Source organism: Pseudomonas sp. UBA1879 (assembly GCF_002338065.1).
Classification (GTDB): Bacteria; Pseudomonadota; Gammaproteobacteria; order Pseudomonadales; family Pseudomonadaceae; genus Aquipseudomonas.
On the sequence record NZ_DDHJ01000001.1, the window covers coordinates 172,714 to 391,961 of the forward strand.

Sequence of the window (219,248 nt, forward strand, 5' to 3'; positions counted from 1 at the left end):
TCTCAACCTGGCCAACATCGCGGAACAGTATCAGTTGATTCATCGGCGCGATGACAGCAAGCCTCAGCCGTTCGAATCCCGCGTACTTCCCGAGTTGCTGGAGCGTCTGAAGCAGTCCGGACAGTCACCTGACGCCTTGGCTCGTCAGTTGGGCAAGCTGGAAATCGAGCTGGTCCTGACCGCGCACCCGACCGAAGTCGCGCGCCGGACCTTGATCCAGAAATACGACGCCATCGCCGCGCAGTTGGCCGCACTCGATCATCGTGACCTGAACCGCCAGGAGCGCGAGCAGATTACCCAACGGTTGCAGCGCCTGATCGCTGAAGCCTGGCACACCGAAGAAATCCGTCGCGTCAGACCCACGCCGGTGGATGAAGCGAAATGGGGTTTTGCGGTCATCGAAAACTCCTTGTGGCAGGCCATCCCGAATTACCTGCGCAAGGCGGATCATGCACTGCATGCCGCCACTGGCCTGCATTTGCCGCTGGAGGCCGCGCCCATTCGTTTCGCCTCCTGGATGGGCGGGGATCGCGACGGCAACCCCAATGTCACTGCTGCGGTAACCCGTGAAGTACTGTTGTTGGCCCGCTGGATGGCGGCGGATCTGTACTTGCGCGACGTCGACCAGTTGGCCGCCGAACTGTCGATGCAGCGTGCCAGTCCCGCCTTGCAGGCTGAAGCAGGGGACAGCGTCGAACCCTATCGTGCCGTTCTGAAGCGTTTGCGCGAGCGCCTGCGCGCCACCCGCAACTGGGCCCACGCCTCGTTGAAGGTGACCCAGCCTGTCCCCGAAGACGTGCTGAACAGTAACCGGGAGTTGCTCGAGCCCTTGCAGCTGTGTTTCCAGTCGTTGCATGAATGTGGCATGGGGGTTATCGCCGATGGTCCGCTGTTGGATTGCCTGCGCCGGGCCGTCACCTTCGGTTTGTTTCTGGTCAAACTCGACGTCCGGCAGGATTCCACGCGCCACAGTGCGGCGATGACCGAAATCACCGATTACCTCGGGTTGGGCCGTTACAACGAGTGGAGCGAAGAGGCGCGCATTGAATTCCTCCTGCGTGAATTGAGCAACAAGCGCCCGCTGTTGCCCGCGCATTTCAAACCGGCCGCCGACACCGCCGAAGTGCTGGCGACCTGTCGCGAAGTGGCGGCGGCGCCAGCAGCTTCGCTGGGGTCCTATGTGATTTCCATGGCCGGCGCTGCCTCCGATGTGCTCGCCGTGCAATTGCTGCTTAAAGAGGCCGGGTTGCAGCGGCCGATGCGCGTCGTGCCTCTGTTCGAAACCCTGGCCGATCTGGATAACGCCGGGCCGGTGATCGAGCAACTGCTCAGCCTGCCCGGTTACCGCCTGCGTCTGCACGGTCCACAAGAAGTCATGATCGGCTATTCCGATTCCGCCAAGGATGCGGGCACCACGGCAGCGGCCTGGGCGCAATATCGTGCACAGGAAAAACTCGTCGAGATCTGCCGCGCCCAGCAGGTCGAGCTCCTGCTGTTCCACGGTCGCGGCGGCACCGTGGGGCGCGGCGGCGGTCCTGCCCATGCGGCGATTCTGTCGCAGCCGCCCGGTTCGGTGTCGGGGCGCTTCCGCACCACGGAACAGGGCGAGATGATCCGTTTCAAGTTCGGTTTGCCGGACATTGCCGAGCAGAATCTCAATCTGTATCTGGCCGCCGTGCTGGAGGCAACTCTTCAGCCGCCTCCGCTGCCCCAACCCGAGTGGCGGCAAATGATGGATGCGCTGGCGGCAGATGGCGTGAAGTCCTACCGAGCGGTGGTGCGTGAAAATCCCGAGTTCGTCGACTACTTCAGCCAAGCCACTCCCGAGCAGGAGTTGGGCCGTCTGCCGCTGGGCAGTCGCCCCGCCAAACGACGCGCAGGTGGCGTTGAGAGTCTGCGTGCCATTCCGTGGATTTTCGCCTGGACTCAGACGCGTCTGATGCTGCCCGCATGGCTCGGTTGGGAAGATGCGCTGCGCCAGGCACTGGAGCGGGGGCAGGGCGAGTTGCTGGGGCAGATGCGCGAGCAGTGGCCATTCTTCCGTACGCGGATCGACATGCTGGAAATGGTGCTGGCCAAAGCCGACAGCGACATTGCGCAGCTGTACGACGAGCGTCTGGTGGCCCCGGAGCTGCTGCACCTGGGTGCGCATTTGCGCGACCTATTGTCGCAGGCGTGCGATGTGGTGCTCGGGCTGACCGGCCAGTCGCAATTGCTGGCGCACAGCCCCGAGACGCTGGAGTTCATCAGTCTGCGCAACACCTATCTCGATCCTCTTCACCTCTTGCAAGCCGAGTTGCTGGCCCGGTCGCGCAAACAGGACGCCAGTCTTGACAGTCCTCTGGTCCAAGCGCTGCTGGTGTCTGTCGCGGGCATTGCCGCAGGTTTGCGCAACACCGGTTGACCCGACGTTTCCGACGCGAGTGAAGGCGAAGGCCTTCATCTCGCAGTGCATGACCGATCGATAACGGGATTCCGGGGTGAAGTTGCACGGCGTCGTGCCCACGTATTGATCGATGGCAAGCGACTGGTTTTTCGCGGGTTACTGCGACTTTTGGCGGCTTGTGCGGCATGAACCGGCTGTGTATCTTGATCAGCCTTTGGCCGTTGGGTCAGTTAATTTTTTAAAGTGATTGGCCCCATTTAGGCGAATCCGACGAAATCTCTATAAAAATTGAGGAGCACAACAATGCGCGTGATTCTGCTGGGAGCTCCCGGGGCCGGTAAAGGTACTCAGGCTACGTTCATTACCAAGCAATTCAACATTCCACAAATCTCCACGGGCGACATGCTGCGTGCTGCGGTCAAGGCGGGTACCGAGCTGGGTCTGAAGGCCAAGAGCGTCATGGACAGCGGCGGCCTGGTTTCCGATGACCTGATCATTGGCCTGATCAAGGACCGCCTGTCGCAGCCGGACTGCGCCAATGGCTGCCTGTTCGACGGTTTCCCCCGCACCATTCCTCAGGCCGAAGCCCTGAAGAACGCCGGTCTGGCGATTGATCACGTGGTAGAGATCAAGGTCGACGACGAAGAAATCGTCAAGCGCATTTCCGGTCGCCGTGTTCACGAAGGTTCGGGCCGCGTGTACCACACCGTTTTCAACCCGCCGAAGGTTGAAGGCAAAGACAACGAAACCGGTGAAGACCTCGTTCAGCGCAAGGACGACGTCGAAGAAACCGTTCGTCATCGGCTGTCGGTCTATCACGCTCAGACCGAGCCCCTGGTGAAGTTCTACCAGGAACTGCAAGCCAAAGACGGCACGCCGAAATTCAGCAGCATCGAAGGCATCGGCTCCGTGGAAGACATCACTGCCAAGGTAAAGGCAGCACTGGCCTGATCCTCATCGGCGCAGTGATCGACGGCCCGCTTGCGGGCCGTTGTTGTTTATAATGCGCCGCTCGATTGTGTAACGCTTCGTGCGCCCCCTTTCATTCGCTCAACCACGGACACCCCGATGACGACCTTGCTGGCCCTGGACACCGCTACTGAAGCTTGCTCAGTCGCTTTGCTGCACGACGGCAACGTGCTGACGCATTACGAGGTGATCCCGCGTCTGCATGCGCAGAAACTCCTGCCGATGATCAAAGACTTGCTCGCCGAAGCGGGCATTGGCCTGTCTGCGCTAGACGCCATCGCTTTCGGGCGCGGGCCGGGCGCGTTCACCGGCGTGCGCATCGCCATCGGTGTGGTGCAAGGTCTGGCGTTCGGGCTGGACCGACCGGTGCTGCCGGTGTCCAACCTGGCGGCGCTGGCGCAACGTGCGTTTCGTGAGCAGGGCGTCACGCAGGTAGCGGCGGCCATCGACGCGCGGATGGATGAAGTGTATTGGGGCTGCTATCGCGAGGTGGCCCGCGAAATGACATTGGTCGGCGCAGAAGCCGTGATGCCACCTCAATTGGCGGCACTACCCCCTGATGCGTCGGGCGAATGGTTCGGCGCTGGCACCGGCTGGGGCTACGCCGAACGCATCGGCGTCAAACTCGCTGGTCGGGACGCCACATTGCTGCCCCATGCGCAGGACTTGCTGACCCTGGGCACGTTCGCCTGGCAGCGCGGAGAAGCCATCGTTGCCGATGATGCGCAGCCTGTTTATCTGCGCGATAAAGTGGCCACGCCAAAAGCGCGATGATCCTCTCAGGCTGACTCAGCGGCCAAGCTCTACCTCACGAAAGGAGGCTAGCCACTTCTCATCCTCAGCCGCTACATGCCCAATCTGCGACATAAGTCACAGCGTTTGCTACCGTTCGGCGATATTTGCCTGGTTTCTACTCGAAGGTTTTAAACATTTGGCAATAACTGTGGTCTAGTTATCGTTCACGTATTTGCTTAGTTGCCCGCGTGAGATTAAATTGCCACTACAAGACGCCGAGTAAACATCGATGCGGATTAACGGTCCTTCACAACGTTCGTACCCGATCAAGCGCAAGCCCCGCAAAGGCCCAGCGACTATCGACAGTGCCTCTGAAGAAGTGATCGTCGACGACGATATCGAAGTCGTTGCGCAGTCCCCTCGTCGTCAAACCGGTAACACGGCCAATGTGCCCGCTCGCCAGCAGGACATCATCTTCCCGCGGGCCATGAGTCGCCGGGTCGCCAATGCCCTGAGCAGCTATCTGACGACGTCAACGTTCGTCGATTGGGACCTTGAAGTCTCGGGTCTCGATCTGCACGTTTGAACATCGCCAACTTTCCTTATTACATCGGTTGTCCCTCCTGGAGTGAAAACGCCTGGCGTCAATCGTTGTACCCGCAAGACGCCCGCCCCAATGATTTGCTGGCGCTATACGCCCAAGTCTTCAATGCCGTCGAAGGCAACACCACGTTCTATGCCCGCCCGAAAGACATCACCGTCGAGCGCTGGGCTCACGTCTTGCCAGCGCATTTTCGCTTCACCGCCAAGTTTCCCCGGGACATCAGCCACGGCGGCGATCTGCGTGAACACCTCAGCGCTGCCCAGGATTTCCTGAAGTTGCTCGCGCCTCTGGGCGATCGGATTCAACCGCTGTGGCTGCAACTCCCTGCGACCTTTACACCTCACCGCCTCGGCGAGCTGGCCACGTTCCTCGACGCGCTGGAAGGTCAGGCCTTGGCAGTCGAGGTCCGCAACATGGGGTTCTTCGACAAGGGCGAAGGCGAGCGCGTGCTCAATCGTCTGTTGTTGGAGCGGGGCGTTGAGCGCATTTGTCTGGATTCGCGGCCGCTGTTCAGTTGCGTGTCCACCGATCCCGCTGTGCTGCACGCACAGTCGAAAAAACCGAAAGTCCCCGTGTGCCCTGCGGCCCTGACGCGCTTTCCGCAAGTGCGTTTCATTGGGCGGCCAGAGCTGGAGGCCAATCAGCCGTTTATCGAGCAGTGGGCCGTGAAGGTGGCAGGCTGGATCGAAGAGGGCCGCACGCCCTACGTTTTTCTGCATACGCCCGACAACATCCGTGCCCCTGATCTTGCGCGACGTTTCCATCGGCACTTGATGACATTGCTGCCGGGGCTGTCGGACTTGCCAACGCTGGAGCGTGGCCCAGAAGTGGAGCAACTGGGCTTGTTGTGAGGTCAGTTAGAGGGATGCCACTGTCCTCACTGCGGAACCTGCCCATGCGCGGCTCGACCTTTTTCCTGTTATTGCTGCTGATGTGTGTCGGCATCGGGCTGTCGGTCTGGCGCGGCTGGCTGCCGGTGCCGGCACGCTGGAACCCCTGGGCGCCGCTGGACGTACGCGAACAACCGAACTTCCTTACGTCCTTCAAACTCATGCGCCTGCGTGAGGATCCGACGCTGTGCGATCAGGCGCTGCAAACCTCCAGTTTGCGTTACTCCCATCAGGCCGACAGTGACGCTGCCGCCAAATGCCCGCTGAGCAATACCCTGCGCATTCAGGGTGGGGATGTGGCCCTCAGCAGCAGCTTTCTGTCGAGCTGTCCTTTGGCGGTCGCCTACGCCATGTTCGACATCCATGGTTTGCAACCCGCTGCGCAAGCGGTATTCGGGCAGAACGTCACGCAAATCGATCACCTCGGCAGCTTCGCCTGTCGCAACGTCTACAACCGCAGCGAGGGGCGCCTGAGTCAGCACGCGTCGGCCAATGCGCTGGACATTGCGGGATTTCGTCTGGCGGATGGCAGGCGAATTTCCGTACTCAAGGATTGGAAAGATGAAGGTGACAACGGAACATTTCTGAGGCTGGTCAGAAAGGGCGCGTGTCAGCAGTTCAACACCGTGCTGGGGCCGGATTACAACGCCGCACACCGAAATCATTTTCACGTGGACATGGGGCGGTGGCGGGTGTGTCGGTAGCGTCAGTTCTGTCGGCGTGATCTGGCTCGCGATCGCGTTTTATCTGTCACCACTGCGCCGTCCGACCTACTGCATCGCGAGCAAGCTCACGCCTACAGAGTCAGCGTTCCGCTCTGATCAAGCCGCGATCCGCAGATTCTGCAACACAATCGGGCGCGCCCAACCATTGTCAAATTCCAGATGACGCTGCTGTTCGGTCATTTCTTCAGCGCTGTACGGCGTGGCGGGTTTGTCAGCCAAGTCCCATTCGAATTCGGCGATGGGCAGGAACAGTGGGCGTGGCTGAGGGCCTGGGCCCGGATCGACGCTGTCGTCATAAGGATTCAGCACGGTGGGGCGAACCCAACTGCTGTCGATTTCCAGATTGCGTTGCTGTTCGATCATTTCGCTGGCGCTGAATGGCACCGGACGTTTGGCCAGGTCCCATTCGAATTCGGCGATGGGCAGAAACAGCGGCTCAGGCGGGGCAATTTCTGTGTCCACGACCGGGCATTCGCGCTGCTCTACGATTTTGCCCAATGTTCTGGCGCCCGCGACGGGTTCGCCGGTCATGCTGTCCGTTGTGGCGGCAATGACGCTGTATTCGGACGGGGTCGTTGCGTTGTCATCGACTTGCTGCGCCATCGCACGGGCAAACGCATCCTGCCAAAGCTGCGTGACGCCGCTCAGGGTTTCGGTATTGCGTACGCTGTAGTCGCCTACGTACGTCAAATAACCTATCGGAGATGTTTGCTGAATGTCTGACATAAGCGCTCAGTACATGCCGTGGGTCTGGCAAAATGCCGGATACTTTTGTTATCGGCAGATGTTGCCAATCATTAAGAAAATTTGAGCGTGTTGAAGAGATGACTGAGCAGCAAGCGGGCAGCCGCATTCGGGTCGAAGCCCTCACCCCTGAAGCCCTGAAAAGCGCCGAGCAGTGGGCCCTCCGTTTGGGGCTGCCGCTGGATGATGCCGACGCCGATTTTGCCCTGCAACTGACTGACGCTGGCCTGCAATTGCAACAGCTGGGCGACGATGCGCCGGGGCCTGTGCGGGTGGATTTCGTCGAAGGCAAAGCGGCTCACCGGCGCCTGTTTGGCGGAGGCAGCGGGCAGATGATCGCCAAGGCCGTGGGCGTTCAGCCGGGTGTCAGACCTCGGGTGCTGGACGCCACGGCGGGGCTGGGCAAGGATGCGTTCGTGCTGGCGAGCCTGGGGTGTGACATGAGCCTGATCGAACGTCAGCCGATCATCGCGGCGCTGCTCGAAGACGGTCTGGCGCGCGGGGCTCAGGACCTCGACGTGGGCGCGATCATTGGCCAGATGCGTCTGCTGACGGGCAATGCCATCCACCTGATGCGCCACTGGGAAGGCGAACCCCCGCAAGTCATCTACCTGGACCCGATGTTCCCGCATCGCGAGAAAACCGCGCTGGTAAAGAAAGAGATGCGACTGTTTCGTCCGTTGGTGGGCGACGACCTGGACGCTCCGGCCTTGCTGGAAGCGGCCTTGGCATTGGCGACTCACCGCGTCGTGGTAAAACGCCCGCGCAAGGCGCCGTGCATCGAAGGCGCGAAGCCGGGGTATGCCCTGGATGGAAAATCCAGCCGGTATGACGTGTACCCGAAGAAGGCGTTGAAGCCGTAGACGTTCTCCACGCGATGTCGGCTCGCCACATTCATGTGGGAGCCGACTTGCTGCGGGCGGCGATCCGACGAATGCGTCGGGTCAGACATCCTGATATTGCCTGAGATACCGCTTTCGCCAGCAAGCCGGCTCCCACAGTGGGTGATGTAAGGCATGCATTCGGCGGTGCAGCTCGAATTCAGCCTCTGTAAGCCTTCAAAAACAACGCCACCACTTCCTGCACATGCTGTTCGCTGGTCTGTTCATCCGGCACGCCGCCGTTGCCGATCAGCAATCGGAAGTTGCACACGCCCTTGATCAGACTCAGAAAGTGCCCCGCCGCGCTGACGGGCGAATCGAAATGCAGCCCCTCGGTGTCGTTCACCCGCGTCAGAAAACGCTCCATTTCCTGAAGGATGCGTTGCGGACCGGCTTCGAAGAACACCGCTGACAGCGACGTGTCCTGGGTGCCGAGAGCGATCATCAGGCGATGCAGCTCGATGGATTCGGGGCTATTGATCAGGCTGTGAAAGCCCCTCGCAATCCCCAGCAATACCTTCTCCACGGGCGCATTTTGCGCGACGACCACAAACAGTTCAGGCAACTGTTCCTCGCAACGGGCCACCACGGCCGCTGAAAACAGTGTCTCTTTGTCGGTGAAATGGCTGTAGACCGTCAGTTTGGAAACACCGGCTTCAGCTGCCACGGCATCCATGCTGGTACCCGCATAGCCGTTGCGCACGAACAGGTCCTTGGCCGCGTCCAGAATCGCCTTGCGCTTGGCCAAGTCTTTAGGGCGGCCGGGGCCGACAGTAGTAGGGGATTCGGTCAGAGAGTCGTCAGGCATATTCATTTTGATTAGTGGACTGTTCAGTTCGGTAATTCTCAATATACTCGCCAGTACAATTATTCAAAGCTCTCTTACCAAGGTGCCACACCATGTTTCGCGATGCCTTGTTTCTTGCTGTACCCATCTGTCTGGCGGCGTTGCTGGCCGGCTGCGGTCAGGACGCCTCGGTCCCTGCTACCGTACGCCCCGCGATGGTTGTGCAACCACAGCCGTCGGCCCAATCCATGGACAGCTACCCTGGCGAAGTCCGTGCCCGTTTCGAGCCGGACCTGGCGTTTCGCATCCCTGGCAAAGTCAGCAAACGCCTCGTCGAAGAGGGCGAGCGGGTCAAGGCCAATCAGCCGCTGGCCGAACTCGATGCACAAGACGTGCGCTTGCAACTGGATGCCACGCGGGCGCAAGTCGCGGCGGCCGAGGCGAACCTGCAGATGGTCCGCTCGGAGCGTGACCGTTACAAGACGTTGATAGACCGGCAAATGGTCAGCAAATCGCAGTTCGACAACGCCGAAAATCTGTATCGCGCGGGCGATGCGCGCCTCAGACAACTGAAGGCTGAACTCACGGTCGCCGACAATCAGACCGGTTACGCGGTACTTCGTGCGTCCCAGGATGGCGTCGTCGCCAAACGCTTGGTCGAGGTGGGTCAAGTGGTGGCGGCGGGGCAGACCGTGTTCACCCTCGCTGCCGATGGCGAGCGCGAGGTGTCGATCAGCCTGCCGGAGCAGAATTACGGCCGTTTCAAGATCGGTGACCCGGTGTCTGTCGAGTTGTGGACCCAGCGGGAACAGCGTTTTCCTGGCCGTATTCGCGAGCTGTCCCCCGCAGCGGATCCGCGATCTCGCACGTTTGCCGCGCGCATCGCTTTCGCAGGCGGCAAAGTGCCCGCCGAATTGGGGCAAAGCGCCCGCGTGTTCATTGCGTCCGAACACAATGTCCCCCTGTCTGTACCGTTGTCGGCCTTGACTGCCGAGCAGGGGCAGACCTACGTCTGGCGTCTGCAAAGCGACAGCACCCTCAAGCGCACCCCCGTTCAAGTCGGCCCTTATGGTCAGGAATCGGTGCCGGTGCTGGGGGGGCTCGAAGCCAGTGACTGGGTGGTGGCAGCGGGCGTTCACGTGCTGCACGACGGCGAGCAGGTTCGCCCGGTCGATCGCAGCAACCGTGCGGTGAAACTGGCGGCGAAGGAGTAAGCACGGATGCGTTTCAACCTTTCCGAATGGGCCCTGCACAATCGACAGATGGTCCTGTACCTCATGATTCTGCTGGCCGCCGTCGGCGCGCTTTCTTACACCAAATTGGGACAAAGCGAAGACCCGCCGTTCACCTTCAAGGCCATGGTCATTCGTACGTTGTGGCCGGGAGCCAGCGCTGAGGAGGTGTCGCGCCAGGTCACCGACCGCATTGAAAAGAAGCTGATGGAAACCGGCGATTACGAGCGCATCGTCTCGTTCTCGCGGCCCGGTGAGTCTCAGGTGACGTTCATGGCGCGGGATTCCCTCGTCTCGGCCAGACTCCCCGAGCTGTGGTATCAGATCCGCAAAAAGATCGGCGACATCCGCGCCACCCTGCCGCCTGGGGTGCAAGGGCCGTTTTTCAACGACGAGTTTGGAACCACCTTCGGCAATATCTACGCGCTGACCGGCGAAGGTTTCGACTATGCCGTGCTCAAGGATTACGCCGACCGCATCCAGATTCAGCTGCAACGGGTCAAGGACGTGGGCAAGGTCGAGCTGATCGGGCTGCAGGACGAGAAGATCTGGATCGAGCTTTCGAACGTCAAACTCGCGACCCTGGGCCTGCCGCTGCAAGCCGTGCAGCAAGCACTGGAAGCCCAGAATGCGGTCGTCGCTGCGAGCTTCTTCGAGACGCCCAGCGAGCGCATTCAACTGCGGGTGACGGGGCGTTTTCAGACCGTCGATGAAATTCGCAACTTCCCGATTCGCGTGGGTGATCGCACGTTCCGCATCAGCGACTTGGCCGATGTGCGCCGAGGTTTCAACGATCCGCCTGCGCCAGAAATGCGCTTCATGGGGCAGAATGCGATAGGCCTGGCCGTGGCGATGAAGGATGGCGGCGACATCCTGGTGCTGGGGCGTGCGCTGGAAACCGAGTTCGCTCGCCTGCAGAACAATCTCCCGGCGGGCATGACGCTGAGCAAGGTCTCCGATCAGCCCGCCGCGGTGAAAACCAGCGTCGGCGAGTTCGTGCAGGTCCTCGCTGAAGCCTTGGGCATTGTGCTGTTGGTGAGTTTCTTCTCCCTCGGCGTACGCACCGGCATGGTGGTGGCGCTGGCGATTCCAGTGGTGCTGGCGATGACCTTCGCCACCATGTATTACCTCGGCATCGGTCTGCACAAGATTTCCCTCGGCGCGTTGGTCCTGGCGTTGGGGTTGCTGGTGGACGACGCGATCATCGCCGTGGAGATGATGGCGATCAAAATGGAGCAGGGTTATGACCGGCTTAAAGCGGCCAGCTTCGCCTGGACCAGCACTGCATTCCCGATGCTCACCGGCACGCTGATCACCGCAGCAGGCTTTCTGCCCATCGCGACTGCGCAGTCCAGCACTGGCGAATACACCCGCTCGATCTTTCAGGTAGTGACCATCGCCCTGCTGGCGTCGTGGGTCGCGGCGGTGGTGTTCGTGCCGTACCTGGGCGAGCGTCTGTTGCCGGATCTGGCCAAAATCCACGCCGCCAAACACGGCGCTGGACCAGACGCGCCGGACCCTTATGGCACCCCGTTCTATAAGCGTGTGCGAGGTCTGGTGGGCTGGTGCGTGCGGCGCCGCAAAACGGTGATCGTGCTGACCATCGCCTTGTTCGCCCTGTCGATTTTCAGCTTCCGCTTCGTGCCGCAGCAGTTCTTCCCGGCCTCGGGACGACTGGAGCTGATGGTCGACCTCAAGCTGGCCGAAGGCGCCTCGCTCAGCAATACCGCCGAGCAGGTCAAGCGCCTGGAGGCCATGCTCAAATCCCACGCCGGGGTCGAGAATTATGTGGCCTATGTCGGGACCGGCTCGCCGCGCTTCTACCTGCCGCTGGATCAACAACTGCCGGCGGCGAGCTTCGCTCAGTTCGTCGTGCTGGCGAAAACCATCGAAGACCGCGAGGCCCTGCGCACCTGGCTGATTCAGACGCTCGACGAACAATTTCCGATGCTGCGCCCTCGGGTCACGCGTCTGGAAAACGGCCCGCCCGTGGGCTACCCGGTGCAGTTTCGCGTGACTGGCGAACACATCGATGAAGTGCGGGCGCTGGCGCGCAAGGTTGCGGCGAAAGTGCGCGAGAACCCGCACGTAGTCAATGTGCACCTGGACTGGGAAGAGCCGAGCAAAGTCGTCTACCTCAATGTCGATCAGGACCGGGCTCGCGCGCTCGGCGTGACCACGGCGGACCTGTCGAGCTTCCTGCAAAGCCAGTTGACCGGTTCCAGCGTGAGCCAGTATCGCGAGGACGACAAACTGATCGAAATTCTGCTGCGCGGCACCGAGCAGGAGCGCCACGATTTGGGCGGCCTGGCGAGCCTGGCGGTGCCCACCGCCAACGGCAGCAGCGTCGCGCTGTCGCAAGTGGCCACGCTGGAATACGGTTTCGAAGAAGGGGTCATCTGGCACCGCAATCGGCTGCCGAACGTCACCATTCGCGCCGACATCTATGGCAAGGAGCAACCCGCGACGCTGGTCAATCAGATACTGCCAACGCTGGATGACGTGCGCGCTCAATTGCCGGATGGCTATCTGTTGGAGGTCGGCGGCACCGTCGAAGACTCCACCCGCGGGCAGAACTCGGTGAATGCTGGCGTGCCGCTGTTCATCGTCGTCGTGCTGACGTTGCTGATGATCCAGCTGCGCAGTTTCTCACGCACGTTCATGGTGTTTCTGACAGCGCCTCTGGGCCTGATCGGCGTGACCCTGTTCCTGCTGATCTTCCGCCAGCCCTTCGGCTTCGTTGCCATGCTTGGCACCATTGCGTTGTCGGGGATGATCATGCGCAACTCGGTGATTCTGGTGGACCAGATCGAACAGGACATCGCCGCAGGCCTCGATCGCTGGCAAGCCATCATCGAAGCCACGGTTCGCCGCTTCCGCCCGATTGTGCTGACGGCCCTCGCTGCCGTGCTGGCCATGATCCCGCTGTCGCGCAGTGTGTTCTTCGGCCCGATGGCGGTGGCGATCATGGGCGGGTTGATCGTCGCGACCGCGCTGACGCTGCTGTTTTTGCCCGCGCTGTATGCGGCGTGGTTCAGGGTGAATGAACGTGAAACTCCGAGCTGATGCAGGGGCAGGTATGCCCGTAGCCTGGCAGTGAGGCTGCTCTGATCTTCAGCCAGCCACATTGCATGTGGGAGTGAGCTTGCTCACGAAAGCGCCGGTCCGGTCAGCCATTTTTTCGGCGCATGGATCTCCCTCTTCGTGAGCAAGCCCACTCCCACAGAAGGGGGGTGAGTCCTTGATCGCCCCCTCCGGTGGTTTGTAGCTTGCTAAAGGCTGAACAAACCTACCGTTGCACTTCTCGCCCTCACGAATTTTTCCTATATTCGCGCCGCCAGCCTTCGGCTGCTCAACCCCCATCCGAGTCCATGTCGTTTCAGGCGATAGAAGTCCATGTCCGAATCCTTCGAAGTCCCCAGCCCTCACGAGCATCATGTCGAGCACGCGCACATCACGGGGGATCGGTTTGCCGGGAGGATCGCGGTCATGACGGCGATCATGGCGACGGTCGGTGCGCTGTTGAGTTATCAGGCCGGTTCGAGCGAAAGCGAAGCGGCCATGGACAAGAACAACGCGGCGATCAAGAAAACCGAGGCGTCGAATCAGTGGAATTACTACCAGGCCAAGTCCAGTCGCGAAAATCTTGCGGATCTGGCCAGTCACATGCCGGGTATGGACACGGCGCATTACGTGGCTGAGGTGCAGCGCTATAAAGCCGATAAAGAGGCGGCGAGAACCAAGGCCGAGGCATTGGAAGCGCAAGCCGAAGCGTGGGACGAAAAATCCGAGCGCCTGTTGCATTCCCACCATCGCTGGGCGCAGGCGATGATGGCGATTCAGATGGCCATTTCCCTTGCCGCGATCACCTTGCTCACACGCAAAGAGTGGCTTCAGAAAACCGCGTACGGCGCAGGTGGCGTCAGTGTCTTGCTCGGCGTGATGGCGTGGCTGCATCTCTGAACGCAGCCTTTGAAAAAGCCCCGGCACTTCGCAGTGTCGGGGCGTTTTGCTGCTTGCTGAACGAGGTCGATCACAACGCGCCAAACACCTTCTTCGCCAGGCTGGTCGCCGCTGCGGCCGGGTTGGCGCGGATGCTCTCTTCCTGCTTGGCGATCATTTCGAAGAGGCCGTCGAGGGCTTTTTCGGTCACGTAGCCTTCAACGTTGGAATCCTTGGCATCCAACACGCCCAGGCTCGCTGCCTTGCCCGCGAAGGCGTTGTAGCGCTGCGCCAGACCCACTTTGTCGGTCGCCTGCTTGACGATGGGCAGGAACTTGGCGCGGATCTGCTCGCGGCTGGATGTGTTCAGGTACTGAGTGGCTGAATCCTTGCCGCCGGTCAGGACACCCTTGGCATCCGCCACGCTCATCTTCTTCACGGCATCTACCAGAATCGCCTGGGCCTGCGGTACGGCGGCTTCAGCGGCCTGGTTCATGCTGGTTTCCAGCTGATCCACTTGCGTCCCCATGCCCAGCAGCTTCATCTTGCTCGCCACTTTGCCCAGCTTGCCCGGCAGCTCGATGCGCACGTCCTTGTTATTGCTGAACCCGCCCGGCACCCCCAGTTGCTTGACGGCAATCTGCGCGCCTTGAGTCAGGGCGTCCTTGAGGCCACCGGTCGCGTCCGATTGCGAAAGGTCACCCAGCGACAGCGCAAAGGCATTGGCCGAGAGCAACAACCCGGCAAACAGGCCAGTGAACGAGAGAGAGCGAAGCAGCATGGGTAAGGTCCTATTGCGAGGTGAAGAAAATCGGGTCAAGGCCGCTTAGTTCGCCGGGTTCACACGAATCTTGACCCGTGGTTTATCTTCCAGCGTCAGGTCCACGGTGTAGCGTTCGGTGCTGATCAGTAACAGCTTGCCATCGACTTCAATGCGCGCGCTGACGGCATAGGTGTGGCCCGGTTTGACCTGCTGCTGATCGTAGGTCAGATGAAAGGGTAACGGTACCTGGCCTTTGATCGGGCCGCTTTCGCTGGCCAATGTCTGCGCGGGGGCATCCGCCAGAGAGACATCTTGCAGCGTGACTTTCAATGTTGCAGTCGGCGGCAGGGCCATGCGTTGCAGGTAAAACACTTCGCCGTCCAGCGTGCCTTTCATGTTGTCCGGCGCATGACCGGCGCAGGCGGCCAGGACGGTGGTGGCCAAGGCCAGGATCAGACGTTTCATCAGGTGCTTCTCCATGTCACAAAGGGGGCGTGCCCGCAGATGCCGATCAACGAGCGCAGGGGCTCAGACACTTGGGCCTGCGTCTAAGACCTCTTCATCGCGGTGCAGTGCCACTTGGCGAATCGACAATCGGATTTCCGCCGGCAACACCCGCTTGGCGGCCCCTTCGGCCAACTCGCCCAACAGCTCGTGATAACCCAACTTGCCGTTCTCGTCCTGGCGCAGCACGCCCTCGTCCAGCAATGTCTGAATGAAATGGCGGAACAGGCTTTTGTCGAAGAATTCCGGGGCGTTCAGGCCATGCAAAATCGACAGACGCTGGGCCATGATCGTACACAGGTCTTCCAATTCTTCAGCGGTCAAGGTGCGTTGGCCATTGTTCAGCAGCAGCGCGATGGCCATATAGAAGCGTTGCAGCGTTTGGGCAATAGCGCGGGACAGCAGCGTCAGTAGCACGAAACTTCGAGAGCTCGGGGCAGGGCGCAGGTAAACGTCGTTCTCGAATCGCAACAGCCCTTGCTCGACGAACGCCGCCAGCCATTGATCGATGACGCCGTCCAGGTCGTCCAGTGACCAACGGATGAACAGCTCCGATTGCAAGTACGGATACAGCGCGCGGGTGTAGCGCAACACCTGCTCGCGGGTCATGCGCGACGAACTCTGGAAGAAGCTCGCGAGCAACCCTGGCAGCGCGAAAATGTGCAGCACGTTGTTGCGGTAATAGGTCATCAGCACTGCGTTCTGCTCGTCCAGATACAGAATTTTGCCGAGCCTGTCGCTCTGTTCGGACAGCAGGTCCATGCCTTTGACGTGGGCGATCAACGCTGCGCCATCGCCCTCCGGCAGCGTGGTGTGGGGCGAGTAGGGCACGTTGCGCAACAGGGTCAGGTAGAGGTCAAGCACTCGCGCCAGCGCGCGATCGTCCAGCGCGTGCTTGTTAGTCGAGAGCAGTGCCAGTGCCACCAGATTGACCGGGTTGATCGCCGCCGCTTCGTTCAAATGACGCGCGACCCGTTCGCCCAAGCGATGGGTCGTTTGATTGAGCCACGCGGGTTTGTACACAGGGCCTAATGCCTGGGCGCGCCAGTCGGGTTGTTCGTGATTGAGAAAGTCTTCCAGCTTGATCGGCTCGCCGAAGTTCACCGACACCTGCCCGAATTTTTGCTTGAGCGCGCCAATGACTTTGAAGATGTCGAAAATCGACTCTTTCTTCTTCGCTGCCCCGCGCAATTCGCCGAGGTACGTGCGGCCCTCCAGCACGCGCTCGTAGCCGATGTAGACCGGCACGAACACGATGGGCGTGCGGGAGTTGCGCAGGTAGCTGCGCAGGGTGATGGCGAGCATGCCGGTCTTGGGTTGCAGCATGCGCCCGGTGCGCGAGCGGCCGCCCTCGACGAAGTATTCGACCGGAAACCCCTTGGTGAAGAGGGTGTGCAGGTACTCGTTGAACACGGCGGTGTACAACGGATTACCTTTGAACGTACGGCGCATGAAGAAAGCGCCGCCCCGTCGCAGAAGGCCGCCAATCACCGGCATGTTGAGGTTGATGCCCGCCGCGATATGTGGGGGCGTCAGGCCGTTGCGGAACAGCAGATAGGACAGCAGCAAGTAGTCGATGTGGCTGCGATGACAGGGCACGTAAATGATCTCGTTGCCCTGCGCGACGTTCTGCACGCCTTCGATATGGCTGACTTTGATGCCGTCGTAGATCTTGTTCCAGAACCAGCTCAGCACCACTTCCAGAAAACGGATCGCGGTGTAGGTGTAATCCGAGGCGATTTCGTTGCCGTAATGCAGGGCTTTTTCCCGTGCCTTGGCTTCGGAAATTTTCTCGCGTGCGGCTTCGTCGAGGATCGCCTGTTTCACGAGCGGGTCGTTGATCAGGCCTTTGACCAGGTTGCGTCGGTGAGAAATATCAGGGCCGATGACCGCTGCCTTCAGGTTGCGGAAATGCACCCGCAACAGACGTTGGCCCATGCGCACGGTGCGCTCGTAGCCCTTGTTTTCATCCACCAGGTCGCGCACGTGGATCGGCGCAGAAAACTGCACGCGGGTTTTGCGACCCAGAATCAGGATAGTGATGAGCTTGCGCAGGCGTCCTGTCACGGCCCAACTGTCGGCGAACAGCAGCTTCCACGGGCTGTCTTCCTTGTCCGGCGATTGCCCCCAAAACACACTGACCGGGATGATTTGCGCGTCTTCGGTGGCGTTCTGCGTGACCGCACCGACCAGCCGTTCCAGCGTCGGCGGCGCGCCACGTTTGTCCTGGCGCCCCAGCCAATCCGGCTCCGGCGTCAGATAAAAGAAGGCCGCAGGTTCGGTCAGATTGCCGACCACCACCGGCAGCACGGGGCGCGGCAGACCGGCCTTGCGACACTCGGTGTCAAGCACTGCCAGATCGGTCATCGACGGGCTTTGCAGCGCGTAAAAGACCGGGCGGCTGCGGTCGAGATTGAGGGTGAAAGACGACTGATTGATCGTCTCGGAACGCACCCACACATACAGCAGGCGACGCAGGGTGCCAAAGACGAGACGGCGAAAAGGGGAGCGGGTCATACGAATTCTGCACAGAGGGGCCAGGCCCACGAAGCGGTCAGTTTGCCGGATATGACGGGGATGGGCAAAGCAGGGGGGCTTTCCCGCTCGCGTTGATAGTGATCTGCGTCTACACATCCTTGGCTGAGCGCAGGCATTTTTGGTTTTTCCATACGCCGATCTGTTTTTGATTCTGGCCGAAGGCTGTGGAAGCCGGCTTGCTGGCGAAAGCGGGGGGCCGCCAACATTAATTTTTCTGTCCCGCCCTCATTCGCCAGCAAGCCGGCTCCCACAGGGATCTCAGGAGGCCGACCGAACGCGTTTTGGGCGTTACGCGTAGATGTTGATCTGGGTCTACGCAGCGAGGGTTGAGCGCAGGCAGTTTTGGTTTTTCCATACGCCGATCTGTTTTGATTCTGGCCGAAGGCCGTGGGAGCCGGCTTGCTGGCGAAAGCGGAGGCCCGCCAACATTGATATTTCTGTACCCCCTCATTCGCCAGCAAGCCGGCTCCCACAGGGATCTCAGGAGGCCGACCGAACGCGTTTTGGGCGTTACGCATAGATGTTGATTTGGGTCTACACAGCATGGGTTGAGCGCAGGCAGTTTTGGTTTTTCCATACGCCGATCTGTTTTTGATTCTGGCCGAAGGCCGTGGGAGCCGGCTTGCTGGCGAAAGCGGGGGCCCGCCAACATTGATATTTCCGTCCCCCCGCATTCGCCAGCAAGCCGGCTCCCACAGGGATCTCAGGAGGCCGACCGAACGTTTTGGGCGTTACGCGTAGATGTTGATCTGGGTCTACGCAGCGAGGGTTGAGCGCAGGCAGTTTTGGTTTTTCCATACGCCGATCTGTTTTTGATTCTGGCCGAAGGCCGTGGGAGCCGGCTTGCTGGCGAAAGCGGGGGCCCGCCAACATTGATATTTCTTTCCCCCCCGCATTCGCCAGCAAGCCGGCTCCCATAGGGACCTCAGGAGGTCGACCGAACGCGTTTTGGGCGTTACGCGTAGATGTTGATCTGGGTCTACACAGCATGGGTTGAGCGCAGGCAGTTTTGGTTTTTCCATACGCCGATCTGTTTTTGATTCTGGCCGAAGGCTGTGGGAGCCGGCTTGCTGGCGAAAGCGGGGGGGCGCCAACATTGATATTTCTGTACCCCCGCATTCGCCAGCAAGCCGGCTCCCACAGGGATTTCAGGAGGCCGACCGAACACGTTTTGGGCGTTACGCATAGATGTTGATTTGGGTCTACACAGCATGGGTTGAGCGCAGGCAGTTTTGGTTTTTCCATACGCCGATCTGTTTTGATTCTGGCCGAAGGCCGTGGGAGCCGGCTTGCTGGCGAAAGCGGGGGGCCCGCCAACATTGATATTTCTGTCCCCCCCCCCATTCGCCAGCAACCCGGCTGGCTCCACAGGGATCTCAGGAGGCCGACCGAACGCGTTTTGGGCGTTACGCCGTTCGCCAGGTGATTTCTTCTTCCCCATCAGCACTGATGCGAATCCAGCGATCGGCGTCTTCGTCGCTCTCTTCCTCGACCCACGTGCCCGGTGCGCAGCGCACCTCGACGTTCAGGGCCGCGAAGGCAGCGCGGGCGCAGGCGATGTCGTCGTCCCACGGGGTTTTGTCGCTGTCCAGACACAGGCTGTTCCACTTTCCTACGGCCTTGGGAATCCACGTGACCGGAATATCGCCGGCGGTGCATTTCCAGGTCTGGCCTTTTTGCACCCACTCGCTGCATGGGCCAATGTCAGCGGACAGCCAGGTGGTGATGGCCTTGTGATCAACGTCAGCGTCTTTCAGGTATATCTCGATATCGGGTTGGCGCATGGATGCCTCGGGGTTGTTCTGGAAAATCCATTCGCGGATTCACTGGGTAGGGTCTTCGCGCAGCCGTCACTGCAACACGAAATAATCGTAGCGCATCGACACGGTCACCTCGAACGGCTCCGGCTGATCGATCACGTTGGTCCGGCGTTCGGCACTGGCGCGCCAGCCGTGGGGCGTCATGGCCAGCAAATTGGCTCTGGCCTGCCCGTCCGCCAGCGTCAGCGTGAAGCGCAATGTCTCGCTGTGCTGTAGGACCATGCCTTCGGGGACCAAGGCCAGATGCTTGTCATCAGCGTAATCGCGAACCTCGTCGTACAGCCGCTGACGCAATTCCATCAGGTGTTCGTTGGTCGGTCCTACGCGCATCAGGCCTCCGCCCGGCGACAACAGGCGCTTGGCCTCGTCCCAATCCAGCGGGCTGAAGACACTGGCGATGAACTGAACGCTGGCGTCTGGCAATGGCACGCGCGCCATGCTGGCGATCAACCAGGTCAGCTTCGGATCACGCTTGCAGGCGCGCTTGACGGCTTCGCGCGAGATGTCCAGCGCATAGCCATCCGAATCAGGCAGGGCAGCCGCGATTTGCGCGGTGTAATAGCCCTCGCCGCAGCCAATGTCGAGCCAATGCGCAGGGGCGCGTTCGGCGGCCAGTTCAGCCAGACGCTTCGCCACCGGGGCGTAATGCCCGGCGTTGAGGAAGTCCCGTCGCGCCTCGACCATCACCTGGTTGTCGCCAGGATCACGGCTGTTCTTGTGCTGCACCGGCAGCAGGTTCAGATACCCCTGACGTGCGCGGTCGAAGCGATGGCCAACGGGGCACACCACGCCATTGTCCGCAGCGTTGAGCGGGGCAGAGCAGATCGGGCAGGTCAGCATCAGGCGAGCAACTTGACCAGGGTTTGGTAGTAAATCTCGGTCAGCACATCGAGATCGCTGGCCAGAATACGCTCGTTGACCTGATGGATCGTCGCGTTCACCGGCCCCAGTTCGACCACTTGGGTGCCGAGGGTGGCGATGAAACGGCCATCCGAGGTGCCGCCGCTGGTGGACGCTTTGGTGTCGCGGCCGGTGACGCCCTTGATGCTGGACGAGACCGCATCGAGCAGCGCGCCTGGCTCGGTGAGGAACGGTAGCCCCGACAGGGCCCATTCCACGTGCCAGTCCAGCCCGTGCTTGTCGAGAATGTCGGCTACGCGCTTCTGCAGGCCTTCGACGGTCGACTCGGTGGAGAAACGAAAATTGAAGATGGCGGTGAGCTCGCCTGGCACCACATTGGTCGCGCCAGTGCCCGAGTTCAGGTTGGAAATCTGGAAGCTGGTGGGCGGGAAGAACGCGTTGCCCTCGTCCCAATGCTCGGCGGCCAGTTCTGCCAGCGCCGGGGCAGCCAGGTGAATCGGGTTCTTTGCCAGGTGCGGGTAAGCCACGTGGCCTTGAACGCCTTTGACCGTGAGGGTGGCGCCCAAGGAGCCGCGACGCCCGTTCTTGACCACATCGCCGACCAGGGTCGTGCTCGACGGTTCGCCGACGATGCACCAGTCCAGCCGCTCTTTACGCGCCGCCAGACGCTCGACGACGGCTTTGGTGCCGTGGTGAGCCGGGCCTTCTTCGTCGCTGGTAATCAGGTACGCGACTTTGCCTTTGTGGTTCGGGTAGTCAGCGACGAAACGCTCAGTCGCGATGATCATCGACGCCAGGCTGCCTTTCATGTCCGCGGCACCCCGACCGCAGAGCATGCCGTGCTCGTCGATCAGCGCGTCAAACGGGTCGTTCTGCCACGCTTTCACAGGGCCGGTCGGCACGACGTCGGTGTGACCGGCGAAGCACAATACGGGGCCTTCTTGCGTGCCATGGGTGGCCCAGAAATTGTCGACGTCTTCGATGCGCATCGGCTCCAGCGTGAAACCGGCATCGCCCAGGCGTTTCATCATCACGGCTTGGCAATCGGCATCGAGCGGCGTGACCGATGGGCGACGGATCAGGTCGCAGGCGAGTTGCAGAGTGGGCGAAAGGTCGGCTGGGGCTGTCATGAAAGGTCCGCAGAAATGAATGTGTTAACCCTGTAGGAGCGCGCTTGCCCGCGATGACGGTCGGACCGTCAGCCGTGTAGAACCTGACACACCGATTTCGCGGCCAAGCCCGCTCCTACAAAAAGGGGGGATATGTTAAAGCAAAACGGCGACCCGAAGGCCGCCGTTTAGTACAGCACTCAATTGTTTCAGGCCATGGCCGGTTCCGGCGACGTTGCCCTCACCGAATACCACGCGGTTCGCCAGCGGCCGCTTCTGGCGTTTCGTGGCACCAGATATCGATTTCAGCCCCAACGCCCCTACCAAACAGCTGTCCCAATTTCACGCACAGCCTATAATGCGCGCCGGTTTTTTGGGGTATTGGTCATGAGCACAGAAGATCCGCGGTTTGCCGGCGTCGCCCGTTTGTACGGCATTGAAGGCCTCGAGCGCCTGCGTGCGGCCCATGTGGCGGTGGTTGGCATTGGCGGCGTGGGTTCATGGGCGGCGGAAGCCATGGCCCGGTGTGGTGTCGGGGAGATTTCGCTGTTCGACCTGGACGACGTCTGTGTCAGCAACAGCAACCGTCAGCTTCATGCCTTGAGCAGCACCATCGGTCGCTCCAAGGTCGATGTCATGGCCGACCGTATCCGCGAGATCAACCCCGATTGTGTGGTGCATGCCGTGGCCGATTTCGTTACCCGGGAAACCATGGCCGACTACATCACGCCCGATATCGACTGTGTGCTGGACTGCATCGACAGCGTCAACGCCAAGGCAGCGCTGATTGCCTGGTGCAAGCGGCGCAAGATTCAGATCATCACCACGGGCGGCGCAGGCGGGCAGATCGATCCGACGCAGATTCAGGTCTGTGACCTTAACCGCACCTACAACGACCCGCTGGCGTCCAAAGTCCGTTCGACCCTGCGCCGCGACTACGGTTTTTCCCGGACCGTGACCCGTCATTACAGCGTGCCGTGCGTGTTTTCCACCGAACAGCTGCGTTATCCCAAGCCAGACGGCAGCATCTGCCTGCAGAAAAGCTTTGTCGGTGACGGGGTCAAACTCGACTGCGCGGGAGGTTTCGGTGCGGTGATGATGGTGACGGCGACGTTCGGCATGGTCGCGGCCACTAAAGCGGTGGAGAAGATCGTCGCCGGCATGCGCCGCCCTTCAGAGCGGGTGAAGGCCAACGATTGACGGTGACCCACGCAGGCAGTGCCGGATCCACTACTCGTTATCGACGCCGAACCTGTGGGAGCGGCCTGGGTGGCGAAAGCGTTCTGTCAGACGACTACAGTTGAGTTCGAAAATAGAATCTCCCACCGCCGCGACAAGCCCACTCAGGCTGCCATTTGGCGCATCCTCTGTAGCACCGCATTCAACCCATTGCTGCGGGAGGGCGAAAGCTGGCGGCTCAAACCCAGCTGAGTGAACCAGTCGTTCAGATCGACCTGCTGCAACTCCAGAGCCGACAAGCCATTGACCCGTGACAGCAGCAGCGCCACCAGCCCGCGGATCAACCGCGCATCACTGGCCGCGCGAAATTGCCAGCTTCCGGCGATCACATCGCCCAGCAGCCAGACCTTGCTCTCGCAACCATCGACCAGATGCTCGTCGGTTTTCTCGGCGTCAGCCAGGGGAGGCAGGCGTTCGCCCCATTGCATCAGCAAGCGAGCGCGTTGTTCCCAGCTTAACGAGCCCTTGAAGGTGTCCAGTGCAGTTTGCGCATCGCTTGGCAGCGTCATCGCAACAGCTCCAGCGCCTGATCCAATGCGTTGAAAAAACGTTCCAGATCATCCGAATCGTTGTACAGCGCCAATGACACACGAATCGCGCCCGACAGCCCAAGACTGCTGATCAACGGGATCGCACAGTGATGGCCTGCGCGTACGGCGATACCTTGCTCGGTCAGCAGGTGTGCCAGGTCGGCGTTGTGCACGCCCTCCACGAAAAAGCTGACGAGGGCCACATGGGGGTCTCCTACCAGCCGAACGCCTTCGCGCAACATCAGTCCGGCACGCAGCAGTTCGTGCAAACGGGCTTCGTGTTCCACGGCTGCGACATGATTGACGTCGTTCAGGTAATCGAGGGTCGCGCCCAAGCCGATGATGCCGGAAATCGCAGGGGTGCCTGCCTCAAACCCCAAGGGAGCCGGGCGGAACGTTGCGTCCAGATAACCCGTTTGCAGCACCATCTCCCCACCGAACTGCCAATGCCGCAGCTGCGCCAACGCCTGATGGTGGCCAAATAGCACCCCCACTCCATCGGGGCCGTACAGCTTGTGGCTGGAAAACACATAAAAGTCGCAGCCCAATGTCTGCACATCATGCCGGCCGTGCACGATCCCCTGCGCGCCGTCGATGACCGTCAGCGCACCGTGGGCTTTGGCCAGCGCGACCAGTTCGGTGACAGGCTGCCAAGTCCCCAGGACGTTAGAGAGCTGGCTGACCGCTATCAATCGTGTGCGGTGGGTGATCAAGGACGCGGCTGCGTTCACATCGATCACGCCCTTGATCGTCAGGGGTAGCACGATCAGCTTCAACGCGCGACGTTTGGCCAGCTGCTGCCACGGCAACAGATTGGCATGGTGTTCCAGCGCACTGATGACGATTTCATCGCCTGGCTGAAACAGATGCTCCAAACCATACGCCAGCAGGTTGAACGCCGAAGTGGCGCCGTGGGTGAACACGATCTGCCCGGAGGAACCAACGTTCAGCCATTCCGCAGCCTTGCGACGTGTGTCCTCGAACGCCTGAGTGGCCATCGCGCCTGGAAGGTGCTGGGCACGGTGCACGTTGGCCGCGCCATTGGTGTAGTAATGAGCCAGCGCGTCGATCAGCGTTTGAGGTTTTTGCGCCGTAGCCGCGCTGTCCAGATAAGTCTGGCCTTGCCGTTCGAGGGCGTCGAGTGCGGGGAAGTCAGCGCGCCACGGAGAAATAAGGGACATGGGAGATTGACTCTGTGTCGCGAGGGGGCGAATGCATTCGCCCCCTCGTTCGATCAGTTGTGAGCGTGCAGTGCTTCGTTCAGCTCGATGGCCGACTTGTGAGATTTGCACTCCACGGCGCCGGTTTGCGAGTTGCGACGAAACAGCAGATCCGGTTGACCGGCCAGATCGCGGGCCTTGAGCACCTTGACCAGCTCGTTCTTCTCGTCCAACAGTGCGACCTTGGTACCTGCGGTGATGTACAGGCCCGCTTCCACGGTGTTGCGGTCGCCCAGCGGAATGCCGATACCAGCGTTCGCACCGATCAGGCAGCCTTCGCCAACCTTGATCACGATGTTGCCGCCACCGGACAAGGTGCCCATGGTCGAGCAACCGCCGCCCAGGTCGGAGCCTTTGCCGACGAACACGCCCGCCGAGACACGACCTTCGATCATGCCCGGGCCTTCGGTGCCACCGTTGAAGTTGACGAAACCTTCGTGCATCACGGTAGTGCCTTCGCCAATGTAGGCGCCCAGACGCACGCGCGCGGTGTCAGCGATGCGCACGCCTGCCGGCACCACGTAGTCGGTCATTTTCGGGAATTTGTCGACGGAGAACACTTCCAGCAGCTCGCCTTTCAGACGGGCTTCCAATTGACGTTCGGCCAGTTCGCCCAGGTCGATGGCGCCCTGGCTGGTCCACGCTACGTTTGGCAGCAGCGGGAACACGCCTGCCAGGCTCAGACCGTGCGGCTTGACCAGACGGTGGGACAACAGGTGCAGCTTGAGGTAAGCCTCAGGGGTAGAGGTCAACGCAGCGTCTTCGGCCAGCAGGGTGGCGACCAGAGGCTTGTGGCTCTCGGCGAGCCGGGTCAGCATCGCGGCTTGAGCGGCGTCGACCGATTTCAGTGCGTCGGCCAGTTTCGAAGCCAGATCGGTATTGAATGCGATGGCCTGATTGCCACCGGTGTAACCCAGGATTGGCGCCACGGCGGCAACGATGTCAGCCGACGGATTGAGCAAAGGCAGGGCGTAGAAAACTTCCAGCCAGGTGCCTTGACGATTTTGGGTGCCAACGCCGAAGGCCAGGCTGAACAGGGTAGTGGACATGGGGATACCTCATTTAGTGCGCTATCTCAATCACAAGTGGCGTGAAAACTACTGCGCTCGACATTACCGCGTTAAAAACAGGCGGAAAATGCTCATTTAGAACACCTATAGTCGGGCGTGACCCCGGCCGTTTCCCGCCTGCTTTTGCCTTGTACTGCCTTCGCTCGCTACGTTTTCAGACCGCTTGTTCGGCGATAGCCGCTTCGTACAGTTCGGGTTTGAAGCCAATCAGGGTCTTGTCGCCAAGATCGAGTACGGGGCGCTTGATCATCGACGGTTGCGCAAGCATTAACTCGATCGCCTTTTCCTGGTCAATGTTCGCTTTCTGCGAGTCGTCCAGTTTGCGGAAGGTCGTACCGGCGCGATTCAACACCGTCTGCCAGCCGTGCTCGTTGCACCATTGGGTCAAGTGTTCGCGGTCGATGCCTAGCGTCTTGTAGTCGTGGAAATCGTAATTCACCGATTTTTCATCGAGCCAGGTGCGCGCTTTCTTCATGGTGTCGCAGGACTTGATCCCGTACAGGTGCAACAGTTTGTCAGCCATGAGCTTGCCCCCTCTTTGGGATGATTGAAAAAAACGGTGACGGATTATGCCACGTGCGCGGCGGATGGTCGCGACTTGACGACGCGAAGCCGTGCGGGAGGGAGGTTGTGAACGATAGCGTCTGCTAAATCGGCCTCACAGCAAGGCGTAAGGTCATATTTCGGAAACGTGAAGCGGGGCGCGATCCCGGCGATCTAGCCCTTGGCAGCGTCGTCTCATCTGCCGACGATTTTGTTCGAGATGGCCTCCAGCGCCACCACTTGACTGACCCCGCCCAGTTTTATCGCTTCCTTGGGCATGCCGAACACCACGCAACTGGCTTCGTCCTGAGCGAACGTCTCGGCACCGGCGTCGAACATCTCCTTCATGCCCCGCGCACCGTCGTCGCCCATGCCGGTCATGATGATGCCGGTGGCATTTCGGCCTGCGAATCGGGCCACCGAGCGAAACAACACATCGACCGAGGGGCGATGCCGATTGACGTGCGGACCGTCCAGCACCTGCACGTGATACAGCGCGCCGTTGCGCTTGAGCACCATGTGTTTCCCTCCGGGGGCAATCAGAGCCAGACCCGGCAGTACCCGGTCGTTATTGCGCGCTTCCCTCACCTCAATGGCACACAGACTGTTCAGCCGCTCGGCGAACGAGGCGGTGAATTTTTCCGGCATGTGCTGAACGATGACCATCCCCGGGCAGACCCTGGGCAGGCGCGTCAGGACCTGCTCCAGGGCTTGAGTCCCGCCGGTGGAAGTCCCGATTGCCACCACTCGCTCGGTGGTTTGCGCCATGGCCTGACTGCCGGCAGGCAGAATCACATCTGCATCGCAACGTAACGGCACGTTGACCGACGGCCGGGCGCGCGCCTTCAGGGCATTCAGGTTGGCTTTGCCGGCAGCTCGTACGGCAATCACCAGTTCGGAGGCCGATTGCTGAAGGAAGTCTTTGAGATTGCTGCGCGGTTTGGTGATGACCTCCACCGCGCCAGCGGCCATGGCCTGCAACGCGGTCTGGGTGCCTTTCTCCGTCAGGGACGAGCAGATCACCACCGCCGTTGGCCGCTCGCTCATCAGCTTGCGCAGGAACGTCAGACCGTCCATGCGAGGCATTTCGATGTCGAGGACGATCACGTCAGGCCACTGTCGGGCCATTTTGTCCAAGGCGAACAACGGATCGCTGGCGGTGCCCAGCACCTGAAAATCCGGCTCCGCCTCGAGAATGCCTTGCATGACCTGACGTACGACCGCCGAGTCGTCCACCACCATGACCTTTATCCTGTTCATGGTTTGCGATAGATCGAAGGCGAGACGACATCCAGGCTGTCGCACACGCCGTTGAGGCTTTCTGAATGACTGACCAGAAAATAACCTCCGCGCCGTAAATGCGGCAGCAAGCGCTGGACGACTTTGCGCTTGGTGTCCATGTCGAAATAGATCATCACATTGCGCAGCAGGATCAAGTCGAACTCACCCAGATTCGGCAGCGCCTCGTTGAGGTTGAGTCGGCGGAATTGAACCCGCTCGCGCAAGTGGCGCTGCACCAGCAACGTACCGGCTTGCGGACCAATGCCTTTCAGGCAGTGGCGGCTGAGCAGGTCGTGGGACAGATTGTGCGCACGCTCCATCGGGTAGTGGCCGGTTCTGGCCTTGGCCAAGACCTGATTGCTGATGTCCGACGCCAGTATTTCCCAAGGGCTGCTGCCCAGGCTGTCGGTCAGGGTCATCGCCAGGCTGTAAGGCTCTTCGCCACTGGAGCAGGCGGCGCTCCACACGCGAAACGGGCGGCCCGCGCACGCGTGGGGCAGCACCTGCTCGCGCAAAAATTGAAAATGTTTGGGCTCGCGAAAGAAGTAGGTCTCGTTGGTCGTCAGCATGTCCAGCGCCACCAACGATTCATCGGTGCCGTCGCGGCTACTGATCAGGCGGAAATAATCGCCATAGCTGGTCAATGCGTAATGACGCAGACGCTTGGACAAGCGACCTGCGACCAATGCCTTCTTGCCCTCAGCCATGTGGATCCCGGCAACGCCATGCAACCAGGCTTGAAACTGGCGAAATTCCTGGTCCTTCAGGATGATCGAGTTCATGCGGCGTGGTCCTTGCCAGCGCTGGCGATGGCGATCATGTCCTCGACGCTCAGCACATGATCGACGTCCAGCGCGATCACGAACCGACCGTCGATACGCGCCATTCCGCTGATGAATTCGGTGCGGATCCGCGAGCCGAAACTGGGCGGCGGCTCGATCGCTTCAGGTGGAATGTCCAGCACCGCTGACACTGCGTCCACCAACAGCCCGAACACCTGACGCTCTCCGTCCTGGGCGCGAATTTCGATGATCACCGTGCAACTGCGTCGGCTGATCTTCGAACGCGGCTGGCCAAAGCGTGCGGCCAGGTCGACCACCGGCACCACGGCACCTCGCAGATTGATCACCCCGCGCACGTAGTCGGGCATCAGCGGCACCACGGTGAATGGCCCGAACTCGATGATTTCCTTGATGCCCGGAATCGCCAGGGCGTACAGCTCCTCGCCCAGACTGAACGTCAGGTACTGGTTGTCCTGGCCCGCGTCCCGCGCTGTTTTCTCATCTATGGACATGGCGGACACCCTTAAAAGTGCGTGAATTCGGCTTCGTTGATTTCCACCGCCGGTTGTGGCCGACGAGCTGAAGTGCGGACAGGTACCGCTCGTTTCACCTGTGAGCGAAGACGCGTTGCCGGGGCGACGTCTTCGGGACTGGATTCCAGTGTGAAGAAGCTCATGGCGCGTTGCAGCTGCTCGGCCTGGCTGCTCATCTCCTCGGCAGTGGCCGCCAGCTCTTCGCTGCTGGAGGCGTTCTGTTGCGTCACCTGATTGAGCTGGACCATGGCGATGTTGATCTGCGCCACACCCGCCGCCTGCTCTTCAGACGCCGCGCTGATTTCCTGCACCAGGTCGGAGGTCTTGGTGATCGACGGCACCATTTCACCGAGCAATGCGCCAGCACGTTCCGCCAGGTCGACACTGCTGGTGGAGAGTTCGCCAATCTCTTGAGCGGCCACCTGACTGCGTTCCGCCAGCTTGCGCACTTCAGCCGCCACCACTGCGAAGCCCTTGCCATGTTCCCCGGCCCGCGCCGCCTCGATGGCGGCATTGAGGGCCAACAAATTGGTCTGGTAAGCAATGTCGTCGATGATGCCAATGCGTTGCGCGATCTTTTTCATCGCGGTCACGGTCTGGTCCACCGACTCGCCACCCTCTCTGGCTTCGCGGGCGGCCTTGCTGGCCATGCCGTCGGTGACTTTGGCGTTGTCCGTGTTCTGGTTAATGCTGGCGCTCATCTGTTCTACCGAGGCACTGGTTTCCTCGACGCTGGCCGCCTGTTCACTGGTGGCCTGACTCATCGATTGGGCGGTCGCGCTGACTTCCTCTGATGCGCTGGCCAGGCCATCGGCGGCATGCCGCACCTCACCGATGATGCGGGCCAGCTTGCCGACCATATTCTGCATGGAGTTCATTAACTGGCCGGTTTCGTCCCGGTTGGTCGCGCCGGTCTGTACGGTCAGATCCCCTTCAGCCAGTCGTTGCGCCAATTCAGCCGCCTGTTTGAGCGGGCGGGAAATCGTGCGCGAGACATACCAAGCCATAAACAAACCCAGGAACAGTGCGGCGACCAGCACGCTGATAATGGCAATCCGTGCATTGCCATACACCTCATCAGCGTTGGCGCTGGCTTTGGCCGCGCCGTCGTCGTTGAGCTGTACCAGCCGCGACAGCGAGTCAGAGAGGCGGTCGAAAACCACCTTGGATTCGCCGTTCAGCAGCCCTCGCGCCTGATCGAGCTGATCCTGGCGCGAATAGTCGAGGAGGGTTTTGCTGAAGTTGAAATAGCTGACCATGTCGGCACTGGCCGAATCGAACAGCTGCTTCTCTTCCGGGCTGGAGACCAGCGCGGTGTAGTCGTGCAAACGCTTTTCAGCGTCCGCGCGCGACTGCTTGATCTGGTCTTCGATGTTGGCTTTGTCTTTGTCTTCGGACAACACGTGCCGAGCTTCGCGGGTGCGGTACTGCGCCATGTAAAACCGTATGCCGGCCGCCGCGCGCATCGACGGAATCCAGTTCTCGGTCATTTCCGTGGAGTTGGCGTTGACTTTGGACAGTTCGACGATAGCGAACGCGCCCATGATGACGCTCAGGGACAACACAGCAATGAACGAGGTCAGCAACTTGGTGGAGATTTTCAGGTGATGGAACCACTGCATGGAGACTTCCTTGGGACCGGCCCGGCCTAGATGGCGTTATGAGTGATCGATGGGTGTCCGAGCGAACGCAGCCGGTACTGGCTGTCCTGTTCGATCAGGTGTTTGATGAGTGCGGGGATGTCCAGGATCAACGCGACGTTGCCGTTGCCGAGGATGCTCGAACCGCTGATGCCGCGCAGGGTGCCGAACAGCGGCCCCAACGGCTTGATGACGGTCTGGTGTTCGCCCATGAGGCGGTCGACCACCAGCCCGACCATTTGACCTTGCGCCTTGACGACGACGATGTTCTCGCGACGTGCCACAGGGCCTTCCAGCGCCAGCTGTTCACGCAAAAACACCAACGGCAGGACTTCGCCGCGCAGATCGATATGACCACGTTCGTGCAGGAGGTCGCGTTGCCCGTGGGGCAGCTCGATGCACTCATGCACCACGTCCAGCGGGACCACGAAGCCGCCGCCGGCCACTTCCACCAGCAGCCCGTTGATCATCGCCAGCGTCAACGGCAGGCGAATACGTACCGTGGTGCCCTGTCCGGGCTGGCTGAACAGGTCGATGGTGCCGCGCAGGCTGGTGATATTGCGCTTGACCACGTCCATGCCCACGCCCCGTCCCGAGAGATTGGTCACCGTTTCGGCGGTGGAGAAGCCCGGCTCGAAAATCAGGTTGAGCAACTCGTGTTCGGCGGGATCCGTGGCCCCGACCAAACCACGTTCCCGCGCCTTGTCCAAAATGCGCTGGCGATTCAGCCCTGCGCCATCGTCGAGCAGTTCGAGCACGATGCTCCCTGAGTCGTGAAAGGCATTCAGGTGCAAGGTGCCGCGCGCGGGTTTGCCGGCTGCAATGCGAATTTCGGGCGCTTCGATGCCGTGGTCCATCGCATTGCGCACGAGGTGCATCAATGGATCGCCGATTTGCTCGACCAAGGCTTTGTCCAGTTCGGTTTCGGCGCCGCTGATGAGCAATTCGATGTCTTTGCCCAGTTCCCCGCTAACGTCTCGCACGACCCGCTGAAACCGGTTGAAGGTGTCGCCAATGGGCACCATGCGCATCGCCAAGGCACTGTCGAGCAGTTGCTCGACCAGCCCGGCCACCACCGATGTGGCTTCCATCAACGGTTCGTCAGCGCGCTCACTGGCCAGCGACTGCGCGCCAGCGCTGGCAGTGATCAGTTCACCGGCCAGATCGATCAGGGTTTCCAGTTGATCGGCCCGCACACGGATGAAACGCTGGGTCTTGGCTTCGCCCGCTGTCTTGTCGCCTGCAGACGTGGCGGTCGCTGGCGGGGCAGATGCAGTCACCTCGGCGCTGGCGTCGGGCTCGCGCAAATCCTCGGCTGTCGCGCTGCCGCAGCGAATCAGTGCGTCGCCCAGCCATGGGGCTTCATCGCCCATTTTCCGTAACCACTGGCGATACTGATGTGGCGAGGTGTCCGGGGCAAAGATGAACAAACGGCAATCGTCACGCACGAACTCGAAGGCTTCGGCGATCGTTGCCTCGTCCTTGTCGCAAAGCAGTCGAATCTCGAATCCCAGATAGCAGCTCTCCGCATTCATCTGTCCTGCCGCGGGAAGTTGCTCGCCGCAGGTCACGACCCTCACGATCTCGCCGAGGGTGCCCAGGTACCGCAGGAACGACAAAGGGTCCATGCCGTTTCGGAACATGTCGGTGCCGAAGCGCACCGACAGGTGCCACGCCTGTTGCCCGGCGGCGGGCTCGGCAGGGGATGCGACGCTCGGCTCTGACTGCCGATAACCGTCCAGGCGCGTACGCAGTTCGGTTTCATGATCGAGCGCCTGTGCAGTCGGCGCCGAACGGCGGACCGCGACCACGTCGATCAATGCGCTCAGGTGATCGTTGCAGTCCAGCAGCAGCGCGATCAGCGCACGATTGGCCTGCACCTGGCCGTCTCGCAGGCGGTCCAACACATCCTCGACGACGTGGGCGAAACTGACGATCGGCTCGAGCCCGAACAGACCGGCCGAGCCCTTGATGGTATGCGCGGCCCGAAAGATGCTTGCCAGGTGGTCGGCGTCAGCAGGTACGTTTTCAAGCTGCAACAGGGATTGCTCCATGCCCTGCAGCAGCTCGCCTGCCTCGGCGATGAAGGTTTGCAAGGCCTGGTCGAGATCGATGTTCACGATGACGTCCTTTGTCAAAGAGCCTGAGGCTCGGGGTCCTTAATGTGAGGCGTTGAACGTCTCGCTGAGGTGGCACAGTTCAAGCACCTGCGCGACGGCAGGGCTGTGGGCAACCAGTTGCAACGTTGCGCCGGCGGCGGTCAGTTCGCGCTGGGCCAGGAGCAACAGCTGCAGCCCGGCGCCATCCATCTCGGCGACCTCGGCCAGGTCCAGTTGCCAGCTTTGCGCGTCGGTGAGCCAGGGCATCCACAGCGCAGCGAGTTCAGCCGCGCTGTAGATGGTCATTTCCGCGCGCACCTTCATGTGTGTGATGCCTTCCCGGCTTTCGGCGCTGATCACGGCAGGATCAACTTGGCCACTGCGGCCATCATTTGTGCCGGTTGGAATGGCTTGACGACCCAGGCCCGTGCGCCTGCCGCTTGTCCTTCTTGCTTGCGGCTTTCCTGAGACTCGGTGGTGAGCATGATGATGGGCGTGAATTTGTAGGCGGCCAGTTTCTTCACTTCCTTGACGAAGGTGATGCCGTCCATGTTCGGCATGTTCACGTCACTGATGATCAGGTGGACTTTCTGCCCGGTCAGCTTGCTCAATGCGTCTCTGCCGTCGCTGCCTTCGATCACGTCGTAACCCGCGCCCTTGAGGGTCAGCCCCACGACCTGGCGGATACTTGCCGAGTCATCGACCACTAATACGGTCTTGGCCATCGTTCTCTCCTTAGAAAAAAGTGATTGCGTTGTCATCGGCGACGCCGACGGCTTTGTCGTGGTGGTTCTGGCGCTGTTCGCGCATCGCGTAGCTGCGTTCCATCTCAGCCATCCAGGCGTGGACTTCGAGCCTCAGCGGCTGACCTTCGCGTTCAGCGTTTTGCAATTCGCCATGCAGTGCGCTCATGCGTTCGCGCACTTGCCCCAGGATCTGACTGACGCGGTCCTGAAACTGAAGGGCGACCAGCACTTCACTGATCTCCTGACCGATACCGGCGCTCTCGGCCAGTAGCCCGTCGGCGGACTCGCGCAGTTGTCCGGTGATGCTGCTGAAACGCCCCAGCACGCTTTCGATCGTGCCTTGCGATTCGCTCACGGTGCTCAGGCTGCGCTCGCTGTTCTGGTTGGCGACGTCCACCAGCCGGGTCACCGCCGCGTTGATGATGTCGACCTTTGCCGACATCTTCTGGCCGGTCTCACTGGACTGGCTGGACAGCGTGCGCACGGCATCGGCCACCACCGCAAAACCCCGTCCGGCTTCACCGGCACGGGCGGCTTCGATGGCGGCATTGAGAGCCAGCAGGTTGGTTTGCGCGGCAATCGCGGCAACGTCAGTGGCCATGGATCGCAGCTCGACGGTATAAGCTGTCAGCCCGCTGACTTCCTTGACCATCTCGTCGCGGCTCTGCTGAGCGATGTGCAGTGAATCCACCACCTGGTACAACTCACGCTCGCTGGTGGCCAACGCTCCCGCACCGCCTTCGCCATTACCGGCTGCCGTTTGCGAAACCTGAACGGTGTGGTTCAGTCGCTGAGCGATATCAACGAAACGCGCGGTCAACGCCGTGATCGCCTGCTCGGTTTGAGCACCGGCCGTCTCGATCTGCCGAACCCAGATGGGCAGGGTTTTCTGAAGCAGCTGCTCGGCGTTAGGCCTGACCACCTCACCCCCGGATTGCGCTTGGGTGGCAAACAGGGTTTCACGTTCTACGGTGGCTTGAGCGTGAATGTTCTTTAGTTGACGAAAGGCGATAAGGCTCGTTGCCATGACTGGCGTTAAAACCCCAACTAACAGCGTTGGCCAAGTAAGTGCGCCCGCAACTTGCGTTGCCATAAGTGCCAACGAGACGCACCCGCTGCCCAGGCCGGTGCCGAAAATGAGAACCGCAGGGGTTTTTCCATAAGCGTTCATAGGCGTTCCGTCGACTAAAGTAATAGTGCTGTATGAATTAGCGTCTGCCTCTGTATCTGACCCAGGGCTTAAAACTTGACGTCAATAAAACGACCGATCGTCGGAAGTGCCGTTTTAGAGCTTGGCAAGGGCGCGAGGGGAGTTCGCGTCAGCGTTTTCAGAATGATTATTTCAATCCAATTGGAGGGAAAAAAATGGAGCGACGTTTGTTGGATCGTCCAGGGAAGAACCAAGCCTTTTGTTAGTGGCATTTTTCGTTGAAAGTTGACGTTTAACTGTAATGAGGCAAGTAAGCCGTTATAGGGGGCGGACATTTCAAGTTACGGGCTTTGTGTCCAACTGAAGGTATTTATCGTGTCGGTGGCTATTGCCTATATGCAATTGCATGGGCGAAGTCGGCATCGCTGAAGAGTACTCGCGCGGCAAAGGCAATCCGCTCGGATGGTTTTCGGTCAGGCGCAAAACAACGGGCGACAAGGCTCAGTCGAGGGCGTGCAACTTGGCAATCTGCCAGGCCCGGTTTGAACGGGCTTGGCAGGTGTCAACACGAGGAGATGGACGGTTTAACGCGTAGTGATGAAGTCGCGAATGCGCTCAGCTGCCTCGACGCATTCAGCGAGCGGCGCAACGAGCGCCATGCGCACGCGGCCTGCACCGGGGTTGAAGCCGTTCACGTCACGAGAAAGGTAGGAGCCTGGCACCACGGTCACGTGTTCGGCTTCGAACAGGTCGCGGCAGAATTGTGCGTCATCGCCGCCCACGTTTGGCCACAAATAGAAGCTGCCGTCCGGGCGCTGCACGTCCATCACCGGAGACAGAATCTCTAGCACCGCGTCGTATTTCTCGCGGTACAGATCGCGGTTGGCGCGAACGTGTTCCTCGTCGCTCCATGCGGCAATGCTGGCCAGTTGAGTCTGAACCGGCATCGCGCAGCCGTGATAGGTGCGATAGAGCAGGAAGGCCTTGAGGATGTCGGCGTCACCGGCGACGAACCCCGAGCGCAGGCCCGGCAGGTTCGAGCGCTTGGACAGGCTGTGGAACACGACGCAACGCTTGAAATCCTGGCGACCCAGTTCCGCACAGGCCGTCAGCAGCCCCGGCGGTGGGACGTCTTCATCGAAATACAGCTCGCTGTAGCATTCATCCGCGGCAATGACGAAGTCGTATTGATCGGCCAGCGCGATGAGCTTTTTCAGGGTGTCCAGCGGAATCAACGCACCGGTCGGGTTGCCCGGCGAACACAGGAACAGGATCTGGCAGCGCTTCCAGACGTCCGCAGGCACGGCGTCGAAATCCGGATTGAAGCCGTGTTCGACCAGGCACGGCAGGTAGTAAGGCTTTGCGCCCGCCAGGAACGCTGCGCCCTCGTAGATCTGATAGAACGGATTTGGGCTGACGACCAAGCCGTCATCGCTGCGATTGACCACGGTTTGCGTGAAGGCGAACAGCGCTTCGCGAGTGCCGTTGACCGGCAACACGTGCTTGCTCGCATCCAGCCAGCCTTGGGGAACATTGAAACGGCGTTCGCACCAGTGGGCGATGGCTTCGCGAAGTGCTGGGATCCCGGCAGTCGTGGGATACACCGCCATTTGATCGAGATTGTCCGCCAACGCCTTGGCCACGAACGCAGGCGACTTGTGCTTTGGCTCGCCGATGGACAAGGCGATCGGGCGCTTGTCCGGGTTCGGGGTGACACTGCCGAGCAATGCGCGGAGCTTTTCGAAGGGGTAAGGCTGAAGCTGTTGCAGGGCGTCGTTCATGGGCAATCGGTCTCAAGGAGCGGGGCGCCGGCCCTCATCGGGTTCGGGCGCCTTGAATAGCGTGCTAGGGGAGGGTTTCAAATGCTGATGCGCAACCCGCTGGTGGGCTCGGGATTGACGCTGAGCTGCGTGACAATGGCGTCCTGCAAGCGGCTGCACAGCTGCGGGTCGGAGAGCGGCTGGTTGTTCTCGTCAGTAAGGAAGAACACGTCTTCCACCCGCTCGCCGAGGGTCGCAATCTTGGCGTTTTGCAGCGACAGGTCGAACTCCAGAAAGATCTTGCCTAGCCTTGCCAACAGCCCCGGACGATCAGGCGCGCTGAGTTCGAGTACGGTCACCGGACGCTGCGCATCGTTGGAAATCGTCACCACGGGCGCGAACGCAAAGTGCTTGAGCTGACGTGGTACGCGACGCTTGATGATTGTCGGGTAGTCGTCCGGGTTGCGCAGGGCTTCGGTCAGACCGTCGCGGATGGCCTTGATGCGCTCGGGGTTGTCGCCAATCGAGCCGCCGTCGTTGTCCAGCACGATATAGGTGTCGAGGGTGAATTGGCTGGTCGAGGTAATGACCCGCGCGTCGTGAATGTTCAGGTTCAACTGGTCCATCGCCGCCACGGTCACCGCGAAGAAATCATGCTGATCCGGCGCATAAATGAAGATCTGCGTGCCGCCTTCGAACTCGCGCTGGGTGGTCTCCTTGATCAGCACCAAAGGGCCGCCATCGGCCGGTTGCTGCAGGATGGCATCGCTGTGCCAGGCCACGTCGCCCGCTGTATGGCGCAGGAAATAGTCATCGCCCAGTTGCGACCACAGTTGCTCGACATCGTCCGGGTCGGTGCCGTTGCGCACCAGAATGTCCAACGCAGCGCTTTGGGTGCGACGGATCTGCTCTTCGCGATCGACCGGGTTTTCCAGCCCGCGTTTAAGGGCCCGCTTGGTCTCGGTGTACAGCTGACGCAACAGGCTCGCGCGCCAGGAGTTCCAGAGCGTCGGGTTGGTGGCGTTGATATCCGCGATGGTCAGGACATAGAGGTAGTCCAGGTGCACCTCGTCGCCAACGAACTGCGCGAAGTCGTGAATCACCTGCGGGTCAGACAGATCCTTGCGTTGGGCCGTGGTCGACATCACCAGGTGATTTTGCACCAGCCAGACGATCAGCTGCGTGTCCCAGTTGGGCAGGTGGTGGCGAATGCCGAAGGCTTCTGCATCCACTGCCCCCAACTCGGAATGGTCGCCGCCGCGACCTTTGCCGATGTCGTGGTACAGCCCGGCCAGATAGATCAGTTCGGGCTTGGGCAATTTGGCCATGAGCTTGCTGGCCAGCGGGAATTTTTCCGACACTTGCGTGTATTGAAGCTTACGCAGGTGTTTGATCAGGTTCAGGGTGTGGGCGTCGACCGTGTAAATGTGGAACAGGTCGTGTTGCATTTGCCCGACGATGTGGCCGAACTCCGGCAGGTACAGTCCGAGAATGCCGTAGCGATTCATTCGGCGCAGGTTGCGGTGAATGCCGATTTCGCACTTGAACAGCTCGATGAAGAGGCTGGTGTTGCGAATATCGTTGCGGAAGTCGTCGTTGATCAGATGCCGGTGTTCGCGCAGCAAGCGAATGGTGTCGGCGCGCACGCCCTTGATTTCCGGCCGCTGGGCCATCAGCACGAACATCTCCATCATCGCGAACGGCGTGCGTTTGAAGACATTCGGATTCGTCGCTTCGATGTAGCCGTCATGCAACTGGAAGCGTGAGTTGATCGATTCGGTGATGGTATTGGCGTCGTCAGAAAGGATCACTTCCTCGAAGTGCTGAATGATCAGGTCGCTCAGTTGCGCGATGCTCATGACCACTCGGTAGTAGTCCTGCATGAAACGTTCGATGGCCAGCTTGGCATCGTTGTCCTGATACCCCAGCAGGCGGGCGATGCCGGTCTGGTAATCGAACAGCAGACGATCTTCGGAGCGGCCAGCCAGCATGTGCAGGGCGTACCGCACTTTCCACAGAAACTCCTGGGAGGCTGCGAGCAATGCGTGTTCGCTCTCCAGCAGAAAGCCCTGGTCTGCCAGGGCATGCAGGTTCAGGGTGCCGTATTGGCGACGGGCGACCCAGAGAATGGTTTGAATGTCCCGCAGACCACCCGGTGAGCCTTTGACGTTGGGTTCCAGGTTGTATTCAGTGTCGAAGTATTTGTGATGACGCGCCTTTTGCTCGGCGCGTTTGGCCAGGAAAAACTCTTTGCTCGGCCACATCTCGCCGGGACTGGTGACCCCCAGCATGCGCTGACGCAGATGTTCGGGCCCGGCAATCGTGCGGCTTTCCATCAGGTTGGTGATCACCGTCAGGTCTGCGCGCGCCTCGGTTGCGCACTCGTCGACCGAACGCACGCTCTGACCCACCTCTAGGCCGATATCCCACAGAAGGGTCAGAAAGCGCTCGATGGAGTCCCGGAAAACTTCGTGGTCGGCGCTGTCCAGCAGAATCAGCAGGTCGATATCCGAATACGGGTGCAGCTCGCCGCGGCCATAACCGCCTACAGCGAGGAGGGCGATATCGGCGTCTTCGCTCCAGTCAAACTGCTCCCAGGCTTGTTGCAGGATATTGTCGACAAACCAGGCACGGTCCTCGATCAGGCGCCGAATATTTCGCCCCGACTTGAAGCGCTCGTCCAACACGTCGCGGGCGTTGCGTATCGCTTTCTTGAACGCGGCAATGGGGCTCGCCTTGAGCGCCAGTTCGGCCTGGAACTGGCCACGATCGAACAAATCTGGGTCCACCTGCGGCATCGAACTGCTTTCCTTCTATCTATATCGGCCGTGCATCTCGTCGCGGCTGGTCAGGCGGAGGTGCGCGCGATGGTTTCGTCGCTGCGCAACGTGAAGATTTCGTAGCCGGTGGCGGTTACCAGGATGGTGTGTTCCCACTGCGCCGACAGCTTGCGGTCCTTGGTGATAGCGGTCCAGCCGTCACCCAGCAGACGTGTGTCAGCCTTGCCTTGGTTGATCATCGGCTCGATGGTGAAGGTCATGCCTTCCTTGAGTTCCATCAAGGTGCCCGCCTTGCCGTAGTGCAGCACTTGCGGCTCTTCGTGGAAAACCTTGCCAATGCCATGGCCGCAGTACTCTCTCACCACGGAGAAACCATTCTTTTCCGCGTGTTTCTGGATGACTTCACCGATATCACCCAGGTGCGCGCCTGGCTTGACGATTTCGATGCCTTTATAAAGGCATTCCTGAGTGATCTTTGACAGACGTTCGGCCCATTCCGGGACCTTGCCTACGTGGAACATCTTGCTCGTATCGCCGTGGTAGCCGTCTTTGATCACCGTCACGTCGATATTCAGTACATCGCCTTCCTTCAGCGGTTTCTCGTTCGGAATACCGTGGCACACGACATGGTTGATCGAGGTGCAGATGGATTTGGGGAAGCCTTTGTAATTCAGCGGGGCAGGAATGGCTTTCTGCTCGTTGACGATGTAATCGTGGCACAGGCGATCCAGTTCGTCGGTGGTGACGCCGGGCTTGACGTACGGCCCGATCATTTCCAGGACCTCTGCGGCCAGACGGCCGGCGATACGCATCTTTTCGATGTCTTCAGGGGTTTTGAGGGTAACGGTCATACAAGGCTCTCTCGGCGCGGCCAGGCCGCAGCAAAAATCGGAAAAACGCGATTCTACCAGACCGACGGCGAGCGGGTTATCATCGCTTCCTTTATAGGGGCAGACGGTGCCAGTATCCGGTAACCCGGCGCAGGCAAAAGCCTCGACAAAACAGGCGCTTATTTCAGGTTCCGTTATTCAGACTTTTGTGATATAAAATGCGCCGCTTTACGGGGTATACCCCGAAAGCTCAAACCCACACACGTGTCGACACGATGACCTGGGTGCCCTCGGCTCATGCCGTTGGTTGGTCATTGGGATACGTGGAGGCCTAACCCGACTTATCAAGGAACTATCATGTCCCAAGTCAACATGCGCGATATGCTGAAGGCCGGTGTGCACTTCGGTCACCAAACCCGTTACTGGAACCCGAAAATGGGCAAGTACATTTTCGGCGCGCGCAACAAGATTCACATCATCAACCTTGAAAAAACCCTGCCTATGTTCAACGACGCTCTGACGTTCGTAGAGCGTCTGGCTCAGGGCAAAAACAAGATTCTGTTCGTCGGCACCAAGCGCTCTGCTGGCAAGATCGTTGCTGAAGAAGCAGCACGTTGCGGTTCGCCGTTCGTCGATCACCGCTGGTTGGGCGGCATGCTGACCAACTTCAAAACCATCCGTGCCTCCATCAAGCGTCTGCGCGAGCTGGAAGTTCAGGCTGAAGACGGTACGTTCGCCAAGCTGACCAAGAAAGAGGCGCTGATGCGTACTCGCGATCTGGAAAAGCTGGACCGTAGCCTGGGTGGTATCAAGGACATGGGCGGTCTGCCAGACGCACTGTTCGTGATCGACGTTGACCACGAGCGCATCGCGATCACCGAAGCCAACAAGCTGGGTATCCCGGTCATCGGCGTTGTCGATACCAACAGCAGCCCGGAAGGCGTTGACTACATCATTCCAGGTAACGATGACGCCATTCGCGCCATCCAGCTGTACATGGGTTCGATGGCTGACGCTGTCATCCGTGGTCGCAACAACGTTGCTGGCGGCACTGAAGTTTACGCTGAAGAAGCGGCAACTGCTGCCGAGTAATCGACGCCTCAGCGTCTGACTCGGTACGCGAAAAGGGGGCTCGGCCCCCTTTTTGCCACCTCGAAAACCATCTGGCGTTGCCGCTGACTCAGTTGTCATGCGCAGCTGTCACCATGGCTTTTCAAGAATTTGAACGCCCGCACGGCGGGTGGAATGGTTGAAGACCTATCCAAGAGGATTTTGAAATGGCAGAGATTACTGCAGCGTTGGTCAAAGAACTGCGCGAGCGTACTGGCGAAGGCATGATGGACTGCAAAAAGGCCTTGACCAAGGCTGGCGGCGACATCGAAAAAGCCATCGACGATATGCGTGCTTCGGGCGCAATCAAGGCCGCTAAAAAAGCAGGCAACGTGGCTGCTGAAGGCGCCATCGCAATCAAGGACAACGGTAAGCGCGCTGTCCTGATCGAAGTCAACTCGCAGACCGACTTCCTGGCACTGCAAGACGACTTCAAGAACTTCGTCACTTCCAGCGTCACCAAGGCATTCGATCAATCTGAGCTCACGGTTGAGCAACTGATCGAAGCTCAGGAAACCGAGCGTACCGCTTTGGTTGCCAAAGTAGGTGAAAACGTCAACATCCGTCGTCTGGCGCGTGTTGAAGGCGATGTACTGGGTTCTTACCTGCACGGCAACAAGATCGGCGTTGTTGTGGCTCTGAAAGGCGGCGACGCCGAGCTGGCCAAAGACATCGCGATGCACGTTGCTGCCAGCAACCCCGAGTTCCTGCTGCCTTCGGACGTTTCGGCTGAAGCGATCGAGCGCGAGAAGAATGTCTTCCTGCAGCTGAACGAAGACAAGATCAAAGGCAAGCCTGCCGAGATCGCCGACAAGATGGTTCAAGGCCGCATCACCAAGTTCCTGGCTGAAGCCAGTCTGGTCGAGCAAGCGTTCGTCAAGAATCCGGAAATCAAGGTCGGTGAACTGGCCAAGAAAGCCGGCGCCGAAATCGTTTCGTTCACCTACTTCAAAGTAGGTGAAGGCATCGAGAAGCCAGTCGACAACTTCGCTGAAGAAGTCGCTGCTCAAGTAGCTGCCAGCAAGCAATAAGACGGTTCTCCAACTGTCGATCAAAGAGGCTGCCCGCTCACGCGCGCAGCCTCTTTGTCAAAACGGCACGAGGATTTATTTTTCGGGCAGGGTCGGCTCGCGAGGCTGCGAATTCCTGACGAAGTAGCCTAGAGTTACCGCAGGCTGAAAATGGCCGCAGATTTTTTTAAACGCCGCAGGAGAGATTCGCAATGGCTCAGCAGGGCAGTGGTTATCAAGCTCGCTATAAACGCATTCTACTCAAGCTCAGCGGCGAGGCCCTGATGGGGTCCGAAGAGTTCGGCATCGATCCTAAAGTGCTGGATCGCATGGCGCTGGAAGTGGGTCAACTGGTCGGCATCGGTGTTCAGGTCGGCCTGGTCATTGGCGGTGGCAACCTGTTCCGCGGGGCTGCGCTCAGTGCTGCCGGCATGGACCGCGTCACCGGTGACCATATGGGTATGCTGGCCACTGTGATGAACGCTCTGGCCATGCGCGACGCCCTGGAGCGCGCCAATATTTCCGCCATCGTGATGTCGGCCATTTCGATGGTAGGTGTGACTGATCACTACGATCGTCGCAAGGCGATGCGTCACCTGAACGCCAAGGAAGTGGTAATTTTCGCCGCAGGCACCGGTAACCCGTTCTTCACCACCGATTCCGCAGCATGTCTGCGTGCGATCGAAATCGATGCCGATGTCGTGTTGAAAGCAACGAAGGTCGATGGTGTGTACACTGCCGATCCATTCAAAGACCCGCATGCCGAGAAGTTCGATCATCTCACTTACGATGAAGTGCTGGATCGCAAGCTGGGCGTAATGGATTTGACGGCCATTTGCCTGTGCCGTGACCACAAGATGCCGCTGCGTGTCTTCAATATGAACAAACCCGGCGCCCTGCTGAATATCGTGCATGGCGGCGCGGAAGGAACCTTGATCGAGGAAGGCGAACAATGATCAACGAAATCAAAAAAGACGCTCAAGCGCGCATGCAGAAATCCATTGAATCCTTGCACCACGCGTTTGGGCAGATTCGTACGGGCAAGGCTCACCCCAGCATCCTGGGCAACGTGATGGTCCCTTATTACGGGGCAGACACCCCGTTGAGCGGTGTCGCCAACGTCACGGTCAAGGATTCCCGGACCCTGCAGGTCGTAGCGTTCGAGCGCAATATGCTCGCCGCGGTCGACAAGGCGATCCAGAGCGCCGGTCTGAACCTCAACCCGACCAACCTGGGTGAGCTGCTGCTGATCACCATGCCAGCCTTGACCGAAGAAACCCGTAAGGGCTTCACCAAACAGGCGCGCAGCGCAGCGGAAGACGCACGGGTGGCTGTGCGTAACATTCGTCGTGATGCGTTGGGTGATTTGAAGAAGCTGGTCAAGGACAAGGAAATCAGTGAAGACGAAGAGCGCCGCGGTACGGCTGAAATCGACAAGCTGATCAAAGACTTCGAGGCGCAGATCACCAAGGCCACTGAAGAGAAAGAAAAAGACCTGATGGCCGTATAAGGGTCAGGAAGCTTTCATGGAAAAGACAAAGCTGGCTGTGCCCTCGTCGGTACCGCGTCATGTCGCGATCATCATGGATGGGAACAATCGCTGGGCTAAAAAGCGTCTGTTACCGGGTGTGGCGGGTCATAAGGCTGGCGTAGATGCTGTTCGAGCCGTTATCGAAGTGTGTGCCGAGGCCAAGGTCGAGGTGCTGACGCTGTTCGCCTTCTCAAGCGAGAACTGGCAGCGTCCGGCCGAAGAAGTCGGCGCGCTGATGGAACTGTTCTTCACGGCGCTGCGTCGCGAGACCAAGCGCCTGAACGAAAACGGCATCAGCCTGCGCATTATCGGCGACCGTTCACGTTTCCATCCCGAGCTGCAGGCCGCGATTCGAGAGGCTGAGGCGCGGACGGCCGGCAACACTCGCTTTGTCTTGCAAATCGCCGCCAACTATGGCGGCCAGTGGGACATCGCTCAGGCGGCGCAGCGTCTGGCGCGTGAAGTCCAAGCCGGGCATCTGCGTCCGGATGACATCACGCCCGAGCTGTTGCAGACGTGCCTGGCCACCGGCGATCTGCCCTTGCCGGACCTGTGCATCCGCACGGGTGGCGAGCACCGCATCAGTAATTTCCTGCTTTGGCAGCTGGCGTATGCCGAGCTGTATTTCTCCGACCTGTTCTGGCCGGACTTCAAACACGATGCCATGCGCGCTGCGCTGGCCGATTTCGCTTCCCGCCAACGCCGCTTTGGTAAGACCAGCGAGCAGGTAGAAGCTGGAGCCCGTGCTTAATGCTTAAACAACGAATCATTACGGCGCTGATCCTCGCGCCACTGGCGCTATGCGGCTTTTTCCTGCTGGAGGGCGGCAGCTTCGCGCTGTTCATCGGGGCGGTGGTCGCATTGGGTGCCTGGGAGTGGGCGCGACTTGCCGGTTTCGAGCGTCAGTCGATTCGCGTCGGCTATGCGGCCGTGGTCGCACTGTTGTTGTTTCTGCTGTACCTGCTGCCTGGGTTGGCGCCCTGGTTGCTGGTGGCGGCGCTGATCTGGTGGTTGGCGGCGACATGGCTGGTGCTGACGTACCCCGAGTCCAGCGAGCACTGGTCCAGTGTGGTCTGCAAGTTGGTGATAGGCCTGCTGATTCTGTTGCCCGCCTGGCAGGGGCTCATCCTCATCAAGCTCGCCCCTATGGGCAACTGGCTGATCCTATCGGTCATGGTGTTGGTGTGGGGCGCCGATATCGGTGCGTACTTTTCCGGCAAGGCATTCGGCAAGCGCAAGCTGGCGCCCAAAGTCAGCCCCGGCAAAAGCTGGGAAGGTTTGTATGGCGGACTGGCGGCGTGTTTGCTGATCACCCTGATCGTAGGTGTGAACCGCGGTTGGGCAGTGTCTGAAATTCTGTTTTCTCTGGTGTGCGCAGCGATCGTGGTGCTGGTGTCGGTGGTTGGCGACCTCACCGAAAGCATGTTCAAGCGTAAATCCGGGGTCAAGGACAGCAGCAATCTGCTGCCGGGTCACGGCGGGGTGCTGGATCGAATCGACAGCTTGACGGCGGCGATTCCGGTGTTTGCCCTGTTGCTCTGGGCCGCAAAAGATTGGGGCCTGATGTGAGCCAGGCTCAACATATTACCGTTCTTGGCGCCACTGGCTCGGTGGGGCTGAGCACCCTCGACGTCATCGCACGTCACCCGGACCGATACAACGTCTTTGCTCTCACCGGTTTTACCCGGTTAGCCGAATTGCTGGCGCTGTGCGTTCGCCATACCCCTCGGTTCGCTGTGGTGCCGACGGCAGAAGCAGCACGCCAGTTAGAAGACGGTCTGTTCACGGCCGGTGTGGACACTCGCGTATTGGTGGGGGAGGGCGGCTTGTGTGAGGTGTCTGCTCATCCTCAGGTCGACACCGTACTGGCCGCCATCGTGGGTGCGGCCGGCTTGCGTCCGACCCTGGCGGCGGTAGAGGCAGGCAAGAAAGTGCTGCTGGCTAACAAGGAAGCCCTGGTCATGTCGGGTGCCTTGTTCATGCAGGCCGTGCGACGCAGTGGCACGGTTCTGTTGCCGCTCGACAGTGAACACAATGCGATCTTTCAGTGTCTGCCGGGCAACTACGCGAACGGCCTGGACTCGGTGGGCGTACGTCGCGTCTTGCTGACCGCCTCCGGTGGTCCGTTTCGCGAAACCCCGCTGCCGGAGCTGGAACACGTTTCGCCCGAGCAGGCTTGCGCGCATCCGAACTGGTCCATGGGGCGCAAGATTTCTGTCGATTCCGCCAGCATGATGAACAAAGGGCTCGAACTGATCGAAGCCTGCTGGCTGTTCGATACTTCACCGTCGCGTATTGAGGTGGTGATTCATCCTCAAAGCGTCATCCACTCGATGGTGGATTACGTAGACGGTTCGGTCCTTGCGCAGTTGGGCAACCCTGACATGCGTACGCCGATTGCTCACGCGCTGGCTTGGCCAGAGCGCATCGATTCCGGGGTCGCGCCGCTCAACCTTTTCAGTGTCGGCCGCCTGGACTTCCAGGCCCCGGACGAAGAGCGCTTCCCATGCCTGCGTCTGGCGCGGCAAGCTGCCGAGGCGGGTGACAGTGCTCCTGCGGTGCTGAATGCTGCGAACGAAGTGGCGGTCGCGGCGTTTCTCGACCGGCGCATTCGCTTTCCGGAAATCGCGAGTATGATCGACGAGGTCTTGAACCTCGAATCCGTGATCGCGGTGAGCGAGCTGGAAACAGTGTTCGAAGTCGATGCCAGGGCTCGTGCGCTGGCTGAGCAGTGGCTGGGGCGCCATGGCCGTTAAGTCGCGCATGCCGCTTGCCACTGTGCCATCGTCGTGGGTCAGCGGTCGAAGCCCGGCCGCCTGCAACGTCAAACCGGTATCCGGAGAACAGCGATGAGTGCGCTTTATATGATTGTCGGCACCCTGATTGCCCTGGGTGTGCTGGTGACTTTTCACGAGTTTGGCCACTTTTGGGTGGCTCGGCGTTGTGGCGTCAAGGTGCTGCGCTTTTCGGTTGGCTTCGGCATGCCGTTAGTGCGCTGGCACGATCGTAAAGGCACCGAATATGTGGTCGCTGCCATCCCGTTGGGCGGCTACGTGAAGATGCTTGACGAGCGCGAAGGCGAAGTACCGCCCGAGCTGGTCCACCAGTCTTTCAATCGCAAGACCGTTTATCAGCGCATCGCCATCGTCATCGCAGGGCCGGTCGCCAATTTTTTGCTGGCCATCGTATTTTTCTGGGTACTGGCCATGCTGGGCAGTCAGCAAGTGCGTCCCGTCATTGGTGATGTGGAGGCGGGCAGCATCGCGGCGAAGGCGGGACTGATTTCCGGGCAGGAAATTGTATCTGTTGATGGCGAACCTACGACCGGTTGGTCGGCGGTCAATCTTCAGCTGGTCCGCCGCCTCGGCGAAACCGGCAGTATCGCGATCAAGGTTCGCGACCAGGGGTCCAGTGTCGACACCCCTCACACCCTCGTGCTGGATAACTGGCTGAAAGGTGCTGATGAGCCCGATCCCATTCGCTCACTGGGCCTTCGTCCATGGCGTCCGTCCTTGCCGCCTGTGCTGGCTGAGCTCGATCCAGCGGGACCTGCGCAGGCCGCTGGTCTGAAAACCGGCGACCGTTTGCTGACCCTCGATGGCCAGTCCGTCAACGACTGGCAGCAGGTTGTGGACTGGGTTCGGAAGCGTCCTGATACCCGGATTTTGCTGAGCGTTGAGCGCGACAGTGCAAAAATCGACGTGCCGGTCACATTGGTCGCCCGCGGAGAAGGCAAGGCGGCGATGGGGTATCTCGGCGCCGGGGTAAAAGGTATCGATTGGCCACCGGAAATGCTCCGCGAGGTCAGCTACGGCCCGGTGGCTGCCGTGGTAGAGGGCGCGCGACGCACGTGGACCATGAGCGTGCTGACCCTCGATTCGCTGAAGAAAATGTTGTTCGGCGAGCTCTCGGTAAAAAACTTGAGCGGACCGATAACCATTGCTAAAGTGGCGGGCGCTTCGGCCCAGTCAGGTGTCGGTGACTTCTTGAATTTCCTTGCTTATCTGAGCATAAGCCTGGGGGTTCTCAATTTGCTGCCCATTCCAGTGTTGGACGGGGGGCACTTGCTGTTTTATCTGATCGAGTGGGCGCGTGGTCGTCCACTGTCGGAAAAGGTGCAGGGCTGGGGGGTTCAGATCGGCATCAGTCTGGTGGTTGGAGTCATGTTGCTCGCGCTGGTCAACGATCTGGGACGCCTGTAAAAGCTACGCTGAATTGTGAATCTGCCGCATTTTGCGGCAGTTTGTTTATTGCCAGTTGGAATAAGAAAGGACTTCATGAAACGTCTGCTGCTAACTGCGGTTCTTGCCGTACTGATGATCGCCGAAGTTCACGCTGAGTCCTTCACTATCTCCGATATCCGTGTCAACGGCCTCCAGCGGGTGTCCGCCGGTAGTGTCTTTGGTGCGTTGCCGTTGAACGTGGGTGAACAGGCCGATGACGCGCGTCTTGTCGATGCCACACGAGCTCTGTTCAAAACCGGCTTTTTCCAAGACATCCAGTTGGGCCGTGAGGGCAACGTTCTCGTCATCACTGTCGTGGAGCGTCCGTCGGTGTCGAGCATCGAGATCGAAGGCAACAAGGCGATCACGACCGAAGACCTGATGAAGGGCCTGAAGCAGTCGGGTCTGGCCGAAGGCGAAATTTTCCAGCGGGCAACCCTCGAAGGCGTTCGTAACGAGCTGCAGCGTCAGTACGTGGCTCAAGGCCGTTATTCGGCAGAAGTCGCCACCGAAGTCGTTCCTCAACCGCGCAACCGTGTCGGTCTGAAGATCAACATCAACGAAGGTGCGGTCGCCGCGATCCAGCACATCAACGTGGTGGGCAATTCGGTTTTCAAAGAAGAAGACCTGACGGACCTGTTCGAACTGAAGACCACCAACTGGCTTTCCTTCTTCAAGAATGACGACAAGTACGCGCGTGAGAAACTCTCCGGCGACCTTGAACGTCTGCGTTCGTACTACCTCGATCGCGGCTATATCAACATGGATATCGCCTCGACTCAGGTCTCCATCACGCCTGACAAGAAAAGCGTGTACATCACCGTCAACATTCACGAAGGCGAGAAATACAGCGTCAAGTCGGTGAAGCTGAGCGGTGACCTCAAAGTGCCTGAAGACCAGGTCAAGTCGTTGCTGCTGGTCAAGCCAGGCCAAGTGTTCTCCCGCAAGGTGATGACCACGACGTCCGAGCTGATCACCCGTCGCCTGGGCAACGAGGGCTACACCTTTGCCAACGTCAACGGTGTGCCGACCCCGAATGATGAAGATCACACCGTTGATATCACGTTCGCGGTCGATCCGGGCAAGCGTGCTTACGTGAACCGCATCAACTTCCGTGGCAACACCAAAACCGCGGACGAAGTACTGCGTCGTGAAATGCGTCAGATGGAAGGCGGTTGGGCGTCCACTTACCTGATCGACCAGTCCAAGACTCGCCTTGATCGCTTGGGCTTCTTCAAGGAAGTGAACGTCGAGACACCAGCGGTGCCAGGCACCGACGATCAGGTCGATGTGAACTACGCCGTGGAAGAGCAGGCTTCCGGTTCGATCACCGCCAGTGTGGGCTTCGCGCAGAGCGCGGGTCTGATTCTGGGTGGTTCGATCAGCCAGAACAACTTCCTGGGTACGGGCAACAAGGTCAGCATCGGCTTGACCAAAAGTGAATACCAGACCCGCTACAACTTCAGCTATGTCGATCCGTACTTCACGCCTGACGGTGTGAGCCTGGGTTACAGCGCGTTCTATCGCAAAACCAACTACGATGACCTCGACGTCGACGTCGCGAGCTACTCGGTAGACAGCCTGGGCCTTGGCGTCAATATGGGCTACCCGATCAGTGAAACCTCGCGACTGAACTTCGGCCTGTCGGTGCAGAAGGACGAGATCAACACCGGTACCTACACCGTTGACGAAATTTTCGATTTCCTTGATAAGGAAGGCGACAACTTCACCAACTTCAAGGCCTCTGTGGGCTGGTCTGAATCCACGCTTAACAAGGGCACCTTGCCGACCCGTGGTCATTCCCAGAGTCTGACGCTGGAAACAACGATTCCGGGCAGCGATTTGTCGTTCTACAAACTCGATTATCGTGGTCAGTTGTTCCACCCGATCACCACCAACACGACCCTGCGTCTGCACTCGGAATTGGGTTACGGTGACGGCTATGGTTCGACATCCGGTCTTCCGTTCTACGAGAACTACTATGCCGGTGGTTTCAACTCGGTGCGTGGCTTCAAGGACAGTACCCTGGGTCCGCGCAGTACGCCGAGTAGCGGCAGTAAGCCAGGCACTGCGCTTGACCCGGATCAGGACCCGCTGCCGTTCGGCGGCAACGTCCTTGTCACCGGTGGTGCGGAGATTTTGTTCCCGCTGCCATTCATCAAGGATCAGCGTTCTTTGCGTACCTCGCTGTTTTGGGACGTGGGTAATGTCTTCGACACCAACTGCGGATCCGAGAAGTTCACGGTCAACAAAGAAAAAGTCGAATGTAACGGCCCCGACCTTTCCGGTCTGGCCAGCTCGGTCGGTGTCGGCGTGACCTGGGTTACCGCTTTGGGCCCACTGAGCTTCGCGTTGGCGATGCCGATCAAGAAGCCAGACGACAACACCGAAACCCAGATCTTCCAATTCTCTCTCGGTCAGACCTTCTAAGGGTCTGATCACTGATCACGACAACGGATTCTGTAGGAGTTACAACGTGCGTAAGTTGACCCAATTGGCACTGCTGGCAACCGTACTGGTCGCCGGTCCGGCATTCGCAGACATGAAGATCGCCGTTCTGAACTATCAGATGGCGTTGCTGGAGTCGGATGCGGCCAAGAAGTATGCAGTCGACGCTGAAAAGAAATTCGGCCCGCAACTGACCAAACTCAAAGCCCTTGAAAGCAGCGCCAAAGGTATCCAGGACCGTCTGGTCGCCGGTGGCGACAAAATGGCTCAGCCTGAGCGCGAGAAACTGGAACTGGACTTCAAGCAAAAAGCCCGTGACTTCCAGTTCCAGTCCAAAGAATTGAACGAAGCCAAGGCCGTGGCTGACCGCGACATGCTTAAACAGCTGAAGCCGAAACTGGATCAGGCTGTCGAGGAAGTCATCAAGAAAGGCGGTTTCGACCTGGTGTTCGAGCGCGGTGCCGTGATTGACGTCAAGCCTCAGTACGACGTGACTCGCCAAGTCATCGAGCGCATGAACCAGCTGAAGTAACTTCATGACAGCGACTATTACACTCGGCCATTTGGCCGAGTTCCTCGGTGCCACCTTACGTGGTCCGGCGGACAAAGAAATTACCGGGCTGGCCACTTTGCAGGAGGCCGGCCCCGGTCAGGTCAGCTTTCTGGCCAATCCTCAATATCGAAAATTCCTCGCGACCTCCCATGCCGCAGCCGTGCTGCTCAAGCCCGCGGATGCCGAAGGCTATGCAGGGGATGCGCTGCTGATCGCTGACCCATATTTGGCGTACGCGCGGATTTCCCACTTGTTCGATCCCAAACCGAAGGCTGCAGCCGGTATTCATCCTACGGCCATCGTGGCGCAAGACGCCGTGGTCGATCCGAGCGCCAGTGTAGGCCCGTATGTGGTCATCGAGAGCGGTGCGCGCATCGCAGCCGGTGTCACCCTCGGCGCCCATTGCTTCATCGGTGCGCGCAGCGTAATTGGCGAAGGTGGCTGGCTCGCGCCTCGGGTGACGCTGTACCACGATGTGCGGATCGGTCAACGGGTGGTGATTCAATCCGGCGCTGTGCTGGGCGGCGAGGGGTTTGGCTTCGCCAACGAGAAAGGCGTGTGGCAGAAGATCGCTCAGATCGGTGGCGTGACCATTGGCGACGATGTGGAGATTGGCGTGAACACTGCCATCGACCGCGGCGCCATGGACGACACCCGTATCGGCAATGGTGTGAAGCTGGATAACCAGATCCAGATCGCGCACAACGTTCAAGTGGGCGATCACACGGCAATGGCGGCCTGTGTCGGCATTTCCGGCAGCGCGAAGATCGGCAAACACTGTATGCTCGCCGGCGGCGTCGGGCTGGTCGGGCACATCGAGATTTGCGATGGCGTGTTCATTACGGGCATGACCATGGTCACCCGTTCGATCACGGAACCGGGTTCCTACTCTTCCGGCACCGCGATGCAGCCCGCCGCTGAATGGCGCAAAAGTGCAGCACGTATTCGCCATCTCGACGATATGTCGCGGCGATTGCAGCAGCTGGAAAAGATTGTCGAGGGCGTGACCTCAGGCGGTAAAGCGTCATCTGATGGCTGATACTTTTTTCTTATCAAGTGTGCAAAGCCGATAAACTGCCTCCTTGATTCGCTAGAGGAGTGCTGCGCATTCGTCGCGCACTCCCAATCTTTACTACAGGCTTCCTCTCGAAATGATGGACATCAACGAAATTCGCGAATATCTGCCCCACCGTTACCCGTTCCTGTTGGTGGATCGTGTGGTGAAGCTGGATGTTGAGAATAAGAGCATTCGTGCCTATAAGAATGTCAGCATCAACGAGCCGTTCTTTAACGGGCATTTTCCCGCGCACCCAATCATGCCGGGCGTGCTGATCATTGAAGCGATGGCTCAAGCGGCAGGCATCCTGGGTTTCAAAATGCTTGACGTCAAGCCTGCTGACGGCACTCTGTATTACTTCGTGGGCTCCGACAAGCTGCGCTTTCGTCAGCCCGTGCTGCCGGGCGACCAACTGATTCTTGAAGCCAAGTTCCTGAGCTGCAAGCGCCAGATCTGGAAGTTCGAATGCCAGGCGTCGGTAGATGGCAAGCCGGTGTGCTCCGCAGAAATCATCTGTGCGGAACGTAAGCTATGAGTTTGATTGACCCTCGCGCAATCATCGATCCGACGGCCGTGCTGGCCGACAATGTGGAGGTCGGCCCTTGGTCGATCGTCGGACCCGGTGTGGAAATTGGCGAGGGTACGGTGATCGGTCCACACGTGATTCTGCGAGGGCCTACCACTATCGGTAAGCACAACCACATCTACCAGTTTTCCTCGGTGGGTGAGGATACGCCGGATCTCAAGTACAAGGGCGAAGCGACGCGGCTGGTCATTGGCGATCACAACGTCATCCGCGAAGGCGTCACGATTCACCGCGGCACCATACAGGACCGCGCCGAGACCACGATTGGCGACCACAACCTGATCATGGCTTACGCACACATCGGTCACGACAGCGTCATTGGCAATCACTGCATCCTGGTCAATAACACGGCATTGGCGGGCCATGTGCATGTGGCTGACTGGGCGATCCTCTCCGGGTTCACGTTGGTGCATCAGTATTGCCACATTGGCGCCCACAGTTTTTCCGGCATGGGTACCGCAATCGGCAAGGACGTCCCAGCGTTCGTCACCGTGTTCGGCAACCCGGCAGAAGCCCGCAGCATGAACTTCGAAGGCATGCGTCGTCGCGGTTTCTCGGAAGACTCCATCCATGCGCTGCGTCGCGCCTACAAGACGGTGTACCGTCATGGACTGACCGTCGAGCAAGCCGTGGTCGAACTGGCTGAACCTGCTGCCCAATTCCCGGAAGTCGCATTGTTTCTTGAGTCCATCCAGAACTCGACCCGCGGCATCACCCGTTAATCATGGGGGCCTTGCGAATCGCGCTGGTCGCCGGGGAAGCTTCCGGCGACATTCTGGGTTCGGGGCTGATGCGTGCCATCAAGGCGCGTCAGCCGGATGCGCAGTTCATCGGCGTGGGCGGTCCGCTCATGGAGGCCGAGGGCATGACGTCGTACTTTCCCATGGAGCGCCTGTCGGTCATGGGGCTGGTGGAAGTCTTGGGTCGTCTCAAGGAGCTGCTGGCACGGCGCAAGCTGTTGATCCAGACTTTGATCGATGAACGGCCCGATGTCTTCATCGGCATCGACGCCCCGGATTTCACCCTTAACATCGAACTCAAACTGCGTCAGGCCGGGATCAAAACCGTGCACTACGTCAGCCCGTCCGTGTGGGCGTGGCGTCAAAAGCGTGTGTTGAAGATTCGCCAAGGGTGTGACCTGATGCTGACGTTGCTGCCCTTCGAAGCGCGTTTCTATGAAGAACAGGGCGTGCCCGTGCGTTTCGTCGGCCATCCCCTCGCCGACACCATTCCCCTCGAAGCTGATCGCGTGGCTGCGCGCCTTCAGCTGGGGCTGGTTGAAGGGCCTGTCGTGGCACTGATGCCGGGCAGTCGAGGGGGAGAAGTGGGGCGATTGGGGGCGCTGTTTTTCGACACGGCCGAACGTTTGCTCGCCCAGCGCCCCAACCTGCGTTTTGTGCTGCCGTGCGCGAGCCCTCAACGGCGCGCCCAGATCGAGCAATTGTTGCAGGGGCGCGATCTGCCGCTGACACTGCTCGACGGCCGCTCGCATTTGGCGCTGGCTGCCTGTGATGCGGTATTGATTGCATCCGGCACCGCCACGCTGGAAGCGCTGTTGTACAAACGACCGATGGTGGTTGCCTATCGTCTGGCGCCGCTGACTTACTGGATACTCAAGCGAATGGTGAAGAGTCCGTACGTGTCGCTGCCGAACCTGTTGGCCCAGCGTTTGCTGGTCCCGGAGCTTCTGCAGGATGCAGCGACCGCCGACGCCCTGGCGCGCACACTGTTGCCGTTGCTCGACAACGGCGCAGAGCAGACCGCTGGCTTCGACGAGATTCACCGGACCTTGCGTCGTGATGCGTCCAATCAGGCTGCCGAGGCGGTACTGACCCTGATTGGCGCGTTGCCTTCACAATGAGCCTGTCAACCATGCAAATGGGTCTGGATTTCAACCTGGTCGAGGATCTTGTCGCCGGTGTCGATGAGGTGGGCCGTGGCCCGCTGTGCGGCGCCGTGGTGACGGCTGCAGTGATTCTCGACCCCAAACGCCCCATTCTGGGTCTGAACGACTCGAAAAAACTGACCGAAGCCAAGCGCGAGAAACTCTTCGACGAGATTTGCGAAAAGGCTTTGTGCTGGCACATCGCACGGGCCGAGGTCGAAGAAATCGACCGGCTGAACATCCTGCACGCCACGATGTTGGCCATGAAGCGTGCGGTCGAGGGCCTGCTCATCACCCCGAAACTGGCTCTGATCGACGGCAATCGATGCCCCCAATTGTCGGTGCCGAGCGCGCCGGTCATCCAAGGGGATGCGCAGGTGCCCGCTATCGCCGCGGCGTCGATACTCGCGAAGGTCAGCCGCGATCGAGAAATGGCTGCCATGGAATCGGTGTATCCGGGGTATGGCATCGGGGGCCATAAGGGGTACCCGACACCGGTGCATCTGGAGGCGCTGTCGCGACTGGGGCCGACGCCCATCCATCGCCGCTCGTTCGCTCCGGTGCGTGCAGCCTATGAAGCGCGGGCAATGATGGTTGCTTCACTCAGCACCCCGTCAAACCCCATGTGGGAGTGAGCTTGCTCACAAGACTGCACTCCCGACAACAAAGATGTATTACTCAATCGGACCCCATCGGGAGTATGCCCACTCCCGCAGGTAATTCGTCCATCGTAAACGTGATGATTGCCAAAGTTAGTTGAGAGGCCGGTACAATCCGGCCTTTGTTTTCTGTGCGCTATAGGATCACCCATGTCGGCTTCTTTCGTTCATCTGCGCATGCACACCGAATATTCGCTGGTCGATGGGCTGGTGCGGGTCAAGCCGCTGGTCAAAGCGCTGACCGCCATGAACATGCCTGCGGTGGCGGTGACTGATCAGAACAACCTGTGCTCGCTGGTCAAGTTCTACAAGACCGCCATGGGCGCCGGCATCAAACCGATCTGCGGCGCCGACATCTGGCTGGCGGGCCGCGATAAGGATGCGCCGCTCAGTCGCTTGAGCCTGTTGGTGATGAATCCCAAAGGCTACCTGAACCTCACCGAACTGATTTCTCGCGGCTTCATGGATGGCCAGCGCAACGGGTTGGTGGTCATTGAGCGCGAGTGGGTGGCTGAGGCCAATGAAGGGCTGATCGCTCTCTCGGCGGCCAAGGAAGGCGAGATCGGCATGGCGCTGCTCGGCGGCAATCCTGCCGAGGCCGACGAGCTGCTCAAGGAGTGGGTGTCGGTATTCCAGGATCGGTTCTACATCGAGATTCAGCGTACTAACCGTGTCAATGACGAAGAGCACCTGCACGCCGCCGTTGCCCTGGCCGACCGGCATAGTGTGCCGCTCGTGGCGACCAACGATGTGCGCTTTATCAAGCAGGAAGATTTCGAAGCCCACGAAACCCGCGTGTGCATCGGTGAAGGCCGAGCGCTGGACGACCCGCGCCGTTCGCACAATTACAGCGATCAGCAGTACCTCAAAAGTGCCGAGGAAATGGCCGAGCTGTTCAGCGACCTGCCCGATGCGCTGCAAAACACCGTCGAAATCGCCAAGCGTTGCAATATCGACGTACGGCTCGGCAAGCATTTCCTGCCCAACTTCCCAATTCCCGATGGCCTGACCATAGACGAATACTTCCGCAAGGTTTCGTTCGAGGGCTTGGAGGAGCGTCTGGCGGTGTTGTGGCCCAAGGACACCACACCGGATTACGAGGCCAAGCGGCAGGTCTACGTCGACCGGCTGAATTTCGAGCTGGATATCATCATCCAGATGGGGTTCCCCGGTTACTTCCTGATCGTGATGGACTTCATTCAGTGGGCCAAGAACAATGGCGTGCCGGTGGGCCCGGGCCGGGGGTCGGGTGCCGGCTCACTGGTGGCTTATGTGCAGAAGATCACCGACCTCGACCCGTTGGCCTACGACCTGCTGTTCGAACGTTTTCTGAACCCCGAACGGGTCTCGATGCCCGACTTTGACGTCGACTTCTGCATGGACGGTCGCGACCGCGTGATCGAATACGTGGCTGATAAATATGGTCGCAACGCGGTGAGCCAGATCATCACCTTCGGCTCGATGGCGGCCAAGGCGGTGGTCCGCGACGTGGCGCGTGCCCAGGGCAAATCCTTCGGTCTGGCGGATCGTCTGTCGAAGATGATTCCGTTCGAAGTCGGCATGACGCTGGAAAAGGCTTACGAGCAAGAGGAAATCCTGCGTGACTTCCTCAAGACCGATGAGGAAGGCGCCGAGATCTGGGAGATGGCGCGCAAGCTCGAAGGCGTGGTGCGTAACGTCGGTAAACACGCCGGTGGTGTGGTGATCGCGCCGACCAAACTGACCGATTTCGCCGCTATCTATTGCGACGAGGAAGGCAGCGGTCTGGTGACCCAGTACGACAAGGACGACGTCGAGGCAGCGGGCCTGGTGAAGTTCGACTTCCTTGGCCTGCGAACGCTGACGATCATCGATTGGGCGATGAAGACCATCAACCGCGATCGGGCAAAGGTCGGCGAGGAGCCGCTCGACATCGCGTTCATCCCATTGGACGACGCGCCCACCTACGACTTGCTGCAGAAAGCCGAAACCACGGCGGTGTTCCAGCTTGAATCCCGGGGCATGAAAGAGCTCATCAAAAAGCTCAAGCCCGACTGCCTCGAAGACCTGATCGCACTGGTGGCACTGTTCCGCCCCGGCCCGCTTCAGTCCGGCATGGTGGACGACTTCATCAACCGCAAACATGGTCGCGCTGAACTGGCGTATCCGCATCCCGACTATCAGTACGAAGGGCTGAAGCCCGTACTGGCGCCGACGTACGGCATCATCCTGTATCAAGAACAAGTGATGCAGATTGCTCAGGTCATGGCCGGCTATACCCTCGGCGGCGCGGACATGCTGCGTCGCGCCATGGGTAAAAAGAAACCCGAAGAAATGGCCAAGCAGCGCGGCGGTTTCATCGAGGGTTGTGCGAGCAATGGCATTGATGCCGATCTGGCGGGCAACATCTTTGACCTCGTGGAAAAGTTCGCGGGCTACGGCTTCAACAAATCCCACTCAGCGGCATACGGCCTGGTGTCGTACCAGACGGCGTGGTTGAAGAAGCATTACCCCGCGCCGTTCATGGCGGCGGTGCTGTCAGCGGACATGCACAACACCGACAAGGTCGTGACCTTGATCGAAGAAGTGCGGACCATGAAGCTGCGCCTCGACGCGCCGGACGTGAACAACTCCGAATTCAAATTCACCGTGAACGACGAAGGCCGCATCGTGTATGGCCTCGGCGCGATCAAGGGCGTGGGCGAAGGTCCGGTGGAGGCAATCACCGAAGCGCGTCAGGCTGGCCCGTTCAAGGATCTGTTCGATTTTTGCGAGCGCATCGACCTCAAACGAGTCAACAAACGGACGCTGGGCGGCCTGATCAGCAGTGGAGCGCTGGACCGTTTAGGGCCGTTTTTCTACGACGAGCCGAAGCAATATCAGGCCAACATCGACCGCAATCGCGGTGTGTTGCTGGCTGCGCTGGAGGAGGCGATTCAATCGGCCGAGCAGACGGCGCGCAGCCACGACAGCGGGCATGCGGACCTGTTTGGCGGCCTCTTCGTCGAGCCCGATGCCGATGTTTATGCGAACCATCGCGGGGCCAAAGAGGTCACTCTCAAAGAACGCCTGCGCGGAGAGAAGGAAACCCTGGGCCTGTACCTCACCGGTCACCCGATCGATGAGTACGAAGGCGAGATTCGCCGTTTCGCCCGCCAGCGGATCGTTGATCTGAAGCCGGCCCGGGACACCCAGACGGTTGCCGGTCTGATCATCGCGTTGCGCGTGATGAAGAACAAAAAGGGCGACAAGATGGGGTTCATCACCCTTGACGACCGCTCGGGCCGTATCGAAGCGTCGTTGTTCGCAGACTCGTTCCAGGCGGCTCAGTCGCTGTTGCAGACCGATGCGATGGTGGTCGTGGAGGGCGAAGTCAGCTCTGACGATTTCTCCGGCGGCTTGCGGTTGCGGGCCAAGCGGGTCATGAGTCTGGAGGAAGCGCGGACCGGCCTGGCGGAGAGCTTGCGCCTGACTGTACGTAGCGAGGCGCTGAAAGGCGACCGTCTACGCTGGCTCGGCGACCTGTGCAAGAAACACCGGGGTGCGTGTCCGATCACGCTCGATTACACGGGGCAGGAGGCCAGGGCGTTGCTGCAGTTTGGCGAGGCGTGGCGAATCGATCCCGCAGACAGCCTGATTCAGGCGCTGCGTGACCAGTTCGGACGTGAGAACGTCTTCCTGCAGTATCGGTGAACACTGACACCCGAATTTTTACACTCGACACTTTAAACTCGACCCTTATACGCCACATCCTTTAAGGTATGGCGTTTACGGATCAACCGGCCGGCCTCTTGGCCGTCGACCCAAGACGGATGCCTATGAACCCGAATTTTCTGGATTTCGAACAGCCGATTGCTGACCTGCAAGCCAAAATTGAAGAGCTGCGACTGGTAGGCAATGACAACTCGCTGAACATCGGCGATGAAATCTCTCGACTGCAAGAGAAGAGCAGCACGCTCACCGAAAGCATTTTCGGCAACCTGACCAGTTGGCAGATCGCGCGCATGGCGCGTCATCCGCGTCGTCCGTACACCCTGGACTACATCGAGCATATTTTCACCGAGTTCGACGAACTCCACGGTGATCGCCACTTCTCCGACGACGCCGCTATTGTGGGCGGCATCGCCCGCCTGGACGACAATCCGGTGATGGTGATCGGTCATCAGAAAGGCCGTGAAGTGCGCGAGAAAGTGCGGCGCAATTTTGGTATGCCGCGTCCTGAAGGCTACCGTAAAGCGTGCCGACTGATGGAAATGGCCGAGCGCTTCAAGATGCCGATCCTCACGTTCATCGACACGCCGGGCGCGTACCCTGGCATCGATGCCGAAGAGCGCAACCAGAGCGAAGCGATTGCCTGGAACCTGCGGGTGATGGCGCGTCTTAAGACGCCAATCATCGCGACCGTGATCGGTGAGGGGGGCTCGGGCGGTGCATTGGCGATTGGTGTGTGCGACCAACTGAACATGCTGCAATATTCCACTTACGCCGTGATTTCGCCGGAAGGCTGCGCCTCCATTCTGTGGAAAACCGCCGAAAAGGCGCCGGACGCTGCCGAAGCCATGGGCATCACGGCTGAACGCTTGAAAGGTCTGGGCATCGTTGACAAAGTCATCAACGAGCCGCTGGGTGGCGCGCACCGTGATCCGGCAGGGGCTTCGGCTGCCATCCGCGACGCATTGAGCAGCCAGTTGGCGATGCTCAAGAAATTCAACATCGACGAATTGTTGGCGCGTCGCTATGACCGCCTCATGAGCTACGGCGTCTGATCGGTGCTGTTTTAACGTGGCATCGTTCGAGGTCCGGTGAGCTAACGCGGGGTTTACCAGCATGAGCAAGCCGGACACGTTCAAGAAAGACTTCACTGATCGTCTGCTGTCGCGCCTGGCTCCTTGGCGCGACGCATCCGGCTGGCGCATCGCCTTCTCAGGTGGACTTGATTCCACCGTTCTGCTTCACGCCTTGGCCGAGCTTTCCCGCCAGCAACGTTTCCCCCCTCTGAGCGCTATACACGTCCATCATGGCCTGCAGGCTGTAGCGGCGTCGTGGCCGGGACATTGCCGTCAAGTCTGTCAGATCCTGGGCGTGCCGTTGCAGGTCATTGACGTTCAGGTCAGGCCCGGCGCCAGTCTCGAACAGGCCGCGCGGAATGCGCGGTACGAGGCGTTCGAGCACAGCTTGCAGGCGGGTGAAATACTGCTTACTGCCCAACACCGTGACGATCAAGCGGAAACCCTGATGTTTCGCCTGTTGCGCGGTGCCGGGGTGCGAGGGTTGGCCGCCATGCCGCCGCAGCGCACAGTGGGTAAAGGCGAGATCTTCAGGCCGTTACTGGATGAGCCCCGTGCCGTGCTAGAGCGTTATGCCCGAGACGAAGGCCTGAGCTGGATCGAAGACCCCAGCAACAAAGACAGCCGTTTTTCCCGCAATTACCTGCGCAATCATGTTCTGCCAATGCTGACTGCACGCTGGCCTCAAGCGACGGCGAGCATGGCCCGCAGTGCGGCGCATCTGGCCGAAGCCCAAGGCTTGCTCGACGAGTTGGCGATGCAAGATCTGGCGTCTGCCGACACCCCTTGCTCTTGGCCTTGGCTGGCACTGCCGTCACTGGAGTTGGCCCCGCTTGAAGGGTTGTCATCGGCACGTCAGCGAAACGCCTTACGTTACTGGCTGAATCCGCTGACACGTCTTCCCGACAGTGATCACTGGGCGGGGTGGGATTCCCTGCGTGATGCGGGGCCGGATGGCCGACCCATCTGGCGTCTGGCAGAGGGGCAACTGCATCGGGCGGAAGGGCGAATCTGGTGGTTGTCGGGCATCTGGCTCAAGGACGTCGCCGGATCTCAGCACTGGTCCACGGCATCGCAGCCCTTGCATCTGCCAGGCAACGGCATGTTGCGTATTTTGGGCGACATCCCTCGCGGCGGGTTGCACGTGCATTACCGGCGGGGTGGCGAGGTGCTGAATATGCCTGACCGCGGGCGTCGCGACCTCAAGCGATTGCTCAACGAAAAAGGCGTGCCGGTGTTTCTGCGCGGCCGATTGCCGCTGTTGTATCGCGGCGAACAATTGCTGGCCGTGGCCAACTTGCCGGGGCTCGACGCTGACCCCCGTGGCGACTGGCGATTGCATTGGCAGCCACCGACGAATGACCACAGTTTGAGATGAGAGCCTGTTTCCGGTAGACTACGCTCCCTTCTTGATACAGCTTATGTCGGCCCTTTCGGAACGACGTGAGTTGCCGATGACCAGCCAGTCTTTACTGGGCGATTCTCTAAATGTGGCGAGCAATGGACAGGTCCGGATTCGGCCAGTCACTTTCAGCGCAGCAGTTTCAGGAATGCACGGTGAAACATGCAGGTCATCGGGGGCTTCGGCCTTCCTTCGCTTTCCCCGGCGGCTCTGACCGCTTTAACGCAGACTTCTAGGGTTTTTCATGACGCGCTACATCTTCGTCACGGGCGGTGTTGTTTCTTCATTGGGGAAAGGCATTGCCTCGGCTTCATTGGCGGCCATCCTGGAGGCGAGGGGACTTAAGGTCACCATGCTCAAGCTGGACCCGTACATCAACGTCGACCCGGGCACCATGAGCCCGTTCCAGCACGGTGAGGTGTTCGTCACCCACGACGGCGCCGAGACCGACCTGGACCTGGGTCACTACGAGCGTTTCATTCGCACCACCATGACCCAGAACAATAACTTCACCACTGGCCGTGTGTACGAACACGTCCTGCGCAAAGAGCGCCGTGGTGATTATCTGGGCGCGACCATTCAGGTGATCCCGCACATCACCGACGAAATCAAGCGTCGCATCATCAAAGGCGCTGGCGATGCCGACGTGGCCATGGTCGAGATCGGCGGTACCGTTGGCGACATCGAGTCGCAACCGTTCCTCGAAGCCATCCGCCAGTTGCGTTTCGAAGTCGGCGCCAAGCGCGCGATGCTCATGCACCTGACGCTGGTTCCATACATCGCCACCGCTGGCGAGACCAAGACCAAGCCGACTCAGCACTCCGTCAAGGAATTGCGCTCCATCGGCCTGCAACCAGACGTCCTGGTCTGCCGCTCCGATCACCCGATCGACGTGTCGTCGCGTCGCAAGATCGCGCAGTTCACCAACGTCGAAGAGCGCGCAGTGATCGCGCTGGAAGACGCCGACACCATCTACAAGATCCCGGGCATCCTGCATTCTCAGGGCCTGGATGATTTCGTAGTCGAGCGCTTCGGTCTGCAGTGCAACAGCGCCGACTTGTCCGAGTGGGACAAGGTCGTCGATGCCAAGCTGAACCCGGAACATGAAGTCACCATCGCGATGGTCGGCAAGTACATGGAGCTGCTGGATGCGTACAAGTCGCTGATCGAAGCGATGAGCCACGCAGGCATCAGCAACCGTACGAAGGTCAACCTGCGTTATATCGATTCCGAAGACATCGAAAATCAAGGCACCGGCCTGCTGGAAGGCGTGGACGCGATTCTGGTGCCAGGCGGCTTTGGTCTGCGTGGTGTCGAAGGCAAGATCACGGCGGTTCAGTTCGCCCGCGAAAACAAGGTGCCTTATTTGGGTATCTGCCTTGGCATGCAAGTGGCGGTCATCGAGTTCGCGCGTAATGTGCTGGGCTGGAAAGACGCCAACTCCACCGAGTTTGATCGCAGCAGCCCGCACCCCGTGGTCGGTCTGATCACCGAGTGGGAAGACGCCACCGGTGCTGTCGAAACACGGACTGAGACCTCAGACCTGGGTGGCACCATGCGTCTTGGCGCGCAGGAGTGCCTGTTGGAACCGGGCTCCCTGGTGCACGATTGCTACGCCAACGACACCATTGTCGAACGTCATCGCCATCGTTATGAAGTGAACAACAAGCTGCTGCCGCAACTGATCGAAGCCGGTCTGAAAGTGTCGGGCCGTTCAGGTGATGGCGCGCTGGTAGAAGTGGTCGAGTCTCAAGACCACCCATGGTTCGTGGCCTGCCAGTTCCACCCTGAGTTCACCTCCACCCCGCGCGACGGCCACCCGCTGTTCAGTGGTTTCGTCAAAGCTGCGCTCGCTCAGCACCAGAAGAACGCCTGATAGGGAATTCATTACATGGCACAGAAAATCATCCGTGTGGGCTCCATCGACATCGCCAACGACAAGCCTATGGTGCTGTTCGGTGGCATGAATGTCTTGGAATCGCGGGACATGGCCATGCAGGTCTGTGAAGAATACGTGCGGGTCACCCAGAAACTGGGCATCCCTTACGTGTTCAAGGCCAGTTTCGACAAAGCCAATCGGTCTTCCGTGACCTCGTATCGCGGCCCCGGCCTGGAAGCGGGGATGCGCATTTTCGAAGAGATCAAAAGCACCTTTGGCGTGCCAGTGATTACCGACGTGCATGAGCCGCATCAGGCGGCGACCGTGGCGGAAGTCTGCGACATCATTCAGCTGCCGGCCTTTCTGTCCCGTCAGACCGATCTGGTCGTGGCGATGGCCAAGACCGGTGCCGTGATCAACATCAAGAAAGCCCAGTTCCTCGCGCCTCAGGAAATGAAACACATCCTGACCAAGTGCGAGGAAGCCGGTAACGACCAGTTGATCCTGTGCGAGCGTGGTTCGAGCTTCGGCTACAACAACCTTGTCGTCGATATGCTCGGCTTTGGCATCATGAAAGCCTTCGAATACCCGGTGTTCTTCGACGTGACCCACGCGCTGCAAATGCCGGGTGGGCGTTCGGATTCCGCCGGTGGCCGTCGTGCCCAAGTGACCGATCTGGCCAAAGCCGGCATCAGTCAGGGCTTGGCGGGTCTGTTCCTCGAAGCGCATCCGGACCCGGACAATGCCAAGTGCGACGGCCCGTGCGCCTTACGGCTGAACAAGCTGGAGCCGTTCCTGACCCAACTCAAGGCGCTCGATGATCTGGTCAAGAGCTTCCCGACTGTAGAAACGGCGTAAAACCCGCTTCTCGGGCACGATGCCCTCCGGTACAGTGCCGCTCGTTTCTTTCCCGACCAACGGGTCGGGAAAATCTGTCATCCCGGGCCTGCCCGCTGTCTAGTGCCCGGGGCGCCAGTCGTTTTTCCCAGCTGCGTCGTTTTCTTCAATCTTGGAGTGTTAACAACAATGGCAAAAATCGTCGACATCAAAGGTCGTGAAGTTCTCGACTCCCGTGGTAATCCCACCGTGGAAGCAGATGTGCTCCTCGACAACGGCATCATCGGCAGTGCGTGCGCGCCGTCCGGTGCTTCCACCGGCTCGCGTGAAGCACTTGAGCTGCGTGATGGCGACAAAAGCCGTTACATGGGCAAGGGCGTTCTGAAAGCTGTGGCCAATATCAATGGCCCGATCCGCGATTTGCTGTTGGGCAAAGACCCGGTTGATCAGAAGGCGCTGGATCACGCGATGATCGCGCTCGACGGCACCGAAAACAAAGCGAGCCTGGGTGCCAACGCCATCCTCGCAGTGTCGCTGGCCGCTGCCAAAGCCGCTGCCCAGGACCAGGACCTGCCGTTGTACGCGCACATCGCCAACCTGAACGGCACACCGGGTGTCTACTCGATGCCGGTCCCGATGATGAACATCATCAACGGTGGCGAGCACGCTGATAACAACATCGACATTCAGGAGTTCATGGTTCAACCGGTTGGTGCCAAGACCTTCTCCGAAGGCTTGCGCTGGGGCACCGAGATTTTCCACCACCTCAAAGCCGTGCTGAAGGCCCGTGGCCTGAACACTGCCGTGGGTGACGAAGGTGGTTTTGCGCCGAACCTGAACTCCAACGCTGACGCTCTCGACGCCATTGCTGAAGCCGTGAAAAACGCCGGTTACACGCTGGGCACTGACGTGACCCTGGCACTGGACTGCGCGGCGAGCGAATTCTACAAGAACGGCAAATACACCTTGAGCGAAGAAGGCGAGTACGACTCCGCCGGTTTCGCCGACTACCTGGCCGACCTGGTTAGCAAGCACCCGATCATCTCCATTGAAGACGGTCTGGACGAGTCCGACTGGGACGGCTGGAAGATCCTTACCGATAAAATCGGCGACAAGATCCAGTTGGTGGGCGACGACCTTTTCGTGACCAACACCAAGATCCTGAAAGAAGGCATCGAGAAGAAAATCGGTAACTCGATCCTGATCAAGTTCAACCAGATCGGCACCCTGACCGAAACGCTGGAAGCCATCCAGATGGCCAAGGCAGCGGGTTACACCGCTGTGATTTCGCACCGTTCCGGCGAAACCGAAGATTCGACCATTGCCGACCTGGCCGTGGGCACCTCTGCCGGTCAGATCAAAACCGGTTCCCTCAGCCGTTCCGATCGTATCGCCAAGTACAACCAACTGCTGCGCATCGAAGAGCAGTTGGGCGCCAAAGCGGTCTATCGTGGTCGCGGTGAGTTTCGCGGCTGATTGCAAGATGGTAAAAAGGCAGCAGGCGCTGTAGGGGAATTCGCTAAAAGCGTTTTATCCTGACGTCCTGATCCATGAGCCCGGTGACCGCCGGGCTCTTGGGCATTTGAAATGGTCGGTTTTGCTGTCTTTCTCCACCGGGTAACAGATATTCACAATGCGCAGTCCCAACTGGTTGTTCCTCGTTCTGCTCTTGCTGCTCGCTGGTTTGCAATACCGCCTTTGGGTGGGTAACGGCAGCCTTGCGCAGGTGGCCAGTCTGACCCAGCAAATTGCTGATCAACATGCCGAAAACGATGCCTTGCTCGAGCGTAACCGAGTATTGGATGCGGAAGTGCTGGAGCTGAAGAAAGGCCTGGAAACCGTTGAAGAACGTGCCCGCCACGAGCTGGGCATGGTCAAGGACGGCGAGACCCTTTATCAGTTGGCACAGTGACGTCCCTGTAAATGACTCAATCCCTTCCTGCCTTTTGGGCAGTGATTCCCGCAGCGGGCGTTGGTGCGCGCATGGCGGCAGACCGTCCCAAGCAGTACTTGCAGCTCGGCGGCCTCACAATTCTCGAACACAGCCTGCTTTGTTTCCTCGATCATCCCCGGCTCAAGGGGCTGGTGATCAGTCTGGCTGCGGACGACCCATATTGGCCCACATTGCCCTGCGCGCTGGACACCCGAATCCAGCAGGTCGCAGGTGGCAAGGAACGGGCGGACTCAGTGCTCAACGCGTTGTTGCATCTGCACGCCAGCGGCGCGGACGACAACGACTGGGTGCTGGTCCACGACGCGGCGCGCCCGAATCTGGCGCGCTCGGATCTGGACAATCTGCTCACCCAACTGGCCGATGACCCGGTCGGTGGGCTGCTGGCGGTCCCGGCCAAAGACACCCTCAAGCGCGCCGATGCCAATGGCCGAGTGACAGAAACCGTCGATCGCAGCCTCATCTGGCAGGCCTACACGCCGCAGATGTTTCGACTCGGCGCGTTGCACCGGGCGCTGGCGGACAGTCTGGTCTCCAATGTATCGATCACCGATGAAGCCTCGGCCATCGAATGGGCGGGACAATCGCCACGGTTGATCGAAGGTCGGGCTGACAACATCAAGGTCACCCGCCCGGAGGATCTGGAGTGGTTGCGGCAGCGGCGGGGTGATTCTTCCCGCTGAACAGGACCGTGATCATTGCCGGTTGCATGTGCAGATGCCTGTAGGAGCGTGGGTTGTCCCGCGATCGGCTGCGAAGCAGTCGTCAAACCAGGCGCATTGGCCGTACCAGATACACCGCGCTTGCAGGATTTACGACGACTCCGTCGCCGATCGCGGGACAAGCCACGCTCCTACAGCGTTCGGTCGATCCTTATCGATACTCCGGCCGCAACGCCAACCCCCTCTTCAAATAATCCACCAGCTTCCTGACTTTCGGCGACAAGTGCCGTTGTTGCGGATACAGCCCCCAGACCGCTGTATTCGGCGGCTGGTGCGCGTCGAGCAGCGAAATCAGCGCCCCGTTTTTCAGGTGTTCGAGTACGTAATAGTCCGGCAACTGGCATAACCCCATTCCCCGTAATGCAGCATCCAGCACCGCCTGGCCACTGTTACAGCGCCAGTTTCCCTGCACCCGTTGGGAAAATTCCTTCCCGTTCTGTTGCAACAACCAGCTGTCGGAGCTGCCGACGAGGCAGTTGTGACGGTTCAGTTCCGACAGGCTGTGTGGCCGGCCATAGCGCTCTATATAAGAAGGAGAAGCGCACAGGTACATGCGTCGCGGGGCGAGCCGCGTGGCCACCAGTCTTGATTCCTGCAAACGGCCGAGGCGTATCGCCAGATCCATCCCTTCATGCACCAGGTCCAGCATGTTGTTGGTCAGCTCGATGTCGACCCGCAGCTGTGGATATTCCTCCATGAAGCGGGTGACCAGGGGCGCGATAAAACGCTCGCCATACGCGACGGCACAGGTCATGCGCAGCAGGCCCTTGGGCTCACTGGTCAGATCGCCCACCGCGCGTAAGGCTTCTTCACGCCCGTCCTGCAAACGTTGGCAGTGGTGCAAGAACGTCTGGCCGGCTTCGGTCAACGCGACTTTGCGCGTACTCCGATATAAAAGCCGTGTTTGCAGCCGCTCTTCTAGCCGCGCGATCTGCCGACTGATGTGCGAAGAAGACACGCCCATCCGTTCGGCAGCGGCGGTGAACTGCCCGCATTCCGCCACCGCAACGAACTCATCCAGCCCTTCCCAGCGATTGATGTACATGATTATCCCTGTACGGCATTAATGTTTTGCTTTTGCGTGGATTATTCATCAAACAGCACTGGTTTACACTGCGGGTTCGTTTTTACTTCGCTGGAGAAGATCATGATCAAGTCCCGTGCTGCCGTTGCATTCGGTCCCAATCAACCGCTGCAAATCGTCGAGGTCGACGTTGAGGCGCCGAAGGCAGGCGAGGTTTTGATCCGGACCATCGCGTCTGGCGTGTGTCACACCGACGCCTACACGCTCTCGGGCGCCGATTCCGAAGGCGTGTTCCCCTGCATTTTGGGCCATGAAGGTGGCGGTATTGTCGAAGCCGTGGGCGAAGGTGTGACGTCCGTGGCCGTGGGTGACCATGTCATTCCGCTGTACACCGCTGAATGCCGCGAGTGCAAATTCTGCAAATCCGGCAAGACCAACCTCTGCCAGAAGGTCCGTGCCACCCAGGGCAAAGGCCTGATGCCGGATGGGACCAGCCGCTTCAGCTACAACGGCGAACCTGTCTATCACTACATGGGCTGCTCGACGTTCTCCGAATACACCGTCGTGGCGGAAGTCTCGCTGGCGAAAATCCCGAAAGAAGCCCCGTTGGAGAAGGTTTGCCTGCTGGGTTGCGGGGTGACCACCGGCATCGGCGCTGTCCTCAACACGGCCAAAGTGGAAGAAGGGGCGACCGTGGCGATTTTTGGTCTCGGTGGCATCGGCCTGGCGGCTATCATCGGGGCAAAAATGGCCAAGGCCTCGCGCATCATCGCCATCGACATCAACCCGTCGAAATTCGACGTAGCCCGCGAACTGGGTGCCACTGACTTCGTCAACCCGAAAGACCACACCAAGCCGATTCAGGACGTGATCGTCGAACTGACCGATGGCGGCGTCGATTACAGCTTCGAGTGCATCGGCAACGTCAACCTGATGCGTGCGGCGCTGGAGTGCTGCCATAAAGGATGGGGCGAGTCGGTCATCATCGGTGTTGCGCCGGCCGGTCAGGAAATCGCCACCCGTCCGTTTCAACTGGTCACCGGCCGCGTCTGGCGCGGTTCGGCATTCGGCGGCGTCAAAGGCCGCACCGAGCTGCCGAGCTATGTCGAAAAAGCCCAGAAAGGCGAAATCCCGCTGGACACCTTCATCACCCACACCATGGGCCTGGACAAGATCAACGAAGCGTTCGACCTGATGCACGAAGGCAAAAGCATTCGCTCTGTCATCCATTTCTAAGTAGCAGCTTCAAGTGTCGAGCTGCAAGCTGCAAGAAGGCGCGCCATTGCCCCACTTGCAGCTTGTGGCTTGTGGCTCGCAGCTGGCGGGAGGAACGACCGATGGGTCTGGAAAATATTTCGTGCCAGAAGAGCTTCGGCGGCTGGCATAAACGCTACAAGCATCATTCCGATGTTCTGGGTTGCGACATGGTGTTTGCGGTCTATCTGCCGCCACAGGCAGAGCAGGGCGGAAAGTTGCCCGTGGTGTACTGGCTTTCGGGCCTGACCTGCACCGACGAAAATTTCATGCAGAAGGCCGGCGCCCAGCGCGTCGCGGCGGAGCTTGGGATCATCATTGTGGCGCCGGACACCAGCCCCCGTGGCGCCGATGTGCCGGGTGATCCGGACAATGCCTACGACTTCGGCCTCGGCGCCGGTTTCTACCTGAATGCCACCCAGCAACCGTGGGCGCGTCACTACCGCATGTATGACTACGTGGTTACCGAGCTGCCGAATTTGATCGAAGCGCATTTCCCGGCTTCGGACAAACGCAGCATCAGTGGCCATTCGATGGGCGGTCACGGTGCGTTGGTCTGTGCGCTGCGTAATCCGGGACGTTACACATCGGTGTCGGCGTTTTCGCCCATCACCAACCCGATGGATTGCCCGTGGGGCCAGAAAGCCTTCTCCCGTTACTTGGGCGAGGACCGCTCGCGCTGGCGTGAATGGGATGCCAGCGTATTGATCGCCGAGGCCACCGAACGTCTGCCGTTGCTGGTGGATCAAGGCGACCGCGATGACTTCCTCGCCAACCAACTCAAGCCCGAGGCGTTGGTGCAAGCGGCGAAAGCAGCGGGTCATCCACTGGAACTGCGCATGCAGCCCGGTTACGACCACAGCTATTACTTCATTGCGAGCTTCATCGAGGATCATCTGCGGTATCACGCGGCGGCGTTGGCGCGCTGATTGACCCGGCGAAATGGCGCTCCGCAGACGTGTGGCATACCCGGGTTCCCCAGAGAGTGAGGTTTGCTCGCGAATGGTCCAATGCATCAGCGGCAGCGTGTGGACACGCGCTAGCGTCTTTGCGAGCACGCTCATTCCCACACAGACGCCACTCGCCACTCGACGACGTCATGTCTGCCAGTCAGACGCCCTAATGTCAGACAAAGTAGGTAGAATCACGCCCTGACTTTTTCAGGGCGTTTTTTTATGCGTATTGGCCACGGCTATGATGTGCACCGTTTCGCTGAAGGCGATTTCATAACCTTGGGCGGGGTGCGGATCGCACACACCTCGGGTCTGCTCGCTCACTCCGATGGCGATGTGCTGCTGCATGCCTTGAGCGATGCCTTGCTGGGTGCCGCCGCCTTGGGAGATATCGGCAAACACTTCCCCGATACCGACCCGCAATTCAAAGGCGCTGACAGCCGCGTATTGCTGCGCCACGTCCTGAAACAGGTGCAGGCCAAGGGCTGGAAGGTCGGCAATGTCGACGCCACTATCGTGGCTCAGGCACCGAAAATGGCCCCCCACATCGACGCCATGCGCGCGCTGATCGCTGAAGACCTTCAGGTCGAACTCGACCAGGTCAACGTCAAAGCCACGACCACCGAAAAGCTGGGCTTCACCGGCCGCGAAGAGGGCATCGCCGTTCATGCCGTTGCGCTGTTGATTGCGGCATGACCGAACTCGAGCTCCTGGGCCCCCGCGCCTATCGCGACGCACTGGGTATCGCAGTGTTGAAAGCCACTGCCGATGACTTTCAAGTCGATGAGGTGCTGGACATTCCGCTGTCGGGGGACGGCGAGCATCTCTGGTTGTGGGTCGAGAAACGCGGTTTGAACACCGAAGAAGCTGCGCGACGTCTGGCGAAAGCCGCGGGCGTGCCGTTGCGCACGGTGGCCTATGCCGGACTGAAAGACCGCCAGGCGCTCACCCGACAATGGTTCAGCATTCAGTTGCCGGGCAAGGCCGATCCGGATTTCTCGGCCGCCGAGAACGACACGCTGAAAATCCTCGACGCCAAGCGCCACAAACGCAAATTGCAACGCGGCGCCCATGCGGCCAACGGCTTCACCCTGCGGTTGACCCAGTTACAGGCCGACAAGGCCCAGGTCGACCAGCGACTCGATGCCATCAAACAGCACGGCATCCCCAATTATTTCGGCGCTCAGCGTTTCGGCCATGCAGGCGGAAATGTCGGCGAAGCCCGTCATTATGCTGAGCGTCAGGCCCTTCCCGAACAGCGCAATGTACGGTCTCGACTGTTGTCCACGGCGCGCAGTTATCTGTTCAATCAGGTGCTGGCGGCGCGAGTCGCTGATGGCAGCTGGCAACGTGCGCAAGTAGGGGATTTGCTAGCGTTTACGGACAGTCGCAGTTTCTTTCCGGCAGGCGAGGCCGAGTGCAGCGATCCGCGCCTGGCGTTACTCGATCTGCACCCGACCGGCCCCCTGTGGGGCGAAGGGGAGTCTCCCGCCGGTGGCATCACCGCAGAACTGGAAAACAGCATCGCCCGACGCGAGTTGTCGCTCTGTAACTGGTTGATAAAAGCGGGAATGGAACACGAACGGCGTATCCTGCGACTGCCCATTGAGCGGTTGACGTGGCATTATCCCGAGCCTGACATTCTGCAACTGGAATTCGTCCTGCCCGCCGGCTGCTTCGCCACTGCCTTGGTGCGCGAACTCGTCGATCTGGCGCCCGCAGGACAGACGGACAGCTCATGCGTATTCTGATTTCAAATGATGATGGGGTCTCGGCACCCGGCCTTGCTGCGCTCTACGGAGCGCTGACGGGCTATGCCGAGTGCGCGGTCATTGCACCTGATCAAGACAAGAGCGGCGCCAGCAGTTCGCTGACCCTCGACCGTCCGCTGCATCCTCATCATCTGGACAACGGCTTCATCAGTCTCAACGGCACGCCTACCGACTGCGTTCACCTCGGCATCCATGGTCTTCTGGAGCAGGAGCCGGACATGGTGGTCTCGGGCATCAACATGGGCGCTAACCTTGGGGATGATGTGCTGTATTCCGGCACTGTGGCGGCCGCGCTGGAAGGCCGCTTTCTGCTACGCCCGTCATTTGCCTTTTCATTTTTGTCCCGTCAGGTCGATAACCTGGCAACCGCCGCGCATTACGCCCGGCTTCTGGTCGAAGCGCACGAGCAGCTCGACCTTCCACCGCGTACCGTATTGAACGTGAATATTCCCAATCTTCCGCTTGAACATGTGCGTGGCGTTCAACTGACTCGCCTCGGTCACCGGACCCGTGCCGCCGCGCCGGTGCGCGTGGTCGATCCTCGAGGTCGGGCCGGGTACTGGATCGCGGCTGCCGGCGATGCCGAAGATGGTGGCCCGGGTACGGACTTTCACGCCGTGATGCAGGGCTACGTGTCGATTACACCGTTGCAGCTCGATCGAACCTATCAGGACGGTTTCAACAGCCTGAATACCTGGCTGGAGGGAATAGCCTGATGTCCCGTGAACACGATGATCTGTTACGCCGGGGCGTGGGGTTTACCTCTCAGCGAACCCGCGAGCGTTTGATCCAGCGGCTGTACGAAGAAGGCATCAGCAACACTCAGGTACTGGACGTTATTCGCAAGACCCCTCGCCATCTGTTCGTGGACGAAGCGCTGGCCCATCGCGCTTACGAAGATACCGCGTTGCCCATCGGCAACAACCAGACCATCTCCCAGCCTTACATGGTGGCGCGCATGAGCGAGCTGCTGCTGGCGGCAGGGCCTCTGGACAAGGTATTGGAGATTGGCACGGGCTCTGGATATCAGACCGCCGTGCTGGCGCAGCTGGTGGAGCGGGTGTTTTCCGTGGAGCGGATCAAAGTGCTGCAGGACCGGGCCAAGGAACGTCTGCTCGAGCTGAATCTGCGCAACATGGTATTTCGGTGGGGCGATGGCTGGGAAGGCTGGCCGGCGCTCGCGCCTTATAACGGCATCATCGTCACCGCGGTCGCCACTGACGTACCGCAAGCGTTGCTGGATCAACTCGCACCGGGCGGGCGCCTGGTCATCCCGGTGGGCTCGGGCGAAGTGCAGCAATTGATGCTGATCATTCGTGAGGACAACGGCTTCTCACGGCACGTCCTGGGCGCGGTGCGTTTCGTGCCTTTGCTGAACGGACCGCTGGCATAAGCAGTGTTTTGCAGCTGCAATGAATTCCCTGACTCGTCATCTGTCTACAGGCTGGCGATTTTCGATGAGGGTTGGCCCGCCGCCGATTAGCGCCGTGAAGTTTTTTGTAACCAGTTTCTCCATGGCTGCCGGTCACCACCAAGACACACTAGGCAGCTTCAATTCAGTCACCAGTAAAGGGAGTGGCGGGTGAGCCTCACAGTCATTCGGCAGCGTACGTTTTCAGCAAGTTTTCCACGTCTGGTGATTGGCATTGCCCTGAGTGTCCTTCTGGTCGGCTGCTCCAGTTCGCCTTCAGGTGGCGTACGTGTGGTTGACCGCAACGCTTCCAAACCTGCAGCGCCGGTTCGGCAGCCTGTCACGACCGGTCAGTACGTCGTCAAACGTGGCGATACGCTGTTTTCCATTGCATTTCGTTACGGCTGGGACTGGAAGGCGTTGGCCGCCCGCAACAATCTTCCCGAGCCTTATACCATTCATGTCGGCCAGGCGATCCGTTTCGACGGCCGCTCGAATTCCAGTGCACCTGTCGTAGCCGCAGCGCCCGTGGTCGTCCCTCAGGCCAATGCTTCCAGTAGCACATCTTCCAGTTCCAGTTCGCCATCGGGATCCCTCAAAACCACCGTTATTACACGTCCTGTTAATTCAGCTTCCGGGAGTGCCACTGCGCCCGCAACTGCGCCGGTAAGTACACCAGTGAATACGCCGGTGGTTGCAGGAGTACGCTCTGCAAGTGGCTGGGCATGGCCAACTAATGGTGTTTTGATCGCGAAATTTTCTTCAAACGGTAGTTTGAATAAAGGCGTTGATATCGCCGGGGATTTGGGACAGCCTGTTTTAGCCGCGTCTGATGGTTCTGTTGTATACGCCGGGAGTGGATTACGGGGCTACGGCGAATTAGTAATCATCAAACACAGCGATACCTACGTCAGCGCTTACGGTCACAACCGCAGGCTTTTGGTTCGGGAGGGGCAACAGGTCAAGGCAGGGCAGGCAATTGCCGAGATGGGGTCCACGGGGACTGATCGAGTGAAACTCCATTTCGAGATTCGCCGTCAGGGCAAACCGGTTGACCCACTGGAATTCTTGCCACGTCGTTGATCAGTTACCAGCCTGTTCCTGTCGTAGAGGGGACAGGCTCAAGTGATGCCAAGGAAAAGGGCGCCACTGGAGCTTGAGGTCGAACTCACCAAAGGACTATAACAATGGCTCTCAACAGAGAAGTGCCGGAGTTTGACATAGACGATGAGGTCCTCCTTATGGAGCCCGCCATCGTCCTGGATTCTGCAACGGATGAGAAGCCAGCTACACCTTCTGTTCGTGCGAAGACCAAAAACTCCAGCGCACTCAAGCAGCATAAATACATCGATTACACGCGGGCACTGGATGCCACGCAGCTGTATCTCAACGAAATCGGTTTTTCTCCCTTATTGTCTCCGGAAGAAGAAGTTCACTTCGCGCGCTTGTCGCAGAAGGGGGATCCGGCCGGACGCAAACGCATGATTGAGAGCAATCTGCGGCTGGTGGTCAAAATCGCCAGACGCTACGTCAATCGTGGTCTGTCATTGCTGGACCTTATCGAAGAGGGCAATCTCGGCCTGATTCGGGCGGTCGAAAAATTCGATCCGGAGCGCGGGTTCCGGTTCTCCACGTATGCCACCTGGTGGATTCGTCAAACCATCGAGCGCGCCATCATGAATCAGACGCGGACTATCCGTCTTCCGATTCACGTGGTCAAAGAGCTCAATGTCTATTTGCGTGCAGCACGCGAGCTGACGCAGAAACTCGATCACGAGCCGTCCCCTGAAGAAATCGCCAACTTGCTGGAAAAGCCGGTAGGCGAGGTCAAGCGCATGTTGGGGCTTAATGAGCGTGTCTCTTCTGTAGACGTGTCACTCGGTCCGGATTCCGATAAGACGCTGCTCGATACGTTGACCGATGATCGGCCAACCGATCCGTGCGAATTACTGCAAGATGATGATCTGTCTCAAAGCATCGATCAGTGGCTTTCCGAGCTCACCGACAAACAACGCGAGGTGGTGGTGCGGCGCTTTGGCCTGCGCGGTCATGAGAGCAGCACGCTGGAAGATGTTGGCCTTGAGATCGGTCTGACCCGTGAGCGTGTGCGGCAGATTCAGGTCGAGGGCTTGAAACGTTTGCGAGAAATTCTCGAGAAGAACGGGCTGTCCAGTGAGTCATTGTTTCAGTGAATTCACTCGCGCACCGCTTATGCCTATAGCAGAACTGCAGTAAAGAAAGCCCCGATGAATCGGGGCTTTTTTATTGTGACAATGTGAAGTGATTGCCGTGAATAACCCAAGTATTTTTATATGGATGTATGTCGTACTTAATCCATCTAGATGATGTGGGCATATCTAGCTGCAGTTGTGAGACATTTCTTACATTGGCTGTCAGCAATTGCACTAATCTGTGACAGCCAACTACGCCTACATCTGCGCGACATTATTTATCTTGTTGATTTGGCGGCTTTTTATTCTTGAGGATCGATATCGTCTTGAATCTTTTTGCAATCTCCGGGGTGTTGCCCTTCGCGGATAAATCACTACTATCAAACCTGTACCGACGGATTGGTACAGGCGGTCAAGGATGACTGCTCAGGGACATCGCAGGATGCGATTCATCAGGACGATGAAAAAGGATTAAAGGGATTTTGGAAAAAATGTGGGCGGGTCAAACCGCCCCTTTTTTTCGTCCGTCCAAAAGTGGGCAGACGATGCACAGCAAAAAGACCCCTAGGGGCCTTTTGCTTTTCCGGAGCTGGCGCGAGGCTTAGCGCTCCAGGTCAGCGATCTTGCCAGGCTTGCCGTCCCACTCTGCTGCGTCCGGCATGGGGTCCTTGCGCTCGGTGATGTTCGGCCAGACGTCTGCCAGCTCAGCGTTCAAGGCAATGAAATTCTCCATGCCAGCCGGAATCTCGTCTTCCGAGAAAATGGCCACGGCGGGGCATTCAGGCTCGCAGAGCGCACAGTCGATGCACTCGTCCGGGTGAATCACCAGGAAGTTCGGGCCTTCGTAGAAGCAGTCCACCGGACAGACTTCTACGCAGTCGGTGTACTTGCACTTGATGCAGTTGTCGGTGACGACGAAGGTCATTTCTAATTCTCTCCTCAGGCGGCGGCAGCAGAGCCCTTCACGTCAGGGGTGCTCGGTTGGGAACGTTCCCGGCCATTCAGAACACAGTCAGTCCTGCCCTGCGCCAGTGCAGCAGGGCATGGCTTGGTTCGCCATGTTCGAATGCGGCTCGGATTTCATACTGCCAGGCTAAAGGCCGTACCGTTCCCAAACCGCGCGGGATTCTAACAGCTTGTTGCAAACATCGTTAGATCCGGTTTTGCAGTCCATATAACAAATCGAGCGCCTGGCGCGGTGTCAGGTCATCGATCTTGAGCTTCGACAGCTCTTCAAGCACAGGGTGCGGCAGAGAGGCGAACAGGTCCGCCTGTTGCGGAGCTGCGGCCTTGCCCGGTTTGGGCTTGGGCTGTTCATGAGGCAGACTGGTGGTCTCCAGACGTTGCAAGTGTTCCTTGGCACGCGTGATGACCTTGCCAGGAACGCCCGCCAATTGGGCGACGGCCAAGCCATAGCTCTGGCTCGCAGGCCCTGGCAGCACGCGGTGCAGGAATACAATGCGCTCGTTGTGTTCGGTCGCGTTCAGGTGCACGTTAGCCACCAAAGGTTCGCTTTCCGGCAATACCGTCAGCTCGAAATAGTGCGTGGCGAACAGTGTGTAGGCTCGCAATTGGGCGAGACATTCCGCCGCAGCCCATGCCAGAGAAAGCCCGTCAAAGGTGCTGGTGCCGCGACCGACTTCGTCCATGAGCACAAGGCTCTTGTCGGTGGCGTTGTGCAGGATGTTTGCGGTTTCGCTCATTTCCACCATGAACGTCGAGCGGCCGCCGGCCAGATCGTCACTGGAGCCAATGCGGGTGAAGATGCGATCCACGAGCGACAGCTCACAACTGGCAGCGGGCACGAAACTGCCGATGTGGGCCAATAACACGATCAACGCGGTCTGACGCATGTAGGTCGATTTACCCCCCATGTTAGGACCTGTGATCACCAGCATGCGGGTGTTGTCGTTCAGATCGAGGTCGTTGGCCACGAAAGGCGACGTCAGCACTTGCTCGACCACCGGGTGTCGGCCTTGCTCGATGCGCATGCACGGCTCGTCAGTAAAGCGCGGGCAATTGAGGTCAAGGTTTAGAGCACGTTCGGCCAGGTTGCTCAGCACGTCCAGTTCCGCCAGCGCGGCAGCGGTGTCTTGCAGAGGCGCAAGGTGACCGATCAGGTCTTCCAGCAGCGCTTCATAGAGCATCTTCTCGCGGGCGAGGGCACGGCTCTTGGCTGATAACGCCTTGTCTTCGAATTCTTTCAGCTCGGGCGTGATGAAACGCTCGGCACCCTTGAGCGTCTGGCGACGGATGTAATCGCCTGGCGCTTGCTCGGCCTGCTTGCTTGGAAGTTCGATGAAGTAGCCGTGCACACGGTTGTAACCGACCTTGAGGTTGGCCAGGCCGGTGCGGGCTTTTTCGCGGGTTTCCAGATCGATCAGGAACTGACCGGCGTTTTCGCTCAGGGACAGCAACTCGTCGAGTTCGCCGTCGTAACCGGTTTTCAGCACGCCACCGTCGCGAATGACTGCAGGCGGGTTGTCGATGATTGCCCGTTGCAGCAGGTCCGCCAGGTCCGGGTAGGTACTGGTGGTCTTCGCCAACGCCTGAATGTGCGGGGCTTCGAGTTCGGCCAAAGCCTGTTGCAATTCAGGCAGCGCACCGAGCGCATCGCGCAAGCGTGCGAGGTCCCGAGGGCGGGCATTGCGCAGGCCAATCCGCGCCAGAATCCGCTCGATGTCACCGATTTCCTTGAGTTGGGGTTGCAGGTGTTCGAAGCGATAGCGCTCCAGGAAACAGCCAATCGACTCTTGTCGGGCTTGCAGCACCTTCAGATCGCGCAACGGTCTGTTCAGCCAGCGGGTCAGCAACCGCGTGGCCATGGCGGTCTGGCACCGATCCATCACCGACTGAAGCGTGTTGTCGCGACCGCCGGCGAGGTTGGTGTCCAGTTCCAGATTACGGCGGCTGGCGCCGTCAAGGATCACGGTGTCGTCCATGCGCTCATGGCGCAGGCTGCGCAGATGAGGCAGCGCGGTGCGCTGAGTTTCCTTGGCGTAACCCAACAAGCAGCCAGCGGCACCGATGGCCAGCGTCAGGGTTTCACAGCCGAAGCCCTTGAGGTCTTGCGTGGAAAACTGCTGACACAGACTTTTATGCGCTGAATCGCGCTCGAAATCCCACGGTGCGCGTCGACGGGAACCCCGACGCTTTTCGGCTGGCAAGCCTTGCGGCCAATCATCCGGGATCAGCAGTTCCACCGGGTTGACGCGTTCGAGTTCGGCCAGCAGGTTTTCCCAACCCTTGATTTCCTGAACGGTGAAATTGCCGCTGGTGATGTCCAGTACGGCAAGACCGAACAAGCGCTCGTCGCCCAGCACTGCCGCAATCAGGTTGTCGCGGCGCTCATCGAGCAGTGCTTCGTCGCTGACGGTGCCGGGCGTGATGATCCGCACGACCTGACGCTCGACCGGGCCCTTGCTAGTGGCGGGGTCGCCGATCTGCTCGCAGATCACCACCGACTCGCCCAGCTTGACCAGCTTCGCCAGATAGCCCTCGGCGGCATGGTAGGGAATGCCGCACATCGGGATGCTCTGGCCCGCCGACTGGCCCCGCGCGGTGAGCGTGATGTCGAGCAGCTTGGCGGCCTTCTTGGCGTCTTCGTAGAAAATCTCGTAGAAGTCGCCCATCCGATAAAACATCAACTGATCCGGATGCTGATTCTTCAGCTTCCAGTACTGCTGCATCATCGGTGTGTGTGAAGAGAGATCGGAAATTGCTTTATTCATCAGTTATTTAGGCAAATTCGTTAGGAGATTTAGGCAAATGGACAGGGCCGCGGGGAACACCACCTACGTGGTCCGACGTCAGATCCTATTGCTTTTAAGATGGGCGCAAGGTTACCACGCACGCTCGCTGGCCGCAGGATCGGCATATTCGTCACACCTCATTTCCAGATCGCCAAAAAGCTCGTTGAGCTGTCTAGGATGTCGAGCACCTGCCCGATCCAAGGCAGCAAACTGAAATCAAGGAGTTTTTTATGCGACGCAAACGCGGAAGGGATTCAACCAACGGACGCTTCATCACACTCGAGGAGGCAAAGCAACGTCCTCGGGAAACCATCGTCGAAACGGTCAGGCCTCCCTGCCCTAAAGAGAAACCAGGCCCGGCCAAGCAAACGGAGCCCGCATAGACCCCCATTGCAGGCGCGGTTGCCATCAGACCGCGTCTTGCCTTGCACATGCGTGTCTCTCGTGTAGCGTGTGCCTATCGCTCGATTGTTGCGGAGAAGTGTTGTGGACGAGATCACTCAACTGGCTACCACCTTGGGCCAACGTTTGTTGCAGGCCAAGGCACAGGTCAGCACCGCCGAATCATGTACCGGCGGCGGCATTGCCGAGGCCATCACCCGTATTCCTGGCAGTTCGGCCTGGTTTGAAGCCGGCTATGTCACCTATTCCAATCGTCAGAAGACGCAGCAACTGGGCGTGCCTGAGGCGCTGTTCGGGCGTGTCGGCGCCGTCAGCCAGGAAGTGGTGGAGGCGATGGCTCGCGGCGCTCAAACCCACAGCACCGCGATCTTTTCGGTGGCGGTCAGTGGCGTGGCCGGTCCCGATGGCGGTTCGGTGGAGAAACCGGTCGGCACTGTATGGATCTGCTGGTGTGCCGCCGATCGCTTGATTGCCGAGCGTTTCCAGTTCTCTGGAGACCGAGATGCAGTGCGCCGACAAACGGTGAAGGCTGCGTTAGAGGGGCTGATCCGCCTCGCTCGCGGAGAAATACCAAATCGGGGGTAGGCGCGCGCTCAACCCTGTGGAATAATACTGTTCACTTATACAGTTATATCGGCCGTCAGGCCTAACCGATTACGAGAGGACTTCAATGGACGACAACAAGAAGAAAGCCTTGGCTGCGGCCTTGGGTCAGATCGAGCGTCAGTTCGGTAAAGGCGCCGTGATGCGCATGGGCGACCATGACCGCCAGGCTATTCCTGCTATTTCCACAGGCTCGCTGGGTCTCGATATCGCGCTGGGTATCGGCGGCCTGCCAAAAGGCCGGATCGTTGAAATCTACGGTCCTGAGTCTTCCGGTAAGACCACCATGACCTTGTCGGTCATCGCTGAAGCTCAAAAGATGGGCGCCACCTGTGCGTTCGTCGATGCCGAACACGCACTCGACCCCGAGTACGCAGGCAAACTGGGCGTTAACGTCGATGACCTGTTGGTCTCTCAGCCGGACACCGGTGAACAAGCGCTGGAAATCACCGACATGCTGGTGCGTTCCAACGCCATCGATGTGATCGTCGTCGACTCCGTCGCCGCATTGGTGCCGAAGGCTGAAATCGAAGGCGAAATGGGCGACATGCACGTCGGCCTTCAGGCTCGTCTGATGTCTCAGGCGCTGCGCAAAATCACCGGTAACATCAAAAACGCGAACTGCCTCGTCATCTTCATTAACCAGATTCGTATGAAGATCGGCGTTATGTTCGGCAGCCCGGAAACCACCACCGGCGGTAACGCGCTGAAGTTTTACGCCTCGGTTCGTCTGGATATTCGCCGCACTGGTGCTGTTAAAGATGGCGACGAAGTGGTGGGCAGCGAAACCCGCGTCAAGGTCGTGAAGAACAAGGTCGCTCCGCCATTCCGTCAGGCTGAATTCCAGATTCTGTACGGCAAGGGTATCTATCGTAACGGTGAGATCATTGACCTCGGCGTACTGCACGGCCTACTGGAGAAATCCGGCGCCTGGTACAGCTACCAAGGCAACAAGATCGGCCAGGGTAAGGCCAACTCGGCCAAGTTCCTGCAGGACAACCCGGAAATCGGTGCGACCCTGGAGAAACAAATCCGCGAAAAACTGCTCACCGCAGCGCCGGATGTTAAAGCCCAGTCGTCTCGCGTTGCCGAAGATGACGTGGCTGAAGTCGAAGACGCTGACATCTGATTTCAGATATGTCAGTTGAGCTTGATACGCCCGTCGCCGTACGGCGTACTGCAATGGACCTGCTCGCACGCCGCGAGCACGGTCGAGTCGAGCTGACGCGTAAACTGCGTCAGCGCGGCGCCCCCCCTGAATTGATAGACGCTGCTCTTGACCGACTTACGGAAGAGGGGCTGCTTTCCGAATCTCGTTACCTCGAAAGCTTTGTTTCGTACCGTGCCCGTTCAGGCTACGGCCCTTTGCGTATCCGCGAAGAGTTGGGACAGCGGGGACTGCAGCGTGCAGATATTGAATTGGCGTTGCGAGAATGCGGCATCGATTGGCGGGAAAAGTTGGAAGAGTCCTGGCACCGCAAGTTTGGTGGGCAGTTGCCCAAGGACGCGCGTGAGCGGGGACAGCAAATGCGGTTCCTGAGCTATCGAGGGTATCCACCCGAGCTCATCGGTCGACTCTTGAGTGGCAAAGGCCACGACGATTGATGCCCCTCATTTTGTAGGCGCTGGGCTTACTGACGAATGCGGCGTCGGAGACACCGCATCCGGGCAAGCTGTACTGCTAGCGACGGGCTTTCAAGTGGTTTTCAAAGGCTGGGCACGCATGTGCTGAGCCTGCACGGGGCTCGCCCAGTTCTCACTCAGGTTGATGTAATCGACCAGCGCTCTCAGGCGTCCCTGGTTGCGACCATTGAATTTAAACGCAAGCCGCGTGAGGTGACTCAATTGCTCGTCGTCGTGCTCGTCTTGATGCCCGTGTTGATGGAAGTCCTCGCTCAGACGCAAGTCGGCAAAAGCGTCTTGAAGATGAGCGAGAGCCTCTTCACTCAACGGGTGATGCATGCGAATCACAAAGGTGTTTTTTAACCAGCGGCTTGAGTGAAAGTTGCTGTAGAACCGATTGATTTCATCCACCGCTTCGTCGGCGCTGTAAACCAGCTTCAGCAGATTCATGTCGGTTGGCAGGATGTAGCGATTGGCTTCCAGTTCGTTCCTGATGAAAGCCAGCGCGCCTTCCCAAAACGTACCGCCAGGGGCGTCCAGCAGCACGATGGGGACCAGTGGGCTTTTGCCGGTCTGGACGAGCGTCAGCACCTCCAGCGCTTCGTCCAGCGTACCGAAACCGCCGGGGCACAGCACCAGCGCATCGGCTTCTTTGACGAAGAACAGCTTGCGAGTAAAGAAAAAGTGGAAAGGCAGCAGGTTGCCAGTGCCGTCAACGGTGGCGTTGGCATGCTGTTCAAAAGGCAACGTGATATTGAAGCCCAGGCTGTAATCGAGGCCGGCCCCTTCGTGGGCGGCTGCCATGATGCCGCCACCGGCGCCGGTAATTACCATCATGTCGGACGCTGCGAGCTTTCTGCCGAGCTCGCGAGCCAAGGCGTAGATGGGGTGTTCGACCGGCGTACGCGCCGACCCGAACACTGTGACCTTGCGACGTCCACGAAACTGTTCGAGCACGCGAAAAGCGTTGTCCAGTTCGCGCAGGGCTTGCAGCGTGATTTTGGCGTTCCAACGGTTGCGGTCATCGTGAGCCATGCGCAGGACGGTGAGCATCATGTCGCGGTAGAGCGGAAGGTTCGGGCTGTTGGGGGCGACCAGGCTGAGCTGTTCTTCGATCCTGGACAAGTCAATCCCGTTGTCTTGGAAATGGCGAGACAACACATCATTGGGTACGTAAGGCATACACACTTTCTCCTTCTGCAGAATCAGTGATCCTGTTCAGGTAGACAGGATCACGACGCCTACTGCTGGCCTCTCTTCAGGAAGGCTCATCGGGGCGGCAACAGGGTAGCGCCACGCTGATTCTGGCGAGGTCCTTGGTTGAAAAGAAAAAACATTGAGCGCAACGACCGCGACAGGCAACCCCCTTTTGCCTTGAGCGCGTCACGAAACCATGACTGATCGTGTAAGTGGTGGCCCGATGATGTGCCCGAATATAAAGGCTGGCAATGCCCCTTCTGATTCGCGGCGTGAATGTTTTCCCGCTCGTCGGTCGGTCCAGCCTGAGGTGTAGGCTCTGATTTACTGAAGAGGGCAGGATTAATGCCCGTGCAAGCTGGATAGCGTCGCATCGCGCTGGTTGAGGCGCGCACGCCGACGAGAAGTCGTCGAGGTTCGCCCACGTCTGAAGTTTGACGTGGACAGCCCCACGGAGGGACGAAATGAAAGTCATCAGGCTGGAAGTCGATCAAGACTTGTATCGGCGGTTGAACGAGGCGGCGCGAAGAAGCCATTCGACCCTGGAGCAGGAGTGCATCAGGCGTCTGAGTCAGAACGGCAGGCGTTCGTATTATCTTCAGGCGCTGGTCGCCGAGTTGCGCGCCGAAGATCAGCAGCGGCGCGCGGCGTCTTGAAAAGGGTGGTTATTTCTTCTTGGTGGCGGGCGCTTTAGCGGCGCAGTCAGCGGCAGTGATCTGCTGCGTCGTGATCAACCGGTTGGTTTTGTATTCCTTGAACTCGTAGCGCAGGATCGCGCCTTTGGCCATGAGCTGACGATAGCCGGGGTTGCGACAGACACTGGTGCCCAACTGACGACCCATCAGTTCCGGATTCTCGCGCATCTGTGCCGCCTGGCCGGCCTGGACGCTCAAGTGATCGATCAGCACGCGCCCGTCGACGGTGTAGCCTTCGTCGAGGATGTCTTCGCTGATCGCGTTGGGCTTTCCGACGTTGCTTTTCGCCGCGACTTGTTCCAGCTCTTTGTTGAGTTCGTAGTCCTGTTTGGACGCCGCATTGGCGAACAGCGGGGCGACGAGCAAAAGCGTGAGGGTAGGGGCGATAAGACGCAGCATTGGACTCTCCTGGGGCAGTGAACGTTGTTGGACCGACAGCGACGGTTGACGTTCACGGGTGACGATGGCGTTCGAGGCCGAGCAGTATAGGGAGTCGCCTTGGCGGACACCAGAGAACGGGGCGGCTCTGGTAGACTGCGCCGACTTTTTACTGCCGGATGCTGCCCGTGTTTTCGCCTTTCTGCTGCCTCATGGCCACGTTTGGGTACCTTATCCCGTGAGCCATGCCGTTTCCCGTCTGCGCGCCGAACGACTCGCCCGCAGCACCAAGCCGTTCATCGCTCGAGGCTCCCGGGCTCCCCGCTGTGAGGGGTGTCGGGTGATCGAGTCTTACTGTCTGTGCGCATGGAAGCCGACGGTTGAGGCCAAATCGGCAGTGTGCCTGTTGATGTACGACACCGAACCGCTCAAACCCACCAATACCGGTTGGTTGATCGCGGACGTGATCAAGGACACGGCCGCTTTCGGCTGGTCGCGAACGGACATCGACGAGAGGTTGCCCGCGCTGTTGAACGACCCGCAGTGGCAGCCGTACATCGTGTTCCCCGGCGAATTTGTGGCAGCCGAGCGCGTGGTCAACGAGGTCAAGGTTGAAACGGGTAAACGGCCGCTGTTCATCCTGCTCGATGCCACATGGCCGGAAGCGCGCAAGATGTTTCGCAAGAGCCCGTACCTGGACCAACTGCCGGTGCTGAGCCTCGCGCCGGAGCAGATGTCGCGTTACCGCCTGCGTCGCTCGAAACGCGATGATCACTTCTGCACCGCCGAAGTCGCAGCGTTGTGTCTGGAGCTGGCGGATGATCAGCGGGCGGCGAGGGTGCTGGACGCCTATCTGGACGTGTTCAGCGCGCACTATCTCGGCGCAAAATTTCAGCTGCCCATCGATCCGAACGACGCCCCGCATGATTTTCTGAAGGCATTTATATAGCGCGTGGTCAGCTGTGTGTTTTCCTTGGCCACAGCTGCGCCAGCAACATCCCCGCCAGCATCAATGCACAACCCACATAGCCGCGCAGTTGCAGCGCCTCGCCCAGAAACCAGGCGCCGGCGATGGCGGCGAACACGGCTTCCAGCGACAGGATGATTGCGGCGTGGGAGGCAATGGCGTGTTTTTGCGCGATGACTTGCAGGGTGTAGCCGACGCCGACAGCGACCACGCCGCCATAGGCCACAGCCGGGGTTGCTGCGAGGATTGCGTCCAGCGCAATCGGCTCGAAGATCAGGGCAAGGATCAGGCTGACCACCGAGCAGGTTACGAACTGCAGAAAGGCCAGACGGACCGGGTCATGCCGGCCGGCGAATACTCCCACCAGAATCACATGGCCGCCCCAGACAAAGGCGCCGATCAATTGCAGCCAGTCGCCAGGTGCCACATGGAAGTTGTCTCCCACGCTCAGCAAGCACATTCCCACCACCGCGAGTACGCAGCCCAACCAAGTGCCAAGGCCTGTTTTATGGCCCAGGAACAGGCCGAGAATGGGCACTACAATCACGTACAGTCCGGTGATGAAGCCCGAGTTGGTGACGCTCGTGAATAACAGGCCGACCTGTTGCAGGTTGATGCCCAGCGCCAACGCGAGGCCCATGACGATGCCGCCCTGCAGCAAGCCGCGCGTCAGCAGGGGCTCCGGCCGAGGCCCTGTCGCCGGTCGGCGAAGTATCAAAGGCAGCAGGCAAAGTGAACCGAGCGCGAAACGTAACCCTGAAAACAGATAGGGCCCGATGTGATCCATGCCAGCGGTTTGGGCGACGAAACCGCTGCCCCAGATCAGCGCGGTCAGGAGCATGAGCAGATCCGCTCGCAGGGCGTGGTTTTGCATGATGGCACTCGTCAAGGCTGGGGCGCGAACTGTGCCGTAAACCGTCAAGCTTGACCACCCCGGTCGTGCTGGGCATTCTTGGCGCCGCGTGAAAGCCTGAACGACGTGATCTGCCTGCATTGGGTGGTATGACGTGCGTCAGATCGACACACCGTGAAGGCTGGCATCTGTGGGTGCCATCGTGAGGGCTGAATCCGTCGGCGCTCACTTATAAACAGGATCATGAAATGACCTACGAAATCCTGATCGCCGATGACCACCCTTTGTTTCGCAGTGCCTTGCATCAAGCCCTCAGCTTGGGCCTCGGCCCGGACGCTCGATTGGTCGAAGCCGAAAGCATCGCCGATCTGGAAACACGCCTGACTGAGAAAGCCGACTGGGACCTCGTTCTTCTGGACCTCAACATGCCCGGCGCCTATGGTTTTTCAGGGTTGGTGCTGTTGCGAGGCCAGTACCCGCAGGTGCCTGTAGTGATGGTCTCGGCTCAGGAAGAAGCTGCCGTGGTGGTCAAGTCCCGCGAGTTCGGCGCCAGTGGTTTCATCCCCAAGTCCAGTTCATTGGAAACCATTCAGCAAGCGGTCCGCACCGTGCTCGATGGCGATGTCTGGTGGCCGTCGCAGGTCAACGAAAGCGTGAGCGTCTCGCCAGAGGCCAAGGCCGCCAGCGAGGGCCTTGCCAGCCTCACGCCGCAGCAGTTCCGGGTATTGACCATGGTGTGCGAAGGCCTGCTGAACAAGCAGATCGCCTATGAACTCAGCGTGTCGGAAGCCACGATCAAGGCTCACGTCACCGCGATTTTCCGCAAGCTGAATGTGCGCACCCGCACTCAAGCGGCATTGTTGCTGCAACAACTCGAATCTATTTCGCCAAACTAAGCGCGCTCCAGCGGGCCTTTCAGCGGTGCTTCTTCACACTTTTTTGACCGCCGCTGAACTAGCCTCCATCGTCTTCACTGATCAGTAGTTTCTTTTATGACGTCGCCATTCAAGGGCCAGACCGGCCTGAAACGTATTCTCAATGCTTCCGGCTACTCCCTCGACGGACTGACCGCTGCCTTCAAAGGCGAAGCCGCATTCCGTCAGTTGGTGTTGCTCAACGTCATCCTGATTCCCCTGTCGTTCGCGTTCCATGTCAGTCGGGGTGAGCGGGCGATTCTGATCGCCGTGTGCCTGCTGGCGCTCATTGTCGAATTGCTGAACTCCGCCATCGAAGCCGCCATTGACCGCATTTCGCTGGACCGCCACCCACTGTCGAAGAACGCCAAGGACATGGGCAGCGCGGCTCAGTTCGTGGCGTTGAGCATGATTGCAGTGGTATGGGGGCTGATTCTGCTGGGTTGAATCAATGTTCGCTGCCTGGCGTCGTGTCAGGCGATGCTGGGGAGCACGATTTCATCACTGCGCCGCACCCCTGCGGTGAACGCGCGGCACAGGTCGAGAAACTCTCGAATCGCGTTGGTCTGATACTTCTGTTTGTGCCAGATGAAATAAAACTGGCGAACCAGGTCCAGCTCCGGGGTTTCGATAGCCACCAGGCTGCCCCGACGAAACGCATCCCGCAGTGCCAGCCGCGAAATGCAGCCAATCCCCAGACCCGACTCCACGGCCCGTTTGATCGCTTCGGTGTGTTCCAGCTCGAGTCGCACGTTGAGGCTGGTGAGGTGATGACGCATCGCCTGATCGAACGTCAGTCGGGTGCCTGAACCTTGCTCACGCAAAATCCACGCCTCGCGGGTCAACTCGGCCAATGTGGCGTGGCCCCGTTTAGCCAATGGATGCTGGGGCGCGCAGAACACCACCAGTTCATCCTCGACCCAGGTTTGCACCTCGATATCCGGATGGCTGCAATCACCTTCGATCAGGCCCAGGTCGATTTCATAATGGGCGACCTGTTGCACGATGTTGGCGGTGTTCTGCACGTGCAGCTTCACTTGGCTTTCCGGATGACGCTGCATGTAACTGCCGATGAGCAAGGTCGCCAGGTAGTTGCCGATGGTCAGCGTCGCGCCGACGGCGAGCGAGCCGAAGCCAGATTTGCCGTTGAGCAGGTCTTCGATTTCCTTGGCCTGGTCGAGCAGGGCCACCGCTTGGGGCAACAATTGTCGGCCCGTCGCGTTCAGACTCAGGCGTTTGCCGGCTCGGTCGAACAACTGGCAGCTGGATTGCCGCTCGAGTTCGGTAATCGAAGTGCTGGCAGCGGATTGCGACAACGACAGGAGCACGGCCGCGCGGGAAACGCTTTCCTGCTGGGCCACAGCGACAAATACTTGCAGTTGACGGAGAGTGAATCGCATATCTATATAACCGATAACCCATATCTTGATAATCCAGTTAACAGATATTGTGTCTGCCACTAGAATGTCGCGCAATGGCGCTTTCGTCGGCGCACGCATATTTTCAGGAGTTCCCACGTACCATGAGCAACATGAATCACGAGCGTGTCCTCAGCGTTCATCATTGGAACGACACGCTCTTCAGTTTCAAGTGCACCCGTGATCCAGGTCTGCGCTTCGAGAACGGTCAATTCGTGATGATCGGTCTGCAGCAGCCAAACGGGCGCCCGCTCATGCGTGCCTACTCCATCGCCAGCCCGAACTGGGAAGAGCATCTGGAGTTCTTCAGCATCAAGGTGCCGGACGGTCCGCTGACCTCCCAGCTGCAACACTTGAAGGAAGGCGATGAAATCATCATCAGCAAAAAGCCTACGGGCACGCTGGTGCTGGACGACCTCAAGCCTGGCAAACACCTGTATCTGCTCAGCACTGGCACCGGTCTGGCGCCGTTCATGAGCGTTATCCAGGACCCTGAAACCTATGAGCGTTTCGAGAAGGTCATCCTGTGCCACGGCGTGCGTTACGTGAACGAAGTCGCCTACCGCGAATTCATCACCGAGCATTTGCCACAGAATGAGTTCTTCGGCGAAGCACTGCGCGACAAGCTGATCTACTACCCGACCGTGACTCGCGAGCCGTTCGAAAACGAAGGCCGTCTGACCGACCTGATGCGCAGCGGCAAGCTGTTCAGTGACATTGGTCTGCCACCGATCAACCCTCAAGACGACCGTGCCATGCTCTGCGGCAGCCCAAGCATGCTCGACGAGACCAGCGAAGTCCTGAACAGCTTCGGCCTGACTGTGTCGCCGCGGATGCGCGAACCGGGTGACTATCTGATCGAGCGCGCATTCGTCGAGAAGTAAGCCCGATAGCCTGCTGTAACGCGCAGCAGCTTCAGCGTTGACCCCATCGCGGATGAAACCCTCGCACAGTGACTGTGTGGGTGGATTCATCCGCGAATAAGTCAGTACAGGCACCCGCAATTTGGGCGTCTGAAAAAAACCGCCTGGAGGTCACGGACCAGGCGGTTTTTTTGTGCGCGCATGTCAACGGGTCAGTTGCTGGGCAGCACCACTTCCAGCACCCGAATCTGCCCCGGCTGCGGGTAATGCCAGCGCACGTCCAGGTCCCAGAACTGCGCGCCATAACGGCGTTCAGGCGCCGGTTGCTGATACGCCGGGCGGGGGTCTTGTGCCAGGCACTGCTCGATCAGTTCGATCAGCGGTTCGCCTAAGCGTTGCCCGTGTTCGCGAGCCTGACGCAGCGCGGTGTCGTCCCATGTCACAGGGATCAGCTCTGGCGCCGCTGCGGCCATGGAATTGCTCGCATGGCTGACGATATCGGCGTACGGCACGTAGGGTTTGACGTCCAGCACTGGCGTGCCGTCCAGCAGATCGATGCCCGACAGCCATAGACGACCGGCTTCGACCTTATCCAGCTTGACCACCGACTGGCCGATGCCGTTGGGGCGATGGGTGGCACGGGTGGCGAACACGCCCATCGACTGATTGCCGCCCAAGCGAGGTGGGCGGACCTTGAGTCGCGGCTTGTCTTCCAGCGCCTCGTGAAACAGAAACAGCAGCCAGACGTGACTGACCTGCTCCAGCCCCTGCACGGCGTCGCCCTGATCGAACGGCGCCACCAGTTCGAGTACCCCACGCGCGGCTGGGGCGAGCTGCGGCTGGCGCGGAATGGCGAATTTTTCCTTGAAGCAGGAACGCAGGAAACCGATAGGAGCGACGCTGTAAGTCGGGTTCATCGCGGGATCGACAGGCTCAGCCACGAACGCGCAGCGTCAGGCCACGCAGGAAATTGCGCAGCAATTGATCGCCGCAGGGCCGGTAGTTGTTGTGCCCGGGCTTGCGGAACAGCGCACTCAGCTCCGGCTTGGATACAGGAAAATCCGACGCCTTGAGGACTGCGTGCATGTCTTCTTCTTTGAGCTCGAAAGCTACCCGCAGCTTTTTAAGGACGATGTTGTTGGTCATCGGCAGCTCGACGGGCAGTGGCGGACGACTTTCATCCTTGCCGCGCTTGAAGAACACCAGACCATCGAGAAAGTGCGCCATGATTTCATCGCTGCACGGCTCGAAACCTTCTTCTTCATCCTTTTTGGTGAAGGCAATGATCTGCGCCTTGGTCACGTCAATGCCGCCCAGTTTGGCGATTTCCACCACCTTGGCGTCGCTGATATCAAGCATGTAGCGGATGCTACGCAATACGTCGTTGTTCATCATGGTGCGTGTTTCCTGATCGATCGGGTGTCGGCGTGCGAGAAACGCAGCGCTCGAAAAAGAGGGGGTCAAAACTTTTCTTTGTCGGTCATGTAGCGCCACTGGCCTTCGGGCACCTTGCCGATGGACACGCCGCCGACGCGAATCCGGCGAATGGACACGACCTTCAGGCCCACCGCCTCGCACAGTTGGGCGATGACGCCCGGTTGCGGGTTTTTCATGGCGAAGCGCAGGCGGGTCTCGTTCTGCCAGCTGGCTTTGACTTTGGGCAGCTCTTTGCCTTTGTACATCAGGCCGTGATTCAAGCGATTGAGACCGTGGGCGACCATGTCGCCGTCGATTTCGACCACGTATTCCTGCTCGATTTTGCTGCGGTCATCGGTGAGCTTGCGCAGGATCTTCCAGTCCTGGCTGAACACCATCAGGCCGCTGGCGTTGGTTTGCAGGGTGGAAATCGCTTCCAGTCGCAAGAAGTGACCCTTGAGCGGGCGCTTGCCGATGCTGTGCTCGGACGACAACGTGGCCGGTGTGATCAGCGGCAGGGCCTGCTCGGGGGACATGCCCGCTGGCACGTTGAACAGGATCGTCACGGCTTCCGGGGTGACGGCCTTGGCGTCGGGGCTGAGGACGACGGTCTGGTCCTCGACCTTGTATTGCGGCTCGTCGACGACCACGCCGTCCACTGTCACCCAGCCACCCTCGATGAACAACTCGGCCTCGCGTCGGGAGCAGCCGACCAGCTCGATGAGGCGTTTGGAAAGGCGAATGGGGTCAGTCATGAGGAAAGCCGTAACAGGAGGGAAAGGCGGCCATTGTACCCGCGCAGGCTGCGTTAATCGCGGGCACGTTGAAAATGGTTGCCGAAGGGGCCGGTTCGGCGCGTCATCTTTCCTGCATTCCGTCAACCAAACACCCCTCGGGGCTGGACTAACGAGGCAAATTGCTTTTGACTCTGCGGCCTGAAATCCAGGAGCTACCCCTTTGAAAAAGTCAGTCGCCATCGTTTTCGGTGGGCAATCCTCCGAGCATGAAGTGTCGTTGCAATCGGCGCGCAACGTGATCAATGCGATTGATCGCAACACCTACTACATCACCCTCATCGGCATCGACAAACAGGGCCACTGGCTGCGTTTCGATGAGCGCGATTACCTGCAGAACGCTAACGACCCCGCGCGCATCAAGCTCAGCGAGTCGGGTCGTCTGCTGTCGTTGAGACCGGGTACGCAAGGCCCGCAATTCGTCGAAGTGGACACGGGTCTGGACCTGCCGCGCATCGACGTGGTGTTCCCGCTGATCCACGGCAGCACGGGTGAAGACGGCGCGCTTCAAGGCCTGCTGAGGCTGCTCGACATTCCGTGCGTAGGCCCTGACGTGCTGGGCTCGGCGGTGTGCATGGACAAGGACGTCACCAAGCGGCTGCTGCGTGACGCGGGCATCGCCGTGGCGCCATTCGTGGTGCTGCACCGCGGTGAGTCGGTGGATTTTGTCAGCGTCTCGGCCCAGCTGGGATTGCCGCTGTTCGTCAAACCGGCCAGTCAGGGCTCTTCGGTGGGCGTGAGTAAAGTCACCGATCAGGCGACCTATGACGCCGCTTTGAAGCTGGCCTTCGACTACGACAACAAGGTGCTGATCGAGCAGGGCATCGTCGGTCGCGAGGTGGAATGCGCGGTGCTGGGCAACCATGAACCGCAAGTGAGCGTGTGCGGCGAAGTGGTGGCCAACGACGAGTTCTATGCCTACGACACCAAGTACCTGAACGATGGTCAGGCTCGCATCGCGATCCCTGCCGACTTGCCGACCGACCTGAGCGATGAAGTCCGTGAAGTCGCGTTGCAGGCTTATCGCGTGCTGGGCTGCGCGGGGCTGTCGCGGGTGGACTTCTTCGTCACCGAGGCGCGGGAAATCATCATCAACGAGGTCAACACGCTGCCCGGCTTCACCTCGATCAGCATGTACCCGAAACTCTGGCAGGCCAGCGGCTTGAGCTACCCGGAACTGATCGACCGGCTGATTGTGCTGGCCCTTGAGCGTGCCGAGGAAGCCCGCGCGCTGAAAACCGAGGTGGTGCTGTGAAGGTCATCCGCATCGCCGCGGCCTTGCTGATTGGCGCGGATGGCCGGACCCTGCTGGTGCGCAAGCGCGGGACTCAAGCGTTCATGCAACCGGGCGGGAAAATCGATGCGGGTGAAACCGCGCCCGTTGCGCTGGCGCGGGAGCTGCACGAGGAGCTGGGGCTGCGGATCGAGCCTGATCAGGCAGCGTTTCTCGGCGAGTTCTCGGCGATGGCGGCGAACGAGCCAGGTTTTGAAGTGAACTGCCAGCTGTATCGGCTGGACGTGGATCAGGATGTGGTGCCGGCGGCGGAGATTGAGGAGGTCGTCTGGATCGACGCCGGGAGTGTGGATCACCTGCACCTGGCGCCATTGACCCAAGATTCGATTCTGCCGTTGTATCGCACACTTCAGATCGCATGAATCTCCCTCGGGAGTGAGCCCGCTCACTCCCGCCATGACCTCAGCTCAACGCACCGCGCTCACCCCATCCAGGGTCGAAAACGACGTGTCCTTCGCCGTCAGCAGAAAATCCCGCATGTAGGGCGCGTCGAGCATGTCGGCGCGGATGGCGGCGTAGAGCGTGGCGAACAGGCCTTTCTCGCCCAGTCGCTTGGCTTTCACATAACCCCGTGAGCTGTATTCATGCAGCGCCCAGTGCGGCATCCCACACACGCCTCGGCCACTGGCGACAAGCTGCATCATCATGACAGTCAGCTCGGACGTGCGAACCTGCGCCGGTTCGATGTCAGCCGGTTCCAGAAAGCGGGTGAAGATGTCCAGACGATCCCGCTCCACCGGGTAGGTGATCAGCGTTTCGCTCGCCAAGTCCTCCGGCACCACGAACGGCTTGCTCGCCAGCGCGTGCTGATTGGCCACCGCGAGCATGGCTTCGTACGTGAACAGCGGCACGTAGGTAATGCCTGGCAGGTCCACAGGGTCGGACGTCACCACCAGATCCAGATCGCCTCGGGCGAGGGCGGGCAGGGGCGCAAAAGCGAAACCCGAGGCCAAGTCCAGTTCGACCTCCGGCCACGCATCGCGGAACTGATCGATGGTCGGCATCAGCCATTGAAAACAACTGTGGCATTCAATGGCCATGTGCAGACGACCTGCCACGCCACCGGCCAGCCGCGAGATGTCGCGCTCGGCATTGCGAAGTTGCGGCAGCACCGAGTCCGCGAGTTGCAGCAGTCGTAAGCCCGCGCTGGTGAAACGCACCGGTTTGGTCTTGCGCACGAACAGCGGCATGCCCATGCGCTCTTCCAATTCCTTGAACTGGTGAGATAGCGCGGATTGCGTCAGGTGCAGTCGGTCAGCGGCGTCGACCAGGCTGTCGGCCTCGCGCAGCGCATGCAATGTTTTCAGATGGCGTATCTCAAGCACCGGGCGCTCCATGAATGAATTTTGTGATCAACGCGAAAACAATGAGTTTGTCTCATGTCGGGCGCAGTGTCGACAATGGCGCCATCTTTTGTAGGAGACGTCATCATGGCCCTGGCCCATAACTTAGGATTTCCGCGCATCGGCGCTGATCGTGAATTGAAGAAAGCCCTCGAAGCCTATTGGAAGGGCGATATCGACCAAGCCGCGCTGCTGGCCGTAGGACGTGATCTGCGCGCTACGCACTGGCAGCTTCAGAAGGACGCAGGCATCGACCTGCTGCCCGTAGGGGATTTCGCTTGGTACGACCAGGTGTTGACCCATTCGCTGACCTTCGGCGTCATCCCCGAGCGCTTCGTCGACCTGCGCGACGACAAAGGGTTGCCCAACCTCGATACCCTGTTCGCCATGGCACGCGGCGCTAGCGCTGGTTGCTGCGGCGGCCGCCACGGCAAGGCCCACCATGCCCAGGAGCTGACCAAATGGTTCGACACCAACTACCACTACCTCGTACCGGAATTCACCCAGGACCAACGCTTCAAACTGAGCTGGGAGCAGTTGTTCGACGAAGTCGAAGAAGCGCGGGCATTGGGTCATAGGGTCAAGCCGGTGATCATCGGCCCGCTGACCTATCTGTGGCTCGGCAAGGCGAAAGGCGACAGCTTCGACAAGCTCGAACTGCTGGACCGTCTGCTGCCGATCTACGGCGAAATTCTCGGGCGTCTGGCGGGGCAGGGCGTTGAGTGGGTGCAGATCGATGAGCCTATCCTGAGCCTTGATCTGCCGCAGGACTGGAAAAACGCCTTCGAACGCGCCTACCACAGCCTGCAATACTCGCCCCTTAAAAAACTGGTCGCCACTTACTTCGGGGGGCTGGAAGACAACCTCGGCCTCGCGGTTTCGCTGCCAGTGGACGGCCTTCACGTCGATCTGGTGCGTGCCCCTGAGCAATTGCCTGCGCTGCTCGATCGTCTGCCGACCTACAAAGTGCTGTCCCTTGGGGTGGTCAATGGCCGCAATGTCTGGCGCTGCGACCTGGAAGCGGCCCTCGAGCTGTTGATTGAGGCGCAGCTGCGGTTTGGCGACAACCTGTGGGTCGCGGGTTCGTGTTCTCTACTGCACAGCCCGGTCAACCTGGAGCGTGAAGACGCGCTCGACGCCGAACTCAAAAGCTGGCTGGCCTTCGCCAAGCAGAAGTGCGCGGAAATTTCGATCCTCAGCACTGCCTTGAACGACCCTCAAGCGCCCGAAGTGCAGGCTGCATTCGCTGAAAGCCGTGCCGTGCAATCGAGCCGCCAACACTCGGCCCGAATCCATAAACCTGAGGTGAAGGCACGTCTGGCTGCTATCACCGCAGCAGACAGCCAGCGGCATTCGGCCTTTGCCGAGCGCATCGCCGTGCAGCGTGTGCGTTTGAACCTGCCGCCTTTTCCGACCACCACCATTGGCTCATTCCCACAGACCGCATCGATTCGTCTGGCTCGCCAGTCCTGGAAACAGGGCAAATTGTCGGCCAACGATTACCACGACGCCATGCGTGCAGAGATTCGTCATGCTGTCGACATTCAGGAGCGTTTGGGGCTGGATGTGCTGGTGCATGGCGAGGCCGAGCGCAATGACATGGTCGAATATTTCGCCGAGCAACTGGATGGCTACGCGTTCACCCGCTTTGGCTGGGTGCAGAGTTACGGTTCGCGTTGCGTGAAACCGGCGGTGATCTTCGGCGACCTGAGCCGGCCGCAGGCGATGACCGTCAGCTGGATCGAATACGCCCAAAGCCTCACCGCCAAGGTGATGAAGGGCATGCTGACCGGTCCGGTGACCATGCTGATGTGGTCTTTCCCCCGCGAAGATGTGTCGCGCAAAGTGCAGGCGCAACAATTGGCATTGGCGCTGCGCGACGAGGTGGTCGACCTGGAAAACGCAGGCATCAAGATTGTGCAAATCGATGAAGCGGCGTTCCGCGAAGGGCTGCCGTTGCGCCGGGCGCAGTGGGATGAGTACCTGGAGTGGGCCGTCGAAGCGTTCCGCTTGTGTGCCTCCGGCGTGCGCGATGAAACGCAGATCCACACCCACATGTGCTACAGCGAATTCAACGACGTGATCGAGTCCATCGCGGCCATGGACGCCGACGTGATCACCATCGAGACCTCGCGCTCGGACATGGAATTGCTGGAAGCCTTCAAAGCTTTCGACTACCCGAACGACATCGGCCCGGGCGTCTACGACATCCACTCGCCGCGAGTGCCGGAGAAGGCCGAGATGGTCAAGCTCATGACCAAGGCCGTGCAACGCGTTCCGGCTGAACGTCTTTGGGTCAACCCGGACTGCGGCCTGAAAACCCGCGCCTGGCCCGAGACCGAAGCGGCGCTGATCAACATGGTCGCAGCGGCGCGACAGTTGCGACAGGGAATCAGCCGCGAGTGGCAAGGCGGCAGCCGCGAGTGACGAGCTGCAAGCGGCAAGTCAAAGCAGGTTCCGGTGCATCTGACATCTTTTGATGCACCGGCCTGAAAACGGTCTGCCCATGCTCTTGCTCTTGCTCTTGCTCTTGCTCTTGCTCTTGCTCGCAGCTCGCCGCTCAAAACCGCCGCTCGGCTCCGTTCATCAAAATGTCACGCAACTGTGGCAGCGCGTTTTGGAAAACTTCATCAGACTCGCGGCCTACTGGGGTTCTGTGTTTCGGTGTATTCCATGCGGTTTTTCTTTTTCCTGGCTGCGCTCATGTGCAGCTTGCCGTCTTTTGCGGCCTCTCGATGCGATGTCGACGTTCCCACCCAAGTGGCCGAGCTGGATGATGTGCACCTGGCGTATCAAAGCATCGGGCGTGAGGCTGACCCTGCGCTGCTGTTGGTCATGGGCCTCGGCGGGCAGCTGATTCATTGGCCGGACGAGGTGGTCGTCGCGCTGTGCCAGCAAGGTTTTCGGGTGATTCGTTACGACAACCGTGACGTCGGCCTGTCAACGTGGGTTCAGGCGCCCGCGACGGCCAACCTGACTTATGAAGTGTTGCGCTACAAGATCGGCCTGCCCGTGTCGGCGCCGTATTCCCTGACCGACATGGCGCAGGACGCACTGGGCCTGATGAGCGCGCTGCACATTCAACAGTTCCATGTGCTGGGCGCCAGCATGGGCGGGATGATCGCTCAACACCTGGCGGACATGGCGCCTGAGCGCGTGGAAAGCCTGACCCTGATCATGACCAGCTCCGGGGCGCCGGGCCTGCCGATGCCAAGCCCCGCCCTCCTGCAATTGTTGGCCCGTCGCGGCGCCCCGGACCGTCAGACGGCACTCGAACAACAAGCGGATTTGCTGGCGGCGTTAGGCAGTCCGGAGGTCAAGGATGATCGGCAAACATTGTTGCAGCAGGCGGCAGTTTCCTACGACAGAGCGTTCAACCCGGAAGGCGTGAAACGACAAATTCTGGCGATTCTTGCCGAACCGAGCCGCGTCGAGCTGTTAAATCGCCTGCGCGTTCCAACGCTGGTGGTGCACGGCACCGCTGACCCGTTACTGCCGGTGATGCACGGTATTCACGTCGCCGCTCACATTCAGGGCAGCCGGTTGAAGCTGATCCCCGGCTTGGCCCATCGTTTTCAGGAAGCGTTCAAAGCGCCCTTGCTGGCGGCAGTGTTGCCGTATCTGCGCGAGCATCGCGAGGACCTGTCCCACGTCGCTCAGCTCTAGACACTGACGCCGTATCTCATTGTAGGAGCGTGGCTTGTCCCGCGATCGGCGGGGAACCCGTCGTAAAACCCGCGGCCATGGTGTCTCAGGCACACCGCATGTATCCGGTTTTACTGCCGGTTTCCGGCAGATCGGGGGGCAAGCCACGCTCCTACACAGTTTGTCGTCGGCGCGACTAGGCGTATCGTGCACCTTTTCCGCTTTGGAACGAGGCTGCCATGAGCATTCCACTGAAAATCGATTTCATCTCTGATGTTGCCTGCCCGTGGTGCATCATCGGTCTGCGCGCGCTGGATCAGGCGCTGGAACATTTGGGCGATGAAGTCCGGGCACAGATTCACTTCCAACCGTTCGAACTGAACCCGAAGATGGGCCCGGAAGGTCAGGACATTTTCGAGCACATCACCCAGAAATACGGCTCGACCCGCGAGCAATATCTGGCCAACGCCGAAAACATCCGTCAGCGCGGTGCCGAATTGGGCTTCGTGTTCAAACCGGGAGACCGTCGCGTCTACAACACCTTCGACGCCCATCGGCTGATCCATTGGGCGGCAGAGGAGGGCAAGCAGCAGGCGCTGAAAGAGGCGCTGTTCGTAGCCTATTTCAGCCAGCACGCCAACGTTTCCTCCCACGAAATACTGGCCAACGTCGCACAGAAAGTCGGCCTGGATCGACAGCGCGCCGAGGCGATTCTGATGTCCGACACCTACGCCGCCGACGTACGCCAGCAGGAAGAATTGTGGATTTCCCGGGGCGTGAGTTCGGTGCCTACCATAGTGTTCAATGACCAATACGCCGTCTCGGGTGGCCAGCCAGTTGACGTGTTTGTTGGCGCCATTCGTCAGATCATCAGCGAACAATCAAGCGTCGTTAGCGCACAAGAGTGACGTCTACGCTAACGGATGTCGGTGCGAGCAAGCCTGCCGCGTAGGGGTTTTCGATATTTTCGCTGCCCTGCGCTTGTTCGCAATCCGGCGTAACAGATGTAACAAATCTTCGATTGCGATTTAAAAATTGCTTGCTCCTTCTGACCTTTTTCGGATATCAATTTGTACATGATTAAACAGGTTCGATTTGACAAGAAACAACGCGTGGTCAATGAGCTCGCGCGCCGCATTGAAACCGGTCAAATGGGCTCGGGCGAGCTGCTGCCGGGTGAGAATCTGCTGGCTCAGGAATTCAACGTCAGTCGCGGCACGCTGCGTGAGGCGCTATCCGAGCTGAAGCGTCGCAATTACATCGCGACGCAGACCGGCGTCGGGTCCATCGTGACCTACGACGGTATTTCCTTGGACCAGCGTGCCGGCTGGGCGCAAGCGTTGGCGGACACAGGTGCGAAGGTCAGTACCGAGATTCTGCGCCTGGTAGCGGTGCAGCGGCCTGACTTGGCGGTGCGATTCGGCACGACGGAGTTCGTGGCGCTGGATCGGCGTCGAACGGCTGTCGATGGCAGCGTGGTGTCGCTGGAGCGGGTATTGATCCCCGCCGTGGAAGGGCTGGAAAACCTGCCACGAGACGGGCTGATCGACGATTCGCTGACCGTGACCCTGGCGGCCCATGGCTACGTGGGCGATCGCGGCGATCAGTGGATTGGCGCCGAGCCGCTTAGTCAGGACGACGCCGTTCTAATGATGCGCGAGCCGGGCACAGTCTTTCTCAAGGCGACGCGAACCACATTCGACCGCCGCGAGCGTTTCATGGAGCACGTGGAAAGCCTTCTGGATCCCGTGCATTTTCGTCTACATCTGGCCTTTGGATCGACTACATGACGGCATTGATCGACACCCGCGACCACGCGCTGGCCGCTTTTTACGGCCTGGCCCTGGGCGATGCGTTGGGCATGCCCACGCAATCCCTGAGTCGCGAGCAGATCAAGCAGCGCTTCGACCGTATCACCACGTTGACGGCCGCCGACGCCGATCAGCCGATCGCGCCGAACATGGCCGCCGGCTCGATCACCGACGATACCGAACAGGCTGTGTTGGTGGCGGAACTGTTGATCGCCGGTGGCGGGCTCATCAGGCCGTCGGATCTGGCGCAAAGCTTGATCGACTGGGAAGCGGTGATGCAGGCCAAGGGCTCGCAAGATCTGCTCGGCCCGTCGACCAAACGCGCAATTGAAATGATTCTGGCAGGCCACAGCCCCGAAGAGGCAGGCCGCTTCGGCACCACCAACGGTGCCGCCATGCGCATCACGCCGGTCGGGATTGCGGCGAATGTGGCCGATGAGCAGCAGTTCGTCGAATCAGTGGTGCAAGCCTGCCAGGTGACTCACAACACGACGCTCGGCATCTCCAGTGCAGCCGCTGTGGCCGCTGTGGTGTCGGCGGGGATCAATGGCCTTGGCCTGAATGAGGCGCTGGCGGTGGGTGCGCGTATCGCCGAACGCGCCGAGCGTCATGGTCACTGGATTGCCGGTGGAAAAATCTCCGCGCGGATCGTCTGGGCCAAACAGCTCTGCGCCAAGTCCAGCAACACGCAACTGCCGGATTTGATTTACGACGTCATCGGCACGTCGGTGGCGTCCCAAGAGTCGGTCATCGCCGCCTTCGCCCTGGCGCACCAGGTCGCCTCCGGCCAATTGTCGGCCTTCGACGCGTTGTGCATGGCGGCCAGTCTTGGCGGAGACACCGACACCATCGCGGCGATCCTCGGCGCCATGTTGGGCGCATGTCAGGGCATGGGCGTCTGGCCAGCTGACCTGATCGAGCAGGTCCAGACCGTCAACAGGCTTGAGCTTTCCACGCTGGTCGAACATTTGCTGTCCTTGCGCGCTGCCTGACTGATACAGGCGCGATCACGTGCCGAATGAACAATAACGATCCAGACGTCGCCCTGTCACAGAGGGCGATTGGGGATGGCTGCGCTTTTCGAAAGGCACTCCTATCCCACCCGACACGGACGTCATTTGCGTTGCGTACTGCCCACAACCAGAACAGATGGCAACAGGAGCATTCCCATGACGTCATCCAACGCCGCTCAAGGCGCAGGTCAGCTTGAAACACGCGGCATCGAGCCGGTTCCGGAAAACGAGTGCAACGGCCATCCGCTGCAACTGTTCTGGGTCTGGTTCGCGGCCAATATCAGCATTCTCGGTTTGCCGCTGGGCGCGACGCTGGTGGCCTTTCGCGGGCTGTCCATCGGCCAGGCCATCATCGTGGCGATACTGGGCGCGGCGGGCTCCTTTGCGGTCGTCGGGGTGATCTCCATTGCGGGGCGGCGTGGACGGGCGCCAAGTCTGACCTTGTCCCGCGCCATTTTCGGCGTGCGCGGAAACATCGGTCCTACGATCGTTTCGCTGATGTCTCGCCTGGGATGGGAAACCGTCAACACCACCACGGCGGCGTTCGTCCTGCTATCGTTGTGCTCGATCCTGTTCGGCACGGCTGTCGAGGCGAAAAACTCCCCAGGCCTGACGCTGCTTTTCATCGCGATCTTCGTGCTCATGACCCTGACCGTTTCGGGCCTGGGCCATGCGACGCTGCTGGTGATCCAGAAGTGGGCGACCTACATTTTCGGCGCGCTCAACGTCGTAGTCGGCGGGTTCCTGATTGCCCACATCGACTGGAACGCGGTGTTCGCCGCCACCCCCGCGCCGCTCAGCGCGATGATCATCGGCGTCGGGACCATGGCGGCCGGCACCGGCATCGGCTGGGCCAACGCGGGGGCCGACATGTCGCGTTATCAGCATCGCAGCGTCAAGGCGACACGTCTCGTCGCGTCGGCGGCGTTCGGTGCCGGTATTCCGCTGGTGCTGCTGATTACCCTCGGCGGCCTGCTGTCGGTGGGCAATGATCACCTGGCCTCGGCCACTGACCCGATCATTGCGATTCGCGAGCTGCTGCCGACCTGGATGGCCGTGCCCTATCTGATTACCGCATTCGGTGGGTTGCTTTTGTCGAACAACCTGTCGGTGTATTCGGCAGGCCTGACCACGCTGACCCTCGGCTTGAAGATCAAGCGCGTGCACGCGGTGATCGTCGATATCGTGGCGATCTTCTGTGGGTCGATCTATTTCATGTTGATCGCCGACAGCTTCTACGGCCCGTTCATCACCTTCATTTCGATGCTGGCGGTGCCGATCACCGCATGGGTCGGGATTTTCGTCGTTGACCTGATTCACCGTCACGTCTACTCAGCCAAAGACCTCATGGACGTTTCCTCCCGCAGTGCCTATTGGTACAGCGGCGGCGTGGAATGGCGCGCAGTGAGCGCATGGGCGCTGGCCATCGTGCTGGGGTTCAGCTTTACCACGGTTGCCACGACCCCGGAAAACGTATTGTTCAAAGGCTTCCTGTCCGACTCCTGGTTCGGCCATAACGGGCTGGGCTGGATCGTGACGTTCATCGTCGCAGGCGGTCTGTACGCCATCCTCGGCGGCGCCCGCGACCGCCGCATCGTCAATGAAGAGGCTGCTCATGCCCGCTAGATTGCTGTACACCGGCCAGGTCGTGGTTGACCTGGTCATGGGGCTCGACGCCTTGCCCCGCTCGGGGGGCGACGTTCTCGCGCGCTCGGCGCAGTTCGAGGTGGGCGGCGGCTTCAACGTCATGGCCGCCGCACGACGCAACGGTCTGGCGACGGTCTATTTGGGGCGCCACGGTAACGGGCGTTTCGGTGATCTGGCGCGGCAGGCATTGACGACGGAAGGCATCGAAGTCGCGACCGACGTTTCAGAGGCGCAGGACACTGGCCTCTCGGTGGCACTCATCGAGCCTTCCGCTGAGCGCTCGTTCATCTCCTACGTGGGCGCCGAGGGCGGGTTGTCTGCCGAGGATTTGGGTCGCGTGGTCGTGAAGCCTGACGATTACGTATTCGTCAGCGGCTACAGCCTGCTTCATGCGGGCAAGGTCTCGACGTTGCTGGCGTGGCTGGACGAACTGCCGACAGGCACAAACGTGGTGTTCGACCCGGGGCCGCTGGTGAATTCGTCAGAGGGTGCCGAGATGCGGACGGTCATGCCGTTGATCACGCTGTGGACCAGCAATGGCGAAGAAGCGCTGCGCTTTACCGGCTGCGACACGATTGTCGATGCACTGGAAAAACTGGGGCAATGGCTGCACGACGATGCGTTGATCGTCGTACGGGACGGCCCGCAAGGGTGCTGGATCCGGCAGCATGGTGAGACTCGACACGTGCAGGGATTTCCGGTCACGGCCATCGACACCAACGGCGCAGGCGACGCCCATGCCGGGGTGTTGCTGGCGGGGCTGGCGGCAGGTCTGTCCACGCACGACGCGGCATTGCGAGCCAACGCAGCCGCGGCGATTGCCGTGACACGATGGGGACCGGCGACCGCGCCGGGGGAAAGGGAGGTAGATGAGTGGGTGGGGCAAAAGTGATGGCCCCGGCATGTGGCGTTCGTTAGGAATCGTTTGAGTCGCAGACGAAAGGAGTGATCAAGGGTGTAGCGCTTCCCCAGCGTGACACGTTGGACGGTCGGGAGACTTGGGGGGCTGTTAAAGCTAACCAGTCATCCCGAATTATCGTGCGAGCTGCAGTCGCATTCACAACTGATGAGATACATGCCTTTTTGTTTCGTATCAGGGGTTTCACACAACACCACGGCATCCACGTCTACACGGCTTAGGTTCAGAGGGCATTCGCCTTTGTTGTTGTAACAGGGCTCAGGTGCGGAGCGCTCTTGTTAGAAGGCTGGCTTGTTGTGGAGAGTGAACTACTCAAAGTCCGCAAACAGGGTGATTCTCATGCGGTATCAGACTGTCGAGATTCTGGTTTCTGCGCGTCGCTTACCGAGTTGAGCGGTCGCGAATATTCAGAGCATGCCTTCACCCCAGCCCGTATTTTTTCACCTTGTCGAACAGCGTGGTCTTGGCCATGCCCAGTTCCTGGCTCGCCTGGCTCAAATTGCCGCCACTGCGCTGCAACGCTTCGCTCAGGAGGTTCTTTTCAAAGGCTTCTACAGCCTCTGAAAACCCCAGACTTTGACTCAGGGCCGCGACGCCGGTTTTCTTGAACGCCGGTAAGCCAAGGGCGTAACGCTCCGCCACGTTGCGCAACTCACGCACGTTGCCGGGCCAGTCGTGGCTCATCAGGGATGAAACGGTCTGCGGGTCCAGTTGCGGCGGCTCGCGGTCGAAGCGCAGGGATGAGAGCTGCAGGAAGTGTTCGAACAGCTGCAGGATGTCTTCCCGACGCTCACGCAACGGCGGCAACTCCAGCGTGACGACGTTGAGGCGGTAATACAGGTCGCTGCGAAACTGGTTGGTTTTACTCAGTTCGTTGAGGTCGGACTTGGTGGCCGCGATGACCCGGCAATCCACCGCCACGCTCTGGTTAGAGCCCAGCCGCTCCAGCGTGCGCTCCTGCAAGACCCGCAGCAGCTTGATTTGCAGGTTGATCGGCATGCTTTCGACTTCATCGAGAAACAATGTGCCGTTGTGAGCGTGTTCGATCTTGCCGATGCGCCGCTTGCCCGCGCCGGTGAATGCGTTGGCTTCGTGGCCGAAGATTTCGCTTTCGAACAGGTTCTCGGGTAACCCACCGCAGTTCAACGCCACGAATTGATTGGAATGCCGACGGCTGAAGTCGTGCAGACAGCGGGCGACCAGTTCCTTCCCCGTGCCGGTTTCGCCTTCGATCAGTACGTTGGCTGAGGTGTCGGCGACGTTGGCGATCAGCGCGCGCAGGTTTTGCATGGCAGGCGAGCGGCCGATGATTTTGCCTTCCAGCGAGTCGCGTTCGGCCAGTTGCCGACGCAACGACCAGACCTCTCGCGCCAGGCCGCGTTGTTCAAGCGCGCGGCGTGCGACGTCCACCAGACGCTCAGGGGAGAAGGGCTTTTCCATGAAGTCGTAAGCGCCGTCGCGCATGGCCCCGACCGCCATCGACACGTCGCCGTGGCCGGTGATCAACACGACCGGCAAACTGCGATCACGTTCTTTCAGACGCTTGAGCAGTTCCAGGCCATCGATGCCCGGCAGGCGAATGTCGCTGATGATGATGCCGGCAAAGTTGTCGCCCACGCGCGCCAAGGCCTCTTCTGCGCTGCCCACGCCTTCGCTGAGAATGTCTTCCAGCGCCAGCGCCTGTTGGCAGCCAAGCAGGACGTGAGGGTCATCTTCAACGATGAGGACGGTCAGTTCAGTGTTCAATTACATCCCCTGTCGCAGTCTTTAGTGTAGGAGTGAGCTTGCTCGCGATTGCGTCCTTTCGGGCAACCTCGGTGTGTCCAGCCTGCCGCGATCGCGAGCAAGCTCACTCCTACAGGAATCCGGTGCAGTTGCCGGTTCATGGGATTACCCCGCCACCGTCCACCAACGGCAACACCAACACGAACATCGTGCCGCCTTCGGCCGGGTCTTCGGCGTTCAGACTGCCACCCGCGGCAGCGGCGAGGCTGGCGGAGAGGGTCAGGCCCAGCCCCAAACCCTGCTCGCCCGGTTTAGTGGTGAAAAAGGGTTCGAACAGGTGCTTGCGCGCTTCGGCGTCGATGCCATGGCCGTTGTCGCGCACGCGCAGGCGATAGCGGCCTTCACACACGTCGCCTTGCAGCCACAGCACCGGCAGCGGTTGCGCCTGCATGGCGTCGAGGGCGTTGCCAATGAGGTTGACCAGAATCTGTTCCAGCCGCGTCTGGTCGATGGCGAGCTCGACATCGTCGAACGCCTGATGCAGTTCCAGCGCGCTGTTTTCCAGACGCGCACCCAGCACCTGCAAAGCCGCATCCACCGCCTTGCTCAGCGAGGCCTGGCCTTTGTCTTCCCCGCGGCGGGCGAAGGCGCGCAGGCTGGCAGTGATGCGGCCCATACGGTCGACCAGATCGTTGATCGTGCGCAAGTTGGCGCTGGCCGTGTCCAGCGCACCCCGTTCGAGGAAACGCACGGTGTTGCCGGAGAGCGTGCGCAATGCGGCGAGCGGCTGATTGAGTTCGTGAGCGATGCTGGTGGACATCTGCCCGATGGCCGCGAGTTTGCCAGCCTGCACCAATTCGTCCTGGGCCTGACGCAAGGTTTCTTCGGCCTGCCGTCGTTCGCGAATCTGCCCTTTGAGGCGTTCGTTGCTGGCGCGCAGATCGACGGTACGTTCGGTAATCCGACGCTCGAGTTCGTTGTTGGCTTCCTCGAGCGCCTCACGGGCAGCCAGCCGGGTTGAAATCACCTTGCGCCGCTCGTTCCAGGCGATCAGCAGAAACATCGCCAGCGCGCAGGCCACCGCCACCAGCATGCCCTGGTTCGCGGCTTCCCGACGCAGGTCCTCCAGCGGGGTCAGCAGCGTCAGGTGCCAGGGGGTGTCGGCGAGGTCGCGGGTCTGGGCAAGGTAGCTGACGACAGTGTGTTCGTGGTCGACGCTGACGTTGGCCGGGAAAGTCAGCTTCTCGACCCCTTCGGCAACCGACTCGCGCTCCAGCGGTACCAGCTCGTTCAGCGGCCACCAGTAATATTGCAGGCTGCGGGCCAGGCGCTCCTTGATTTCCGGCGTCAGTGGGCGAACCGATTTGAGACGTCTTGCCGGGTCGCTCGACAGAATGATGATGCCGTTCTCGTCGCTGACGAAGGCTTCAAGACGGGCCCGCTGCCAGCGTTCTTCGAGGGCTTCGAGGCGCACTTTGATGACGGCTACGCCAATGATTTTGCCTTTCTCTTCCAGGCCGTGGGCCAGGTAATACCCCGGTTCCCCCGTGGTGCTGCCGATGCCATAAAAGCGGCCCGGCAACCCGCGAATGGCGTCCTGATAATAGGCACGGAACGACAGGTCTTCGCCCAGGTAGCTGTCGGCATCGCGCCAGTTGCTGGTGGCCAGCACGCGGCCGGTGGTGTCGAGGACGTAGATCGCGCGACTGCGGCTGCGGCGATTGAGACCTTCGAGGTAATCATTGACCTTGGAGCGCAAGTCCGGCGTAGGGTTGTTAAGCAGGTCCGAGACGTTGGATTCGAGTTCCAGCACGCTGGGCAGGTAGTTGTATTTGTTGATTTCACTTTCGACTGTTCGAGCGTGCAGTTCGAGCTGCCGTTCGCCGTTTTCAGCCAGGGCCTTGATGGCGTTCTTTTCGCTGGACAGATAAGTGACGTAGCCGAGCGCGATCATCAGCAGAATGACCAGCGGCGGCAGAAACAGATGACGTATCAGGCGGGGTTTCACGGCAAGTGATGGTGGCGCGCTAAGAGGTGGATCGCATTTCATCACAGTCGTCCTGGACCGACCAGCCGCCCGTGTCATGGATGTCGACACGAACAGCCAGTGGTTTTTTGCCCTTTTGGGGCGTTGCCCTCGTGAGGCAGATCGGGTTAGTGCTGCAGGATTTTGTTCAGGAAGTGCTGAGCGCGCTCGGACCGGGCGCTGACGTCGCCGAAGAACTCTTCCTTGACGCAGTCTTCGATGATCTGGCCTTTGTCCATGAAGATCACGCGGTCGGCGACCTTGCGGGCGAAGCCCATTTCGTGGGTCACGCACATCATGGTCATGCCTTCGTGGGCGAGCTGCACCATCACATCGAGCACTTCGTTGACCATTTCAGGGTCGAGGGCCGAGGTCGGTTCGTCGAACAGCATGACCACCGGGTCCATCGCCAACGCGCGGGCAATCGCCACGCGCTGTTGCTGGCCGCCGGACAACTGGCCCGGATGCTTGTGGGCGTGCGCCGACAGGCCGACGCGCTCCAGCAGGGCCAGGCCCTTTTTGGTGGCTTCTTCCTTGCTGCGGCCCAGCACCTTGATCTGCGCGATGGTCAGGTTTTCGGTGATGGTCAGGTGCGGAAACAGCTCGAAATGCTGGAACACCATGCCCACGCGGGAGCGCAGTTTCGGCAGGTTGGTTTTGGGGTCGGCGATCGACGTACCGTCGACCACGATGTCGCCTTTCTGGAAGGGCTCCAGCGCGTTCACGCATTTGATCAGGGTCGATTTGCCCGAGCCCGACGGCCCGCACACCACGATCACTTCGCCTTTTTTGACCTCAGTGCTGCAATCGGTCAGCACCTGAAAGTCCCCATACCACTTGTTGATATTTTTGATGGAAATCATACGGCTAACCTTTTTTGCATGAGCTTGACCAGACGCGAGGCCGCGAAGCTGATCGTGAAGTACACCAGACCCGCAACGATCAGGAACTCATTGGAGCGGCCAATGATGTCGCCACTGGAACGGGCCGAGTTGAGGAAGTCCACCAGACCGACCGTGTACACCAGCGAGGTGTCCTGGAACAGGATGATGCTCTGTTGCAGCAACAGCGGGGTCATCTTGCGGAAGGCTTGCGGCAGGATGATCAGGCGCATCATCTGGCCGTAGGTCATGCCCAGCGCTTGCGCGGCACCCATCTGGCCACGGGAAATCGACTGCACCCCGGCCCGGACGATTTCGCAGAAGTACGCCGCCTCGAACATCATGAAGGCCACGACGCAGGAGGTGAATGCTCCGACCGGGGTGTCTTGACCGGTGATCCAGCGCAGCACGAACGGCACCGCCAGGTAGAACCAGGTGATGACCAGCAGCAGCGGGATCGAGCGGAAATAGTTGACGTAGGCACCGGCGATGCGCGACAGCAGCTTGTTCGATGACAGGCGCATGAGGGCCAGTAGGGTGCCGATGATGATGCCGCCGACCACGCCCATGACCATCAATTGCAAGGTCATGACCATGCCGTTCCACATGCCCGGAATGGCCGGGATGATTCCAGAGAAGTCCATCATTTACCTCCTACGGAAATCAGGCCCGGCACCGCGACTTTTTTCTCGACCAGACGCATGAGCAGCATCAGGCTCATGTTCAGCGTGAAGTAGATCAGCGTGGCAAGGGTAAAGGCTTCGAACAGGTTCGCGGAGAATTCGGCGGTCTGTTTGGTCTGGGCCAGCAATTCCATCAGGCCGATCAGCGAGGCCACCGACGAGTTCTTGAACACGTTGAGGAATTCGGAGGTAAGCGGCGGAATGATGATTCGGTAGGCTTGCGGCAGCAGCACGTTCCAGTAGATCTGCGGCAGTTTGAAGCCCATGGCACGGGCGGCGGATTCCTGGCCGCGGGGCAGCGCCTGGATACCGGTACGCACTTGTTCGCAGACCCGTGCGGCGGTGAACAGCCCCAGGCACACGACGACACTCAGAAAGGCCGAAGTGGTCGGATTCAGGTCTTGCTTGTACCACTCCTGCAGGTTCTCGGGCAGCAGGTCCGGCACCAGGAAGTACCAGATGAACAGCTGCACCAGCAGTGGCACGTTACGAAAAATTTCCACGTAAACCGTGGCGATGGTCGACACGATGCGATTGGGCACCGTACGCATCACCCCGAGCACCGAGCCCAGGATTAACGCGATGATCCAGGCGACGATGGAGATGCCGATGGTCCAGCCCAGACCGGATATGTACCAGTCCAGATAGGTCTCGGCGCCCACGCCAGTGGACTTGAAGAATACGCTCCAGTCCCAGTTGTAATTCATTAGGGTCTCCCCTCTGATCGATCGTTATGCACGCATACGCGGGGTAGCGGCTCCCGAGAAAGCAGGGCTTTCCCGGGAATCAGGCTTTTCAGGCTTTATGAGGTTGAGCGAGGGCTCAGGCCTTCTTTTCTTCCGCCGCAGGTGCAGGCTTGTCGTTCGGATTGGCGATCAGGGCCTTGAGCTTGTCGCTCATCGGGAAGTTCAGGTTCAGGCCTTTAGGTGGGACTGGCTGGGTGAACCACTTGGCGTAGATCTTGTTGATCTCGCCGGATTTGTAGAGGCCGACGATTGCGTCGTCTACAGCTTTCTTGAAGGCAGGGTCGTCTTTGCGAACCATGCAGCCGTAGATTTCGAAGGACTGCGCAGTACCGGTCACCGCCCAGTCATCCGGCTTCTTGGCCTTGGCCATTTCGCCTGCCAGCAGTGCGTCGTCCATCATGAAGGCAACGGCACGACCCGACTCCAGCATCTGGAAGGACTCGCCGTGGTCTTTGGCGGAGATCACGTTCATGCCCATCTGCTTGTCAGCGTTCATGGACTTGAGAATGCGTTCCGACGTGGTGCCTGCGGTGGTCACGACGTTCTTGCCTTTCAGGTCGTCGAAATCCTTATAGGTGGAGTCTTTCTTGGCCAGCAGGCGAGTGCCGACTTCGAAGATGCCGACCGAGAAGTCGACTTGCTGTGCGCGCTCGGCGTTGTTGGTGGTCGAACCACACTCAACGTCGACAGTGCCGTTCTGAACCAACGGGATGCGGGTCTGGGAGGTGACCAGGTTGTACTTGACGTTCAGGTCTGGCTTGTTCAGGTCTTTCTTGATGGCTTCAACGATGGCCAGCTGGATGTCGTGGGAGTAACCGACAGGCTTGCCGGACGCATCTGCGATGTACGAAAACGGAATTGATGAGTCGCGGTGACCGAGGGTGATGGTGCCGGAATCGTTGATTTTCTTGAGAGTGCCGGTCAGTTCGGCGGCCGATACTGGGGTGCTGATGAAAGCGGCGGCAGCAATGGCCACGCCCAGGATGTGGGGAACGATACGCATCTGTTTGTCCTCGACTTTGTTTTTCTTATGGGTCCGTGTTGGGTCGGCCCTATCGGTTTCAGAACGCTACAACGGCGGCCCAATCAGGCGGCACGCTACATCGGAGCAATCGTGAGTGAGTGTAGAGCATGAGTCATGCCAGGCACGTGACAGCATTTAAGTTGCTGAAAATCAGGGGAATTTATTTTTTATTCAGTGGTATGGAGGCATTGGAGCGTACGGAATGCCGAATGGGCGGGGAAGGAGTGTTCGGAAAACCGAATGCGGGTCGGGGGAGATCATTCAAAAACTGCGGGAATAAACTTGCTCAGGAAAGCGGTCTGTCAGACACAGGACGTGTGTGTCATCAATGGCCACTTCGCGAGCAAGCTCACTCTCACAATGGTTTCACGGCACCCAGATGCCTCAGGCAGCTTCGATAGCACTCTTGTTACGCGCTACTTTATCCAGATAAGCCTGTACGTTCTGCTGCTCCTCCGGCGTCGTGAACAGGCCGAGCTTGGTCCGACGCCACAGGATGTCATCGGCTTTGCTCGCCCATTCCTCACCGCACAGGTAATCCACTTCGCGGCTGTAGAGGCTGCCACCCAAGTGTTCACCCAAATCTGCCAACCCCTGCGCACCCTCTAGGATCCGCCAGCTGCGCGAACCGTACGTAATCGACCAGCGCTTGGCGATGTCAGACGGCAGCCAAGGGCAACGCTGTTGCAGTTCAGTTGTCAGGGCCGCCGGTGTGCTCATGTTTTCCCCACCCGGCAGGCTTGATTTCGCGGTCCAGCTCGGCTTCATCTGAGTGAAGAACGGCGCCAGTTGCTGCATTGCCGATTCCGCCAGCTTGCGATAGGTCGTCAGCTTGCCGCCAAACACCGACAGAATCGGCGCTTCACCTGCGCCGCCGGACAACGACAGGGTGTAATCGCGGGTGATGGCTGAAGGGTTGTCGGATTCGTCATTGCACAACGGGCGGACGCCCGAATAGGTGCGAAGAATGTCGTCGCGGCTCAGCTGCTTCTTGAAGTGCTCGTTGACGATTTTCAGCAGGTAATCGGTTTCGCCCTCGGTAATCGCGACTTTGGATGGATCGCCGGTGTACTCCCGGTCGGTCGTGCCAATAATGGTGAAGCGATCCAGATACGGGATTGCGAAAACGATGCGCTGGTCTTCGTTCTGCAAGATAAAGGCATTTTCGCCCTCATACAGCTTCGGCACGATCAAGTGACTGCCCTGAATGAGGCGAATGCCGTATTGGGATTCAAGCTTCAAATCTTCGCGAATGAACTTGGCGACCCACGGACCTGCCGCGTTCACCAGTGCCCGGGCGCGAATGGAGAACTGACCGCCATCGGCGCGCTCCATATTCAGCTGCCACACGCCTTGGCTTCGATGGGCGCTGAGGCAGCGGGTCTGGGTGTGAATGTGCGCACCTTTCTCGCGCGCTGCTATGGCGTTGAGGACCACCAAACGGGCGTCGTCGACCCAGCAATCGGAATATTCAAAGCCTTGGGTGATGCTCGCGTTCAACGGGCTTTCGGCGCCAAACCGCAGGCTTTTGGAGGCGGGCAGCTTTTCGCGTTTGCCAAGGTGGTCATACAGGAAAAGACCCGCACGGATCATCCACGCAGCGCGCAGGTGCGGCCGATGAGGCAGTACGAAACGCATGGGTTTGACGATGTGTGGTGCTTTTTCCAGCAGCACTTCTCGTTCTGCCAGCGCTTCACGCACCAGGCGGAATTCATAGTGCTCCAGATAGCGCAGGCCGCCGTGGATCAGCTTGCTACTGGCGGAAGAGGTATGGCTGGCCAGATCGTCCTTTTCGCAAAGGAACACTGAAAGACCACGCCCCGATGCGTCCGCTGCGATGCCGACGCCATTGATGCCACCGCCGATCACGGCAATGTCGTAAACCTCGGAGAGCGGCGGGGTGGGCAAGGCGGAATGGGCCATCGGGGCCTCCTGTCAAGAATTCGATCACGTTCGATTTTGGCGAATTCGAACATTTACGTTCATTTTCGAAAATAGTAACGCAATAAGACAGAGCCCACCACTCGCTATTGATTGAAAATACTGATGGAAGGGGTGGAAAAGGAACAAAAGCGAACATTATGGGTGTGAAAAACGAGCGTTACGTCGCGTTAAACCTGCAGGAGCGCGCTTGCCCGCGAGAGCGGCGCGTCAGATACATCGTTTATCGCTGACATACCGCAATCGCGGGCAAGCGCGCTCCGACAGTTGATACCAATCAGACGACTTCCAGCCGGATCTTGTTCTGCGCCAGCAATTGCGCCAAGGCCGGCGCGGGAGGCTGGTCGGTGACCAAGCAGTCGATGAGCGTGATTGGGCCCAGGCGTACCATCGCATTACGACCGAATTTGCTGGAGTCCGCCGCCAGAATCACCTGACGCGCATTGGCAATGATGGCCTGGGAGACGCGCACTTCCTGGTAATCGAAATCCAACAGGCTGCCGTCTTCGTCAATACCGCTGATGCCCACCAGCGCGAAATCGACCTTGAACTGGGTAATGAAGTCCACGCTCGCCTGGCCCACCACGCCGCCGTCCCGACGCACATTGCCCCCAGCCAGCAGTACCTCGAAGTCGTCCTTGCCGCTGAGGATCGACGCTACGTGCAGGTTGTTGGTGATGATTTTCAGGTGATTGTGGTTAAGCAGCGCGCGTGCGATGGATTCAGTGGTCGTACCGATGTTGATGAACAGCGACGCGTGATCGGGGATCTGCGCGGCGATGGCTTCGGCGATGCGCTGTTTCTCGTCACGCATCTGATCGGCACGCATGGCATACGCAGTGTTTTCGATGCTGGAGTCGTACGCCGCGCCGCCGTGATAGCGACGCAGGAGATTCATTTCCGCCAGCTGGTTGATGTCGCGCCGGATGGTTTGCGGGGTCACGACGAACAATTGGGCCATCTCTTCGATGCTGACGTAGCCGCGCTCACGGACCAGCTCGAGGATCTGCTGTTGACGGGGTGGCAGATTCATTTTTCTTCCTTCGGGCAATGGCGCCCATGATGCCGCAGGCAGCCATTACCTGTCAGCCGGAAAAAGAAACGTGAACCCGATGAAACCTGTAGGCGTGAGGTTCCTCGCGATAGTGCGGTGTCAGTAAACGATCTTGCACAGGCATGACGCTATCGCGAGCGCGCTCACTCCTACAGGAGGTGTCGATTTATTCGGTTTCTTCGTGCGGCTCCCAATCCCGCGTGCGCTCGACGGCCTTGCGCCACCCCGCATACAGCTTTTCCTTCTCGGTCTCATCGCACTGAGGCTCGAACTTGCGCTCGATCACTGCCTTGTCTTTCAACTCGTCCAGCCCACTCCAGAAACCGATGGCCAGGCCTGCCAGATACGCCGCACCCAAGGCCGTAGTTTCGCGCATTTTCGGGCGTTCGACGTGAGTGCCAAGAATATCGGCCTGGAATTGCATCAGGAAATTGTTCGCCACGGCGCCGCCGTCGACACGCAGCGCTTTAAGCGGCTCGGCGGCATCTTGTTGCATAGCATCGAGCACGTCGCGGGTCTGGTAAGCAATGGACTCCAGCGCGGCACGGATGATGTGATCGACCTTCACGCCACGGGTCAGGCCAAACAGCGCGCCACGGGCGTACGGGTCCCAGTACGGAGCGCCGAGCCCGGTAAATGCCGGCACCAAGTACACGCCGTTGCTGTTTTTCACCTTGGTGGCGAAATATTCGGTGTCCATGGAATCGTTGACGATCTTCAATTCGTCGCGCAGCCACTGCACCGTCGAGCCGCCATTGAAGACTGCACCTTCCAGGGCATATGCCACTTCGCCACGGGGGCCGCAGCCGATGGTGGTGAGCAGGCCATGATTGGATTTCACGGCTTTCTTGCCCGTGTTCATAAGCAGGAAACAGCCGGTGCCGTAAGTGTTCTTTGCCTGACCGGGCTCCACGCACATCTGGCCGAACAGCGCCGATTGCTGGTCGCCTGCGATGCCAGCGATGGCGATGCCGCTTTTGCTGTGGCCGTAGACTTCAGATGACGATTTCACCTCCGGCAGCATTTCCCGCGGCACGTCGAGCACGTCCAGCATCCGCTGATCCCACTCCAGCGTGTGGATGTTGAACATCATGGTGCGCGACGCGTTGGTGTAATCGGTGACGTGCACCTTGCCGCCGGTGAATTTCCAGATCAACCAGCTATCGACGGTGCCAAACAGCAACTCGCCACGCCGGGCGCGCTCGCGACTGCCATCGACGTGATCGAGAATCCATTTCAACTTGCTACCGGAAAAGTACGGGTCGATGACCAGACCTGTGGTGTCGCGGATGTAGTCCTCAAGGCCGTCACGCTTGAGCTGCTGACAGATCTCGGTGCTGCGACGGCATTGCCAGACCACCGCGTTGTAAATCGGCCGACCGCTGTCTTTCTCCCAGACCACCGTGGTTTCGCGCTGATTGGTGATGCCGATGGCGGCGATCTGGTTGTGATGCAGATTGGCCTGTGCCAGCACTTTGGTCATGCAGGCGGTCTGGGTGGCGAAGATCTCCATCGGGTCATGCTCGACCCAGCCCGGCTGTGGGTAATGCTGGACAAACTCGCTCTGGGCGGTACTGACCACGTTGGCATCGCGGTCGAAGATGATCGCGCGGGAGCTGGTCGTTCCTTGATCGAGGGCGATGATGTAGTTCTTGTTGTCGTTGTCGGTCATGTCGATTGCCTGGTGATAAAGCGGGTGTTCGGGACAGCCATCAGTGTACGTGCGAAAACCCACCAGGTGCTGGGGTGGTCTCACCGTGGAACGCTGAATATTCGTATTCGAAAAAATATAGACGGAAACGAACCTTGTCAAAGGTCGAAAGTGAACGAATGAGACGTTTTGCTTGGCTGCCCGATTTTAATTCGCGGGGTCCTCGTGACTGAGGCGTTTCGGTGGCAGATGGCCTAAAGTAACGCCAGCCAACACGAAACACCCTGGTCGCCTGGAGTGCTGCATGACCCCCGCATTGGATTTGCTGAAAAAAGTTCGCGCCGAACACCGTGTTCACAGTTACGAACACGATCCCAAGGCCGCCTCCTATGGCCTGGAAGCCGCCGAAAAGCTGAATCTGCAACCCGCTCAAGTGTTCAAGACCTTGCTGGCCAGCACCGAAAAGGGCGAATTGCTGGTTGCCGTCGTGCCGGTGGTGGGCTCGCTGGATCTCAAGGCGCTGGCCCACGCGGCGGGTGCCAAGAAAGCGGAAATGGCGGACCCGGCCGCTGCACAGCGCGCTACGGGGTACTTGCTTGGGGGCATCAGCCCATTGGGTCAAAAGAAGAGGCTGAGAACGTTCATCGACGAATCCGCCCAGCCGTTCGCGACCATTTTTGTCAGCGCTGGTCGCCGAGGGCTTGAGGTTGAACTGTCTGCGGCGGTACTTGCTCAACATACCAGTGCGACATTTGCTCAAATTGGTCGTGAATGATCCGGATGCATCGTCAGACATGCCGTGCCCCGCTGTAATCCGCTGACATAAAGCGGGGGCAGGGCGTTCGAATAACAAGGATTGGGGATGCCTTCCATGCAGCTTGAATTTCATCAAGTCGATGCTTTCAGTGACCGCCCGTTCGCGGGCAACCCTGCGATGGTCTATCGCCTCGATGCCTGGTTGTCGGATGAGCTGATGCAACGCATCGCGACGGAACACAATTTGTCGGAAACTGCCTTCGTCGTGCGTGAGGCGCAAGGTTGGCACATTCGCTGGTTCACACCCACTCACGAAGTTCCACTGTGCGGGCATGCGACCCTGGCCTGCGCCTATGTGCTGCATGAGAAATACGGAGAAACGTCTGACAGCATCGCGTTCATCAGCAGGTCAGGCGCTTTAAGCGTGACCCGGGAAAACGGCCGGCTGTTGCTGGATTTTCCTGCCATGCCGCCCAGCGAGGTGGGGGTGACTGTCGACATCGAGCGTGCGTTGAATACCGAAGTGGTGGACGTGCTGGGCTCGGCTGAATTGCTCGTCGTGCTCGAATCCGAACAGGCCGTGCGGGAGTGCAAACCTGATTTCGCGGCCATTGCGCGGTTGCCTTGGCCGGGCGTGATCGTCACCGCCAAAGGCGATGGCGAGCGTTATGACTTCGTGTCCCGTTATTTCGCCCCTGCGATCGGCATTGCCGAAGACCCGGTGACCGGATCGACCCATTGCAGCCTCATCCCGTATTGGTCGGCACGCCTGAATAAATTCAGCCTTACGGCTTATCAAAGTTCGGCCCGAGGGGGCGAGCTGTTCTGTCGTTTGGAAGGGGATCGGGTGAAGATCGGCGGGTATGCAACGCTGGTGGCGAGCGGGACGCTGACGCTGGGGTAGCGCGATTCTGTTGGCGCTCACCTATTTCAGGAGGAGTGAGCGTGTTCACGACAGGCTGGAGTACATCCGCCACCTAAGCGAGGCAGTCCTGACCTCTTCGTGAGCACGCTGACTCCCACGGGATTGCAATTCAATCTATCAGAGCAAATGCCTGTCACATCGCAATGCCCGGGTGCACTCGGACACCGCCGCCCGCCGGGAACAGCACAAGGCGCTCAGCCGTCACATGAATCCCGACGTCATCCCCAGCGTGCGCATCGATGTGGCTGGGGAACAGCGCCTCCAATGGCGTTCCGCTTGGCAACTGCAAACGGTACAACGTCGCCGCACCCTTGAACGTCTTGCTTGTCACGCGGGCTTTGATTGGGCTGTCTGACGCGTAGGCAAGGTCGTCGGGCCTGAGCAACACATCGACGGTGCCATTACTGTCGATGGCACAGGTCCCCCGCAGCACGCCGATTTCGGTCTGCACCGATTCAGCGTCAATCGCTTGCCCACGAATGAAATAGCCCTGGCCGACAAAACTGGCGACATAGGGTGTCGCCGGTTGGCGATAGAGGTTGTAGGGCGTATCCCATTGTTCCAGACGTCCTTCTTTGAACACCCCTACCTGATCACTGACCGCGAAGGCTTCTTCCTGATCGTGGGTCACCAGAATCGCGCTGGTGCCGCGGGCCTTGAGGATATCGCGCACTTCGTGGCTCAAGCGTCGGCGCAGCTCGCCGTCGAGGTTGGAGAAGGGTTCGTCGAGCAGCAGCAACTGCGGCTCGGGCGCTAAGGCCCGCGCCAGAGCGACGCGTTGCTGCTGTCCACCTGACAATTCGTGGGGATGCCGCTTGCCCAGCGCGGCGAGGTTGACCAGTTCCAGCATCTCTTCAACCACCTGCGCCTGACGCAGGTGATGACGGATGCCGAAGGCGATGTTGTCGGCCACCGTCAAATGCGGGAACAGTGCGTAATCCTGAAACACCATGCCAATCCGGCGCTTCTCGGGGGCAAGGGTGAAGCCAGGTCGGGAGATAACGTCGCCGGCGAGGACGATGTCGCCTGCGTGCACCGGCTCGAAACCGGCGATGGCCCGCAGTGTGGTGGTCTTGCCGCAACCTGACGAGCCCAAGAGGCAGCCGATGTCCCCTGCATTGAGGTGCAGATTCAGGTTCTGCACCACGGATTGGCCTTGATACCCGCAGGCGAGGTCTCGCAGTTGCAGCAGCATCGAATCACTCATGCCGGTTGATAGGCCGGCGCGACCAGGAATTCGAGCAGTGCCTTTTGCGCATGCAGACGGTTTTCAGCCTGATCCCACGCCACCGAACGCACGTCGTCGAGGAGGTCTTCGCTGATTTCCTCACCACGGTGGGCAGGCAGGCAGTGCATGAACAGTACGTCTTCAGCGGCCAGGTCGAGCAGTTCGCGAGTGACCTGGAACGGCTTGAACAGGGCGATGCGCTTGGCGGTTTCTTCTTCCTGGCCCATGGAGGTCCAGACGTCTGTGCTGATCAGGTGCGCACCCTTGACGGCTTCGCGCGGGTCACGGGTCAGGGTCACGCGGTCACCCGCCAACGCCATAAAGCGGGGATTGGGCTCGTAGCCTTCGGGGCAGGCGATGCGCAGTTGGAAGTCGAACTGGATCGCGGCTTCTATATAGCTGTTGCACATGTTGTTGCCATCGCCGATCCAGGCCACGGTCTTGCCTTTGATCGCGCCGCGATGTTCGAGGAAGGTTTGCATGTCGGCCAGCAGCTGGCACGGGTGCAGGTCGTCGGACAGACCATTGATCACCGGCACCCGAGAGTTGGCGGAAAATTCGATGAGGTTGCTGTGGGCGAAGGTGCGGATCATGACCGCATCAACCATGCGCGACATCACCCGCGCACCGTCGGCAATGGGCTCGCCACGGCCCAGTTGGGTATCACGGGGGGAAAGAAAGATGGCCTGGCCACCCAGTTGAATCATGCCCGCCTCGAACGAAACACGGGTGCGAGTCGAAGATTTCTCGAAGATCATGGCCAGCACTCGACCTCTCAGCGGCTCGAACAACACGCCTCGATTGCGCAAGTCCTTCAGCTCAATGCCTCGACGGATCACGGCACCCAGTTCATCTGGGGTGTAATCCATCATCGAGAGAAAGTGCCTGGTGATCATCATTAACTACCTTGTCTGCAACAGACCGCAGATCCTCAAAGCCGGGTTTTATCGGGAAAACGGGCGGGACCTGCGGCAAAAGCCGCGCGGGGCGACGAATAGGGAAGGCGCGAGGGTATAAGAAAATGTCGCCTCGTGCCAAGGCCCGGCATGTTCGAAATAAATGTCAGATGTCCGGTCGCCCGAAAATAACGCGCTCGCGGCGCTTTTCATGTAACGAAGTGCTACAGTTGCGTGGACAGCTAAGGCATTTAGCCATCTAGGTCTTCAGCAGCGGGCAAAGGTTTTACACCGGCTGGTTGCTCGCTGACAATTACTACCGATTCTGCAACAGTTTCAAAATGCTGCGCGGACCTTATGCGACATGCTTCACGCCATGGAAACCCGGACGTTTCCTAAACCCGTGGCGTGAGTTATAAAGGCCGCTTATGTCCTCCAAAAGGGGTGGGGAATGGAATCAAAAGAGAAACAACTAACGGAACTGCTCGGGCTTACAGCTCGCACCCTCACGCACCTCACGGCTTCCATGACCTCAATGTCTTTTGAGCTGATGCGCAGTGAGGATGAAGTAACCCGTTCGGCAGGACGCCGCATGATCGACCGGATGGCCACCATCAGTGCCGGGCTCGATGACCACTGGCGTTTGATCGGCGAACTGACCGGTGTGCAGGTTTCTCAGGAACAGGTCGAGACCGTTCATGAGATTCAGCTCAAGCGCAAAGTGGTCACCCCCATCGGCGGTTCGGCTTCCTGATCTCCATCCTTTGCTCAGGTGAGCTATCGGCTCGCCTGATGCTGCCAGATTCACGGCACTGACGTTTCTGGTGAAGTGTTGCGCCAGGCGCCATAGTTTTGTTTTCGCGATCACCCCGGTCGCCCTACAAAAACTTGAGACTGGCAATGACCAAGACTCTCCATCACCGTGCCTGTCATTTGTGCGAGGCCATTTGCGGCCTGACCATCGAAACCACCCTTGAAGACGATGCCTGCGTTCGCATCACATCGATCAAAGGCGACGCGCTAGACACGTTCAGCCGAGGTCACATCTGCCCCAAGGCGGTGGCCTTGCAAGATATTCAGAACGATCCTGATCGCCTGCGTCAGCCCATGCGCCGCATCGGCAGCGAATGGCAGCCCATCGCCTGGCAGGACGCGTTCGACCTGGTGGCCGAGCGTCTACTGGACATTCAGCAGCGTCATGGACAGAACGCCGTCGCGGTCTATCAGGGCAACCCGAGCGTCCACAATTATGGGCTGATGACCCACAGCAATTATTTTCTCGGCCTGCTGAAGACGCGCAACCGATTCTCCGCGACCTCGGTGGACCAGTTGCCTCATCATCTCACCAGTTACTTGATGTACGGCCATGGGCTGTTGCTGCCGATCCCTGACATTGATCACACCGATTTCATGCTGATTCTGGGCGGCAACCCGCTGGCCTCCAACGGTAGCATCATGACCGTCCCCGACGTCGAGAAGCGGCTGAAGGCGATCCAGGCGCGGGGCGGCAAAGTCGTGGTGGTCGATCCCCGGCGTAGCGAAACAGCGGCCATCGCCGACCAGCATGTGTTCATTCGCCCCGGTGGTGACGCCGCGCTGCTCTTTGGACTGCTGCACACGCTGTTCGCCGAAGACCTGACCCGCGACAGTCATTTGCCGGTCGATGGCCTCAAAGACGTACGTGCCGCCGTCGCGCACATGGATGCCGACACCATGAGCCAACGTTGCGGCGTGCCTGCCGAGCAGATCCGTCAACTGGCGCGGGACTTTGCCTGTGCCGAAAGCGCGGTGTGTTACGGGCGCATGGGCGTTTCGACGCAAGCGTTCGGCACGCTTTGCCACTGGCTCGTGCAATTGATCAACCTGGTGACCGGCAACCTTGATCGTGTAGGCGGCGCGCTCTGTACCGAGCCTGCGCTCGATCTAGTGGCCTCGACATCGGGCGGCAGTTTCAATCGCTGGCAGAGTCGCGTCTCGCACTTGCCCGAATACAGCGGCGAGCTCCCGGTGTCGGCGTTGGCGGAGGAAATGCTCACTGAAGGCGACGGCCAGGTGAAGGCATTGGTGACGGTGGCTGGCAACCCGGTGTTGTCGACGCCGAATGGCCGCCAGTTGGACCAGGCGCTCGAAGGGTTGGAGTTCATGGTCAGCATCGATCTCTACATCAATGAAACCACGCGGCACGCCGATCTGATCCTGCCCTCGACGTCGGCGCTGGAAAACGATCACTACGACACGACCTTCAACCTGTTCGCCGTGCGCAACGTTACCCGCTTCAATCGCGCCATCCTCGCCAAACCCGAGGGCGCGCTGCACGACTGGGAGATTTTCGTCGGTTTGGCAAAGGCCTTCGCAGCGCGGGCCGAGCGCGAATTGAAACCGACCGTTTCCCCTGCACACATGATTGATCGCGGTTTGCGAGCGGGCGCTTATGGTGACGCCTCGGATGTGAAGCTGTCGTTGGAAACGCTTCGTGATTACCCCCATGGGTTGGACCTGGGCGCACTCAAACCCAACCTTGCCACACGCCTGAAAACCGCCAATCAGCACATTCAGGCTGCGCCGGAGGTGATCCTGGCCGATCTGGTGCGGTTCGCTGCCGTACCCGCACCGTCTCCGGACCAGCTCCTGTTGATTGGGCGGCGCCATGTGCGCAGTAATAATTCCTGGATGCACAATTATCACCGGCTAGTAAAAGGCAAGCCGCGTCATCAGCTGCTGATGCACCCGGACGACCTCGCCCATCGCGGCCTGAGCGATGGGCAGCGGGTGCGGGTGAGGTCACGGGTGGGGATGATCGAGGTCGAGGTGCTGGGCAGCGTGGACATGATGCGCGGCGTGGTGAGTCTGCCTCACGGGTGGGGGCATGGGCGGCCCGGCGTGCAAATGGACATTGCCCGTGAACAGCCGGGGCAAAGTGCTAACGACCTGACTGACGAGCAGCAGCTCGATGCGCTGTCGGGAAATGCTGTGCTCAACGGAGTACCGGTGACTGTCGCGGCGGCATGACGCTCATCATATTTATAGGGCCGATTAAGGCCAAGACCGAGCGTTACGCTAGGGAATCGGTTAGAATGCGCCACCGTGTCGACTCATACAGTCGTAAAGTTAAGCCGAGGTGCTCCATGGATATCATCGAAACGATCAAAGACCAGATTGCCAAAAACACCGTTCTGCTTTATATGAAAGGCGCTCCGAATGCCCCGCAGTGCGGCTTTTCCGCCAAGGCGTCCCAGGCATTGATGGCGTGTGGCGAGAAGTTCGCGTACGTCGATATCCTGCAGAACCCGGAAATTCGTGCCAACCTGCCGAAATACGCGAACTGGCCGACGTTCCCGCAATTGTGGGTTGATGGTGAGTTGGTTGGCGGCAGTGACATCATTGTCGAGATGGCCGCTGACGGTTCGCTGCAGCAGTTGGTCAAAGCTGCGGTTGAAAAGAACGCAACGGCCTGATTGGGCAGTTGGTGTAAAGAGCCCCGGTCTCACGCGAGATACGGGGCTTTTTTATGCCCACTAAAAAGCCCCGTCTGGCTCATCACCGGGCGGGGCTCGTGACAGGGAAGGCCAGTATCAGTCTTCTTCGCCCATCTGCGATTGCAGGTAATTTTCGATGCCGACTTTGTCGATCAGGCCCAGCTGTGTTTCCAGCCAGTCGATGTGTTCTTCCTCGGATTCGAGGATGTCTTCAAGGAGTTCGCGGCTACCGAAGTCGCCAACGGTCTCGCAGTGGGCAATCGCGGCTTTCAGGTCGGCATGGCCTTTGCGCTCGATCTTCAGGTCACATTCCAGCATTTCCTTGGTGTGTTCACCGATCAGGATTTTGCCGAGGTCTTGCAGATTGGGCAGACCCTCAAGAAACAGGATGCGCTTGATCAGTTTGTCAGCGTGTTTCATCTCGTCGATGGATTCGTGGTATTCGTGCTTGCCCAGCTTGTTCAGGCCCCAATCTTCGTACATGCGCGCATGCAGGAAATACTGGTTGATCGCGACCAGCTCGTTTCCGAGGATCTTGTTGAGATGCTGGATGACGGTAATGTCGCCTTTCATGATCGAGGTCCTGTCGAAGATGTTCGTATATAAGCCGCAAGTTTGGGCCTCGGACAAGCCAGTGTCAAACCTAAGTTATTGAATAATAAGTGAAAATAAATAGGAATAAGAATGTTTGTGTTCCGCATCTTATCGCTAAGCGCTTGAATTACAGACATAAAAAAACCGGACAGAGTGTCCGGTTCCTTTGAATAGGGTAAATCAGGCAGCTGAAAATTCTGCGGGGTAGGCGAGGGCGGCATGTGTGGTTTGTAATTCCGTCAGTGTTTCACGGACCACTTCCTTCGCCAAGCAGGCACATTTCCCACATTTGCTGGCGACACCCAAGGTCTCGCGGACTTCACGGTAGCTGCAGCATCCTTCCATGATTGCTTCGCGGATTTGTCCGTCGGTAACACCTTGGCAGAGGCAAACATACATAAATAAAAGACCGTCGCTGAGTGATTTGCTCATGTGCGACGGATACTAATGTTAATGAGAATGCTTGTCAAAACTACTTCCTGAACCTTGGCTGAAGATCGATGAGTGGTCAGTTCCAAGGCGCCTCAGATGCTGTTTCTGTAGCCGCGAGCAAGCTCACTTCTACAGGTATTGCGCTCAGCCAGCATAAAAAAACCGGCCACGGGGGCCGGTCTTTACGTTCGAGAGAAGGCGATATCAATCGTCGAAGTCGTGCCAGCCGCCCATTTCTTTCCAGCGATTGACGATGCCACAGAACAGCTCAGCGGTCTTTTCCGTGTCATAGCGGGCCGAGTGGGCTTCGCGACCGTCGAAGTCGATGTCTGCCGACTGACACGCCTTGGCCAGCACGGTCTGACCATAAGCCAAGCCCGCCAGTGTCGCGGTGTCGAAGCTGGAAAACGGATGAAACGGGTTGCGCTTCATGTCCAGTCGCGCAACGGCCGCATTGAGAAAGCCCAGGTCGAAGCTGGCGTTGTGTCCAACCAGAATCGCCCGCTTGCAGCCATTGGCTTTCAGCGCCTTGCGTACGCCACGGAAGATGTCATTCAGCGCGGTTTCTTCACTCACCGCCATGCGCAGCGGGTGATCGAGTTTGATGCCGGTGAATTCCAGCGCCGCCGCTTCGATATTGGCGCCCACGAACGGCTCGACGCGGAAAAAGTGGGTGTGTTCCGGGAACACAAACCCCTTTTCATCCATGCCAATGGTGGTCGCGGCGATCTCCAGCAACGCGTCGGTGGCAGCGTTGAAGCCCCCGGTTTCTACGTCGACGACGACCGGCAGATAGCCACGAAAACGTGCTGCCATCGGATGCCTGGAGCCTGTCCCGCCGCCAGAGCCTTCCTGATCGTCGTCGTAATGGTCTTCACTCACGCGTGTTCCTCCAGCAGGCGCCAGCGCAGTTGTTCACCGGCGCGCAGCGGGATGACGGACAGCTCGCCAAACGGCAGGCTGGCAGGGGCGGTCCATTCTTCACGAACCAGGGTGATGGTATCGGTGTTGGCAGGCAAGCCGTAGAACGCCGGGCCATTAAGGCTGGCGAACCCTTCGAGCTTGTCCAGCGCGTTGCGTTGATCGAACGCCTCGGCGTACAGCTCGATCGCAGCGTAAGCGGTGTAGCAGCCGGCACAACCGCAGGCGGCTTCCTTGGCGTGCTGCGCGTGCGGCGCAGAGTCGGTCCCCAGGAAGAACTTGCTGCTGCCACTGGTCGCGGCGTCGAGCAGCGCGACCTGATGGGTGTTGCGCTTGAGGATCGGCAGGCAATAGAAGTGCGGACGAATCCCGCCGACCAGCATGTGATTGCGGTTGTAGAGCAGGTGGTGCGCGGTGATGGTCGCACCGACGTTGGCCGACGCCTCGTTGACGAACTGCACGGCATCGCCGGTGGTGATGTGTTCGAACACCACCTTCAGCGTCGGGAATCGCTCGACCACTCGACGCATGTGCTCGTCGATGAAAATCTTCTCGCGGTCGAACACGTCGATGTCGCCACGGGTCACTTCGCCGTGGATCAACAGCGGCATGCCGACTTCGGCCATCGCTTCGAGGACCGGAAAGATCTTGTCGACGCTGGTCACCCCAGAGTCGGAATTGGTCGTGGCACCTGCCGGGTACAGCTTGGCGGCGTACACGAAGCCGCTGGCCTTGGCGGCGCGGATATCATCGGGCTGCGTCACGTCAGTGAGGTACAGCACCATCAGCGGCTCGAAGCGGCTCCCTTGAGGGCGCGCTGCGAGGATGCGCTGGCGATAGCCATCGGCTTGCTCCGCGTTGCGCACCGGCGGCACGAGGTTCGGCATGATGATGGCGCGGCCAAAGGTACGCGCAACGTCGGCGACGGTGTGGGGCAAAACAGCGCCATCACGAAGATGGATATGCCAGTCGTCGGGGCGCAGGAGGGTCAGGCGGTCGGACATTGGGGGGATTCCAGGCGGGCAAACTCGCTGGGAATGCTACCGGAAAAGACTCCTCCAGGCACCCGCTATCAAGTTTTGCAGCAAGTAACCGATAGACACGTGTAAGCGTTGAATTTATTACGCGGTGAATTTTTTGTGGAGCCTACCGTGCGCCAGCGATATCTAGCCCTGCTCAGCGTGTTTGCCAGCCTGCCGGCCATGGCTCTCACTTTCCAGACGCGTCTGGAGAATATCGAGTGGAAGGTAGAGGGCGATCAGTTCGAGTGCCGCCTGAGCCAGCCCATCACCGATTTCGGTGCGGGCGAGTTCGTGCGTCGCGCGGGTGAGCAAGCGATTTTCCGACTGAAGGCCAACGGCTACGCCCTCGCGTCAGGGTCTGCGATGCTGATCGCTGCGGCGGCGCCGTGGCAGCCAGGCAGGGGGGATCTTAACCTTGGCGCGGTCAGGGTCGGGAATGGCGACATCCCATTCAATACCAACCAGGCCCAAGCCAGCCGGCTGATCGCAGGGTTGATGGAAGGGCGCAGTCCGGTCATTCGTCATGTTTTGCGCGATGGCGGGGGGGCGATGGAAGTTCGCCTGCTGCCGGTCAAGTTCAGTCACGCGTATGGCGACTTCCAGCTGTGCACCGCGAAACTGCTACCCATGAACTTCGATCAGGTCCGGCAAGCCGAGATTGGCTTCCCCGGTGGCGGTATCGATCTCGACGCGACGGCCAAGCGGCGCCTCGACACCGTATTGGCCTATATGAAAGCAGATCCCACGGTCAATCGCGTCGAGCTGGACGGGCATTCGGATAACAGCGGCAATCGCCTGACCAACCGTGATCTGTCTCGCCGCCGTGCGCTGGCGGTGATGGATTACCTCAAGGCGCAGGGCGTGCCGGAAGAGCAAATCACGCTGCGTTTTCACGGTGAGCAGTATCCGCTGGTGCCCAACACCAACAACGCCAACCGCGCGCGCAACCGTCGCGTGAACATTCATCTGGATCGTGTGCCGGAACCTGCCATGGCACCTGTTGCCGCGCCAGCCGTGTCGCCTGCTCCAGCCACGGCCCCTTCGCCTGTGCCTGCACCGTCGACGGCGTCGGGTACCGCGCCAGCGAAGACCTCCTGAACGCTTGGTATCGAGTCGTGCGTTCGACAGAGTCTGTCGCTTCGTCGTCAGAAGCTGTCGCGACACTGTAAATCCACGCGGCTGAACGGTAGAATCTCCGGTTTTCCGTACAACGCGTTGGAGTGAAGGCATGGCGGACGTTAACAAGGTAGTTCTCGCGTATTCCGGTGGCCTGGATACTTCGGTGATCCTGAAGTGGCTGCAAGATACGTACAACTGCGAAGTGGTGACTTTCACCGCTGACCTGGGTCAGGGCGAGGAAGTAGAGCCAGCCCGCGCCAAGGCGCAGGCCATGGGCGTCAAAGAAATCTACATCGACGATCTGCGCGAAGAGTTCGTGCGTGATTTTGTGTTCCCGATGTTCCGCGCCAATACCGTCTACGAAGGCGAGTACCTGCTGGGCACGTCCATCGCACGTCCGTTGATCGCCAAACGCCTGATCGAAATCGCCAACGAAACCGGCGCAGACGCCATTTCCCACGGCGCGACCGGCAAAGGTAACGACCAAGTCCGTTTCGAGCTGGGCGCCTACGCCCTCAAGCCAGGTGTGAAAGTGATAGCACCCTGGCGAGAGTGGGACCTGCTGTCCCGCGAGAAGTTGATGGACTACGCCGAGAAGCACGCCATCCCGATCGAGCGTCACGGCAAGAAGAAATCGCCCTATTCCATGGACGCCAACCTGCTGCACATCTCCTATGAGGGCGGCGTGCTGGAAGATACTTGGACCGAACACGAAGAGGACATGTGGCGCTGGACCGTTTCCCCGGAGAACGCGCCTGACCAGCCGCAGTACCTCGAACTGACCTACCGCAACGGCGACATCGTCGCACTGGACGGCGTCGAAATGACCCCGGCCACCGTTCTGGCCACTCTGAACCGCATCGGCGGTGAGCATGGCATTGGCCGTCTGGACATCGTCGAAAACCGTTACGTCGGCATGAAGTCCCGCGGCTGCTATGAAACCCCTGGCGGCACCATCATGCTCAAGGCTCACCGCGCCATCGAGTCCATCACCCTGGACCGCGAAGTCGCTCACCTTAAAGACGAGTTGATGCCGAAATACGCCAGCTTGATCTACACCGGTTACTGGTGGAGCCCTGAGCGTCTGATGTTGCAACAGATGATCGACGCGTCGCAGGCTCACGTGAACGGTGTCGTTCGACTGAAACTGTACAAAGGCAACGTGATCGTCACCGGCCGCAAGTCCGACGACTCTCTGTTCGATGCCAATATTGCGACCTTCGAAGAAGACGGTGGCGCTTACAATCAGGCCGACGCAGCGGGCTTCATCAAGCTCAATGCACTGCGTATGCGTATTGCCGCGAACAAGAACCGCAAGTTGTTCTGATCCCGTAGTTGCGCCTCAGGTGCAGTCCCATTCGGGGCTGCACCGTTCCTGATACCCGCCTGATGTTCTTTCTCCATTGGCTCGACGATTCAAACCGCGAATGTAGGAAAGTGCGTCCTGCCGCCGATGAGCGATATCTGAAACTTTCGCCTGGACGATGGTGTGTGCATGGGTGCCAACGCGGCAAGTGCGTGGTTTTCAGGCGTCGGGCGTATTCGGACAGGGGGGCAAAGGTGAGTCCACAATCGGTGCATTCTTGAATTCAAACCGATAGGCCTTACCAATATTCCAGACATCTCTCACACTGAGTTCCAATAACTGAGCGATTTCGGGCACCGTATAGCCCAGGGTTGAAAAGTGCATGGCATGGCCCGCCACGACGTCGTCAACTGGCGCTAGCTCGCACTCTCGTGGCAAACGTGACCCCCTGACCGGCCGACTGTAAAGAATTTTCAAGCCATGTTCAGACGCCAGTCGTTTGATCTCTTTGCGGTTCATCCGCAGTGAATACTGAAGCGCTGAAACTCCGGCGCCTTTAGCGACGAGCCCCTTGAGCTGTTCGACCTTCGAGGCCATGTGCGCATCTGCGTCGGCATCGACGGCTTTTCGTTCGGCTTCTCCGGGCACCTCCCCACTTTCACCCTCGGGCACGATGTCGATGATGCCACCTTTAGCCACATAGGCTTCAATGGCCTCCGCGAGTTTAAGAGGAGGATTAATGGTTGGAGAAACCCCTGTTTTTTTAGTCATGGTTTATTCCTTTGAACGTGTTGATATCGACGGCCCTCTCGCGGGCCGGTGGTGCTTGATCAACCAATTTCCAAGTCGGACGCGGTATGCAAAGTTCAGTCGGGTCCGGCTCGCCCAAAAAGGTCAGGCAAGAAAAGAACGGTGATAGCGGCGATACCCAATAAGTAATGGGCGACAAATAGTCGTTTTTAGTTGCCGAAATTTGGGGCTTGCTGAAGAAAAAAGTAACCATTGATTCTGGCTTTGGCAAGTAAAAAATAAAATTTCAGGCATTTGTTATTAGGCCGGATTGTCCGTCTTACATATTCGGAAATATGGTCTGTTAGTGCTGTAGTATTTTTCTGGTTTGTCGGAAGTTGTCTGGATTTGCAGAGCGAGATGGTATTACCTGAATGTCGGAAGAACACCGGTCATCACAAACTAATGTGTTGGCAGTTTTGGACAGTTCCAATTGATAAAAGTGAATAGCTCATTTGGAGGCACTCGACGCCGGTTCGCTTGAGGTTAAGACGCTCGTCGACAGGCGCGTCTTGCAGGACGGGGGCTTCAGAACAAACGGATAGTGGCGTAGGAAATTTCGTTAAATATTTATATATAGAAAATAATTTTTCTAAGCGTATATTTTTAAACGCTCTTTTAGGGTTTTTGAACGGGTTGTGTTTTGCAATATTTTATGATTGATGTTGTATGGCATGTCTGAAAGATCGGCATATTCTGTGGGGCAGTGGCTCTCATGGTGGTATGAGGGCAATCCGTAATGCCGGGAAGGAGGGACACGGAAATGTCAGACAAGCTGGTTTCTCCCCGGGGGCTCGGACGACGGCCCCTACCGGGAGGTGGAGCATGCTAATAGCGTGGGTGAAATATTCGATCTGTTTCGATATCGCGACTCGATATAAGGCCGCCGCTCAGTCTGGGGTAAAAAGTCGACTCGGTGCATATGTGCCCTGATTGCCCGGCTGAGGCGGGCACACTGCATGATCGGTACATCGGAAAGATGATGAGATATTTGAAATTTAAAGCGGATGAAGCAGATTTTGTAGGACTTTTCTGTTGCTTCAGTAGGAAAGGTCTTTGCCTGCTAGTCCGCAGGGAGGAGCGCCATGCAAAGCACTAAACGACTAAGCTATTGTGCGGGCTCTGAAAATTCGAACAGCAAAAGAATGGACTGCACATGAATAAAGTGTTGATCGTGGACGATCACCCTGTCATTCGGCTCGCCGTACGCATGCTGATGGAGCGGCACGGTTATGAGGTCGTCGCAGAGACGGACAATGGCGTGGATGCGCTGCAGCTGGCTCGTGAGCATCTCCCAGATATCGTCATTCTGGACATCGGCATTCCCAAGCTGGATGGACTGGAAGTCATTGCCCGCCTCACGGCCATGACGTTGCCTTTCAAAGTGTTGATCCTGACGTCTCAGTCGCCAGGGCATTTTTCCATGCGTTGCATGCAGGCCGGAGCTGCGGGTTATGTGTGCAAGCAGCAGGACCTCACCGAGCTGTTGAGTGCGATCAAGGCGGTGCTGTCCGGGTACAGCTATTTCCCTAATCAGGCCCTGCACACCGTTCGCTCAAGTCTGGGCAACGCCAGCGAAGCGGAAATGGTCGACCGCCTTTCTGGTAGAGAAATGATGGTGCTGCAACAACTGGCAAGGGGTAAGACGAATAAGGAAATTGCCGATGGGATGTTTCTGAGTAACAAGACAGTCAGCACCTACAAGACGCGTCTGCTGCTCAAGCTCAATGCGCATTCGCTGGTGGATCTGATCGAACTCGCACAACGCAATGGGCTGGTTTAACGTCCATGACAAATGCCGTGCCCCGTGACTTATCGAAAGGGTTCAGGTGGCACCCGTTGAATCTTTTGTCATCAACTCAAAGCCTCTCACATTCAGGAGAGGCTTTGAGTTGGGTGGTCAGAGATCAAAGTCGTAATCAGCCAATTGCTTTTGCAGTCGACGCTCTTCCAACAGATTATCGATGGTGCGGCGCTTGCTGAGGTTGGTTTTCGCTGTTTCCACAGGTACTTGCGCGGCTTCGTCTGAGTCTACGGAAACGAAGTCGTCATCTACATCGATCTGCTCTTTGTCATCGCTCATGAAGTTGACCCCAGCTGAGACTGTCATTGGCGCACCTTATAGCGACAAACCTTGAGCGGGTAAAAAAGATTTTTTCAATCGATCGAAGATTTATAACCCTATCGCTCAATCGTCAGAGGTTTTCTGCTTGTACTCGCACAGGTCTTCGATGCGACAGCTGCCGCATCGAGGCTTCCGCGCTACGCACACGTAACGCCCGTGCAGAATCAGCCAGTGATGCGCATCCAATAGATAGTCTTTCGGCACGAATTTCATGAGCTTGTTTTCCACTTCAACGACATTTTTTCCGGGCGCGACGCCTGTTCGGTTACTCACCCGGAAGATGTGAGTGTCCACTGCCATCGCCAACTGCCTGAATGCGGTGTTCAACACCACATTGGCGGTCTTGCGTCCTACGCCGGGCAAGGCTTCCAATGCCTCGCGGGTCTGCGGAACTTCGCCGCCGTGTTGCTCGACGAGCATTCGGCAGGTCTCAATCACGTTCTTTGCTTTGCTGTTGTAGAGGCCAATGGTCCTGATGTATTCCGACAGGCCTTCAACCCCCAGAGCGTGGATGGCCTGGGGTGTATTGGCCACCGGGTACAGGCGCGCCGTCGCCTTGTTGACGCTGACGTCCGTGGCTTGCGCCGAAAGGATGACCGCAATCAACAGTTCGAAAGGGGAGCTGTAGGACAGCTCGGTTTTAGGGTCAGGATTGTCTTCGTGGAGACGGCGAAAAATTTCCAGACGTTTTGCTGCATTCATGACGTGCGCTTTCCCTGGGTACGTTCAGATCAGGTGTTGCATGGCGAGTACCGGTAGCGGTGAGGCTATGGGGTTTCGAGAGCGTTCAGTGCCTGTTCGGCTTGAGCGAGTTCTGCGTTCAGTGAGGCAATCCGGTCAGCAGGCAGATTGGCGGCTTGGGCTTTGCTCAGGGCTGCACGGCGCATGGCCAGTTGAATCTTGGCGCGGTTCAGCGCGGCTTTGTCGGTCTTCGCACCAGGAACCTGGTCCGTCATGGGGGCCGCAGGAGCCAGAGAGCTCAGGGGCGCGGCAGGTTTCAGCGCTGCCAGTGCGCGCTCGGCCTCTTCGAACGCTGTTTGCAGCTCGACCAACCGTGCAGCCTGCTCCGCGATGGGGGGATGACCGAACGCTTTGAGTGATTTGTTCAATTGGGCGCGGCTCATGGTGACGTTGACACGCGCCTGTTTCAGGGCCGCATCGGTATCGGCTGCCTTTTGAGCTCTAACCCGCTCCAATGCACCGCCAACGTCTGTCTTGGCCGGGGATGTACTGTCGGGTTTGTGCTGGCGGGCGAGACGCTCGGCTTGGCGCTGATGCGCTTCACGCTGCAGACGCGCCTTCCGCGCCTCGAAACGCTGGCGTGCGTGGCCGCGTTTGGTGGCGCGGGCGACCCGTTGCGCTTCACTGAACGCCAGCCCTCCAACGATCGGTACTATCGCCGGGGATGGCAAAGCGACCAGATCGATGCAGTCGACGGGGCAGGGCGCCACGCACAGGTCGCAACCGGTGCATTCGTCGACGATCACGGTGTGCATCAGCTTTGCAGCGCCCACGATGGCATCCACCGGGCAGGCCTGAATGCACTTCGTGCAGCCAATGCATTCCGCTTCACGGATAAAAGCCACTTGCGGAGGCGCACTGCCGCGTTCGATATCGAGCGGGATCGTTGGCACATTCAACAGGCGCGACAAAGCAGCAATGGTTTCATCGCCGCCAGGAGGACATTTGTTGATGGCTTCCCCGCTGGCGAGCCCTTCGGCGTAGGGCTTGCAGCCGGGGTGACCGCATTTACCGCATTGTGTTTGCGGTAATAGGGCGTCAATCCGCTGAATCAGGTCCATGCTTTGACTCGGCCAACGACCCGAGGATCGTCGGCCACGCTCGGGTTACTTGATGCGCTGGCCCGGCTTGGCGCCGCTGTCAGGGCTCAACAGGTAGATCTCTTCGCCGCCCGGGCCGGCAGCCATCACCATCCCCTCTGACATGCCGAAGCGCATTTTTCGCGGCTTGAGGTTGGCGATCATCATGGTCAGGCGGCCCTCCAGCTCGGACGGGTTTGGGTAGGCACTCTTGATCCCGGAGAACACGTTGCGCTTCTCGTCGCCGATGTCCAGCGTCAGGCGCAGCAGCTTGTCAGCCCCTTCAACGTGTTCAGCTTTCTCGATCAGCGCCACACGCAGGTCAATGGCCGCGAATGCGTCGAAGTCGATTTCCGGCGACAACGGATCTTTGCTCAATTCGCCATTGCCTGGCGGGGTGGCGTTGGTGTCCGTTGCGCTGGCGGTCAGGTCTTCTTTGGAAGCGTTGGTCATGGCTTCCACTTTGGCCGGGTCGATGCGGGTCATCAGGGCCTGGAACGGGTTCAACTGATGATTGCTGAGCAGGGTCAGATGGTCGTCCCACGTGAGCGGCGAGACATTGAGGAAGCGTTCCGCATCAGCGGCCAGATTCGGCAGTACCGGCTTCAGGAAGATCACCAGTTGGCGGAACAGGTTGACCCCTAGCGCGCAGATGGCCTGCACCTCATCCTGCTTGCCTTCCACTTTGGCCAGCGACCACGGCGCCTTGTCGGCGATCCAGGCGTTGGCACGGTCGGCCAGGGCCATGATTTCGCGCATGGCGCGGGCGAAATCCCGGACCTCGTACGCTTCGGCGATGCTCGGTGCGGCTGCCAGGAAGGCGTCGGTCAGCTCCGGTGCAGCATTGCCAGCCACCAGCACGCCTGCGTTGCCTTTGTGGATGAAGCCCGCGCAGCGGCTGGCGATGTTGACGACCTTGCCGATCAGGTCCGAGTTGACCTTCTGCACGAAGTCTTCGAGGTTCAGGTCCAGGTCGTCGACGCCACGGCCCAGCTTGGCCGCGTAGTAATAACGCAGGTATTCCGGCGACAGGTGCTCAAGGTAGGTTCGCGCCTTGATGAAGGTGCCACGGGACTTGGACATTTTCTGGCCGTTGACGGTCAGGTAGCCGTGCACGTTGATGCCGGTCGGCTTGCGGAAGCCAGAGCCTTCGAGCATGGCGGGCCAGAACAACGCGTGGAAGTTGACGATGTCCTTGCCGATGAAATGGTACAGCTCGGTGGTCGAATCCTTGTTCCAGAACGCGTCGAAATCAAGGCCCGGCGTGCGATCGCAGAGGTTTTTGAAACTGGCCATGTAGCCGATCGGCGCGTCCAGCCAGACGTAGAAATATTTGCCAGGCTCGCCCGGGATCTCGAAGCCGAAGTACGGTGCGTCGCGGGAGATGTCCCACTGTTGCAAGCCCGAATCCAGCCATTCGGAAAGCTTGTTGGCCACGGCGTCCTGCAGGGTGCCGCTGCGGGTCCAACGTTTGAGCATGGCGTCAAACGCGGGCAGGTCGAAGAAGAAATGCTTCGAGTCTTTGAGCACCGGGGTCGCGCCGGAAATCGCCGACTTCGGGTCTTTTAGATCGGTCGGGGCGTAGGTTGCGCCGCATTTTTCGCAGTTGTCGCCGTACTGGTCCTCGGTGCCGCATTTCGGGCAGGTGCCCTTGATGAAGCGGTCGGCCAGGAACATTTTCTTTTCCGGATCGAAATACTGAGTCACGGAGCGCGTGGCAATGTGGCCGGCATCACGCAGACGGGTGTAGATCAAACTCGACAGCTCACGGTTTTCTTCAGCGTGAGTCGAATGGAAATTGTCGAAGTTCACCAGGAAGTCGGCAAAGTCGGCGCTGTGTTCAGCCTGGACGTTGGCGATCAGCTGTTCCGGGGTAATGCCTTCCTTTTCCGCGCGCAGCATGATCGCCGAGCCATGGGCATCGTCTGCGCACACATAGATGCACTGATTGCCGCGATGCTTCTGGAAACGTACCCACATGTCGGTCTGAATGTACTCGAGCATATGGCCAAGGTGAATGGAACCGTTGGCATAGGGCAGGGCGCTGGTGACGAGGATCTGGCGTGGCTCGGACATGGGGCTCGGCTACTTGAAGTGAAACGGAGGTCGGCCACTATAAAGGTCTGAGCGTTTTTTTTCATCCCGCACAGCGTGTCGGAATTCGCCCCGTCACCCGAAAGTAAAAGCCACCCCCCCTGATCCGACAGACGCGGTAGGATAGCCGCCTGTTTTGCTCAGTCTTTTTCGGGAGTGACCCATGAGCGCTGTCAATCGCGCAACGGTGGAAGCCGTCCTTCGCCAATACACCGATCCCTATTTGAACCAAGACCCGGTCAGCGCCGGTTGCGTGCGAGCCATCGACATTGACGGTGATCGCGTTGCCGTGCAGTTGGAATTGGGCTATGCCGCGGCGCTGTTCAAGAACGGCTGGGCGCAGATGCTGCAGCTGGCCATCGAGGGCCTGGACGGCGTTTCGTCTGCCAGGGTCCAGATCGATACATTGATCACTGCGCACAAGGCCCAGGGACAGATTCCGGGCTTGGCCAACGTCAAGAACATCGTTGCCGTGGCTTCAGGCAAGGGCGGTGTGGGTAAATCCACGACGGCCGCCAATCTTGCGCTGGCGCTGTCCCGCGAAGGTGCGCGGGTGGGAATCCTGGATGCGGATATTTACGGACCGAGTCAGGGCGTCATGTTCGGTATCCCGGAAGGGACTCGGCCGAAGGTAAAAGACCAGAAATGGTTCGTACCTGTGGAGGCCCACGGTATAGAAGTGATGTCGATGGCGTTCCTGACCGACGACAGCACACCGATGGTCTGGCGTGGCCCGATGGTGTCCGGCGCGCTGTTGCAGCTCATTACTCAAACGGCGTGGAATGATCTGGATTACCTGGTCATCGACATGCCGCCCGGCACAGGCGACATCCAGCTGACCCTGGCGCAAAAAGTCCCGGTCGCCGGTGCGGTCATCGTGACCACCCCACAGGATCTGGCGTTACTGGATGCGAAGAAAGGCGTGGAAATGTTTCGCAAGGTGAACATTCCTGTGCTGGGGGTTGTGGAAAACATGGCCGTTCATATCTGTTCGAACTGCGGCCACGCCGAGCATCTGTTCGGTGAAGGCGGGGGTGAAAAGTTGGCCTCGCAATATGGCGTCGAGTTGCTGGCATCGCTGCCGTTGTCGATGCTGATACGCGAGCAGGCTGACGGCGGCAAGCCCACCGCAATCGCTGAACCTGACAGCCAGATCGCGATGGTTTACCAAGAGCTGGCACGCCACGTGGGCGCGCGCATCGTGTTGCAGGAGGCCGCATCGCCAGCGATGCCGAATATTTCCGTCAGCGACGATTGATCGGTTGGAAGGGCGCGACTCCGTCAGGAGCGCGCTTGCCCCTGATTGCGGTCTGCCCCCTTGCAATGCGCCGCTGACCCACGATGTCGCGGGTCAGCGCGCTCCTGCAGAAAGCAGAGGCAAAACCTGCAGGCATAAAAAAACCCCGCTTTTGAGGGCGGGGTCTTTCGAAGCGATTCAGTACAAGTTAGATAACTTGAACTTCTTCAGCTTGCATACCTTTCTGACCGCGGGTAGCGATGAAAGAAACCTGTTGGCCTTCTTTCAGGCTTTTGAAGCCGTCGGATTGGATAGCTTTGAAGTGTACGAACAGGTCGTCACCGGATTGTGGAGTGATGAAGCCGAAGCCTTTTTCATCGTTGAACCACTTAACGGTACCGGTTTGGCGATTAGACATGGTGTATCTCCTTGGACAAAGTTAACTGCGACTCAGGAAGAACCCTGGCCGAGACTGAGTGCAAAGAGCAGGAAAAATTCTTGGAGATGGTTGGATCGAAATTCAACATCGTGTAGAGATTCTCAGTGACACAAGCAACACAGTGAAGCCACCTTAAACCTTTTTTTGGAATGTGCCAATGGGCGTGCGCCGTTTATTTCGACATACGCAGAACCCCGTGGCGACGCGCGCGAGCAATCTTTGAACCCGGAGCCTTGGCCCGGTAAGATGCCGGACATCTTTTTTCACCTCGCTATTCAGGACACCGCCATGAGCATCAAATCGGACAAGTGGATTCGCCGCATGGCGCAAGAGCACGGCATGATCGAGCCCTTCGTTGAGCGCCAGATGCGCGGCGAGGGTGCCGACCGTTTGATCTCGTTCGGCGTTTCCAGCTACGGCTACGACGTGCGGTGTGCCGATGAATTCAAGGTGTTCACCAACATCAACTCGGCCACCGTCGATCCGAAGAACTTCGACGAAAAGAGCTTCGTCGACATCAAGAGCGACGTCTGCATCATCCCGCCCAACTCGTTTGCCCTGGCCCGCACGGTCGAGTACTTCCGCATTCCTCGTAACGTGCTGACGATCTGCCTCGGCAAGAGCACCTACGCGCGCTGCGGCATCATCGTCAACGTGACGCCGCTTGAGCCGGAATGGGAAGGCCACGTCACCTTGGAATTCTCCAACACCACCACATTGCCCGCGAAGATTTACGCCAACGAAGGCGTCGCACAGATGCTGTTCCTTGAATCCGACGAGGAATGCGAAGTGTCCTACAAGGACCGGGGCGGCAAATACCAAGGCCAACGTGGCGTCACATTGCCACGAACCTGATTTGTGCCGTTGGTCGTTTTGAAACTGAATTAGTCTCGAAAAGCGCACTCTACTGATTGAACTGTTCTCATCCGCACCATGCGGATGGGACCAACGCTCAGGAGTGCCCTATGAAAAGACAAGTCAAGACCAGTATCAAGGAACCCGACCCGGGACAGAATCAGGTCGGCATGCTGGCATGGTCGTTGTTAGCGCATCCTCATTTGAACAATATGGTTGCCGGGGGCATTCCCGGTCAGCCAGACCCCGATACCCCATCACCCCAGCCAACCGAGCCAGGCAGTCCTGTCGGCCCAGATGAGCCTCCTCCTGCTCCGGTCGCCTGACGCTTGATATCGAGCCTTGCCGGTGTTCACACGCCGGCAGGTTCATTATCCGCCAAGCATTGTTGCGTCCCGTGCGGGTCAGCCTAGGCTTCCCATACCGCACCGTCCCCGATGACATAGACCTTACTGTCTGCTGCCCTGTCTATATTCATGCCGCCGGTAAAAGCGCCGAATGCAGGCAGCAGGCTGATCCGCGGCTGAATGTAAAAGCACGGCAGCCGGAGTCGTTGTCGTCCTCTGCCGAAAAGCCTGTAGGCAGGATGAACGTGGCCTGCAAGTACGTGGTGTGTGGGATGTGGGTCAGGTTCGTGTTGCAGAGAGAACGGTCCGAGCAGCAATGGCTCTGGAACGACCTCAATGCGCAGCTCGCCAGGAGGATCCCCCGCACGTTTATCGTGGTTGCCACGAATGAGGGTAATGGCCAGCTCCGTGTGCCGCTCACGCCACGCTTGAATCGCTGACAGGGTGCCCGCCGCATGCGACTCCGGGGCGTGAAGGAAATCGCCAAGAAAGATCAGGTGCTGGCAATGGTATCCGGCGAGCATCGCATCCAGGCGTTTGAGGTTGTCGTCGGTCGTGCCATGGGGCACGGGTTGCCCCAGCCTGCGATACGCGGCGGCCTTGCCAAAATGGGCATCTGCAATGAGCAGTGCGCGCTGGGCGGGGTAGTAAACGGCTTTCTCTGCCAGTAGCCATAACTCGGCGTCGGCCAAGTGGATCGATAAATAGGGTCTCAAACGGTTACCTCAGGTCCAGCGGCTTTTTCCAAATCCTGCACCATTCGCGCGATGCGATCAGACAGCTTTTCCGAGCTCAGGCTTTCGCGCATGCGTTCGACAAGCAGCGGGAAAGCCATGGGGGTGGGGCGTTTGATCACATGCAGGTCCAGCGCTCTTCCGTTGATGCGTTGCAGGGTATGCTCCAGGCGGGCGACGTCCAACTCCTGACGCATGACTTCCTCCTCGGCCTGAGTCAGCAGCAGATTGCCTGCGTCGTATTGCTTGAATACTTCGAAGAACAGCCCGCTGGACGCCTGTAACTGGCGGTTGCTCTTGGGTGCGCCAGGGTAACCGGAGAACACCAGCCCCGCGATACGAGCGATCTCTCTGAAGCGGCGCAAAGCGAGTTCACCCGCGTTGAGGCTGGCGATGATGTCCGCAAGCAGGTCGTCTTCGCTGAACAGCCCTTGTTGCAAATGCTGCGACCAATTCACCTCGGTCGCGCTCAGGAGCTCGAAGCCATAGTCGTTGACTGCGATGGAAAACGTCAGGGGCGCGTTCCGACTCAGCCGCCACGCCAGCAGGCTTGCCAACCCAAGGTGCACGTGGCGTCCAGCGAAGGGGTAGAGAAACAGGTGCCACCCCTCGCGTGACTTCAGAATTTCGGCCAGCAACGTGTCCTTGCGCGGCAGGGCTGACCATTCCCGCTGCACCTCCAGCAACGGGCTGACAGTATGCATCTCCGGGCTGTCGTAAACGTCGTGGGCGGCGGCGTCGAATTTATCGACCACGGCGTCAGCCAATTCGCTGGAGAGTGGCATCCGCCCACCATTCCAGCGTGGGACAGCGGCTTTTTTGCTGGTCGCCCGTTTCACGTAGGCGGTCATGTTTTCCACCCGCACCAGTTCCAGCAGGCGGCCGCTGAACAGAAAACCATCACCCGGCTTCAAGCGGGCAATGAACCCTTCTTCGACGCTGCCCAGTGAGCCGCCACCGCCGCCCTTGCTCCAATACTTCACGTTGATACTGGCGTCGCTGACAATCGTGCCCACGCTCATGCGATGACGCCGGGCCAACCGCGCATCAGGCACGCGCCAGACCCCGTGCTCATCGGGCTCGACGCGCCGGTAGTCAGGGTAGGCGGTTAGCGACAGGCCGCCATGCCTGACAAAAGCCAATGCCCACTCCCACTCTTCCTGGGTCAAGTCGCGATAGGCCCATGCGGTGCGCACTTCGGACAGAAGCTCGTCAGGAACAAAGCCTCCACCCAGGGCCATGCTCACCAAGTGCTGTACCAGAACGTCCAGAGATTTGTGGGGCGATTCTCTGGGCTCTATCAGTCGTGCATTCACAGCGTCGCGAGCCGCAGCGGCTTCCACCAATTCCAGGCTGTGGGTTGGCACCAGTGTCACCCGAGAAGGGCGGCCGGGCGCGTGGCCTGAACGTCCGGCGCGCTGCATCAAGCGTGCGACGCCTTTGGCCGAGCCGATCTGCAACACGCGTTCAACGGGCAAGAAATCCACGCCCAGATCCAGGCTCGACGTGCAAACCACGGCCTTGAGGTGCCCCTCTTTCAATGCTCGCTCGACCCAGTCCCGCACCTCGCGAGACAACGAGCCGTGGTGCAGCGCGATCAGTCCGGCCCAGTCTGGCCGAGCGTCCAACAGCGCCTGGTACCAGATCTCCGACTGCGCGCGGGTGTTGGTGAAGATGAGGCAGCTGGTGCTGCTGTCCACTTCGGCCAACACCTGCGGCAACATTTTCAGCCCCATGTGTCCGGCCCATGGAAAACGCTCGATGCCTTGTGGGATCAGCGTGTCCACGATCAATTCCTTGACCACTTTGCCCTGCACCGCAGTGCCGCCATCGCCCAACAAGACCTCCTGAGCGTGGGCCTGATTGCCGAGGGTCGCAGAAAGCCCCCACACGATCAGTGCCGGATTCCAGCGACGCAGGCGGGCGATCGCCAGTTGCAATTGCACCCCGCGTTTGTTGCCGATCAACTCGTGCCATTCATCGACGACGATCATCTTCAGCGTCGAGAAGGTCGCTTCGGCGTCGGCGCGGGTCAGCAGTAGCGTGAGGCTTTCAGGGGTGGTGATCAGCGCAGAAGGCAGGCGTCGGCCCTGTTTGGCACGCTCGCTGCTGCTGGTGTCGCCGGTGCGCAGCCCGACGCTCCACGGTATTTCCAAGTCTGTCAAAGGCCCTTCGAGCGCCCGGGCGGTGTCGGCGGCCAAGGCCCGCATTGGAGTGATCCACAGCACGGTCAAGGGCGTGGCAGGCGGTTTGCGTTTGCGCGGTTTGCCATCGGTGGTTTCAGGCGTGAGGCGGGCAAAACGGTTGAGGGCACCGAACCACACCGAGTAGGTCTTGCCCGCACCGGTGCTGGCATGCAGCAAGCCTGACTCGCCACGGGCCACCGCTGCCCAGACTGCTTTCTGAAAGGGGAAAGGCTTCCAGCCACGGTTGTCGAACCAGCGCTGGGCAAAGTTTACGGTTTTGGGCATGCGCGGGCTCTGATGAGGGTTAAGTCAGAGACCGTTGGAGGAGGGGATTAGTTTGGTTGGGTTTTCGCAGAACCTGTAGGAGTGAGCTTGCTCGCGATGGTGGTGTGTCAGATTAACGTTACATCACTGACGTCACGCTATCGCGAGCAAGCTCACTCCTACGGTATTGGCTCGCGATAAGGGTGTGTCAGGCTGGAAAATGGTGCCTGACACATCGCCATCGCGGGCAAGCGCGCTCCTACAGATTCGATGAGGGCGGCGGGTTACTTCAAATTGCCACTCAAGAACTGCTTCAAGCGCTCGCTCTTCGGGCTACCCAGCACGTCGTCGGGATGGCCGATTTCTTCGATCTGGCCCTGATGCAAAAACACCACCTGATTCGCCACTTTGCGGGCGAAGCCCATTTCGTGGGTCACCAGGATCATCGTGCGACCCTCTTCAGCCAGGCCCTGGATCACCTTCAGCACTTCCCCCACCAGCTCCGGGTCGAGGGCTGAGGTCGGTTCGTCGAACAGCATGATTTCCGGTTCCATCGCCAGCGCCCGGGCGATCGCCACGCGCTGTTGCTGGCCACCGGAAAGGAAAGCGGGGTACTGATCGGCAACGCGTGCAGGCAGGCCGACTTTCTCCAGGTACTTGCGCGCACGGTCTTCAGCTTCGACCTTGGACACGCCCAGCACCCGACGCGGGGCCATGGTGATGTTTTCCAGCACCGTCATGTGGCTCCACAGGTTGAAATGCTGGAACACCATCGCCAGACGGGTCCGAATGCGCTGCAGCTCGGCAGGGTCTGCCACGCGCATGCCGGTGGCGTCGCTGACCATGCGGATTTGCTGGCCGTCGAGGCTCATGGCCCCATCGTTGGGTTGTTCGAGGAAATTGATGCAGCGCAGGAATGTGCTCTTGCCCGAGCCGCTGGCGCCGATCAGGCAGATCACGTCGCCGACGTTGGCCTTGAGTGACACGCCTTTGAGCACTTCATGGTCACCGTAGCTTTTGTGCAGGCCATCGATGGTCAGTTTGTACATGACTGGCAATCCTTAAGGAGAAAGTAGGTAGCCGCTGCGGAAGGCTTCGGTGCCGGCGACATGGGCGATGACCATGCCAGCGGTCGCCATGCGTCGCAATGAGCGGGCGTACATAAGGCCAGCGATGGCCGCGTGGATCGGGGTCACCGCGTCGCTGATCGGGTCGATGACCTCAGCGATCAATTGCCCCGCTTCGACGTATTCGCCTGGCAGTGTGCAGAACACCAGCAGGCCACCGACAGGCGTGGCAACCGGTTCGACCGCCGCCAAAGGCGTCGCCGGATAAATCAATTCAGGGGCCGGAGCCGGTGTGCCGGCAATTGCGCCGTAGTGCATCAGGTAACTGATGATCGCCTGACAATCGCGACTGCCGAGGGCATGACACACATCCCCTTGGCCACGCAGTTCGAGGGTCACGGAGAAACTGCCTAATGGCACCGGGAAGCGTTTTTCGAAGCGCTGTTGCAGTTGCCACCAGACCAGCGTAAAGCACTCGTCGAACGACTGTCCGCCCGAATCCGTAGCCAGCAGGCTGGCCTGTGCGCCCAGATAGCGGGACAGCGGTTCGACTTGCGACCAGGCTTCCGGCGTGGTGTAGAGATGCTCGACCGATTCGAAATCGCAATGCAGGTCCAGCACCATGTCGGCATCGCAAGCCAGCCGCTGCAGGGTCAGGCGTTGCGACTCGAGTTGGGTAACGCCGGTGCGGGCGAGCAGAGCGGCACGCAGATGCTGACGAATCAAGCCGACGTTGCCTTTGGCGTCGTCGGTCAGCAACGGCTCGACGTCATCGCCCACCTGTTGCGCGACATCGACGAACCAGCGGTTGAAGTTCTGCCCGCTTTCCAGCTCATAGCGGCCCAGAGGGATGTCCATCAGCACCTGTTCCAGCCCCGCCGGGTTGGCCACGGGAACGACGACGATCTCGCCCAGCAGTTGACCGGCGTTTTCCAGCTCCGCCAGGCGCTGCTTCAGATACCACGACACCAGCATGCCGGGCAGTTCGTCGGCATGCAGGGACGATTGAATGTAGATCTTGCAGGCGCCGTTTTCCGGGCCGTAGTGAAAACTGTGAATCTGCCGCGCAGTGCCAGGCACTGGCGACAGCAAATCATGGGTGCGGTGTCGCATGGGCAGGTCCTAGTGAGACGGGCCGAGGAAGGCCAGCCAGCGGCGTTCGGCCAGGCGGAACAGGCCCACCAATATGAACGTAACCGTCAGGTAGATCAGCGCTGCGATGCCGAACGACTGGAAGGTCAGGAACGTCGCCGAGTTGGCGTCGCGAGCGACCTTGAGGATGTCCGGCACCGTCGCGGTGAACGCTACGGTGGTCGAGTGCAGCATCAGGATCACTTCGTTGCTGTAGTACGGCAGCGAACGACGCAGCGCCGACGGCATGATCACGTAGGTGTACAAGCGCCAGCCGGTCAGGCCGTAGGCCTTGGCCGCTTCGACTTCGCCGTGGTTCATGCTGCGAATGGCACCGGCGAAAATCTCGGTGGTGTAGGCGCAGGTGTTGAGGGCGAAGGCGAGGATGGTGCAGTTCATCGCATCGCGGAAGAACGCGCCGAGCAATGGTTGTTCGCGCACGGCGGCAATGCTGTAGATGCCGGTGTAGCAGATCAGCAGCTGGATGTAGAGCGGCGTGCCACGGAACAGATAGGTGTAGAACTGCACCGGCCAGCGCACCAGCGGGTTGCGCGACACACGGGCGATGGACAGCGGAATCGACACGACGAAACCGATGGCGATGGAGGCGCTGAGCAGCCACATCGTCATGGCCAGCCCGGTGATGTTCTGGCCATCCGTATAAAGGAAGGCGCGCCAGTATTCCTGCAGTAATTCGATCATCGTTGAGCCTCCCGGCTGCCAGCGGCGTAACGCCGCTCGGCCCAGCGCAGGGCGAAGTTGGAGACGCTGGTGATGACCAGGTAGATCAATGCCGCGAGCACCAGGAAATAGAACAGTTGATACGTGCTTTTACCGGCATCCTGGGACGCCTTGACCAGATCGGCCAAGCCAATGATCGACACCAGCGCCGTGGCCTTGAGCACCACTTGCCAGTTGTTGCCAATGCCGGGAAGGGCGAAACGCATCATTTGCGGGAAGACCACGAAGCGGAAACGCTGAGCGCGGCTCAAGCCGTAGGCGGTGGCGGCTTCAACTTGTCCACGGGGCACCGCGAGGATCGCGCCGCGGAAGGTTTCGGTGAAGTAAGCACCATAAATGAAGCCGAGAGTGATGACGCCTGCGGAGAAGGGATCGATTTCGATGTAGTCCCATTCCATTACTTCGGTCAGGCTCGTCAGCCAGGTCTGCAGGCTGTAGAAGATCAACAGCATCAGCACCAGATCCGGAATGCCCCGAATCAGCGTGGTGTAGACCTGCGCCGGAATGCGCAGCAGGGCGCTTTTCGACAGTTTGGCACTGGCGCCGAAAAGGCCAAGCACGATGGCCAGCAGCAGCGACATTACCGAGAGTTTGACGGTCATCCAGGTGCCCTGAAGCAGCAGAGGGCCAAAGCCCTTGAGGCTGAACGCGGACAGTCCCAGGTGTTGCAGGAGAGTATCGAGCATGTGGAACCTATACAGTCAATAAAAACGCCCATCGACATCAGCGGGAGATTCACCCCTGATGAGGACGGGCGTTAGTTTACTTATTTACCGCTGTACAGATTCAGATCACCGAAGTGCTTTTTCTGGATCTCGGCGTATTTGCCGTCGTCGTGTAACGCTTTGATACCTTTGTCCAAAAGCGCTTTCAGGTCTTTGTTACCTTTCGAGATACCGACTGCGGTCTTGGCCGGCAGCAGTGGGTCGTCGATTGGCTTGCTGACTTCGTAGTCAGCACCTTGTGGCGACTTCAGAAAGCCCAGTTCGGCTTGCAGCATGTCTTGTACGGAAGCGTCCAGACGGCCCGATACCAAGTCAGCGTAAACCTGGTCCTGGTTGGCGTAGGCCTGGGTTTTCACGCCCGCTTTGTCGAGAATCGCCTTGGCGTAGGCTTCCTGAATGGTGCCTTGCTCGTAACCGACGGTCTTGCCTTTGAGGGACGCGACGTCAGCGCTCAAGCCAGAGCCTTTTTTGTACACCAGCGACGTTGGGCCGGAGAACAGTTCGTTGGAGAAGTCGATGACTTTCTCGCGCGCCGGGGTCACGGTCATGGAGGAAATCACGCCGTCGAACTTGTTGGCTTTCAGGCCAGGAATCATGCCGTCGAAATCGCTCTCGACCCATTTGCACTTGACCTTCAGTTCAGCACAGATCGCGTTGCCCAGATCGATGTCGAAGCCCACCAGGCTGCCGTCAGCAGCTTTCGATTCGAAGGGCGCGTACGAAGGATCGACGCCGAAACGCAGCTCCTTGTATTCCTTGGCCATTGCGTTGCCAGCGGCCAGACAGATGGCGAGTGCGGAAAGGGTCAGCCATGCTTTTTTCATCGTTCAGTCCTTAAAACCAAATTGAGCGTTGGGAACACGCGAAGGCTTGCTACCGGCAGGTGCCAGACCGCAAAAAGATAGCAATTTCCGAACCAAAGAGACGAACGTGCGTTTTAAATGTACGGAGTTGTCGCAATGATGACTTTGGGCCATCTCTTGTCTTTTTTCAGGGCGCCGGAGGCTGAGGGAGAGTAGCGGAAACGGCGTCAAAGGGCGCGGGGAAAATCGCTTGAAGCGGACAAATGTGAAGCGCCGGGGTAGCACGCTTGAATCTACGGAAACGGGCGTACTCATGAATTCCGCAGCGCAGTGACATCGACAGCGATCGGCCTGTCGTGACCACGCCCAATGACCCAGGCATTGAGCGTCTCAGATGACCGTGCACGAGCATGAGGCGCTGACCGTGATCCACGTCGTTCTTCCAGCACCAAAAGGGTGCTCAGGCCAAAAGGTCCTGCAATGTCGCAAGGCTGTCGGCTTCGGCGACAGGCTTGTCCAACCGCCAGCGGAGCATTCTGGGAAAGCGCACGGCGATCCCGCTCTTGTGGCGTTTGGACAGCGCAATACCTTCGAATCCCAACTCGAACACCAGTGTCGGGGTAACACTTCTGACGGGTCCGAATTTCTCCACCGTCGTCTTACGGATGATTGCATCGACTTTGCGCATTTCTTCATCGGTCAGCCCGGAATAGGCCTTGGCGAAGGGCACCAAGGTGCGTTCGCTGGATTCCGGCGGGCCGTCCCACACGGCGAAGGTGTAATCGCTGTACAGGCTGGCGCGTCGACCATGGCCGCGTTGGGCATAAATCAGCACGGCATCGACGCTGAACGGGTCGATTTTCCATTTCCACCAGACGCCCATGTCCTTGGTGCGACCGGTGCCGTACAACGAGTCCCGCGCCTTCAGCATCATGCCTTCGACGCCGAGACTACGGGAGGCTTCGCGCTGCTGGCCCAGGTCCAGCCAGTCTTCGCCACTCAATACCGGGGAGGGCATCAGCACTGGACTGTGGGCGTCGGCAATCACCTGCTCCAATTGCGTGCGCCGTGCGTGCTGCGCACGGTTGCGCCAATCGTGCCCCTGCCATTCGAGCAGGTCGTAGGCCAAGACCACCACCGGCACGTCTTCGAGGATTTTCTTGCCCAGGGTCTTGCGACCAATGCGCTGTTGCAGCAGGGCGAAAGGCTGGACCGAGGGCGCCGACGCGTTGGGCGTGCCGGGCGCAGGCGTGTTCAATTCGAAGGTGTCAGGCGAGTCCGAAGCAGGCGTGGGCGCTTTCCACACCACGATTTCGCCGTCGATCACCGTGCCGTCGGGCAAGCACTGCGCGAGGCTGTGCAGCTCCGGAAAGCGGTCGGTGACCAGCTCTTCGCCACGGGACCAGATCCACAGCCGCCCTTCGCGCTTGACCACTTGCGCGCGAATCCCGTCCCACTTCCATTCCACTTGCCAGTTCTCGGCGGGGCCGAGCAGCGTGTCGAACTGATCGACCGGTTGTTGCAAGGCGTGTGCGAGGAAGAACGGATACGGCTGGCCGCCACGCTGCGCGTGTTCGTCTTCAGACTCTTCGGCGATCAGTTTCAGATACCCTTCGGCGCTGGGGCGGTGCGACAGATCGGTGTAGCCCACCAGCCGTTGCGCGACACGTTTGCTGTCGATATCGGCCAGAGCGGCCAGCGCGCGGGTCACCAGCAGTTTCGACACGCCGACCCGGAAGCTGCCGGTGATGAGCTTCAAACAGACCATCAGGCTCTGGCGATCGAGTTGTGCCCAAAACGTCGGCAGGCGCTCCAGCAGTTCTTCAGGGGGAAGGCCACGCAAGGGCAGCAGCTTGTGTTCCATCCAGCTGGCGAGACCTTCGTCGGAGCGGTGGTCGGCTTGGGGCAACAGCAACGAAAGGGTTTCCGCCAGATCGCCCACCGCTTGATAGCTTTCTTCGAACAGCCATTCGGGCAGCCCGGACAGTAGCATCGCTTGTTCCCGCAACAGACGCGTCGGGACGAGTTGTCTGGGTCGTCCACCGGAGAGGAAATACACGGCCCATGCCGCATCTTCCGGGGCGGCGTGGGCGAAATAGTGCTGCATGGCCGCAAGCTTGGCGTTGCTGGAGGTGGTGGCATCCAGCAACCCGTAGAGTTCGGCGAACGCCTTCATGACGATGCCTCTTCTGGCTGAGTCTCCGGCTTGGCAGGTGCGTCGTCTTCCTCATCTCCGTATTCCGTGGTGAAGCCTTGAGCGTCGAGGCCCAGTTCTCGCAGATAGCGCACCAGCACCGCGACCGAGCCGTGGGTGACCATCACTCGCTCGGCGCCAGTGTTTTCGATCGCCCACAACAGGCCAGGCCAATCGGCGTGATCGGAGAGGGCAAAGCCCCGGTCCACGCCACGCCGACGGCGGGTGCCGCGCAGCATCATCCAGCCGCTGGCGAAGGCGTCGCTGAACTCACCAAAGCGGCGCATCCAGGTGCTACCGCCGGCTGATGGCGGCGCGACGATCAGGGCTTGGCGCAGGGCGGGATCGGTTTTCTTGAAATCTCCGGCGTACTGAGTCTCCGGGATCCGCACGCCCGCGTCGCGATACACCCGATTCAGCGGCTCGACGGCACCGTGAACCAGAATCGGGCCGATGCTGGGGTCGATGCCGTGCAGAATGCGCTGGGCCTTGCCGAACGAGTAAGCGAACAGCACGCTCGCCTTGCCCACAGCGGCGTTTGCACGCCACCAGTCGTTGATGCCGGTGAAGATTTCCGACTGCGGCTGCCAGCGGTAAATCGGCAGGCCGAATGTGGATTCGGTGATGAAGGTGTGGCACCGAACGGGCTCGAAGGGCTCACACGTACCGTCAGGCTCGACCTTGTAATCACCTGACGCGACCCAGACTTCACCTTGGTATTCCAGCCGCACCTGAGCTGAACCCAAGACATGGCCGGCGGGGTGCAGGCTGAGTTTTACCCCGTGGTGCGTGATCGATTCGCCGTATTGCAGGGTTTGCAGGTTAATGTCCTGACCCAGTCGAGAGCGCAAAATGCCTTCGCCAGGGGCGGCAGCCAGGTAGTGTTCGTTGCCGGTGCGGGCGTGATCGCCATGGCCGTGAGTGATGACCGAACGCTCGACCGGGCGCCAGGGATCGATGTAGAAATCTCCGGGCGGGCAGTAGAGGCCTTCGGGGCGGGCGATGACAAGGTCCATGGGCTTGACCGGGGTGGAGGGCTTGTCAGGTAGAGCGGCAGAGACGCGAGGAAGTTCGGTCAATCGCAATGGATTGCGCTGTAGGAGCGCGGCGTGTCAACCACATCTTCAAACGCTGACGCACCGCCACCCTGTAGGAGTGAGCTTGCTCGCGCTCGCGATGTGTCAGCCAGCGGTGATACGCCTGAAAGGACGCATCGCGAGCAAGCTCACTCCTACAAGAGTTGTGTATTGCCTGGTGTCACTTGCCCGACGTCAGGGTCAACCGCTGTTTGCCGTACACCTTCTCCAGATTTTCCGGTTGCAGCGGAATGGACATGTACAGACCCTTGACCCACGGGTCGATGCCATTGGCAAAGTAAGGGCTCGCCGGGTTGCCGGATTGGCCGGCGGCATTTTGCGCCATCAGCGGTTCTTGCTGCGCGAAGTCAACGATCATGCGCATGGCAGGCACAACGGCGGCGTTGAAGTCCTGACCCCAGTGGAAGCCCGAAGCGTTCAGCGTGGTGTGGTCACCGCCCACGGCCATCGGCCCTTTGATCACACTGGCCTTGCTGCCACCCAGCGCTGCAGTCAACTGAGCGCTTTGCGAGGTCCAGCTGTATTGATGCAACTTGCCCCATTGCCACGCCTTGTGATCGCTTCCCAACTGGCTGTCGCCTGCTGAGATCGCCGCTGCCAGGCTGCGCGCCAGGATGGTCGGTTTATCTTCTTTTTGCGAGGTTTTGAGGTCATCCCAATACGGACTGTCTTCACGCCCGAGCAGGTGATCGGCTTGAGGCGAGTAGGAAAGGTCGGCGTTTTGCACCAGCGCTTTCCATGCCGGGCTGCTTTCCGGGCCCAGTTCGTCGAGGAAGATCTGTTTACTGCTTTCTTGCAGGAACAGCTCGTAAATCGCTGCATCGCTGGAGACCGGCGACAGACGACCGTCAAACGCCATCAGCCGGCTCAACGCTTCCCGCGCCTTGTCACGGTCGGCCGGGGCAAGAGCGTCGATGGCCTGTTTCAGCGGTTTGGCCATGCCCGGGGCTTCGAACATCTTTTTCAGCTTGGCCGCGAAGGGGGTGGTCTGGTCGTATTGCATGGCGATGGTGCTGCGGGTGTCCTGTTTGCCGCTGTTGGCCAGTTCGGCGATGCGCTCGGCCCGCTCCGGGTAATCCCAGGAGTTGGACAGTTGCATGCCATACCCTTTGGGCACGGTGCGCTGGTTGGCGGTGCCAATCCAGCCTTGCTGCGAGTCCTGGTCATAAGGGTGCAGCATCGCGTCGGCGTAGCCATCCCAGTCATAACGACCATCCCAGCCCGGGGATGGAATCAGGCCGAGGCCTTCGCGGCGGTTCGGATAGCGGCCCGTCACTTGCCAGCCGGTATTGGTGGCGTCGGCAAAGACCATGTTCAACGTGATCGCGCGGACTTCCCGGGTCGTCTCGAACGCACGCTCGACAGTCTGCGCACGGGTCAGGTCGAACAACGCGTCGAGGGATTTGTCATCCTTGGCGTTTGGGGTTTGCAGCGCGATGCCCAGCCCATTGGCCAGTGCCGTCGAACTGCCGTTGAGCAGTGGCCCGTGGCGGGTTTCGAAGGCGGCCTCGCGCACAGGGCTCTGACCCTTGATGAAATAAGTCTCTTCATGAGCGCCTGCCGCGACCCATTTGCCGTCGGCCATGACCATCAGGCGATTGCCTTCACGCTTGAGCTTCTCCAGGAACAGGTCCTGGTTGTCGCCCATCGCCGGGCCCATGCCCCACGCCAGCTTGCCGTTGAAGCCTGACAGCACCAGCGGCAGACCGGCGACCGTAGCACCGGCGGCCTGGTATTTCGGTGCGCGAATCTGCACGAAATTCCACAGGGAGGGCAGGGTGGTCGGCAATTGACTGTCGGTGGCCAGCAGGCTCTTGCCCGCCCGGGCGCGTTGTGGCGAGATCACCCAGTTGTTGGAGGCCGAAACCCCCAGCAGATTGAGGTCGGAGAGTTGCAGGGCCGCTTTGTCCAGATTGCTCAACCCAGGCATCTGACTCCCCAGGTTCAAGCCTTTGAGCTTGTCGGCCTCGGCGAAGGGAAGTTCTTCATCCGGATAGGTCGGTAGCAGCCAGGCAAGCTTGTCGGCCCCTACTTTTTGCGCCAGCACCAGTGAGGAAATTTCTTCCTGCAGGTTCACGGACAGGCTGAAGTTCAGCAGGCTGAAGATCAGCGCCGAATCTTCCGGCTTCCAGTATTCGGGCTTGTAGCCAGCATCGACGAGGTCAGACGGCAGCTTGTCGCGGTAGCGGAACAGGTAGGCGTTGACCCCCCGTGCGTACACCTCGAAAAAGCGTTTAAGTCGCGGCGACGAGGCATTGTACAGATCGCCGGCAGTCTGCTTGAGGTTGGCGGCGCGCATCATGCGGTCCAGATCCAGCGCCCCAGGCCCTGCGATTTCCGACAGACGGCCTTGGGCCAACAAGCGCATCTGCACCATTTGCGAGATACGGTCGCTGGCGTGGACGTAACCGAGGGTGAACAGCGCGTCATGGAATGTGCTGCTTTCAATCAGCGGCATGCCCAAATTGTTGCGTCGCACGGACACGTTTTGCGCCAACCCTTTGATGGCGTAGACGCCGCTGGTAGGTGGCAGGTTGTCGTGGTCTTCGCCGCCCAGTTGGCAGCCTGCCAGGCTCAGCAGCCCCAACAGGGCAGCCGCTGTGCTGAGTCGCGTCTTCAGGGATGAATAGGCGGGCGAGGCCATGCTGTAGCTCCTGCGGGGGTAGGCGTGGGAAACGCGCTACGTTAGAGAGCAGACAGGCGTCACGCAAGCGGGGAGGGGGAGTTTATTTCAGGATTTTTCAGCGGTGAGTGAGTCGTACACCTGCGGGAGCTGGCTTGCTGGCGAAGACGGTGGGTCAGCATATGGATGCGTAGACCGACAGACCTCATTCGCCAGCAAGCTGGCTCCCACATAAAACCCGGCTCGGCATATACAACGCCTAGAGCGGACGCAGCGACCTCAGAGCGACCATCAGGCGCCGTGGCACTTCTTGAATTTCTTGTCGCTGCCGCATGGGCAGGGATCGTTGCGGCCCACGTCCTTCAGGGCGTTGCGCACGGGCTCCTGAGGTTCGTGGTTGCAGTGCGGGCCGTGCACGTGGCCGTGGTCATGAGGGTGATCGTGGTGGTCGTGATCGTGGTTGCAATCAGGGCCGTGCACATGGGTTTGCTGGTTCATGGGGTTACTCCGGAATCAAATCGCCGGGGATTATGTCGCCATCGCGGCCAATACGCACGCTGTCTCCGAATAAAAATCCGGTCTTGAGTGTGCCTTCCAACCGGTAATGAATGGGCTGATTGGGCTTGCCGAGCATTCGAGTGATGTCTTTCAGGTGTTCCCAGAGGTTGGTGCGGATCGGCACCGAGAAATTCTTGTGACCGTTGGCCTTGACGATGAACCAGTCGCTGTACTCGCCGTCGGCGATCAGCATGTCGTTGAGCACGACCTTGTAACGCAGGCCGCGTACCCACAGATTCGAGTCGTTGGGGTTGTCGATGCGAAAGCGCAGCTTCAAGTCCTGCTTGAGCAGCCGAGCCTTGACCACGTCCACCTTGAGCAGCTTGACGTCGGGGTCCCGGGTGTCATCGCTGGAGAACGTCGAACAGCCGGAGGCCATCAACAGCACTATAAGAAGAGCGAGGATTCTGAATACGCTTGCCTGAAACACCATGAGTCCACTCCCTGTCGCGCTTGAGTCTAGCCAGTGACCGATGCAGGGCCACTCGCTGTTCCACAGAGCCTGCGCCATACTCTCGCCATGTGTCGAAGGAGTATTGACCCGTGAAGCTGTACGAAATTGTTTTTTCCGGCCAATTGGTACCCGGCGCACAACTTGACCGGGTTAAAGCCAACCTGGCCAAACTGTTCCAGGCCGACGCGCAGCGCATCGCGTTGCTGTTCTCGGGACGGCGGCTGGTGCTGAAGAATAACCTCGATCAGGCCGCTGCCGAGAAATACCGCGCCACGCTGGAGCGTGCCGGGGCGCTGGCGGAGGTCGTGGAAATGGCAGTGCAGGTTCAGGTCGAACCAGAGCGTGAACTGCCGCCGCAGCCCATGGAGGTGGAAGAAGTCGAGCTGGCGCCACCGCCGGATGAGCCGAGCTGGACCCGTCGAGGACCCCGCGCGTCGTCTGCTCCTGAAACCACGCCAGGCAAAACTTCGAAGCTTGAGCCGCGCGACGTCTATATGGCTGCGTTCGTCGATGTCGAGGCACCGGACTTCACCCTGTCCGAACTGGGCCGGAACGTTCAGGACCCTAAAGCCGCGCCGGTTGCGCCACGGCTGGACCTTTCAGGTTTGAGTCTGGCGCCTGCGGGCAGTGACATGGGGCAAACCAAGCCGGTCGAGCATGTCATCGTGCCGGATATTTCTCACCTGAAGCTGGCGTGAAACACCACAGAGTCCATACAGGCCCGCTTGCTGCTCGACTGCCTACCCAGTAACGCGTGATTCAGCGCCACCGCGGGCAAGCGCGCTCTATATAGAAATCGGGGATGCTCGGTCTGATTCAGGCCATGTAAGCCGAACAACACTTCTTGAACTTCTGCCCACTGCCGCACGGGCAGGCATCATTGCGGCCGGCCTTGAGCTGCACGGTCGGATCGATGAAATACCACCGGCCATTGTTCTGCACGAATGCTGAGCGTTCCCGGTGGCGATGTTCGCCCGCTGTGTCGTGCCAGCGGGCCACGAAGGTGACGAACGCATGCTCGGGTGTACCGCCCAGCAGCTCGACGCTTTCCACTTCAAGCCCCAACCAGGTGCTTTGCGCGCTCCACTGATGAATCGAGTCGCGATCCAGGCTGCTTTTCTGCACCGGTAACGTGGTGTCCAGCAGGTAATCCACCAGACCCAAGACGTAAGCGCTGTAACGCGAGCGCATCAAAGCTTCGGCGCAAGGGGCGGGTAACCCGGCGTGATAACGACCGCAACAGCTGTCCAGAAGATTGCCGCTGCCACAAGGACAAATCGCACTGCTCATGATGCCGGCCTCACCACCAATACTTGCCGAAATTCTCCGGGTTGGCCCAGAACTTCGCGTTCAGCCAGTCCGGTACCTGTTTGTATTCGCGCAGGTCGTAAGTAAACAGTGTCAGGACCTGCTCGTCCCTTGCAAAACGTTCGCTGGCCTGCAGCGCCAACGAGTAGAAATCAGTGGTCTGCCAACCGCAGGCTTTCAAGTCCGCCAGCACGGCGATACGGCTGGCGTTGAGATTGCGAATACCGCCGAGCAATTCCAGGCCCGTGCGTTTGGGCAGGTGTTCGAGGCAATCGACCGCCAAGGCCAGATCAAACCGTTGGCTGGCAATTTCTCCTGGCAACGGGCCGGGCGCAGCGTGGGTCAGTTCGGTGTCCGGATGAGCATCCTGAAACGCTTGCAGCGCCGGAAAATTCGTCGCGCCAATGAGCAATAAACGCCGTGGCGCGTATCGGTCGAGCAAGGCCGCGAGCGCTTGCTGAGGCGTGCGGGTGGAGAAGCTGTCGGTCATCTGAATCCCTCGATTGAGCCCGCAAGGTTAGCGCGCCGAATCTTTATGGCCTAGTGCCTGAACTTTTTTGTGGCTGTTCGTGACAAAGCGTACGGAGTGAAGGCAAAAGGCTATTTGTAAAAGAACGAGCCGCATCGTGCGCTGAAAACCAATAAACCCCCGGCTTCAGGGTGGCAAATGGCCCCAGCGACGTCTTTACTGCATTTCAGTCGGTTTTAGCCGATACCAAAGGAGAAGAACTGTATGAGCATGATTCGGACAGCGTTACCTCTGATTTTGGTTACCAGTGTATTGACGGGTTGTGCCGGCTTGCAAAAGACCGACTGGCCTCTGTGTGCTGCCGGTGGCGCGCTGGCAGGGGGCGCGATTGGTGCCTTCCAGACCGCCTCGGTGGCGGCCGGCTTTGGTGCGGCGGTGGGCGTGATGGCAGGCGCTTATTGCTATGCCCATGGTGATGGCGATGATGACGGCGACGGCGTGCTGAACAGCGTCGACAAGTGCCCGAACACGCCGAAAGGTACGCCGGTGGACGCGACGGGTTGCCCGATCGTGACCCCTGCGCCTGAACCGGTGGCGGCGCCGGTCGTATTGCCTAAAGAAGAAGTGATCACGATTCGCGACGTGCACTTCGAGTTCAACAAAGCGACGCTGACCCCAGGCGACAAGCAACAGCTGGACATCGTGGCCACCAAGCTGAAAACCGAAGCGGCGAACGTGCAGTTGCATGTGAGCGGTCATACGGACAGCGTCGGTAGTGATGCTTATAACCAGAAACTGTCGGAAAAACGCGCGCAGTCCGTGACGGATTATCTGGTCGGTTCGGGTATTTCCCGCGGCACGTTCGTGTCGGTTGAGGGTGACGGCGAGAGCCGCCCAGTGGCGGACAACAAAACGGCTGAAGGCCGTGCGTTGAACCGCCGTGTAGAGATCAAAATCAATCGTTGATTGATGGCGTGTTGTCTGGAAAACCCCGGCCTGTGCCGGGGTTTTCCTTTTTATAGGGTGTGTGGGGCGGGGCATCAAACCTGCGGTATTTGACGTCTTCCTCTGGCATAGTCGCTCCCGTCGCCGTACTGTGCGCAAAGTTTTTTGTGGCACTGAACTATAAAAACAGCAGGGGCGTGTCATGAAGGTGGTTTGGGGGTTGGGTAAGGTCTTGACGTTGGGGTTCTGGGCGGTGGTGCTGGTCGGTCAGGTGGCCATTCTGCCGGTTCCCATCGGCCTGTTGATCAAACTGGCGGGCAGCCTCTTGCTGCTGACGCACGTGATGGAACTGTTTCTCTTCAACGGCAGCCTGCGGGGGCGGTCGCATCCGTGGTCCGACCGTTTGCAAATCCTTATTTTCGGTATTTTTCACCTGCAATCTTTTGGTCGCCGCCAGGCGGAGGTTCACCATGCGTAACGCGTTACTGATGACGGCGGGCCTGCTGTCGGCCCTGAGCAGTTCCCTGGTAATGGCCCAGGCCCTGTCGGTGGAGCCGCATTCGCTGATGCGCCTGCCGAGCAACGCCAGCGTGCTGCGCCTGGACCGTCTGGATGTCGCCGATTACGGAACCTTGCTGATCCCGGCCGGGCTTGTGGAGGTGCAGGTCGGGCAACTGGTGATGGGGCACGAATCGCGTATCGCCATCGTCCCGAGCGCCGAGCCGTTCAAGTTGTCGGTCAAACAAGGTGATCTGGGCTCGGGTGCGCAAATCACCGCCCGGGGCGCGCCCGGCACATTCGAGAAACCTCCGTTGCCAGGCCGCAATCTGAATGTACGCATTGAGCAACTGAACGCTGACGTGCTGTCGATTGACGCGCGTGGTGGAGCGGGTTCACCGGGTTACGTTGGCCTGGACGGTGGCAATGGCCAGGACCCTGGTTGCACATGGGGCTCGGCAAGCCGTGGGTTCGACGGAGACAACGGCGGCAATGGGCGTGAAGGCGCCCCCGGTGCCCTGGTGCGTCTCGAGCTGCCTCAAGCATTTCCGGATGAGCGCGTGAAGGTCAACGTGCAAGGCGGAGCGGGTGGGGCCGGCGGTGAAGGCGGTCGCGGCGGCAAGGGCGGCGCCTCCAAAGGCTGCGTGATTTACCGCGCCGATGGCGCCAAGTCCGGCAAGAACGGTGAAAAAGGTCAGACAGGTGCGACGGGGCCTGCGGGGTCTGTCAGCGTGCGCAAGTTGTAACGCCACGATCCTTCTATAGCCGCTCGGCTTCGCTAGCGGTGTCTATGATGCCGCCTGTGGGACTGAGCGTGCTCATCAATGGGCCACTGCAACCGCAATACCTATCGTGGTTGGTACATCGCCTCCGTGAGCAAACTCACTCCTACAGGTGTTTCAGCCACCTTTAGAAGCCAGGCCGCGCCGCCGCGATCGCGATCACTGCGGTTCCCACGATCAGGTTGATCCCCACCAATCGCCGAATCCCACCCAGCGCAGCTGCGCCATCGGCCCATTGCTCCGCAGCGACGGCTTTACGCAGCTGCGGCAGGTTCAGCGTCGAGATGCGCAGGAACAGCGCCACCATCACGACGTACAGCCCGATCATGATCTGCACATAGCGCGGGGCGGTCTGAAAGCCGCTGAAGTTGACGTTGATCATGCCGATTCCAGTGACCGGCAGCATGATCACTGCGCACCACACCCAGACAAAGAAGCGCGGGAAGACGTGCACCCATAGCTTCAGGCGAGCCGGGCCTTCCAGCGCGGCGATGACCGCAGGTCGCAAAATCATCCAGGCGAAAAACATCCCGCCGACCCACAAGACGGCAGAAAATACGTGCAATACGTAGACAAGGGCTACAGGCGACATCGACAACTCCGATCTGCGCAGAAGGATTTAGCGCGGTATGATAGCCGCCCGCTGCAACCACTGATAATTTATCCAGCGGTTTTTTCACCTGTCACCCTGCGATGCCGAGCCAACGACCCAGCCCATGATCAGTACCGAACTCAAATCCCAGATTCAGGGCGCCTATTCGCGTTTCCTCGAAGCCAAAAGTCTCAAACCTCGCTACGGCCAGCGTTTGATGATCGCCGAGGTGGCCAAGGTGCTCGGGGACATCGACACCGACGAAGAGGGGCGCCGCTCGGGCGATCCTGCGGTGGTCGCGGTGGAGGCCGGAACGGGTACGGGCAAGACGGTGGCGTACGCGATTGCCGCGATACCTACCGCCAAAGCGGCGGGCAAACGGTTGGTCATCGCAACGGCGACTGTGGCGCTGCAAGAGCAGATCGTCCACAAGGACCTGCCCGACCTGATGCGCAATAGCGGCCTGAGTTTCACTTTTTCCCTGGCCAAAGGGCGCGGTCGCTACATGTGCTTGTCCAAGCTCGACATGCTGCTACAAGAGGGCAACGCGCAAAGCGCCACGGCGCAGCTGTTCGAAGAGGAAGGTTTCAAGATCGAGGTCGATGAGGCCAGCCAGAAGCTGTTCACCACCATGATCGAAAAGCTGGCAGGCAATAAGTGGGACGGTGACCGCGACAGCTGGCCGCAAGAGCTGGCTGATCAGGACTGGGCGCGACTGACCACCGATCACAGCCAGTGCACTAACCGGCATTGTCCGAATTTTCAGCAGTGCGCCTTCTATAAAGCTCGCGAAGGCATGGGAAAAGTCGACGTCATCGTGACCAACCACGACATGGTGCTGGCCGACCTGGCATTGGGCGGCGGAGCCGTTCTGCCCGATCCTCGTGACACCCTGTACGTCTTCGACGAAGGCCACCACTTGCCGGACAAGGCGATCGGTCACTTCGCCCATTTCAGTCGCCTGCGTTCCACCGCTGACTGGCTCGAACAGACCGCCAAGAACCTCACTAAACTGCTGGCCCAGCACCCGTTGCCGGGCGATCTGGGCAAGTTGATCGAGCAAGTGCCGGAGCTGGCCCGCGAGATCAAGACCCATCAGCAATTCATGTTCACTGCTTGCGAGCAGCTGGCCGATTTCAAGGCTGGCGAAGACATGGAGGGACGGGAACGCCCTCGCCATCGTTTCGTCGGCGGCGTCGTGCCCGAACACATGCGCGAGATGGGCATCGAGTTGAAGAAAGGTTTCGCTCGCCTCGACGACCTGTTCACGCGTCTCACCGAACTGCTCAAGGAAGGCATGGACGGCGAGGTCAACATCGGCATCGCCAGCCATCAGGCGGAGGAGTGGTACCCGCTGTTCGGCAGCCTGTTGGCACGGGCTCATGGCAACTGGGAGCTGTGGACCGCGTTCACTGCCGAAGACCCCGAAAACAGCCCGCCCATGGCCCGCTGGCTGACCTTGGCCGACAGTGGCTCTTTGTTCGACATTGAAGTGAATGCCAGCCCGATCCTGGCGGCCGAAATGCTCCGTCGTAACCTGTGGAACGTGGCCTACGGCGCGCTGGTCACCTCTGCGACCCTGACCGCCCTGGGCAAGTTCGATCGCTACCGCATGCGCGCCGGTCTGCCCAAGGACGCGGTCACTGCCGTAGTGCCAAGCCCGTTTCACCACGCCGAGGCGGGTGTGTTGCGAGTACCGGACCTCAAGGCCGATCCGCGCAACGCCGCCGAGCACACCGCTGCCATCATTCGCGACTTGCCGGATCTGGTCGAAGGCTCCAAGGGCACGCTGGTGCTGTTCTCCTCGCGTAAACAGATGCAGGAAGTCTTCGACGGCCTGGAGCGCGACTGGCGCAAACGGGTGTTCATCCAGGGCAACCTGTCCAAGCAGGAAACCCTCAACAAGCACAAAGCGCGTGTCGATGGCGGCGATGAGAGCGTGCTGTTCGGCCTCGCGAGTTTTGCCGAGGGTGTCGACCTGCCGGGCGATTATTGCGAACACGTGGTGATCGCCAAGATCCCTTTCGCAGTGCCTGATGATCCCGTCGAAGCGGCGCTGGCCGAGTGGATCGAGGCGCGCGGCGGCAATCCGTTCATGGAAATCGCCGTGCCCGATGCTTCGTTGCGTCTGATTCAGGCTTGCGGGCGTCTGCTGCGCACGGAAAAGGACCGCGGCATCATTACGCTGCTGGACCGCCGTGTGGTGACCCAGCGCTACGGCAAGGCCATCCTCAACGCGCTGCCGCCGTTTCGCCGGGAAATTTCCTAAGGGCGTCGAAGGCGGCAGACACCTCGGCGCCTACACCGCGCGCTGTGTGTCTGACAGCGCGGCACTGTTTCCAAATCCGGCAATCGCTGGAACAATGCACGCCATTTTGTACAGCTGAACCGGAGCGCCAAACCGTGCAGATTCAAGGTCATTTCGAGCTTCAATTCGAAGCCGTGCGCGACGCATTCGCGGCGCTGTTCAACGATCCTCAGGAGCGGGGTGCAGCGCTGTGCGTGCAGATCGGCGGCGAGACCGTCCTGGACCTGTGGGCAGGCACTTCGGACAAGGACGGCGCTGAAGCCTGGCACACCGACACCATCGCCAATCTGTTTTCCTGCACTAAAACCTTCACCGCGGTGACGGCCCTGCAAATGGTCGGCGAGGGCAAGCTGAACCTGGACGAACCGGTCTCGCGACTGTGGCCTGAGTTTGCCGCCGCGGGTAAACAGTCGATCACCTTGCGCCAGTTGCTCTGCCATCAGGCGGGGCTTGCGGCCATCCGACACATGCTCCCCGCTGAGGCGCTGTATGACTGGCAGGCCATGACCGACGCACTGGCGGCCGAAGAGCCCTGGTGGACGCCCGGTCAAGGCCACGGCTATGCAGCGATGACCTACGGCTGGCTGATTGGCGAAGTGATTCGCCGTGCCGACGGGCGCAAGCCAGGAGAGGCCATTGCGGCGCGCATCGCCCGGCCGTTGGGGCTGGATTTCCATGTCGGGCTGGCCGATGAGGAATTTCACCGTGTCGCACACATTGCTCGTGGCAAGGGCAACGTTGGGGACGAAGCGGCCCAGCGGCTGGTTCAAACGACGATGCGCGAACCTACGTCGATGACGGCCCGCGCGTTCACCAACCCGCCATCCATCATGACCAGCACCAACAAACCCGAGTGGCGGCGCATGCAGCAACCGGCTGCCAACGGCCATGGCAACGCGCGCAGTCTGGCGGGTTTCTACAGCGCGCTGCTCGATGGCAGCCTGCTGGAAGCGGACGTGATCAACGAGCTGACGCGTGAACACAGCATCGGCCAGGACAAGACCCTGCTTACTCAAACGCGCTTTGGGCTGGGCTGCATGCTCGACCAGCCTGGGGTGCCCAACGCCACATTCGGCTTGGGCGGTAAATCCTTCGGCCATCCGGGGGCAGGCGGCTCGGTAGGCTTTGCCGATCCGGAGCGCGAAGTGGCGTTTGGCTTCGTCACTAACACATTGGGTCCTTACGTGCTGATGGATCCGCGTGCGCAAGGTCTGGCTCGGGCGCTTGGTGAGTGTTTGCAATAACTATCGTCGCTAAGTGCTTGTTCTACCGGCTGTCAGGTAAACCGTCCATATCGGAACCGTAGAGCGGTTTCCTTTTCCAAAACGGCGTTTATGCGTGTTATATGGGCGCTGCTTCGTTCATTTTTCTGATCAATTATTTGTGTGAGTCACCCATGTCTGCCAATAAAAGTCTCGCCTTCGCACTGTGCCTCGCCGTGACCGGCTGCGCGCAAACACCTCAGGATTCCTCAGCCAGCAACGATCACTGGTGGTCGTTCGGCTCCAACAAAGGCACTGACGCTGCGCCTGCGAAGCCAGCGCCAAGCCCGGCCGCCGCCGAAGTGGCCAAGACCGAAGCTGAAAGCGGTACCCATTGGTACTGGCCGTTTGGTTCGGATCACGGCAAAACCGACAAGCAGCCAGCCCTGGCCGCGACCCAACCGGCCGCCAAGCCCGATGTCGCCAAGGCCGACGGTGGCAATAAATGGTGGTGGCCGTTTGGCAATAGCGAAGCGAAGAAAGACGCGGCGCCTGCCATCCCCAAGGTTGACCCTAAAGTCACCCAAGCCTGGCTTGACCAATACGAGCCCAAGGTTCGCGAAGCGATCAAGGACAGCAAGTTCCAGTTCGAGCGCCGTGAAGACGTTCTGGTTGTGACAGCGCCTGTGGACAGCACCTTCAACCCGGACCGTCCGGAAATGCTGTTGCCGATCAACCTCGGCCCGATTACTCGCATGGCCAAGGTCGTCGAAGGCGATCAGAAAACCGCGATTCTGGTGTTGGGTCACAGCGACGTTGCCAGCGACGCGAATCTGAAAATCAGCCAGCAACGCGCGCAGTCGGTGGCCGCGATCTTCCGCCTCAGCGGTCTTGAGCGTAATCGTCTGAACCTGCGCGGCATGGGCGCCGTGATGCCACGTGCGGCCGATGACAGCGCTGCAGGCCGTGCGCTGAACCGCCGTGTCGAAATCATCATGACGCCGCAGGACACCATGGTTGCGCTGATGGCCAAGTACAATCTGCCACCATCGCCGACGCTCGTTGCCGTGCAGCAAGCCAACAAGCCTGCCGTCGCTCCGGCGCCAGCAGCTGCCGCCCCGGCTAAATCGTCTGCGCCTGCCAAGAAGACGGCTGCTGCGAAAGCACCGGCGGCAAAAGCGCCCGCGGCGAAAAAGGCCCCTGCGAAAAAGGCCGCCCCCGCCAAGGCCAAGACTGCACCGGCAAAAGCCGCCGCCAAGAAACCTGCAACGGACGCCCAAGCGAACGCCAACTGAGGGTAATATCGGTGTCCCGTTCCCGGATACCGATTAAGGAAGGCAGTGATGAGCCAGCGTCTGGCTGATATGCGTCGTAACTATGCACGCGAGGGACTGACCGAATCGCAGGCACCGGCTGAACCCTTCGCCTTGTTCCATCAGTGGTTCGACGAGGCGGTGAAGACGGAGCAGGCGCCGGTCGAGGCCAACGCCATGACGCTGGCGACTGTCGATGCAGACGGCCGCCCACACTGCCGAGTCCTGCTACTCAAGGGCCTTGACCCACAAGGCTTTACCTTCTTCACCAACTACCAAAGTGCCAAAGGGCAACAGCTGGAAGCTCGGTCGTTCGCAGCAATGACCTTCTTCTGGCCCACCCTTGAGCGTCAGGTACGTGTCGAGGGTCACGTCGTCAAAGTGAGCCACGAAGAATCCGATGCGTATTTTCAGGTTCGTCCATTAGGCAGCCGACTAGGCGCCTGGGCATCGCCACAGAGCCAGGTCATTGCCGATCGTGAGGAGCTGGAAGGCTTGCTCGAGGCTACCCAGGCACGCTTCAGCGACACGCAACCGGAATGCCCGGATCATTGGGGCGGCTACCGTCTGGTGCCGGATCGCATTGAATTTTGGCAGGGCCGGCCGAGCCGTTTGCATGACCGGCTGAATTACCGTCTGGTCGAAGGGCAGTGGTCCCGCGAGCGCCTTGCACCCTGACACCACAGCGGCCCACGCCACAACTCTTTGAATCTATCCCGTGGCCTATCGTCCATACTCATAGGCGTGGGCGGCAATCTGTATAGCGCCTGAATAAACGTAAATTATCGGTACAGATCAGTGACACCGCTTGGTAGCGGAGGGTCTAATGGCTACCTGTTCCTCTGGAGGCAAATGTTATGCGTAAGTCTGTTCTGTTGGTTGCTTCGTTCACCGCCATGGCGCTGACGCTGGGCGGCTGTACTTCGAGCCTGACCGGCGACTCGTATTCGCGCGATGAAGCTCGCCAAGTTCAGACCGTGCGCTTGGGCACTGTTGAATCGCTGCGGCCTGTGAAGATCGAAGGTACGAAGACACCAATCGGCGCTGGCGCCGGTGCAATTGTGGGTGGTGTGGGCGGCAGCGCCATTGGCGGCGGTCGTGGCAGCATCGTCACAGCGGTGATCGGTGCGGTGGCGGGTGGTTTGCTTGGCTCGATGACGGAAGAAGGCCTGACCCGCGCCCAGGGCGTTGAAATCACCGTGCGTGAAGACGATGGCACCATGCGCGCCTACGTTCAGCAGGTTCAGGAAAACGAGATTTTCCGGGTCGGTGAGCGTGTTCGCATCATGACCGTCAACGGCACCAGTCGAGTCGCTCACTGAGAGGGCTGGAAGCCCTCAAACGGGTTGATGTAATACCCGTTTACAAAATGAACGCGCCGCCCTCGCTGGTTCGGCTTTGAACACTGTTTTCAGCCGCCTTAGATCTTGCAGGAGCAGCCGGAGGGACGACGGCAGCGAAGCGGTGGTTCAGATGCTATGCATCGTTTGCCACCCCGCCATCGCGGCCGCCGTGCCCCTGGCAGCTCCTACAGATTCAGCGCCAAGTCTGAAATTCAGGCACGCCGCTCACTCTTTACGCCCCGCATTGTCGGGGCGTTTTCGTTCATACCGTGACGTGTTCACCCGCGGCTTTGCGGCTGGCCAGGGCGGTCACGCCGTAGCCGATGACAGCGGCCAAGATGGAGCCTGTCAAAATGCCCATGCGGTCCATCCCTGCGTACTCGCTTTGCCCCGGCACGAAGGCCAGCGAGCCCACGAACAGGCTCATGGTGAAACCGATTCCGCACAGAATTGCGACGCCCAGTACCTGACCCCAGTTCGCCCCGGTGGGCAGCGCCGCCATGCCTGTCTTGATCGCCAGCCACGTCAGGCCAAACACGCCCAGCGTCTTGCCCAACAGCAGACCCGTTGCGATACCCAGCGGTACGTGATGGGTGAAGCTGTCGAGCGTCACACCGCTCAGCGACACCCCGGCATTGGCGAATGCGAATAGCGGCAGGATGCCGTAGGCAACCCAGGGATGCAGCGAATGCTCCAGCTGTTGCAGGGGAGAAGCCACGTCTTTTGGGGTCCTCAAGGGAATGCAGAACGCCAGAACCACCCCAGCCAGCGTCGCATGCACACCGCTTTTGAGTACGCAGACCCATAGCACAAGACCTACCAGCAAATACGCCGCGAGTTTCGTCACGCCCAGCCGGTTCATGGCGATCAGCGATGCGATGGAGGCGGCGGCCAGTGTCAGCGATAGCGTAGACAGCTCGCCGGAGTAGAACAGTGCGATGACGATGATTGCTCCCAAATCGTCAATGATCGCGAGGGTCATCAGGAACAACTTGAGCGACACCGGAACGCGCTTGCCGAGCAGGGCCAGTACACCGAGCGCGAAGGCGATATCTGTAGCCATGGGGATGGCCCAGCCACTCAAGGCCTCGGGGTTGTCTTTATTCAGCGTCCAGAACAACAGCGCTGGCACGATCATGCCGCCCAACGCCGCCGCACCGGGCAGGACGATTTGGGAAGGTCGGGACAGATGCCCCTGAATCACTTCGCGTTTGACTTCCAGGCCGATCAGCAAAAAGAACAACGCCATCAAGCCGTCGTTGATCCAGAGCAGCAGGGGTTTGGCGATCTTCACAGCGCCAATCTGGGCGACGACAGGCACCTCTAAAAAGCTATTGTAGAGCCACGACAGCGGCGAGTTATTGATGATCAGGGCGAAGGCGGCCGCGGCGATCAGTAACAGACCGCCAGCCGCTTCCAGTTGGAAAAAACGCTTGAATGTGTTGCGTACGGGCAAGGTCATCTCCATGGACATGCGCAAAAAGGAGCGACACCGTACCCTGTGTTCTTATCGCTGAAAACAAAATATATATTCGATTTTGTTATTAAAAATCGATCTGAAACCTGTATACAACAGTCCTGTAAATTTCGTTACAGGATGCTGCAGGGCTTGTGCAGCGGGGGCTGTAGGACTTTGCAGAATCTGTTGTAGGAGCGCGATTGCGCGCGAATGCCTTCTGCCGATTGCTCTGCACACGACTGACAAAACGCAATCGCGGGCAAGCGCGCTCCCTACACAGGTGCAGTTGAGGAGTTACTCAACAATGCCCAACACGCTCCTGGCCAACGCTTCGGCAATACGAATCCCGTCGACCCCGGCCGACAAGATCCCCCCGGCATAGCCCGCGCCTTCGCCCGCTGGAAACAGGCCTTTCACGTTAAGGCTTTGCATGTCCGCGCCACGGGTAATGCGCAGCGGCGACGAGGTGCGGGTTTCGATGCCGGTCAACACGGCGTCATGCTGCGAGAAGCCTCTGATTTGCTTGTCGAACGCGGGCAGAGCCTCACGGATGGCTTCAATGGCGAAGGCGGGCAGGGCGTCCGCCAGGTCGGTAAGTTTTATGCCAGGCTTGTAGGAAGGCTCCACTTCGCCCAACTGAGTCGACGCCTTGCCAGCGATGAAATCGCCGACCAATTGCGCCGGGGCTTCATAGTTTTCGCCACCCATGAGGTAGGCGTGGGATTCCAGCCGCTCCTGCAGTTCGATGCCGGCCAACGGGCTCCCCGGGTAATCTTCGTCCGGAGTGATGCCGACGACGATGCCCGAGTTGGCATTGCGCTCGTTACGCGAATATTGGCTCATGCCGTTGGTGACGACGCGGTTCGGCTCAGACGTCGCGGCCACCACGGTGCCGCCCGGGCACATGCAGAAGCTGTAAACCGAACGGCCGTTTTTCGCGTGATGCACCAATTTGTAGTCGGCAGCGCCGAGCTTGGGGTGACCCGCGTATTTGCCGAGTCGCGCGCGATCGATCAAGCCTTGGGGGTGTTCGATGCGGAAGCCCACCGAAAACGGCTTGGCTTCCATGTAAACGCCACGCCCGTGAAGCATGCGGAAGGTGTCACGGGCACTGTGACCCAGCGCCAGAATCACGTGTTTCGAGTCGATGCGCTCGCCGTCATTCAAGACGACGCCCTGCAATTGGCCGTTGTCGATCAGCAGGTCGGTCACCTTCTGTTCGAAACGCACTTCGCCGCCCAGTGCGATGATCTGCTGGCGCATGTTTTCCACGACGCCGGTCAGCCGGAAGGTGCCGATGTGCGGCTTGCTGACGTAGAGGATTTCTTCCGGCGCGCCCGCTTTCACGAACTCGTGCAGCACTTTGCGGCCATGGAATTTCGGGTCTTTGATCTGGCTATAGAGTTTGCCGTCAGAGAACGTCCCCGCGCCGCCCTCGCCAAACTGCACATTGGATTCGGGATTGAGTACGTTCTTGCGCCACAGGCCCCAAGTGTCCTTGGTGCGCTGACGGACTTCTTTGCCGCGCTCGAGGATGATGGGCTTGAAACCCATTTGCGCCAGCAGCAGCCCGGCGAAAATGCCGCACGGGCCAAAACCGACCACCAGCGGCCGTTCCGCCAGATCGGCCGGGGCGTGGCCAACTAACGTGTAGCTGACGTCGGGCGCCGGGGTGAGCCGGCTGTCGTGGCTCAGGCGCTTGAGCAGCGCGGCCTCGTCGCGCACCTCGAAATCGATGGTGTAGATGAATTGCAATTCGCTGGACTTCTTGCGCGCGTCGTAACTGCGTTTGAACAGGGTGAAATTCAGCAGCTCGGCACTGTCGATGCCCAGGCGTTGTACGAGCGCGGCGCGCAGGTCTTCATCCGCGTGGTCCAGCGGCAGTTTAAGTTCGGTGATTCGTAACATTGAAAGATCCGGTTTCGGGCCGCAGGATCGGCCCGGCAGCGCTACAAGAACCGGCGATTATAAAACACATTGTCCTTTGTAGGAGTGAGCTTGCTCGCGATTGCGGTGTTTCACCTGCATGACCGCTGCCTGATGCATCGCGATCGCGAGCAAGCTCACTCCTACAGGGTTGGAGATTTATGGGGCGTCAGTCGTTGCGCAGGGCGCCGAAATACGCACACCCACGACGCACTTGGCCATTGACCCGCAATTCGGCCGTCAGGTGCTGCACCGAACCGTTGGCGGGATCGACGCAGCGCTTGGGCGCGACGTACAGCTCCACGTGCTGATCGTTGGCGTCAGTGACCAGATTGAAGCGGCCCTCGGGCAATTGCTCTTCCAGGTACGGCACGGCGAATGGCTCCATGCCATCGCGTTCGAGCACCAGCCCCTTGCCACTGGCATTGAGGCTCCATTTCGGGCCGTTGCCGCTGGCATGAATGGTCAGGCGTTTGAAGTTGGGGTCTTCGCAGGCGCCGTTCGGGCGCTCAATGCGATACAGCTGGTAGACGTCGGCCTGACCGTCGCTGCCTTGCGCACGGCTCGCCACGAAGTTGCCGCGCACATCGGCGAAGGCTTTGCCGCTCTTGTCCACCACCGAAGCGGCCTCCTGCAACACGCCGGTATTGCCTTTGTCCGTGACCGCATAGCGACGCTGTTCATTGCAGGGCTCGAAGAACAGCTTGCCGTTGTCGCCGCTGAGCGTGCCCTGCATGCGGATCATGCCAGCGGTGGAAACCGAGGTTTGCGCGGTGTGCGAGGGCAGTAACTGACAGCCTGCAAACACCGGCAGGAGGGCGAACATCAGAACGGAACGAGCAGCGAACATGGGGCGGTCTCCAGACAAGTGCCGCCACGTTACTCAGGCTGCTCGCGCATCACAAGAGGCGATCAGCCGACGTGATAGGTCTGGCCGGTCTGCAGGCCCTCAACGCTTTTCGCGTAGGCCAGTGCGACATCAGCACCGGACACCGGCTTGAAACCCCGGAAGTACGGCGCGTAGGCGCCCATGGCCTCGACCAGTACGTTCGGGCTCACCGAATTGACCCGCATACCCCTTGGCATCTCGATGGCGGCGGCGCAGACGAATGCGTCGATGGCGCCGTTGACCAGGCTGGCCGAGGCGCCGGTGCGGATCGGATCGTGGCTGGTGATGCCGGTGGTGAAGGTGAACGAGGCGCCGTCGTTGGCGAATTCACGTCCGATCAGCAGCAAGTTGACCTGGCCCATGAGCTTGTCCCGCAGGCCCAAAGCGAACGAGTCTTCGGTCATCTCGGCCAATGGCGCGAAGGTCACGTTGCCGGCGGCGCAGATCAACGCGTCGAAAGGACCTGTCCGTTCGAACAGTTTGCGGATCGATGCGCTGTCACTAATATCGACGTGCTCGTCACCGCTGTTTCGGCCGATGCGAACGATCTCGTGGCGTGGCGCCAATTCCTTCTCAATCGCCGTGCCAATGGTTCCGCCAGCGCCAATCAGTAGAATTTTCACAGTGCAGTCCTTCCGTTAATGGATCAGGCGCCCAGTGTGAGTTGCCTTTTCCCACCGATAAATGGGCTGAATGGCAATCTCGATTTGTCAGAAAGGAAACAATCATGAGCGAAATGGACGATCTGGCGGCGTTTGCCCTGCTGGTCGAAGCCAACAGCTTCACCTTGGCGGCGCAATGGCTGGACACCAGCACCAGCCAGCTCTCCAAGCGCATCAGCAAGTTGGAGAAGAGTTTCGGCGTGACGCTGCTGCATCGCACCACCCGCAGCCTGACGCTGACCTCGGCGGGGGCAATCTTGTTGCCAGAAGCCCGAGCCCTGTTGGCGCAACGGGATCGGGTGCGCGATGCCATGGCCTACCTCAGTGAGAGCCTGGTGGGCACGGTGCGGCTGACGGTGCCGGTGTCGTTGGGCGAGACGTTTTTCGAAGGGCTGCTGACCGAGTTCGGTGCGAAGTACCCCGATGTGCAGGTCGAACTGGACCTCAATAATCACTTCCGCGACATGCGCCGCGACGGCTTCGATCTGGGGATTCGCTCCAGTGTCGGCATCGACGAGCGGCTGGTGGCCAAGCCGCTGTTGTCGCTGCAAGAACTGACCTGCGCCAGCCCGGCCTACCTCGAACAGCACGGCACGCCCCAATCCCCTGACGCCCTGCGCGTGCATCGCTGCCTGTTGAACAGCCACTACGCCGGTCGTGAAGCGTGGGTTTATCACCAGAATCACGAGTTGAACCGGGTGAATGTGCGCGGGACCTTTGCTAGTAACCACTATGGGCTGTTGAAACGGGCTGCGCTGGTGGGAGCCGGGATTGCCCGGTTGCCGTCGTACATGGTTCACGACGAACTGCGGGACGGGCGGCTGGAATGGTTGTTGCGCGATTATCAGACGCCGGTGTCGTCGCTGTTCCTGGTGCACCCGTTCGAAGGGCACTTGCCCCGGCGGATTCAAGTGATGGCGGAGTATCTGACGGAATGGTTCGAGCGAAGTACGGCGGCGTTGGAGAAGCTGTGAAGTGATGGGGTTAGAGCAGAGGCGTGTCAGGCGAACCGCTTCGCCGCCGTCGTACCTCCGGTGTCCCCTACAGGTGATGTATTGGATCGAAGGCTTGTGATACTTGCCGACTATGCCGTGTCGATCACCGTTCTGAGTAACGCCCTGAATCTCGTGGGAGACGCCGGAGGTACGACGGCAGCGAAAGCGGTGGGTCAGTCGATACCTCTATGACTGACCCAACACTTTTTGAAGCAAACGCGCTCTGTCACCCGCCCAGATACGCGTCCCGCACTTTCGGATCGACCAGCAATTCAGCGCCCGAGCCCTGCATCACCACGCGACCGTTCTCCAGCACGTAGGCGCGGTCGGCGATTTTCAGGGCCTGGTTGGCGTTCTGCTCCACCAGGAACACCGTCACGCCTTCACGCCGCAGTTGTTCGACGATCTCGAAAATCTGCTGAATGATGATCGGCGCCAGACCCAGCGACGGCTCGTCGAGCAGCAGCATTTTCGGCTTGCTCATCAACGCACGGCCGATGGCGAGCATTTGCTGTTCGCCGCCGGACATGGTGCCGCCGCGCTGGTTGAAGCGTTCTTTCAGGCGCGGGAACAGTTCCAGGACCTTGTCCATCTGCTCCTGATAATCGCCTTTGTCGGTGAAGAACCCGCCCATGGCCAGATTCTCTTCGACGGTCAGGCGGGCAAACACACGACGGCCTTCCGGCACCACCGCGATGCTCTTGCGCATGATCACCGAAGACTCCAGACCGACCAGCTCTTCGCCCATGTAGCGAATGCTGCCGCTGTGGGCTCGCGGCGAACCGCACAGGGTCATCAGCAACGTGGATTTGCCCGCACCGTTGGCGCCGATCAAGGTGACAATCTCGCCTTGTTGCACATCGATGCTGACGCCGTGCAGCGCCTGAATCTTGCCGTAGAAGGTGGAAACGTTGTCGAACTGCAGCATTTACGCTTCCCCCAGGTAGGCTTTGATCACTTCAGGATTGTCACGGATCTGCTCGGGCGTGCCGTCGGCCAGCGGCGTGCCTTGGTTGATCACCACGATATGGTCGGAAATGCTCATGACCAGCTTCATGTCGTGCTCGATCAGCAACACCGTCGCGTTGTGTTCGTTGCGCAGCACACCAATCAGCGCTTTCAGGTCTTCGGTTTCCTTGGGGTTCAGGCCGGCCGCGGGTTCGTCTAGCATCAGAATGCGCGGTCGGGTCATCATGCAGCGGGCGATTTCCAGGCGGCGTTGCTGACCGTAGGCCAGCGTCCCGGCAGGGCGATTGGCGAAGGCCTTCAGGTCAACGGCTTCGAGCCAGTGCTCGGCGTATTCCATGGCTTCGCGCTCGCTCTTGCGGTACGCCGGGGTCTTGAACAGGCCAGACAGGAAATTGGTGTTGAGGTGACGATGCTGGGCCACCAGCAGGTTCTCAACGGCCGTCATTTCCTTGAACAGGCGCACGTTCTGGAAGGTGCGCACCACGCCTTTGCGGGCGATCTCGTGACCGGCCAGGCCCTGAATCGGCTCGCCGTCGAGCAGGATGGTGCCCGCCGTTGGCTTGTAGAAGCCGGTCAGGCAGTTGAACACGGTGGTCTTGCCGGCGCCGTTCGGGCCGATCATCGACACGACCTGTTTCTCTTGAACGGTCAGACCCACGCCATTGACCGCCAACAGGCCGCCAAAGCGCATGCTCAAGCCCGAAGCTTGCAGAAGTGGGCGGCTCATCAGCGTTCCCCCTTGAGTTTCATGACGGGACGCTGCATTGGCAGGAAGCCCTGAGGACGCCAGATCATCATCAGCACCATCAAGGCGCCGAAGCCCAGCATGCGGTACTCGCTGAATTCGCGGAGCAGTTCAGGCAGCAGGATCATCACGACTGCCGCGAGAATCACGCCCAGTTGCGAACCCATACCGCCCAGCACCACGATGGCGAGGATGATTGCTGATTCCAGGAAGGTGAACGATTCCGGGGTGATCAGGCCCTGGCGCGCGGCGAAGAAGCTGCCGGCGAAACCGGCGAACGCAGCACCCAACGTAAACGCAGAAAGCTTGATCACGGTCGGATTCAGGCCCAACGCACGGCAGGCGATTTCGTCTTCGCGCAGCGCTTCCCACGCACGACCGATCGGCATGCGCAGCAGGCGGTTGATGACGAACAGCGCCAACAGCGCCAGCAGCAGGGCGATCAGGTAGAGGAAGATCACCTTGTTGATGGAGTTGTATTCCAGGCCGAAGAACTCGTGGAACGTGCGCATGCCTTCCGCAGCCTTGCGCTCGAAACTCAGGCCGAACAGCGACGGTTTTTCGATGTTGCTGATGCCGTTCGGGCCGCCGGTGATGTCGGTCAGGTTGCGCAGGAACAAGCGAATGATTTCGCCGAAACCCAGCGTCACGATGGCCAGATAGTCGCCGCGCAAGCGCAGCACCGGGAAGCCCAGCAGGAAGCCGAACGTCGCCGAAGCCAGACCTGCCAGCGGCAGGCAGACCCAGAAACCCAGCCCGAAGTAGTGCTGCAGCAGGGCATAGGTGTAGGCGCCAACGGCGTAGAAGCCGACGTAACCCAGGTCCAGCAGACCCGCCAGACCGACCACGATGTTCAGACCGAGGCCCAGCATCACGTAGATCAGGATCAGGGTCGCGATGTCCACTGCACCGCGCGAGCCGAAGAACGGCCACACCAGCGCCGCGATCACGATGGCGCCGAGGAACCAGCGTTGGGTCGACGGCAGGGTCATGAAGTTGCTGGCCTTGTCCGACACCAATTGATGCTGTGGGCGCGAACGCCACATGGCGCTGATCTGCTCGTTGAACAGCACGCGCAGGAACATCAGCAGGGCAGCGGCGAAGATCACCAGCACGGTGGTGGTGCTGGCACCGACGACGGCAAGATTGACGCCGACGATGTCGAGTTTGAGCCCGAGGATCGGGTAGGCGACAAGCAGCACCAATACAGCGCTGAACAGGGCCGATTTGAGATTCCTGGTCATACTTTTTCAACCTCCGGACGGCCGAGCAGGCCGGTTGGCCGGAACAACAACACCAAGACAAGCAGGCCGAAGGCCACAACGTCCTTGTACTGATCGCCGAAAATGTCGGCGCCGAACGCTTCAGCCACACCCAGCACCAGACCGCCGAGCATGGCGCCCGGGATACTGCCGATACCGCCGAGCACCGCTGCGGTGAAGGCCTTGATGCCCACCAGGAAACCGGCGTTGGGGTTGATCACGCCGTACTGCATGCTCAGCAATACGGCTGCGACCGCGGCCAGCGCGGCGCCGATGACGAAAGTCAAAGCAATGATGTTGTTGGTGTTGATCCCCAGCAGGTTGGCCATCTTGATGTCTTCGGCACAGGCGCGGCAGGCGCGGCCCAGACGGGAGCGGGAGATGAACCAGGTCAGGCCGAGCATGGCCAGGACAGTCACGATGAAGATCAGGATCTGCATATACGAGATCACGACTTCATGGGTGCTGGCGCTGCCGAACACGAAGTTGCCGGGAATCAGATTGGGGATCGATTTGTCTTTGGAGTCCTGCGACAACAGCACCGTGTTCTGCAGGAAAATCGACATACCGATCGCGGAAATCAGAGGGATGAGACGATTGCTGCCGCGCAACGGACGGTAGGCGACCCGTTCGATGGCGTAACCGTAGGCGCTGGTCACCACGATACTGGCGACGAAGGCTGCGGTGATTAGCAGAGGCAGGTTGTCCAGACCCAGCATCGTCAGGCCCGCCAGGGCGATGAACGCCACGTACGAACCGATCATGTACACCTCGCCGTGGGCGAAGTTGATCATGCCGATGATGCCGTAGACCATTGTGTAGCCGATGGCGATCAAGGCATAAGTGCTGCCAATGGTCATGCCATTAACCAGCTGTTGGAAAAAATGATAGATGTCTATCTCGGGCATTGCCGCGCTCCTAAAAACCTTGGCGGTGTTTCACTGGTTGAGTCTTTTTCCCGCTCGCGCGTCGTGATCTACGTCCGCGTTGGGCACGAGCCCAGTGATTCACTGGTGCGGTTTCAAGATGTTCAGGGCATCGGAATTCTTGTGAAATTCCGCGTCCCAGCTAAAACAAAGCCCACTGCGGTTGCAGTGGGCTCCGGGTAAGCATGAAGGTTGTGATTACTTCACAGGGGCTTCAGTCTTGGTGCCATCTTTGTGCCAGGTGTAAACGACGAATTTGAAGTCTTTCAAGTCACCCTTGGCGTCAAAAGACAGATCGCCGGTAGGGGTCTTGAAGGAACCGGCGTGGATGGCGGCAGCCACTTTGGCGGTGTCTTCTGATTTGGCGGTCTTGATGGCGTCGGCGATGACTTCAACTGCGGCGTAAGCCGGGAACACGAAAGGACCGCTCGGGTCTTCTTTCTTCGCCTGGAACGCAGCGACCAGTTCTTTGTTGGCAGGGTCCTGGTCGAAAGATTTCGGCAGGGTGACCAGCAGGCCTTCGGAAGCGTCCTGAGCGATCTGCGAGATCGAGGCGTTGCCCACGCCTTCCGGACCCATGAAGCCAGCCTTCAGGCCTTTTTCCTGAGCCTGACGCAGAATCAGACCCAGCTCTGGGTGGTAGCCGCCGTAGTAAACGAAGTCGACGTTGGCTTGCTTCATTTTGGCGATCAGCGACGAGAAGTCCTTGTCGCCGGCGTTGATGCCTTCGAACAGGGCGACTTTGACGCCGTCTTTTTCCAGAGTTTGTTTGACGGCAGTGGCGATGCCTTCACCGTACTGCTGTTTGTCGTGGATCACAGCGACGATCTTCGGCTTGACTTGCTTGGCGATGTATTCGCCGGCTGCCGGGCCTTGGGCGCTGTCCAGACCGATGGTGCGGAAGACCAGCTTGTAGCCACGCGCGGTGATTTCCGGGCTGGTGGCGGCTGGGGTGATCATGATCACGCCTTCGTCTTCGTAGATGTCGGACGCTGGCTGAGTGGAGCTGGAGCACAGGTGGCCGACCACGAATTTCACGCCATCGTTGACCACTTTGTTGGCGACTGCGACCGCTTGTTTAGGGTCACAGGCGTCGTCGTATTCCACGGCTTCGAGCTTCTTGCCATCCACACCGCCTTTGGCGTTGATTTGCTCGATGGCCATCTTGGCACCGCTGAACTGCATGTCGCCGTACTGGGCAACCGCGCCGGTTTTCGGGCCAGCGATGCCGATCTTGATGGTGTCAGCTGCGAACGAATGGCTGGCGACCCCCGCCAGAACCAGTGCGGCAAACAGCTTGGAAATCTGATTAATACCCTTAGTCATGAATGCTCCACTCTTGCGTTTGTAGTTTTTATAATCCTGACGGCCAAAGCTGCAGGACCGGATTAATGTATCCAGGCCATGCCCCTGCAACTGTACCGGAACAGTTTAGAGCGCCGGTCGAGCGCTTGAAAAGCTGGCTGCGGGGTGCAGAACCTGTTGATGTCGCTTAATCGAAAGAAAGATACACAATCAAACCGAACCCGTCCGCAACGGATCACCTTCTTCATCGGCTTGAAGGAAATTCCCTGCAATCAATTACTTGTATCCGGGTTTGTCCATGGAGAACGCAGCGGTATCATTTGCGCCGATTTTCCAAACGGTGAAACCCATGACGCAAGAACCTAGCACCCTCTATGCCAAATTGCTTGGCGAAACGGCTTCTATCACTTGGAAAGAACTTGAACCGTTCTTTGCCAAGGGTGCCCTGTTGTGGGTCGAGCGTTCTCAGGATTTGATCGCGGTGGCCGAGGCATTTGCCGAAAATGCTGACGTAAAAGTGGCTGCCTGGCTGGAAAGCGGGGAAGTCAGCAAGCTCTCTGAATCAACGGCTTTGGACCTCTTCACCCGCGATCCGGCGTTGTGGGCGGTCGTGGTAGCGCCCTGGGTGCTGGTCCAGGAAAGGGCGTGATAGCGTCGTACGCCCTTTTTTGGTGCGATGACTGATGGCAAAGTGGGTAGGGCGGTAACTTTAAGTGTGGTGAGGTAGCAGGTTATGGGTTGGCTCGAGAGGGTTACTCTGATGCCTTTCAGGCCTATTCCCCACCAAGGCGGCTCCCACATCTTTTGCAACGTGCCGCATCCTGATGGACCGAGTTGCCGGCTTTTTGAGCAAGTCCCGAAATTGTGCGGCGAACACCAAGGCTAAAGACCTAGTCCATCAGGCCATGGCGCGTTTGAGCAGATGTAGGAGCGAGCTTGCTCGCGATAGGCCCGACCGGGCATCGAGGTAGCAATCTCAACCCAACCCAACCCAACCTCTACCCGATCACTCCAAATACCCCGTCTTCCCCGTATGCTGATTCAACGAGATCACCCGCGTCTTGCCGATCCGGTGACGGTAAATCTCCAGCAGGTATTTCACCGCTTTCTTCACGCTCTCCCGGGAGATGCGGATGTCGTAGATCGAAACGAAGCGCGATGTGTCGTCAATCAACTCCCGGTATTTCTTCTCGTACATCGGCTTGATCGCGTACCAGTTGGTGTCGAGGATTTTTGCCGGGTTTTCGTACTCGTTGAGCAGGTCGTCAATGCGTGCCTCGTCGAATTCGTCGCTCATGATGAAATCCAGAATCCAATTGTCCAGCGTGTCATCGAAGCGATACGGCTGGCGTGCGAAGCAGCGTTTGATGAACGCCACGATCAGCGTCAGGAAGTCGTCCGACAGGCACTGACTCTTGGCGATCAATGTGGTCAGCGACAGGTTGGCCGAGGCGCCGATCACGAGCGCATAACGCTTGAGCGTGGTGTTAGGGAAGAGGCTGTTGAGGTGTGTCTTCAGCCGGTTCAGGTCCATGTACGACAGCTTGTAATCCTTGGGCAGCGAGACGATCGACACCACCGACGAGCAATTTTTGAAGAAGTGCAGGTCGTGCAGCGCCGCCGCGTCGTAGCCCGACGCCTTGTATTGCTCCAGTGCCGCTCGATAACGGCGGGACTCGATCGGCAGCAGGCTGATGCCCTCGATGGCCTGGGTCATTTTGTTGAAATGCGGCAGGTCGATGCAGCGGAAGAACAGGTCGTCGATGTCCAGACGGGGCGGCTCTTTTTCGAACAGTTTGAGCTTGTCCGAACCCGGCAGCGGCGTCTCTGGCACCACCGATTCGGCGTAGGCAATCGCCACGGGCCCCGCCAGACTCATGAACAGATCGTTAGCGTCGAGCCGGATGGTCTCGCCGATGTCGATGCCGGCACGACGGAAATAGTTCTGGTCGTAGTCAGTCGTGACCGCCTGCGCCGTCAGAATGTTGAAGATCTGCTGTGAGATGTATTGGTTGGCGTGACGCTCCATGGCGTTGACGTCGATGTCCCTTGCTGATCGGCGCCGCGGCGAGCTTCTTGACCGTGAAACGCCCTGCATGAGGATTGCTTCACAGCTCAGCGTTGCGGACGGGAGCGAAAGCGGTCAGGCCGCGGATGCCCGGTTTCGCGAAGGCCTTCTTCGGTAATGGGCTGGCCGACAGTCTGTTCGACGGTTTTTAGCAGGTGCATGGAGGGCGACAATTCAAAGGAAGCGCGCTGGTTCAGCTGCTGAACCAACGGCTTGAGCGTTTCCAGGGGCACGGGTTTGCTGAACAGATAACCTTGCACGTAATCGCACCCGTATGCGCTCAGGAACGCCAGTTGCGCCGGGGTTTCGACGCCCTCGGTGACCACTTTGAGGTGCAGTGTGTGGGCCATGACGATGATCGCCTGCACGATTTCCATGTCTTGCGGGGATTTCGGGATGTCGATGATGAACGAGCGGTCGATCTTCACCGTATCGAGCGGCAGGCGTTTGAGGTAAGCCAGCGACGAATAACCCGTGCCGAAATCGTCGATGGACAAGGCCACGCCCAGCTTGCGTATCTCATTGAGCAACAGCACCGTGTTGCTGATGTTCCCCATCAGCGCGTTTTCCGTGACCTCCAGTTCAAGCCGTTGCGGGGCCACGCCGGCTTCCTTGAGCGCGCTGTCCATCTCATGCACCAGTTCCTCGCGGGCCAGGTTCAGCGCCGAACAGTTCACGGCGATCACCAGGTCTTCGAAACCGCTTTCGCTCAGATGAGCCAGATCCTGACAGGCCCGGCGCAAGACCCAGTTGTCCAGCTCGGCGATCAGTCCGTTGGTTTCGGCGATGGTAATGAAACGATCCGGGGTCAACAGGCCTTGGGTCGGGTGCTGCCATCGCACCAACGCTTCGAGCTTGGCGACGTGCCCGGTACGCAGGTCGACGATGGGTTGGTAATACAGCTGCAGGCCTTGCTCTTCGGTCAACGCGTTGCGCAGTTGCTCCTCAAGGTGCAGGGCCATGCTGGCCTGGGTTTTCAGGTTGTCATTAAAAAAGTGCAGCGTGTTGCGGCCATTGCCCTTGGATTCGTAGAGCGCAAGGTCCGCATGTTTGAGCAATTCATCGCACGTCTCGCCATTATCGGGAAACAGGCTGATACCGATGCTGGTGCTCATGACCATGCGCCGACCGTTCAAAGCGATGGGGTCTTTCATTTTGGCCATGACCCGCTGCGCCATGTGGCGTGCCTCTTCGACGTTTTGCAGCTCGATGAGAATGCAGAACTCGTCACCGCCAAAACGGGCGACGACGTCGTTGGCTCGCGTGGCGCCACGGATGCGGTCGGCGATGACCTTCAGCAGTTCGTCCCCGGCGTCATGGCCGAGGCTGTCGTTGATGCGCTTGAAGTGGTCGACGTCCAGAAACATCACGGCCAGCATGCCTTGCGCCTGTTTTTGCTCCGTCAGGCGTTCGGCAAATATCTGATTGAAGCCGCGACGGTTGATCAGGTTGGTGAGGGCGTCGTAATGGGCGACTTGTTGCAATGACGCCCTGGCCTGATCGAGCTGGCTGAGCAGTGCGTTGACGCGCGCCAGATCGCGTTCCTTGGCTTGCAGCTTCTTGTCGGCCATCGCGGCGCTGATACTGGCGGCGATGATCAGCAGCACGATCAACGCGATGGTCAGACTCAACTGCAGGCTGTTTTCAGTGGCGGGCATCTGCATCGGCGTGTCATCGGGCACCCTCAACTGCAGTGCCCACATGCCCATGAAGTGGGTGCTGACGATCCCTGCGCCGAGCACCAGGCTCGCCCCGTATTTCAGTAATTGATGCAACGCCCCTGTGTCTTTGCGCAAATGAATGGCCAATACCAGCGCGGTCAGGCTGCTGGCAATGGCGACCACGATGGAACCTGCGAACCGCCACGGCTCGTAATACTGGGTGGCGTCCGAACGCATGGCGGACATGCCGAGGTAATGCATCGCGATAATGCCGAGCCCGATGCATACCGAGGCACTCAGGTATTGGGTCAGGCGTAGCTCGGCATGACCGAGGGCGTTCATGGCCATCATCCCGGACACCAGCGCAATGGCCAGCGAAGCGATGGTCACGGTGAGGTCATAGTGCAATTCCAGCGGCGCCTGGAACGACAGCATGCTGATGAAATGCATGGCCCAAATGCCCACTGCCAGACACAGCGAACCAAGGGCGCGCCAGCGTAGACGCGCGTTGGCGTGTTCGACGTGGCCAACACGTTCGGCGATGTTGAGGGTGGCGAAGCTGGCGGCGCAGGCCACTACATAGGCGAGGATGATCAAGAGCGGGTTATGGCTGCCGTGGAGCATCACCCCGCCATGCGCTGGCATCGACGTTAAAAAATGCAAACCCAGCCAATCCATTGCACGCTCCATGTGTCCACTGCTGGCATGACCACCGTCTGAGTGACTGGTGGCATTTTGCGATGATTATAGGAGGCACCTATCTTTAAACACGCGCTGGTGGACGGACGTACCAACTATTTCGCGATAACCGTTATCGCGAATTGTTCTAAGCATAGGTAACAACGAGCGGTGATGTGACTTCGCCACTGTCGAGTGGTTCCACGGGCAACAAACCAAATGCAGCACGGGCGGCATCGCAGTCCGGGTTGTGCACCCCGTCAGTCCAGGACGCCTCGAATTCCCGGCAGGTACTGGAGCGTTTTTCATAAATCGAGCAACGCGTGCCCATACCCACTTCGCCCTGCAGAGCGGTGCAGCGCGGAGATTTGCAATCGGTGCCCAGCATCGCGACACGGCTGGGGCTGATGCTGCTGACCAAATCATCGGGCACGGTGCCTCCCGCGGACTCGCAGTCACCCCAAAAAAAAGACACGCGAAAGTGTGAACAGCAGGCACCACAATGCAGGCACGGACTCACGTCGGACATGGATGTAAACCGGAGAATGGATCAGGGAGGAGGGAAGCGATCCGGCGCTATTCTAGGCTTCCGGGTGGCGTTGGGAAGTGGGCGCTGAAAATATATTCCTTGCGTGTGGCGGCACGAAAACGCGTGGGTTTTGAGCGAAAGGTTGGAGCGCTACGGCGATGAAAAGGTATCAGTTCGGCGAATGATACGGGACAGTTTCGATAAGCCTGACTAGATTCAATTCTCGGCGCCTGCGTCTGGCCTCACAACAATAAGAAGAGACGACACATGCATCACTCCACTCAAGCCGCCAACGCTTGGCGCATCCTGTTTCTGCTGTTCTTGGCAAACCTGTTCAACTTCTTCGATCGCACGATCCCGGCCATCATCATCGAGCCGATCCGCAAGGAATGGCTGTTGAGCGACTTCCAATTGGGCATCATCGGCACGGCATTCACCCTTGTGTATGCCATCGCCGGGCTGCCGCTGGGACGGATGGCCGACACTGGATCGCGCCGTAAACTGATGGGGTGGGGGCTGGCCGTGTGGAGCGGGCTGACGGCCATAAATGGGCTGGTCGGCAATTTCTGGGCGTTTCTGCTGGTGCGCATGGGCGTGGGCATTGGCGAAGCCAGCTATGCACCTGCCGCGAACTCGCTGATCGGCGACCTGTTCCCCGCGCACAAACGCGCCCGGGCGATGGGTATTTTCATGCTCGGTTTGCCACTGGGCCTGCTGCTGGCGTTCTTCACCATTGGCGCGATGGTCAAGGCCTTCGACAGTTGGCGAGCGCCATTCTTCATTGCTGCCGTGCCGGGACTGATCCTCGCGGTCTTCATGTTTTTCATTCGTGAACCTGCCCGCGGCGCTGCGGAAAACGTGGCAACTTCCCAGGAAACCATTGACCGGCCGATTCGTCGCGTGCTGTCAATTCCGACATTTCGCTGGCTGGTGCTGGCAGGGCTGGCGTTCAACTTTGCGACCTACGCCTGTAATTCCTTCATGGTGCCGATGTTGCAGCGCTATTTCCTGCTTGCTCTGCACGAGGCAGCCATGGCGACCGGGTTGATCGTTGGCGTGACCGGTTTGATCGGCCTGACGGCAGGAGGCTGGGTGGCGGACAAGTTGCATCAACGCTGGGCCAGCGGTCGATTGATGTTCGCTTCGGTGAGCATGGCCATCGCCTGCCTGTGCACCGGCTTCGCGCTGCATGCCGGGCGCATCGAGATCGGGTTGTTCGTCGCGGTGTTCAGCGTGGGCTGGCTGTTTTCCTACAACTTCTACACCTGTGTTTACACAGCGATTCAAGACGTGGTGCAGCCCCGTTTACGCGCCACGGCGATGGCGCTGTTCTTCGCCGGGCTGTATTTACTGGGCGGTGGACTGGGACCGGTAGTAGCAGGGTTGCTGTCCGATCATTTCGCCCAAACAGCGATGGCAGCTGCCCAAGTCGAGCAAATGACCGAGCCGTTCAAAGCGGTGGGGTTGCATGACGCGATGATGTATCTGATTCCCGGCGCGCTGTTTTTCACGTTGGTGTTTCTGGCGATTGCCTCGAGAAGCTTTAGCCGCGACGCCCAGCGGATGCGCGTGGGCATGGCGGCGGATGAGCTGGGGGTGGGAGGGGTGAAGCCGTCAGTGGCTTGAATTGTGGGGTTTTCCTGGCTTGAGGAGCGCGGCTTGTCCCGCGATCGGCAGGGAACCGGTCGTAAGACCCAACAACACTGCGAGTGCTGATACACCGTGTTCTCTGGTTTTGCTTGCGCTTCGCACAAGATCGCGGGACAAGCCGCGCGCCTACAAGGTCTCCGTTCGCCGCACGATCTGCGGCGAACTGGGGATTTATCCTGCGACCAACACCCGGATCGCTTCCAGACGCAGCGCCGCTTTTTCCAGCATCGCCAGGCCTTGTTCACGCAGTTCGCGCAACGCAGTGATCTCGCTGTCGCGCACGGTCGGGTTGACCGCTTGCAACGCTGTCAAACGCGCCAGTTCTTCGTCGGTGTCGGCGGCCAGACGACGCTGCGCTTCGGCCACGCGCTCGGCGTGTTTCGGCGCCACTTTGGCTTCACCGGCGTTGATCTGCGGGTTTAACACATCGCGCTGTGCCTGAATGAATTTATTGGCGCTGGCGCGCGGCACGCTTTCCAGCTGATCGTTCAACGTGGTGAACGCGACGCGACCCGACAAATCGTTGCCGTTGGCGTCGAGCAGGCAGCGCAGGGCGGCCGGTGGCAAGTAGCGACCCAGTTGCAAGGCGCGCGGCGCGACCACTTCACTGACGTACAGCAATTCCAGCAGCACGGTGCCGGGTTTCAGCGCCTTGTTCTTGATCAGCGCAACAGCGGTGTTGCCCATCGAGCCGGACAGCACCAGGTCCATGCCGCCCTGCACCATCGGGTGCTCCCAGGTAATGAATTGCATGTCCTCGCGGGACAGCGCCTGATTGCGGTCGTAGGTGATGGTCACGCCTTCGTCGTCGCCCAATGGAAAGCTGGCGTCGAGCATCTTTTCGCTGGGCTTGAGGATCAGAGCATTTTCCGAATGGTCTTCGCTGTCGATGCCGAAAGCGTCGAACAGGGTTTCCATGTAGATCGGCAGGGTGAACTGATCGTCCTGTTCCAGAATGGCTTCGACCAACGCATCGCCTTCGCCTGCGCCGCCGGAATTGAGCTCCAGCAAGCGGTCACGGCCGGTGTGCAGCTCGCTTTCCAGACGCTCACGCTCAGCGCGTGCCTCGCTGACCAGTGCTTGCCAGTCGTCCTCGTCGCCGCCTTCGAGTTGCGGCAGCAGGCGCGGGCCGAACTGATGTTGCAGGGCGTTGCCGGTCGGGCAAGTGTTGAGGAAAGCATTCAGCGCTTCGTGATACCACTGGAACAGTCGCTCCTGCGGGCTGGTTTCCAGATAGGGCACGTGCAGTTCGATGATGTGCTTCTGGCCGATCCGGTCCAGACGGCCAATGCGTTGCTCCAGCAGGTCCGGGTGCGCTGGCAGGTCGAACAGCACCAGATGATGCGAGAACTGGAAGTTGCGACCCTCACTACCGATTTCCGAGCAGATCAGCACCTGTGCGCCAAACTCTTCGTCTGCGAAGTACGCGGCAGCGCGGTCGCGTTCGAGGATGTTCATGCCTTCATGGAACACCGTGGCGGGGATGCCGGAGCGCACGCGCAGGGCGTCTTCCAGGTCCATCGCGGTTTCGGCGTGGGCGCAGATCACCAGCACTTTGACGCGCTTGAGCATTTTCAGCGTGTCGATCAGCCAGTCAACGCGGGGGTCGAAACGCCACCAGCGCTCATCTTCGCCGGTCTCGCCCTGGGCCTGGAAGCTGACTTCCGGGTACAGGTCGGCATGTTCGCCAATGGGCAGTTCGAGGTATTCGGCCGGGCAGGGCAGGGGGTACGGGTGCAGCTTGCGCTCCGGAAAACCTTGCACGGCGGCACGGGTGTTGCGGAACAGCACCCGGCCCGTGCCATGGCGATCCAGCAGTTCGCGGATCAGGCGAGCGCTGGCTTCGGTGTCGCCGTCGGCCACGGCGGCCAACAGGGCTTCGCCTTCGGCCCCCAGGAAACCCTGGATGGTCTGGTGCGCTTTCGGCGAAAGACGGCCCTGATCCAGCAGTTCCTGAACGGCCTCGGCCACCGGACGATAGTTTTCGCTCTCGGCACGGAAGGCCTGGAGATCGTGGAAACGGTTCGGGTCAAGCAGGCGCAGGCGGGCGAAATGGCTGTCCTGGCCCAGCTGTTCAGGGGTCGCAGTGAGCAGCAGCACGCCGGGGATGACTTCGGCCAGTTGCTCGACCAGCGAGTATTCCCGGCTGGCCTTCTCTTCGTGCCAGACCAGATGGTGGGCTTCGTCGACCACCATCAGATCCCAGCCAGCGGCGAACAGCGCGTCCTGGGCCTTTTCGTCTTCGACCAGCCATTCCAGCGAGACCAGCGCCAGTTGCGTGTCTTCGAACGGGTTGCTGGCATCGCTTTCAATGAAACGCTCGGCATCGAACAGCGCGACCTGCAGGTTGAAACGGCGGCGCATCTCCACCAGCCATTGGTGTTGCAGGTTTTCCGGGACCAGGATCAGCACGCGGCTGGCGCGGCCCGACAGCAACTGGCGATGGATGACCAGACCCGCTTCAATGGTTTTGCCCAGGCCCACTTCGTCGGCGAGCAGGACCCGCGGAGCGATGCGGTCAGCGACTTCTCGGGCGATGTGCAGTTGATGTGCGATCGGCTGTGCGCGAACACCGCCCAGGCCCCACAGCGAGGACTGCAACTGACGGCTGGTGTGTTCCAGCGTGTGGTAGCGCAGTGAGAACCACGGCAACGGGTCGATCTGCCCGGCGAACAGGCGGTCACTGGCCAGACGGAACTGAATGAAGTTGGAGAGTTGGGTTTCCGGCAGCGTGACCGGCTGATTCTGCGCATTCAGGCCGTGGTAGACCAACAGGCCATCGACGTCTTCGACCTCACGCACGGTCATCTTCCAGTTCTCGAAATGGGTGATGGTGTCACCCGGCGAGAACCGTACCCGCGTCAGAGGAGCGTTGCGCAATGCATACTGGCGGGTGTCGCCAGTGGCCGGATAGAGCACGGTCAACAAGCGGCCGTCCTGAGCCAGAACGGTGCCCAAACCCAGCTCGGCTTCGCTGTCGCTAATCCAGCGTTGCCCCGGTTGATACTGCTGCGCCATGCTGCCTGACTCCCGCCTTTAAAAAGCCGACTATGGTAACGGAACACGCCGTCGAGCCAAAGCGCTTGTGCGGTCCATGTTGTAAAAGCCCGGTATTTACTGGGTATAAGGCTGCAAACGGGCACTTGTTGCGAGCAACATAGTCGAAACTTCCTCGAATACCGGCTCAAGTCGACGAAACGGCAGCCGACAGCCTGATAACAGGAGACCATTACCATGCTGCCACCGCTGATCCCCTTGAGCGCGGCCCCCGTTACCTCGCAGCAGGACCCGGTCAAACCTACGCCTGACATTCCACCTGTCACGCCAGTGCAGCCGAGTTCCAGCGACAGCACCATCGACATGGGCGAGCGCGATCCAGAGCAGGCTCAGTACCTGTTGCGCGAAGAGCAGCGCCAACAGGACAGGCGCCGCCGCGACCGACGCACACGCGATCGTCATCCCGATCTGAATGAAGAGGAAACGGTGGAGCCCACTGTGCACACCGGCCCGGCGATGCCTGGCGAATACCTCAACGCTGACAACACCGTGCCGGTGGTGCCTATCATCGACGATGAGCCGCGTCAGGGCCTGTGGGTGGATTTGAAAGTCTGAGGTGCTGGTCAGCGCCCACGGGATTGCGCATTATTGGCGTCATTGAGCATTCGAGAGCTGCACGCCATGAGCGATGAAAAACTGGTAGATCTGAACGTCGAGCGCGCCAAGCGTGTCCACGACCTCAATGACAAGCGGCTCAACGAAGTGCGTCAGGCTTTCGAGCAGGCGATGCCGCTGGGCAAGACCAAGAAGAAAAGCAAGAACAAGCCGAAGAAACGCTAGTCACCCTCCTTTTCGTTACCCTCCTTTCTGCAAGTCCCCCCGACCTGATCGATCTGTACGCGCGTTCTCTGGGCTGCGCGGGATTGATCTGGGTCAACACACCTCCTTCTGCCTCTGGTTAATCTGCGCCTATCGAACAGGGTGACAGCAGGAGCGGCGCTTATGTTTCTCGATCATGCGGTGATAGCGGGTGTGGTCACGGTGATGCTGATACTCAGTTTATTTGCGCTGCTTGCACTGTTTATCTGGAGAGACTCGCGGACGCGCGGTGAGGATTGAGTCTCCTGTACAAAGAGCACGCAAGGCATTTGGGGCAACTTCGGTTGCCCATTTTTTTGATTTCTCAAGGCTTCTTCGGATGCGGGGCTCTGTTTCGCTGGAGCCAGGTTGCTGGCGAAGGGGCCATGCCAGCCAGCCTATCTGAGATTGATACACCGCTTTCGCCAGCCAGCCGGCTCCCACAGGTACGACATCGGGCGCAGATTTATGGCCAGTGCACGACCTTGCGGGTGCGTTTTGCCAGCCAACACAGAATCTCCACCGTTTGAAACTAAGACCACATCGCGACTGGGGTGCAGGAAGGAGGTAAACCCTCTGTGCCCCAGGCCGCGCTGATGTCAGTGTCGCTTCAGGCGCCAGATGCGCGCATTACCCCACCGTGATCGTCGGCAATTCCGTCAGGCTCACGGTTTGCCCTTTGCGTGGCGCAAGAATTTCAGCCTCGCCATCCACGACCAACTCTTCATTCTGGTTGAACACCCGTGTCGCGATCCGCACGCGAAACTTGGGCAGCTTTTCCAGGATTTCCAATCGCACGGTCAACGTGTCGCCAATCTTCACCGGCTTCTGGAACGTCATCTTCTGACCCAGATAAATCGTGCCTGGCCCAGGCAGTTCACACGCCACCGCCGCACTGATCAACGCACCGCTGAACATGCCGTGGGCGATGCGATCCTTGAACATGGTTTGAGCGGCGAACGCTGCATCCAGATGCACCGGGTTGCGGTCGCCGGACATCTCGGCGAACAGCTGAATGTGACGTTCTTCGACGGTCTTGCTGTAGCTGGCGGTCTGGCCGACTTCCAAAGCTTCGTAAGGTGTGTTGGTGACTTCAGTCATGTGGCGGTCCTGTAACGTTCAAAAAAATGAAAAAGGCGTCATTCGCTGCGGGGTGGCCGGGGCTCTGTCAGCGCATCTTCGAGCCAGGCGAGTAGATCATGAGTAACCTCCTCGCGGTGGGTCTCGTTGAGAATTTCATGCCGGGCCTGGGGATAGATCTTCAGGGTCACGAACCCATGACCGGATTCCGTCAGCGCATCGGCCAGATCCTTCAGACGCTTGCCTTCGCTCACCGGATCACATTCGCCGCCAATGATCAGTATCGGCAGGCGCTTATCGATCTGCGCCAGGTTCGACGGTTTGCTGATCTGCTGCAGGCCGCGCAGCATGTCCAGCCACAGCTGATTGGTACAGCGAAAGCCGCACAGCGGGTCTTGTAGGTATCGGTCGACTTCGACCGGGTCGCGGCTGAGCCAGTCGAATGGCGTCCGCGCGGGCTTGAAGTGCTTGTTGAAAGCGCCGAACGACAGAAACTCGATCAGCGCGCTGCGCCCGGTCGGTCCTTGGCGCCAACGCTCCAGGCGGGCGATCACAGCGGCCGCGCGATAGAGCGAAACCGGCTGGAAGTTCGAGCCACTGAGCACCGCGCCCTGGAGGCTGGCGCTGTGGTGCAGCAAATACGCCTGAGCGATGTAGCTGCCCATGCTGTGGCCCAGTAAAAACACCGGCGCCCCCGGATGGCGCTCGCCAACCGTGGCATTCAGCAGGGCCAGATCGCCGAGCACTGTGTTCCAGCCGTCGTGATCGGCGTAATGCCCAAGGACACCGTGAGCTGCGGTACGCCCATGGCCACGTTGGTCATGGGCGTACAAGGCAAAACCCGCTCCAGCCAGTGCGACACCCAGGCGCTCGTAACGTCCGCTGTGCTCGGCCATGCCATGGGAAAGCATGACAACCGCCTTGGGCTCATCAAAGGGCAACCATGCATTCACGTACAGGCGAGTGTGATCAGAGGTGTCCAGCCAAAAAGCATCCTGTTTCATGGTGTGTCCCTGGCCCTGTATAAAATTGTCGTGAAATTGCACTGTAACGATGGCTTTAAAGCAGTGTATAGCCGTTGCGCAATGACGGTCCGATCACCCACGAGATTCACGTCATTGATGACGCCCCGGGGCCTGTTTGCCTTCTCGGGGTTAGCTGCTAACGTCCGGCAATCACCGGTACTCTCAGGTAAGAGGATAAAAACAACATGCAACCTGACTTCTGGAACGACAAGCGCCCGGCGGGCGTCCTCTCTGAAGTGGACCTTCACGCGTATACATCCGTGGTCGAGGTTTTCGAGCGCAGTTGCAAGCAATACGCGGATCGCCCGGCCTACAGCAACCTGGGCGTGACCCTGACTTACGCCGAGCTGGAGCGCCAGTCGGCGGCCTTCGCCGGTTACCTTCAGCAGCAGACCGAGCTAAAGCCGGGCGACCGCATTGCGGTGCAGATGCCGAACCTGATCCAGTACCCCATCGCCGTCTTCGGTGCCCTGCGCGCCGGGCTGATCGTGGTCAACACCAACCCGCTGTACACGGCCCGCGAGATGCGCCATCAGTTCAAGGACGCCGGTGTCCGGGCATTGGTCTACCTCAACGTGTTCGGCAAGAACGTGCAGGAGGTGTTGCCCGATACCGACATTCAATACTTGATCGAAGTGAAGATGGGCGACCTGCAGTCGGCGGCCAAGGGCTGGCTGATCAATACTGTGGTCGAGAAGGTCAAGAAGATGGTCCCGGCCTACGACCTGCCGCAAGCGATCTCGTTCAAGCGCGCGCTCAAGTTGGGGCGTGGCGACCGCCTGACACAGGTGCCGCTGGATCTGGAAGACATCGCCGTTCTGCAATACACCGGTGGCACCACCGGTTCGCCCAAGGGGGCGATGCTGACTCACGGCAATCTGGTCGCAAACATGCAGCAGGTCTATGCGTGCATGCTTCAGCACGGGCCGGATGGCCTGCCGATCTTCAAGCAGGGCAGCGAAATCATGATCGCGCCGCTGCCGATGTACCACATCTACGCGTTCACCTGTAATTGCATGTGCATGATGGTCAGCGGCAACCACAACGTATTGATCACCAATCCGCGGGACATTGGCGGGTTCATCAAAGAGCTGAAGAAATGGAAATTCTCGGCGATGCTGGGGCTCAACACGCTGTTCGTGGCATTGATGGATCATCCTGAATTCAAGAGTCTGGATTTCTCCCACCTGCGCCTGACCAACTCCGGCGGCACCGCGTTGGTGAAATCCACTGCCGAGCGTTGGTTGAAGCTGACCGGATGTCCCATCGTCGAGGGCTACGGGCTGACTGAAACCTCCCCCGTGGCCACCGCCAACCCCTATGGCGACCAGTCGAAACTGGGCACCGTCGGCATGCCGGTCCCCGGCACCACCGCCAAGGTCATCAACGACGATGGAGTCGAGTTGCCGGTAGGCGAACGCGGCGAATTGTGCCTGAAAGGACCGCAGATCATGCTCGGTTACTGGCACAAACCCGACGCGACCGCCGAGGTGATCGACAGCGAAGGCTGGCTGAAAACCGGCGATATCGCCGTGATCGATCCCGACGGCTTCATTCGCATCGTTGACCGTAAAAAAGACCTGATCATCGTGTCGGGCTTCAACGTGTATCCCAACGAAATCGAAGACGTAGTCTCGCGTCACCCGAAGGTCGCCAACTGCGCCGTGATCGGCGTGGCGGACGAGCGCTCGGGTGAGGCGGTGAAGTTGTTCGTCGTGCCGCGCGACGCCAGCCTGACCGTCGACGACCTCAAGGCTTACTGCAAAGAAAACTTCACGGGCTACAAGATCCCCAAACACGTCGTGTTACGGGAATCGCTGCCGATGACGCCCGTGGGCAAAATTTTGCGACGCGAGTTACGCGACCCGGCCTGAAGCGGCTATATAAACGAACGGCGTGTTGAGAAACACGCCGTTTTTTTTATGTGGCGAGGCCCATCCCTGTGGGCGTGAGCTTGCTCGCGAAGCGTGTCTTCATCCACTGTTGAGCTGTCGGGTCTGACGCCTTGCGAGCAGGCTCATGCCCACAGAATTGTCTGAATAGGCAGCACGCTGCATGAAATTTCGACATTTAGGTTCATTGCTCTAAACGTGACTGAAAAAACTTCAAGAGTCATGTTTATGACTGTAGAGGCCGCGTTTGCCTCTGGTCGACCCTTGGCAAAGCTGCTACGCTCGGCCCGCTTTTTGCCCAGTCGCCCGGTAAAAGGCGGTTGCTACAAACATTCCAAACACAAGAAATCATCGCATCAAGCGGTGTGTAGAAACGCTGTCGCTGAGGAGTCGGCTTCCATGATCGAAAACTTCTGGAAGGATAAATATCCGTCTGGTATCGCTGCCGAGATCGATCCGGACGCGTATCCAAACGTTCAGGCGGTATTGAAACAGTCCTGCGAGCGTTTCGCCAACAAACCCGCATTCAGCAACCTGGGCAAAACCCTCACCTACGGTGAGATGTATGAACTGTCCGGCGCTTTCGCTGCGTATCTTCAACAGCACACCGACCTGCAACCGGGCGACCGCATCGCGGTGCAACTGCCCAACGTGCTGCAATACCCGATCGCCGTGTTCGGTGCCATTCGCGCCGGGCTGATCGTGGTCAACACCAACCCGCTGTACACGGCGCGGGAAATGGAACACCAATTCAACGACTCCGGTGCCAAAGCGCTGGTGTGCCTGGCAAACATGGCACACCTGGCCGAAAAGGTCGTGCCGAAAACCCAGGTCAAACACGTCATCGTCACCGAAGTCGCCGACCTGCTGCCGCCGCTCAAACGCTTGCTGATCAACAGCGTCATCAAGTACGTGAAAAAGATGGTGCCGCCGTTTCATCTGCCTAAAGCCGTCACGTTCAATCACGTGCTGGCGTGGGGTCGGGGCAAAGCGATCTCCGATGCATCGCCGAAAAGCGACGACGTGGCCGTGCTGCAATACACCGGCGGCACCACCGGGGTGGCCAAGGGCGCGATGCTCACCCACCGTAACCTGATCGCCAACATGCTGCAGTGCAAGGCGCTCATGGGCTCCAACCTCAACGAAGGCATGGAAGTGCTGATCACGCCACTGCCGCTTTATCACATCTACGCGTTCACGTTTCACTGCATGTCGATGATGCTGAGCGGCAACCACAACATCCTCATCAGCAACCCGCGCGACCTGTCGGCGATGGTCAAGGAACTGTCGAAATGGAAGTTCAGCGGTTTCGTGGGGCTGAACACGCTGTTCGTGGCACTGTGCAACAACGCTGACTTCCGCAATCTGGACTTCTCCGCACTGAAGCTCACGCTGTCAGGCGGCATGGCGTTGCAACAGGCGGCGGCCGAGCGCTGGAGGGAAGTGACCGGCTGCTCGATTTGCGAAGGCTACGGCATGACCGAAACCAGCCCGGTGGCGAGCGTCAACCCGATCCAGAAAATTCAGATGGGCACCATCGGCATTCCGGTGCCGTCGACTTTGTGCAAAACCATCAACGACGCGGGTGAAGAGTTGCCGCTGGGCGAAGTCGGCGAGTTGTGCGTCAAGGGCCCGCAGGTGATGAAAGGCTACTGGCAGCGTCAGGACGCCACGGATGAAATGCTCGACGCCGAAGGCTGGTTGAAAACCGGCGACATCGCGATCATTCAGCCCGACGGCTACATGCGCATCGTCGACCGCAAGAAGGACATGATTCTGGTGTCCGGTTTCAACGTCTACCCGAACGAACTGGAGGACGTACTGGCCAGCTTGCCAGGCGTGTTGCAAAGCGCGGCCATCGGGGTGCCGGACGATAAATCCGGTGAGGCGATCAAGATCTTCGTGGTGGTCAAACCCGGCGCAACGCTGACCAAGGATCAGGTCATGGAACACATGCGCGCCAATGTCACGGCCTACAAAGTGCCTCGCAACGTGGAATTCCGCGACGCGTTGCCGACCACTAACGTCGGCAAGATCCTGCGCCGCGAACTGCGGGACGAAGAGTTGAAGAAGCTGGCGTTGAAAAAACCGGCGTGATTCGCTGCCATGCCACAAACCCCGCCTTCGTGCGGGGTTTGTCGTTTGTGAGCCAGATGCGATCCCGTGGGAGCCGGCTTGCTGGCGAATGCGTCCGGTCAGGCAACGCTGCATTGAATGACACACCGCTTTCGCCAGCAAGCCGGCTCCCACAGGGATTTGCGTATGTCTGCAGATATGCATCAGGCCCTTTAAATCTGCGACAATCCGCGCCCTGCATTCAGATAGAAAAGACTTCGCGCCCTGATGACCGACGAATCGCCCTCCATCGACCAGCTGTCCAAGAACCTCGACCACGGGATGATCAGTGATCGTCATCGCCTGCGTCGCCAGTTGCACGAGCTGCGCAAGAAGCCTGACGAAGGCAAGCTGGCGCAGTGGGTCGAGCGGGTTCAGGCGTCGTGCGCGCTGGTGACGTCGCGCAAGCAGAGCGTGCCGACGATCCGCTACGACGAAAACCTGCCGATCGCCGCCAAGCGTGACGAGATCAAAGACGCGTTGCTCAAGCACCAGGTGCTGATCATCGCGGGGGAAACCGGCTCAGGCAAAACCACCCAGCTGCCGAAAATCTGCCTGGAAATCGGCCGCGGCCAGCACGGCCTCATCGGCCACACCCAGCCTCGCCGGATTGCCGCACGCAGCGTCGCCAGTCGGGTCGCGGAAGAAATCGGCACACCGTTGGGCGCGCTGGTCGGCTATCAGGTGCGCTTCGAGGACCAAAGCGATCAAAACACCCTGATCAAGCTGATGACCGACGGCATCCTGCTCGCCGAAACCCAGCACGACCGTTTTCTGGAGCGTTACGACACGATCATCGTCGATGAAGCCCACGAGCGCAGCCTGAACATCGATTTCCTGCTCGGCTACCTGAAAACCCTGCTGCCACGCCGGCCGGACCTGAAAGTCATCATCACCTCGGCCACCATCGACCTCGAACGTTTCTCCGAGCATTTCGACAAGGCGCCGATCATTGAAGTCTCGGGTCGAACCTTCCCGGTCGAGACCTGGTATCGGCCCATGACGGCCGAGCAGGACGAAGAGGGCAACAGCGTCGAGGACGACCTGACCGTCGATCAGGCAATCCTCGCGACTCTCGACGAACTGGCCGCATTCGAACGCGCGGAACGCAAATCGCCAGGGGACGTGCTGGTCTTCCTGCCGGGCGAGCGCGAGATTCGTGACGCCGCCGAAATGCTGCGCAAGGCCCAGCTCAAGCACACCGAAATCCTGCCGCTGTACGCGCGTCTGTCGCCAGCCGAGCAGCAGCGGATCTTCCAGTCCCATCCCGGCCGTCGCGTGGTGCTGGCGACCAACGTCGCGGAAACCTCGCTGACCGTCCCCGGCATTCGCTACGTGATCGACACCGGTACTGCGCGGATCAGCCGTTACAGCTACCGCGCCAAGGTGCAGCGCCTGCCGATCGAGGCGATTTCCCAGGCCAGCGCCAATCAGCGTAAAGGCCGTTGCGGCCGGGTCGAACCAGGCCTTTGCGTGCGTCTGTACAGCGAAGAGGATTTTCTCTCGCGTCCGGAATTCACCGACCCCGAGATTCTTCGCACGAACCTGGCGGCGGTCATCCTGCAGATGCTGCACCTGCGTCTGGGCCAGATCACCGATTTCCCTTTCATCGAGCCGCCGGATGGCAAGGCCATCAGCGACGGTTTCAACCTGTTGCAAGAGCTGTCGGCAGTCAACCGGGAAAACCAGCTGACGCCGTTGGGTCGTCAACTGGCGCGTCTGCCGGTGGACCCGCGTATGGGCCGCATGCTGCTGGAAGCGGCGAAGCAGGGCAGTCTTCAGGAAGTTTTGATCGTCGCCAGCGCGATGTCGATCCAAGACCCTCGCGAGCGTCCGCCCGAACGCCAACAGGCTGCGGATCAGGCCCACGCTCAATGGAAGGATCAGGATTCGGACTTTGCCGGGCTGGTCAATCTGTGGCGCGGTTTCGAAGAGCAGCGCCAGGCGCTGACCGCCAGTCCGTTGCGTAACTGGTGTCGGCGCAATTTCCTCAATTATCTGCGGCTGCGTGAATGGCGCGATTCCCATCGCCAACTGAGCCTGATCTGTCGTGACCTGCAACTGGCCGTCAACAAAGACCCGGCCGATTACCCGAAATTTCACAAGGCGGTGCTGTCGGGCCTGCTCAGCCAGATCGGCCAGAAGACCGAAGAGGGCGATTACCTCGGGGCCCGTCAGCGTCGCTTCTGGGTTCACCCTTCATCGGGGCTGGGGCGCAAACGGCCGCAGTGGATCATGGCCGCCGAACTGGTGGAGACCACCAAGCTGTACGCGCGCATGGTGGCCAAGATCGAGCCGGACTGGATCGAGCCGCTGGCCACGCACCTGATCAAGAAAAACCACTTCGAGCCTCACTGGGAGAAAAAGCGCGGGCAGGTCGTCGCGTTCGAGCAAATCACCCTGTTCGGCCTGATCATCGTCGGGCGTCGCCCTGTGCATTTCGGGCCGATTGATCCGGTGGTCTCGCGCGAGTTGTTCATTCGTGAAGGGCTGGTGCGTGGGGAGATTCAATCCCGCGCCAAATGCCTGAGCGCCAACACCAGGCTGCTTGAACAGCTCGACGAACTGGAAGCCAAGGCGCGGCGTCGCGACATTCTGGCGGACGAAGAAACCTTGTTTCGCTTCTACGATGAGCGCCTGCCTGCCGAGATTCACCAGACCGCGACGTTCGACGCGTGGTATCGGATGGAAAGCCAGAAGAACCCGCAGCTGCTGATCATGCGCGAGGAAGACGTACTCGCGCGGGAGGCCAGCGAGGTCACGGCCAATCTGTACCCGGACACGCTGCGCCTGGGCGATCTGACCCTGCCGCTGACCTACCACTTTGAGCCTAATCATCCGCGCGACGGCGTGACATTGCGGGTGCCTGCGCCGCTGCTGTTGTCGCTGCCCGCCGAGCGTCTGGAGTGGCTGGTGCCGGGGCTGCTGGAGACCAAATGCGTGGCGCTGGTGCGCAACCTGCCCAAGGCGCTGCGCAAGAACTTCGTCCCGGTGCCGGATTTCGTCAAAGCGGCGTTGCAGCGCATGGTGTTCGCCGAAGGCTCGCTGCCCCAGGCGCTGGGCCGCGAGTTGTTGCGCATGACCGGGGCGCGGGTCTCTGATGAGGCGTGGGCTGAGGCCGCGCAGCAGGTGGAAAGCCACTTGAAGATGAACCTTGAAGTGGTCGATGCCAATGGCAAATTCCTCGGCGAAGGCCGCGATCTGGACGAGCTGACCGCGCGTTTCGCCGAGGCCGGGCAAGCGGCGTTGGCCGTGCCGCAGTCGGCCAAAAGCCAGCAGCCGGTGGAAGCCAAAGGCTTCGCCAAGGTCGAAGAGAAGACTCAGCAGAAGATCGCCGGGCTGTCGATGACGGTCTATCCGGCGCTGGTGGAAGAGGGCGGGGCGGTGAAGGAAGGGCGCTTCTCGACCCAGACTGAAGCCGAATATCAGCACCGGCGTGCCCTGCAGCGTTTACTGCTGCAACAGCTGGCCGAACCGACGAAATTCCTGCGCAGCAAATTGCCGGGGCAGACAGAGCTGGCATTGCTGTATCGCGACATGGGCCGGGTCGACGGGCTGATCGAAGACATTCTCCTGGCCAGTCTGGACAGCTGCATTCTCGAAGGCGAAGCCACATTGCCGCGCGATGGCGCAGGATTGATGTCGCTTGCCGAGCGCAAGCGCGGGGCCCTCACCGATCACGCCGAGCGTCTGGCGCGACTGACCCTGGACATTCTCACGTTGTGGCATGGCCTGCAAAAGCGCTTCAAAGGCAAGATCGACCTGGCCCAGGCCGTCGCGCTGAACGACATCAAGGCGCAGTTGGGCAACCTGGTGTATCCGGGCTTCGTGCGGGAGACCCCTGCGCTGTGGATCAAGGAGCTGCCGCGCTACCTCAAGGCCATTGAACTGCGCCTGGAGAAGCTCGGCAGTCAGGTGCAGAAGGACCGGGTCTGGAGCATTGAACTGGGCAACCTCTGGGCGCAATACCAGACCCGCGCCGACAAACATGCGCAGGAAGGCAAACGCGACCCTGAACTGGCGGTATACCGCTGGTGGCTGGAGGAATACCGCGTGTCGCTGTTCGGCCAACAGCTAGGGACCAAAGTGCCGATTTCGGACAAGCGCTTGAGTAAGCAGTGGAGTCAGGTGGAAGGCTAAGGTATTGCGCTGAAGCTTGTGGGAGCCGGCTTGCTGGCGAAGGCAGTAGGTCAGGCAATGTGCGCCGTCTGACACGGCCCATTCGCCAGCAAGCCGGCTCTCACGCCCTTCCGGTAGCATCGACAGCAACGCCCCTGCATTCCAGCAGCCCGATAGCGCCAAATCCCGGCCGTTATGGCAAACTTCGCGGCTAAAACCCAAGGCCTCATCAAAACAGCGCTCCCGTGAACGGGGGACTTTATCGTTGCATTGGTACTGTCGTTCCAGAAACAGCCAGCACCATGCTTGCGCAGACGGTTTGTCTGCCGCCCATCCAAGAGAGAGGAACGACCGTGTACGACGTCGTGATCAGTGGCACAGGGCTCTACACCCCGCCCAACAGCATTTCCAATGATGAGCTGGTGCATTCTTTCAACACCTACGTCGCGCACTTCAATGCCGAACATGCTGCGGCGATCGAGGCTGGCGACATTCAAGCGTTGACCGAATCCAGCGCGGCCTTCATCGAGAAGGCCAGTGGCATCAAAAGCCGCTTCGTCATGGACAAGGAGGGCATCCTCGATCCGCAGCGCATGAAACCTCGCTTGCCTGAACGCGCCAATGACGAATGGTCGATCCTCTGCCAGATGGGTGTCGCGGCCGCTGAACAGGCCCTGCAACGCGCCGGCAAGACCGCTGCCGATATCGATGGCGTGATCGTCGCCTGCTCCAACCTGCAACGTGCCTACCCTGCCATTTCCATCGAAATCCAGGCCGCCCTCGGTGTTCAAGGGTTCGGTTTCGACATGAACGTCGCCTGCTCTTCAGCGACCTTCGGCATTCAGACCGCCTGCAACAGCGTGAAACTGGGCCAGGCTCGCGCCTTGTTGGTGATCAGCCCGGAAATCTGCACCGCGCACCTGAATTTTCGCGACCGCGACAGCCACTTCATCTTTGGCGACGCGGCGACCGCCGTGGTGGTCGAGCGCGCCGATCTGGCGACGTCCGAGCACCAATTCGACATCGTCAGCACCAAATTGCTGACCAGTTTCTCCAACAACATCCGCAACAACTTCGGGTTCCTCAACCGCACAGCCGAAGAGGGCGAGGGCAAGCCGGACAAGCTGTTCGTGCAGGAAGGGCGCAAGGTGTTCCGTGAGGTCTGCCCGATGGTGGCGGAACTGGTGGGCACGCACCTGAGCGAAAACAGCCTCAATGTCAGCGACGTGAAGCGCTTCTGGCTGCATCAGGCGAACCTCAGCATGAACCATTTGATCGTGAAGAAGCTGCTGGACCGCGACGCTACCGTTGAGGAAGCCCCGGTGATTCTCGACAGTTACGCCAATACCAGCTCAGCGGGTTCGGTGATTGCGTTCCACACATACCAGGATGATCTGCCCAAAGGCGCGCTCGGCGTGCTCAGTTCGTTTGGCGCGGGGTATTCGATTGGTAGCGTGATTTTGCGCAGGAAATAGATCGTTCAACGGAGCCCTGTAGGCGCGTGGCTTGTCCCGCGATCTGGCGCGTAGCGGCAGTACAAGCATCGAACGCAGGTGTTGTTCTGGCCTGGACGCGGTTGCCATTTTTACGACCGGTTCCCGGCCGATCGCGGGACAAGCCGTGCGCCTACAGGGGCCAGTGTGTAATCAGCAATAGAAACAGCCCGGCATTGGCCTGTCGGAACGGATGATGGGGATCCGACAGGGCAACGGCGGGCTGGAGAGTCACCTCAAGCCTAAGGGAGCGCCCAAGGCTTGATGCTTTTAGCTTGCCGCTTGAAACCTGCGGCTGCTGTTTTTAGAACTTGGCGATAACGTCCAGCTGCAGCGTGTTCGCATCTTCGTCACGCGGGGCGTTGGCGTAGGCGAAATCGGCTTTGGTCAGGAAATACGTAGCGCCGAGGGTGAAGTTCTTGTCGACGTCGTACGACACGCTCAGCTTGTGGCCGCGCGAACCGGTGGTGCCGTTGGCGAAGTCAGAGTCGGTGAAGGCACCCACCACGGCATTACGCTGGGTGTCGCGGTAGTTGTAGTCCAGCCCGAAGCCGAAGACTTTGGTCTTGATACCGGCCAGCCATGCGGTGTCCTGGTCACTGTCGGTGGCACTGTTGACCACGTACTGGCCATATACACCCAGCGGAACGACCAGGCCGGTGAAGTCCAGTTGGCCGAAGCCTTCATACAGGCGGAAGTCGGTGGTGTTGTTGCCGTTGATGCTCAAACCGCAGAACGTCGTGCTGGTGCTTGCCGCTGCCGGATTACAGTCGTTGGAGTTCTCGTACTGGTAAACCGAACCGCCGAGGGTCAGTTTCATCGCGTCGGTGACGCCGATACGGGTGCCCAACTGAGCCGCGTTCAGGCGCAGGTCGTTCTTGAACTGGGTGCCGTCGCCGCTGATGTTGTCCTTGAGGGTGTACGTGCCGGCGCTGCCGAACAGCTCGAAGCCCTTGGTGACGGGCAGGCTGTAAGTGGCGGCCAGGCCTTCCGGGTTGATGTCGCTGTCCCAGATCACGTCGCCTTCGCTGACCCAAGGCTGTGCCATCTTGCCGCCGATGATGTGCAGGTTCTGGATGGCGGTCGGGTGGTAATCGATGTAGCCCTGGTCCAGCCACAGGTCTTTCTTGGTGAAGTAGTCGTTCTGGTCGACGTTGGTGGAGTTGGCCTTGTTGTCGCCACCCGTGGCGATACGAATGCCGGTGCTGACCTGCGGGTTGATGTCGGTGTAAGCGCCCAGACGCACGCGGATACGTTGGCGGTTCTTGTCCTGGCTGTTGTTCTGGTCGTCGATTTTGACCGTTTCCTGACGAACGCGAACGTCACCCTTGAATTGAGTCTTGGCGGCCCACGCCACTTTCTGTTCGAATGCCGACAGTTCCGAGGACTTGGCAGCGCTGGCGGCAGCGATCTGATCGGCTGTCGCTTTCTGGGCTTGCTGTTGAGCCTGCTGATCTTTGGCCAGCTCGGTTTGCAGTTCGGCGTATTGGGCTGGGGAAATCGAGCCGTTGGCCTTGAGCATGTCGAGCAGTTTCGCGTCGACTGCGGCGCTGGCCGGAACACTCATGGCCAGCAACAGACCGCCACACAGGGCTGCCGCAGTTTTGGTGGAAGCAAGACGCATATCAATCTCCGTAGATGAGAAGGGATGACAAAGCCATCCTGGGAACGACCGACCGGAAATGGGCGGAAAAAAGTCTGTGTTTTAAGAACCGAAGGCTCTAAAAACAGGCGCCAGTATTGCGATGGTTTATGACAGAGGGATGGCTAGGTGATGGCATGTCGATGACACGTAAGAATTTCGTGGAACCCGCGAACTAGAGCGCTGTCGCCGAAGATTTCATGTGCAAGTCGAGTCACTTAGTGTTAAAGCGCAAACGTTGGCGCACGCGGTTTTGAGAGTCTGGGAGAGGTCGATGTCGCTGCATCGCTTGGATACATTGTCGGATCTGGCACCCGCCGAATGGGACGCGCTGATACCCGGTGAGTCGCCGTTTCTGCGTCACGCATTTCTCAGTTCACTGGAGGACAGCGGTAGCCTCGGGCCCCGTTCCGGATGGCGCGCCGAGCATCTGTTGCATTACGAAAATGGCACGTTGGTCGCTGCCCTGCCGACCTACCGCAAGTGGCACTCCTATGGCGAGTACGTGTTCGATCATGGCTGGGCGGATGCCTGTCGCCGTGCGGGCATTGCCTATTACCCCAAGCTGCTGGTGGCGGTGCCGTTCAGCCCGGTCAGCGGGCCACGGCTGCTGGCCAAGACCCCGGAAGACGGTCGCGAATTGATCGCCTGCCTTCCCGGTTACGCCGAGGCAGAAGAACTGTCCAGCGTGCACGTCAACTTCACCGACCCCGTGGCCGACACCTTGCTCGCCGAGCACCCGGAATGGCTGCAACGGATCGGCTGCCAGTACCACTGGCAGAATCGGGGCTATCGGGATTTCCAGGATTTCCTCGACGCCTTGAGTTCGCGCAAGCGCAAGCAGATGCGCAAGGAGCGCGAGCAGGTGGCAGGGCAGGGCTTTGATTTCGAGTGGCTTGAAGGCCACGAGCTGAGTCAGGCGCAGTGGGATTTTGTTTATGCCTGCTATTCCAACACGTACGAGATTCGCGGCCAGGCGCCGTACCTGACCCGCGAATTCTTCAGCCTGCTGGCCGAGCGCATGCCGGATGCCATTCGCGTGGTCATGGCGAAGCAGGGCTCACGGCCGGTGGCCATGGCTTTCAGCCTGATCGGCGGCGACAGCTTTTACGGGCGTTACTGGGGCTGCCTGGCCGAGTTCGACCGTCTGCATTTCGAGACCTGTTTCTACCAGGGCATGGATTACGCCATTGCACACGGCAAGCAGCGTTTCGATGCAGGTGCGCAGGGTGAGCACAAGTTGATTCGCGGATTCGAACCGGTGATCACCCACTCTTGGCATTACCTTGCCCATCCAGGACTGCGCGAAGCCGTCGCGGGGTTTCTGGAGCAAGAAAGGGCGGGGATTTTGGCCTATGCCGAGGAAGCGCGCGGAGCCTTGCCGTACCGGCAGGGGGACTGACGCTTTAACAGTGGGGATGTGCCGCATGAAGTGCGACCCATCCCCTAAGGGTATTGGAGCTGCCGGAGGCAAATCGGCAACGATCACGGAGTGTCAGGCAGTTCACCTATCGTTTAGCCACCGCCTTCGCTGCCGTCGTACTTCCGTCTTAGCCCACAGCTTCGAGGTCCATCCGGCAGATCGACGGCAACTTCGAACTACTGAGCTACAACGTCAATGGCGCCAGCGGGAATTCCTCCTCACCCATGAACCCACCGGTCTGGTGCGCCCATAGCCGGGCATACAACCCTTTTTTTGCCAGCAACTCGGCGTGAGTGCCGGTCTCGACGATTTGACCCTCCTCCAGCACCACCAAACGATCCATCTTGGCGATGGTCGACAGGCGGTGAGCGATAGCGATCACGGTTTTGCCCTGCATCAGGGTTTCCAGGCTTTCCTGAATCGCGGCCTCGACTTCCGAGTCCAGCGCGGAGGTTGCCTCGTCCATGATCAGAATCGGCGCGTCCTTGAGCAGCACGCGGGTGATCGCGATGCGTTGACGCTGGCCCCCCGACAGCTTGACGCCGCGCTCGCCCACGTGGGCATCGAGTCCGGTACGACCCTCGGCGTCGGACAATTGCGGAATGAACCCATCGGCACGCGCCTTGCGCATGGCTTCCCACAACTCGGCGTCGGTGGCGTGGGGCTTGCCGTATTGCAAGTTGTCGCGAATCGAGCGGTGCAGCAGGGAGGTGTCCTGAGTGATCATGCCGATGTGCGAACGCAAACTCTCCTGCGAGACGTGGGCGATGTCCTGATCATCGATGGTGATACGGCCGCCCTGTACGTCATAGAGGCGCAGCAGCAGATTCACCAACGTTGATTTGCCTGCGCCAGATGGACCTATCAAACCGATTTTTTCGCCGGGTTTGATGTCCAGGTTCAGCTCTTTGATCACTCCTTTACCGGGGCCGTACTGGAAATTCAGGTGTTCGAATTTCACTTCGCCGTGGCTGACCTGAAGGGTCGGCGCCGCTTTGCGGTCCTCGACACCGACGGGCTGGGAGATGCTTTGCAGACCGTCCTGGACCATGCCGATGTTCTCGAAAATGCCGTTGACCACCCACATGATCCAGCCGGACATGTTGACGATCCGGATCACCAGACCGGTGGCCAGCGCAATTGCACCCACCGAGATCAGCGATTGCGACCACAGCCACAGCGCCAGCCCCGTGGTCCAGACGATCAGGATGCCGTTCAGCGCCGTGATCACGGTGTCCATCTCGGTGATCACGCGACCGGCCAGCTGGGTTTTTTCAGTCTGTTCGCTGATCGCTTCCCGCGCGTACTGCTGTTCTGAATTGGTGTGAGCAAAGAGCTTGAGTGTGGTGATGTTGGTGTAGCCGTCGACGATGCGTCCCATCAGCTTCGAACGCGCTTCCGAGGACACCACCGAACGCGCCTTGACCCGCGGCACGAACCACCAGAGCGACAGTGTGAACGCAATGATCCAGCTGATCAGCGGAATCATCAGGTGCCAGTCGGCCTCGGCGAACAGCACCAGCGCGCCGATGGAGTAGATCAGCACGTGCCACATGGCATCCACGGCCTGCACGGCGGAATCTCGCAGCGCGTTACCGGTCTGGACGATGCGTTGCGCGATGCGGCCCGCGAAGTCGCTCTGAAAGAAATTGACGCTTTGCTTGAGCACGTAGCTGTGGTTCTGCCAGTTGATCAGGCTCGTCATGCCGGGGCCGATGGTCTGGTGCACCAGCAGGTCGTGGAACAGAACGAACACCGGTCGCAGCACCAGCGCGACGATCACCATCCAAGTCAATTCGAAGGCGTGATCACTGAAGAAATTCGGATTGGGCGCGCCTTGCGCCAAATCGATGATGCGGCTGAGGTAGTTGAACAGCGACACCTCGATCAGCGCCCCGATCAGGCCCACGACGAGCAGGGCCAAGAAGCTCGGCCAGACCTGCTTGAGGTAGTACACGTAAAACGAAACGACTTGGTTGGGAGGGGCGACGGTGGGTGCGTCGCGGAAGATATCGATCAGCTTTTCGAAACGGCGATAGAGCATTGGCAAATGACGCCCACGCTTGAGCGGGCTCTCCTATCTGAAGGACTGGGGTGCGTCCCCGAATCTGACCACAGTCAGACGCAATTGCTCACATTTTTCACGCGCGTTGCGTTTCAGGAACGAAAAAGCCGGGCACGTGCCCGGCTTCCGCACACGCTGTGGAGCTTAGTTCACGCGCTTGGCTGACTTGATCAGAATCGGGTCCAACGGCACGTTTTGCATCCCGCCTTTATTACCGGTCTTCACGTTAACGATCTGGTCGACGACGTCCATGCCCTTCACCACCTTGCCGAACACTGCATAGCCGTAGTCCCGAACGCCGTGGTCGAGCATGGCGTTATCGACCACGTTGATGAAGAACTGGCTGGTGGCCGAGTTCACATCCGACGTGCGGGCCATGGCAAGCGTGCCGCGTACGTTATGCAGGCCATTGTCGGCTTCGTTCTTGATCGGATCGTTGGTGGGCTTCTGCACCATCTGCGCCGTGAAGCCGCCGCCTTGCACCATGAAGCCGGGAATCACGCGGTGGAAGATGGTGTTGGAGTAGAAATTGCTGTCCACGTACTTGAGGAAGTTCGCAGTACTGATCGGCGCCTTGTCCTGGTTCAGCTCGATTTCAACCTGACCGAAACTGGTGTCCAGCACAACGTGCGGCGCGGGTGCGGCCATCAGGTTGGAGGCGAACAGCACGGCGGCGGCAGAGAGGGCAATTTTTTTCAGCATGGGGGGGAACGTCCTGAAAAGTGATTTTCGACTGCAAAAAACAGGACGTAAGGGAAACACGTTTGAGGGGATTTGGACAGAGCCCCGGGAGGGGGGCTCTGAGTCTTGTGCAAGCCAGTGGGTACTGGTCGCCTCTAATCTCCGATCGATAAATCTAGATCAATGTAAGGGAATTGGTCATAAAAACTTACCAGTTTCACGAAGTTGAGGCTGATGTCTGCATTGGCTGTACCTGAATGTAGGATCGCGAACACGCTCAGCAAAACGAATGGCAGGATTTTTTTGATGTTTTTCATGAAAGTCACTCCAGTGACGATGCATCCACATCTTTCAAGAATTCCAGAAGAACCCGGTTAGATTCTTCCAGGCAATCCAGCGGGTTGCATGTCGGGAATCCTCCATGACCACCAACTTCGCCTCATGAATAAGCCTAACGTACGTCGTTTTCTGCGCCACTGGCGGGTAATCATATTTCGCTGTAATGACCCGCATGGGTGCGCCGAATTCGCGATAGCTGTGCTTGACTCGCCACCCCCCGATCCCGCTGCAACCAGCGGGATAAGCGTGTTTATTGTCCTGCGTCCGGCGCGTGGTCAATGCGTGCCGCTGATCGGCTTGTTTGGGGTCGAGCCACAGGTGTTTGCCAAATGCGTTGCCCATGTCCCATGCGCAATACCCGCGCCAACGAGCCAAACGTAGATACCACGCGATAACGGGCGAGCGTGCTCCTTCTGACCGATGCGCGTCGGCCTTACACCGTCTGTTGCGCAGCCACGAATGGCGCATCCAGCGGCGCGGTGTCGAATCTCTGAATCAGCTCGATGAGGATCTGCGTTGCAGGCCCCAGCGGTTTGTCCTTGCTGGCGTACAGATAGAAAGTCGGGTTGCGGCTGCCGCCTTTGTCCAGCGGCAGCACCTTCAGCACACCTTCTCTGATCTCGCGCTCGATCATGTGCCGCGGCAGCCAGGCGAAGCCCAATCCACTGCTGACGAACTTGGCGGCAGTGGCCAGGCTACCGACGGTCCAGCGTTGCTCGGCGCCCAGCCAACCCACGTCGCGGGGCTGATTGCGGCCCGAGTCACGAATGACCACCTGCAACTGGCTTTCCAGATCCTGGAAGGTCAATTCGCGCTGCACCTGGTGCAAGGCATGCTCGGGGTGCGCCACAGCGACGAATTCTACGGCGCTCATTTCCGTGCCCAGATAGCCTGGAATGTTGAAGCCGCTGATGGCCAGATCCGCCACGCCTTCGAGCAGGACCTCCTCAACGCCGGACAACACCTCTTCACGCAGGCGCACGCGGCAACCGCGACTTTGCGGCATGAAGGCCGTGAGTGCGCGTACCAATCGTGCGTTGGGATAGGCCGCATCGACCACCAGACGCACTTCGGCTTCCCAACCTTGCTCCATGTGATGGGCCAGGTCTTCCAGCTGGCTGGCATTTTTCACCAGTTGCCGTGACCGACGCAGCAGCACTTCACCTGCGTCGGTCAGCACAGCTTTGCGGCCGTCAATGCGCAGCAATGGCACGCCCAGTTGGTCCTGCATGCGAGCCACGGTGTAGCTCACCGACGATTGCGAACGGTGCAGGGCTTCGGCGGCCTGAGCAAAACCACCCTGGTCGACCACCGCCTGCAAGGTGCGCCATTGATCAAGGGTCACGCGGGGCGCTTTCATCTTTGCTTCCTTTTGTCCTACGCTGGCTGCCTCAAATTGGAGACTGCCGCATGAAAAAAATCTGTTGTGTGTTGCTGACGATGTTGCCCCTGAGCGCCTTTGCTTACCCGATCGATGTCGAGAAGCACATCAATGGTGTGCAAATCGACTACAACAGCCACGACACCGCCTACGACATTGGGAGCCTTACCGTGAACAACTACGGCGATGTCCCGGCCAAGTGTGCCGCCGTGTTCAGCAACGGCCCGGAGGCGCCGCGAACCCGTCGCGTGCAGATCGCACCGAAGAGCAGCGCTAATGTCACCGTCAAATTCAGCCGAGAGATCGTCAAATTGCGGATCAAACTCACCTGCGATCCCCAATGAACCGATGGCATTGACCGGAAAGCCTAGTGTCCTTCGGCGTTAGAAACAATTTATTAGATATTTAGTAGCAGTTTTCAGGTGATTTGATCGATACGACCAGCGCCTCGCGCTGGACACTCGGGGTGGCTGTTTGATCCGGGCGCCGGCTAGCAGGGGAATAGGGGCCATGCGAAGAAGCTTAATCGCGCGTTAATGCCGGGGCGCGATGCTGTCCGCGTTCATCGACTCTCCCTTGGCACTTACTGCTCCTGAGTGCATCGCCCGATAGACCCGCCGACAGTGCTGGGTCATCGGGTTTTTTATGGCCGGGTGTTTACTGATTTGGCGCTGTAAAGCGGGTCGCTTGAGCGTATCGGCGCTCGCGTTTCTCATGAACCCTGCGCTTCGGGAACGTAACAAGATGCTTGGAACCAACGGATTAGACGCTCCCGTCGCCAACATCATTGAAGTTGATGTTCAGTATGTTCAAGCGTGGTTTTTCAATACAGCGTTTGCCGAATAGATTGGCTCCAACGAAACGAATTAACCCTACTGACTTAAACGTTCTCTGGAGATTCAAATCATGAAAAAGTCCATCGCCTTCGGTTTTGCGCTGACAATCCTGGCTGCCGGCTCTGCCTTCGCCGCACCTGAAAAAGCTTACCCACGCGCCATTGTCGACGCTTCCGGCGCTTCGACACTGGACAGCAAAGTCACCAGCAAATCGGCTGTCAAACCCTTTGATACCAAGGCTTCCGGCACCGTGATCGTTGCCGACAACCGCAAAGAATTCGGATCGGGCTACCAGCGCTATTAAGTTGAGGTGCACACTCAGTTCAATCTGAGGGCATAAAAAAAACCCGGCCAGTGCCGGGTTTTTTTGTGGATCAAGTCTGCGTATATACGGTGTTTATCAGTCCGATAGTTAAAGTGCGCGCAGAGTCAGAGTTGACTGTCTAGTTGGCCAATATTGATGACCTCTCATGGTGCCGCTCGTTGTAAGCCAATATCCCGCTGCTATGTGGAAAGTATTTTTGATACCGATGACGTCGCTATTGATCATAGGCGTTGGCTGTTCAATTCAGCGGAGATGGACGCTGCGTCTGGCTTGAGTGTCGTCGGTTGCCGGCCCATCAACCCCACCCGCATGTCCGATCCACTCGGCTGCTGGTACAGGTTCAGCCCGAACTCCGGCAACACCGCCAGCAGGTAGTCGAAAATGTCCCCCTGAATGCGCTCGTAATCGGCCCAACTGGTGGTGCGGGTGAAGCAGTAGATCTCCAGCGGAACACCTTGAGCGGTGGCTTCCATCTGGCGGACCATGCAGGTCATGTCGGGGTGGATGTCCGGATGGCTGTTGAGGTAAGCCAGCGCATACGCGCGAAAAGTGCCGAGATTGGTGATTCGACGGCGATTCGCGGACAGTTCAGCGACGTTGCCTTGCGCTTCGTTCCAGGCTTTGAGTTCGGCTTTTTTGCGGCCCATGTAATCGGTCAATAAGCGCACTTGGGTGAGGGTCTGCTCTTCGGCCTCGGCGACGAAGCGCACGCCGCTGGCGTCGATGAACAGGCTGCGTTTGATCCGACGCCCCCCCGCCTGCTGCATCCCCCGCCAGTTCTTGAACGACTCGGACATGAGGCGCCAGGTTGGGATAGAGACGATGGTTTTGTCGAAGTTCTGTACTTTGACCGTGTGCAAGGTGATATCCACGACGTCACCATCGGCGCCGACCTGGGGCATTTCGATCCAGTCGCCGACCCGCAGCATGTCGTTGCTGGTCAGTTGCACGCTGGCGACGAACGACAGCAGCGTGTCCTTGTACACCAACAGAATCACCGCCGACATCGCGCCCAGACCTGACAGCAGCAACAGCGGAGAACGGTCGATCAACGTCGCGACGATGATGATCGCGGCGAACACGTACAGAATCATTTTTGCCAGTTGCACATAGCCCTTGATCGACCGCGTGCGGGCATGTTCCGTGCGGGCGTAGATGTCGAGCATGGCATTGAGCAATGCGCCGAGGGTGAGCATCAGGAACAGAATGGTGAAGGCCATGGCCACGTTGCCCAGCACATGGGCGGCGACTGGGCTGAGGTCGGGCACCAGATTGAGCCCGAATTGAATCACCAGCGAGGGCGTCATTTGCGCCAGTCGATGGAAGACCTTGTTGTGCAGAAAATCGTTGAGCCAAAACAGCGCGGGCTGGCGGCCGAGGGCTTTCATGGCGTACAGGAGGATGGAGCGAACCACCCGCCCGAGGACGAGGGCGGCGATCAACAGCATCAGTAAACCCAGGGCCGTGCGCAGCATGGGCTGGTGTTCAAGCAACTCCCAGACTTCCTGAATCCGCCGCCAAAGTGATGAGGTGTCCATGGGCGCAAATCTCCTGATGAAAAAAGGGGGCGCGATTAGAGCATTCCCGGAAGGCTCCGGGGCGCTGAGGGCAAATCCCGTAACAAAATAGGCCTTCCGAGGTAAAGAAACTCGGCGAATCGGGCTTAAACCGGTACCCTATGCGACTGTTTTTTTGCATTCCGCCGAGGTAACACCCGTGTTCTCCCAATTCGCCCTGCACGAACGCCTGCTCAAAGCCGTGGCCGAACTCAATTTCGTCGAGCCTACGCCTGTGCAAACGGCGGCCATTCCGCTGGCGCTGGAAGGACGCGATCTGCGGGTGACGGCACAAACCGGGAGCGGCAAAACGGCTGCTTTCGTATTGCCCATGCTCAACCGCCTGATCGGCCCGGCCAAGGTACGTGTGGACATTCGCGCGCTGATCCTGCTGCCGACCCGCGAGCTGGCGCAGCAGACCCTCAAGGAAGTCGAGCGTTTTTCTCAATTCACGTTTATCAAGGCGGGTCTCATCACCGGCGGCGAAGACTTCAAGGTGCAGGCCGCCATGCTGCGCAAGGTTCCGGACATCCTGATCGGCACGCCGGGGCGTCTGTTGGAGCAACTGAACGCGGGCAACCTCGACCTCAAGCACGTCGAGTTGCTGATCCTCGATGAAGCCGACCGCATGCTCGACATGGGCTTCGCCGAAGACGTCGAGCGCCTGGCCAACGAATGCGCCAACCGCCAGCAGACCATGCTGTTCTCCGCGACCACCGGCGGCTCGGGCCTGCGGGAGATGATCGCCAAGGTGCTCAAAGAGCCTCAGCATTTGCAGGTCAATAGCGTCAGCGAGCTGGCCGAAGGCACCCGTCAGCAGATCATCACCGCTGACCACAACGTGCACAAAGAGCAGATCCTGCACTGGTTGCTGGCCAACGAGACTTATCAGAAGGCGATCATCTTCACCAACACCCGCGCCATGGCCGACCGCATTTATGGCCGTCTGGTGGCGCTGGAGTACAAGACGTTCGTGCTGCACGGTGAGAAGGATCAGAAGGATCGCAAGCTGGCGATCGACCGTCTCAAGCAGGGTGGGGTGAAGATTCTGGTCGCGACCGATGTGGCGGCCCGGGGCCTCGACGTTGATGGGCTGGACATGGTGATCAACTTCGACATGCCGCGCAGCGGCGACGACTACGTTCATCGCATTGGCCGCACGGGTCGTGCGGGGGCCGAAGGTCTGGCGATTTCGCTGATCACCCACGGCGACTGGAACCTGATGTCCAGCATCGAGCGCTACCTCAAGCAGAAGTTCGAGCGCCGCACGATCAAGGAAGTGAAGGGCACCTACACCGGGCCGAAGAAGGTCAAGGCTTCGGGCAAAGCGGTGGGCGTGAAGAAGAAAAAGACCGATGCGAAAGGCGACAAGAAGGCCGCCGACAAGAAAAAAGCCGCCAAGGGCCCGACCAAACGCAAGACGGTGAACCGTCCGAAGGCCGAATCGCTGGTCAGCCAGGACGGCATGGCGCCATTGAAAAAACGCGTAACCCGTCCGCCGGTTTCCGAATAAAGCCTCGTCGAATCCACGCCCTGAAAACGGCGCGTGGATGACCTCCAGTGGGAGTGAGCTCGCTCACGAAGGACCGTTCAGGCACTGGATGCAGTGTCTTCAAACGAGCCTTCGTGAGCAAGCCCACTCCCACAGTCAAGTTTGGCTCTTCCTGCGTCCAGGCCGAGACCGGCTTAGCGACAGCCCGCTTCAGCGCGGCAGCGATGCCCACGGGTGATGGGGTGAACGGCTGAGCCTGCAGCCGGTCACAGCTTGTGTGCACCCGACCCGGCGACCGGACGTCGCGGGTTTTCATCCCTGCTCCTGGAGGTTGGAAGATGTCTGACAAATACGACTGGGACCTGATCGAGCGTCTGTTGCATGAAGTGCAAAACGGCGCCGATAAATCGTTTGCCCCGCGCCAATACGCCGAAGAACATGCGGCGGCGAAAGCCCAAGCGGGTGAACAGCCCGGTAATCTCGATGCGGTCAAATCCAACGCGGCCGACCTCGAAGCGTTGCTGTTGAAACGTGGCTTCATTGAATCGCGGCCTGAGGCAGAAGGTGGCAATGGCGAGAACTTCGTGCTCACGCCACGGGGGTCGAAGCTGTTGGCGATGATTGACAGCAGCATCCCCGGCGATGCTCCGCCGCGTCAGATGCTGGACGAACAGGCTGACGCACTGGATCCAGCTACCTTCGACGACGTGTCGTCCAAGGCGCAGGCGGCACCGGGCGCGATCTAAGATGTCGCTGCGCGCTTGCGTTTAACTGGCTGAGCCACCGTGGGGAATGCGTGGTTCGCTCAGCGGATGGGCGAGCGCGGCTACTACAGTGCCTGCGCTTTCTTTGCCCCTTTCAAACAGCTCAGCTGGGTGAAGTCCTGTCGAACATCGGCAATCTTCGCCAACAGCTTCTGCCGCTGCTCGGGCGTGCTTTGGGCCATCAAGTCGGTGATGAGGGAAATCGCCGCTTGTTCGGTATGGTCGTACGCCGCTCGGTATTCCGGGGTCCAAAACGTCTTGCGGTCTTGGAGCAGACGGGCGATCTTCTGATCAAAGTCGGGTGCCTGTCGCTGCTTGACGGCGGTGACCAGCAGCGACTGCCAGTGAGCGCGGTTATCGATCCAGACCCGATTCTGTTCCCCTAACGACGTCGACCACTGTGTCACCCGATCCCGTTGCGACGCACTCAGCTTGCCGATCCACGGGTTCAGGCGCTTTTCCATGCGCTGGGCGCGGTCTTTGATCTGGCGATCCAGCGGCTGATCGACGAATTCCGCTTCGTGTTTGTTCACATCCTTGGCGAACGCCGCTTCCATTTCGGCGACCTGTTGATCGTCCAATTGGCGCAGCAACTCGACCGCAGACGGCGTAATTTCACGGGAAATGGTGGCAATGGCCTCACGCGCCTCCGAGGTGCGCGCTTCGAGCTGGGTCGCATTGACCTGATTGGTTTCGACCATGTTTTCCAAGCGGTCCAGCCAGCCAAGGTAGTCGGGGATCTGCGTCGTGCAGTGCCAGGTCAGATGCTCCTTGAGGCGCTCGGCAAGCCAGTCCTTTTGCGTGGCGTTCATGGCCAGATAGTCACCCAACGACCACGGGATGATCAGGTCCAGATGCCGATACGTGAGACCAATCTGGCTGCAGCCTGCGACTAGCAACAGGCTTAGCCACAGCGAAGTACAGGTCTTTAACACGGTGCGCATGTCAGCTCCTTGCCGGTTCGTCACCCCTTATAGAGCAAGCCAGGTCAAGGCGGTTCAGCCGATCAGAAGAATGAGCGCACGATCTTCAGGGTAACGGCGCTCTCGCATTGGGTATTGTGCCCGCTGTAGGCGCTGCAATCGGCGCCGTTAAGGCTGGAGCCGCTGTACATCAGGTTCATGTCCATGCCCAGCCAGGGGCGGGAGATGTTGAACGACCAGTCGTTGTAAGCACTGACCACGCCCCCCCCGTCGATCACCGTGGGGGCGTCGAGCTGGTGATTGCCGTATTGCATGCGCAGATCCAGCCCCAACGGCATGAAGCCGCCAAGCCCGCCGAGGTCGAGAAACAGCGTGCTGTCCTGACGCCCGGCGTCCGTGCTGACAGCGGTGCCGATGCGACTGTCGAAGATACGAAAACCCGCATACAACTCGTGGCTGTCGATCTGGCTGGTGTTGGGGTAGCTGTAGCGAATCACACCAAGTTCGTAGCCGAGGGTCTTGTCGAAGGGCTTCTTGAAGCCCAGATACGAGTCGACTTCCAGGGTGGTGTCCGGCGCAAGGCCTGCGCTGGGCGACCACTGGCCGAAATAGAAACCGCTTTCGTGACTCAGGTCCAGCCCGCCGTGAAATTTGGAATCCCCCGCGCTCGGCGTGACCAGCCCTTGAGCCATGGTGCGGCTGGGCGTGGTGCCGAGCTTGAGGCTGAAGTCCCCCAGGTCGCGTTCCATCATTTGCGCGCTGGCGAGCGCGGGCGTGAGCAGCGCGGCCGCGAGCAGGGCGCCGGTCCAGCCTGTTAAACGGAGAGCATGAGGCATGCTTCACTCCTTTTCGGATTCATAGGAGTGGATCGAAGGCGCTTATCAAATGCGCGGCGAAATCCCGAGGGCGCCGATAAGAACCGCGAGCTAGAGCCTCGCAAGCATACCGGCGAATGAGCCCATGAATCGACCGCTGGTCGATTCGTGGCAGAAAAGTTGAACTTTGCGATCAGTTGGTCGGTGAAATGAGCTTGTTGACGACGATAAGCGCTTGAGGAAATGACGGATAACCGCTCTTGGCAACGTCCAGCTCATCGTATTTGGCCCGGTAACGTCGGGCTTTCTCTTGATCCACCGACCCTGACAACTGCGCCAGCAGCGCGATGGCCAGCGGGTACTTCTTGTCAGCAGAAGCTTGCAGCAATTCGTGGACCCGTGAGCCGTCCGCGTTCAGTCGTAATTGGAGTACCGCCTGATAAAACTCGGCTTCTCCGGTCGTGTCCTGTTTTACCGCGCGGTCGAGCAGGGCGCTTGCCAGTTCATAGCTGTCCTGACGACGCTCATTGATGATCCATTTGGCCTGCAACATGTCGTTCTGGTAGAGCAGATAATCGGCCCGGCAACTGCTGCCTGCCGCCGTGATATCACACCCTTTTGTCGCACAACCGCCCAATCCAAGGCAGAGCAGGGCGCCGAAAAACATCCATTTCTTCATATCGGATTTCCGCTGAGATGTCGGGTCATTCAGGGCATCGTCCGGTCTGTCGCGTGCGGCTGCCAGGTCAGGACGAGCGGGCTGTGTCGAGACAGTAAAGCAGAGCTTTGGAGCGGGCTTCTTGAATCGGAGAGCGATGGACCTGGCGCCTTGTGATCAAAGCGCCTGGATGTCGACCGCTGAGGCGGGGAAAAATTTACTTTTTACCGAGGGAGATCTGTTTCGAGGTACCGAAGGTCTGGCCACTGACGCCTTTGGCGATCTGCTGGATTTCTCCACCGGATTTCAGGAAAGCGGCGATTTGTGCGTTGATCGAATCGCTGGTCTCAACGGCAGGAGCTGGCTTGGCTTTCGAGTTGGATGCTTTTACGCGCATGGCTGCTATTAACCTATATAAAATTAATACGGCCGGCCATCTTATCCGAATGCGCAGAAAATTGCGCGGCCAATGAGCGGCGCTGTTCGCGAGTCAATCTTTTCGGCGACGCTCATCATGCCTTGAAAATATCGGCTAACTGTCTGTTTTAATTGCCCGCATGGGTGCTGAGCGCGTCGTATTGTGGAGAAAAAATACCCTCCGAAATGAACGAGACGGTCTGACGAATGGAAAGCGATAGGTCGGTATCGGCGCTGTGTATGGACCCGGCACCTTGATTTTCAAGGCTTGCAGGGCCGCTGTGAATCGGCTGTCGCCCGACGGGGCCAGCCGTCGCCAATCTCGGGTAGAATGCCGCCACGCAATGAGGGTATTTGGACATGGCTTTAGTCGGGCGCTACAACAGTTTGCAAGTGGTCAAACACACGAATTTCGGTTTATACCTGGACGGTGCGCAGGACGGCGAAATATTACTGCCCAACCGCTATATCCCAAAAGATATTCCCAGCGAAGACGAGGACTGGTTAAACGTTTTCATTTATCTGGACAGTGATGACAAGTTAATTGCCACCACGGAAAAGCCGAAAGTACAGGTCGGTGAGTTTGCCAGTCTCAAAGTCGTGGAAGTCAACAGCATTGGTATTTTCCTGGACTGGGGCCTGCCAAAGGATTTACTGCTGCCGTATTCCGAGGAAAAGCGCCCGCTCAAAGCCGGGGATTACTGCGTCGTGCATGTGTACCTCGACAAACACACCCGTCGCATCACCGCCACGTCGCGCCTGGACCGTTACCTGGACAAAATCCCGGCCAACTACGCGGTGGGTCAGGAAGTAGACCTGCTGGTGGTCGAAGAAACGGCCATGGGTTTCAAGGCTGTGATCAACAACAAGCATTGGGGCCTGATACACAAGAATGAAGTGTTCAAATTCCTGCGCTCCGGCAAACAGGAAAAAGGCTTCATCAAGGAAATACGCAGTGACGGCAACATCAGCCTCAGTCTGCAACCGGTGGGCGAACAACTGGCGAGCAGCCTGAACACGAAGATTCTCGCTACGTTACGTCAGAACAACGGCGTGCTGCCGGTCAGCGACAAGAGCGATCCTGCAGTCATCAGCAACTTGTTCGGGGTCAGCAAAGGCAACTTCAAAAAAGCCATCGGCGCCTTGTACAAGCAGGGCCAAATCGTGATCCACGCGGACCGCATCGAATTGGTCTGAGGGCAGGCGCGCGCTTGGCCACGGCAGCGACCGGCCAAGCGCTCCTTGAGACTGACGCATCGGCATCGCGGTCCAGCGCGGCCTCAGGATTATTTGCGCTGCCTACTTCTGCACAAAACTCGCAAAGCTCAGGTGCGCCCCGTTCGGTCGCATGTCCTTGAGGTACGAATCCTTGTCCGCCGACAGCTCCAGGCTGACCGTGGACTTGCGTTTGCCTTCATTGCGGATCACCACGCCGTCTTTCTGTTCGCGCAGGAATCGGGTGGTCACTTTCAGATGAATCAGCTCGTCGGAGGCTGGCGTGTGCAGCAGCAAGTGCAGCCACTCGTACTGACCGACCGCCAGGCGCGCCACCGGCAGGTCGAACCACCAGATGTTGCGCTTGGGATCGAGGACGGCGAAGTGGGTATTGTTGGTGCCCAGAACGGCACCCCCCAGTTGCTCATTGCGGCGCGCGATGGCTTGTTGCTTGTCGAGTTTCATAACGGTCCTGTGTAGCGCTGTCTTGTGACCCGGTGCCACGACGCTCGCTTGAGCGTGAAGGCGTAATCGCTGGGCACCCTGGGTGGGTGCCTCCCGGTTCGGCCGCGCATTCTCCGGGGTTGTCGCGCAAACATAAAGGCCAAACTTCAGCCTCGAGACGAACTGTCTTGAAGCTGCGAAAAAAAAGCGCGGTAAATATTTGAAACTCTGGAGAACGGGATCGGGTCAATTTTTATGTCGAGGTTATGACACCTGATTTTTACCGAGGAGAAACAACGATGAGCAGCACTGGCGATAAAATCAAAGGCACCGCTAACGAAGCAGTCGGTAACATCAAGCAAGGCGTAGGCAAAGCCACTGGCAATGACAAGCTGCGCGCTGAAGGCAAAGCGCAGGAAGTCAAAGGTGAAGTCCAGAAGAAAGTCGGCGATGCCAAAGACGCTGTTAAAAAAGGCGTCGACAAGCACTGACGGCCTGCATGCCTGAGCTTCAGGTGTTTCAAGAAGCCTCATGCGAATAGTGTCATCCACAGCGGCCATCCTTCGATGGCCGCTGTCGTGTCCGGCCCTCGCCGGCCAGCATCAGACATCCTGAAACGTATCCGTGGTGGCAAAAGTGCTTAACTGAATGTAAAAAGCCGCCCCGCCGCGGGGGGCATACGGAATTCCAAAGCGTTTGCCTGCTCGTATAGGTAAATGTGCTTCAAATACGTCTACGTCGCGAAAGGAGACGCCATGATATTCCCGGATTTGCGCCAGCTACGTGTGAGAGCCGTGTTGGTCAGAACGGTCAAAGAGTTTCTCGACGACGAAATGTCGACTTACGCTTCGGCGTTGGCGTACCAGATGTTGTTCTCGCTGTTCCCGTTCTTGTTGTTCCTGATTGCCTTGATCGGCTTCCTGCATTTGCCCGACTTCTTCAGTTGGCTGCGCTTGCAGTCGGAACTGGTCTTGCCACCGGTGGCGCTGGATCAGGTCAATCCCGTGATCGACCAGCTGCAACAATCCAAGGGCGGCCTGCTGTCCATCGGTATCGTCATCGCCCTGTGGAGTGCGTCGGCAGGCGTGCGACTGATGATGAGCGCGATGAACGCAGCGTACGACGTCGTTGAGGGGCGGCCAGCGTGGAAACGCCTCCCGTTGTCAGTGTTGTACACCGTGGGTTTTGCCGGGATGTTACTGACCACGGCGGCGCTGATGGTCACCGGCCCTCAGGTGATGGGTTGGCTGGCGGCACAAATCGGCATGGAAGACTTCATTGTCACCCTGTGGACGCTGCTGCGGTGGCCGGTGATCATCATTCTGCTGATGGTCTCGGTGGCGACCATGTATTACCTGATGCCCGATGTGAAACAGGAATTCCGTTTCATCACGCCCGGTTCGGTGCTGGCAGTGGTGGTGTGGATTGTGGCTTCGCTGGGCTTTGCGTATTACGTCAAGACGTTCGCTAACTACGACGCCATGTACGGCAGCATCGGGGCAATCATCGTGCTGCTGCTGTATTTCTATATTTCCGCCTCGGTGTTGCTGTTGGGCGCTGAGATGAATGCGGTGATCGAACACATGTCCCAAGAGGGCAAGGCTAAAGGCGAGAAAATCGCAGGCGACGGTGGCGAGAATGCCGACGGCGATACGGTCATCGCCAAGCAGCATGTCTCGGGACTGGGTCGAGATCACTCTCACGACCACGACCACACCTACGAACCGGCGCTGCAACCTTTGCAACCGTTAAAAACCGACAAACCCTGATCGATCCCATGGCAGGATGCGCAGCTCTCCGGCGCATCTGCCCTTTCGAAAGGCCCTTCCATGATTCGAGAAATTCTGAAAATGGGTGACGAGCGCCTGCTGCGTGTCGCGCCCCCCGTACCGCGCCCGATGTTTGGCTCTCGCGAGCTGCAGACCCTGATCGACGACATGTTCGAAACCATGCACAGCGTCGGTGGCGTGGGGCTCGCAGCGCCACAAATTGGCGTGGATTTGCAACTGGTGATTTTCGGGTTCGAGCGCAGTGAACGCTATCCGCAAGCGGAGGCCGTGCCGCAGACCATCTTGCTCAATCCGCTGATCACGCCTTTGGAGCCGACCGTGGAGGAGGGCTGGGAAGGGTGCTTATCGGTGCCGGGTCTCAGGGGCGTGGTGGAGCGCTACGAGCACATTCGCTACGAAGGCTTCGATCCCGCCGGGCAGGCCATTCAGCGCGAGGCCCGCGGGTTCCACGCGCGGGTGGTGCAACATGAATGCGATCACCTGATCGGCCGCCTGTACCCCTCGCGGGTCAAAGACTTCACCCGCTTTGGGTTCACCGAGGTGCTGTTCCCCAACATGGACCCGAATGCGGACGATTGATCCGTGGGCATGAATGGAACACGATCAGACGGTGGGAGCCAGCAAGCCGGTTCCCACCGATGTTTTTGCGTTCAACAGGACATGTTCTTCCAGCCTATTTAACCGGCTTGACGAAGCGCAGCGTCATCCGGTCTGACTCACCAATGGCCAGATACTTGTCCTTGTCCTGATCGCCTTTGACCAACGCCGGTGGCAGGGTCCAGACCCCGTCAGGGTAGTCTTTGGTGTCTTTGGGATTGGCGTTGACTTCACTCTGGCCGGTCAGCTTGAAGCCCGCTGTCTCGGCCAGCTTCACCACATAATCGGTGGGCAGGTAGCCGTTATTTTCATTGTCCTTGGCGGTGGTCCCTGGTTTGGCCCGGTGATCGACCACGCCCAATGTCCCCCCTGGTTTCAGCACGTCGTAAAACGCCTTGAACGTCGCCGCTTCGTTGCCGGCGTCGACCCAGTTATGCACGTTACGAAACGTCAGCACGGTGTCCGCCGAGCCCGGTTTGCCGAAGACCGGCGCCTGGGGCGTGTACGCCACAACGTCGACCTTGCCGTAATGCGCGGGGTCGGCGGCGTACTTCTGCCTCAGGGTTTCAGCAGATTTTTTCGCTTCGCCGTTCTCGGATGGGTCAACGATCGCCGCGACGTAATGCCCGTTGTCCTTGAGCAGCGGGGCGAGCAGTTCGCTGTACCAGCCGTTGCCCGGTGTGATTTCAATAACGGTCTGGTCCGTGCGCACGCCAAAGAACGTCAGCGTCTGTTGCGGATGCCGGTACTGATCGCGGGCGGCATTCTTGGGCACGCGCCAGTTGCCATTCAGCACGGCAGCGAACTGTTCTTGGCTGATGTTCGACGTTGACGCATCGGTGGAGGCAGCCGTGGCAGCAGTGGCCAGGGATGACCCGAAAAGAGCCGCGAGGGAAAGAGTCAACAGCGTCGTGTTCATGTGCGTCCCGTTCAACGGCAGGAAGTGATGCCCGAGGCTAGCACGCAGGGTTTGCGGCCGGGTGGCACATTTGGTTTGGAGGTCATAACCAAACGATCTACATGTTTTTTGGTCTTGATGTACAACGACGCTACACGCATGTGCAGAATCGCCTACCTGCTTTTCATCTGTGCAGGGCCTGAACGGTTTGACGGTTATCGGACTCCGTTCAACCCCTTCACGCCCGAACCCCGGAACCCAGACATGGCTCAAGGCTACGCAGAATTACAGATGTACGTTGCCCCCGACCGTGTACGCGACGCGCAGGAGCAGTGGCTGAACGCTGCACTGGCCTTGCTCGGCGCAGAACGCCTGGACGCTAGCGCCCTCGACCTCCCGCAGCTATGGCTGTCGCCGCGTCTGCTGATCGCGCAGACCTGCGGTTATCCGCTGATGACGCAACTGCGCGGGCAGGTCCAAGTGGTCGGGCGGCCGGTGTACCAACTCCCCCACAGCGCCGATGGCAAACACTGCAGCGTGCTGGTCGCGCATGCTGATGACCCTCGGCAGCGCCTTGAAGATTTCCGCGGCAGCCATGGTCTGCTCAATTCCCAAGACTCCAATTCCGGCATGAACCTGTTTCGCCACGCGTTGGCGCCGTTGCACGCGGGCGGGGCGTTTTTCTCCCGGGTGTCGTTGACAGGCGGCCACCGCAACAGCCTGGCCGAGATCAAGGCAAAGCGAGGGGATCTGGCGTCGATCGACAGCGTAACCTTCGATTACCTGGCGCGCGACCACAGCGATGAAGTCGCCGGGCTGAAGGTGATCGCGCGCACCGCCGACGGCCCGTGCCTGCCCTATATCACCCGCGTTGGCGCAGATGCTCAGGCCATTCTGGACGCGCTGAATCAGGTGCTCCAGGCGTTGCCGGAGGTCGCGCAAGTGCTGGCCATTCGTGAAGTGCTACCGGCCAGCGAAGCGGATTACCAGGTGCTGCTCGACTACGAACAGCACGCGCGCGCTCAGGGATTGCCTACGCTGTGAGCGAGTGCGTCCTGATCAGGGCGTCAGCCTGTGTGAAAAAACTGAAACCTGTGACCTGCGTGCGGGTCTGGAATGAAACCTGCGCTGTGCCTGACCCGACTGAGCCCATTGTGCAAGTGGGCTTGGCTTACGACGATTTGACCGACCCTGACGAGAGACGACCATGACATCGATCAAACACCTGCTGGGCGGCTCCCTGCTCGCGCTGGCGATCCTGACCCAGCCCGCGCACAGCGCCGAGAAGACCACGCCCATTCACTTCGGTGACATCACCTGGGAGAGCGGCAGCCTCATTACCGAAATCCTGCGCACCATCGTCGAGAAGGGCTACGGCTACCCGACCGACAAGCTGCCGGGCAGCACGGTCAGCCTTGAGGCCGCGCTGGCCAAAAACGACATTCAGGTGATTGGGGAAGAATGGGCAGGCCGCAGTCCGGCGTGGGTCAAGGCCGAGTCTGAAGGCAAAGTGCACGGCCTGGGCAATATCGTCAAAGGCGCCACCGAAGGGTGGTGGGTGCCGGAATTCGTGATCAAGGGCGACCCGGAAAAGGGCATCAAACCCTTGGCGCCGGACCTCAAATCGGTGGCCGATCTGCCCAAATACAAAGACGTGTTCAAAGACCCGGAAGACCCGAGCAAGGGCCGCTTCCTCAACAGCCCGACCGGCTGGACCTCTGAGATCGTCAACACGCAGAAGCTCAAGGCCTACAAACTCAATGACAGTTACGTAAACTTCCGAACCGGCTCTGGCGCGGCACTGGACGCGGAAATTGCTTCGTCGATTCGTCGCGGTAAACCGGTGCTGTTTTACTACTGGTCGCCAACGCCGCTGCTGGGCCGCTTCAAGCTGATCAAGCTGGAAGAGCCGCCGTTCAACGAAGCCGCGTGGAAAACCTTGTCCGACGCCAGCAACCCCAATCCGATTGGCTCTGCCTCGTTGGCTGCGCATCTGGCTATTGGCGTGTCCGAGCCGTTCAACAAGCAATATCCGGAATTGGTGAGCTTCTTCGAGAAAGTCGATCTGCCCATCGATCAGTTGAACAAAACCTTGGGCGAGATGAGCGAAAAACGCCTGGAGCCAGATGCCGTGGCCAAGACCTTCCTCAAAGCTCACCCGGAGATCTGGACGCCGTGGGTGCCTGCTGACGTCGCGAAGAAAGTGACGGCAGGGTTGTAAGCGTTTCGAGCGATTTTCCTTTGTGGACGTGAGCTTGCCCATCAAGACGGATGTTCCACACCACGGTGGTGTGGAGGTACTGAAGCCTTCTTGAGCACGCTCACTTCCTACCGTGCCAAGCACCCAGCCTGCAATCTCTTTTCAACCTTTGCCCCGCTGCTGTGGTCTCATCCTTGACGTACTGCTCACTGCACACGGGCCCGCGCTACATGGGCTGGTAAACCGTTGCTCAGCTGCTAGCGTTCGGGAAGTCAGTGAGTTGATCACGCAGATAAAAGTCGCCGGGGAGAGGACATGGAATACCGCAGATCGACGGCGTTGACGTTGAGGAAAGTGGCCGTTGTGGGGCTGTTCGGGGCATTGGTGGGGGCGTCAGGGTGGGTGCAGGCGGGTTACGTTAATCCAGGCCATGCGCAACGGGTGTATGCCCAGGCCGGTGACGTCCCTTCGCAGCCGTCTGCCTTGCCGCTAACGCCGCCAGCCGCCCAGTCCCCGACGTCTCCCACCTCGCCCTCAACGGCGCTGGCGTTCGTCAAGGATCGGCATTTGGGAGAAAGCCTCGGTTGGCTGGGTTACCAAGTGGCATCACGTACGGTGACGTTCACCACCCTCGTTGAAACGGTCGGCCGCACCAAGGCTCAGGAAATCGTCCAGGACGAGCTTCAATATCTGCAGCCGCAGTATCAGCAACAGTGGGATCAGAACCTTGCCGCAGCCTACTCGGCCTCGTTCACTCCTGAAGAACTGATCGCCCTCGATGCTGGCGACCCGCCCCCCGATGTCGCCAACAAGTTCCGCGCCAAACAGCGCGACGTCGGCATGGACATGAAAGGCCGATCCAGCGAGCTGCTGAAGGTGTACGTGTCGACTGCGCTGGACAACGCACTGAAAAAAGCCAAGCCTTGAGCCGTCGGGCCTGACGAGCAACGCCCGACGCATTCTTTTTTGATCGACACGGCAAGGAGAGACCATGGACCCATTCATGCAAGCGGCCATCGACGAGGCGCAAAAAGGGCTGGACGAGGGCGGGATTCCCATCGGATCGGTCATCGTTCACGACGGCCAAATCATCGGCCGCGGGCACAATCGTCGGGTGCAGGAAGGCAGTGCGATCAAGCATGGCGAAATGGACGCTTTGGAAAACGCCGGACGTCAGCCTGCCAGGGTGTATCGCGATGCAACGCTCTACACCACGCTTTCCCCCTGCGCGATGTGCAGCGGCGCGATCCTGTTGTACGGCATTCGCAAGGTCATCGTTGGTGAAAACGAAACATTCATGGGCGAGGAAGAACTGCTGCGTTCCCGTGGCGTGCAGGTCGACGTGATCCACAACGCCACCTGCATCGGCCTGATGAAGCAATTCATCGCCGACAAGCCAGAACTGTGGAATGAGGACATAGGCGAATAACGTGCCCTGTCATCACCCCACGCTCACGTCAGCGCTGGTTTGACCACGAAAGATGCAGACGTCGCGGTCTGTAGGAGCAGCCGGAGGCACGACGGCCGCGAGGCGGTAGTTCAGATGGCGATGCAGCGTCTGACATACCGCCTTCGCGGCCGTCGTGCCTCC

The 219,248-nt window shown here is 59.5% G+C and carries 198 protein-coding genes and 1 pseudogene (1 of these 199 running past the window's edge); 102 read left to right on the forward strand and 97 right to left on the reverse strand.

What is annotated here, in order from left to right; all coding sequences use genetic code 11:
• The 6 genes from ppc to B3N48_RS00805 all read left to right on the forward strand — a co-directional run.
• Positions 1 to 2,404, forward strand: partial view of a phosphoenolpyruvate carboxylase gene (gene ppc / locus B3N48_RS00780; RefSeq protein WP_296178444.1) — the 3' portion only. It extends 233 nt beyond the left edge of the window; only the last 2,404 of its 2,637 coding nucleotides appear in the window; its start codon lies off the left edge, out of view; the stop codon is at positions 2,402 to 2,404.
• A 285-nt stretch (positions 2,405 to 2,689) separates the two neighbouring features.
• Positions 2,690 to 3,337 carry an adenylate kinase gene (gene adk / locus B3N48_RS00785; protein ID WP_296178446.1) on the forward strand — a complete coding sequence of 216 codons (648 nt, stop codon included), beginning with the start codon at positions 2,690 to 2,692 and terminating at the stop codon, positions 3,335 to 3,337.
• A 117-nt stretch (positions 3,338 to 3,454) separates the two neighbouring features.
• On the forward strand, positions 3,455 to 4,129 hold the full coding sequence (gene tsaB / locus B3N48_RS00790; RefSeq protein ID WP_296178448.1) for a tRNA (adenosine(37)-N6)-threonylcarbamoyltransferase complex dimerization subunit type 1 TsaB: 675 nt from the start codon (positions 3,455 to 3,457) through the stop codon (positions 4,127 to 4,129).
• Between the two features lie 250 nt (positions 4,130 to 4,379).
• Positions 4,380 to 4,676 (forward strand): hypothetical protein, encoded by a 297-nt coding sequence (locus B3N48_RS00795; protein ID WP_296178451.1) that lies wholly within the window; start codon positions 4,380 to 4,382, stop codon positions 4,674 to 4,676.
• Between the two features lie 2 nt (positions 4,677 to 4,678).
• Positions 4,679 to 5,545: a DUF72 domain-containing protein gene (locus B3N48_RS00800; protein ID WP_296178814.1), complete on the forward strand. Its 867-nt coding sequence runs from the start codon at positions 4,679 to 4,681 to the stop codon at positions 5,543 to 5,545.
• Between the two features lie 44 nt (positions 5,546 to 5,589).
• A complete protein-coding gene (locus tag B3N48_RS00805; RefSeq protein WP_296178454.1) occupies positions 5,590 to 6,288 on the forward strand; it encodes an extensin family protein in 699 nt (232 codons plus the stop codon).
• Positions 6,289 to 6,405: 117 nt separating this feature from the next.
• Here the strand turns inward: B3N48_RS00805 and B3N48_RS00810 are convergent, their stop codons facing one another.
• Positions 6,406 to 7,035, reverse strand: a complete 630-nt coding sequence (locus B3N48_RS00810) for an energy transducer TonB (protein WP_296178456.1) — start codon at positions 7,033 to 7,035, stop codon at positions 6,406 to 6,408.
• Between the two features lie 98 nt (positions 7,036 to 7,133).
• Here B3N48_RS00810 and B3N48_RS00815 point away from each other — a divergent pair, with 98 nt between their 5' ends.
• Complete coding sequence (locus B3N48_RS00815; protein ID WP_296178458.1) at positions 7,134 to 7,916, forward strand: class I SAM-dependent methyltransferase; 783 nt, start codon at positions 7,134 to 7,136, stop codon at positions 7,914 to 7,916.
• 178 nt (positions 7,917 to 8,094) lie between these two features.
• On the opposite strand, the gene B3N48_RS00820 is transcribed toward B3N48_RS00815, so the two are convergent.
• Positions 8,095 to 8,742, reverse strand: a complete 648-nt coding sequence (locus B3N48_RS00820) for a TetR/AcrR family transcriptional regulator (protein ID WP_296178460.1) — start codon at positions 8,740 to 8,742, stop codon at positions 8,095 to 8,097.
• A gap of 92 nt (positions 8,743 to 8,834) precedes the next feature.
• On the opposite strand from B3N48_RS00820, the gene B3N48_RS00825 reads away from it, so the two are divergent.
• The 3 genes from B3N48_RS00825 (at position 8,835) to B3N48_RS00835 (ending at position 13,916) form a co-directional block, all read left to right on the forward strand.
• Positions 8,835 to 9,935: an efflux RND transporter periplasmic adaptor subunit gene (locus B3N48_RS00825; protein WP_296178464.1), complete on the forward strand. Its 1,101-nt coding sequence runs from the start codon at positions 8,835 to 8,837 to the stop codon at positions 9,933 to 9,935.
• Positions 9,936 to 9,941: 6 nt separating this feature from the next.
• Entirely contained in the window at positions 9,942 to 13,019 is a 3,078-nt protein-coding gene (locus tag B3N48_RS00830) for an efflux RND transporter permease subunit (RefSeq protein WP_296178466.1), read from the forward strand.
• A 330-nt stretch (positions 13,020 to 13,349) separates the two neighbouring features.
• Positions 13,350 to 13,916, forward strand: a complete 567-nt coding sequence (locus B3N48_RS00835; RefSeq protein ID WP_296178469.1) for a DUF4337 domain-containing protein — start codon at positions 13,350 to 13,352, stop codon at positions 13,914 to 13,916.
• A 70-nt stretch (positions 13,917 to 13,986) separates the two neighbouring features.
• Here the strand turns inward: B3N48_RS00835 and B3N48_RS00840 are convergent, their stop codons facing one another.
• From B3N48_RS00840 to dapE, 6 genes are all read right to left on the reverse strand, one after another.
• A complete protein-coding gene (locus tag B3N48_RS00840; RefSeq protein WP_296178472.1) occupies positions 13,987 to 14,676 on the reverse strand; it encodes a DUF4197 domain-containing protein in 690 nt (229 codons plus the stop codon).
• Between the two features lie 45 nt (positions 14,677 to 14,721).
• Positions 14,722 to 15,123 carry a YbaY family lipoprotein gene (locus B3N48_RS00845; RefSeq protein ID WP_296178473.1) on the reverse strand — a complete coding sequence of 134 codons (402 nt, stop codon included), beginning with the start codon at positions 15,121 to 15,123 and terminating at the stop codon, positions 14,722 to 14,724.
• Between the two features lie 63 nt (positions 15,124 to 15,186).
• Entirely contained in the window at positions 15,187 to 17,679 is a 2,493-nt protein-coding gene (gene plsB, locus B3N48_RS00850) for a glycerol-3-phosphate 1-O-acyltransferase PlsB (RefSeq protein ID WP_296178478.1), read from the reverse strand.
• A gap of 1,427 nt (positions 17,680 to 19,106) precedes the next feature.
• The gene (locus tag B3N48_RS00855) at positions 19,107 to 19,484 is read right to left on the reverse strand and encodes a hypothetical protein (protein WP_296178480.1); all 378 of its coding nucleotides are present in this window, start codon (positions 19,482 to 19,484) and stop codon (positions 19,107 to 19,109) included.
• A 66-nt stretch (positions 19,485 to 19,550) separates the two neighbouring features.
• Entirely contained in the window at positions 19,551 to 20,360 is an 810-nt protein-coding gene (locus B3N48_RS00860) for a putative RNA methyltransferase (protein ID WP_296178484.1), read from the reverse strand.
• On the reverse strand, positions 20,360 to 21,511 hold the full coding sequence (dapE, locus tag B3N48_RS00865; protein WP_296178486.1) for a succinyl-diaminopimelate desuccinylase: 1,152 nt from the start codon (positions 21,509 to 21,511) through the stop codon (positions 20,360 to 20,362). Before dapE ends, B3N48_RS00860 begins: the two co-directional genes overlap by 1 nt.
• Before the next feature lie 366 nt (positions 21,512 to 21,877).
• On the opposite strand from dapE, the gene tcdA reads away from it, so the two are divergent.
• A complete protein-coding gene (tcdA, locus tag B3N48_RS00870; RefSeq protein ID WP_296178488.1) occupies positions 21,878 to 22,690 on the forward strand; it encodes a tRNA cyclic N6-threonylcarbamoyladenosine(37) synthase TcdA in 813 nt (270 codons plus the stop codon).
• Positions 22,691 to 22,833: 143 nt separating this feature from the next.
• On the opposite strand, the gene B3N48_RS00875 is transcribed toward tcdA, so the two are convergent.
• The 15 genes from B3N48_RS00875 to map all read right to left on the reverse strand — a co-directional run bounded on the left by B3N48_RS00875 (position 22,834) and on the right by map (position 39,714).
• Positions 22,834 to 23,238 carry a SufE family protein gene (locus B3N48_RS00875; RefSeq protein ID WP_296178490.1) on the reverse strand — a complete coding sequence of 135 codons (405 nt, stop codon included), beginning with the start codon at positions 23,236 to 23,238 and terminating at the stop codon, positions 22,834 to 22,836.
• Positions 23,235 to 24,440, reverse strand: a complete 1,206-nt coding sequence (locus B3N48_RS00880; protein ID WP_296178493.1) for an aminotransferase class V-fold PLP-dependent enzyme — start codon at positions 24,438 to 24,440, stop codon at positions 23,235 to 23,237. Before B3N48_RS00880 ends, B3N48_RS00875 begins: the two co-directional genes overlap by 4 nt.
• Positions 24,441 to 24,493: 53 nt before the next feature.
• The gene (dapD, locus tag B3N48_RS00885) at positions 24,494 to 25,528 is read right to left on the reverse strand and encodes a 2,3,4,5-tetrahydropyridine-2,6-dicarboxylate N-succinyltransferase (protein ID WP_296178496.1); all 1,035 of its coding nucleotides are present in this window, start codon (positions 25,526 to 25,528) and stop codon (positions 24,494 to 24,496) included.
• A 175-nt stretch (positions 25,529 to 25,703) separates the two neighbouring features.
• Entirely contained in the window at positions 25,704 to 26,072 is a 369-nt protein-coding gene (locus B3N48_RS00890; protein ID WP_296178498.1) for an ArsC family reductase, read from the reverse strand.
• Positions 26,073 to 26,287: 215 nt separating this feature from the next.
• Positions 26,288 to 27,352, reverse strand: a complete 1,065-nt coding sequence (locus tag B3N48_RS00895) for a protein-glutamate methylesterase/protein-glutamine glutaminase (RefSeq protein ID WP_296178500.1) — start codon at positions 27,350 to 27,352, stop codon at positions 26,288 to 26,290.
• Positions 27,349 to 28,155, reverse strand: coding sequence for a CheR family methyltransferase (locus B3N48_RS00900; protein WP_296178503.1), 807 nt, complete (start codon positions 28,153 to 28,155; stop codon positions 27,349 to 27,351). The genes B3N48_RS00895 and B3N48_RS00900 overlap by 4 nt, the downstream gene beginning before the upstream one ends.
• The gene (locus B3N48_RS00905; protein ID WP_296178506.1) at positions 28,152 to 28,667 is read right to left on the reverse strand and encodes a chemotaxis protein CheW; all 516 of its coding nucleotides are present in this window, start codon (positions 28,665 to 28,667) and stop codon (positions 28,152 to 28,154) included. Before B3N48_RS00905 ends, B3N48_RS00900 begins: the two co-directional genes overlap by 4 nt.
• An 11-nt stretch (positions 28,668 to 28,678) precedes the next feature.
• On the reverse strand, positions 28,679 to 30,310 hold the full coding sequence (locus tag B3N48_RS00910; protein ID WP_349677014.1) for a methyl-accepting chemotaxis protein: 1,632 nt from the start codon (positions 30,308 to 30,310) through the stop codon (positions 28,679 to 28,681).
• Between the two features lie 26 nt (positions 30,311 to 30,336).
• Positions 30,337 to 32,448 (reverse strand): chemotaxis protein CheA, encoded by a 2,112-nt coding sequence (locus B3N48_RS00915; RefSeq protein ID WP_296178508.1) that lies wholly within the window; start codon positions 32,446 to 32,448, stop codon positions 30,337 to 30,339.
• Positions 32,449 to 32,487: 39 nt separating this feature from the next.
• Positions 32,488 to 32,787 (reverse strand): STAS domain-containing protein, encoded by a 300-nt coding sequence (locus tag B3N48_RS00920; protein ID WP_296178513.1) that lies wholly within the window; start codon positions 32,785 to 32,787, stop codon positions 32,488 to 32,490.
• A complete protein-coding gene (locus tag B3N48_RS00925; protein ID WP_296178514.1) occupies positions 32,784 to 33,152 on the reverse strand; it encodes a response regulator in 369 nt (122 codons plus the stop codon). The genes B3N48_RS00920 and B3N48_RS00925 overlap by 4 nt, the downstream gene beginning before the upstream one ends.
• Before the next feature lie 10 nt (positions 33,153 to 33,162).
• Positions 33,163 to 34,344: a methyl-accepting chemotaxis protein gene (locus B3N48_RS00930; RefSeq protein WP_414704178.1), complete on the reverse strand. Its 1,182-nt coding sequence runs from the start codon at positions 34,342 to 34,344 to the stop codon at positions 33,163 to 33,165.
• A 563-nt stretch (positions 34,345 to 34,907) separates the two neighbouring features.
• Positions 34,908 to 36,104, reverse strand: coding sequence for a succinyldiaminopimelate transaminase (gene dapC / locus B3N48_RS00935; protein ID WP_296178517.1), 1,197 nt, complete (start codon positions 36,102 to 36,104; stop codon positions 34,908 to 34,910).
• Positions 36,105 to 36,181: 77 nt separating this feature from the next.
• Positions 36,182 to 38,881, reverse strand: a complete 2,700-nt coding sequence (locus B3N48_RS00940; protein ID WP_296178518.1) for a [protein-PII] uridylyltransferase — start codon at positions 38,879 to 38,881, stop codon at positions 36,182 to 36,184.
• A gap of 50 nt (positions 38,882 to 38,931) precedes the next feature.
• Entirely contained in the window at positions 38,932 to 39,714 is a 783-nt protein-coding gene (gene map / locus B3N48_RS00945; protein WP_296178520.1) for a type I methionyl aminopeptidase, read from the reverse strand.
• 336 nt (positions 39,715 to 40,050) lie between these two features.
• Here map and rpsB point away from each other — a divergent pair, with 336 nt between their 5' ends.
• The 23 genes from rpsB to ispD all read left to right on the forward strand — a co-directional run bounded on the left by rpsB (position 40,051) and on the right by ispD (position 66,273).
• Entirely contained in the window at positions 40,051 to 40,785 is a 735-nt protein-coding gene (gene rpsB / locus B3N48_RS00950) for a 30S ribosomal protein S2 (RefSeq protein ID WP_296178522.1), read from the forward strand.
• 185 nt (positions 40,786 to 40,970) lie between these two features.
• Positions 40,971 to 41,834, forward strand: coding sequence for a translation elongation factor Ts (gene tsf / locus B3N48_RS00955; RefSeq protein ID WP_296178525.1), 864 nt, complete (start codon positions 40,971 to 40,973; stop codon positions 41,832 to 41,834).
• 191 nt (positions 41,835 to 42,025) lie between these two features.
• Complete coding sequence (gene pyrH / locus B3N48_RS00960) at positions 42,026 to 42,769, forward strand: UMP kinase (RefSeq protein ID WP_019692086.1); 744 nt, start codon at positions 42,026 to 42,028, stop codon at positions 42,767 to 42,769.
• Positions 42,766 to 43,323, forward strand: coding sequence for a ribosome recycling factor (gene frr, locus B3N48_RS00965; RefSeq protein ID WP_296178532.1), 558 nt, complete (start codon positions 42,766 to 42,768; stop codon positions 43,321 to 43,323). The genes pyrH and frr overlap by 4 nt, the downstream gene beginning before the upstream one ends.
• Before the next feature lie 16 nt (positions 43,324 to 43,339).
• Entirely contained in the window at positions 43,340 to 44,095 is a 756-nt protein-coding gene (gene uppS / locus B3N48_RS00970) for a polyprenyl diphosphate synthase (protein ID WP_296178533.1), read from the forward strand.
• Complete coding sequence (locus B3N48_RS00975) at positions 44,095 to 44,913, forward strand: phosphatidate cytidylyltransferase (protein ID WP_296178534.1); 819 nt, start codon at positions 44,095 to 44,097, stop codon at positions 44,911 to 44,913. The genes uppS and B3N48_RS00975 overlap by 1 nt, the downstream gene beginning before the upstream one ends.
• The gene (ispC, locus tag B3N48_RS00980; RefSeq protein WP_296178535.1) at positions 44,910 to 46,100 is read left to right on the forward strand and encodes a 1-deoxy-D-xylulose-5-phosphate reductoisomerase; all 1,191 of its coding nucleotides are present in this window, start codon (positions 44,910 to 44,912) and stop codon (positions 46,098 to 46,100) included. Before B3N48_RS00975 ends, ispC begins: the two co-directional genes overlap by 4 nt.
• 93 nt (positions 46,101 to 46,193) lie before the next feature.
• Positions 46,194 to 47,546 (forward strand): sigma E protease regulator RseP, encoded by a 1,353-nt coding sequence (gene rseP / locus B3N48_RS00985; RefSeq protein WP_296178538.1) that lies wholly within the window; start codon positions 46,194 to 46,196, stop codon positions 47,544 to 47,546.
• Positions 47,547 to 47,621: 75 nt separating this feature from the next.
• Positions 47,622 to 49,997, forward strand: a complete 2,376-nt coding sequence (bamA, locus tag B3N48_RS00990) for an outer membrane protein assembly factor BamA (RefSeq protein WP_296178541.1) — start codon at positions 47,622 to 47,624, stop codon at positions 49,995 to 49,997.
• Between the two features lie 46 nt (positions 49,998 to 50,043).
• Complete coding sequence (locus B3N48_RS00995) at positions 50,044 to 50,547, forward strand: OmpH family outer membrane protein (protein ID WP_110951336.1); 504 nt, start codon at positions 50,044 to 50,046, stop codon at positions 50,545 to 50,547.
• A 4-nt stretch (positions 50,548 to 50,551) separates the two neighbouring features.
• Positions 50,552 to 51,607: a UDP-3-O-(3-hydroxymyristoyl)glucosamine N-acyltransferase gene (gene lpxD, locus B3N48_RS01000; RefSeq protein ID WP_296178546.1), complete on the forward strand. Its 1,056-nt coding sequence runs from the start codon at positions 50,552 to 50,554 to the stop codon at positions 51,605 to 51,607.
• A 112-nt stretch (positions 51,608 to 51,719) separates the two neighbouring features.
• The gene (gene fabZ, locus B3N48_RS01005; RefSeq protein WP_296178549.1) at positions 51,720 to 52,160 is read left to right on the forward strand and encodes a 3-hydroxyacyl-ACP dehydratase FabZ; all 441 of its coding nucleotides are present in this window, start codon (positions 51,720 to 51,722) and stop codon (positions 52,158 to 52,160) included.
• Positions 52,157 to 52,933 (forward strand): acyl-ACP--UDP-N-acetylglucosamine O-acyltransferase, encoded by a 777-nt coding sequence (gene lpxA, locus B3N48_RS01010; protein ID WP_296178552.1) that lies wholly within the window; start codon positions 52,157 to 52,159, stop codon positions 52,931 to 52,933. The genes fabZ and lpxA overlap by 4 nt, the downstream gene beginning before the upstream one ends.
• Positions 52,934 to 52,935: 2 nt before the next feature.
• Positions 52,936 to 54,072: a lipid-A-disaccharide synthase gene (gene lpxB / locus B3N48_RS01015; RefSeq protein WP_414704179.1), complete on the forward strand. Its 1,137-nt coding sequence runs from the start codon at positions 52,936 to 52,938 to the stop codon at positions 54,070 to 54,072.
• An 11-nt stretch (positions 54,073 to 54,083) separates the two neighbouring features.
• The gene (rnhB, locus tag B3N48_RS01020; RefSeq protein ID WP_296178555.1) at positions 54,084 to 54,731 is read left to right on the forward strand and encodes a ribonuclease HII; all 648 of its coding nucleotides are present in this window, start codon (positions 54,084 to 54,086) and stop codon (positions 54,729 to 54,731) included.
• 174 nt (positions 54,732 to 54,905) lie between these two features.
• On the forward strand, positions 54,906 to 58,427 hold the full coding sequence (gene dnaE / locus B3N48_RS01025) for a DNA polymerase III subunit alpha (RefSeq protein WP_296178557.1): 3,522 nt from the start codon (positions 54,906 to 54,908) through the stop codon (positions 58,425 to 58,427).
• 125 nt (positions 58,428 to 58,552) lie between these two features.
• On the forward strand, positions 58,553 to 59,500 hold the full coding sequence (locus tag B3N48_RS01030; protein WP_296178559.1) for an acetyl-CoA carboxylase carboxyltransferase subunit alpha: 948 nt from the start codon (positions 58,553 to 58,555) through the stop codon (positions 59,498 to 59,500).
• A gap of 61 nt (positions 59,501 to 59,561) precedes the next feature.
• Complete coding sequence (gene tilS, locus B3N48_RS01035; RefSeq protein ID WP_296178562.1) at positions 59,562 to 60,899, forward strand: tRNA lysidine(34) synthetase TilS; 1,338 nt, start codon at positions 59,562 to 59,564, stop codon at positions 60,897 to 60,899.
• Between the two features lie 268 nt (positions 60,900 to 61,167).
• Positions 61,168 to 62,799 carry a CTP synthase gene (locus B3N48_RS01040; RefSeq protein ID WP_296178563.1) on the forward strand — a complete coding sequence of 544 codons (1,632 nt, stop codon included), beginning with the start codon at positions 61,168 to 61,170 and terminating at the stop codon, positions 62,797 to 62,799.
• 15 nt (positions 62,800 to 62,814) lie between these two features.
• The gene (gene kdsA / locus B3N48_RS01045; RefSeq protein ID WP_296178566.1) at positions 62,815 to 63,660 is read left to right on the forward strand and encodes a 3-deoxy-8-phosphooctulonate synthase; all 846 of its coding nucleotides are present in this window, start codon (positions 62,815 to 62,817) and stop codon (positions 63,658 to 63,660) included.
• 168 nt (positions 63,661 to 63,828) lie between these two features.
• Positions 63,829 to 65,115 carry a phosphopyruvate hydratase gene (gene eno / locus B3N48_RS01050; RefSeq protein ID WP_296178568.1) on the forward strand — a complete coding sequence of 429 codons (1,287 nt, stop codon included), beginning with the start codon at positions 63,829 to 63,831 and terminating at the stop codon, positions 65,113 to 65,115.
• Positions 65,116 to 65,272: 157 nt separating this feature from the next.
• The gene (ftsB, locus tag B3N48_RS01055; protein ID WP_074752716.1) at positions 65,273 to 65,551 is read left to right on the forward strand and encodes a cell division protein FtsB; all 279 of its coding nucleotides are present in this window, start codon (positions 65,273 to 65,275) and stop codon (positions 65,549 to 65,551) included.
• A gap of 11 nt (positions 65,552 to 65,562) precedes the next feature.
• Positions 65,563 to 66,273 (forward strand): 2-C-methyl-D-erythritol 4-phosphate cytidylyltransferase, encoded by a 711-nt coding sequence (gene ispD / locus B3N48_RS01060; protein WP_296178572.1) that lies wholly within the window; start codon positions 65,563 to 65,565, stop codon positions 66,271 to 66,273.
• A gap of 190 nt (positions 66,274 to 66,463) precedes the next feature.
• Here the strand turns inward: ispD and B3N48_RS01065 are convergent, their stop codons facing one another.
• Positions 66,464 to 67,351, reverse strand: a complete 888-nt coding sequence (locus tag B3N48_RS01065; protein WP_296178816.1) for a LysR substrate-binding domain-containing protein — start codon at positions 67,349 to 67,351, stop codon at positions 66,464 to 66,466.
• A gap of 108 nt (positions 67,352 to 67,459) precedes the next feature.
• Between B3N48_RS01065 and B3N48_RS01070 the strand changes: the two genes are divergently transcribed.
• The 8 genes from B3N48_RS01070 to rpoS all read left to right on the forward strand — a co-directional run bounded on the left by B3N48_RS01070 (position 67,460) and on the right by rpoS (position 74,918).
• The gene (locus B3N48_RS01070) at positions 67,460 to 68,572 is read left to right on the forward strand and encodes an S-(hydroxymethyl)glutathione dehydrogenase/class III alcohol dehydrogenase (RefSeq protein WP_296178575.1); all 1,113 of its coding nucleotides are present in this window, start codon (positions 67,460 to 67,462) and stop codon (positions 68,570 to 68,572) included.
• 101 nt (positions 68,573 to 68,673) lie between these two features.
• The gene (gene fghA / locus B3N48_RS01075; protein ID WP_296178578.1) at positions 68,674 to 69,519 is read left to right on the forward strand and encodes an S-formylglutathione hydrolase; all 846 of its coding nucleotides are present in this window, start codon (positions 68,674 to 68,676) and stop codon (positions 69,517 to 69,519) included.
• A 246-nt stretch (positions 69,520 to 69,765) separates the two neighbouring features.
• Positions 69,766 to 70,239 (forward strand): 2-C-methyl-D-erythritol 2,4-cyclodiphosphate synthase, encoded by a 474-nt coding sequence (gene ispF / locus B3N48_RS01080; protein ID WP_296178580.1) that lies wholly within the window; start codon positions 69,766 to 69,768, stop codon positions 70,237 to 70,239.
• Positions 70,236 to 71,294: a tRNA pseudouridine(13) synthase TruD gene (truD, locus tag B3N48_RS01085; protein ID WP_296178582.1), complete on the forward strand. Its 1,059-nt coding sequence runs from the start codon at positions 70,236 to 70,238 to the stop codon at positions 71,292 to 71,294. The genes ispF and truD overlap by 4 nt, the downstream gene beginning before the upstream one ends.
• Complete coding sequence (gene surE / locus B3N48_RS01090; RefSeq protein ID WP_296178584.1) at positions 71,282 to 72,031, forward strand: 5'/3'-nucleotidase SurE; 750 nt, start codon at positions 71,282 to 71,284, stop codon at positions 72,029 to 72,031. The genes truD and surE overlap by 13 nt, the downstream gene beginning before the upstream one ends.
• Entirely contained in the window at positions 72,031 to 72,708 is a 678-nt protein-coding gene (locus B3N48_RS01095; protein WP_296178585.1) for a protein-L-isoaspartate(D-aspartate) O-methyltransferase, read from the forward strand. The genes surE and B3N48_RS01095 overlap by 1 nt, the downstream gene beginning before the upstream one ends.
• Positions 72,709 to 72,897: 189 nt before the next feature.
• Positions 72,898 to 73,809 carry a peptidoglycan DD-metalloendopeptidase family protein gene (locus tag B3N48_RS01100; protein ID WP_296178587.1) on the forward strand — a complete coding sequence of 304 codons (912 nt, stop codon included), beginning with the start codon at positions 72,898 to 72,900 and terminating at the stop codon, positions 73,807 to 73,809.
• A 104-nt stretch (positions 73,810 to 73,913) separates the two neighbouring features.
• Positions 73,914 to 74,918: an RNA polymerase sigma factor RpoS gene (rpoS, locus tag B3N48_RS01105; protein WP_296178589.1), complete on the forward strand. Its 1,005-nt coding sequence runs from the start codon at positions 73,914 to 73,916 to the stop codon at positions 74,916 to 74,918.
• A 580-nt stretch (positions 74,919 to 75,498) separates the two neighbouring features.
• On the opposite strand, the gene fdxA is transcribed toward rpoS, so the two are convergent.
• Together fdxA and mutS are read right to left on the reverse strand one after the other, a co-directional pair.
• Positions 75,499 to 75,822, reverse strand: coding sequence for a ferredoxin FdxA (fdxA, locus tag B3N48_RS01110; RefSeq protein ID WP_296178591.1), 324 nt, complete (start codon positions 75,820 to 75,822; stop codon positions 75,499 to 75,501).
• Between the two features lie 226 nt (positions 75,823 to 76,048).
• The gene (gene mutS / locus B3N48_RS01115) at positions 76,049 to 78,616 is read right to left on the reverse strand and encodes a DNA mismatch repair protein MutS (protein ID WP_296178817.1); all 2,568 of its coding nucleotides are present in this window, start codon (positions 78,614 to 78,616) and stop codon (positions 76,049 to 76,051) included.
• Between the two features lie 519 nt (positions 78,617 to 79,135).
• On the opposite strand from mutS, the gene B3N48_RS01120 reads away from it, so the two are divergent.
• The 3 genes from B3N48_RS01120 to recX all read left to right on the forward strand — a co-directional run bounded on the left by B3N48_RS01120 (position 79,136) and on the right by recX (position 81,259).
• Positions 79,136 to 79,636 carry a CinA family protein gene (locus B3N48_RS01120; RefSeq protein WP_296178593.1) on the forward strand — a complete coding sequence of 167 codons (501 nt, stop codon included), beginning with the start codon at positions 79,136 to 79,138 and terminating at the stop codon, positions 79,634 to 79,636.
• Between the two features lie 85 nt (positions 79,637 to 79,721).
• Complete coding sequence (gene recA / locus B3N48_RS01125; RefSeq protein WP_110951312.1) at positions 79,722 to 80,783, forward strand: recombinase RecA; 1,062 nt, start codon at positions 79,722 to 79,724, stop codon at positions 80,781 to 80,783.
• Positions 80,784 to 80,791: 8 nt separating this feature from the next.
• Positions 80,792 to 81,259, forward strand: a complete 468-nt coding sequence (recX, locus tag B3N48_RS01130) for a recombination regulator RecX (protein WP_296178595.1) — start codon at positions 80,792 to 80,794, stop codon at positions 81,257 to 81,259.
• 90 nt (positions 81,260 to 81,349) lie between these two features.
• Here the strand turns inward: recX and B3N48_RS01135 are convergent, their stop codons facing one another.
• Positions 81,350 to 82,459 (reverse strand): TIGR00730 family Rossman fold protein, encoded by a 1,110-nt coding sequence (locus tag B3N48_RS01135; protein ID WP_296178596.1) that lies wholly within the window; start codon positions 82,457 to 82,459, stop codon positions 81,350 to 81,352.
• A gap of 479 nt (positions 82,460 to 82,938) precedes the next feature.
• On the opposite strand from B3N48_RS01135, the gene B3N48_RS01140 reads away from it, so the two are divergent.
• The gene (locus B3N48_RS01140; protein WP_296178598.1) at positions 82,939 to 83,130 is read left to right on the forward strand and encodes a hypothetical protein; all 192 of its coding nucleotides are present in this window, start codon (positions 82,939 to 82,941) and stop codon (positions 83,128 to 83,130) included.
• A gap of 9 nt (positions 83,131 to 83,139) precedes the next feature.
• Here B3N48_RS01140 and B3N48_RS01145 read toward each other — a convergent pair whose 3' ends face one another.
• Positions 83,140 to 83,568 carry a PA3611 family quorum-sensing-regulated virulence factor gene (locus B3N48_RS01145; RefSeq protein ID WP_296178600.1) on the reverse strand — a complete coding sequence of 143 codons (429 nt, stop codon included), beginning with the start codon at positions 83,566 to 83,568 and terminating at the stop codon, positions 83,140 to 83,142.
• Positions 83,569 to 83,785: 217 nt separating this feature from the next.
• Between B3N48_RS01145 and B3N48_RS01150 the strand changes: the two genes are divergently transcribed.
• The gene (locus B3N48_RS01150; RefSeq protein WP_296178602.1) at positions 83,786 to 84,496 is read left to right on the forward strand and encodes a tRNA-uridine aminocarboxypropyltransferase; all 711 of its coding nucleotides are present in this window, start codon (positions 83,786 to 83,788) and stop codon (positions 84,494 to 84,496) included.
• A 7-nt stretch (positions 84,497 to 84,503) separates the two neighbouring features.
• On the opposite strand, the gene B3N48_RS01155 is transcribed toward B3N48_RS01150, so the two are convergent.
• Positions 84,504 to 85,388 carry a DMT family transporter gene (locus B3N48_RS01155; protein ID WP_296178604.1) on the reverse strand — a complete coding sequence of 295 codons (885 nt, stop codon included), beginning with the start codon at positions 85,386 to 85,388 and terminating at the stop codon, positions 84,504 to 84,506.
• A gap of 227 nt (positions 85,389 to 85,615) precedes the next feature.
• Between B3N48_RS01155 and erdR the strand changes: the two genes are divergently transcribed.
• Together erdR and B3N48_RS01165 are read left to right on the forward strand one after the other, a co-directional pair.
• Positions 85,616 to 86,263, forward strand: a complete 648-nt coding sequence (gene erdR / locus B3N48_RS01160; protein ID WP_296178606.1) for a response regulator transcription factor ErdR — start codon at positions 85,616 to 85,618, stop codon at positions 86,261 to 86,263.
• 96 nt (positions 86,264 to 86,359) lie between these two features.
• Positions 86,360 to 86,728, forward strand: coding sequence for a diacylglycerol kinase (locus B3N48_RS01165; RefSeq protein ID WP_296178608.1), 369 nt, complete (start codon positions 86,360 to 86,362; stop codon positions 86,726 to 86,728).
• A 26-nt stretch (positions 86,729 to 86,754) separates the two neighbouring features.
• On the opposite strand, the gene B3N48_RS01170 is transcribed toward B3N48_RS01165, so the two are convergent.
• Positions 86,755 to 87,681: a LysR family transcriptional regulator gene (locus B3N48_RS01170; protein WP_296178610.1), complete on the reverse strand. Its 927-nt coding sequence runs from the start codon at positions 87,679 to 87,681 to the stop codon at positions 86,755 to 86,757.
• 122 nt (positions 87,682 to 87,803) lie between these two features.
• Between B3N48_RS01170 and fpr the strand changes: the two genes are divergently transcribed.
• The gene (gene fpr / locus B3N48_RS01175) at positions 87,804 to 88,583 is read left to right on the forward strand and encodes a ferredoxin-NADP reductase (RefSeq protein ID WP_002554680.1); all 780 of its coding nucleotides are present in this window, start codon (positions 87,804 to 87,806) and stop codon (positions 88,581 to 88,583) included.
• Positions 88,584 to 88,774: 191 nt separating this feature from the next.
• Here fpr and tsaA read toward each other — a convergent pair whose 3' ends face one another.
• From tsaA to B3N48_RS01190, 3 genes are all read right to left on the reverse strand, one after another.
• Entirely contained in the window at positions 88,775 to 89,479 is a 705-nt protein-coding gene (gene tsaA, locus B3N48_RS01180; protein ID WP_296178699.1) for a tRNA (N6-threonylcarbamoyladenosine(37)-N6)-methyltransferase TrmO, read from the reverse strand.
• 16 nt (positions 89,480 to 89,495) lie between these two features.
• Positions 89,496 to 89,957: a DUF1456 family protein gene (locus B3N48_RS01185; RefSeq protein ID WP_296178700.1), complete on the reverse strand. Its 462-nt coding sequence runs from the start codon at positions 89,955 to 89,957 to the stop codon at positions 89,496 to 89,498.
• 65 nt (positions 89,958 to 90,022) lie between these two features.
• Positions 90,023 to 90,733, reverse strand: a complete 711-nt coding sequence (locus B3N48_RS01190; protein WP_296178701.1) for an rRNA pseudouridine synthase — start codon at positions 90,731 to 90,733, stop codon at positions 90,023 to 90,025.
• Between the two features lie 202 nt (positions 90,734 to 90,935).
• Between B3N48_RS01190 and ddlA the strand changes: the two genes are divergently transcribed.
• Both ddlA and B3N48_RS01200 read left to right on the forward strand, forming a co-directional pair.
• Positions 90,936 to 92,027 carry a D-alanine--D-alanine ligase gene (ddlA, locus tag B3N48_RS01195; protein ID WP_296178702.1) on the forward strand — a complete coding sequence of 364 codons (1,092 nt, stop codon included), beginning with the start codon at positions 90,936 to 90,938 and terminating at the stop codon, positions 92,025 to 92,027.
• A complete protein-coding gene (locus tag B3N48_RS01200; protein ID WP_296178703.1) occupies positions 92,024 to 92,428 on the forward strand; it encodes an NUDIX hydrolase in 405 nt (134 codons plus the stop codon). The genes ddlA and B3N48_RS01200 overlap by 4 nt, the downstream gene beginning before the upstream one ends.
• A gap of 45 nt (positions 92,429 to 92,473) precedes the next feature.
• Here B3N48_RS01200 and metR read toward each other — a convergent pair whose 3' ends face one another.
• The gene (gene metR, locus B3N48_RS01205) at positions 92,474 to 93,391 is read right to left on the reverse strand and encodes a transcriptional regulator MetR (protein WP_166593499.1); all 918 of its coding nucleotides are present in this window, start codon (positions 93,389 to 93,391) and stop codon (positions 92,474 to 92,476) included.
• Between the two features lie 105 nt (positions 93,392 to 93,496).
• Between metR and metE the strand changes: the two genes are divergently transcribed.
• The 7 genes from metE (at position 93,497) to B3N48_RS01240 (ending at position 102,417) form a co-directional block, all read left to right on the forward strand.
• The gene (gene metE / locus B3N48_RS01210; protein ID WP_296178704.1) at positions 93,497 to 95,836 is read left to right on the forward strand and encodes a 5-methyltetrahydropteroyltriglutamate--homocysteine S-methyltransferase; all 2,340 of its coding nucleotides are present in this window, start codon (positions 93,497 to 93,499) and stop codon (positions 95,834 to 95,836) included.
• Between the two features lie 246 nt (positions 95,837 to 96,082).
• Positions 96,083 to 97,075, forward strand: coding sequence for an alpha/beta fold hydrolase (locus tag B3N48_RS01215; protein ID WP_296178705.1), 993 nt, complete (start codon positions 96,083 to 96,085; stop codon positions 97,073 to 97,075).
• A gap of 218 nt (positions 97,076 to 97,293) precedes the next feature.
• Entirely contained in the window at positions 97,294 to 97,962 is a 669-nt protein-coding gene (locus B3N48_RS01220; protein ID WP_296178706.1) for a DsbA family oxidoreductase, read from the forward strand.
• A gap of 168 nt (positions 97,963 to 98,130) precedes the next feature.
• On the forward strand, positions 98,131 to 98,844 hold the full coding sequence (locus B3N48_RS01225) for a GntR family transcriptional regulator (RefSeq protein WP_296178707.1): 714 nt from the start codon (positions 98,131 to 98,133) through the stop codon (positions 98,842 to 98,844).
• Positions 98,841 to 99,857, forward strand: a complete 1,017-nt coding sequence (locus B3N48_RS01230; protein ID WP_296178708.1) for an ADP-ribosylglycohydrolase family protein — start codon at positions 98,841 to 98,843, stop codon at positions 99,855 to 99,857. The genes B3N48_RS01225 and B3N48_RS01230 overlap by 4 nt, the downstream gene beginning before the upstream one ends.
• Before the next feature lie 177 nt (positions 99,858 to 100,034).
• The gene (locus tag B3N48_RS01235; protein WP_296178709.1) at positions 100,035 to 101,504 is read left to right on the forward strand and encodes a purine-cytosine permease family protein; all 1,470 of its coding nucleotides are present in this window, start codon (positions 100,035 to 100,037) and stop codon (positions 101,502 to 101,504) included.
• Positions 101,494 to 102,417, forward strand: a complete 924-nt coding sequence (locus B3N48_RS01240; protein ID WP_296178710.1) for a PfkB family carbohydrate kinase — start codon at positions 101,494 to 101,496, stop codon at positions 102,415 to 102,417. Before B3N48_RS01235 ends, B3N48_RS01240 begins: the two co-directional genes overlap by 11 nt.
• Before the next feature lie 447 nt (positions 102,418 to 102,864).
• Here the strand turns inward: B3N48_RS01240 and B3N48_RS01245 are convergent, their stop codons facing one another.
• The 9 genes from B3N48_RS01245 to glpK all read right to left on the reverse strand — a co-directional run bounded on the left by B3N48_RS01245 (position 102,865) and on the right by glpK (position 114,196).
• A complete protein-coding gene (locus B3N48_RS01245; protein WP_414704182.1) occupies positions 102,865 to 104,166 on the reverse strand; it encodes a sigma-54-dependent transcriptional regulator in 1,302 nt (433 codons plus the stop codon).
• A gap of 160 nt (positions 104,167 to 104,326) precedes the next feature.
• Positions 104,327 to 106,219: a sensor histidine kinase gene (locus B3N48_RS01250; RefSeq protein WP_296178712.1), complete on the reverse strand. Its 1,893-nt coding sequence runs from the start codon at positions 106,217 to 106,219 to the stop codon at positions 104,327 to 104,329.
• A gap of 104 nt (positions 106,220 to 106,323) precedes the next feature.
• Positions 106,324 to 107,058: an amino acid ABC transporter ATP-binding protein gene (locus tag B3N48_RS01255; protein ID WP_296178713.1), complete on the reverse strand. Its 735-nt coding sequence runs from the start codon at positions 107,056 to 107,058 to the stop codon at positions 106,324 to 106,326.
• On the reverse strand, positions 107,055 to 107,723 hold the full coding sequence (locus B3N48_RS01260) for an amino acid ABC transporter permease (RefSeq protein WP_296178714.1): 669 nt from the start codon (positions 107,721 to 107,723) through the stop codon (positions 107,055 to 107,057). The genes B3N48_RS01255 and B3N48_RS01260 overlap by 4 nt, the downstream gene beginning before the upstream one ends.
• The gene (locus tag B3N48_RS01265; protein WP_296178715.1) at positions 107,720 to 108,466 is read right to left on the reverse strand and encodes an amino acid ABC transporter permease; all 747 of its coding nucleotides are present in this window, start codon (positions 108,464 to 108,466) and stop codon (positions 107,720 to 107,722) included. The genes B3N48_RS01260 and B3N48_RS01265 overlap by 4 nt, the downstream gene beginning before the upstream one ends.
• Positions 108,467 to 108,581: 115 nt before the next feature.
• Positions 108,582 to 109,508, reverse strand: coding sequence for a glutamate/aspartate ABC transporter substrate-binding protein (locus B3N48_RS01270; RefSeq protein ID WP_296178716.1), 927 nt, complete (start codon positions 109,506 to 109,508; stop codon positions 108,582 to 108,584).
• Positions 109,509 to 109,913: 405 nt separating this feature from the next.
• The gene (gene glpD / locus B3N48_RS01275; RefSeq protein ID WP_296178717.1) at positions 109,914 to 111,452 is read right to left on the reverse strand and encodes a glycerol-3-phosphate dehydrogenase; all 1,539 of its coding nucleotides are present in this window, start codon (positions 111,450 to 111,452) and stop codon (positions 109,914 to 109,916) included.
• A gap of 295 nt (positions 111,453 to 111,747) precedes the next feature.
• The gene (locus B3N48_RS01280) at positions 111,748 to 112,503 is read right to left on the reverse strand and encodes a DeoR/GlpR family transcriptional regulator (protein ID WP_296178718.1); all 756 of its coding nucleotides are present in this window, start codon (positions 112,501 to 112,503) and stop codon (positions 111,748 to 111,750) included.
• 187 nt (positions 112,504 to 112,690) lie between these two features.
• Positions 112,691 to 114,196 carry a glycerol kinase GlpK gene (gene glpK, locus B3N48_RS01285; RefSeq protein ID WP_296178719.1) on the reverse strand — a complete coding sequence of 502 codons (1,506 nt, stop codon included), beginning with the start codon at positions 114,194 to 114,196 and terminating at the stop codon, positions 112,691 to 112,693.
• 283 nt (positions 114,197 to 114,479) lie between these two features.
• Here glpK and ybaK point away from each other — a divergent pair, with 283 nt between their 5' ends.
• Both ybaK and B3N48_RS01295 read left to right on the forward strand, forming a co-directional pair.
• Entirely contained in the window at positions 114,480 to 114,950 is a 471-nt protein-coding gene (gene ybaK, locus B3N48_RS01290; protein WP_296178720.1) for a Cys-tRNA(Pro) deacylase, read from the forward strand.
• Between the two features lie 96 nt (positions 114,951 to 115,046).
• Positions 115,047 to 115,835 (forward strand): PhzF family phenazine biosynthesis protein, encoded by a 789-nt coding sequence (locus B3N48_RS01295; protein ID WP_296178721.1) that lies wholly within the window; start codon positions 115,047 to 115,049, stop codon positions 115,833 to 115,835.
• Between the two features lie 154 nt (positions 115,836 to 115,989).
• On the opposite strand, the gene B3N48_RS01300 is transcribed toward B3N48_RS01295, so the two are convergent.
• Together B3N48_RS01300 and argF are read right to left on the reverse strand one after the other, a co-directional pair.
• Positions 115,990 to 117,051: an ABC transporter ATP-binding protein gene (locus tag B3N48_RS01300; RefSeq protein WP_296178722.1), complete on the reverse strand. Its 1,062-nt coding sequence runs from the start codon at positions 117,049 to 117,051 to the stop codon at positions 115,990 to 115,992.
• 8 nt (positions 117,052 to 117,059) lie between these two features.
• Entirely contained in the window at positions 117,060 to 117,980 is a 921-nt protein-coding gene (gene argF, locus B3N48_RS01305) for an ornithine carbamoyltransferase (RefSeq protein WP_296178723.1), read from the reverse strand.
• Positions 117,981 to 118,431: 451 nt separating this feature from the next.
• Between argF and B3N48_RS01310 the strand changes: the two genes are divergently transcribed.
• The 3 genes from B3N48_RS01310 to grxD all read left to right on the forward strand — a co-directional run bounded on the left by B3N48_RS01310 (position 118,432) and on the right by grxD (position 121,435).
• Positions 118,432 to 118,734: a hypothetical protein gene (locus B3N48_RS01310; RefSeq protein ID WP_296178724.1), complete on the forward strand. Its 303-nt coding sequence runs from the start codon at positions 118,432 to 118,434 to the stop codon at positions 118,732 to 118,734.
• 146 nt (positions 118,735 to 118,880) lie between these two features.
• Positions 118,881 to 120,989 (forward strand): molybdopterin oxidoreductase family protein, encoded by a 2,109-nt coding sequence (locus tag B3N48_RS01315; RefSeq protein ID WP_296178725.1) that lies wholly within the window; start codon positions 118,881 to 118,883, stop codon positions 120,987 to 120,989.
• Between the two features lie 116 nt (positions 120,990 to 121,105).
• Complete coding sequence (gene grxD, locus B3N48_RS01320) at positions 121,106 to 121,435, forward strand: Grx4 family monothiol glutaredoxin (RefSeq protein ID WP_296178726.1); 330 nt, start codon at positions 121,106 to 121,108, stop codon at positions 121,433 to 121,435.
• Between the two features lie 117 nt (positions 121,436 to 121,552).
• Here the strand turns inward: grxD and bfr are convergent, their stop codons facing one another.
• From bfr to pyrC, 4 genes are all read right to left on the reverse strand, one after another.
• On the reverse strand, positions 121,553 to 122,029 hold the full coding sequence (bfr, locus tag B3N48_RS01325; protein WP_296178727.1) for a bacterioferritin: 477 nt from the start codon (positions 122,027 to 122,029) through the stop codon (positions 121,553 to 121,555).
• A 201-nt stretch (positions 122,030 to 122,230) separates the two neighbouring features.
• Positions 122,231 to 122,449 carry a bacterioferritin-associated ferredoxin gene (locus B3N48_RS01330; RefSeq protein ID WP_296178818.1) on the reverse strand — a complete coding sequence of 73 codons (219 nt, stop codon included), beginning with the start codon at positions 122,447 to 122,449 and terminating at the stop codon, positions 122,231 to 122,233.
• A 237-nt stretch (positions 122,450 to 122,686) separates the two neighbouring features.
• Positions 122,687 to 123,364 (reverse strand): ribonuclease T, encoded by a 678-nt coding sequence (rnt, locus tag B3N48_RS01335; RefSeq protein WP_296178728.1) that lies wholly within the window; start codon positions 123,362 to 123,364, stop codon positions 122,687 to 122,689.
• Entirely contained in the window at positions 123,361 to 124,407 is a 1,047-nt protein-coding gene (pyrC, locus tag B3N48_RS01340) for a dihydroorotase (protein WP_296178729.1), read from the reverse strand. Before pyrC ends, rnt begins: the two co-directional genes overlap by 4 nt.
• Positions 124,408 to 124,554: 147 nt before the next feature.
• Between pyrC and B3N48_RS01345 the strand changes: the two genes are divergently transcribed.
• Together B3N48_RS01345 and B3N48_RS01350 are read left to right on the forward strand one after the other, a co-directional pair.
• Entirely contained in the window at positions 124,555 to 125,523 is a 969-nt protein-coding gene (locus B3N48_RS01345; RefSeq protein ID WP_296178730.1) for a flagellar protein MotY, read from the forward strand.
• A gap of 130 nt (positions 125,524 to 125,653) precedes the next feature.
• Positions 125,654 to 126,871, forward strand: a complete 1,218-nt coding sequence (locus B3N48_RS01350) for an argininosuccinate synthase (protein ID WP_296178731.1) — start codon at positions 125,654 to 125,656, stop codon at positions 126,869 to 126,871.
• 198 nt (positions 126,872 to 127,069) lie between these two features.
• Here B3N48_RS01350 and B3N48_RS01355 read toward each other — a convergent pair whose 3' ends face one another.
• The gene (locus tag B3N48_RS01355) at positions 127,070 to 127,621 is read right to left on the reverse strand and encodes a hypothetical protein (RefSeq protein ID WP_296178732.1); all 552 of its coding nucleotides are present in this window, start codon (positions 127,619 to 127,621) and stop codon (positions 127,070 to 127,072) included.
• A gap of 1,174 nt (positions 127,622 to 128,795) precedes the next feature.
• Between B3N48_RS01355 and B3N48_RS01360 the strand changes: the two genes are divergently transcribed.
• Positions 128,796 to 129,422 carry a response regulator transcription factor gene (locus B3N48_RS01360; protein ID WP_296178733.1) on the forward strand — a complete coding sequence of 209 codons (627 nt, stop codon included), beginning with the start codon at positions 128,796 to 128,798 and terminating at the stop codon, positions 129,420 to 129,422.
• A gap of 117 nt (positions 129,423 to 129,539) precedes the next feature.
• Here the strand turns inward: B3N48_RS01360 and B3N48_RS01365 are convergent, their stop codons facing one another.
• The 4 genes from B3N48_RS01365 to metG form a co-directional block, all read right to left on the reverse strand.
• A complete protein-coding gene (locus B3N48_RS01365; RefSeq protein WP_296178734.1) occupies positions 129,540 to 129,722 on the reverse strand; it encodes a PA3496 family putative envelope integrity protein in 183 nt (60 codons plus the stop codon).
• A gap of 105 nt (positions 129,723 to 129,827) precedes the next feature.
• On the reverse strand, positions 129,828 to 130,466 hold the full coding sequence (gene nth / locus B3N48_RS01370; protein ID WP_296178735.1) for an endonuclease III: 639 nt from the start codon (positions 130,464 to 130,466) through the stop codon (positions 129,828 to 129,830).
• 65 nt (positions 130,467 to 130,531) lie between these two features.
• Complete coding sequence (rsxB, locus tag B3N48_RS01375) at positions 130,532 to 131,566, reverse strand: electron transport complex subunit RsxB (RefSeq protein ID WP_296178736.1); 1,035 nt, start codon at positions 131,564 to 131,566, stop codon at positions 130,532 to 130,534.
• Positions 131,567 to 131,611: 45 nt separating this feature from the next.
• On the reverse strand, positions 131,612 to 133,660 hold the full coding sequence (gene metG / locus B3N48_RS01380) for a methionine--tRNA ligase (protein ID WP_296178737.1): 2,049 nt from the start codon (positions 133,658 to 133,660) through the stop codon (positions 131,612 to 131,614).
• A 181-nt stretch (positions 133,661 to 133,841) separates the two neighbouring features.
• On the opposite strand from metG, the gene apbC reads away from it, so the two are divergent.
• Positions 133,842 to 134,936 carry an iron-sulfur cluster carrier protein ApbC gene (gene apbC, locus B3N48_RS01385; RefSeq protein ID WP_296178738.1) on the forward strand — a complete coding sequence of 365 codons (1,095 nt, stop codon included), beginning with the start codon at positions 133,842 to 133,844 and terminating at the stop codon, positions 134,934 to 134,936.
• 187 nt (positions 134,937 to 135,123) lie between these two features.
• On the opposite strand, the gene B3N48_RS01390 is transcribed toward apbC, so the two are convergent.
• Positions 135,124 to 135,333, reverse strand: a complete 210-nt coding sequence (locus tag B3N48_RS01390; protein ID WP_002554837.1) for a cold-shock protein — start codon at positions 135,331 to 135,333, stop codon at positions 135,124 to 135,126.
• 309 nt (positions 135,334 to 135,642) lie between these two features.
• Between B3N48_RS01390 and dcd the strand changes: the two genes are divergently transcribed.
• A complete protein-coding gene (dcd, locus tag B3N48_RS01395) occupies positions 135,643 to 136,209 on the forward strand; it encodes a dCTP deaminase (protein ID WP_017126297.1) in 567 nt (188 codons plus the stop codon).
• A 110-nt stretch (positions 136,210 to 136,319) separates the two neighbouring features.
• Positions 136,320 to 136,535 (forward strand): hypothetical protein, encoded by a 216-nt coding sequence (locus B3N48_RS01400; RefSeq protein WP_296178739.1) that lies wholly within the window; start codon positions 136,320 to 136,322, stop codon positions 136,533 to 136,535.
• 83 nt (positions 136,536 to 136,618) lie between these two features.
• On the opposite strand, the gene pdeM is transcribed toward B3N48_RS01400, so the two are convergent.
• The 12 genes from pdeM to B3N48_RS01460 form a co-directional block, all read right to left on the reverse strand.
• Entirely contained in the window at positions 136,619 to 137,272 is a 654-nt protein-coding gene (pdeM, locus tag B3N48_RS01405) for a ligase-associated DNA damage response endonuclease PdeM (RefSeq protein ID WP_296178740.1), read from the reverse strand.
• On the reverse strand, positions 137,269 to 139,761 hold the full coding sequence (locus B3N48_RS01410; protein WP_296178741.1) for a ligase-associated DNA damage response DEXH box helicase: 2,493 nt from the start codon (positions 139,759 to 139,761) through the stop codon (positions 137,269 to 137,271). The genes pdeM and B3N48_RS01410 overlap by 4 nt, the downstream gene beginning before the upstream one ends.
• Positions 139,762 to 140,024: 263 nt before the next feature.
• Positions 140,025 to 140,789, reverse strand: coding sequence for an ABC transporter ATP-binding protein (locus tag B3N48_RS01415; RefSeq protein ID WP_296178742.1), 765 nt, complete (start codon positions 140,787 to 140,789; stop codon positions 140,025 to 140,027).
• A gap of 12 nt (positions 140,790 to 140,801) precedes the next feature.
• The gene (locus B3N48_RS01420) at positions 140,802 to 141,920 is read right to left on the reverse strand and encodes a succinylglutamate desuccinylase/aspartoacylase family protein (protein ID WP_296178743.1); all 1,119 of its coding nucleotides are present in this window, start codon (positions 141,918 to 141,920) and stop codon (positions 140,802 to 140,804) included.
• A gap of 9 nt (positions 141,921 to 141,929) precedes the next feature.
• Entirely contained in the window at positions 141,930 to 142,640 is a 711-nt protein-coding gene (locus tag B3N48_RS01425) for an ABC transporter permease (protein WP_296178744.1), read from the reverse strand.
• Entirely contained in the window at positions 142,637 to 143,365 is a 729-nt protein-coding gene (locus tag B3N48_RS01430; RefSeq protein WP_296178745.1) for an ABC transporter permease, read from the reverse strand. The genes B3N48_RS01425 and B3N48_RS01430 overlap by 4 nt, the downstream gene beginning before the upstream one ends.
• Before the next feature lie 80 nt (positions 143,366 to 143,445).
• Positions 143,446 to 144,228, reverse strand: coding sequence for a transporter substrate-binding domain-containing protein (locus B3N48_RS01435; RefSeq protein ID WP_296178746.1), 783 nt, complete (start codon positions 144,226 to 144,228; stop codon positions 143,446 to 143,448).
• A gap of 439 nt (positions 144,229 to 144,667) precedes the next feature.
• Positions 144,668 to 146,383: an ATP-dependent DNA ligase gene (locus B3N48_RS01440; protein ID WP_296178747.1), complete on the reverse strand. Its 1,716-nt coding sequence runs from the start codon at positions 146,381 to 146,383 to the stop codon at positions 144,668 to 144,670.
• The gene (locus B3N48_RS01445) at positions 146,380 to 147,417 is read right to left on the reverse strand and encodes a ligase-associated DNA damage response exonuclease (RefSeq protein WP_296178748.1); all 1,038 of its coding nucleotides are present in this window, start codon (positions 147,415 to 147,417) and stop codon (positions 146,380 to 146,382) included. Before B3N48_RS01445 ends, B3N48_RS01440 begins: the two co-directional genes overlap by 4 nt.
• Positions 147,418 to 147,658: 241 nt before the next feature.
• A complete protein-coding gene (locus B3N48_RS01450) occupies positions 147,659 to 150,142 on the reverse strand; it encodes a penicillin acylase family protein (protein WP_296178749.1) in 2,484 nt (827 codons plus the stop codon).
• 270 nt (positions 150,143 to 150,412) lie between these two features.
• Complete coding sequence (locus B3N48_RS01455) at positions 150,413 to 150,619, reverse strand: SEC-C metal-binding domain-containing protein (protein WP_296178750.1); 207 nt, start codon at positions 150,617 to 150,619, stop codon at positions 150,413 to 150,415.
• A 4-nt stretch (positions 150,620 to 150,623) separates the two neighbouring features.
• Positions 150,624 to 151,112 (reverse strand): LEA type 2 family protein, encoded by a 489-nt coding sequence (locus B3N48_RS01460; protein WP_296178751.1) that lies wholly within the window; start codon positions 151,110 to 151,112, stop codon positions 150,624 to 150,626.
• A gap of 110 nt (positions 151,113 to 151,222) precedes the next feature.
• Here B3N48_RS01460 and B3N48_RS01465 point away from each other — a divergent pair, with 110 nt between their 5' ends.
• Positions 151,223 to 151,831: a hypothetical protein gene (locus B3N48_RS01465; protein ID WP_296178752.1), complete on the forward strand. Its 609-nt coding sequence runs from the start codon at positions 151,223 to 151,225 to the stop codon at positions 151,829 to 151,831.
• Between the two features lie 118 nt (positions 151,832 to 151,949).
• Here B3N48_RS01465 and B3N48_RS01470 read toward each other — a convergent pair whose 3' ends face one another.
• The gene (locus B3N48_RS01470) at positions 151,950 to 152,423 is read right to left on the reverse strand and encodes a YchJ family protein (protein WP_296178753.1); all 474 of its coding nucleotides are present in this window, start codon (positions 152,421 to 152,423) and stop codon (positions 151,950 to 151,952) included.
• Between the two features lie 10 nt (positions 152,424 to 152,433).
• Positions 152,434 to 152,931 carry a DUF6231 family protein gene (locus tag B3N48_RS01475; protein ID WP_296178754.1) on the reverse strand — a complete coding sequence of 166 codons (498 nt, stop codon included), beginning with the start codon at positions 152,929 to 152,931 and terminating at the stop codon, positions 152,434 to 152,436.
• Between the two features lie 243 nt (positions 152,932 to 153,174).
• On the opposite strand from B3N48_RS01475, the gene B3N48_RS01480 reads away from it, so the two are divergent.
• The 3 genes from B3N48_RS01480 to B3N48_RS01490 all read left to right on the forward strand — a co-directional run bounded on the left by B3N48_RS01480 (position 153,175) and on the right by B3N48_RS01490 (position 155,099).
• Complete coding sequence (locus B3N48_RS01480; protein WP_296178755.1) at positions 153,175 to 153,876, forward strand: OmpA family protein; 702 nt, start codon at positions 153,175 to 153,177, stop codon at positions 153,874 to 153,876.
• A gap of 181 nt (positions 153,877 to 154,057) precedes the next feature.
• The gene (locus B3N48_RS01485) at positions 154,058 to 154,333 is read left to right on the forward strand and encodes a DUF1145 domain-containing protein (protein ID WP_296178756.1); all 276 of its coding nucleotides are present in this window, start codon (positions 154,058 to 154,060) and stop codon (positions 154,331 to 154,333) included.
• Positions 154,326 to 155,099, forward strand: a complete 774-nt coding sequence (locus B3N48_RS01490; RefSeq protein WP_296178757.1) for a collagen-like protein — start codon at positions 154,326 to 154,328, stop codon at positions 155,097 to 155,099. The genes B3N48_RS01485 and B3N48_RS01490 overlap by 8 nt, the downstream gene beginning before the upstream one ends.
• A 163-nt stretch (positions 155,100 to 155,262) precedes the next feature.
• Here B3N48_RS01490 and B3N48_RS01495 read toward each other — a convergent pair whose 3' ends face one another.
• Positions 155,263 to 155,727, reverse strand: coding sequence for a CopD family protein (locus tag B3N48_RS01495; protein ID WP_296178758.1), 465 nt, complete (start codon positions 155,725 to 155,727; stop codon positions 155,263 to 155,265).
• A 124-nt stretch (positions 155,728 to 155,851) separates the two neighbouring features.
• Between B3N48_RS01495 and dinG the strand changes: the two genes are divergently transcribed.
• The 5 genes from dinG (at position 155,852) to B3N48_RS01520 (ending at position 161,872) form a co-directional block, all read left to right on the forward strand.
• A complete protein-coding gene (dinG, locus tag B3N48_RS01500; RefSeq protein ID WP_296178759.1) occupies positions 155,852 to 157,996 on the forward strand; it encodes an ATP-dependent DNA helicase DinG in 2,145 nt (714 codons plus the stop codon).
• Positions 157,997 to 158,130: 134 nt separating this feature from the next.
• A complete protein-coding gene (locus tag B3N48_RS01505; protein WP_296178760.1) occupies positions 158,131 to 159,279 on the forward strand; it encodes a serine hydrolase domain-containing protein in 1,149 nt (382 codons plus the stop codon).
• Between the two features lie 152 nt (positions 159,280 to 159,431).
• Positions 159,432 to 160,532 carry an OmpA family protein gene (locus B3N48_RS01510; RefSeq protein WP_296178761.1) on the forward strand — a complete coding sequence of 367 codons (1,101 nt, stop codon included), beginning with the start codon at positions 159,432 to 159,434 and terminating at the stop codon, positions 160,530 to 160,532.
• A 48-nt stretch (positions 160,533 to 160,580) separates the two neighbouring features.
• The gene (gene pdxH / locus B3N48_RS01515; RefSeq protein ID WP_296178762.1) at positions 160,581 to 161,228 is read left to right on the forward strand and encodes a pyridoxamine 5'-phosphate oxidase; all 648 of its coding nucleotides are present in this window, start codon (positions 160,581 to 160,583) and stop codon (positions 161,226 to 161,228) included.
• A gap of 179 nt (positions 161,229 to 161,407) precedes the next feature.
• Positions 161,408 to 161,872, forward strand: coding sequence for a glycine zipper 2TM domain-containing protein (locus B3N48_RS01520; RefSeq protein ID WP_166593428.1), 465 nt, complete (start codon positions 161,408 to 161,410; stop codon positions 161,870 to 161,872).
• A gap of 283 nt (positions 161,873 to 162,155) precedes the next feature.
• Here B3N48_RS01520 and nhaA read toward each other — a convergent pair whose 3' ends face one another.
• The 4 genes from nhaA to B3N48_RS01540 all read right to left on the reverse strand — a co-directional run bounded on the left by nhaA (position 162,156) and on the right by B3N48_RS01540 (position 166,790).
• Positions 162,156 to 163,349, reverse strand: a complete 1,194-nt coding sequence (gene nhaA / locus B3N48_RS01525) for a Na+/H+ antiporter NhaA (protein ID WP_296178763.1) — start codon at positions 163,347 to 163,349, stop codon at positions 162,156 to 162,158.
• A 297-nt stretch (positions 163,350 to 163,646) separates the two neighbouring features.
• Positions 163,647 to 165,260, reverse strand: coding sequence for an NAD(P)/FAD-dependent oxidoreductase (locus B3N48_RS01530; protein WP_296178764.1), 1,614 nt, complete (start codon positions 165,258 to 165,260; stop codon positions 163,647 to 163,649).
• A gap of 187 nt (positions 165,261 to 165,447) precedes the next feature.
• Positions 165,448 to 166,128 carry a COG3650 family protein gene (locus tag B3N48_RS01535; RefSeq protein ID WP_296178765.1) on the reverse strand — a complete coding sequence of 227 codons (681 nt, stop codon included), beginning with the start codon at positions 166,126 to 166,128 and terminating at the stop codon, positions 165,448 to 165,450.
• A gap of 62 nt (positions 166,129 to 166,190) precedes the next feature.
• Positions 166,191 to 166,790: a short chain dehydrogenase gene (locus B3N48_RS01540; RefSeq protein WP_296178766.1), complete on the reverse strand. Its 600-nt coding sequence runs from the start codon at positions 166,788 to 166,790 to the stop codon at positions 166,191 to 166,193.
• Between the two features lie 104 nt (positions 166,791 to 166,894).
• Here B3N48_RS01540 and B3N48_RS01545 point away from each other — a divergent pair, with 104 nt between their 5' ends.
• A complete protein-coding gene (locus tag B3N48_RS01545) occupies positions 166,895 to 167,803 on the forward strand; it encodes a LysR family transcriptional regulator (protein WP_296178767.1) in 909 nt (302 codons plus the stop codon).
• A gap of 247 nt (positions 167,804 to 168,050) precedes the next feature.
• Here B3N48_RS01545 and B3N48_RS01550 read toward each other — a convergent pair whose 3' ends face one another.
• The 5 genes from B3N48_RS01550 to B3N48_RS01570 form a co-directional block, all read right to left on the reverse strand.
• Positions 168,051 to 168,752, reverse strand: a complete 702-nt coding sequence (locus tag B3N48_RS01550) for an ABC transporter ATP-binding protein (RefSeq protein WP_296178768.1) — start codon at positions 168,750 to 168,752, stop codon at positions 168,051 to 168,053.
• The gene (livG, locus tag B3N48_RS01555) at positions 168,753 to 169,520 is read right to left on the reverse strand and encodes a high-affinity branched-chain amino acid ABC transporter ATP-binding protein LivG (RefSeq protein ID WP_093461088.1); all 768 of its coding nucleotides are present in this window, start codon (positions 169,518 to 169,520) and stop codon (positions 168,753 to 168,755) included.
• Positions 169,520 to 170,782: a high-affinity branched-chain amino acid ABC transporter permease LivM gene (locus tag B3N48_RS01560; protein ID WP_296178769.1), complete on the reverse strand. Its 1,263-nt coding sequence runs from the start codon at positions 170,780 to 170,782 to the stop codon at positions 169,520 to 169,522. Before B3N48_RS01560 ends, livG begins: the two co-directional genes overlap by 1 nt.
• A complete protein-coding gene (livH, locus tag B3N48_RS01565) occupies positions 170,779 to 171,708 on the reverse strand; it encodes a high-affinity branched-chain amino acid ABC transporter permease LivH (RefSeq protein ID WP_296178770.1) in 930 nt (309 codons plus the stop codon). The genes B3N48_RS01560 and livH overlap by 4 nt, the downstream gene beginning before the upstream one ends.
• 216 nt (positions 171,709 to 171,924) lie before the next feature.
• Complete coding sequence (locus tag B3N48_RS01570) at positions 171,925 to 173,052, reverse strand: branched-chain amino acid ABC transporter substrate-binding protein (protein ID WP_296178771.1); 1,128 nt, start codon at positions 173,050 to 173,052, stop codon at positions 171,925 to 171,927.
• A 328-nt stretch (positions 173,053 to 173,380) separates the two neighbouring features.
• On the opposite strand from B3N48_RS01570, the gene B3N48_RS01575 reads away from it, so the two are divergent.
• Entirely contained in the window at positions 173,381 to 173,680 is a 300-nt protein-coding gene (locus B3N48_RS01575) for a DUF2288 domain-containing protein (RefSeq protein WP_296178772.1), read from the forward strand.
• Between the two features lie 357 nt (positions 173,681 to 174,037).
• Here B3N48_RS01575 and B3N48_RS01580 read toward each other — a convergent pair.
• From B3N48_RS01580 to B3N48_RS01590, 3 genes and pseudogenes are all read right to left on the reverse strand, one after another.
• Positions 174,038 to 175,081, reverse strand: a pseudogene (locus B3N48_RS01580) (hypothetical protein); the annotation flags it as partial.
• A 65-nt stretch (positions 175,082 to 175,146) separates the two neighbouring features.
• The gene (locus tag B3N48_RS01585) at positions 175,147 to 177,438 is read right to left on the reverse strand and encodes a putative bifunctional diguanylate cyclase/phosphodiesterase (protein WP_349677015.1); all 2,292 of its coding nucleotides are present in this window, start codon (positions 177,436 to 177,438) and stop codon (positions 175,147 to 175,149) included.
• Positions 177,439 to 177,586: 148 nt separating this feature from the next.
• On the reverse strand, positions 177,587 to 177,967 hold the full coding sequence (locus tag B3N48_RS01590) for a YkgJ family cysteine cluster protein (RefSeq protein ID WP_296178773.1): 381 nt from the start codon (positions 177,965 to 177,967) through the stop codon (positions 177,587 to 177,589).
• Positions 177,968 to 178,186: 219 nt separating this feature from the next.
• Between B3N48_RS01590 and B3N48_RS01595 the strand changes: the two genes are divergently transcribed.
• Positions 178,187 to 179,593: a spinster family MFS transporter gene (locus B3N48_RS01595; protein ID WP_296178819.1), complete on the forward strand. Its 1,407-nt coding sequence runs from the start codon at positions 178,187 to 178,189 to the stop codon at positions 179,591 to 179,593.
• A 195-nt stretch (positions 179,594 to 179,788) separates the two neighbouring features.
• Here B3N48_RS01595 and rapA read toward each other — a convergent pair whose 3' ends face one another.
• Positions 179,789 to 182,635, reverse strand: coding sequence for an RNA polymerase-associated protein RapA (gene rapA, locus B3N48_RS01600; RefSeq protein ID WP_296178774.1), 2,847 nt, complete (start codon positions 182,633 to 182,635; stop codon positions 179,789 to 179,791).
• 216 nt (positions 182,636 to 182,851) lie between these two features.
• Between rapA and B3N48_RS01605 the strand changes: the two genes are divergently transcribed.
• The 3 genes from B3N48_RS01605 to ccoM all read left to right on the forward strand — a co-directional run bounded on the left by B3N48_RS01605 (position 182,852) and on the right by ccoM (position 183,733).
• Positions 182,852 to 183,229 (forward strand): aspartate-semialdehyde dehydrogenase, encoded by a 378-nt coding sequence (locus tag B3N48_RS01605; protein WP_296178775.1) that lies wholly within the window; start codon positions 182,852 to 182,854, stop codon positions 183,227 to 183,229.
• Positions 183,230 to 183,295: 66 nt separating this feature from the next.
• Positions 183,296 to 183,454 (forward strand): hypothetical protein, encoded by a 159-nt coding sequence (locus tag B3N48_RS01610; protein ID WP_296178776.1) that lies wholly within the window; start codon positions 183,296 to 183,298, stop codon positions 183,452 to 183,454.
• A gap of 162 nt (positions 183,455 to 183,616) precedes the next feature.
• On the forward strand, positions 183,617 to 183,733 hold the full coding sequence (gene ccoM / locus B3N48_RS01615; protein WP_296178777.1) for a cytochrome c oxidase subunit CcoM: 117 nt from the start codon (positions 183,617 to 183,619) through the stop codon (positions 183,731 to 183,733).
• 369 nt (positions 183,734 to 184,102) lie between these two features.
• Here the strand turns inward: ccoM and B3N48_RS01620 are convergent, their stop codons facing one another.
• Both B3N48_RS01620 and B3N48_RS01625 read right to left on the reverse strand, forming a co-directional pair.
• Complete coding sequence (locus tag B3N48_RS01620; protein WP_296178778.1) at positions 184,103 to 184,573, reverse strand: MaoC family dehydratase; 471 nt, start codon at positions 184,571 to 184,573, stop codon at positions 184,103 to 184,105.
• Positions 184,574 to 184,611: 38 nt separating this feature from the next.
• Positions 184,612 to 185,556, reverse strand: coding sequence for an alpha/beta hydrolase (locus B3N48_RS01625; protein ID WP_296178779.1), 945 nt, complete (start codon positions 185,554 to 185,556; stop codon positions 184,612 to 184,614).
• Positions 185,557 to 185,762: 206 nt separating this feature from the next.
• On the opposite strand from B3N48_RS01625, the gene fadD2 reads away from it, so the two are divergent.
• The 4 genes from fadD2 to B3N48_RS01645 all read left to right on the forward strand — a co-directional run bounded on the left by fadD2 (position 185,763) and on the right by B3N48_RS01645 (position 195,178).
• The gene (gene fadD2, locus B3N48_RS01630; protein WP_296178780.1) at positions 185,763 to 187,451 is read left to right on the forward strand and encodes a long-chain-fatty-acid--CoA ligase FadD2; all 1,689 of its coding nucleotides are present in this window, start codon (positions 185,763 to 185,765) and stop codon (positions 187,449 to 187,451) included.
• 417 nt (positions 187,452 to 187,868) lie between these two features.
• On the forward strand, positions 187,869 to 189,566 hold the full coding sequence (fadD1, locus tag B3N48_RS01635; protein ID WP_296178781.1) for a long-chain-fatty-acid--CoA ligase FadD1: 1,698 nt from the start codon (positions 187,869 to 187,871) through the stop codon (positions 189,564 to 189,566).
• Between the two features lie 246 nt (positions 189,567 to 189,812).
• Positions 189,813 to 193,724 carry an ATP-dependent RNA helicase HrpA gene (hrpA, locus tag B3N48_RS01640; protein ID WP_296178782.1) on the forward strand — a complete coding sequence of 1,304 codons (3,912 nt, stop codon included), beginning with the start codon at positions 189,813 to 189,815 and terminating at the stop codon, positions 193,722 to 193,724.
• 332 nt (positions 193,725 to 194,056) lie between these two features.
• The gene (locus B3N48_RS01645) at positions 194,057 to 195,178 is read left to right on the forward strand and encodes a beta-ketoacyl-ACP synthase III (protein ID WP_296178783.1); all 1,122 of its coding nucleotides are present in this window, start codon (positions 194,057 to 194,059) and stop codon (positions 195,176 to 195,178) included.
• Positions 195,179 to 195,500: 322 nt separating this feature from the next.
• Here B3N48_RS01645 and B3N48_RS01650 read toward each other — a convergent pair whose 3' ends face one another.
• On the reverse strand, positions 195,501 to 196,820 hold the full coding sequence (locus B3N48_RS01650) for a putative porin (protein WP_296178784.1): 1,320 nt from the start codon (positions 196,818 to 196,820) through the stop codon (positions 195,501 to 195,503).
• A 292-nt stretch (positions 196,821 to 197,112) separates the two neighbouring features.
• Here B3N48_RS01650 and B3N48_RS01655 point away from each other — a divergent pair, with 292 nt between their 5' ends.
• Positions 197,113 to 198,240, forward strand: coding sequence for a GNAT family N-acetyltransferase (locus B3N48_RS01655; RefSeq protein WP_296178785.1), 1,128 nt, complete (start codon positions 197,113 to 197,115; stop codon positions 198,238 to 198,240).
• Between the two features lie 205 nt (positions 198,241 to 198,445).
• On the opposite strand, the gene B3N48_RS01660 is transcribed toward B3N48_RS01655, so the two are convergent.
• The 4 genes from B3N48_RS01660 to B3N48_RS01675 form a co-directional block, all read right to left on the reverse strand.
• Positions 198,446 to 200,305 (reverse strand): ABC transporter ATP-binding protein, encoded by a 1,860-nt coding sequence (locus B3N48_RS01660; RefSeq protein ID WP_296178786.1) that lies wholly within the window; start codon positions 200,303 to 200,305, stop codon positions 198,446 to 198,448.
• A gap of 165 nt (positions 200,306 to 200,470) precedes the next feature.
• Positions 200,471 to 201,028 (reverse strand): peptidylprolyl isomerase, encoded by a 558-nt coding sequence (locus B3N48_RS01665; RefSeq protein WP_296178787.1) that lies wholly within the window; start codon positions 201,026 to 201,028, stop codon positions 200,471 to 200,473.
• A gap of 330 nt (positions 201,029 to 201,358) precedes the next feature.
• Positions 201,359 to 201,688, reverse strand: coding sequence for a hypothetical protein (locus B3N48_RS01670; RefSeq protein WP_296178788.1), 330 nt, complete (start codon positions 201,686 to 201,688; stop codon positions 201,359 to 201,361).
• A 91-nt stretch (positions 201,689 to 201,779) separates the two neighbouring features.
• On the reverse strand, positions 201,780 to 202,706 hold the full coding sequence (locus tag B3N48_RS01675; protein ID WP_296178789.1) for a LysR family transcriptional regulator: 927 nt from the start codon (positions 202,704 to 202,706) through the stop codon (positions 201,780 to 201,782).
• A 50-nt stretch (positions 202,707 to 202,756) separates the two neighbouring features.
• On the opposite strand from B3N48_RS01675, the gene B3N48_RS01680 reads away from it, so the two are divergent.
• Together B3N48_RS01680 and B3N48_RS01685 are read left to right on the forward strand one after the other, a co-directional pair.
• The gene (locus B3N48_RS01680; protein WP_296178790.1) at positions 202,757 to 203,071 is read left to right on the forward strand and encodes a 3-phosphoglycerate kinase; all 315 of its coding nucleotides are present in this window, start codon (positions 202,757 to 202,759) and stop codon (positions 203,069 to 203,071) included.
• Positions 203,072 to 203,633: 562 nt separating this feature from the next.
• On the forward strand, positions 203,634 to 203,867 hold the full coding sequence (locus tag B3N48_RS01685) for a hypothetical protein (protein ID WP_296178791.1): 234 nt from the start codon (positions 203,634 to 203,636) through the stop codon (positions 203,865 to 203,867).
• 242 nt (positions 203,868 to 204,109) lie between these two features.
• Here B3N48_RS01685 and B3N48_RS01690 read toward each other — a convergent pair whose 3' ends face one another.
• A complete protein-coding gene (locus B3N48_RS01690) occupies positions 204,110 to 205,426 on the reverse strand; it encodes a mechanosensitive ion channel family protein (protein WP_296178792.1) in 1,317 nt (438 codons plus the stop codon).
• A 178-nt stretch (positions 205,427 to 205,604) separates the two neighbouring features.
• Here B3N48_RS01690 and B3N48_RS01695 point away from each other — a divergent pair, with 178 nt between their 5' ends.
• Together B3N48_RS01695 and B3N48_RS01700 are read left to right on the forward strand one after the other, a co-directional pair.
• Positions 205,605 to 206,957: a DEAD/DEAH box helicase gene (locus B3N48_RS01695; protein ID WP_296178793.1), complete on the forward strand. Its 1,353-nt coding sequence runs from the start codon at positions 205,605 to 205,607 to the stop codon at positions 206,955 to 206,957.
• Positions 206,958 to 207,274: 317 nt separating this feature from the next.
• Positions 207,275 to 207,682 (forward strand): transcriptional regulator, encoded by a 408-nt coding sequence (locus tag B3N48_RS01700; RefSeq protein ID WP_296178794.1) that lies wholly within the window; start codon positions 207,275 to 207,277, stop codon positions 207,680 to 207,682.
• An 83-nt stretch (positions 207,683 to 207,765) separates the two neighbouring features.
• Here B3N48_RS01700 and B3N48_RS01705 read toward each other — a convergent pair whose 3' ends face one another.
• The 4 genes from B3N48_RS01705 to B3N48_RS01720 form a co-directional block, all read right to left on the reverse strand.
• Positions 207,766 to 208,644 (reverse strand): DUF6279 family lipoprotein, encoded by an 879-nt coding sequence (locus tag B3N48_RS01705; protein ID WP_296178795.1) that lies wholly within the window; start codon positions 208,642 to 208,644, stop codon positions 207,766 to 207,768.
• A 62-nt stretch (positions 208,645 to 208,706) separates the two neighbouring features.
• A complete protein-coding gene (locus tag B3N48_RS01710; protein WP_296178796.1) occupies positions 208,707 to 209,459 on the reverse strand; it encodes a TorF family putative porin in 753 nt (250 codons plus the stop codon).
• A 172-nt stretch (positions 209,460 to 209,631) separates the two neighbouring features.
• Positions 209,632 to 210,117 carry a hypothetical protein gene (locus B3N48_RS01715; RefSeq protein WP_296178797.1) on the reverse strand — a complete coding sequence of 162 codons (486 nt, stop codon included), beginning with the start codon at positions 210,115 to 210,117 and terminating at the stop codon, positions 209,632 to 209,634.
• 196 nt (positions 210,118 to 210,313) lie between these two features.
• On the reverse strand, positions 210,314 to 210,493 hold the full coding sequence (locus B3N48_RS01720) for a hypothetical protein (RefSeq protein WP_166597588.1): 180 nt from the start codon (positions 210,491 to 210,493) through the stop codon (positions 210,314 to 210,316).
• Between the two features lie 380 nt (positions 210,494 to 210,873).
• On the opposite strand from B3N48_RS01720, the gene B3N48_RS01725 reads away from it, so the two are divergent.
• On the forward strand, positions 210,874 to 211,710 hold the full coding sequence (locus tag B3N48_RS01725) for a CvfB family protein (protein WP_296178798.1): 837 nt from the start codon (positions 210,874 to 210,876) through the stop codon (positions 211,708 to 211,710).
• Positions 211,711 to 211,812: 102 nt separating this feature from the next.
• On the opposite strand, the gene B3N48_RS01730 is transcribed toward B3N48_RS01725, so the two are convergent.
• Complete coding sequence (locus tag B3N48_RS01730; protein WP_296178799.1) at positions 211,813 to 212,193, reverse strand: hypothetical protein; 381 nt, start codon at positions 212,191 to 212,193, stop codon at positions 211,813 to 211,815.
• A 278-nt stretch (positions 212,194 to 212,471) separates the two neighbouring features.
• Here B3N48_RS01730 and B3N48_RS01735 point away from each other — a divergent pair, with 278 nt between their 5' ends.
• From B3N48_RS01735 to def, 3 genes are all read left to right on the forward strand, one after another.
• A complete protein-coding gene (locus B3N48_RS01735; RefSeq protein WP_296178800.1) occupies positions 212,472 to 212,663 on the forward strand; it encodes a CsbD family protein in 192 nt (63 codons plus the stop codon).
• Positions 212,664 to 212,927: 264 nt separating this feature from the next.
• Complete coding sequence (locus B3N48_RS01740; protein WP_296178801.1) at positions 212,928 to 213,941, forward strand: YihY/virulence factor BrkB family protein; 1,014 nt, start codon at positions 212,928 to 212,930, stop codon at positions 213,939 to 213,941.
• Positions 213,942 to 214,001: 60 nt separating this feature from the next.
• Positions 214,002 to 214,541, forward strand: a complete 540-nt coding sequence (def, locus tag B3N48_RS01745; protein ID WP_296178802.1) for a peptide deformylase — start codon at positions 214,002 to 214,004, stop codon at positions 214,539 to 214,541.
• A 94-nt stretch (positions 214,542 to 214,635) separates the two neighbouring features.
• Here def and B3N48_RS01750 read toward each other — a convergent pair whose 3' ends face one another.
• A complete protein-coding gene (locus B3N48_RS01750) occupies positions 214,636 to 215,478 on the reverse strand; it encodes a class I SAM-dependent methyltransferase (protein WP_296178803.1) in 843 nt (280 codons plus the stop codon).
• Between the two features lie 243 nt (positions 215,479 to 215,721).
• Here B3N48_RS01750 and B3N48_RS01755 point away from each other — a divergent pair, with 243 nt between their 5' ends.
• From B3N48_RS01755 to B3N48_RS01770, 4 genes are all read left to right on the forward strand, one after another.
• Positions 215,722 to 216,501, forward strand: coding sequence for a phosphate/phosphite/phosphonate ABC transporter substrate-binding protein (locus B3N48_RS01755; RefSeq protein ID WP_296178804.1), 780 nt, complete (start codon positions 215,722 to 215,724; stop codon positions 216,499 to 216,501).
• Positions 216,502 to 216,664: 163 nt separating this feature from the next.
• Positions 216,665 to 217,678: an ABC transporter substrate-binding protein gene (locus tag B3N48_RS01760; RefSeq protein ID WP_296178805.1), complete on the forward strand. Its 1,014-nt coding sequence runs from the start codon at positions 216,665 to 216,667 to the stop codon at positions 217,676 to 217,678.
• A gap of 294 nt (positions 217,679 to 217,972) precedes the next feature.
• Positions 217,973 to 218,584, forward strand: coding sequence for a hypothetical protein (locus B3N48_RS01765; protein ID WP_296178806.1), 612 nt, complete (start codon positions 217,973 to 217,975; stop codon positions 218,582 to 218,584).
• Positions 218,585 to 218,648: 64 nt separating this feature from the next.
• Positions 218,649 to 219,086: a nucleoside deaminase gene (locus B3N48_RS01770; RefSeq protein ID WP_296178807.1), complete on the forward strand. Its 438-nt coding sequence runs from the start codon at positions 218,649 to 218,651 to the stop codon at positions 219,084 to 219,086.
• Positions 219,087 to 219,248 lie beyond the last annotated feature (162 nt).

What these genes read in the sequence shown, in the direction of transcription:
- B3N48_RS01295 (WP_296178721.1), top strand. Translation starts at nt 115,047, where the DNA reads ATGCAGCTTGAATTTCATCAAGTCGATGCTTTCAGTGACCGCCCGTTC.
- fadD1 (WP_296178781.1), top strand. Translation starts at nt 187,869, where the DNA reads ATGATCGAAAACTTCTGGAAGGATAAATATCCGTCTGGTATCGCTGCC.
- B3N48_RS00875 (WP_296178490.1), bottom strand. Translation starts at nt 23,238, where the DNA reads ATGACGCTGCCAAGCGATGCGCAAACTGCACTGGACACCTTCAAGGGC.
- B3N48_RS00845 (WP_296178473.1), bottom strand. Translation starts at nt 15,123, where the DNA reads ATGAAACGTCTGATCCTGGCCTTGGCCACCACCGTCCTGGCCGCCTGC.
- B3N48_RS01750 (WP_296178803.1), bottom strand. Translation starts at nt 215,478, where the DNA reads ATGAACACGACGCTGTTGACTCTTTCCCTCGCGGCTCTTTTCGGGTCA.
- truD (WP_296178582.1), top strand. Translation starts at nt 70,236, where the DNA reads ATGACCGAACTCGAGCTCCTGGGCCCCCGCGCCTATCGCGACGCACTG.
- B3N48_RS00835 (WP_296178469.1), top strand. Translation starts at nt 13,350, where the DNA reads ATGTCCGAATCCTTCGAAGTCCCCAGCCCTCACGAGCATCATGTCGAG.
- rpsB (WP_296178522.1), top strand. Translation starts at nt 40,051, where the DNA reads ATGTCCCAAGTCAACATGCGCGATATGCTGAAGGCCGGTGTGCACTTC.
- ispD (WP_296178572.1), top strand. Translation starts at nt 65,563, where the DNA reads ATGACTCAATCCCTTCCTGCCTTTTGGGCAGTGATTCCCGCAGCGGGC.
- kdsA (WP_296178566.1), top strand. Translation starts at nt 62,815, where the DNA reads ATGGCACAGAAAATCATCCGTGTGGGCTCCATCGACATCGCCAACGAC.
- B3N48_RS01165 (WP_296178608.1), top strand. Translation starts at nt 86,360, where the DNA reads ATGACGTCGCCATTCAAGGGCCAGACCGGCCTGAAACGTATTCTCAAT.
- B3N48_RS01410 (WP_296178741.1), bottom strand. Translation starts at nt 139,761, where the DNA reads ATGCCCAAAACCGTAAACTTTGCCCAGCGCTGGTTCGACAACCGTGGC.
- eno (WP_296178568.1), top strand. Translation starts at nt 63,829, where the DNA reads ATGGCAAAAATCGTCGACATCAAAGGTCGTGAAGTTCTCGACTCCCGT.
- B3N48_RS01350 (WP_296178731.1), top strand. Translation starts at nt 125,654, where the DNA reads ATGGCGGACGTTAACAAGGTAGTTCTCGCGTATTCCGGTGGCCTGGAT.
- B3N48_RS01735 (WP_296178800.1), top strand. Translation starts at nt 212,472, where the DNA reads ATGAGCAGCACTGGCGATAAAATCAAAGGCACCGCTAACGAAGCAGTC.
- pdxH (WP_296178762.1), top strand. Translation starts at nt 160,581, where the DNA reads ATGAGCCAGCGTCTGGCTGATATGCGTCGTAACTATGCACGCGAGGGA.
- B3N48_RS01250 (WP_296178712.1), bottom strand. Translation starts at nt 106,219, where the DNA reads ATGAAATGCGATCCACCTCTTAGCGCGCCACCATCACTTGCCGTGAAA.
- ybaK (WP_296178720.1), top strand. Translation starts at nt 114,480, where the DNA reads ATGACCCCCGCATTGGATTTGCTGAAAAAAGTTCGCGCCGAACACCGT.
- B3N48_RS01485 (WP_296178756.1), top strand. Translation starts at nt 154,058, where the DNA reads ATGAAGGTGGTTTGGGGGTTGGGTAAGGTCTTGACGTTGGGGTTCTGG.
- B3N48_RS01330 (WP_296178818.1), bottom strand. Translation starts at nt 122,449, where the DNA reads ATGTATGTTTGCCTCTGCCAAGGTGTTACCGACGGACAAATCCGCGAA.
- B3N48_RS01460 (WP_296178751.1), bottom strand. Translation starts at nt 151,112, where the DNA reads ATGGTGTTTCAGGCAAGCGTATTCAGAATCCTCGCTCTTCTTATAGTG.
- B3N48_RS01490 (WP_296178757.1), top strand. Translation starts at nt 154,326, where the DNA reads ATGCGTAACGCGTTACTGATGACGGCGGGCCTGCTGTCGGCCCTGAGC.
- B3N48_RS01155 (WP_296178604.1), bottom strand. Translation starts at nt 85,388, where the DNA reads ATGCAAAACCACGCCCTGCGAGCGGATCTGCTCATGCTCCTGACCGCG.
- pyrC (WP_296178729.1), bottom strand. Translation starts at nt 124,407, where the DNA reads ATGTCCGACCGCCTGACCCTCCTGCGCCCCGACGACTGGCATATCCAT.
- B3N48_RS00940 (WP_296178518.1), bottom strand. Translation starts at nt 38,881, where the DNA reads ATGCCGCAGGTGGACCCAGATTTGTTCGATCGTGGCCAGTTCCAGGCC.
- dapE (WP_296178486.1), bottom strand. Translation starts at nt 21,511, where the DNA reads ATGACAGCCCCAGCCGACCTTTCGCCCACTCTGCAACTCGCCTGCGAC.
- pyrH (WP_019692086.1), top strand. Translation starts at nt 42,026, where the DNA reads ATGGCTCAGCAGGGCAGTGGTTATCAAGCTCGCTATAAACGCATTCTA.
- ftsB (WP_074752716.1), top strand. Translation starts at nt 65,273, where the DNA reads ATGCGCAGTCCCAACTGGTTGTTCCTCGTTCTGCTCTTGCTGCTCGCT.
- B3N48_RS01470 (WP_296178753.1), bottom strand. Translation starts at nt 152,423, where the DNA reads ATGAGCAGTGCGATTTGTCCTTGTGGCAGCGGCAATCTTCTGGACAGC.
- B3N48_RS01660 (WP_296178786.1), bottom strand. Translation starts at nt 200,305, where the DNA reads ATGCTCTATCGCCGTTTCGAAAAGCTGATCGATATCTTCCGCGACGCA.
- B3N48_RS00855 (WP_296178480.1), bottom strand. Translation starts at nt 19,484, where the DNA reads ATGCGCCAACCCGATATCGAGATATACCTGAAAGACGCTGACGTTGAT.
- B3N48_RS01420 (WP_296178743.1), bottom strand. Translation starts at nt 141,920, where the DNA reads ATGCGACACCGCACCCATGATTTGCTGTCGCCAGTGCCTGGCACTGCG.
- metG (WP_296178737.1), bottom strand. Translation starts at nt 133,660, where the DNA reads ATGTCCGAGCCACGCCAGATCCTCGTCACCAGCGCCCTGCCCTATGCC.
- metE (WP_296178704.1), top strand. Translation starts at nt 93,497, where the DNA reads ATGGCCCTGGCCCATAACTTAGGATTTCCGCGCATCGGCGCTGATCGT.
- B3N48_RS01390 (WP_002554837.1), bottom strand. Translation starts at nt 135,333, where the DNA reads ATGTCTAATCGCCAAACCGGTACCGTTAAGTGGTTCAACGATGAAAAA.
- B3N48_RS01720 (WP_166597588.1), bottom strand. Translation starts at nt 210,493, where the DNA reads ATGCGCGTAAAAGCATCCAACTCGAAAGCCAAGCCAGCTCCTGCCGTT.
- B3N48_RS01610 (WP_296178776.1), top strand. Translation starts at nt 183,296, where the DNA reads ATGAGCGATGAAAAACTGGTAGATCTGAACGTCGAGCGCGCCAAGCGT.
- B3N48_RS01355 (WP_296178732.1), bottom strand. Translation starts at nt 127,621, where the DNA reads ATGACTAAAAAAACAGGGGTTTCTCCAACCATTAATCCTCCTCTTAAA.
- B3N48_RS01585 (WP_349677015.1), bottom strand. Translation starts at nt 177,438, where the DNA reads ATGGATTGGCTGGGTTTGCATTTTTTAACGTCGATGCCAGCGCATGGC.
- grxD (WP_296178726.1), top strand. Translation starts at nt 121,106, where the DNA reads ATGGATATCATCGAAACGATCAAAGACCAGATTGCCAAAAACACCGTT.
- B3N48_RS01255 (WP_296178713.1), bottom strand. Translation starts at nt 107,058, where the DNA reads ATGATTTCCATCAAAAATATCAACAAGTGGTATGGGGACTTTCAGGTG.
- fabZ (WP_296178549.1), top strand. Translation starts at nt 51,720, where the DNA reads ATGATGGACATCAACGAAATTCGCGAATATCTGCCCCACCGTTACCCG.
- B3N48_RS01240 (WP_296178710.1), top strand. Translation starts at nt 101,494, where the DNA reads ATGCCCGCTAGATTGCTGTACACCGGCCAGGTCGTGGTTGACCTGGTC.
- B3N48_RS00825 (WP_296178464.1), top strand. Translation starts at nt 8,835, where the DNA reads ATGTTTCGCGATGCCTTGTTTCTTGCTGTACCCATCTGTCTGGCGGCG.
- B3N48_RS01575 (WP_296178772.1), top strand. Translation starts at nt 173,381, where the DNA reads ATGACGCAAGAACCTAGCACCCTCTATGCCAAATTGCTTGGCGAAACG.
- B3N48_RS00910 (WP_349677014.1), bottom strand. Translation starts at nt 30,310, where the DNA reads ATGCAGTGGTTCCATCACCTGAAAATCTCCACCAAGTTGCTGACCTCG.
- B3N48_RS01225 (WP_296178707.1), top strand. Translation starts at nt 98,131, where the DNA reads ATGATTAAACAGGTTCGATTTGACAAGAAACAACGCGTGGTCAATGAG.
- hrpA (WP_296178782.1), top strand. Translation starts at nt 189,813, where the DNA reads ATGACCGACGAATCGCCCTCCATCGACCAGCTGTCCAAGAACCTCGAC.
- B3N48_RS01170 (WP_296178610.1), bottom strand. Translation starts at nt 87,681, where the DNA reads ATGCGATTCACTCTCCGTCAACTGCAAGTATTTGTCGCTGTGGCCCAG.
- argF (WP_296178723.1), bottom strand. Translation starts at nt 117,980, where the DNA reads ATGATCACCAGGCACTTTCTCTCGATGATGGATTACACCCCAGATGAA.
- B3N48_RS01770 (WP_296178807.1), top strand. Translation starts at nt 218,649, where the DNA reads ATGGACCCATTCATGCAAGCGGCCATCGACGAGGCGCAAAAAGGGCTG.
- B3N48_RS01440 (WP_296178747.1), bottom strand. Translation starts at nt 146,383, where the DNA reads ATGAAGGCGTTCGCCGAACTCTACGGGTTGCTGGATGCCACCACCTCC.
- plsB (WP_296178478.1), bottom strand. Translation starts at nt 17,679, where the DNA reads ATGACCCGCTCCCCTTTTCGCCGTCTCGTCTTTGGCACCCTGCGTCGC.
- B3N48_RS01135 (WP_296178596.1), bottom strand. Translation starts at nt 82,459, where the DNA reads ATGCCTTACGTACCCAATGATGTGTTGTCTCGCCATTTCCAAGACAAC.
- B3N48_RS00820 (WP_296178460.1), bottom strand. Translation starts at nt 8,742, where the DNA reads ATGCCTGACGACTCTCTGACCGAATCCCCTACTACTGTCGGCCCCGGC.
- erdR (WP_296178606.1), top strand. Translation starts at nt 85,616, where the DNA reads ATGACCTACGAAATCCTGATCGCCGATGACCACCCTTTGTTTCGCAGT.
- B3N48_RS00925 (WP_296178514.1), bottom strand. Translation starts at nt 33,152, where the DNA reads ATGGCCAAGACCGTATTAGTGGTCGATGACTCGGCAAGTATCCGCCAG.
- rseP (WP_296178538.1), top strand. Translation starts at nt 46,194, where the DNA reads ATGAGTGCGCTTTATATGATTGTCGGCACCCTGATTGCCCTGGGTGTG.
- B3N48_RS01620 (WP_296178778.1), bottom strand. Translation starts at nt 184,573, where the DNA reads ATGACTGAAGTCACCAACACACCTTACGAAGCTTTGGAAGTCGGCCAG.
- B3N48_RS01670 (WP_296178788.1), bottom strand. Translation starts at nt 201,688, where the DNA reads ATGGGCAACGCATTTGGCAAACACCTGTGGCTCGACCCCAAACAAGCC.
- glpK (WP_296178719.1), bottom strand. Translation starts at nt 114,196, where the DNA reads ATGACCGACAACGACAACAAGAACTACATCATCGCCCTCGATCAAGGA.
- uppS (WP_296178533.1), top strand. Translation starts at nt 43,340, where the DNA reads ATGGAAAAGACAAAGCTGGCTGTGCCCTCGTCGGTACCGCGTCATGTC.
- B3N48_RS00795 (WP_296178451.1), top strand. Translation starts at nt 4,380, where the DNA reads ATGCGGATTAACGGTCCTTCACAACGTTCGTACCCGATCAAGCGCAAG.
- B3N48_RS01300 (WP_296178722.1), bottom strand. Translation starts at nt 117,051, where the DNA reads ATGCTGCTGCAACTGCGAGACCTCGCCTGCGGGTATCAAGGCCAATCC.
- B3N48_RS01665 (WP_296178787.1), bottom strand. Translation starts at nt 201,028, where the DNA reads ATGCTGAAAAAAATTGCCCTCTCTGCCGCCGCCGTGCTGTTCGCCTCC.
- B3N48_RS00810 (WP_296178456.1), bottom strand. Translation starts at nt 7,035, where the DNA reads ATGTCAGACATTCAGCAAACATCTCCGATAGGTTATTTGACGTACGTA.
- B3N48_RS01715 (WP_296178797.1), bottom strand. Translation starts at nt 210,117, where the DNA reads ATGAAGAAATGGATGTTTTTCGGCGCCCTGCTCTGCCTTGGATTGGGC.
- B3N48_RS01140 (WP_296178598.1), top strand. Translation starts at nt 82,939, where the DNA reads ATGAAAGTCATCAGGCTGGAAGTCGATCAAGACTTGTATCGGCGGTTG.
- B3N48_RS01185 (WP_296178700.1), bottom strand. Translation starts at nt 89,957, where the DNA reads ATGATGAACAACGACGTATTGCGTAGCATCCGCTACATGCTTGATATC.
- bfr (WP_296178727.1), bottom strand. Translation starts at nt 122,029, where the DNA reads ATGAAAGGCGACATTACCGTCATCCAGCATCTCAACAAGATCCTCGGA.
- B3N48_RS01740 (WP_296178801.1), top strand. Translation starts at nt 212,928, where the DNA reads ATGATATTCCCGGATTTGCGCCAGCTACGTGTGAGAGCCGTGTTGGTC.
- rsxB (WP_296178736.1), bottom strand. Translation starts at nt 131,566, where the DNA reads ATGGACCTGATTCAGCGGATTGACGCCCTATTACCGCAAACACAATGC.
- B3N48_RS01265 (WP_296178715.1), bottom strand. Translation starts at nt 108,466, where the DNA reads ATGAATTACAACTGGGACTGGAGCGTATTCTTCAAGTCCACTGGCGTG.
- B3N48_RS00905 (WP_296178506.1), bottom strand. Translation starts at nt 28,667, where the DNA reads ATGTCCATAGATGAGAAAACAGCGCGGGACGCGGGCCAGGACAACCAG.
- surE (WP_296178584.1), top strand. Translation starts at nt 71,282, where the DNA reads ATGCGTATTCTGATTTCAAATGATGATGGGGTCTCGGCACCCGGCCTT.
- B3N48_RS01710 (WP_296178796.1), bottom strand. Translation starts at nt 209,459, where the DNA reads ATGCCTCATGCTCTCCGTTTAACAGGCTGGACCGGCGCCCTGCTCGCG.
- B3N48_RS01415 (WP_296178742.1), bottom strand. Translation starts at nt 140,789, where the DNA reads ATGTACAAACTGACCATCGATGGCCTGCACAAAAGCTACGGTGACCAT.
- B3N48_RS01690 (WP_296178792.1), bottom strand. Translation starts at nt 205,426, where the DNA reads ATGGACACCTCATCACTTTGGCGGCGGATTCAGGAAGTCTGGGAGTTG.
- B3N48_RS01760 (WP_296178805.1), top strand. Translation starts at nt 216,665, where the DNA reads ATGACATCGATCAAACACCTGCTGGGCGGCTCCCTGCTCGCGCTGGCG.
- B3N48_RS00880 (WP_296178493.1), bottom strand. Translation starts at nt 24,440, where the DNA reads ATGTCCCTTATTTCTCCGTGGCGCGCTGACTTCCCCGCACTCGACGCC.
- B3N48_RS00895 (WP_296178500.1), bottom strand. Translation starts at nt 27,352, where the DNA reads ATGAACAGGATAAAGGTCATGGTGGTGGACGACTCGGCGGTCGTACGT.
- B3N48_RS01270 (WP_296178716.1), bottom strand. Translation starts at nt 109,508, where the DNA reads ATGCGTATCGTTCCCCACATCCTGGGCGTGGCCATTGCTGCCGCCGCT.
- lpxA (WP_296178552.1), top strand. Translation starts at nt 52,157, where the DNA reads ATGAGTTTGATTGACCCTCGCGCAATCATCGATCCGACGGCCGTGCTG.
- B3N48_RS01700 (WP_296178794.1), top strand. Translation starts at nt 207,275, where the DNA reads ATGTCTGACAAATACGACTGGGACCTGATCGAGCGTCTGTTGCATGAA.
- B3N48_RS01570 (WP_296178771.1), bottom strand. Translation starts at nt 173,052, where the DNA reads ATGACTAAGGGTATTAATCAGATTTCCAAGCTGTTTGCCGCACTGGTT.
- B3N48_RS01510 (WP_296178761.1), top strand. Translation starts at nt 159,432, where the DNA reads ATGTCTGCCAATAAAAGTCTCGCCTTCGCACTGTGCCTCGCCGTGACC.
- B3N48_RS01475 (WP_296178754.1), bottom strand. Translation starts at nt 152,931, where the DNA reads ATGACCGACAGCTTCTCCACCCGCACGCCTCAGCAAGCGCTCGCGGCC.
- fghA (WP_296178578.1), top strand. Translation starts at nt 68,674, where the DNA reads ATGGGTCTGGAAAATATTTCGTGCCAGAAGAGCTTCGGCGGCTGGCAT.
- B3N48_RS01650 (WP_296178784.1), bottom strand. Translation starts at nt 196,820, where the DNA reads ATGCGTCTTGCTTCCACCAAAACTGCGGCAGCCCTGTGTGGCGGTCTG.
- B3N48_RS01455 (WP_296178750.1), bottom strand. Translation starts at nt 150,619, where the DNA reads ATGAACCAGCAAACCCATGTGCACGGCCCTGATTGCAACCACGATCAC.
- B3N48_RS01360 (WP_296178733.1), top strand. Translation starts at nt 128,796, where the DNA reads ATGAATAAAGTGTTGATCGTGGACGATCACCCTGTCATTCGGCTCGCC.
- B3N48_RS01550 (WP_296178768.1), bottom strand. Translation starts at nt 168,752, where the DNA reads ATGCTGCAGTTCGACAACGTTTCCACCTTCTACGGCAAGATTCAGGCG.
- B3N48_RS01605 (WP_296178775.1), top strand. Translation starts at nt 182,852, where the DNA reads ATGCTGCCACCGCTGATCCCCTTGAGCGCGGCCCCCGTTACCTCGCAG.
- B3N48_RS01435 (WP_296178746.1), bottom strand. Translation starts at nt 144,228, where the DNA reads ATGAAAAAAGCATGGCTGACCCTTTCCGCACTCGCCATCTGTCTGGCC.
- B3N48_RS01675 (WP_296178789.1), bottom strand. Translation starts at nt 202,706, where the DNA reads ATGAAAGCGCCCCGCGTGACCCTTGATCAATGGCGCACCTTGCAGGCG.
- B3N48_RS01365 (WP_296178734.1), bottom strand. Translation starts at nt 129,722, where the DNA reads ATGAGCGATGACAAAGAGCAGATCGATGTAGATGACGACTTCGTTTCC.
- rpoS (WP_296178589.1), top strand. Translation starts at nt 73,914, where the DNA reads ATGGCTCTCAACAGAGAAGTGCCGGAGTTTGACATAGACGATGAGGTC.
- dapD (WP_296178496.1), bottom strand. Translation starts at nt 25,528, where the DNA reads ATGTCCACTACCCTGTTCAGCCTGGCCTTCGGCGTTGGCACCCAAAAT.
- B3N48_RS01730 (WP_296178799.1), bottom strand. Translation starts at nt 212,193, where the DNA reads ATGAAACTCGACAAGCAACAAGCCATCGCGCGCCGCAATGAGCAACTG.
- lpxB (WP_414704179.1), top strand. Translation starts at nt 52,936, where the DNA reads ATGGGGGCCTTGCGAATCGCGCTGGTCGCCGGGGAAGCTTCCGGCGAC.
- B3N48_RS00805 (WP_296178454.1), top strand. Translation starts at nt 5,590, where the DNA reads ATGCGCGGCTCGACCTTTTTCCTGTTATTGCTGCTGATGTGTGTCGGC.
- B3N48_RS01765 (WP_296178806.1), top strand. Translation starts at nt 217,973, where the DNA reads ATGGAATACCGCAGATCGACGGCGTTGACGTTGAGGAAAGTGGCCGTT.
- B3N48_RS01070 (WP_296178575.1), top strand. Translation starts at nt 67,460, where the DNA reads ATGATCAAGTCCCGTGCTGCCGTTGCATTCGGTCCCAATCAACCGCTG.
- tsaA (WP_296178699.1), bottom strand. Translation starts at nt 89,479, where the DNA reads ATGAACCCGACTTACAGCGTCGCTCCTATCGGTTTCCTGCGTTCCTGC.
- B3N48_RS01230 (WP_296178708.1), top strand. Translation starts at nt 98,841, where the DNA reads ATGACGGCATTGATCGACACCCGCGACCACGCGCTGGCCGCTTTTTAC.
- B3N48_RS00815 (WP_296178458.1), top strand. Translation starts at nt 7,134, where the DNA reads ATGACTGAGCAGCAAGCGGGCAGCCGCATTCGGGTCGAAGCCCTCACC.
- B3N48_RS00840 (WP_296178472.1), bottom strand. Translation starts at nt 14,676, where the DNA reads ATGCTGCTTCGCTCTCTCTCGTTCACTGGCCTGTTTGCCGGGTTGTTG.
- B3N48_RS01535 (WP_296178765.1), bottom strand. Translation starts at nt 166,128, where the DNA reads ATGTTCGCTGCTCGTTCCGTTCTGATGTTCGCCCTCCTGCCGGTGTTT.
- rnhB (WP_296178555.1), top strand. Translation starts at nt 54,084, where the DNA reads ATGCAAATGGGTCTGGATTTCAACCTGGTCGAGGATCTTGTCGCCGGT.
- B3N48_RS01450 (WP_296178749.1), bottom strand. Translation starts at nt 150,142, where the DNA reads ATGGCCTCGCCCGCCTATTCATCCCTGAAGACGCGACTCAGCACAGCG.
- B3N48_RS01310 (WP_296178724.1), top strand. Translation starts at nt 118,432, where the DNA reads ATGGAATCAAAAGAGAAACAACTAACGGAACTGCTCGGGCTTACAGCT.
- B3N48_RS01680 (WP_296178790.1), top strand. Translation starts at nt 202,757, where the DNA reads ATGAAAAAAATCTGTTGTGTGTTGCTGACGATGTTGCCCCTGAGCGCC.
- B3N48_RS01040 (WP_296178563.1), top strand. Translation starts at nt 61,168, where the DNA reads ATGACGCGCTACATCTTCGTCACGGGCGGTGTTGTTTCTTCATTGGGG.
- tcdA (WP_296178488.1), top strand. Translation starts at nt 21,878, where the DNA reads ATGAGCACAGAAGATCCGCGGTTTGCCGGCGTCGCCCGTTTGTACGGC.
- bamA (WP_296178541.1), top strand. Translation starts at nt 47,622, where the DNA reads ATGAAACGTCTGCTGCTAACTGCGGTTCTTGCCGTACTGATGATCGCC.
- frr (WP_296178532.1), top strand. Translation starts at nt 42,766, where the DNA reads ATGATCAACGAAATCAAAAAAGACGCTCAAGCGCGCATGCAGAAATCC.
- map (WP_296178520.1), bottom strand. Translation starts at nt 39,714, where the DNA reads ATGACCGTTACCCTCAAAACCCCTGAAGACATCGAAAAGATGCGTATC.
- B3N48_RS01235 (WP_296178709.1), top strand. Translation starts at nt 100,035, where the DNA reads ATGACGTCATCCAACGCCGCTCAAGGCGCAGGTCAGCTTGAAACACGC.
- livH (WP_296178770.1), bottom strand. Translation starts at nt 171,708, where the DNA reads ATGCCCGAGATAGACATCTATCATTTTTTCCAACAGCTGGTTAATGGC.
- B3N48_RS01520 (WP_166593428.1), top strand. Translation starts at nt 161,408, where the DNA reads ATGCGTAAGTCTGTTCTGTTGGTTGCTTCGTTCACCGCCATGGCGCTG.
- apbC (WP_296178738.1), top strand. Translation starts at nt 133,842, where the DNA reads ATGAGCGCTGTCAATCGCGCAACGGTGGAAGCCGTCCTTCGCCAATAC.
- B3N48_RS01495 (WP_296178758.1), bottom strand. Translation starts at nt 155,727, where the DNA reads ATGTCGCCTGTAGCCCTTGTCTACGTATTGCACGTATTTTCTGCCGTC.
- recA (WP_110951312.1), top strand. Translation starts at nt 79,722, where the DNA reads ATGGACGACAACAAGAAGAAAGCCTTGGCTGCGGCCTTGGGTCAGATC.
- B3N48_RS01705 (WP_296178795.1), bottom strand. Translation starts at nt 208,644, where the DNA reads ATGCGCACCGTGTTAAAGACCTGTACTTCGCTGTGGCTAAGCCTGTTG.
- tilS (WP_296178562.1), top strand. Translation starts at nt 59,562, where the DNA reads ATGAGCAAGCCGGACACGTTCAAGAAAGACTTCACTGATCGTCTGCTG.
- B3N48_RS01480 (WP_296178755.1), top strand. Translation starts at nt 153,175, where the DNA reads ATGAGCATGATTCGGACAGCGTTACCTCTGATTTTGGTTACCAGTGTA.
- tsaB (WP_296178448.1), top strand. Translation starts at nt 3,455, where the DNA reads ATGACGACCTTGCTGGCCCTGGACACCGCTACTGAAGCTTGCTCAGTC.
- B3N48_RS01685 (WP_296178791.1), top strand. Translation starts at nt 203,634, where the DNA reads ATGAAAAAGTCCATCGCCTTCGGTTTTGCGCTGACAATCCTGGCTGCC.
- B3N48_RS00975 (WP_296178534.1), top strand. Translation starts at nt 44,095, where the DNA reads ATGCTTAAACAACGAATCATTACGGCGCTGATCCTCGCGCCACTGGCG.
- B3N48_RS01425 (WP_296178744.1), bottom strand. Translation starts at nt 142,640, where the DNA reads ATGATCGAATTACTGCAGGAATACTGGCGCGCCTTCCTTTATACGGAT.
- B3N48_RS01030 (WP_296178559.1), top strand. Translation starts at nt 58,553, where the DNA reads ATGAACCCGAATTTTCTGGATTTCGAACAGCCGATTGCTGACCTGCAA.
- glpD (WP_296178717.1), bottom strand. Translation starts at nt 111,452, where the DNA reads ATGGCCCATTCCGCCTTGCCCACCCCGCCGCTCTCCGAGGTTTACGAC.
- livG (WP_093461088.1), bottom strand. Translation starts at nt 169,520, where the DNA reads ATGAGCCGCCCACTTCTGCAAGCTTCGGGCTTGAGCATGCGCTTTGGC.
- tsf (WP_296178525.1), top strand. Translation starts at nt 40,971, where the DNA reads ATGGCAGAGATTACTGCAGCGTTGGTCAAAGAACTGCGCGAGCGTACT.
- B3N48_RS01445 (WP_296178748.1), bottom strand. Translation starts at nt 147,417, where the DNA reads ATGGACCTTGTCATCGCCCGCCCCGAAGGCCTCTACTGCCCGCCCGGA.
- dapC (WP_296178517.1), bottom strand. Translation starts at nt 36,104, where the DNA reads ATGAACGACGCCCTGCAACAGCTTCAGCCTTACCCCTTCGAAAAGCTC.
- fadD2 (WP_296178780.1), top strand. Translation starts at nt 185,763, where the DNA reads ATGCAACCTGACTTCTGGAACGACAAGCGCCCGGCGGGCGTCCTCTCT.
- B3N48_RS00900 (WP_296178503.1), bottom strand. Translation starts at nt 28,155, where the DNA reads ATGAACTCGATCATCCTGAAGGACCAGGAATTTCGCCAGTTTCAAGCC.
- B3N48_RS01190 (WP_296178701.1), bottom strand. Translation starts at nt 90,733, where the DNA reads ATGACTGACCCCATTCGCCTTTCCAAACGCCTCATCGAGCTGGTCGGC.
- ccoM (WP_296178777.1), top strand. Translation starts at nt 183,617, where the DNA reads ATGTTTCTCGATCATGCGGTGATAGCGGGTGTGGTCACGGTGATGCTG.
- lpxD (WP_296178546.1), top strand. Translation starts at nt 50,552, where the DNA reads ATGACAGCGACTATTACACTCGGCCATTTGGCCGAGTTCCTCGGTGCC.
- B3N48_RS01430 (WP_296178745.1), bottom strand. Translation starts at nt 143,365, where the DNA reads ATGCTCGATACTCTCCTGCAACACCTGGGACTGTCCGCGTTCAGCCTC.
- def (WP_296178802.1), top strand. Translation starts at nt 214,002, where the DNA reads ATGATTCGAGAAATTCTGAAAATGGGTGACGAGCGCCTGCTGCGTGTC.
- B3N48_RS00890 (WP_296178498.1), bottom strand. Translation starts at nt 26,072, where the DNA reads ATGGCTGACAAACTGTTGCACCTGTACGGGATCAAGTCCTGCGACACC.
- B3N48_RS01145 (WP_296178600.1), bottom strand. Translation starts at nt 83,568, where the DNA reads ATGCTGCGTCTTATCGCCCCTACCCTCACGCTTTTGCTCGTCGCCCCG.
- B3N48_RS01545 (WP_296178767.1), top strand. Translation starts at nt 166,895, where the DNA reads ATGAGCGAAATGGACGATCTGGCGGCGTTTGCCCTGCTGGTCGAAGCC.
- recX (WP_296178595.1), top strand. Translation starts at nt 80,792, where the DNA reads ATGTCAGTTGAGCTTGATACGCCCGTCGCCGTACGGCGTACTGCAATG.
- B3N48_RS01530 (WP_296178764.1), bottom strand. Translation starts at nt 165,260, where the DNA reads ATGTTACGAATCACCGAACTTAAACTGCCGCTGGACCACGCGGATGAA.
- dinG (WP_296178759.1), top strand. Translation starts at nt 155,852, where the DNA reads ATGATCAGTACCGAACTCAAATCCCAGATTCAGGGCGCCTATTCGCGT.
- B3N48_RS00930 (WP_414704178.1), bottom strand. Translation starts at nt 34,344, where the DNA reads ATGAACGCTTATGGAAAAACCCCTGCGGTTCTCATTTTCGGCACCGGC.
- rapA (WP_296178774.1), bottom strand. Translation starts at nt 182,635, where the DNA reads ATGGCGCAGCAGTATCAACCGGGGCAACGCTGGATTAGCGACAGCGAA.
- B3N48_RS01220 (WP_296178706.1), top strand. Translation starts at nt 97,294, where the DNA reads ATGAGCATTCCACTGAAAATCGATTTCATCTCTGATGTTGCCTGCCCG.
- B3N48_RS01280 (WP_296178718.1), bottom strand. Translation starts at nt 112,503, where the DNA reads ATGAATCTGCCACCCCGTCAACAGCAGATCCTCGAGCTGGTCCGTGAG.
- B3N48_RS01625 (WP_296178779.1), bottom strand. Translation starts at nt 185,556, where the DNA reads ATGAAACAGGATGCTTTTTGGCTGGACACCTCTGATCACACTCGCCTG.
- B3N48_RS01215 (WP_296178705.1), top strand. Translation starts at nt 96,083, where the DNA reads ATGCGGTTTTTCTTTTTCCTGGCTGCGCTCATGTGCAGCTTGCCGTCT.
- dnaE (WP_296178557.1), top strand. Translation starts at nt 54,906, where the DNA reads ATGTCGGCTTCTTTCGTTCATCTGCGCATGCACACCGAATATTCGCTG.
- B3N48_RS01560 (WP_296178769.1), bottom strand. Translation starts at nt 170,782, where the DNA reads ATGACCAGGAATCTCAAATCGGCCCTGTTCAGCGCTGTATTGGTGCTG.
- fdxA (WP_296178591.1), bottom strand. Translation starts at nt 75,822, where the DNA reads ATGACCTTCGTCGTCACCGACAACTGCATCAAGTGCAAGTACACCGAC.
- B3N48_RS01755 (WP_296178804.1), top strand. Translation starts at nt 215,722, where the DNA reads ATGGCTCAAGGCTACGCAGAATTACAGATGTACGTTGCCCCCGACCGT.
- dcd (WP_017126297.1), top strand. Translation starts at nt 135,643, where the DNA reads ATGAGCATCAAATCGGACAAGTGGATTCGCCGCATGGCGCAAGAGCAC.
- B3N48_RS01655 (WP_296178785.1), top strand. Translation starts at nt 197,113, where the DNA reads ATGTCGCTGCATCGCTTGGATACATTGTCGGATCTGGCACCCGCCGAA.
- B3N48_RS01590 (WP_296178773.1), bottom strand. Translation starts at nt 177,967, where the DNA reads ATGTCCGACGTGAGTCCGTGCCTGCATTGTGGTGCCTGCTGTTCACAC.
- adk (WP_296178446.1), top strand. Translation starts at nt 2,690, where the DNA reads ATGCGCGTGATTCTGCTGGGAGCTCCCGGGGCCGGTAAAGGTACTCAG.
- B3N48_RS01315 (WP_296178725.1), top strand. Translation starts at nt 118,881, where the DNA reads ATGACCAAGACTCTCCATCACCGTGCCTGTCATTTGTGCGAGGCCATT.
- B3N48_RS00860 (WP_296178484.1), bottom strand. Translation starts at nt 20,360, where the DNA reads ATGCTGACCTGCCCGATCTGCTCTGCCCCGCTCAACGCTGCGGACAAT.
- B3N48_RS01260 (WP_296178714.1), bottom strand. Translation starts at nt 107,723, where the DNA reads ATGATGGACTTCTCTGGAATCATCCCGGCCATTCCGGGCATGTGGAAC.
- B3N48_RS01095 (WP_296178585.1), top strand. Translation starts at nt 72,031, where the DNA reads ATGTCCCGTGAACACGATGATCTGTTACGCCGGGGCGTGGGGTTTACC.
- B3N48_RS01400 (WP_296178739.1), top strand. Translation starts at nt 136,320, where the DNA reads ATGAAAAGACAAGTCAAGACCAGTATCAAGGAACCCGACCCGGGACAG.
- fpr (WP_002554680.1), top strand. Translation starts at nt 87,804, where the DNA reads ATGAGCAACATGAATCACGAGCGTGTCCTCAGCGTTCATCATTGGAAC.
- nth (WP_296178735.1), bottom strand. Translation starts at nt 130,466, where the DNA reads ATGAATGCAGCAAAACGTCTGGAAATTTTTCGCCGTCTCCACGAAGAC.
- B3N48_RS00830 (WP_296178466.1), top strand. Translation starts at nt 9,942, where the DNA reads ATGCGTTTCAACCTTTCCGAATGGGCCCTGCACAATCGACAGATGGTC.
- ispF (WP_296178580.1), top strand. Translation starts at nt 69,766, where the DNA reads ATGCGTATTGGCCACGGCTATGATGTGCACCGTTTCGCTGAAGGCGAT.
- B3N48_RS01725 (WP_296178798.1), top strand. Translation starts at nt 210,874, where the DNA reads ATGGCTTTAGTCGGGCGCTACAACAGTTTGCAAGTGGTCAAACACACG.